Raw genomic sequence first — 230,686 nt, forward strand, 5'->3', positions numbered from 1 at the left:
GTAGCCATGCAGCCTTGAGTTAAACAGTTGGGCGCGCCACTGGTACCGCGCATATCTCGATGCTCCCGACCCGGCCGCGGCCTTCGCAGCCTTTGAGCTGCTTCTGTCATGCCTCGATGGTCGGGCATCTCTTTGGATCAAAATAAGATCTTAATTGGAGCCCGGTGAACTATGTCTGAAAGCTCACTGGGATTCCAACGTGCATGAACTAAACGACGTCATAAAAAAATCGCGAGCCAAGCTGAAGAAGACTCTATTTCACACCGCCATCATGGAGCAAACTCAGCACCCGTGGCTATAGCCGTACGGCCTGTCCGCCAGACTAGGCTGTCGATCGACGGTCTGCGTGGGCTCAAGTGTGGGAGGTTCACCAAATCTCAGAGCGCTTGCGCGCCTTCGTTAAGCCCGCGAGTTAGTCACTACCGTAGTAGGGCTCATGCTCCATCTCGCGCTCTTGCCGATCCTCGTAGATATAGTCCAAACCGCCGGCTTCAATTTCAGCGCTACCCGTAAGCGCTAGATCGCACGTCGGGCAGCGGAACTCTTCGCCGACGAATTCGCGGTCAACGATCTCCCAGATGGCTTCCTCATCGCGCTCTTCGCTGATGTCTTCACCTGTTTTCTCGCCGGTTATGAAGGCGCGGCAGTTGCAGGCCGGGCAGATCTCCGTCCAAATTGCGTGTTTCAGAAATTCGCGGACACCCATTCCGCTAATTCGCGGACAGCGATTTCAGTAATTACGGGACAGTGATTCCGCTAGTTCCCGGACAGTTTTCGGTGCGGATGTAACGGTCGGTTCTCGGGAGCGCCGTTCTGGCATTTTGCCCTCTCATCATCGGGTTGAGAGGGGCCATGCCAAGACGGAAGCAAGCGAGACGAACGACAGTGAAAGACCTACGATCAATCCTGCGCCTGACGCATGAGCAGGGCCTCTCGGTGCGTGCGGTGTCGGAACGGCTGAAGATCAGCAAGACTTCGGTTTCGACCTATCTGTTGCGGGCCCGTGAGGCTGGCATCTCGGACTGGCCGCTGCCGCCGGGCTATGACAATGACGCATTGCTTGAGCGGCTTCTGTTTCGCCGGGTTGGCCGTCCGCCGCAGGATCTGGACGAGCCCGATTGGGCGATGATCTCGCGCGAGCTGAAGCGCAAGGGCGTGACGCTGACGTTGTTGTGGCAGGAATACCGCGCGGCGCACCCCGATGGTTATGGCTACACATGGTTTTGCGACCGGTTCGGCGCTTTCCAGCGCCGGTCGAGCGCGACGTTCCGCAACCGCCACGAAGCGGGCGCGGTGATGCAGACCGACTATGCGGGCCACACCGTGCCCGTCGTTGATCCCGATACTGGCGTCATCTGCCAGGCTCAGATCTTCGTTGCGGTGCTGGGCGCGTCGTCCTTCACCTTCGCCCATGCCAGCTTCAGCCAGAAGCTGCCGGATTGGATCGAGGGCCAGTGCCGGGCACTCACCTTCTTCGGCGGGGTAACTAAGGCGATCGTCTGCGACAATCTGAAGGCCGGCGTCGCCAAGGCGCTGTGGTTCGAGCCGACGCTCAACCAGACCTTCGCCGCCATGGCCGAACATTACGACACGACGATCCTGCCGACCCGCAGCCGCAAGCCGCGCGACAAGGGCAAGGTGGAGGGCGCGGTGCTGATCGTCGAGCGCTGGGTCCTGGCCCGGCTGCGCAACCGGCGCTTCTTCAGTCTCGGCGATCTCAACGCCGCAATCGTGGTGTTGCTGGAGGATCTGAACAATCGCCCCATGCGCCATGTCGGCAAAAGCCGCCGGGAGCTGTTCGAGGAGATCGAACGAACGGCCCTGTCGCCATTGCCGCCGGCGCCGTTCGAATATGCGGAGTGGAAATCGGCGAAGGTGCATCCCGATTACCATGTCGAGATCGACAGGACCTTCTACTCGGTGCCGCACGCGCTGATCGGGCGGCGCGTGGATGTGCGTCTCACCCACCGCGTGGTCGAGCTCTTCCATGATCACAAGCGCGTCGCCAGCCATGTCCGCCGCTCGCAGCGCTGCGGCCATGTCACCGTCAACGAGCACATGCCCAAGGCGCACCAGCGCTATGCCAACACGACGCCGGCGAACCTGATCCGGCAGGCAGCCGGGATCGGCGCCAACACCGCCATCCTGGTCGAGCGGATGATGCGCGACCGGCCCCATCCCGAGCAGGGATACCGCTCCGCGTTTGGCATCCTCTCGCTGGCCCGTCGCTACGAGCGGGATCGGCTCGAGGCAGCCTGCGCGCGGGCACTGACCATCAATGCGATCACCTACTCCTCCGTCAACGCCATCCTCAAATCCGGCCTCGACCGCGTGCCGCCCGCGGCCGAGCCGGTCAAGCCCACGCCATCGCACACCAACATCCGCGGCGGCTCCTATTATCAATGAAGGAAAGGAAACCAACCATGCTGACACATCCAACCCTCGACCAGATGCAGGCTCTCGGCCTTGGCGGAATGGCCGCCGCCTATCGGGACCTGGCCGACCAGAGCAACGCCGACGATCTCGGTCGCGAAGAGTGGCTTGGCCTGATGCTCGATCGTGAAGCCGCCATGCGTGCCGACAAGCGTCTGACCAACCGTCTCGCCGTTGCCAGACTACGCTTTGTCGACGCCTGCATCGAGAACATCGACTTCGCCGCGCATCGCGGGCTCGACCGGCGCAATACGCTGTCGCTGGCCCACGGCGCCTGGCTGAAGGCGCATGAAAACCTCATCATCACCGGGCAGACCGGCACCGGAAAGACCTGGCTGGCCTGCGCCTTCGGACGTCAGGCCGCCCGGCTCGACCATTCCGTGCTCTACCTGCGCATGCCGCGCCTGTTCGAAGATCTCGCCCTGGCGCGTCTCGACGGCCGCTTTCCCCGTCTCATCGACAAACTGGCTCGGGTGCAACTGCTCATCCTCGACGACTGGGGCACCCACAGCCTGACCGACCAGCAGCGTCTCGATCTGCTGGAAATCTTCGAGGAACGCTATCGCCGGAAATCGACGCTGATCACCGCGCAACTGCCAATCGCCCAGTGGCACGCCATGATCGGCGAGCCGACAATCGCCGACGCCATTCTCGACCGGATCATCCACAACGCCCATCGCGTCACCCTCGAAGGCGACAGCATGAGAAAGCAAAAAACACCGCCGCTCTTGACCGGCGCCGAAAACGGCGAAATCAATCGCAAATGAGCTCAACCAGGCAACCGAGGACCGACCCCATCCTGCTGTCCGCGACTTAGTGAAACTGCTGTCCGCGATTTAGCGGAACGACTGTCCCGTTTTTGCGAAATGCGCATCCAAATCTCGTCATAGTCCCCCTCAAAGAGGTCCCTTTGATGCTGTGGCTGCCGCAATAGGGCCTCAGCCGCCAAGCGCTCCCGCTCCGCTTTCTTCAATGCCTTGAACTGTTCCTTGGCGGCCTCGACGCGAAGCTTGACTGCCGAATCAAGGGCTTGGGCAGCTTCATCAAGCAACTGACGCGGAGCCTTTGCATCGGCCGCCCCCAGCCATTGTTCCAGCGAGATCCCATCTGGTTAAGGATCGTGTCGCAAGCATGCCAATAGCGCGCCTCCCAGGCGTCAAGACGCATGGTACGAAATGGGAGGTCGGCTGAGTGGAGCTCCGTGTTACGACGCTCCGCGATGTCCTGGCAGAATTTTTGGATGGTCTTGTCGAACCTCGGAACGAGGTGCGCATTCGCCTGCTCACACGCAGGCTCGCAAGAGCTTGATATCAAAACATCCTTTTTGATTCAGATGGGGTGATTGGGGTCTCGGCCGAGCCAGATGATGGCGGCTGCTCCTGTCGAAATGTGAAAACGTGGTCGATGTGAGTCGCCACAAACATTTGGAAGGAGCAGCCATGAAGTACTTTGCCGGACTGGACGTGTCTTTGGAAGAGACCTCTATTTGCATTGTCGACGAGACTGGCCGGATCGTGAAGGAGGCGAGAGCGTTGAGCGATCCGCAGGCGTTGTGTGAAGCGCTGAAGGGGACCGGCTTGCCGCTTGAGCGGATCGGCCTGGAAGCGTGCTCGCTGACGGCCTGGCTTCACGATGGATTGCACGCCGAAGGCTTGCCGGCGATCTGCATCGAGACGCGGCAGGCCAATGCGGCGATGAAGACCATGCCCAACAAGACCGATCGCAATGACGCCCGCGCGCTGGCGCAGATCATGCGCACCGGCTGGTATCAGCAGGTGCACGTCAAGAGCCGGCAGTGCCGGCTTTGGCGCTCGCTGCTGGTTGCCCGCCGCACGGTGCTGAACGAGATGCGTTCGATCGAGAACGTGGTGCGGGCGATGCTGCGCGAGGCCGGCGTCAAACTGGGCTTGCCGTCGCGCAGCGCTTTTGCCGGCCGCGTGCGGGAACTGGCCGGCGCCGACGCCCAGATGATGGCGATGGTCGAGCCGCTGCTTGCGATCCTCGCCGTCATGCTGGGAGAGTTCGCCCGCCTGACCAAGCAGGTTCTCGATATCGTGCGCAAGGAGGAAGTCTGCCGGCGGCTGATGAGCGCGCCGGGCGTCGGGCCGATCACCGCGCTTGCCTTCCGCGCCACGATCGACCGGCCGGAGCGGTTCGGCTCGTCGCGGGCGGTAGGGGCGCATCTGGGGCTGACGCCGGCGCGCTACCAGTCCGGCGAGACCGACATCCAGGGAAGGGTCAGCCGCTGCGGCGATGAACTCGCCCGCACCGCCCTCTACGAGGCAGCGCATTCGCTGCTCGTGCGATCGAAGAAGTGGTCGAGCCTCAGGGCCTGGGGCATGACCATCGCCAGGCGCCGGGGCATGGCGCGGGCGCGGGTGGCGGTGGCCCGCAAGCTGGCGGTCATCCTGCATCGCATGTGGGCCGAGGCAACCGAATTCCGCTTTGGAAAGGAGCCTGCCGCGGTGGCGGCGTGAACCGAGGCCAATCAAAGGAACACGCAACACGAACAAAGCCTTCGCCCGAAAGGGCGATGCCCGGATCGTTCCGTGGGGACGATGGGCGAGGCGATCTCGTTGAGAGTCCCGAACCTGCCGGCCAAAACTCGGCAAAGTCGTGAAACAGATTGAGACGCCTCGCTCTCCTGACCCCATCATGCGGCGGCCAGAGCGCCGACCGCGAAGAGAAGCGAGTGACCCACGGAACGGTCCAGAAAAAAGTGCAGGAGCATCTTGACCTCAACGACCCCAATCAGAGAAGGCTCTCAATCGCAATCGTCAAATAGAGTCCCACAGACTTTCCCTATTCCTTGTAGGGAGGAATCTACCATGGCCGCGACTAATTTGTTCGACGAGCGCCGCCGCGCGGTAATGATTGCGGCTGCAAAACGATGGAAAGCGCAGCCGCCAACGCCTGCGACGACGCAAGTGACGCCATCGGAACAGGCGCGCTACGACGCTCGCCGTTCGAGCTTTGATCAGGCGAGCGAACTGAAGGCACAAGGCCGTCTGCCAGTGTTCGTCGAGCGGAAGATGGGCCCTACCCTTGACTGGACCTGCGGTTTTGGAGACCGAATATCCTTTTCACAACCCATTGCTTACAAAGCGAGATTTGCCACTTTTGTAATTGATGTGCAAGGATTTGTGTAACGCCTAACGACCATTTCTGGGCTTTCCAGTCATCATACGTCTCGTGATCAAGCCGCGCATGGTCCCAGCGAGACGGACGGCTTCAGCCGCCAGTCGCCCCTGTTGGGATGGGCACTAACTCGGCAGCGCCAACATGACTTCGTCGGCCTCAAACCAACCGCTAGCCAGCACGTGTTCCCGCACCGCGCCCGGGTTATCGGTGTAAGCCACCAACGCCAGGCTCCTTTTCGCGCGACTGCAAGTGACGTAAAAAAGGCGTCGTGTCCGTTCGATGGAATTGTCTCTTCCCTCTTGCTGGCTCTTCAAATCGCCCGCCGTCGGGGCCTTTGCACCCAGCAGCTTTTCATAGCCAAACATGAAGCCACGCGCTTCGCTGTCGTCCATCAGAACCATGACGCGATCGAATTCGAGCCCTTTCACGCCTTGGTGGGTGTCGTAAGACGCTTCATGTGCAACATAGGCGGCGTACGGTGCGATCATCGAAAATGGACACTCAAGAAACTCGAGCAGCGCCGCCATATCTTCGCTGGGTGGGTCGGCCTTCTCATCTTCCACCTTCACATTCTCCGTCGAGGTCATTCGCACCGCGAGCACTGCTTTGAGCCTTTCGGGTATGTCAAAGAGTTTCGTCTCGGCTATGCTCTCCAGCACTTGGCCGCAGGATGGCTCGCCGGCCTCCCATAACCCCATAAGATTTTTGATTGCCGTCTGAGCTGCAGCCAACTGGTCCGCCGGTTTTTGCGAAGCCTTTAAGCTATCCTTGCTGAGCAAAGGCGACAGTTCCCGTAAGACTCTGGTGGCTGCAAACTTGTCTCTCTTTTTTTGAGCAGTGACCAACGGCAGCACGCAGTGTGTGAAGAGGCGGGCGGGACCGAAAGTGCCATCCAGGAAACTGGTGCGAAATTCGTCGACGGATGCCAAGGCCTCAAACATCCGTTCGAAACCCATCCGGCGCGCTGCCATATGGTGTTCGAGCGTCAGGATTTTGCAATCATCAATTCTTTTCCAAAGTGGATCGCTGGTGATCTCCGCCATGTATTCCCGGATTTTCTGCTCTAGCGCGGGTTTGTTGTCGGTGCCTGTGGGGAATACGAAGAGGCGAGCCCACCCCTCGATCGCGTCGTCCCGTGGCTCTTGGGTATGTACGTCCGCTGACGAGCGGATCTGGTTGATCAAACGAACGACACGCTTTGGACTGCGATGATTGAGTTTTTTTGCCGGGACTGCCCAGCCTGTGGGGATTTCATCCTCGATCCGGTCTTTTCCGTCAGCGTAGATGCGCTGCATCGTGTCACCGATCAAACCAAGGCTGAAACGGTCTTTGTGTGCCTGCTGAACGCTGAGTAGTGCATCCACGAGGGCGCCGTGGGTGTCTTGGCTTTCGTCGATGAAAAGGAACGGGAACTTTTCGACAAGAAGCCGTTGCATCAGTGGCTTGGTCTGCAGGAACGACGAGAAAATCTTGATCACTTCGCTGTGGTTCAGCGCATTTCGTTCTCGATTGTCACCGTTGGGGTTGTAGGTGAATGTTTTGATCTGATCCAAACGATCAAGACGATGTCCCTTGGACTCGATCTGCGCGAGGCGGGATATGGACGCCTTTGTGCCAGGCCGGCCTTTAACCTCCTCTTCCTGAAGTTCAAGGATTTGGCGCCGGAGCGCGTCGCGCAGCCATGTTCGTATATCGGTGTTGAGGCCTTGGATCTGCTGCCAGGCAAAACTGTGGATGGTCCGGACAACCAAAAGAGGATCATATTCCGTTCGCCGGATGATCTCGTCACAGGCAGCGTTCGTGTATGTGATGACCGCGACCTGGCGGCCACGCAGGCGAAGCTTTTCGCGAAACTTTTCGCGAATGTGTTGGAGCGCTTTCACCAGCGTCCGGGTTTTGCCGGAACCAGCCCCGGCAAACAGAAAAAAGCTCTTAGGATCGTCCAGCCGAAGGGCATCGGCAATCGTCCCATCAACATGATCGTCCATGCTCATGTTGGAGTTAGATTGTACCAGCTCTGTCATGCCGCCAGTCCGGCTAGTTCATTCACCGCTGCTGGAAGGGGATTTTCGATCACTTTCACGATGCCGAGTTCAAGCTGCTTGTGTTCAAGCTGTTTGGCCAGCCATAGAAGCCCAACACGGATGTAAGGTGGTGGAGCGAGGGCGATTGGGTTTTCAATCTCAAGCAGGTCTAATGCGAACTCCGCCTTGTTCCCTCCCTTCAAATGCTCTTTCAGGGCTACCGCCAATGCAGCACTATCTGCACTTTCGGTGATGGCTGTGCGGAATTTTGCAATGAGACCTGTGCCATTGAGGCCTGCGAAGAGGGGCAAGTTCGCATAGACGATCGAATCTTCAAGCGTGTAGGCCAGCGCTTCTGCCGCTGTGCCTTTGAAGGTGATTTGCACCGGACTTTGGTAGGCCACGCAAATCGCGAAGCGCTCATCGGCATATGTCAGAATCTTGTCCACGTCAGGCTTGTCCAGAAGCTCATCGAGGAGAGTGGCTGCCGGACACCAGGTTCGAAGGGTCTGATTGCGGGAGGTATAGTTCTGGCCCCTGACCGGTACTGCGACCTTTCCGTCAGCATCGCAAGAGTCGAGATCGGTGATGATAAGGGTTGTTAGGCCAATTCGCTCGACCAGTGCTTTCATGCGATGGGCGTGGCTTCCACCGATTTCTAGCCAAGTGATGTAGCTCTCGGACAGCTTGGCGAATTCAGCATGCTCGTTCACAAAATGAGGAACGAGAATGCGTTCGGCTGGCCCCTCGATGAAAATGGCCGCATCGGCAAAGAGGAGATCGCAGTGCGTCACCTTAAGGTAGCGGGTGACGAAACGTTTTGTCTCAGCATTGCCGCCAAACGCATCGTTGAGGTTCAGGACGCATGAGGTCGGAATACCCGTTGCATTGGCCGGTAGACGCCGGAAATACCGGAGCGAGTCGAACTCGCATTCGTGCGCGATGTGGCTTGAATGTGTACTTACCACCATCTGGGTGCGGAAGGGTTCTTTGGCTCCGAGCTCGTCGTGATTGCGGAGAATCTTGTACGCTTGGCGGATGAAGACCTGCTGGACCTGCGTATGGAGGTGCACCTCGGGTTCTTCGATAAGGACCAAGTGCAGGGGCGCGATAACCGTTTCATCCCCCGCCTTTGCCTTCGCTTTGCCGACTTTCATCCAGCTGTCGCGAAACGCCATTAAACGAAAAACCATCGATATGAGATTTTGATATCCGAGACCGTTTGATTCTTCCGGCAGATGGAGATTAACGTGTTTCTCTCCATCATGGACCGCGATCTCGAAACGCACTGCAGCCTCATGATTGAGCCCCTCCACTGGTCGCAATCGTGTGGAGATATTCAACCTTGGATCAGTTACACCCGGATATCCTAGCGTATGCATTTCCTTGAGTGGACTTTCAAACCCGTCGGTCAGGCGACCGTCAAAAGCTTGCTGGGCCTGCTCGATCGCCCTTAGCGCGTGCAGGTCTTTCGCGTCCGGTTTTTCATATGGATCAAGGTGGTGGGCGTAATACTGGCGCAGCTGGGTGGACAGCTTCCGAGAACCGGAAGCCGTAGCAGCCTTGTCATCCTCAAAACCGTCGTCACCGTTTCCGAAGCCCCTCTGAGCACTGATCTCGTCGATGCGAATGAGCCCCTTGAAGGGATCTCCTTCGATTGGCTCATTGCCGTTAAGCTGCTGAGGCTGGGCTACCCCGTGCACCGGATCTGCGATGGCCTCCGGATCCAACACGTAATATCTATGGGTGAAATAGCTAGTAAGCCGCCGCTGGAGAAAATCGACCAGGTTTTCAGGCCACAGCTTGACCTCGAACGCAGGCGCGGCGGCCCCCGCTTCACCGGCGAGTGCCGCTGCTTCCTTTTGCAGGGCTAGCACGTCCCCACGGGCTGACAAGTAATCCATTTGCAGCTGCTTGGCGTCGATCGGCTCATAACGGACGCGGACGCCTAAACGGCCAGCGATCCATTCGAGGGTGGGCAAGAGGGGTTGAACATAGTGCAGTTCGGTCTCGGGGACGTCGAGCCAGACATCGACCGATGGCAGCACTGCACCCCAATTCGGGTCAGGCAAGGGTTCCTGTGCCGCCAGGGCCTGCTCCCAAGCCAAGCCCATCAAATTGATGGTGGGCCAGTGGCTCAGGGTGAAGTCGTTGAATGCGAAATTATTTTTTTCCCGCTGAACGAGAAAGTACCGAAGGGCCGTAATTGCAGACGTTTTTCCGCTGTTGTTGGCTCCGACGAAGACTGTTGTTTTCTTCGATAGTCCAACGCGCGTTGAAATCAACTTACGAAAATTCGAAATCTCAACAAACTCGATGTGCATGGCTGTCCCCCTCCAGCCTTAATATAGCAATTAGACGTACAGCGGTACGCCTTCTGCGATCTTCCCACTGATTTGTGCTGCAAAATTAATAGTAATCTCCCATTTGCGCCGGTGTATGCGCACCAGATCGCCACCCCACACGTCGCCCTCGAAAGCAGGAAGCAACCAGGTTATCGGAAAAAAGAAGTTCGGCATGGCTGAGGCGTTGGTGCATGGGTCCGGACTTGAGCGGATGTCGATCTTTGAAGCGGCAGACTATGCCGTGGCCGCCTTGCGGCGGGCGGATTTCGGGCGTGCGCAGGCAAGCATGGGTTGAGGACGGCGCAGCCGATGGCGACTTCGATCTGCTGAACGGGAAGCGACCGTGCCCGCAAAGGCCGCCCGATGGTGGACTTGTATCGCCCTATGGCGGTCTCGACCAGCGAGCGTTTGCCATAACCGTTGGAGACCTGCCATTTCATCCGGCCGTCTCTGCCGATTGCGGCGATATGCTGGTCCCTTTGGCCGGGAGGTCTATCGTCGAATGGTTCGACCGCGTTGACGCGAGGCGGAATGACGATTGCGGCGGTAGCGCTATGATCGATGACTGCGTCGTAAGTCGGTTTTCCGTCATAGGCGCCGTCAGCAGTAAACTGTCCGATCGGACCGCCAATCTGGTCGAGTAGGCTCAACTTGAGAGACATCGCCAGTGTCCTGATCAGTCAGGGTATGGGCAATGATCTCGCCGCTGTCGGCATCCAGTGCCAGATGCAGCTTGCGCCAACTGCGACGGGATCTGGCGCCGTGCTTCTCCTCCAGCCACTGACCCGCGCCGTAGACCTGCAGGCCGGTGCTGTCGACAAGAACATGCACTGGTCCCTCCGGCGGAACCTGGCGATCATGCCGTTTGTTGGGCGATTGCCATGTCCGCGCCCGACGGCTCAGGGTGGTATGATCGGGGACAGCGAGCGCCAGCCCCATCAGTTGCAGAACCGATTCCAGCAAGCCTTCTGCCTGGCGCAGCCGCAGGCCAAACACAAGGCCCAGCGTCAGGGTGGTCTCGATCGCCAGATCAGAATAGCGGTGCTGGCCGCCACGTGTCTTGCGTCTTGGCGCTTGCCACCTGGACAGGGCTTCCGGCGTCACCCACAGGGTCAAACTGCCGCGATGACGAAGTCCTGCCTCATATTCTGGCCAGTTCGTCACCCTGAACTTCATCTTCTCAATATGATGGCGGCGGCCGGTATTGTGTTTGAAAGGCATGGCTACGCTACAAAGGCTATTGCGGTTACCGCTTGCCTAAACCCACACCAATAAACGATCCGTGCACCAACGCCCGGCTTCGACGCAAAAAGACAGTTGACAGCTGACCTAATCCGGCTTCACCGGCACGATCCGCACTCTCGCCCTCAACGTCAAGGCACGCATCGCCCGCGTCGAAAACCCCTCCGATAAGGGTCCGCAGTTCCGCATCTACGCAGGCGCCGTCGAGCTGGGTGCCGCCTGGCAGAAGCGCTCAACCGAGAGCGACCGCGACTACCTCTCGGTCAAGCTGGATGACCCGAGCTTCCCGGCTCCGATCTATGCAACCCTCACCGAAGTCGAAGGCGAGGATGGCTACCAGCTGATCTGGTCCCGCCAGAACCGGGACTGATACATCGAGGCTCCGCCCATCAGGCGGGGCCTTCTCCCTTTCTGCTTTCAAGTCCTCCATACCCATCATCGGATGAAAATGGATGGAAAAATGGATCCCGCCGTGTCATAACCATTCGGATGAAAACGGATGGGACAATGGATGACGGCTCTCGATCTCTCGACATTGCGTATCACGCCCGAGATCCTGTCACTGATCGCGGAGATCGACGAGTTCAAGGGCGCATGGCGTGCCCTTGGCCGCATTGCACCTGATCGTCTGTCAAGCTTGCGTCGGGTCGCGACGATCGAGAGCATCGGATCTTCAACACGCATCGAGGGCGCCAAGCTGAGTGACCGCGAGGTCGAGAGGCTGCTTGCAAACCTCCGGATCGGCTCTTTCTCAAGCCGCGACGAACAGGAAGTCGCAGGTTATGCCGAGGTGATGGAGACAATCTTCTCAGCCTTCGACGCGATCCCCCTCAACGAAAATCATATACGCCAACTTCATCGGGATCTGCTCGCGCATTCGACCAAGGATGAGCGACACCGGGGGAACTGGAAGACCCTTGCCAACAATGTGGAAGCTTTCGACGAGAACGGTGTGAGCCTTGGGGTCGTCTTTGCGACAGCCTCTCCGTTCGATACGCCCGGTCGAATGGCGGAGCTGGTGGCCTGGCAGCAAGCTCAGGAGGCAGATGGGACGTTCCACCCTCTGCTGATCGTCGCTGTCTTCGTCGTGGTCTTTCTGGAAATCCATCCTTTCCAGGACGGCAACGGCCGTCTGTCGCGGGCGCTCACCACCCTGCTGCTGCTTCGGGCCGGCTATGCCTACGTGCCCTACAGCTCGCTCGAAAGCATCGTCGAGCAAAACAAGGAGGCATATTATCTCGCGCTACGCCGCACCCAAGGCACGATCCGCACGGATCGGCAGGACTGGAACCCCTGGATCGAGTTCTTCCTGCGAAGCCTGCAGCGGCAGAAGCAGCGCCTCGAGCGGAAGATGGAGCGTGAGCGCATCCTTCTGGGCGACCTTCCGGAGTTGTCGGTGTCGATCCTCGAGCTGGCGCGCGAGCGTGGGAGGGTGACCGTGATGGACGCAGCCAAGGCCACGGGCGCAAGCCGAAACACGGTCAAGGATCATCTGCGCGCGTTGACCGATGAGGGACACCTGACCCTTCACGGGGCGGGTCGCGGAACGTGGTACGGCCTGAGCTGAAACCCGTGTGAGGAGCCAGCCGGCGCACCGGTATCGAAGCCGTCATCCAAACATGCGCGACCGCCATTGCCATGTCCTATCACCCCTGTTTCCCGGTGCTCCATTGGCGGGCTCGATGGGGCATGTCTGACCGGAGAGCGGCTGCGCCTCGATCGTTTTCCCGCAACGGCACCCGCAGATTTCTTACCCCGGCCGGCTTCGCCTTCCTCCTCTCCCGCTAACAAATCTGCGGCCTGCCGCCCTCCATTGCATTGCGGCCCTATGCCACCCCATCGCGCAGGTGCGCCGGGGACCCCGGCGGGTGCGGTCCGATCGTCCCCGGTCTTTGCGACTGCCATCGAGGCCGCAATGGCGCGGCCCGAGACACAAGACAAGGAACATCACCATGGCGACCATCGGCACTTTTTCTCGCTCGGAAACCGGCTTAGGTCATGTGCTGAGAAGTGTCCTTTAGCGCAGTCGTTCGAGGACTTGGCACATAGACGTCCGGGTCAAGCGTTCCCGCAGCGCAGCGAGGACAACGCTTGATGCGGCGGCGGCACGACAAGCTATTTCATGGGGTGCAGGACTAGTCCTGCACCCCTGCCACGTGGCGAACGGGAGAGCGCGAGGGGAACCCCTCGCATTCAAGGAGAAGAGTGCGCCGAAGGCGCGCCGCGTATTCTTTCTTCAGGTGCTGTCATCTGTCGGTTTCATCGACAGAATATGCACTTAAGTGGTTTTGGATCGTGTCCCAGGGAGTGGTGTAGCTGACGGCTTGGTCGCCGCGCTCTCCGGCATGGGGCCGGGATGATCAGCGTGCCACGGCTGGCAGGCTGATGAGAGGATCATCGCTCATTTGGCTGATGGTTTCCAGCGTCATGTATCTGGCGCGCTGCACGGCCCATTCGTCGTTCTGTTCGAGCAGGAGCGCGCCGACGAGGCGGACGATGGCGTCATCGTTGGGGAAGATGCCGACGACCTCGGTGCGCCGCTTGATCTCGCCGTTGAGGCGCTCGATCGGGTTGGTGCTATGCAGCTTGGCGCGGTGCTCTCTGGGGAAGGTCATGTAGGCCAGCACGTCGGGCTCGGCGTCGTCCATGATTGTCGCCAGCTTTGGCACCTTCGGCCGGATCTGGTCGGCGACGGCACGCCATTGGGTGCTGGCGGCTTCTGGCGTCTCCTGGGCAAACGCGGTGGCGATGAAGGCGGAGACGACACGGCGCCCGCTCTTGCCGGCATGGGCCAGCACGTTCCTCATGAAGTGGACGCGGCAGCGTTGCCATGTCGCGCACAGCACCTTGGTGACGGCCGCCTTGATGCCTTCATGGGCATCGGAGATGACGAGCTTGACGCCCCTGAGGCCGCGGCGGGTCAGCTTGCGCAAAAATTCCGTCCAGATTGGCTCGGCCTCAGACGTGCCGACCTCCATGCCCAGCACCTCGCGCCGGCCGTCCGCGTTGACGCCGACGGCGATGATGACGGCGACCGAGACGATGCGACCGCCGCGGCGCACCTTCAGGTAGGTGGCGTCGATCCACAGGTATGGCAAGTCGCCCTCGATGGGTCTTTCAAGGAACGCTTTGACCTTGCCGTCGATCTCTTCGCACAGCCGGCTGACCTGGCTCTTGGAGATGCCGCTCATGCCCATGGCCTTGACCAGGTCGTCGACCGAGCGGGTCGAGATACCCTGGACGTAGGCCTCCTGGATGACGGCGGTCAGCGCCTTCTCCGCCATGCGGCGCGGTTCGAGGAAACCGGGGAAGTAGGAGCCCTTCCTGAGCTTGGGGATGCGCAGTTCGACGGTGCCGGCCCGCGTCTCCCAATCGCGATCGCGATAGCCGTTGCGCTGAGCCGTCCGCAGCGGGTTCTTCTCGCCATAGCCGGCGCCGGTGGCGGCGCCCACCTCCAGCTCCATCAGCCGCTCGGCGGCAAAGCCGATCATCTCGCGCAAGATATCGGCGTCGGGGGTCTTCTCCACGAGCGTGCGCAGGTTCATCATGTCGTCGGTCATCGGTGGTTCCTTCGAATCAGGTTGGTGTCAGCAACCCGACCTTACCGGGGAACATCGATGACCGCCGCAAAGCCGCTCGCTCGCTACGGCGCTGTTGAGGGCGCGCTCGCGAGCGGCTTCGCTACCGCCGAGCTACACCACGTCTGGGGACGCGACCTGGTTTTGTTGTCTTTTTGCGCCTCCGGGTGCCTTGCTCCCGGAGAGCGCGATGGTTTCGATTATACGGGCAGTGTCCGGTGTTGATGGGATTCCGGCAGGCTTTCCAATCCTGCTCGACACGCAGATGTCGATTATCGTGCCTGCCTTCAGCTATCTGCTCGAACTCGCCACCATTCCCGGCCGCTCGCACGCGATGGAGACGCTGAGGACGTATAGCGAGCATCTGCATGATTGGTTCGACAGCCTGGAACAGAGGGGCTGGACTGGCGCCTTACAGATGAGGGAACGATCGCTGCCTACCGGAACCGGATGCTGGCAGCGCCAAGCCCTCATACAGGTCGGCCTTATGCACGTTCCACCGTGAACGATCGTGTCCGGACGATCTGCCGCTTTTATTCATGGGCGCATCGGCGCGGTCTGAACGAGGCGTTGCCGTTCGACTATGTCGAGGTGTCGCTGCGCTCAGTGCGCCGGCAGGGCATGCTGGCGCATCTGGATCACCGGCCTGCGACCGTGATGGCGAACATTCTGACTGTTTCGGAGGCTGAACATCTGCCGCGACCGCTGCGCATCGATCAGCTCCAATCCCTGTTTCAGCATCTTTCATCGCCCTATGACCTGATCGCCGAGTGGGCCTTGGCCACCGGCATGCGCCGCAAGGAACTGTGCGGTTTGCAGCTACATCAGGTTCCGGCCGTCGCTCACCTGGATATCGACGAGGACCCGCTTGTCGGTATTCCGCTGAACGTCACCAACGGCGACCGGCCGCGCACCATATATCCGCCGTTGCGACTGATCGACCGGACTCACTGGTATGTGGGAGAGCAGCGTGCGGCGCTGGTGAAGCATCGGCGCAGAACCGACGCCGGCTACCAAGCCTCATCGGCGCTGTTCCTCAACAGCAACGGCGCGCCCGTTTCGAGAGCGAGGTTTTCCGCCGCTTTCGGCGCGGCGTTTCAAGCGGCGGGGCTGACAGGATCTGGCCATTGGTTGAGGCACACATTCGCGATGTCGATGCTGGTGCGCCTGCAAAAGCAGGCAGCGACGACGCCCGACCTCAATCCGCTGAAGATCGTGCAGGTCCTGCTCGGCCATGCGTCGATCCAGACGACAGCCATCTACCTGCGCTGCGTTGAACTCCACGCCGATACGCTTGCCGAGAGCCTCGCCTATCTCTACGGCGAGCTGGTGCCGCATGGCCGTGCGTAAGAGAAGCCCGATAGATCGCCGGTTCACGGTTCCCGCCGTGCTGCCGGAGGCCTCCATTTCCCGTCTGGCGACGAACGCGATCATGTTCGTCGATGCGTGGGGCAAACCCGAGCAACGCTTCGACTTCGACCAGCTCGCGGGCCTGCCTGTCGATCTGCGCGAGCTTCTGGCCGATGCCTTTCGCGGACACTGTGCCGCTCAGACGCCGGCAACGCGACGCACGACCTGGGTAGCCGTCCGCCGTTTCGCCCGCTTCGTCGCCGACGACGGCATGATCAGCGAAGCCGGTGACGTCGATACCGCGGCGATCGGCCGGTATGTGCTCTGGCTCAAGGAGGAAGGCGCATCACGTGCACCACGTGGTGCACATGCGGTTGCTTTCGATGTTCTTCGGCCCTTGCTCATATGGTGCCAGCGCAATCGCCCGGACACGCTCGCGCCCGATCTCGATATTCCCTGGAACGCATTTCCGGGCAGCCGGACCAGTCAGCAACCACGACGCAGGCTCCCCGCCGGCCAGATCAAGGCAATCCTTCGCGCCTGCTACGAGGAGATCGATGAAGCGTGGGCACGATTCCAGCACGGGCAGGAGGTCATCCGCCGCCCCGAGCTGCCGCCCAAGACGCTGCGCGGTCAGGGCCTCGACCGATGGATATGGCGGATTGGCCGCATCGGAGGTGGCCTCATGCCGGACAGGGCCGTTCTCGAAGCGAACGGGATTAAGTCCGCCACGCTCGTCAGGTTCTGGGGCGACTACCGTACCATTGCCCAGTATTTCCAGATCAACACCGACACGTTGGTGCCCTTTCTGGCGATCGCTATCCAGACCGCCGCCAATCCGGAAGCGCTGCGGTATATTCACCGTGATTGGGTTCTTCCGCATATTTGGTGCAGGTCCCCTTCGGCCCTCCATCGGTGGGCTATTGCACGGGTCAGGCGGCTGCCAGTAGCCTGTTTCTCAGCAGTGGATATCCCGAGCGGCCGTACATCTGGCGTTTGATGGTTTTGAGACGGTTGATCTGTCCCTCGACGGGGCTGGTGCTCCAGGGCTGGGTGATGGCCGCCCGGACAGCCTCGATGTCACGGCCGATGCCTGCTGCAAGGGAAGCCAGTTCGCTGTCCGCGGAATCGGCGATCCATTGCTCGAGGCCGGCATCATCGTCGCCGCGTATCAATGCAGCAAAACGGCGGGCAAGTTTGCCCGCGATAGCAAGCTGTGGCGCGTGTTCATAAAGATGGCACAAGAACCGCTCGGTCTGTTCATCGAGAGATGTCGGGTCTTCGCTCAGCAGCCATGCACAGTTCCGGCGCGATGGCGGCGGGCGGCCGTCGGTGCTCGGGCTCCCCGCCCGCTGCAAGCCAGCGTTCGACCGTTCTCACGTTCATGCCAATCCAAGGCGCGATCTGGCGCGGCGACAGGCCGGCCTCCCGCAAGTCAAGGATTTCAGCATAGAGTTCACTGCGCTGGTCGCGTCGTGACCGGCGCAGGCCATCAAGCTTCGTGGAAGTCTCTTCCGGTGGTTCCGGCTCGGCTTCAGCGTTTCCGGCCACTTCGGACGCCATGGCCTTTCCGGCGGCGCTGACCGCCTTGCGATGGCGACCGACGGCCCGACGCAACGCTTCGCCCAGGTTCTGGAGAAGATGCCAGCGGTCGGCGACCTGGGTTGCATCGGGCGCGCCGCGACGGGCGCCCGATGCATAAACGCCGGCACGATCGCGCGCGATGACCTCGATGCCAGGATGGCGCTCCAGCCAGGATGCGACTGTGTCGGCATTTCGATCCGGCAACAGATCGAGGACGCGGTTGCGCTCCAGATCGCAGATGATCGTTCCGTAGCGCTGCCCCTTGCGCCAAGCCCAGTCGTCGATGCCGACCACACGGGGCGCTTGCGGCGGCTCGAACCCAGCCGCGCGGATCATCCGCAACAGCGTGTCGCCGCTTACCGGCATGGCCAGTTTGCGCGACAGGCGCGAGCCCGGCTCTCCGCCGACCGCGAAGCCGATCGCCAGCTGGCTTTCGCCGAGGCGAACCGTGCGTCGAGCCTTCGGTTGAACCGTCTCAGGAAGTCTCTCGGTGAAGATCCGCCGCGGGCATTGGTGATCGGCGCATCGAAACCGTCGTGCGTGAAGCTGGATTTCGACAACCCGCCCTTGCCACGGCAGATCGGCCAACCGGCGCATGTAGTGAATGTGGACGCGGCGGGTTCGGCGACCGCAACATGGACAGCACGATTCCATCGCCTTCGCACGGGCAACAAGCACAACCCTGTCAGCCTGCGGGAGAATTTGGACAATCGAAAGCTCGGGCGAAATCAGCGAGCGGAAGGAATGGAGCACGGGCAAATCACGGCGTCGACTGCGGTTCCGACTCTATGAACTTATTCGCACCGGCCGTGAATTCCCGCAACCTGCACCAAATATGCGGAAGAACCGTTGATTGCGGCGCCGCATACGGGCTTTCGGCGCGTCCATAGAGGCCGCGCTGCATGCCGCCATTCGCCATCGGCGGCATATTGGTGAGGCCCAGGCAGGCCGCGCCCGAGGCCAGCCGCCGCTCGATCGTGAATGCGTCGCGTTGGGCAACGAGGTGCTCGAACGCCGGACTGCCGGCTGCCGCAGTGAGCCCGCGCACAAGATAACTGTCCTTGGCGGTATATGGGATGCCGTCGAGCGGGCCTAGGGTGTCGCCGCGGCTGCGCCGGGTGTCGGAGGCGGCCGCCGCCTCAAGCGCGCCGGGGTTCATGACAACCATCGCATTGAGAGCCGTATCGGTGCCCGGGAGGTCATAAGCGCGGATCCGGTCACAATACGCATTGACAAGATCGACGCTCGTGACCTCTCCGGACTCGAGCGCCGCGCGCAGCTCGGCGATCGAGGTCTCGACGACATCAAAGCGGCTCATCACGCCAACTCCGCAGCCGACAGCGCCGGCTGCTGCTGCGTGATGCAGTGGATGCCGCCGCCACGCGCGAAGATCGCCCGGGAATCGACGATTACCATCCTGCGGCCGGGGTAAGCCTGCTCGAGAACGGCGTGAGCCGCGGCATCCGCCCGCTCCTCGCCGAAGCCGCACGCGACCACGCCGTCGTTTACGACCAGATGGTTGACATAGCTGTAATCGACGAAGCCGTTCTCGTCGCGGATCTCAGCGGGAGCGTCGATGTCGAGGATCTTCCATTGGCGGCCCGCAGCATCCGTCGTGGCGGCCAGAAGTACGCGGATTTCGCGCATCACCTCGTGGTCGGGGTGCGCGGAGTTCGGCTGCCGGTGCACGAGCAGGGTGCCCGGTGACGAAATAGTGGCGACGATATCGACGTGGCCGTTTGTGCCGAACTCGTCATAGTCGCGGGTCAGGCCACGGGGCAGCCAGATTGCTTTCGTGGTGCCGAGGGTGCGGGCAAGCTCGGCTTCGACCCAGGCTTTGTCGGCATACGGATTGCGGCGTGGGTCGAGCTGAACGGTCTCGGTGATCAGCACAGTGCCCTCGCCGTCGACGTGGATGCCGCCGCCCTCGTTCACCAGCACGCTCGACACCAACTCAGCGCCGGCGCGCGCGGCGATGAAGCGGGCGATCTCGGCCGATTTCTTCCACTCCGCCCATTTGGGGGCGCCCCAGCCGTTGAAAATCCAGTCGACCGCGCCGAGCACGTCCGGGTGCTCATCGTCGACCACGAAGGTGGGGCCGAAGTCGCGCATCCAGAACTCGTCGAGTGGCGCCTCGACTTGCTCAACGTGACTGCCGAGCATGCGGCGGGCACGGTCCCGCTCCGAGGCATCGACAATCATGGTCACCGGCTCGAACTCGGCGATGGCATGGGCGACCGCGGTCCAGGCGTCGTAGCCGGCCTGCTTCCAGCCCTCACCTTCGCCGAGAACGATGCCCTCGCGCGGAAATGCCATCCAGGTACGGTCGTGTCGTGCGGTTTCAGACGGCATGCGCCAGCTCATCGTGCCACCTCCATGTGGTCGGTGGATGCCGCTAAGGCATCCGTGTTTTGGATTTCATGCGCTACGCCCGCGCAGCTACGGGTTCTCGAAAAGTCTCCTGCCGCTCGATCCTGAGCCTGACGTCGATGCCGAAATCTCGATATGCCCGGCGTGGCAGGAGACTTGAGTGAGGCCCGCTCGGCTCCGGGGCCGGTGACAGACCGGGATACATCGGTCATAGTGCGCCTCCTCAATGAGATCACCAAGTATATTGATCGGACGATCAATATACTTGGTGATAGCCAGACTGGAGCAATATTCAAGCCCTGGATTCGGTAAATTTCATCTGGCGCAGGACGGCGACCATCTCACGGGATGCTATGAATATCACAAGGGTTTCATCGAAGGTGGGCTTGAGGCGCATTTGCTGCGGCTGACCTGGTTTGAGGAGGGGCCCAAGAGCGGACCCGCATTGATGGTCGCCAAATCCGATGGAAAAGGTTTTGTCGGCTTTATGGGAGGATGCCGGGTCTACGGATGACTGGCACAATGACTGGAACCTGAAAAAGCTGTCCAACGATGTGGGCTCGTGCCCCCAGTGGAAGCCGAAGAGTGCCAAGACAAACATTATTGCAACATCCCTGTCGCAAGAGGGTCGCATCCGGCTCTATGGGATCAATTTTGATACAGACAGCGACAAGATTCGAGCAGATGCCAAGCCCGCCATCGATCAATTGGCGGCGGCTCTGAAGGCGAACAGCAAGTGGAAACTGACCATTGAGGGGCACACACAGATGCGTCAGGCACGCCGACCAAAAATCAGGATCTCAGCGCGCGCCGCGCGGCGTCGGTCAAGCAGGCACTCGTTGAGGCCGGCATTGCCGCAAATCGACTTATCACAATCGGCTACGGGCAAGACAAGCCGGTGGCCTCCAATGATACTGAGGAAGGTCGCGCTCAGAACCGGCGTGTCGAAGCGGTTAAGAATTAAGCCGTGATTTTGCTGCTTGGCGCGGTCTGGTGTCGTTACAGAATTCGAGCGGTGGAAATCGATAATACCATTTCCGGGTGATTAGTTCGGAGTGGCCTTTTGCGGCCACCAATTGAAACAAGTCTGAGATTTGATGCGATTTGGGTCAGCTTCGACACTTCGCGGCGAAGATGCGGTCGAGTCCGTCGATGGTTTGGAGGTATGTGTTGGCGATGGGTTGGTCGACATGAACCCAAAGCGTTTCGGCCGGCTGGAGTTCGGGCGTATAGGGTGGCAGGTAGGTGAGCTCGATGCCACCGGGTATGCTCAGGCCTTGCTGCGTGTGCCATCCGGCGTTGTCGATGAGGAGCCACCGTAAGCTGAACATGCCAGCAGAGCTGGCCTTCATGGCAAGCGGCAAGCCAATACAAGCTGTATCTCCCGGAGCGAACGGGATAAGCCGCAACCAGAAAGAGCGTGCGTGGCTGATCACGCAAAAAGCCGACGCCATCGCTCCTAACGACAAAAACGAGAAGGTCAGGTAGATTCCACCAGACCCTCGTTCACTTTACATCCCCGGAACGAACATCGGGTTGCCGCTTTTGGTTTGGCTGGCTGGAACCTCCTCCTGAAGCACGTCCCAGTGCTCAATGATCTTGCCTTTTTCAACGCGGAACATATCGACCGCGATCATCGGTTTGGGGCCAAAACCTGTGTACCGGCCGCGCACCATGACAATGTCGCCGTCGGCGACAACGGCACCCATTTCATATTTGAAGCCCGGCGGAGGGTTCGATACAAATCCCTTGATGACGTCCCTCCCGTTGGGAAACATGGGATTGTGTTGGATATATTTCTGGCTCCAGTATTTGTCGACAACCGCCGGATCATGATCGATGAAGAGGCCGGTAACAGCCCTAATGACCAGTGCCCTGTTTTTCGCAGGACCCGCATGTGCAGCGTCTGTAAGGCTTATGATGGCGACAGCCGCAAATACGCCAGCGCGCATGAAGTTCTTCAAAGACATAGGTTCTCCAATTCAGTTGACCATCGAAATGCAGCTATTCTCAGCTGCATCGGATCGCCGGGATGAACCCCACAAATCCTGAGACCATAGTTAGAGAATTGGCCATCTCGTTGTAAGAAGGCAGTTTTTAATGGGCCCAATGACCTCATAGCTGTTCAAAAACGACAGCCAATCGAACAAAAGAAGAACACAATTATCTCTTTGTCGAGAACTCCCGAACACGCCCCCAGAAGCCTTCCTTGCGTCGATGCTTGTCCTGTAGCGATGCCAGGAAGGCGGCATGATCCCCAAGATTGGCGTAGTCCGGAATTGCACTGTGCAGCGATTGGCACTCCGCGAGATGGCGGGCGGCATGACGGTATCGGGTCGACTTTGCGTGGTCCAACGTGTCACTGATCATAGCGCGTCGCAGCAGCACGGCGGCGAGCGGATAGGCTCCTTCGAGGGTTCGTGCGGCTGGATCCAACAGATAATAGGCATTGCCATCGATCTCAGTATGGCGTTGGAGGATGAGTTTGGCGGCTTGCTCATGCGCCGGCCATTCGATGAGAAAATCCAATGCCGACCCCATATTGGGGAAGGTCAACGCATGGGTTAGAGCTTTTTCTTCGGCGATGACATCGTCGAAGTCAGCAAGCCGCTTCAGATAGTCTCGCAGACGGTCACGGAGAAGGTGCTTTTCAAAGCTGTCCCAACGAATCTGCTGTGCCCTTTCAGGCTCGCCTGTCGCGTCGAGCACATCGATATACACGTCCTCCCATTCGGAGTGACCAAAATAACTATGGTATCCATCAATCCAGAGATCATGAGTGGCGACGGCCTCTTCGTTCGGCGCACCTTTCTGTAGTGCGATCATCGCCTCTTGTGCGCGCCCTGCCGTGAGAAGCCGTCGCGCAATGCCGGCGGCGACCCTCGGTGTCTGCCGCGCTTTCAGCGGGGTAAGAGCAATGAAAGCGTCAACGTCGTTCTCGCCATCGGCTATTTCCTGCAGGGTCCGCGCAATGGCGGGCGTCCGATGATCGTATTCGCCATTTCTTCGCGGGAGTCGATCAAGGGCGTCATGAAGCCTGGCTTTCAAATGATCGATGCCCTCTTTGCTCAGCGCCAGCATGATGGCGGGGATCAATCGGTCATATTCGCCGTAATGATTGTTGGTAACGGCGTCGAACGTCTGCTTGGCAAGCAGCAGCGGCTTTGGCTTGGCCTTGATGGCGACCCCTCCCAATTCATGACCGGCCTGCCGAAAGATCTCGCCAACGATGCCATTGCTGTCATCGACCCGATTGATGACCGGTTCCGCGAGGGCCATGCCTCCGATTTGGCCTCGATCCGCGCCAGCTCTTCAAACCCAAGGCTCCAGTGTTCCGCGAGTTCTTGTCTGCTCCAAGTCCGGCCCATCGGCGCGCCCTCGTTCGAGTATTAATCAGAGCCATCCTACCCAGACCTTCGGCCGGAGTTGCTGGGATGTTCCTTTCGTTGTCGTTTTTCAACAGCTATGAGGTCATTGGGCCATTTAAGTGCAGTGCGACAGCGGGTCCGTATCTTCGAGCGCGGCAAGCACCAGCGGCTCGCGCTCGAACATATCCTCTGCCACATGGCGGGCCTGGGCACCCATGTCGCGCGTCGGCCAGCCCACGGGCGCTCCCCGCGACGCTGTCCGTGGCGCCGGCAAAAGTCTGCTTGGCAGAGCCGGCCGCCTCGCTTGCCATTTCCATCGCGGAGCTGGCCGCGCCGGTTACTGAATATGCACTGGTCCCTCCGGCGGAACTTGGCGATCATGCCAGACGACTCAGGGTGATATGTCGGGTACAGCGAGCGCCAGCCCAAGAGGCATGGCTACGCTAGAAAGACTATTGCGGTTGCCGCTTGCGTAAACCCACACCAATAAACGATGCAAAAAGCAGCGACGGGATGCCTTCCGCACTCGTCGCTTTGATTTTCATTCGCTGTGCGACTTGAGGAAGTCGACAGTCCTCGTAATCAAGGCGTCAACTGTCTTGGCGCTCTGCTCGACGCCGAAGCCATGATCGACCGGTTCAGCCCAAATATTCGCGAGAACAGGTTGCGGAAAGACGATGGTACCCTTGGTACCAACGGCCAGCAGCAGTGGACCGTGATAGCGTGCAATCTCGCCGGCGGGTTGCACAGCGTATAGGCTCTCAGAGAAGCGACCTTTGAGCGGGATTTCCTTGCCATCGCCGAGCTTCGCCGAATAGACTTATCGCCCGCTTTCAAGCCTTCAGCCATCTGCTTCTTGCCAAAGATAGAAATAAACGCCGCTGGAAGATTGATGGCGGGGTCTAGAGCACGACGGCCTTTAAGGGCGTTTTCGTCCGGCCGGCGACCGCGGCCGAGACCGCCGTCTGGCCGATCGCGCTCGCCGGGCAGGCGCTGCCCTGCACAGGTGGGGCGGGGCTAATAGTATCGTGCCTGGCGGCGAGTAACCTTGAGGGGCTCGAGCTGCCTCAGCACCGTATTGGAGAGCCTGCCTATAACGGGCCCCGTGCCGTCGTCGCGCTTTCCGAAGAAGTCCTCTGCCCACGGCAACCAGAGCGTCCTATCGAGGACAAAGCATGTTGCCTGCGGCATTCCGAATCACATCCGAGATGAGGGTTGCCAGCTAATGCGTGGGCAGGCAGGAGTGGCGCGCCAACGGCACACGGCCGTACATATGCAATGCAAAATAGTACGAGGAAACCGATGCAACACCTCACCCGCCGTCATGCCCTCTGCGCGCTCGCTGCCCTTTTTGGTGGACAACACGCCCATGCTCAAACTTCTGTACAAGGCGGGCCTGATTCAACGCCGGAGCCCACGAGTTCTTTTGGAGGGAAACGGAAAGTCACGCTCGGCAGGCCGACCACGTTCGAAGCGCATCCTTGGCACGTCGAACTCAATATTGCCAAAAGGAAATGGGTTGGGCAGTGCGGTGGAGCGGTGATCGGAAAGCGCTGGATCCTCACAGCGGCGCACTGTTTAGCGAATGCAACAGTCGACGAGGTCGAGGCCTTTGTAATGGATGGCGTTTCGTTAGATGTAAAGGAGCTTATTGTTCACCCAGGATATAAAAAGAAAACATTAGAACATGATGTGGCGCTCGTGCGGGTGCACAGTACGCGACCCGCAACGCCCATTCGCCTTGCTCGCCACGGTACGCAAATTGCTATTGGCGAGGACCTTACCGTGACGGGTGAGGGAGCTACACAATATGGTGGAGAATCATCAGACCAGCTCCTAGAGGGCAAGGTCCCGTACGTCGACAACGAAACGTGCAGCCAAGCGAGCCGCAAATATAAAAGGATCGGATCCCTTCCTGGGATGATGTGCGCCGGAAGCGAAAGCGGCTGGACCGATGCTTGCCAGGGGGACAGTGGAGGTCCTCTGACCAAAGGCCATGGCAAGAACGCCATCTTGGTTGGAATTACATCGTGGGGGGACGAATGCGGAAAGACATACGGTGTGTATACGCGCGTGTCGTATTATCGCGAGTGGATCATGAACCGTATCGGTGACTGAGGCGGCGAGTCGGGATGCGTGCAGGATGGAAAGTTCACGTTGCCGCGTCTATCTGAACGCGCAGAATGTCCAATCAACCAGAGTTCGGCTTAACAGGTACGCAACATAGCAGACTCCGATTAATCACCTTGCCGAGACGAGTTTCTCGTTTGGCACGGCATGTGCGCGATCCCGAAAACACCTCACAGACTAAGGAGAAGCATCCGATGATCCCCCACCAGAGAAGTATGCGGCGTCTCCGCCCCATTGATTTTTTGGTTACAACGGTCAGGTCTAGGCTGTAGTGACAATTTAATCATTTGAGCCAGAGCATGATGGCTGCGAGCTTGACGAAGCCGAGGAAGTTGGCGGCGATTTTGTCGTAGCGCGTTGCGATGCGCCGCCACTGCTTGAGCTTTGCAAAGAAGGCCTCGATGCCCCAGCGGTTTTTGTAGGCGATCTTGTCATAGCTGTGTTGGTATCTGCGATGGCGCCGCGGCGGGATGACCGGTTCACCGCCTTGGTCGAGGATCACATCATGCAGTCGATCGGCATCATAAGCGCGGTCGGCGATCACTTGGCCTGCTGCAATCCCCTCGATCAGACCGCAGGCCGCTGCCATGTCGTTTTGCTGGCCGGGGCCGATCTCGAAGCGGACCGGTAGGCCGAGCGCATCTACGACGGCATGGAGCTTGGTGCCGAACCCACCACGCGAGCGGCCGAGAGCCTGGGCTTCAGATCCCCCCTTTTACGCCGGGCTCCAGCAGCCTGGGCCTGAGCGCGGATAACGGTCGCGTCGATCATCAGCCATTCCATATCTGGATGCCTGCTGATGGCTTCGAACAGCCGGTCGAACACGCCCGCTTCGATCCAGCGGTAGTAACGTCGCTTTGCCCTCTGATACGGGCCGAACCGCTCCGGCAGGTCGCGCCAGCGCGCGCCTGACCGAGCGATCCATAAAAGCGCATCGAAGAAGCGCCGACCATCGCTACGCGGACCCCGCTTGCCCTTGCGCCCACCCGGCACAAAAGGCTTGATCTGCTCCCACTGATCGTCGCGTAGAACCTCACCTTCCAAAGCCGACCTCCAAAAGTCAGCCTTGAATCTGATTTGCCTCGCGATGGGAATCCCAAGTCGTTAATTTGTCACTACAGCCTAGCGCTTGCAGATGGTCCATGAGCGCGTCGGGGAGTCCCGGACGAGCTCATTGTGAGGCGCTGATCCGTTGTGCATAGGCCCAGGGCATGAGGGCGTCGATGTCTTTGGAGAGGTGGCCCTTTGCGAGGCTGATGAAGAGACCGTGCAGGTACGATCAGCGCCGCACTGCCATGCTTCACACCAACGGAGGGCGCCAACTACTTCGCTGCCACAGGATATGAGCCGGAATGATCAGATTCTGCTCTAGCCATTTGATAGCGGATATATCCTGGGAGACTGAACCGCTCCTTGGCCCGCCCAACCCAACAGTGGAAATCAAACTGCTCATTTACCCAAGCTCGCTGCTGAGACCGCGTGGGGCATAAGGAATGCCGCTATATCTCTAGTGACGTTTCCCAGATCACCCGGATCGTGGGCGACATCTCCGACAAACGCACGCCACTGTCGCTGCTTTTGCGCATCCTCGGCAAAGGCTATGGGCGTCGTGCAGGACGGGAACTTCGAGATGGATGAGTTCGCCCTCGAGCCAGAGCGCAGCGGCCGCCGGCGAGCGGGCCAGCCGCTCGTCGAGCCGCGCTTAGCGCGCGTCGCCAGCCCGAACAGGATCTCCATTCACAATAGCCGATTTGCGATGACAACGGTGAGCACGAAGGCCGGGCCCAAACTAGGCCGGCTGAAATTTCGCCCCATGTCCGAAATATGCCTACAAATTTCGGACAACGCCTACACAACGCGGGGCCGGTGGCACTGTCTCGCGTTTATAGCCGATCGACTTTATTGATCAGGTGCGAGCACAGGCAAGGCGCTGCGGTACTCCTGGCGTCAACGCAGAGCTATTCGTCCGCCTCGACTTCGATGCCCTCTTGGAGACCGGCAAAGTCCGGCATGATGTCACCAGCCAGCAGCTTCTCCTTTGACAGCAGCCCCGCATCTTCGAGTGCCTCGAAATCCGGCAGATCGCGCAGCGTGTCGAGCCCGAACTCCAGCAGGAATTCTTTTGTGGTAACGTAGGTGTAGGGGGCGCCCGGTGTTGGGCTGCGCGGGCCCGAAGCGATCAGCTTCGCGCCGCGCAGATGGCCGATCAGGTCGCGAGAAATCTCTTTCCCAAAAAACGACGACAGTTCCCCACGTGTAATCGGCTGGAAATAGGCGATGCACATCAGCACCAGCACGTCCGACTGCACCAGGTCTACGGCACGCCCGTTGCCGCCACCGGCGGTGCCAAATGCCCTGCGGATGGCATCGGCATAGGCCGGCCGCGTCAGGTGCTTCCAGCCGCCGGCGACGGCGACCAGGTCGTAGGGCCGGCCGCGAAGTTCCTCGCGGATGTCGTCGATCAAAAGGTCGATGCTGCAGCTTCTTCCGACAATGCGGGCCAGCGTTTCGCGGCCAACCGGCTCGCTGGCGGCGAAGATGGTTGCCTCGACCCGGTGCATCCATTCGCGCCACCTCGCCTCCGGCGGCAGGTGATCCATCTCCCGGTCAAAGACGCCTTCGCTTCCCTGCTCCCCTTTTCGCCGCTTGGCCGCACTCTCCGCCATCGTCTTCACAGCCCGTAGATGCGGAAGGTTGGGCGGCCGGACAGCTCGCGCACGGCGCCGAGTTCGACCAGACGGTCGAACAGGCGGCGCAGGCCGCGATCGCTCATGCCGGCGATCTTTTCGGATCCGACGGTCGCATCGTCTGACAGGAGCTTGTCGACAACAACGTCCGCCGCCTTGGCCCGGAGTTTCGGCGCAACGGCAAGCAGCCGGTCCGCGCGGCGCTCGAGCTCGCCGGAAAGATCAATCGCGCGTAGCGCGGCGCGCGCCTGCGCGGCAAGCAGACCCTTCGCACCCTGAGAATCTGTCTCAATGCGTGTCGCCACAGAGCTGACTGTTGGTCGACGCGGGCGAGCGCTTGTGCCCAAGGCCGCTTCGGCGCCCAGCAACGGCATAGCGTATGCCCAACCCAGCCGTTGCGCCAGCAGGGCGTCGGCGAGCCAGGCGCCAAGGGCGCGCCCCAAGCCGTGGCGTTCGGCGATCGCGATGGCGCCGACCAGCGTTTCGACCGTCCGGGAATTGGCGGAGAGCTGCCGAAGATCATCCGTCAGGGCGCTCACGCCCTCGTCGTCCTGGGCGTAACCGAACTCTTCCAACACCGCAGCGAGGCTTTTCCTCGTCAGAAGCTCCTCCGCGGGCAGGGCGGCCAGCCGGCGCCAGGCGAGAAGCAAACGACCGGCGGGCCCGACATTGTCGCCGGGTCGTGTAAGCAGCACGGCGTCGCGCAGCGCGCTTTCATCCTCGACGCGGCCAGCCTGCTTCGCCGTTGCCGCGGCCGCCGCAAGCGCCAGCCGCTGCCGCCAGGCGCCGGCCCACCGCTGCTGCCGGCGGACCACCGCATCGAGCGCGCCGATGGTGGCGCCTGCGGTGAGCGCGACGTCCTCAACGTCTTTTCCCGCCAGGCTTTGCGCATCCGGGATGGCCCGGCGCAGCCAGCCCGGCACCGGTGCCATCGGCGCGATTGAAGGGACACCGGCAAGCGTGGCGTGGTGGCGTTGAGAGGATTTGGGACGCAGAATCATCGAAGACAGGATGAATCATGGCGGCGCTTTTGGCAATAGAAATGGACAAAAAGCGCTGCGCCTGTCGTGTCAACAAAACGAATGATAATCTTGTTATCGGACGTATGGCGCTAGCCTGCCAAATCATGGAAGATTCCCCATCGAAACCCGCCAAAATCGACCTCTCGCCCGCCGACCATCCAGATGGCGATCTGCCCGATATCGTCGATCTGGTGCTGGAAATGGGGGCCCCACCCCCCACCCCGTGGGCGCCGGCGAATCTCGAAGCGCTCGTCGAGACGGCAACAGGCTACGCCAGGGCCGCCAGCTCCGAAAACACCCAAACCGCCTACGCTAAGGATTGGCGGCATTTTTCAGCCTGGTGCCGGCGCAACGGTTTCGAGCCCCTGCCCCCAGAGGTACAAACAATCGGCCTCTATATCAGCGCCGGTGCCTCAGGCAGCGCCGCCGGTGAGGCCCACCGGGGCTTGCTACCCCTTTCGGTCGCCACAATTGAACGCCGCCTGTCCGGCCACGCCTGGAACTTTACCCAGCGCGGTTTTGCGCTCGATCGATCCGATCGGCATATCGCCATGGCGCTTGCCGGCATTCGCAGAAAACATGCAAAGCCACCGCGGCAGAAAGAAGCCGTGCTCGGCGACGATCTCCTGGCGATGATCGCGACGCTCGGCCATAATTTGCGCGGCCTGCGCGACCGCGCTATTTTGCTCCTGGGCTTCGCCGGCGGCCTGCGCCGCTCCGAAATCGTCGGCCTCGACGTCGTGCGAGACGACAAGAGTGACGGCGCCGGCTGGATCGAGATTTTTCCGGACAAGGGCGTGCTGGTGACGCTGCGTGGGAAGACCGGCTGGCGCGAGGTCGAGGTTGGCAGCGGCTCCAGCGATTTGTCTTGCCCCGTGGTGGCGCTGGAGACCTGATCAGGCTGGGCCGCATTGCGCGAGGCCCGCTTTTCCGCCGCATCTTCAAGGACAACAAGACCGTCGACGTCGAGCGGTTGTCCGACAAGCAATCGCCCGCCTGGTCAAACAAACGGCGCTCGCCGGCGGCGTCCGCGCCGATCTTCCGGAAGCGGAGCGCGCGCTGTTGTTCGCCGGACACTCGCTGCGAGCAGGTCTCGCCTCTTCGGCCGAGATCGAGAAGCGCTACGTGCGGAAGCAACTCGGCCACGCCTCGGCCGAGATGACCCGCAAATATCAGCGCCGGCGTGATCGGTTCCGCACCAACCTCACCAAGGCTTCCGGGCTTTGAACGGCCCCCTAGGGCGAGATTTCTACTTAGCGTTTCAATTGACATCGGGAGGTAAGGGCGACAGCGGCCTCGCTAATCTCCCCGAGACGCGGAGCCTACGCCTGGTCCGAGCAAGGTTTGCCGTTCCAGCAAGAAGGTCTCACCCAACGTTCTGTGGCGAAGCCCGAAAGTTTGGCATCCGTTCGGAGATGTCGATCCCGATCTTCGACGGGTCCGGAAGGCGTGCCCTCTTTACCTTCCCGTCCCGTGAGCGGAAACCCGACCCCGCGATGGTAGCGGACGGGTATTCCGTTCTGACACTTGGTGCCTTCATCGATGGCTACCTACAGAGCCGCAGCGACGACGGGTTGATATGCGCAGCCCCCTCCCACTGACGAGCTATCAGCTGGAATGCCTCGCATGGCTCCTGCAGGGCAAGACCAACGGCGATATCGCAGCACTTGGCAATGTCAGAAGACGGGCGGTCGAGTTCCAACTGCCGAACATCCGTCGGAAGCTCAACGTCATGACTACCTACCAGGCCCTCGACATCGCGATAAAACGCAATTGGATCTAAGCTCGATTGCAGACCGCGGTGGCTTCTCGGGAAGTTTGAGCTAGAAGACAGAGGTTCTGGTGATAGGTACCTATGCCACCGAATCATGGAAACATTCGTCATTTGGAGACAAAATGGTCAAGGCTACCAGCTGGCGCGACCAAGGATTGCCAATCTTGATTGTCGCCGAAAAGCACGGGGCCAGCTCTCTCTCTGAGGCGTCCTGGGTAGGCATAGCCTCCGTCTTATCGTCTCACCGGGAGGGCCACAACATTTCCCTCGCCTGGCAGATCAAAAGCCATTGCCATCAAGCGTGCCGTAGCCATCTCGACGATCAACTCTTCAATGGACCGATCGGGCAAACCAGTCTTGACCCTCTGGCGAACCAGCACGGTGAGTTAATAGACTGGAACCGGAACCAAAGGAGGATGATCATCGAGCAATTGACTGATCTCGATTACAAGGTCAGCATCGATATTCTTTGGCAATTCTCGCATAGGCGATCCTTGATCAAATAAGGTGAACATCGACACGCGAGCAGTCTGAAGGTGATTTATACATGCGACCGCCACGATCTGCGCCACCTGCCCCCTTTTAGTCCCAGCTATTGAACGCCAAGCCTTCGTCGCTTGCTTAAACTACCCGCCCCAACGCCCCTGCGAAGAATGCGTCAGCCAGGCAGGCGAGTCCAGAATCGAGATGGAGGAAAGTGGCTAGGCCTTTGCTTTCCGCTTTGTCGGCACTTTCTCGGCAGGTGTCTTTGCGGCTGGCGTGCGGCCGAGGCCTATGGACTTTGCAAGCGCGGAACGCCGTGCAGTGTAGTTTGGTGCGACCATTGGATAGTGGGCTGGCAATCCCCATTTGGTTCGATACTCAGCAGGGGTCGTGCCGAAGTGTGTAGCAAGATGCCTCTTTAGCGATTTGAACTTCTTTCCATCTTCCAGACAAACGATGAAATCTGAGGTCACTGATCGCTTTGGGCTACTGGCGGGTGTGAGCACTGGCGCCGTTGGCGCCGCAGGCTGCAGCAATCCTGCCAATGCAGCATTGACGCTGGCGATCAGTCCGGAAGTCCCGACACAGACGTCGCGTTGTTCTGGACATAAGCCGCAACGATACCCGCCGTCAGGCCCATCAGATCGCTGTTTGCCTGTTCACTCGCGTCGTCCGCCATGGTCAGTCTCCTCGTTGATCTCATTAGTTCCTAATCGGCATATTCTGACGTCGCAATTACTACAGCTACGGCTGCAATATTTCTTCCACTGATCGCTACGCCAACTGTCGCCGCTTGCCTGAGCGAAAGCGCTCTCGTCTTTCGAATACTGCGTAGTCGTTCTCGCCGGAAGCTCGTTTGGGTAGCCGAGGGCGCCACGTTGGCCATATCCGGCCTCTATCAACAATAGGGCCCGATCTGCATCGCCGCGCACTAAACAAACATCGCGCTAGCAGCCCTCTTCAACTCACTATGTCGGCCCAGGATCGCGCCCAGGCGGCCGGACGGCTGGTCTCGGCCGCTCCGCTTCCATCCCTGAGGCAGTCTACGGACCGCCGTGGCGGGTACAGTCGGTCCCGCGTCCCGGCCGTCAGCCGTCGCTATGCTGACATGGGGTAATTGCGGGCGATGCTAGATTCTTCGCCGTCACTGATTCTCATGGAGGCCAACATGGACCAATTTGTTGGGTTAGATGTCTCACAGGAGATGACCCACCTATGCGTTGTCGGCAGCGACGGTAAGATTGTCTGGCAAGGAAAGTGTCTATCGACGCCAGAAGACATAGCCGGAAATATCAGATCTAAGGCACCCGATGTTTTACGCATTGGGCTCGAAAGCGGTCCCTTGTCCACCTGGCACTGGCACGCGTTAAAGGCAATGGGCCTACCTGTGCTGTGCCTTGATTCTCGCCATGCGCAGGCGACCATGAGTGGCCAGGTAAACAAGACCGACAAGAATGATGCATATGGATTGGCCCAGATCGTCAAAGCGGGCTGGTATCGGGAGGTCGGGGTAAAGAGTCTCGACAGCCACGCGGTCCGCTCGATGCTTGGAGCGCGAGCTCAACTCGTCGGAATGCGGGTAGAGATCACCAACCAGATCAGAGGCGTTCTCAAAACGTTCGGCGTCGTGCTGTCAAGACGAACGGGCGAGCCGTTCGAACGGCTCGTGGATGAGGCGTGCGACAATAGCGACTCCATGCTCAATCAAACCGTGCGGTCGATGTTGTGTGTCCATTCCTGCCTGAAGGAGCAGATTCGGCGGCTTGACCGCCAACTGATGAGCCATGCTCGAGGGCGTGCTGTGTGCCGGCAGCTTATGGCCATTCCTGGCGTGGGCTTGCTCACAGCCTTGCGTTCGTGACAGCGGTCGATGATCCGGCCAAGTTTGAGAAGTCCAGAAGCGTTGGCGCGTACTTCGGCCTGACGCCGCGATGTTACCAGTCGGGTGAAATCGACCAAAACAGGGGCATCTCAAAATGCGGAGATGGACTTGTCCGCACCTATTTATTTGAGGCCGCCGGCACGCTGCTAACTCGGGTCGAGAAGTGGTCGGCGCTCAAAGCCTGGGGCCTCCGGCTCGCCAAGCGTAGTGGCTTGAAGAAGGCAAAGATCGCCGTCGCACGAAAGCTAGCAGTAGTCATGCACCGCATGTGGGTGGATGGCGTATCCTTCCGATGGTCGGCCGCTGGAGCGGACGCACCTGCATGAACATGGAGGTGAACCCAAAGAGATCCGTCGCTCGACGGTATTCTTGTCCCTTGCCGGGACGAGCAGCGGCAAACCCGCCAGGAGCTGTGCAGCCTTTCCTTCGGAGCGGACTGCGTTGCTGACATTGGGAGCCGCAGCGTCCGATGCCATGCTGTGGCGAGCACTGTTTCGACCACGAAGAGAACGCTGAAACCGGCAGGAGGCAGGTCATCGTCCAGGGGCCAGAAGGAACTTTATCTAGCGATCGACGTGTTGCTAGAACGATCCGCGAATGAAGGGCGTGAGCGGCTATTTAGGTTCTGTGGACACTTCAGCACCGTAGGCTGGCCGCCGAGGAGCTGCGTGAAGGTCACCCTGCCGACCTGGTCGCGCTGCACCTCGATCCAGACGCTGTGCACGTACCGGACATCGGCAAGGCTAGAAAACGGTTGACCTCGGGCCCGCAATTAGAGAACGCTCCTGCGGCTGTCCCGCTCACCGCCACGGGGGGCGAATTGCCTCCATCCCGCGCGCGAAGCGTGTCCAACGTTGGTGACGCGCGCTGGATTGCGGTTTATACGCCCTCTATCCTTTGAGCGCCGAGGAAGGGGATTATCAAGCATACGAATGCGAGATACTCATGCACCCGCACGACGCCACCGACATCCGCTATCGACACGGCTGCTTGATTTCTCGAACATCCCACTCCATCCACGCCGCCCAGCGACTTGCTGGGAGCCAATCGGCCCAATTGAGCTTGGACCTTCGACCATTGCCCACCTGCCTCCCCTTCGACGGGCGGCCCTTGCCTCTGTCTCACATGGCCAGATTGACCCATGCCCGAAGGGTCCCTCCCCGGTCTCGCCGGCGGGAACCAAACGCACTGCCCTGCGCAGCCGGCATCTGCAATCTTTGGCTGCTGACGACCGTGATTTACTGCCGTAAAAACGGATCTTTATGGCAGAGAAAACATACATTTAGATGGGAGAGCGGAAACCTCCGAGTTTCGGCTAATGGGTACGGACTTTGTCATCCCAGCATCAACCGGCAGCAAAAGGGCCGACCCCGCATCGTTAACATTCTCTTAACCTAAAACCTCTTGCGGGGGTTGGCCGAATCGGAGCTTAATGGCGGTTGTTGAATAGTTTCATCGCAAAAAGCGCCAATTCAGGTTCCGACGAGAATGAACATCGCCATGCGGCTACCACGCTTTGAGTTCGATGACAAAATTCTCGAGCAGGGTGCCGAGATATCGCGACGCCTCAACCAGCTTCGCATGGAGAAGTTCCCACCTAACGCGACGAAGACGCTACGCTCTTTTTCGATGGCTGAGGTGGCCCACTATCTTGGTGTGTCGCAAAACAATTTGAAGCGCCTTCATCTTGAGGGCAAAGGGCCGCTGCCCGATCAAGTCCCCTCCGGCCGCCGATCTTACACGGCCGAGCAAATGCTTGAGCTGCGCCATTTCCTTGACCGCCACGGCCGGACCGAGGTGAAAAAGTACGTCCCCCACCGCAAGCCCGGCGACAAGCTCCAGGTGGTTGCTGTCGTCAACTTCAAGGGCGGAAGCGGCAAGACAACGACCGCCGCCCACCTCGCCCAGCACCTGGCGCTGACCGGTCACCGTGTCCTTGCAATCGATCTCGACCCGCAAGCCTCGCTCTCCGCGCTCCATGGCTTTCAGCCGGAACTCGATCGCAACCTCTCTCTGTATGAGGCGATCCGCTACGATGATGAGCGCAAGCCGATCTCCGAGGTGATCGTGCCGACGAATTTCCCTGGCCTGGATATCATTCCGGCCAATCTCGAGCTGCAGGAGTATGAGTACGACACGCCGCTCGCCATGCAGGACAAATCGTCCAATGCCGGCCGCCAGTTTTTCACCAGGATCGCAAAGGCGCTGTCAGAAGTAGACAGCCGCTATGACGTCGTCGTTGTCGATTGCCCGCCGCAGCTTGGCTATCTCACCTTGACGGCGATGTCGGCGGCGACATCCGTTCTCATCACCGTTCACCCGCAGATGCTCGACTTGATGTCGATGAGCCAATTTCTGCTGATGCTCGGCGGCATCTTGAAGACCATCAAAGCGGCCGGCGCATCGATACAGCTGGATTGGTTTCGCTATCTGATCACGCGCTACGAACCGACAGACATTCCGCAGGCGCAGATGGTCGGCTTCATGCAATCGATGCTTGCTGGCCAGATCCTCGAAAATCCCATGCTCAAGTCGACGGCGATTTCGGACGCGGGCCTCACGAAACAGACGCTCTACGAGGTGGAGAAATCGTCTTTTACCCGTTCAACCTACGACCGGGCGCTCGAATCGCTGGACGCGGTGAACTCGGAGATCGCGACATTAGTCCATCGCGCATGGGGACGGTCATGACGGCTTTTACGGCAGTAAAAAGTGACAAATTTGCTCGTGAAATCAGTCGACTAACCGAGAATGGGAGCGATTGAATGGCGCGCAAGGACATATTCGGCAGTGTTATGGGCCCAGCGACTGGAGTCGCGAATAACCAGGATGTATCGGGGTATGCCGTTCGCGGCGCATCACGGTCGATTATACAGTCGTTCGAGGAGCTCTCGAAGAGTTCTGTCGTCGATCTCGATCCGGCATTGGTCGACACGTCATTCGTCTCTGACCGCATGGCCGGTGACGATGAGGCCTTTCAGGAGTTGCTGGTGGCGATTCGTGACCGAGGACAGGATTCCCCTGTACTGGTCAGACCTCATCCGGAGATTTCCGGTCGGTTTCAGACCGTCTTTGGCCACAGGCGCGTCAGGGTCGCCCGCCAACTGGGCAGGCCTGTCCGTGCTGTCGTCAAGAAGATGGGCGATGAGGACCATGTCATCGCCCAGGGTCAAGAGAATGCTGCCAGGGCTGATTTGTCCTTCATCGAGCGGACGCTTTTCGCGGAGCGCATTCTCAAGCGGGGCCATTCGCCGGATACGGTGAAGTCGGCTCTTGCACTCGATGATACGACCTTCTCGAAGATGCGCTCCGTTACCAGCAGCATTCCTGAGCAGGTCATTCTGGCAGTCGGCGCCGCCAAGGGCATTGGCCGGGATCGCTGGTGGCAACTTGCCAAACTGTTGGAGCATCCTGGGGCTGCAGCCAGGGCGACAGAGTATGTGGAAAGCGCCGATTTTGCTCAACCGGGGAGTGATGGCCGTTTCGCCCATCTCTTCGACTATCTGAGTGGCCCGGTGAAACGCCCGCCGGCGCCATCGAAGTCTCAGCAAAAGTCGTGGATCCCCCGGGACAAATCGGTCCGGGCCAACATCACCGACACTGGAAAAGTGTTTACGCTTGCCTTGAAATCCAAGGGAGCATCACCCTTCGGCGCATTCATTGCCGGCAAGCTCGACGAGCTTTTCGAGGCTTTTCGGGAATCGGAAATTGCGAAGAAAACAGGAGACTAAAACCGCAAAAGAAAAAGGCCCCCGAACGTCACCGTCGCGGAAGCCCTTCTCATGTCTCTAGCAAGCTGAGAATCGCACTTCCCCGAATCACTGTCAAGAGTCGTGGCGCCGTTTCGGCGAGCTGGTTTCTTTTGCCTGATTGAAAGGTGAGGGAAATGGAGAGTGGGTACGCGACGACGCCCTTCGGGCGGCGGCCGATGACGCTTGCCCTGGTGCAAGCGAATACGGCATCGCGGGAGATCCCGAAAGGATCTCTCGTCGAGAAGTGGCAGGTCTATCGTTGGCTCTGTGAGGGAAAGTCGGCTCTCGGCGTGGGAGACCGCGCGCTGGCGGTGCTGAGCGGCCTGTTGACGTTCTACCCAGACGACCAGATCAGCGAGGAAAACGGCCTGATGGTCTTTCCGTCGAACGCTCAGCTGTCGTTGCGCGCACACGGCATGGCCGATTCCACATTGCGCAGGAACTTGGCGGAGCTGGTCAATTGCGGTCTGATCATCCGCCGCGATAGCCCCAATGGCAAAAGGTTCGCTCGCAAGGGGCAGGGCGGGGCTGTCGTGGAAGCGTTCGGGTTCTCGTTGGCGCCCCTTTTGACACGGGCCGCGGAGTTTCAGCTGGCGGCCGACCAGGTCCGCGCCGACTCTAGGGCGCTCAAATTGATGCGTGAGCGGGTCACGCTCCATCGCCGTGACATCCATAAGCTTGTCGAGGCTGCGATCGAGGAGGCCGTTCCTGGCGACTGGGGAGCCATCTGGAGGCGTTTCCGAACCATCGTGGGGGCCATTCCCCGCCGAGCCGGCCTATCCGACCTGGACGGCATCGTTGCGGAGCTGACCGCATTGCACGATGAAGTGGACAGGATGCTGGAAAGCTTCACAAAATCCAGGAATCCTAGCGGCAATGAGTCCCAAAATGAGCGGCAGCAATCTGATTCAAACACAGACTCCACATTTGTATTTGAACCGGCTTCTGAAAAAAGCAGGGTGGCGGTCGAGCCAACATCTGTTTCGGCCGAGAAACCGAAAGGCTACCCGATAGGACTTGTGCTGAGAGCGTGCCCCGAAATTGCGGACTATGCCGTCAACGGGATCGGAAATTGGCGCGACTTGATGATGACCGCTGCCCAGGTGCGGGGGTACCTTGGCGTTTCGCCCTCAGCGTATGAGGAAGCTTGCCATGTGATGGGCCAGGAAGTTGCAGCGATCGTGATCGCCTGCATCCTGCAAAGAGCGCAACATATCAACTCGGCAGGCGGCTATCTGCGGGTGCTGACCGAAAAGGCGAGGGGAGGGCAGTTTTCTGTCGGACCGATGCTCATGGCGGCGCTGAAGGCCAATGGCTCGACAGCAAGGATGACCGGATAGTATGGGGGGTCATCCACGAATGTGCATATGTCGTGGGCATCGAGACGTCGTTTAATCAAGTCGATAGAATACCAATTTGTCGACATGTGAACTGCTTCTGTACATAGCGGGGCGGAGCGCGGGTGATCTACTATTGGTACAGTGACGATGCCCCGATTTATGCCCTTTTGGCCGACGGCAAGAACGAAAAGACGGATTTGAAGCCGGAAGAGGCTAAGGCGGTTTCACCATTTGCAAAGGCGATCAAGGCTGCAAACAGGAGCAGGACATGAGCGAGATGACGAAATTCGGTGCGGATCTGATCCAGGCGATGTCTGAAGCATTGGCTCATGCGCAGGGCAAGAATGTTCCCGGCGTTCGCGTGAGCGCTGTGGATGTCGGCACGGTTGATGCGAAGGCAATCCGCAAGCAGCTTGACCTCACTCAGGAGGAAATGGCGACTGTGCTCGGTACAAGTCCTTCCGGCTACAAAAAATGGGAGCAAGGAAAGCGGCAACCCAGTGGTGCTGCTCGAACCTTGCTTTGGATCATGGAGAAAGAGCCCGAAGCCGTCTTGCGGGCTCTTTCAATCGACAAGTCTGCCGAGGAAATTCAAACCGCCGCGGCGCCTCACTGAAAATTGGGCAGGGGAGGGGTTTTATCGCCGTTTACAGTCCTGATGCCTTGGTGAGATTAACACGAAAACGGTCGCGTCTGCGCTGATAGCGGCGGGTCATTTCAGCCGAGGCGTGTCCGAGTTGTTTTTGCACATAACGTTCGTCGACCTCGGCCGATGAGGCAAGACCGGCGCGCAACGAATGGGCCGAGAATTTTGTCGCGCGATCCCCTTCGGACAGGTCGCCGCGGACACCGGCGGCGAGAGCGGTGCGCTTGACCAGCCGCGCCACCTCCTGGTCGTTGAGCCGATCGGCGCCCACTTGTTTGCCTTGCCCTGCCACCCTGCGAAAGAGCGGGCCATGGCCGATCCTGGAAAATTTAAGCCAGGTCTGCAGCGCGACGACGGGGCAGGTGGCATCGGACGAGCCGCGGCCGATCTCGACCTCGCGCCAGCCGGTTTTTCCGCGCAGCGTCACCAGCACGCCCTTGTCGGGAAAAATCTCGATCCAGCCGCGACCGTCTTCGGTCTGATCGCGGCCGACATCGAGACCGACAATCTCAGAGCGCCTTAGCCCGCCAGCGAAGCCGAGCAGGAGCATTGCTCTGTCGCGCAAGCCGCGCAGGGCACCGCGATCGAGTGTTTCCAGCATGGCAATCAGGTCTTCCGGTAGAATGGCTTCTTTCTGCACCGGCGGTTTGGCGTGACTGTTGCGAATGCCGGCCAGCACGGTGGCGATGTGGCGGTCCTTTCTGTCCAGCGGCTGGCCACGCTGCCCGTAATTCCAGGTCAGGGACGACAGACGGCGCTCGATCGTCGCCACGGAGTTCGGTTTCTTGTCTCCTGTTACCTTTCCGGATGCGCAGGCGGTGATGTAGAGGCCGACGCTCTGCGGATCGGGCGGGAGCACCTCCAGGCCCTGGCGGCGTGCCCAGGCACAAAAATGCTGCCAGTCGGCGGCGTAGGCGCGGCGGGTGTTGGCCGAACTCGCCGCCTCGACGTATTTTCGCGCGTGATCGGCCAGTGTTTCCAGATGGGCCGACAGACCCGGTGCGGGCTGCAGGGCAGGGACCGTTTGCACTTCGTCCGGCGTCCGCCCCATCTCCATGACGACGTCGACAATGTCGGGCAGGTCGTCAGCGATCGGCTCGCCGGCGGCCGTCGGCCAGGCGGCGGAAATACCATCCTCCGCGCCCGTGCTGTGGCGCGGTCCGAAAGTCGGCCCAACGCGTTTTTCGGGTTTCTTGTCGATGAAAACGGCCATTTCTCAGGTAGTGTCACTCTTCCTAGATGAGTGGACGGTATGTCTTTGTTTTGTAACATTCATCACTCATCCTAATCGAGTGGATTCGTCCCGGTTAGGTAGATTCTTACCCTGATTTGGTGGACGAAGGCGAGAGCGACGGTCATGGGTCGTAACCCCGACAAGCTTGCGGCCGATGATGCCGACTGGCGCAGGGCGGTAGCGCGCGAGGCTGTCATCCGCCCTTTGGCATCGAAGGATCGCTTGTCTCCCGCCGATATAGGCTTGGCGTGCCGCCAACTCGGTGTGAGGCGGGCACGCCTTTATGAACTTCTCGCTCAATACCGGGTCTCTCCTGTCACGAGTTCGCTGCTTGGGCACAACCCCGGCCCAGCGAAAGGGCGACGGCGCCTGTCGGAAGAGATGGAGGCGCTCATCGAGACCGCGATGCGCGACACCTACCGCAGGCGGGAGAGGCCTTCGATCACCGCCCTGCATGACCGCGTTCGAGAGTTGTGCCGAGCTTGTGGAGAGGTGGCGCCTTCCTGGAAGGCGGTAAGGGCCCGTGTAAAGCTTGCCGATCCACGGCTACTGATGCGTGATCGGGAAGGGGCGAAGGCGGCGCGTGAACGGTTTGAGCCCGTGGTGCAGGAATATCGCGCCGATCATGCGCTTCACATCGTCCAGATCGACCACACATTGGTCGATCTGTTTATCGTTGATGCCGTGCATCGCCGGCCCCTTCAGCGGCCTTGGCTGACGCTGGCCATCGACATTGCAAGCCGCATGGTGGCGGGGTTCTATCTCACTCTGGAAAGTCCGTCGTCGGCATCTGTAGCCCTGTGCGTCCAGCACATGGTGATGCCGAAGGAACCCTGGCTTGAGGCACGCGATATCAAGGCGGCGTGGCCGGTTTTCGGGCTACCTGACGTGATCCACGTCGACAACGGCAGGGAATTCCATGGAAAGGCGCTGGCTCGTGGGACGGCGGAGCATGGCATCGCCCTTGAATATCGGCCCGTCGCAAGGCCGCATTATGGGGGCCATATCGAGCGGCTGATCGGCACGATGATGGGTGCGGTCCACCTGCTTCCGGGCACGACGTCCAGCAACATCGCCGCGCGCGGCTCCTACGATCCGCAAAAACATGCCGCAATGACGCTCGACGAACTGGAAGGGTGGCTCGCGCTGCAGATTGTCGGTCGCTATCATGCGGAGATCCACAGCAGCCTGCATCTGCCGCCCGCCAGCGCGTGGGACGACGCCGTTGCGGCACGCCGTCATCCCTTGCGGCTGCCCCATGACCGCGAGCGGTTTCTCCAGGATTTCCTGCCCTTCGAGGAGCGCAGCATCCGACGCGACGGCGTGCATCTGTTCGGACTTCGATATTGGGACGATGTATTAAGTCCCTGGGCAGGTCGGTTTCCTCGCCGGATGCGCGTCAGATATGACCCGCGCGACTTGTCGTGCGTGTTTGTGGAAGGCCCCGATGGCACGAACTGGCCGGTCCAGTTTGCCGATCTCAGGCGGCCGCGCATTACGCTCGGCGAGCATCGTCTTGCCCGCACGGAATTGAAAGAACGCGGGGTCAGGGCGGTGGACGAGCAGCTGATTTTTGAGACGGTCGAAAAGCAGCGGCAGCTCGTCGACGCAGCCGGACATAAGACCAGGAGCGCGCGCCGGTATGCAGAGCGCCGCGACCGGTCGTTGATGGCGACCGAAAACCGGGACTTTGCCGCGCCGAAAATCGATCGCGACGAAGAATGGGATGCCGATCTGCCGTCGTTGGTCGTGGAAGAATGGTCTTGAGCGACTACCAGCATCTGCTCCCCGCCTATCGCTCGCATGCCGCTCTTGGCGATGCCGAAAGGATCGCCTGGATTCGGGCGGACCGCTGGCTGGAAACCGCCCAGGCGCGGGAGGTGCTGGCGCGGCTGGAGGACCTGCTGTCCTATCCTGCGCGCGACCGCATGCCCTGCCTTCTGCTTTATGGCGACACCGGTATAGGCAAGACCAAGATCATCCGTAAATTCCTGCGCGATCATCCGGCCTGTTTCGATCGGGGCACAGGCATCACCACCATGCCCGTCGTGGCCATGCAGATGCCGCCCGAACCGTTGGAACGGGACGTTTATGGCGGACTTCTTACCGCGCTCGGCGCACCGGGACCGATGACGGACTCCACCTATCGTCTTAAGGAGGTCTGCCGGAGCCTTTTACGCAGCATGGGCGCCCGCATGCTGATCATCGACGAAATCCACTCGATGCTTGCCGGCACCTTCCGCCAGCAGCGCATTTTTCTCAACATCATCCGGTTTCTGGCAAATGACCTGAGGGTTCCACTGATCTGCGCCGGGACCGAGAAGGCCCGGCAGGCGCTGCTGACCGACCCCCAGCTTGCCGAGCGTTTCGAGGCCTTCCACCTTGAGCGTTGGACAGATGACTTTCAGGTTTCCCAGCTTTTGACGAGCCTGGGCGGGATCCTGCCGCTGCGCCGTCCCTCGGATTTGGCAACGACGGCTGTCCGCCGAAAAGTGCTCGATCTGACCGACGGCGTGACGGTGCGGATCTTTCGCCTGATGGAGACGGTGGCGGTTGAGGCGGTCCGCAGCGGCAGTGAGTGCATTACCATCGACAGTTTCAACGGCGACAATCTCGTCCTGCCGCTTGTGTCGATGACACGCCACATGGAAAAGGGACTCCAGCGCCGGGCGAGCCGGTGAGGCCTGTCCGCGTTCTCCCCCTTGCGCCGCGGCCATTCGACGACGAGTTGCTTTCCTCCTGGCAGGGGCGGGTGGCCTGTCGCTACGGATGCACGTTGCGCGACGTTGAAAGCTGGCTCGACGCGGACATCGATCCGGGGCGGCGCGGCGGGTTGATCGGGCGAGACTTCGATCCGGGCGACGCAATGATAACGTTTTGGGCCCGCGCTTGCCGCATGGATCCGGGACGACTTGCTCGGATGGCGCTGCGCCGGCAGGCACGCGCCTCCAACTGGTACATCCAGGATCGCTGGCATCAGGGCGTCTGTACTGCTTGCCTCGATGAGGATCACACTGGCGGCCGGGATCATTATCTTCGCCGTGCGTGGTCTCGGGTCGAAGCAATCGTCTGCCCCCGGCATCTGACCATGCTGCGGGACATGTGCGGCCATTGCTTCGCCCGTACCGGATTTCGCTTCGATTGCCGAGAGGGGAGGGGGCGTCTCGTTTGCGGGAGCTGTTCGGCTCCCGTGTCTTTCGGGGCTACTGACACGGTAGATTCGGAACGGCAAAGCTTCCTGCTGGCACTCGCCGACACCGTCGCATTGGCCGTCGAGGAGGGGCCTCAGGGCACGGCGGCCAAAGACATCGTGCGGGCGGCGCGATTGTTGTGGTCGTCATCGCAGGCAGGCGGAAAGCCCTTCATCGCATGGCTGGGGCATCCCCGCGTGAGCGGCAACGACATGCCAGCCGATCGCGAGGAGCCGCTCGCCACTGCCTCATTGCCAAGCCGCATGTTGACCCTGTTCGGAATTGCACAGCTGCTGGATCTGGCCGATGCCAGAAGCCGCATCGGGCCGCCGCCTTTCTTCCTGGCGGAAAAATTCGCGGCGGGCGACCTATCGCGGTCTGCCACAGGCCGGGTCATGCCGCAGACCCGGAATGTCGAGCGCCCCGCCACGACATACGCGCCCCGATCGGATGCCGAGTACCGTACATTGGCCGAAGAAATCCTCGCCAGTTCCCAATGGAGGGCCGTTCAGGGCGCCGCACGGATCGTGCGAGAGCGGGCGTTGGCACGCCTCATGACTGAGGCCCTTGATCGGGCACCACGAGACCGAGCCGCCGGGCGCGATCCAGCAGCGCCTTGACCGACGACGGCTGCCATTGGCGAGCGCCACGGGGCGTGCGTTCGTGCATGCGTTCCAGCTGGGCGCCGATCTCGAGCAGTGTGAGATCCGGATCGGCGAGCGCAATGCCGGCGACGAGAGTCATCAGCCGGTCCTCCGGAGGCCGGCGCGGGGCGCGTTTGATCAGGGCGGGTTCGGCGATGCGTTCGCGAACCAGCCGATACACCGCGCGGCGCAGCCGCTCGATCGTCCAGCTGTGTCCTTTTCGGTTCAGCACCCGCACCACGTCGTCCCAGCTGTGCTGCGGCCGCAACCGGCGCACGGTCGGCAGCCAGGTCTGCGCCGAGCTGATGAGATCGTCGAGATAGGCGCGCTGGCGCGCCGCCGCGATCGCCCGGACAGCTTCGGGACGGCGTTCGCGAAGCCCGGGATTGCCGGCCAGCCTGCCGCGTGCCTTGGCCGCCTTCATGCCCGCCTTGGTGCGTTCAGCGATCAGGGCGCGCTCGCGCTGCGCCACGGCGCCGAGCACCTGCAGCGAGAACATGCCCTGCGGCGTCGACGTGTCGATCGGATCGCGCAGCGAGCGGAAGTGCGCGCCGCGCGCCTCGAGCTGCTCGATGACCTCCAGCAGATGGCTGACGGAGCGGGCGAGGCGGTCGAGCCGCACTACGACCAGAACGTCGCCGGCGGCGATCTCGCGCATCAGCTTCGCCAGCACTGGCCGGGAGCGCGAGGCACCCGAGCCATGCTCCTGGTGAACCATATGACAGCCGGTGGCCTTGAGCTCGTCGACCTGGGCGTCGTTGAGCTGGTCTTCGGTGGAAACCCGTGCATAGCCGATCAGGCGACGGGAGCGGGGAGGGGGTGTGGGTTGGGTGCGCGGTTTGGCCATTTGCCGGGCAATTTGGGCTGGTTTTTGCAACGTTTATCGACCGATTTGCAGGCCCGTAGAGCGCGTTCGAGGCCTTCGGAGGTGTCCAAGGACTCGGAAAGGGCCAAAATCACGTCCACGGGCGCGCTAGGGCCCAAAGCGGGCAAAACTAGTCATTTGGAGCCGGGGTGGCCTGAAGGAGGACCGGTATCGAGGCGCTAGGACGATCGATTTGGCTTTAGATCCACCGGCGGGGCGAAGCGGATTTCATGAGACCACGTGAATCCGAGGCGGAAATCGTGAGACTGCGTGACAAAGCGCGTCTTTGCCGGAGGGGCACACAATATCAAGGTAGTTCAAGAGGTTAGCGGCCCGGCTGACGAACTTTATCCGGCACGCAGTCTCACGAAAACCGATTCAAAACCGGCCGAATTGGCGGTCGCGTCTCACGAATTCCACCTATCTTGGACGCGCTGTCCACCCAATTAAGGTGAGAATCCGCCGATCTAGGATGAAAACGACGCCTGAAACCGCGCAAATGCCGGCTTTTCCACCCATCCAGGGCAAGCGACACAGGGCAAGCGACAGGCATTTTTAAAACGAACGATAATGCAAGATTATCGGTCGTTGTTGTGTCACGACAGGTGCGGCGGATTTCGTGCAAATCGATTGCCAAAAGCGCCGCGCTGACTCATGCTGCTCAACGATGATTCTGCGCCCCAAACCCTCTCCGCGCCACTACGTCACGCCTGCCGGAACCCCTCCGACTGTGCCAATGGCAGCGGTGCCAGCCTGGCTGCGCCGGGCCATCCCGGATGCGCAAAGCCTTGCGCGAAAAGACGTTGAGGACGTCGCGCTCGCCACAGGCGCGGCCATCACCACACTCGATGCGGTGGTCCGCCGGCAGGAGCGGTGGGCTGGCGCCTGGCGGCAGCGGCTGGCGCTTGCGGCGGCCGCTGCAACGGCAAAGCAGGCCGGCCGCGTCGAGGATGAAAGCGCGCTGCGCGACGCCGTGCTTCTCACACGACCGGGCGACAATGTCGGGCCCGCCGGCCTTTTCCTTCTTGCTTGGCGGCGGCTGGCATCTCGGCCAGCGGACGATCTGCTGACGGAGAGAAATGTCGCGGCGGTGCTGGAAGATCTAGCCGCCTTGATGCACAGCGATGAGTTTTCGGCGGCCTGAAGCGACGATTTGGTCGCGATGTGGGTGCATTTTGACAAGCCTGGGCGGGCGGCGGCGGTGATCCGTCGTGATGGCAGGCGGGGTTTGCAGGTTGCGGTCGGCGGGTTCGTTTCGGGGCGTCTGCGCCCCTGCGGTTATGTCGCGAGCCGCGGGATGCGGTCGAGGACGATGCGCAGAATACGCTGGTCGGGGCAGGATGTCGGCAGGTGCAGGCGGATTTGCGTTTTGATCTCGACCACCCGCGCGGCGATTTTGATGAGGCGCAATCGCAGCGTGTCGAATTGGGCGACGGCAAAGCTCGAGCGTTTCGGCATCGCAGCGCGCAGGCCCCACATTAGCCAGTAGGCGCCGGCATGCAGGAAGAGCCGGAACTGGTTGGCCGTCGCTCTTGTGCAGGATGTGCGGTCGGCGGCAAGATGCGTCTTCCAGGACTTGATGTGGTTCTCGGCTGCGCCGCGCCGGCAGTAGAGGTCCTCGTAGAGCGCCTTGGCCTTGCCACTGGTCAGATTGGTGACGATGAAGCGGGTGTCGGCTCCTTTGGCGCCGACCTCGACGCGGGCGATGATGCGCTCGACGCGGCTCCAACTGGCGGCGCCGTCAAAGAACTCCTTGAAGCGGCGGACCTTGTTCGATTTCGCCGACGCTTCAAAGCGCGCCGTCGTGCGGGCTTCCAGGTCCGCGACATGCTCGCGCAGCGTCGTGGTCGGCGCTACGCCGAGGATGAAGTCTACACCGTTGGCGCGGCACCAGTCGATGACCTGCGGACCGCAGTAGTGGCTGTCGGCCCGGATCAGGATCCGTGTGTTCGGCCAATTGCTCCGGATCGCCCGCACGAGGCGGCGCAGGTGGGGGCAGATCTCAGCCCCGCGCGGCCGCCTGGCCGGTCGCAGGATCGCGCTGACGAACCGGCCCGCACCGTCGAACACTACGATCGGCTGGAAGCCGTATTCGTCGTAATGCGCGTTGAACAGGCGCAATTGCTGGCCGCCATGTACGGCGTCAAACGTGTCGTCGATGTCGAGCACAATCCGCTTCGGCACCTGCCGGAAGGAAGCGCAATAGAGGTCGACCATCGCCCGCCCCATGGCGACCAGCTCCCGCACGCCGGGCAGGTTCTCCAGCCGGCACAGCGTCGATTGCGAGGCCAGATCCCGACCCGACGGCAGCGCATCCTGGGCCATCTTGAAGACCGGATCGGAGCGCAGCCGGTTGGCGTCGTTGCCATCCTCATAGCCGGCGGCGATCATCTTCATGCGAAAGCCGATCATGTCCGCCAGGCTGTGGACCACCTGGTCCGGGCAGCGCGGATCATCGATGCAACGCGCCAGACGGTCGGCCACCCGCAGTCGTTTTTCCACCTCGGCCAGCACCAGAACGCCACAGTTGGAGGACAACATGCCGCCGTCGAAACGGGCGACGACGGACTTGCCGCCCACTGATGACAAACCGCTCAGCGGCAGGGTAAGATCATTCATGGCGGGTGTGGTCTCCGGGAAATGATTCGGATCGGCCTTAGCAACCAAATCCTACGTCATTTCAACGGCTTGCGCCACATCCGCCAACCCGCCGTGAATTTTTCGGGCTAGGTCTCACACTCAACGATGAGGCGGTCAGCGATCTGACGGACGATCTGCGACAGCTTGCCGCCAACACCGGCACGGTCGAAACGCTGGTCGGGGCCTTCGCGGCCGCGGAGCGTTACGGCTTCCGGCGCGTTCTCGGAGCCTGGCTTGCCGATGTCTTGCTCGCGCAGCGGCTAGGCTGGACACATGCAATCCCTTTGTTGGGCGCCGAAGCGACCTTAGTTGTGGGTACGGGCCGAGCGCGTCGACCAGGGACTGCCGCTCTGGCTGCCGGCGCCGAAACGGAAGCCGATTGGGCTAAAAGCCTGCTGGCCGCACAGGCGCGCGCTGCGCTGCGCGCCATTGATCTTTTCGCCGAACTTGAGCGCCGCGCGGATCGGCTGCTTGCGGTTGCGCCGAAACTCAGGGCCAAGGCGGCGGACGTCGTCGTGGAAAGGCTGCTCTCTGACGACGCGATCGTCGCTTCGGAACAAATCGCCGGCATGAGCGATCGCGGCCTGCGCCGCCTGTTCGACCGGCTGGTCGAGCTCGGTGCCGTGCGTGAATTGTCCGGCCGCGCCACCTTCCGCATCTACGGGCTGTGAAGACAATGGCGGAGAGTGCACGCAGGCGAGGAGGGAGCCAGCCAGATGACCGTCGATCAGCTGACCAGCTGTTTGACCGGGAACTGGATCATCTGCCGCCGGAAGCGCGTTGGCGTGAATGGATGCACCGTGTCGAGGCCACGATCTTCGCCGCCAGCGAACCGGTCGGCCGAGAGACGCTTGCGCGGATCGTCGGCAAAAGCTGCAGCATCGACCTGCTGATTGACGACATCCGCGAGGAGCTGCGCGGCCGACCCTATGACCTGGTCGCCGTCGCCGGCGGCTGGAAGCATCTGACGCGGCCCGCCTATTCCGACGCCATCCAGACCGCGGTCGGTGGCAGCGAGCGAGCCGTTGACCTGACACAATCCGAAGTGCTCGTGTTGATGTACATCGCCTATTTCCAGCCGATCACGCGTGGAGAACTGTCGTCTTTCTTCGGCAAGGAGATCAGCCGCGATTTTATTGGTCATCTGCGCGGTGCCGGCCTGATCGCTTCCGGTCCGCGCAGCCCAACGCCGGGCGCGCCCTACACCTATGTGACGACAAAAGAATTCTTGCTGGAGTTCGGGCTCGACACGCTGCGCGACCTGCCGGATTTCGAGGCGCTCGAGGATGCAGGCCTGCTGTCAAAAGAGAAGTTGCTGGCGGGCGATATTCCAGCCGGGCTGGCTAGCAGGGAGGGCGACGGCAAGGACGATGTCGTTGGGGACCAAGCGCCGTGACGGGGAGCGTCGTCGCGTTGTGATCCCAGAGACAGTCGACTACTCACGGCCAGGATGACTGGTCGTGCGGCAGCCGGTGATCGGGATCATGGACCGTGACCCTATCGCCTTCGACAAGATTGGCCGGAAAGACTACCAGGTTGGTGCCACCGGCGTGACGCAGCGACGGAAACAGAATGCCGCGAAGTCCGGCGGTGATGACCAGGTCCGCGAGCTTCCACGATGGCGGGATCTTCTTGTCGATGCGAGCGACCTGACGCCAGGCACAATCCCACTCCTTCCACAAGCCGTCCCAGATATCCGGGTCGAACCCCTGCGAAAGGTCGACTACCTCGGCGAGCGTGATCTTATAGGCGGCAAGGGTGGCTGGCGGGGTGATGCTGGCGCCCTGCTTGTATTCCTCCAGCGCTGTCTGCGCCGAACGGGACAGGTAAAGCGCTTCGATGCCGGGCCGGTTGAAACGACCGCCGTCCATCGCCGCGCCTGCACCGCTGGTGGGCAGGAAAGCCCATTTCGGTGTCAGATAGCGATGGAAGATCTCGTCCGGGCCGACGCGGGTGACTTTCACCCGCGCGCGCCATTCTCGAGATCCCGGATGAAGGCGAGAACCGCTTCGACCTGACCGTCGGCGACGAGTTCGGCCGCCGTGCGATGGCTATAGTCAGCGATAGGTTCGTTGCGATACCAGTAGATCGCCTTGTCGACGTCGCCGGTGAGCTCCGTCGCGGCCGAGATCACCTTCACCATTTCGCGCATCCGACCCTGCAAGCGCTCCGATGACGGGTTACGAAGCGTGTTGCGGTGGACGCCGGTCAACTGGGCCAAATTGGCAACCTTCACGCCCAGCGCTTCCGACAGGCGCTTCGGCGAGATAAAGGGTGTGCGCGGCTCCTGCAGGCTATCGACAAAGCCCGAGATCACCCTGGAATGTGCTAGCTGTGCGTGGGCCATGACAATTCTCCGACCTCTCATAAGCACAATATATGCACATTTTAACGCATAGCAAGTGAACGGAGGCCTGACCCCTTCAAGCGCACTGCCCGTCCTTCCTCATTCTCGAAGCGGTTGCTAACGGCAGCGCCGCGCCATCTCGGTCACTTTACTGGCGTTTTCCGCCTACCAGACGCGGACATGGCTGCTTCAACACCTGGAAAAAGCAGCGAGCCAAGCCCTCGCCCCCATGTGGCCGTGCGGTTTCCACACGAAATCCTTGCCGAGAAGCGCTCCATGGTATCGCTGATCACTCTGCCTGCTTTCGAGCGCTGGCTCGAGAGCTACCCAATCGATGTCCTGCCGCGTGCAGATCGTAGGACCATTCCTTGCCAGTCCTAGATTGATCAATGGAAACAACGAAGGACCAGCGAACGACTTTTCATCGTGTCGTCTCTAGATCTCAGATGTAGACACTCATTGACAACTATCGGTAGAGATGACGTATTTCCTCGATCCGAATCGGGACAAATACATGGACTTTGTCAGGGCACGTCTACTCGAAGATCAGTTAAAGGACACGATGATCGGCGAGTGGACGATCGTAAGATTGATCGATCACGGCAAGTCGGCAGCAGTATTCGAGGCCACTAATGCTGCGAAGCAAGCGGCTGTGAAGGTATTCGACAAAGAACTGATCGAGCGCTTTGGCGACAAGACACAGCTTGCCCGGATCAAGCGGGAGGTCTCCCTCAAGGGGCGGGGCCACCCAAGCATGGTTGAGATCCTTGATGGAGGATACGATGAGGGTACGAAGAACCACTTCGTCGTGATGGCGTTTCTTCCGGGCAGCAATCTCAAGAAGCGGCTCAAGGACATTTCCATTGAGGCGATTGGAGGATTCATCGCCGACATTGCGGCCTGTGCGGAATATCTTGAAAGCCTGGATCTGGTCCATCGGGACATTAAGCCGGAGAATATCCAGGTCAGCGAGGATATGAAGAAAGTAACTTTACTCGACTTCGGGGTCCTGAAGCCCGTCAAAGAGCCCGGGATCACTGACATGGAGGGTGTTCACCCCTTCATAGGCACCCTTCAATATAGTTCGCCCGAGTTTCTACTACGCGAAGAGGACGGAACAATTGAGGGCTGGCGCGCCCTTACCTGGGGAGCATGAGGAAGTGTGGGGCGGTTATGCGGCGAGAGCTGTTTCGTCTGGTTCGTGATTGTCGTTCGCCATACCGGGATACCATTGCTGGAAGGTCGAGCGCAGGGAGCCGTCGAGCGTCTGCGTCCTGGTCTGCAGCAGAAGATGCGCACCGATCCTGCTCCACTGCATCTGCTGCTTTTTCGCGAACCGCTTGCTGATGACGGCATTGACGGTTGCCTCGACGAAGGCCGAGGATATCCGCTCTCCGGACCGGTAACGTTCGCCGTAGTTGATCAGGCTTGCGCTGTTGGAAGCGATGTAGGATCGGAACTCGCCGACGGCCGTCAGGAATTTGCGCATGTTCGGGTAGTCCGTTTCGAGCGCTTCCGCATCGAATTGCAGGTCGTCGATTTCCTCACGGGCACGGTACGCATTGCCATGCCAGAGATGCCATTTGATCCTGCGGAGGGTTTCAAGGATGGCCTGCCCGGCCCGCTCATTATGGTTTTCGACACCCTGGCCGAATTGGCGCAGGACCGTAATGCGCATGGTGATGTGGAACCAGTCGAGGACATGTTCGCTTGCCGGCGCGATCATCTCGGCAAGCGAGCGGACCTCTTCTCCTCCGTCGGTGATGAAGGTGATGTCCTGATTTGCCTGAACGCCCTGCTTTTTAAGATGGTCAAGGATACGCCGCTGCGGCTTGCGATCGTAGCCATGGACAAAACCGATGTAACGGGCATCTCCGTCCTCGGGTAAGGAGCGGCCGACGATCAGTTCGAAGTTCTTCTTTCGATCGTTGCGGTCCCGGATATACCCGCCATCCAGACCGATGACGATGCGGCCGTCGGGAACAGGCAGGTTCATCCAGTCGCGCGGACAGGCATCCTGCATGAAGGAAACCCGCTCTTCGGTCAGTTCCCGCTCGATGCGCCTGGCGGCCTGCAAGGCGTGCTGCCGAACCGTCGTGGCGTTGGCGCCGCTCTCGACCGGCAGCACATCGGCCAGCAGTTCGGCCGCGGCAGCATAGGGCACGAGCGATGCCCACCGGGTTTCCAGATAGAGGCGCTCGGGCGCAATGTGGTCGGGGATCAGTTTCCGGAGTGGAGAGATCGTTGCTGGACCGTTTCCACCGACCAAGTGCGGCAGGTAGTATCGAGGGCTTTTTAGGCGGACGTCGCCAAAGAGAGTATGGAAGGTTATTGGATAACTGCCCTTGCTGCGCAGGCGACGCCCATCCAGCTCCCGGTTTTCGCTCAGCCAAAGTTCCACCTGCGTCTCCACCATCGCCTGCTGTAATTTCGTAAGAAGGCCTTTCGCCTCCGACAACGACAGACCGAGATCCTCGGCGCCCTTCGTCACCTTCACCAGATCGGCGACGGTTTCGGTTCCGATCGTCTCACCATCGTCACCCATAATCTCCAGAACCAGCCGCGCCCGCATCTCATGTCCTCGCAATGAGTTTTCCCGAATGACCGGAGTGGAAAACTGATTGCGCCCGTGACGCCCGTTTCTTCTCTGCGGTCTGCCGGAAACGCTGATAAAGACCATCAGTTAGCAATCCGAAAACCGTTGGGTAAACCGACATGACCTCGATCAGCAGGCCGCAAACGCCAGCGCAGGCCTTGCTTTCGGGCATCCGGCACACTCGCGGTGATGATGCCGCCCAGGCCCGTCACATCTGCTGGTGCATGAGGATCAGATGTTCGCTCTGCCGCAGGCGATCATTCACTTTCCGCCGCTCGAACGACTGGCCCAGCAGTGTAGCTCGGCCTTTGATCCGAAACAGCAATTCCTGCAATTCCCCAGCGCGGTCCGGATCATCGAGGACCGCAAGGGACCGGGTGTCGCCGATTTCCGTGATGAATTCCAATGCTGTGGCGAGATCCTCATCGAGGTCAGGCCCGAGCGCCTCGTCCCTCTGCCACATCCAGGCTTCCGGTCCCCCACAATCCTCAGGCGGACAGTTGCCGTCGCCGCTCGTACACGCCGGATAGTGAGCGCCGAGTTTGACAGGCCGGCGCTCCTCTAGCCGGACCTCGTGCTCCCAGGGGATGTTGAGGTCGTACTCGTAGAGGAACCGGCTGCCCTTGCGCAGTTGCAGATTGCCAAGTGTGACAGCCGGAGAGCGGGCACCCGCCTCCCACGAGCCGTACCGCACCGTGTGAACGACGAACTGGTAAAGGTGCATGCCTTCCCATCCCATCGCGACCTGAAGGACGCCATGAAACTCGCGTAGCGTCATCGTGGAGGGAACCTGAACCCTACGCCACATCATCGGGTTCACGTCCTTCAGCCAGATGCGGAATTGCAGGATGGAAATCTCATCCTCCGAAGCTGCCGCCTCTCCGGCAGCTTTCGTCGCTGCCCGTTTTGCCCTTTTCACATCCGCCGGCCCTGTCGAAATTCAATGGTGACGACATACGTCGTTCCAGCCCGCCCCACAAATCCTCATGCTCCCCAAGCTGTTTCAGGAACTTTTCTTTCGTTCCTTTGCAAGGCGATCATTACCGATGGGGCCTCGTTGCTGCTCGATTTCCAGTCCTTCCTTACGGAAACTGGCAACCTCACTTTCCGTGCAGGCGGCCAGGCGCAGCGATACAAAGCGCTGACGTGCACCTACCAAAGCTACCTTCTCGATAATGGGGCAGGCGGATATTACGACTACGGAGCAATCGTTCTGCGGCAGATCGGTTCAAAGAGCACTTCCTCGAGCTGAACTCCTCTTGCTCATCGACCCACTACGTCAACCTCGACATGGACTACACCGAGGTCACCAATCTCGTTCAGACCCGTCGGATCCGCAAAGGTGGCCCCGATTACGAAAGCTTCCAGGAGCTGGTGAATAAGAACTCCACAGACCAGTTCACAAGGGCCAACACTTCTTCAATGTCGGTTCGACGCCGCAACAAGACATCAGGCCGCTGGTTTGATCCTCTGCGAAAGCAACTCACCCCACCAACGGCGTGGATATGGGCGAACGTCGAGTTCATCGTGAACGCAAATGTCACCTGCAGGAATTCGCACATCAAGAAACAATGCGGTAAACTGTCGTAACAATTTCACATTTTTGCAAAAGTTTTCTGCGAAAGCTTTTACATTTCCGATCGCGTTAAGATGCTATATCCGTTCGCGTACACTCCCAGGTTAACCCGGATAAATTTTTTCATTTAGCATGACTTGAGCTTAGCGCGCGGACGACTTTCTCTCTTCGCGCTCCCATACTCCAGCTCCGTCAAACACCTTCGTCTCAGCGTCTACCAAAGCGGCAGCCGGCCATGTCGCACCCTTCAGCCCTACAATCACTGTTGTTTCCACAGCATGAATTCGATCTTGCCTGGGACATCAAGATGCTCCGGAAAATCGGGAAAGGAAATGGGCTTGCCGTCGCGGACGAAGATGGCGACATCATTGCTGCTATTCGTCGCAACATAGTTTTCGCGCCTCATTTTTCCACCTTTGGAGTCGAACACAAATCGTGTCGAATTGATCCATGATGGTGAAATGAAGTTAAGATGATCAGCGATCTGCCAGACGCGACCCAAACGCACGCGGAATGCTGCAGAGAAGTTGATGGGATCTGGGATGAAGATTGAGAGGTTGCGTACGCCAATCTCGTCAAGCCTCTCCAGGAGCCGACTGAGAACTAAATGATGATCATTTGTGTTGCGCAACAACGGAAATTGATTGTAGAGCCTGATTCTACGCCGTCGAAGCTCTTCGATCTTTTCAGATACATCTGTGCAGATTTCATACGGATGCACAATGTGAAAAACAACGCGGATATTGTGCGTCGCAAAGATTTCAATTTTCTCTGGCGTGAAAGCATCCGGTTGATACACAATAGCTCTCGTATGAATACGGATTGACTTTACCGATGGAACCGAGCGAATCCCCTCCATGATTACCTTAAGCCGGGATGTTGGCAGGATCAACGGATCTCCGCCTGAGAGGATCACCTCCGTGACCTCTGGGTGGGTGCGTAGATATTCAAGCAGCTGCCGCAGATCTGCATTCTGTCCATTTCGCGGGTCAACGGCATTGTTCTCTGTAAGCACGTCTGTTCGGAAACAATACTGGCAATGCCCGAAACACTTCGAGGTGGGTAGGAACAGGATGCGGTCGGCGTATTTTCTGATCATGGACGTTTTGTTCGTATCGCCGAGCGCATTTGATCGGTCATCGACGAAGTCGTTCACCTCATTGGGAGCCCTCAATGAGATTTTGTCCTGCGTTGGAAAGGACGCTCGATGAAGCGGCCCCAGATGATTGCCTAGCGCCTCAACTTCTTCCCTGATTTTCATTTCATAGAATGGCGTGACCTTCACGGGCAGCAGTCCCTGCTTGATCGAGATGGTCTTGAACGCCTCATTGATAGTGGACTGGTTCATGTTAGTTCCGCTCGATTGTTGCGGTTCAAAAAAATGGCAATGAGGGCGATAGATGCAATATAAGGGAGAGAGACTCCGGCGCCGAGTATGATCAGCACAGCGGGAATGACAATCACAGCAGCGAGTAGCCTCGAAACCAATCCTTGCCTGAGTCGGACCAGTGCAACCGCCGAAACGACGTAAATGGCAAGAAAGTTCATTCCGGCCAAGCTGAACATTAATTCGATATTGAGCAGCCCAATCTGGTCACAGGTGACGACTATGATCAGGGCTGCAGCCACGCAATAGACACTGTTGCGAGGGGCACCATGGTGCAAGCAACCGAGACTGGCGGGAAGGAAGTGTCGTCTGGAGAGGTAGAATACCAGCCGTGAGACGGCCACAACTGACCCGAAGAGATTGGCAGCGACCAGCGATGCGCCAAGCACGGGAACCAGCCAATGTGGAGCGGAAGGTGCGATTTGCGCCGCAGCCTGGAATATTGGCACATTGAAGTTCGACTTAATATCAGCGATATGCACGAGCGCCGCGCTGCCGACGTAGACGGCGCAGATCAGAATAAAGGCAAAGACCATTGCTCGGCCAAAATCCCTCTTAGGATTCCTAAAATCCGCGGCCAAATGGGACGCGATCTCCCAACCGGTGAAGGAGAAGAAGATCAGCGGAATCTGGCTCGCAATCGACGGGAAATCTGAGGGTGGACCGAAGCGGACACCGTTGGCCCGTATTGCCAGCACGATTAGCACAAAGAGAGCGCCTACCAAAAGCGATAAGGACCAACCGCCCACCAGCTTCACGCCACTGCGGAAGGTCTCACCGGCGAACAGAGCGAAAAAGCCAGCAAGCAAAATAAGTAGCGCCGCAATCAGATGAACATCAACACCGGGCCAAGTTAGCTTTTGTAGGTAGGCCGAACCCACAATCGCGATAGATGGCAAGCCCAAAATTACTGCTCCAAGAAAGAGCATTGACACGAGCAGTTCAAGGTATTGGCCAAAAGCAAGTTTAGCGTAGTACGCAACACCGCCGGCACTCGGATATGCACTGCCTAAGATAACCATCATGGCGAGGATCGGCGCAGAGAGCAGCGAGCAAGCAAACCATGCGTAGATGCCGTCCGCGCCAATTTTTGCGAACACTAGTCCTGGGAGAACAAGAATGCCGGATCCAAGGAGCACTATAGCTATAAGCAAACTCCCTGAGGCGAGTCCCAAATGTCCCGTGAGTTCGTTATCGATAACATCTTTCATAATACCCTCGGAAAAGGTAACCTAGCTCGCTGTAGTAGTCACACAGATCGTGCATCGCCGACCTACTGAGACGAGTGATCTCATTCACGAGTATGTCGTACGGGCATCGCCCCGGACTCTCACTTTCAAGCTGTTGGTTCTGCTCGCCGTCTAGGCACGACGCGGCACATCTTCAAGTATAACTCAGCACTAAAGATGACGGTCAAAATATAGGCGGGGCGAATGGCGAATCCGCTGGTGTACTGCCAATCATTTGAAGTGCAGAGGGCACTCGATTGGGGCCTCCTCATTGTTGTCGGGGATCATGTATTGCGGCCACTGCGCTTCGCCGAGAAGGTAAGACCCCAGCAACGGGCTGTGTGCAACATCGTCGTAGATGTCGATGTTGCGCCTGATCGTTGCTGTTATGGCTCTGCCTTTCCGATCAGCGGGAGCAGCTATGTCGAATATCTTGCGCGGATTTATAACGAATGCCAGCCCGGGGCCTAGGTTTCTACTTTTACGAAGAACATGCCCTGGATGACTTACATTCACGAAAAGTTCACAGCCGTCAAAGCACATCGTCCAAGTATGATGCGCAGGATCCTTGGATACGTGCGCAGGCCAAGTTCCGTGATCCTCATCCAGTAAAAACTGCATCGCTTCGATGAATACCCTCTTGAAATGATCTGTGGCTGTAAGAGTGGTTATTGGCTCAAAAAGCACAAGTAGTGGGCAATGGTGGTTGAGGTCGATGGAGCGAATATCAGTGTGTGCGATGTAGGTGCGTAGTCCAGAAGCCAACACATTAAGGTCATATTGTGAAGTCTCGAATTTGTATGGAATGAGGAGGAAGCGTAAATTGCCTCGTTTGACCGCATTCTGCCCGAAAATACAGGGAAATTTAGGGCGGGTTCCTGTCTCGGCTTCGAACTTCGACAGAACGTGCGAAATCGCTGCGTGGCCCCACCAGAATTCAGCCGTGAGGTTGGCAAGTTCTCCTTGATTGATCAGCATGTCTTTCTCCCAACTCGCTTTGGTAATCCGTTGTTGGAGTTCGTTGCGCAGGCGGATTTGTGCAATGCGGCGTGCATGTATCCGATTGCCCGCGAGCCGTGCTATCGCCGTCACCGCCTCCCGCCGAGAGCTGCGCTCACACGGTGTCTCTCCGCGCGGCTCAATCCGGCAAAACGACAAATCAAAGCCGGGGCCTGAAAACACCTGCTAGTTGAGAGATGCCGGATGTGCCGCAGTAGTGCGCAAAATCTTCCGTCGGCTCGGAAAGCTCAGTTTTCGCGAGTAGACCGCATGTTGGGCGGGCCTGGTCATGGTTGATGTCTCCTCAGTCCGTGCCTCAGCGCGATTGCGGATAGCCCTGCATGCATCGTGCCGAACGAGGATATCGTGTCAAAACAATACGATCACTCATAGAGCGCTGTGTCTCATGCCCTACATCGTCGAGGATCCGACAATGAGTATGCGGAAGAACCTGATCAGGATGACGGTCCCACCGTTTATTATCGCCGCTCATCCCGCCCCTGATCACCCCATCACGCCGATCCGCACTCGCCGGGCTGCGCAACCCAGACCAGCTCCGCCCGGCGAGCGCTGACCATTGTGCCTCAAAAAAGGGGTCCCTTTTGTGCGGGCCGATTGACATGGAACGCACCGACTGGAGGCAGAGGGACCCGCAAGAAGAAGCGGTGGCAGAAAGATGTTGCTTTGCCGCGAGATGAACGATGGAAGCGGCGCCTGCCATGGGTGCTCCGCCAGCGCCGGGCTGTGCCGTAGGTCAACTGCGCCAGGATTGAAGCTGCCCTTGAGAGCCATGCGCCGACCTTCGCCGGGCCGGGCGCGAAGAGCGCCGACGGATGGACGAAGTGCCCTCCCCTGAAGTGCTCGACGAGCGCGGCCCGCGTGTCCGTCTCAATTTCATGGGCAAATTTGCTGTCTTCGTCGAGGAGCCGCATACAGCGATCCATCCTTAGTATAGCCGTAGATGTCGTCGGAGGCGCCGGACTGGATCGAGATGTTGCAGCCGGCGAGCTTGAGCACGAGCAAGGCGATCAGCGTGACGTCTTCGATCGGCGCACGCACGAGCGCTTCGTGGAGCGCATCGGTGCACAGCTCGCCGATCATCTCTATGCCTTTGCGCGTCACATCGGGGCGAGGCTTAGAGACCGCGCCGACGTCGTTCGGACCGCTCTGCGAGCCGGAAGCCGCCTTGCCCTTCGGCTTCTCATTTGCGACAGGGCCCTGATGAATTGCCAAGCCGGGCTGCAGCGGGAAACCTGTCCGGATAACAGGATCACAGCGTTCGGTTTGCGTGCCCAGCAGTCGGACTCCTTGTCGGCCTTCTGACAACGTTGGGCATGAAACACTGCATTATCAGAGCGATCATGTGGTCTAAAAATGGTTTTCTGGATTGGCACGACATTTGCTTCGGACATCGATGAGCGCCTCGCGGAAGGCCGGACAGTTCCGCGAATTCTGCACAGTAGGATGGATGATGGCCAGCACAAAGGATACTTGACCGTGGACGTTTTCGAAAGTGCTTCAATACCTGCCAGGAGGTCACTGACCTCATCCTTCTCGGCCGACCTGGCCGTACTGGGTGTCGCATTCGTTTGGGGCGCGAGCTATCCGGTCGCGAAAAGTGCACTATTCTATGCGCCGGTTTTAATCCTCATTCTTTATCGTTTCCTGATTACCACGATCTTTATGGCAGTGGTGGCAAGACATGAGATCGCATCGATCTCTTGGGGCGATTGCATCCGTGGCCTCGTATTGGGGACAATACTTTTTTCGATTTTTATTGCTGAAACTTACGGTGTTGCATCAACAAGCGCCATGAATACGGCCATGATCATTTCGCTTTGTGTAATGTTCACGCCGATCATTGACTATGGGCTATCAGGGCGACTTCCACCTACGGGCATATTGGCAAGTGCCGCCATATCCTGCATCGGTGTCGGCCTTCTCACTGGCGGGATCGGCAAGTTCAGTCCGGGTGACGCGCTTGTGCTGGGGGCTGCGATTCTGCGAGCAATTATGGTCGTTTCTACCAAACGCCTTCTGGCCGGCCGGCAGATTTCGTCTGCGGCACTGACGGCCATCCAGGGATCGGCGGTGGCAACACTCACTTTCGTTTTGGCCGTCGCTCAATTCGGAATCTACGGCCTTACTGTGAAGGCCACCCTTCAGTTTTGGGGCGCCGTCGCCTTCCTTTCACTCTTCTGCACCATCGGTGCATTCTACATTCAAAACGCCGCGGTCAGAAAATCCACGCCGACACGGGTTGGCTTGCTGATGGGAACAGAACCTTTTTTTGGTTTCGTCCTCGCGCACCTTCTCCTGACAGAATCTTTGACCGCAACGGGCTTGATAGGTGCCGGCCTCATCCTCGCCGGAACCTTTGCCGGCATCTTTTTTGAGAGTAGGACCTGACAAATGAACGCCGTCTCAACTTCGATCAAACCATCTATCGGCGGCATTTTGAGTTTCGAAGATCTGGAGGCTTTTCCGGACCGAAACGCACCAGTTGCAACCATGTTCAGCGGCGGTCTCGACAGCACCTACCTTCTCTACAAGCTGCAAAGCCTTGGCTTTGCGAATATTGAAGCTGTCGCGGCGGATGTCGGAACTTCCATCGATAAGCCTTTGCTGGAACAGACGGCAGCCAGGTTCGGCGCGCGCTTTGTCTGTCTCGAAGGGCGGGAAGCTTTTGTCGAACAAGGCGTGAAACCCGCCATTCGGGCCCATGCCAAGTACCTTGGCAACTATCCGTTAAGCAGTTCCTTGAGTCGTCCTGTAATCGCCTCGTTGATTGTTGATCATGCAACATCAATCGGCTCACGGCTGCTTCTTCATACAGCAAGTCTTTCGCAGAATAGTCTTCCGCGTCTTAACAATAGCATCAAGCGCTCGGGATTTTCCGGTCACTTCGGTAGTCCGTATGAATGCTCGGTGATTTCCCGGCAGCAGAAGGCCGCCGCCCTCTCCAAGTTCGGACTGACTTTTGTGACGGACCGCACGTGGAGCGGAGACGAAAACCTCTGGTGCCGGGAATTCGAGTCTGGACCTTTGGAAGATCCCGAGAGCTTTTCTATCCCGGAAGAGGCATTTGATTGGACGCGCAACATTGCCGCAGAGCAGCCGGTAGAGATCAAACTCGGATTTATCGACGGAAATCTCGTGTCAATTGATGACCGTGATGTTGCACTGATCGACACAATCCCGCTCCTGAATAAAACAGTTGGTAAATTCGGACACGGCCGCTTTGTCGGGCTCGAACACATCTCAACCGGCGAAAAGGTTCTCGAAGTCCGCGAGGCCCCAGCGGCGGCCATCATCATGGACGCGCTGCGGCACCTCGAAACCGCTTCCCTTGGCGTCGGATCAATCGTGTTGAAGCAAGGGCTTGAGCAAGCCTGGTCCCAGGAGGCGGTGTCAGGTGCATGGAGCAGTACTATTCACAAGATGTGCGAACGGGCCATAGCGTCCGCACTCGAGGGCGTCAGCGGGAGCGTCAGCTACATAGTCGATAACACGCGCTTTTTACCTCGGTCCATCATAGCCAGCACGCCGAAATACATTACGGACCGCCACCTGTGGGAACACCAAGCCGCGAGCCACCAAGCGTCCTCTAAAACTTCCCCCTCGCCAAATTACCAAGACGGGAGACACCCATGAAAAAGGTCGCACCCCAGGCGCTATGCAGCCTCAGTCAAGTATGCACTGATCATCTGGTGACGAATGGATGGTGGTTTTCGAGAGGTGAGCGCACCGAAGCCGGCTTCGGCATCGAAATTGATGCTGGCTGGAAGAATTTTGCTGACCATTGGAACCGACTGCTTCTCGATGAATACATGCGTGACGGCGGGACCTATCGCTACCGGCGCTATAGTGCGTTTGAATATGACGCAGTTGACGGAATTTTTCGGCTCCTGCCGCATGCCCCTTACGAGCAATCGAAAGCCATCAACCCCTTGAATGGCGGCTTCAAGCGCTACTTCGAGCCCTTTGAACAATCCTTTATAGATCATCCTGTCTTAAACAAGATTCTGACAGGTTTCTGCAGAATTCTATGTGAAACCGCTGGACATGATCGTTGGAATATTAAGCTCCATCCCTACCGGATTGTTGCACGCGACGGTGTAAACGGCAAACCAGCACCCGAGGGCCTTCATCAGGACGGAGTGGATTTCATCGTTTCTTACATGATCGGGCGGGTTAACGTGACCGGCGGTGTGAGCACGATTACAGATGCCGCAAAGCGGTTCCTCGGCGATGTCGAAATGAACCTTCCAAACGATTTTGTGATCTGCAACGACCGCAAGACGTTTCATGATGTATCATCGATCGTGACCGAAAATCCGAAAATGCCGTTCGCATATCGTGACGTCCTTGTCATCGCCTTCGAGAAACTATGAATCAAGTCTAGAACCTAAGCACGTCGCGACAATCGGAGGAGCTCCATCCACCACAACTCGCCTAATGCAAGCCCCATATCGCGCAGGAACACCACGTGCAGCGGATAGATCGTGTCGTGCGGTACTTCGAACGGCTCGACCTCAACCCCGACATTGTCGAGCGCGACAGCGGCTACTTCTTTCTGATGTAGCCACTGCGCCGTCGAGAGGGCCAGGCCAGGTGCGCCTTCGCGCCAAATGCTGGCGGTTATTTTGATTCATTGCGGGGCGTTTGCTTTCTGCGGCCAGACTGTCCGTCTTGAGATCCGCGATCAAAGTCTCGATGAAAGTGACATCGACATCGAACTCATCGGGGGTCGGGACGGCGACTGTTGCTGATGCCGGATTGTCGTGGCTATACGCATTGGTCCGCGTCATGCCCTCGTGAAAACGAATGGCGAGGGTCTCGGACAGATGGACCATTCGCAATCTCTGGGTTTCGATCCGATCGACGCCCCTGCGAACCACGTCGCAGAAGATATGTTCTTCTACAAGACGCTCATAACCGCTTACGCTCCAGTCGGTGCGTAATAGAGCGGGACATAGGTTCTGCCGTCGCCGCCGCCGCGGTTCTTCGACCATGTCCGCGCATAGCGCCGAACGGCGTCGTAGCTGGCCATGCTATTCTGGCAGCGCGAAGCGCGTGATGCGTGTCCAAAACCTGACATCGTCAGAAAACATGTCAGGTTCAAAACACATCTTGGGCACTGTGGAGGTTTTCAACGCGTAATCATGCGCATCCCGCGCGCGGAGCGCGCTGGCACGGCCTTTGCTGAATGAGATGCAGCGACATTGAGTGAGGGCTGACTGCACGCAGATACTTCCCTTGAACCCGGCGCCTCGTCTCTAAGAGGGAAACAAGCTTGCGCATAAAGTTGCGCAACCTTTGGCAATAGCTTTGGAGCAACATGGTCTTGCAGATTGAGCCCCCGGCGTGGCGAGCCCCTCACAAACTTCCAGGCCTGGAATCGGCTCTGGAGTGAGGGAGACCCCAAAAATTGTAGGTTTCGAGTGCCGCGGAGCTAGCGGCGCAGAGCTGGATGCGCATGTTTAACGAAAATTCACGTGAGAAGCACAAGCTGGACGGACGTCGGCTCACCGATGTAATCGCGGCTATCGATGAAATCGGGGCATCGTTTCCGGACAGAATCGCGATTACGCACGGCGCGGCAGAACTCACATATGGTGAGCTGCGAGTCATGTCGGCCAGCATCGCGAGCACTCTACGAGAGCGCTGCGCGGTGGGAACGATCGTGGGCTATTGTGGTGAACGAAATCCCGATTGGGCCGCTACAGTAATCGCAATTCTGAAGGGCGGCTCAACATATTTGCCGCTCGACCCATCTTTGCCGGCCTCACGCACTTCATTCATGATCGAGCAGAGTGGATGCACTCTGATTATCGGGCAAGAGCGACCGGAAGCCCTTGGTCTGCTTCAAGAAACCAGCCACGGCAATCGAGAATTCATGACGGTGCAGACCGCGTTAATTAGGGACCGTGCCTCTTCTGCGATGCCCTCTTCGGCTGAGTGCGGTCTCGCTTACATCTTGTTTACGTCCGGTTCGACGGGGTGGCCCAAAGGCGCGATGGTCGAGCGTGCCGCACTAAACAACCATCTGATAGCCAAGATCGATGCGCTCGAGCTGACCGAAAAGGACTGCATCGCTCAAACTGCATCGCATTGCTTTGACATCTCGCTGTGGCAGCTTTTGGCAGGGCTATGCGTTGGAAGCCGCGTCACGATTATAGACGATGCCACGCTTAGATCTCCGATGGCTCTTCTTAAGGCGCTGCAGGAACAAGGCGTCACAATTGTCCAATTCGTCCCATCGGTTCTTGCCATATTTGTTGAATATCTGCAGACACTCGCGGCCGACGAGCGGCCTCTCACTGCGTTGCGCATGATCTCCGCGGTCGGCGAGCCGCTGACGCCTGCCCTGGCGCGCGCCTGGCTGGCACTGTATCCCCAAGTCCCAATTCTCAATCACTATGGCCCGACAGAATGTGCTGATGGGGTTACCCACCATGTGGTTTCTGTCCCGCCTAGTGCAACTGACGCCTATGTACCGATCGGTCGGCCGATCTCCAATCTTGAAGTCTATGTCGCCGATGGATGGCGGCTGTGCAGGACGGGTGAAGTCGGCGAGATCTGTGTCAGCGGAATCGGTGTCGCTGCTGGTTACATCAATGATTGCGCGCGTACCAAAGATGCTTTTTTTCCAAACCCGTTCTCCAGCCATCCATCCCATCGGCGCCTCTACAAGACAGGTGATCTCGGACGCTTCAGAGCTGACGGCCTGCTGGAATGTCTTGGCAGACGAGATCGTCAGGTCAAGATCCGGGGGCACCGGGTCGAGCTTGGAGAGATCGAGTCTCGGCTCTGCACCCATCCTTCGGTAAGTGGCGCCGTCGCCGTAGCACCCGTCAATGAAGGCGTGAAGCTTACAGCAAGAGACATAACCAAGGCCGACGGAGGGATCAGGCCAAGACGAATAGTGGCCTATGTATCGGCCCCTCCCGAAGTCTTGGAAAGCGGACTCCGAAGCTTTGTTGCCGAAACGCTTCCTGCCTACATGGTCCCGGAGCGAATCATTCATGTCGATGGCATTCCAATTACCAGAAACGGGAAAGTCGACTTTGCAGCTTTGCCGGATCCGGCGACCATTCGCCCTCAGCTACTGAATCCGTTGGAGGAACCAAAGACGGAGCTCGAAAGCAAGCTGCGAGATATCTGGTCCAGCGTTCTTCGCATCAAAGGTATCGGCGTGAACGACCAATTCATGGACCTTGGCGGGGATTCGCTACGGGCGATGCTTATATTAGCCCAGCTACAGAGGCAGCTCGGGGCGAAGGTGGATTTCAGGCTGGTGCTAACCCGAAAAATTCACGGCGGGTTGGCGGATGTGGCGCAAGCCGTTGAAATGACGTAGGATTTGGTTGCTAAGGCCGATCCGAATCATTTCCCGGAGACCACACCCGCCATGAATGATCTTACCCTGCCGCTGAGCGGTTTGTCATCAGTGGGCGGCAAGTCCGTCGTCGCCCGTTTCGACGGCGGCATGTTGTCCTCCAACTGTGGCGTTCTGGTGCTGGCCGAGGTGGAAAAACGACTGCGGGTGGCCGACCGTCTGGCGCGTTGCATCGATGATCCGCGCTGCCCGGACCAGGTGGTCCACAGCCTGGCGGACATGATCGGCTTTCGCATGAAGATGATCGCCGCCGGCTATGAGGATGGCAACGACGCCAACCGGCTGCGCTCCGATCCGGTCTTCAAGATGGCCCAGGATGCGCTGCCGTCGGGTCGGGATCTGGCCTCGCAATCGACGCTGTGCCGGCTGGAGAACCTGCCCGGCGTGCGGGAGCTGGTCGCCATGGGGCGGGCGATGGTCGACCTCTATTGCGCTTCCTTCCGGCAGGTGCCGAAGCGGATTGTGCTCGACATCGACGACACGTTTGACGCCGTACATGGCGGCCAGCAATTGCGCCTGTTCAACGCGCATTACGACGAATACGGCTTCCAGCCGATCGTAGTGTTCGACGGTGCGGGCCGGTTCGTCAGCGCGATCCTGCGACCGGCCAGGCGGCCGCGCGGGGCTGAGATCTGCCCCCACCTGCGCCGCCTCGTGCGGGCGATCCGGAGCAATTGGCCGAACACACGGATCCTGATCCGGGCCGACAGCCACTACTGCGGTCCGCAGGTCATCGACTGGTGCCGCGCCAACGGTGTAGACTTCATCCTCGGCGTAGCGCCGACCACGACGCTGCGCGAGCATGTCGCGGACCTGGAAGCCCGCACGACGGCGCGCTTTGAAGCGTCGGCGAAATCGAACAAGGTCCGCCGCTTCAAGGAGTTCTTTGACGGCGCCGCCAGTTGGAGCCGCGTCGAGCGCATCATCGCCCGCGTCGAGGTCGGCGCCAAAGGAGCCGACACCCGCTTCATCGTCACCAATCTGACCAGTGGCAAGGCCAAGGCGCTCTACGAGGACCTCTACTGCCGGCGCGGCGCAGCCGAGAACCACATCAAGTCCTGGAAGACGCATCTTGCCGCCGACCGCACATCCTGCACAAGAGCGACGGCCAACCAGTTCCGGCTCTTCCTGCATGCCGGCGCCTACTGGCTAATGTGGGGCCTGCGCGCTGCGATGCCGAAACGCTCGAGCTTTGCCGTCGCCCAATTCGACACGCTGCGATTGCGCCTCATCAAAATCGCCGCGCGGGTGGTCGAGATCAAAACGCAAATCCGCCTGCACCTGCCGACATCCTGCCCCGACCAGCGTATTCTGCGCATCGTCCTCGACCGCATCCCGCGGCTCGCGACATAACCGCAGGGGCGCAGACGCCCCGAAACGAACCCGCCGACCGCAACCTGCAAACCCCGCCTGCCATCACGACGGATCACCGCCGCCGCCCGCCCAGGCTTGTCAAAATGCACCCACATCGCGACCAAATCGTCGCTTCAGGCCGCCGAAAACTCATCGCTGTGCATCAAGGCGGCTAAATGGGACCGTCAGGTCGCTGGCGGCATCGCTATCAAGCCAATCCGAAACGACACATAACGTGCTTCCAGTGGGCCGAAAGCACGGACGATCAACGCTGACACGGGTGCAGGAACACCTGTGGTTCCTCTGGCAGCTCGATCCGGATGCGAAGAACTACGTCGTTCAAGGTGGCGTGCGTATACGAGGAGCAATCGATCTGACTGCTTTCAATGAAGCTTGGATCGATGTCGTCGGGGCCCACGACGCGCTTTCGGCACGTTTCAGCGACGAAGACGGGCCGGTCCAGATTTTTGATGATCCGCACTGCGCCAATTTAGAGTTGGTTGACACCACTCACCTTACGCGACAGGAGGCTGAGGAGCTTGTGGCGGAGATGCGGCGGACCGAGCTCAACCACACCTTTGATCTCAGTCAGGGCCATTTGTTTCGTGCGCGCATGATCCGCCTTGCCGCGAACGACCATCTAATACTGATAACCGCACACGAAATCATCATAGATGCTTGGTCGATCTCCGTCCTGCTCAGAGACTTGCGAACGAGATACTCCAATGCTGCCCCGTTCTCTCCAGAGCATCGTGTGTCACTATCGGCCTATGCGCTCTGGGAAAGTGTACACGTTACACCGGACTTGCTGGTTGAGCAGCGGCGCTACTGGCGTGGGCAGATCGGCGACAATCCGCCCGCGCTTTTGTTAGCGAGTGATCGACCCCGGCCGAAAGGGAGTTCCTACCGTGGAGCCTCGCATGCGGTTCCCCTTGGTGAAGAACTGTCCGATCAAGTGAGGGGTTTTGCACGTCGGCACAGGTGCACCACATCCACGATCCTGTTGGCATGCTTTAAGCTCCTGTTGCGGATGTATAGCGGCCAGGACGATATCATCGTCGGTATACCACACGTCGTGCGCGACCAGACAGGCACTGAGGAGATCGTTGGCTTTTTCCTCAATATGCTACCAATCCGAACGACGATCGATGTCAATAAGTCCTTTGTGGCTCACGTAACTCATGTGCAAGCCCTTGTCAGCGATGCCATCGCGAACTCGGCGTATCCATTCAGTTGGATGGTGAGGGACGCCCGATTGTACCGCGAAGCCGGTCGATCTCCAATCTTCCAAGTCATGTTCAACATGTACTCCGAACCCCAGGAGCCACCGGCCGAACGCGATTTGGATCTGACGTTTCGTGAATATGACACAGGCTATGTGAAGTTCGACCTTACCCTGTATGCGCAAGACCAGGGCGATGCGATTGCGCTGCAACTGGCATATGCGGAAGACATTTTTTCAAGTGACCTGATTGCTCGCATGGCCGCCAATCTTCGCCATCTTATTGCTGCCTGTGTCGACAGGCCGGCTGAGCCGATTGTCGCCCTGACCTGCCTGTGCCCCTCGGAGGTCGCCATGCTGGACGCGCTCAAGGGCCCTGAGCAGGTATATGAGAACGAACCTTCGCTCGTGGAAGCCTTCGATCAGGTCAGCGCAAAGAACGACCGGGTGGCGTATTTCGGCGAGTTCGGAGAAGTCACGTTCGGCCAACTGCGCGAACGCATGGCGGCGATCCAGTCCGCTCTGCGTACCGGCGAGGTAGGGCCGGGCGACATGGTCGCCATGCTGATCGACCGGTCACCTGAAGTGGCCACTACAACTTTGGCTATCCGGGCAATGCAGGCGACCGTCGTGCCTATATCGCCAGATTGCCCGAAGGAACGGATCAGCCACGTTGTAAGAGATAGCGGTGCAAAGCTCCTAATTCACGCCAGCGCGGACGAAGAGATCGATTTCGGTGTGCCGTCCATTAGCTTGTCTTTCCTGCAGGCGAGATACTACCCCGCTCGGGCAATGCACTGCGAGGTCGAGCAGCCTGATAACAGCGCAGCCAGCCTGATCTACACCTCATCCTCAACGGGTAAGGCGAAAGGCGTTCTCATACCTGAGCCCGCAATACTCAATCGACTGAACTGGATGTGGCGATGCTTTCCGTTTGATGGCGTCGACGTGATCGTTGTTCAGAAGTCGGCGGGACTTGTTGCCGCAGCATGGGAGTATTTTGGAGGGGCACCGTAAAGTTAACCGACGGCTGATGAAGATGTGCGAACATGGGCCATGTCAGAAGTTGCTCGTGATCCGCTTTATCGTCGCCACCGCTTTCCCGCCGAGATCATTGCGCACGCGGTATGGCTCTACTTTCGCTTTCCGCTCAGCCTGCGCATGGTTGAGGACATGTTGGCGGCCCGCGGCATCATCGTCACGCATCAGACCATTCGAAGCTGGGCGGAGAAATTCGGGCGGCATTTCGCCCGGGAGATCAAGCGACGGTCAGCCGGCTGCCTGGGCGACAAATGGCATCTCGACGAATGTGTGGTGGCCATCAATGGCAAGAAGCAGTGGCTCTGGCGTGCCGTCGATCAGGACGGCTTCGTCCTCGAAGTGCTGGTGCAAAGCCGCCGAAATGCCAAGGCGGCAAAGCGTCTGATGCGCAAGTTGCTGAAGGCTCAAGGGCGGACACCACGGGTCATGATCACCGACAAGCTCCGGTCCTATGATGCCGCCAGGCGCGACCTCATGCCCGGTGTCGAACACCGGTCGCACAAAGGCCTCAATAATCGAGCGGAAAATTCGCACCAGCCGACCCGACGACGCGAAAGGACCATGAAACGCTTCAAGTCGGCACGCCAGCTTCAGCGGTTCGTTTCCATCCATGATCCGATTGCCAACCTGTTCCACTTTCCCCGCAATACGCTGTCATCGGCTCAACATCGAGACCTGCGTAACGCCGCCATGCAAATCTGGAACAAAATCGCGTGTCTCGCCGCAGCGTGACAGCCGTCCCGGCCAGCTATCGCTGCATCAATCCGCTGATAACTTTACAGTGCCGTCCCGCCTACGGCTAGCGTATTGTAGGCTGTTTCCAGTGCATTTAGGAACAGTCGGTACCCAGTCCCGTCAGCTACAAAGTGATGCATCAAAACAAGCAGATAGTAGTTGCCGCTCTCTGATGTCCGGAAGGCTGAAAGCCTGACGAGGGGTGTCTGACCGTCAAACCGAAACCTGGTTTGACGCTCTGCGCAGGCGCCTTCGATGACCGTCAGCTGTTTTGCCGTGGCCATGCCGACCAGGTCTATTTCTTCCACGAGGGGATTGGGTACCGATCCGATTGCCTGAGATAGGCCGCTCTCGGTTTGGACTATTCGAAGTTTCAGTCCTTCGTGCCGACCAATGACATGAGCAAGGGCGCCTTCAAGGATTGATAGATTCAGGAGACCCGCGGGCAGGAAGAAAAGGTCGCCAAGGTTGTAGTGCTCGCCTAATCCGACAAGGCTGTTCCAAGATGAGACGGCGGGAGTCACTCGCAACGGTCCATCGGGAGCCTCATAGGCAGAGATCGTCGTGGCCGATGCGATTTCCTTGGCCAATTCCCGAATGGTCGATGTTCTGTACAGTTGGCCAACGGTCAAGCTCAGTCCGGCTTTACGCGCTAATGTAACGCAACGCACACTCAGAAGAGAGTTTCCGCCGATATCAAAGAAGCTGTCATCGATCCCGATGGATTTGGCGCCTAACAGTTCTTGCCAGATCTCGGCAAGAAGTCTCTCCCGCTCCGTGCGCGGCTCAGTAGATTGGGCATTCCGAAGCTCGCGGGATCGGACAGAAGAGAGGCGACGACGATCTATCTTCCCGCTCGCCGTCAGTGGCATACGGTCCACCATGCGAAAATCGGATGGAATCATGTAGATGGGGTATTCGGCTTAGCGCCCTCTCTTCAAGGCTTCGTGTGGAGAGGCGCTGCGCTTCGAGTTGATGATAGACGTGGTCTGTTCAGGAACAGCCACAAGCATCAGGAAAGGAAGCGCGGCATGGACCATTATGCGGGGTTAGACGTTTCGGTGAAAGAGACGTCAGTATGCATCATCGACGAAACAGGCAAGGTTTGCCGTGAAGTGAAGGTCCCGAGCCACCCGGATGACCTTATCCGGGCTCTGCAGGACCCAACCTGGCAACTGGCGCGCGTAGGGCTTGAGGCTGGGCCATTGTCGCAATGGCTGTTCAGCGGACTGGCGGCAGCCGGCTTGCCGGCGATCTGTATTGAGACACGGCACACGAAGGCGTTTCTAAAGGCGCAGGTCAATAAGAGCGATCGCAATGATGCCCGCGGCATTGCACAGATGATGCGGGTCAATCTGTTCCGGCCGGTGCACGTCAAGACGCTGACCAGCCAGAAACGCCGTGTCCTTTTGAGCGCCCGTAAGTTGCTGCAGGAGAAGGCAGTTGCCTTCGAGAACGACATCCGCGGTTTGTTGCGCAACTTTGGGCTCAAGGTCGGCACCGTCGGTGCAGTCAATTTTGAAGAGCGAATTCGCGAACTCGTCGAGGACGAGCCTGAGATCGGCGACATCATCGAGCCGTTGCTGGCCGCCCGGCGGAAACTGCGCGAAGAGTTCGCGAAACTCCATCGGAAGCTGCTGTCGATCGTCCGAGGTGACGAGGTTTGCAGGCGCTTGATGACGATCCCCGGCGTCGGACCTGTCGTCTCTCTGGCCTTCAGTTCCACAATCGATGTTCCGGCCCGCTTCAGCAGCTCGAAGGCCGTTGGTCCAGCGTTGGGTCTGACGCCGGTACTCAATCAGTCCGGCGAAAGTCGTCGCGTCGGCCGCGTCTCACTATGCGGCGACGGCATGATGCGCACGCTCCTCTATGAAGCCGCCCAATGCCTGCTGACGCGTGTGACGAAATGGTCTTGGTTGAAAGCCTGGGCGATGAATGTCGCCAAACGACGGGGTCGTCAGAAGGCCGTCGTCGCGTTGGCGCGGCGACTGGCAGTGATCATGCATCGCATGTGGAGCAACGGGACCGAATTCCGCTGGACGAGGGAAAGTATGTCGGCAGTTGCTTGACGGGTCTTCGGGAAGGAGAATAACATTCCGCCAGCCGGCGGAAAGACGTCCTTCGCGGGACGATGGATGAGATGAGTTCGTTGCCGCCCTGGTTCCGACCGCATATTGCGATCAGGACGCGCTGTAGATTGTTCCGTCTTGTCCTTCTAATCCCATATTGGGAGGGCCGAGACGCGCGCCGATCCCGGAGAGAAGCAAGAGCCCGCGAGAGACATCACAAGCCGGCAGAGTAGAATACTCGAAAGTGCTTGACCTCAACACGCCGAATAGAGAAGGGCGGCAATTCCTGCCGTAGGTGATTCACAAGGTCTCCTGAGGTAAGGCCGTCGTCAGTTGGGACCACTATGGCCACCAGTCGGCGATTGTCATCCACTCCCCGAACGACTGCGGTTGCCCTGGCAATGCCAGGATGCGCTTCAAGGGCGGTTTCGATTTCCTCCAGCTCAATTCGGAAACCTCGGAGCTTGATTTGATTGTCCGATCGACCGCAAATCTCCAAAACACCTTTGGCTGAGACGCGGGCGATATCGCCACTGCGATAAAGAAGGCCGTATTGGCAGTCATCGTATGGATTGGGCACGAAACTTTGCTTCGTTCGCTCTGGGTCCCGCCAGTACCCCGTGCTTACGCAGCGTCCCGCGACGCAGAGTTCGCCTGCTACCCCGACGGGAACCCGCTCCAACTGTGCATTGAGCACATAGATCTTCACATTGTCGATTGGGCGCCCGATCGGCACAGCTTTAGAGCCATCGTCCGCCTCCGATGTTGCGTAGACTGCCGCATTAGACGCGCATTCCGTGGCGCCATAAAAATTCCATAGCGGCACATCTGGAAAGCTCTGTCGCCAACGAGAAGGAAGCGATGGCGGCATCGGTTCAGCACTGCTTGTGACTAGGCGCAAGCTGGTCGTTTCCGCATGTCGTTTTTGAGAGGCGATCAGACCGGACAGAATGGGCGGGGAAGCGAACAACCGAGTCACGCGATGCCTAGTCAAGGCACTCAACAAGAGGTCGGGGTCGAGCAACTGGTCATCGGTCAGGATCAGCGTTGGGACCCCCTTCAGGAGTCCTCCAAAGGCACTGTAAAGTTATCAGCGGATTGATGCAGCGATAGCTGGCCGGGACGGCTGTCACGCTGCGGCGAGACACGCGATTTTGTTCCAGATTTGCATGGCGGCGTTACGCAGGTCTCGATGTTGAGCCGATGACAGCGTATTGCGGGGAAAGTGGAACAGGTTGGCAATCGGATCATGGATGGAAACGAACCGCTGAAGCTGGCGTGCCGACTTGAAGCGTTTCATGGTCCTTTCGCGTCGTCGGGTCGGCTGGTGCGAATTTTCCGCTCGATTATTGAGGCCTTTGTGCGACCGGTGTTCGACACCGGGCATGAGGTCGCGCCTGGCGGCATCATAGGACCGGAGCTTGTCGGTGATCATGACCCGTGGTGTCCGCCCTTGAGCCTTCAGCAACTTGCGCATCAGACGCTTTGCCGCCTTGGCATTTCGGCGGCTTTGCACCAGCACTTCGAGGACGAAGCCGTCCTGATCGACGGCACGCCAGAGCCACTGCTTCTTGCCATTGATGGCCACCACACATTCGTCGAGATGCCATTTGTCGCCCAGGCAGCCGGCTGACCGTCGCTTGATCTCCCGGGCGAAATGCCGCCCGAATTTCTCCGCCCAGCTTCGAATGGTCTGATGCGTGACGATGATGCCGCGGGCCGCCAACATGTCCTCAACCATGCGCAGGCTGAGCGGAAAGCGAAAGTAGAGCCATACCGCGTGCGCAATGATCTCGGCGGGAAAGCGGTGGCGACGATAAAGCGGATCACGAGCAACTTCTGACATGGCCCATGTTCGCACATCTTCATCAGCCGTCGGTTAACTTTACGGTGCCTCTCGAGTCCCACCGAGACATCATCGACGGCTATTCTGCCCTCGAGCGGAAGAAGGACATCATGGTCGCCAAGCTCGCGACCTGGGTGCCGATCCAGCCGAACCGGTTCCAAGGCGACTACGCGGCGACGGTCGATGGCCTTGCCGAAATCATGTCAACGAAAACGTTGCGGACATTCCACTACACCCGGATGACTGACGACGAGGTTGAATCCGTGCAGGCCGAAGGCATCGTTCCGACCGCGGGGGATTCCCTGAACAACCGCGTCGATCGTCAGGTCGCGGCTGGAGGGTTGACACCGGAACAGGGCACTAGGATCATCAAGCGACCCCGCCTGCCCACGGATTTCGGCGTCCGCAAAGGCTTCTGGTCAACAACTGTGCCGCTCCATCCGGACGAATCCGCCGTGAAGCTGCTCGTCGAGCACTGGGGCGGCGAATCCGCTTACTGGCTGCTTGTTGGAACGGAAGATGAGGATGTGATCAGCGTTCTGAAGGAAATCGGCCGCGGCAGAGTCTTCGAGATCACGGTACCGCTTGCGGAAGCCAACGGTGGCTTGGCAGGCTTTAGCGCCGCCAGGATTGCCGTCAGGGAATATGCGTGCAGCCTGGGTTCCGTATTCCTTCGCGAAGGCCTCGATCTCGGCGTCGAACACAAACTGCCCCCCTCCAACATTCTCAGGATTCATTCGGAGGGTGAGGAGGGGTACACGGTGATCGGGAGGGGCTACCCGACCACCTATAAGAAACCGGAGTAGGGTGACAGGCGCACAGTCGAGTTTTTTCACGGCATCGGTCAATTTCTCAGTTCGGGGAACATGACGTTGCGCCAGGATGGACATTCTGCTGAATTTCACCTGCCGGCGCTGTTTCGTGGACGCGCGATTGGGACCAGTTCTATTGCCCGTCTCGGCTCAAGCCGGGGCGAGCATCTTTGCGTTATGGGAGGATTTGCTCACCATGACTCAAAGTGGCGGCCATGGAGATCGCCTCAGAAGCGGCGCCCGATTGGAAACATTAGCACCTCCGCGTTTTGGCGTGGCTGCTTGAACTCTTCGACGGCAACCGCCTCAATTAACAGGTCCAAGGCTTCGCGTCCCCTCTGGCTCATCGGGTCATCGCCACGAAGGTAGTGATACGCTCGATCTAAATGCACTCGGGCGGCGGAAAAATCGCTTGTCATATGACCCTCTCAGTAGCCGCCCGCATTAGCCGTCTACGAGGTGAGGGTCGCGCAATCGTCAATATCCACAGACGGATTTGATTTAAATCGGGGATAATCCGGGGGATTAGCCAGGTCGCCGGCTGCCTTTTGCGAGATATAGCGTGCATTCGAACAGGATCGCCCGGATGTCAGGGTGCTCCGGTCTCAGGCGCGAGAGGAATGCCGGGCGTTGTCCCGTTGTTTGAAATGTGGCCGCGTGAGGCCGACACCGCGCTTTTCAGGCAGGCCGTGCACTCACGGCTTCCCACGCGGCCATTGCCTGGCGTCGATGGGCTCGAATTCGCGCTGCGGAGCGGTTGGTCTGGGATGGGACGAAGAGATTTCGGACGGCGGAGAAGATCATCAAGGCGGTTAGCTCGTCCCTCGAACTCCACTTGCGACGAGCCGCACTTTGGCCACGATCCACAAGAAAAATAAGAGTTCCCCTTTAGATAAAAGCCGTGCTTGCGCTGCGCTCTGTTTGTGGATTTTCTTATCATTTCGATGCGAGGCGGCGTCGAACAGCCGGACTAAGTCCACGTGACGGGGTGGCGCGTCTCGCGCCTGCATCGGTTTGCGCAGGGACAGCCAGCAGCGGCGCACATCCGATCTGCCACTCAGGGGTGCAGTTTTGGTGCCGCGTAGCGCACGTCAGGAAAAACCTTCACGCAGTTCCTGCCACTCCGCTTTGCATCGTAGAGAGCTGAATCGGCGCGAGCCAAGGCGTCATCGATATTCCGATCGTCAGCGAAGATTTCCGTGACACCGAAACTCGCGGTGATTCTGACCGTGGTGTTTTCCTTTTGGATAGGAGTTTTCTCCACCATTTCCCGGAGCTTTTCGGCCAGCTTAGCGGCACCGAATAGATCAGCGGCCGGCAGGATAACCGCGAACTCCTCTCCACCAATGCGAGCCAGCACGTCAATCTGCCTTACGGACCCCATGCAGAGCAGTGAAAGACAACGCAGGGTTTCATCCCCCATTGCATGGCCATAGGTGTCATTGACAGCCTTGAAGTGATCCACGTCGATCATAATCACCGATGCCGGTGACCGGAAGCGCCGGACCCGCTCGACTTCACCGTTGCCAATCTGGAGAAAGTATCTCCGATTTGGCAAGCCGGTGAGTGGGTCTGTAGAAGCCAGTCTGGCCAGATCAACCTCGAGCATCTTTCGGTCAGTAATGTTGAGGTGAGAGACCACCGCTCCTTGCTGCTTGACTTTCAGCGGCGTCACCCGACCTAAAAACCATCTGAATTCAGTCGGCGAATGGCAGGGGTATTCCATTTGAAACAGTGCGGTTTCACCGCTTAGAACAGACTGGACACCCGTGGCGAAGCCCTCCGCTTCTTCAGATCCGGGCCCTACCGCGCCTCGGCAGATCTTGAGATAGTGGGTCCCGACATCAGAGCGATAAACATCGATGGAGTTTGCTGCGCCGAAATTTTGCCAGGCTCGGTTCACGGCAATGATCTCGCCCACCCGATCGACAATGCAGATATTGGATGTGAGCGCATCGAGAACGGCGACCGCGAAGCCTGTTGTCTGAAGAATTGAGGTCATAATTCCAAACCCTGCCTCCCATGAGTGCTCACCGCTCCTCAGTCCACTCAAGTTCGACCGAGCATCGTTAAGAGACTGTATCCGATACCGGTAATATTATTCCAAGCAATTCAGCCGTGGATTCAAGGTCCCTGAACTGTCCAGAATGGCCGGGGTTCGACCGAGGCCGTGTGAAAACCCACCTACGAGCTCACCACGGTCGATTCCGACGCGCCGGACGGATTTCGGTTTTTTATCCATCGACCAACATCGAAACGCCGAGAGTATCCGACAGCATTATTTAAGGGGATGTCACATTAACGAGAAATACTACTATCTACTCGTCAAGCGGAAAAGTTTCGGGCAAAGAACTCAAAGGGTTAGGGCGTCAAGAAGGGGCGTTGTTGCGTGGATCACCCGGCGACTGATATTGAGCGGTGGTTTTCAGTCTCCTGATCCGGATTTCGACGATGCCGCACAAGTTCAATGCCGATCGGCGGGACAAGATTGCCAAGCAGAAATATCAAGTGACGAATTGGCCGGCATATAATGAAAGCCTGCGTCAACGTGGTGATTTGACCATCTGGGTGAAGGATGAGGCTCTGTCTTTATGGACGGCGCAGAGGCGGACATCGCGGGGTGGTCAGCCGAAATACTCGGATCTGGCGATTACGTTGTGCTTGACCCTGCGCGTCGTCTACGGGCTGGCGCTACGCCAGACCCAAGGCTTGATGCGCAGTGTCGCGGCGCTGATGGGGTTCGATATTGCCGTGCCTGACTTCTCCACCCTGTCTCGCCGGAGCAAAGGGCTGGCGTTGCCGTCGACAAAGTCCCGAGCCACAACATCAGGTCCGGTCCATCTGGTTGTCGACAGCACCGGCTTGAAGGTCTTCGGCGAGGGCGAGTGGCTGGAAAACAAGCACAAAACCAAGGCCAAACGCAAAAGATGGCGCAAACTGCACCTTGGTCTCAATCTTGTCAGTGGTGAGATTGTTTGTTCCGATCTGACCGTGGATGATGTCGGCGATCCGACAGCGTTACCAGGACTTCTGGACCAGATCGGTGGCCCCGTCGAGAAGTTCATTGCCGACGGCGCCTATGATGGAACGCCAACCCGAGATCTTCTGGCGACACGCTTTGGTGAGATCGTGGAGGTCATTATCCCACCTCCCAAGACTGCCGTTGCCAGCCCTCAATCGGTGCTGGTTCCATCTGTCCGCGATCGCCATATTGCAGAAATCCAGACCAAAGGGCGGATGGCATGGCAGAAATCCACCGGCTACAACAAGCGCAGTCGCGCTGAGACCCAGATGGGTCGATGGAAGGCTGTGATCGGGCCCAAACTCAAAGCGCGACATTTTGACAATCAGAAGACTGAAGCGAAGATTGGCGTCCGTGTTCTTAACCGGATGACAGAACTTGGCCGGCCCAAGTTCGAGCGCGTTGCATGAAAAATGCAGTGGATAGGGTTGCCTCGTCCAAAGTCTGATCCATGCAACAGTGCTGCGTCGTATGATCTGGAACTGGGACTTTCAGCCCCATGAGATCCAGCAGCGAGTGGAGCAATCCCTCGGTCTGGCGCAGCCGCATTGCCAAGACGCAACCCAACGTCAGCGCTGTCTCAATGGCGAGATCGGAATACCGGGCTTGGCCGCCGCGGGTCTTGCGTCGCGGAGCGCGCCATCCCGCCAGTGCCTCCGGCGTTACCCATAAGGTCAGGGCTACCACGCCGGCGCAGACCTGCTTCGTAGTCACGCCAATTCGTCACCCTGAATTTCATCTTTCCGACGTGATGACGACGATCTGCGTTGTATTTGTACGGCATGGCAACTCGCATCAAGCTGATTTCGATCCTGCCTGCCTATCGCCAAACCGTTGACAAAGAATCCATGCACCAACGCTGTGGCGCTCTGCACGCAAAAAGGCGGGACCGGCAAGACCACGATCGCGACGGCGCTTGCGGTCGCGGCGCACCTGGCCGGGAAGAAATCGGCCCTGCTCGACCTCGACCCTCAGACAAACGCCGTCAACTGGTTCGACCGGCGAGAAGGCGACGGCCCGGACGTTGCCTCGATTCAGCCCGGCGCTGTCCGGCGCTCGCTGGACGCCTATCGCGGCCTTGGCATGGATTGGGTGTTCATCGATACGCCCGGCAAGATGGACAGCGCCTCGACCGAGGCGGCCAAGCACGCCGACATGGTGTTGATCCCGACCCAGGCGCAGATTTTCGCGATCGACACATTGGAGCCGCTAAAGCGGCTTCTGGACATGGCCGACAATCCTCCCGCATTCGTGGTGCTGAATCTCGTGCATCCCAACGCCGGGGGCAGGGCGGCCGACGATGCCGCCGCGATTACGGAGCGGTTCAACGTGCCGGTCGCACCCATCCATATGTCGCGCCTGAAGGCCTACGAGGACGCCCTGGCCTTGGGGCAGACGCCGCAGGAACTGGAACCGGAAGGGCGAGCGGCCCAGGAAGTCGCCGGCCTGTTCAGCTTCCTTTCGGAGCAGGGAAGCATGATTACAGGTAAGCATGAAAGGATGAAAGCATGAGCCGCAAGCCTTCCCTTCTGGCGACCGCCATCAAGACGGCAGAGCAGCCTGCGGCTTCCGACCCGCCGGCCGAGCCGAAGCGGGCCGCTCGCAGCCCGCAGCCGGCCGGAACCTATATTCCGCCGTCGCGGGCCAATAAGGCGGCCAAAACACACCACTTGCCTCCGGCCTATTGGGAGACGCTGGAAGAACTCAGCTTCCGAACACGCGATGACAAGGGCAAGCGGATTCCGCAGGAGAGGCTTGTGGCCGAGGCGCTGAACCTGCTTTTCGCCAAATACAATTTCCCAGTCGTTCGAGGGGGTGGGGACCCGGCCGTCCCTACGGTCCTATGTGAGAGAGCGGGCGGGCGGGCGCTTGTGTCGTGCCGATGAATCTTGAAACTATAACAATATGAACTATAGTGTGTGGTGCTATAGCGAGGTTCCGTGCGAATTTTCTTGACCAGAGGCGTTATGCGGTTCGCCCGCCGGCAACGGATTGCCGACGCCAGCTTGAGCGAGGCGATCGAGCGGGCCGAGCATGGCACCATCGACGCCGATCTTGGCGGCGGCCTTATCAAGCAGCGCGTGGCGCGGCCTGGTCAGGGACGTTCTGGCGGGTTTCGGATGATCGTCGCCTATCGGGCGGCTGGGCGCGCGGTGTTTCTGTATGCGTTCGCCAAAAGCGACCGCGACAACATTGACGATGACGAACTGGCGGCCCTGCGCACGATTGGGGCGAACTGGCTTGCCGCGTCGGCCGAGCTGGTCGTGCAAGCCATTGAGGACGGAGATTTGAAGGAGATCGAGCATGACGACGACGAAGCCTAGTCGCCTCGCCCGCGAGATCGCGGAAATGGCGGGCGCGCAGCGCCGCCTCGGGATCATGGACGAGGCCACCTATGAGAAGATCACCGCGCGGCACCTTGGAGAGAAGGTCTTGCCGACCGAAACGCCGATGACAGGCGCACAGGTGCGGGCCGTGCGCGAGCGGGCGCACCTTAGCCAAGCCGCGTTCGGCCGCTATCTCAATGTGACGCCCGGCTATGTGTCGCAGCTTGAGCGCGGCGAGGCGCTGGCCAAGGGGCCGGCGCTGGCCCTGTTGAACGTCATCCGGCGGCGGGGCATTGAGGCGCTGCATTAGTAGGGCAGGGCGAACATGCTTGCAGGTAAGCATGTAATCATCCGGCCCGACCGTCCCTACGGCCCTATGTGAGAGAGCGGGCCGGCCGGGGGCTGGCGTCGTGCCTGGTGCAGCCCGACAGGTTCAGGATTCCATAGGGGCCGCCTGCACTATGGTTCCGGTTATCGCTCTATCTGGTCGAACAGCCCCCGGAACTCGGGATCGGCGTAATAGGCGAGCTTGCCGGCGAGGATAGGGCGTTGTCCTGCCAGGAACAGAAGTTCGATGTTTTGCGGCAGGCTGCGCACTTCGTCAGGGGTGAGCAGCGGCCGGCCGGAATGGTGCTCGCCGTAGGATATGCCGGACTTTTCGGAATCGAGCGCCTGGCCCATCGTCTTGAACACGGCGGTTTCCTGTCCGAGCAGATCTGAGACGAGGCGGGCGCTTTCGTGATCGTTGACGCCGAACACCTGCAGGACGCCGGCGTTCGACAGGAATGTTCCGGCGCGCGTGCCGTAGGTGGCGCGGAGCTGGTGAACGTCCTGCAGAATGGGCCAGAGCTGGACGCCGTAGCCGGCCATGAGGCCCATAGCGCGCTCTACGGGGGCGATGTGGCCAAGGGCGGCGAACTCATCCAGCAGGTACAGGACTGGCGCAGCCAGTGGGGCAGGGGACGAACTGGCGGCCCTTGCCATGTCGGTGAGGCTTTGGGTGACCAGCAGGCGCAGCCATCTTGAATAGGTCGCGAGGCGATCGGGCGGCAGGACGAGGAACACCGTTCCGGTGCGCACCTTCAGGTCGCGGAACGCGAAGTCGGACCGGCTGAGCACGGCGGTCATACGCGGGCTGTCGAGGAAATGGGTATGGCGCTGCGCGGCCGAGAGGACGCCGGCCGCCTCGCGGTCGGATTTTCCAAGGTGGCGGTTGGCGGCGCGGGCGACCAGGCCGCCAACGGAGTTCGAGCGCTGCATTTCCTTCATGAGCGCGGAGAAGATTTCCGGCGCCAGGGTCAGGTTCTCGCGCAGGGTGGCGAGGGTGCGCCTGGCGCGCGGTTCTGTGGCGACGATATGGAGGATGACGCCGGCGATCAGTGCCTTTGCTTCCTCGTTCCAATGCGCCTCGCCGGCCGTGCCGGGTTCGTCATAGACCAGGGCGTCGGCCAAGGTGCTTGCGTCTTCGGCCACGTCGAGGCCGTCAAGGTCGAGGGCATCGAGGGGATTGAAAGCGGCCGAGGGTTTTCCAGTGACGCCGAAGGGGTCGAGGACGTGGACCGGGCCGAACTTCTGGCGGGCGCGGCCGGCGATCCTGGCATTTTCACCCTTGGGGTCGATGCAGATCACGGAGCGGTCGGCAGTGAGCAGATTCGGGATGATGGTTCCCACACCTTTGCCGGTCCTGGTCGGTGCCATCGTAAGCAGATGGGCCGGCCCATCATAGCGCAGGAGCTTTCCGGTCTTGCTGTCGCGGCCGACCAGGAGGCCGGCTTGCGAGCGGGTGAGGGGAGCCACTTCCTTGTCGGTAGCGAAGCGGGCCGAGCCGTGGGTGTCGCTGTCCATGAACCCGAAGTGCTGAATCATCGGCCTGGACAGGAGGCGGAAGACGAACAGGACGAGAAAGGCGGTGAAAGCGAAGTTGCCGACATACCAGAGCACATCGCCGCGCTGGATGCCGGCCCATTGCATGAGGGCCATGAGGCCGCCGCCGACGATGAACAGGACGAGGAAGAATAGCGCCCCCATCCTGGCGACGTAGCCGGCGGCGCGGAACGGGCCGGTGATGATCGCGACGAAGGCCCACAGGGGATCGCGGCCGGCCGCGCGCAGCATGTTCTTGAAGGCGGCCCATGCCAGCCGGAAATCAGTCATGAGGTCGTCCCCCATCCGCTGGCCGCTTGATCAGATCGGCAAACAGTTCCCTGTCCATGTCGCGCGTGAGGAAGCCCGGCAGCTCGCGGCGCAGCCAGTTGGGGAGGGCGCGGGACATGTCGTCGCGGCCGTGTTCGAGGCGATGCAGGACGAGCGCGCCGAGCAGCACCTTGCGGCGCGTGTCGTTCGCGCGCTCCTGTTTGGACAACCTGGCTTTGAGAGTGGCGCGCTGCGCATCCAGTTCGGCCAGCCTTTGTTCGATCGTCTTGCGCGCCATTTGTGTGATCCTATTTCGAGCGACTGCCTGCCGGTTCACCCTTGAGGCGGACCATGACGATTTTCGGATCCTCGCCAACGCGCTCGACCTCGACAATGCCGGATGCCTCGACCAGATCGGAGAGACGGGGAAACCCGTAGTTGCGAGCGTCGAAGTCCGGAGCCTGCTTTGCCAGGTGTGCGCCAACGCGAGCGAGATTGGCGCGGCCGTCCTCGTCCGCCGAAGCGATTACAGCCTTCGTCAGCATGTCGAGCGCCGTGCGATCGAGAGCAGCTTTTGCTGGGGCCGGCTTAGCCGCTGCTACCGCTTTTGGCGCGGCGATGGTTTCGGCTTCCTTCGGTTCGACGGCCGCGTTGAGCACGTCGAAATAGACGAACTTGTCGCAAGCCGTAATGAAGGGGCGGGGCGTCTTACGTTCGCCGAACCCATAGACGGTGACGCCCTGCTCACGGATGCGCGAGGCGAGGCGGGCAAAGTCGCTATCGCTTGAGACGATGCAGAAGCCGGAGAAGCGGCCGGTATAGAGCAGGTCCATCGCGTCGATAATCATCGCGCCATCGGTCGCGTTCTTCCCGGTCGTATAGGCGAACTGCTGGACCGGCTGAATCGAGTGTTCGAGCAGGCATTCCTTCCAGCCGTTGAGGTTCGGCTTGGTCCAGTCGCCATAGATGCGCTTGACGCTGGCGCTGCCATAGTTGGCGATCTCGGCCAGCAGGCCGGTGATAATTTTCGGCGTGGCGTTGTCGCCGTCGATCAACAGCGCCAGCGTGGCAGCATTATCCATTACCATAGCCCATTGTCTCCTCTTTCCGGTTGAAGCCGAGGTTATCAGGTTTCGGTGAGGGAGGGGAGCACGAACGGTGCGAGCCTTGAAATCTTGGGGTTTCGGAGTCACATTGGGGGCTTCAGTCAGATAGCAGAGAGCTTGCCGCAGCGCCACACCGTAGGCATTCGAGAGCGGAGCGAGCAGTGTTTCAAGGGCGCACTTACGAGTTACTGCGTAACTCAGGGCGCTGATCGGAGATCAGAGAAGGCAGAACGTGCATTGGCGATCTATCATTTAAGCATGAAACCCGTGGCGCGCGGCAAAGGCCGCAGCGCTGTTGCGGCCGTCGCTTATCGCTCTGCCGAAAAGCTGACCAATGAGCGCGATGGGATCACGCATGATTTCACGCACAAGAAGGGCGTGGAGCATTCTGAAATCGTGCTGCCCGAAGGCGTGGTTGCCGAATGGGCGCGAGATCGATCGGCTTTGTGGAATGCCGCCGAGAAAGCCGAGGTTCGCAAGGACGCCCGCGTGGCCCGCGAGTTCGAGATTGCGCTACCGCATGAATTGACAGCCGAGCAGCGGCTTGAGGCAACGCGAGAGTTCGCCCAGGACTTGGCGAACCGCTATGGCGCAGCGGTGGATTTTGCCATCCATGTCCCGAATGGCGATACCGACATTCGCAACCATCATGCGCATGTGATGATGACGACGCGGCAGGTTACGGCCGATGGGCTTGGCGACAAGACCTATATCGAGCGGGAAAACAAGTGGCTGCTGTCGAACGATCTGCCGACTTCGCATATGCAGCTCCGCGACATTCGCCAGTCGTGGGAGCAGATGGCGAACGAGCGGCTTGCCATGGCGGGGCTGGATATTCGGATTGACCATCGCTCGCATTCGGAGCGTGGCCTTGCACTGGTGCCGACCGAGCATATGGGCGTTCATGCCACGCAGATGGAGCGGCGCGGTCAGGATGTCGATCGGGCGCGGCTGGACGCGGAGGCGGCGCAGCGCAATGCCGAGATCATCCGGGAGAAGCCCGAACAGGTTCTGACCCTCATCAGCGGTGAAAAGAGCGTGTTCGACCGGCACGATATCGCGCGGGCGCTGCATCGCTATATCAACGATGACATTGGAGAGTTTAGAGACGCCTTTGCCAAGGTGATGGCATCGCCGGCCCTGGTCGAGCTTCAGGCCGAGCGTGCGGACCCGGCGACGGGCGAGATCGAGCTTGCCCGCTATTCGACGCGCGAAATGGTGGGGATCGAATCCGGTCTGGCGGTTTCTGCCGAGCGGATGCACCAGGCGCGCAACCATGGTGTCGATCGCCGGCATATCGAGCGGGCCATAGAGCGCCAGGACGCCGCCATTCAGCAGAGCGCCGGCGATCCGGTCGCGCGGCTTTCGGACGAGCAGCGGGCGGCGATCGAGCATGTCACCGGCCGGGAGCGGATCGCGGTCGTTGTCGGCTTCGCCGGCGCTGGCAAGAGCACGATGCTGGCGGCCGCCCGGGAGGCGTGGGAGGCAGAGGGTTATACCGTCCATGGGGCGGCGCTGTCGGGCAAGGCGGCCGAGGGCCTGGAGGAATCTTCGGGCATCTGGAGCCGCACCTTGGCGTCATGGTCCCGCGGTTGGGAGAACGACCGGGGTCAGCTCAACCGCGGCGACGTGTTCGTCATCGACGAGGCGGGCATGGTGGGGAGCCGGCAGCTTGCCCGGTTCGTGGGCGAGGCCGAGGAGCGCGGCGCGAAGATCGTTCTCGTTGGCGATCATGAGCAGTTGCAGGCGATCGGCGCCGGCGCACCCTTCCGCGCGATTGCCGAGCAGATCGGCCATGCCGAACTTTCCGAAATCCGCCGGCAGCGCGTGGACTGGCAGCGCGAGGCGTCGGTGTCGTTTGCCACCCATAAGACGGCCGAGGGGCTGGCCGCCTATCGGCAGCATGGCGATATCCGGCTTAGCGACAGTCAGGACGGTGCGCGCAGCGAGATCGTGCGCGATTACCTTGCCGATCGCGAGCAGCGTCCGGACGGCACAAGGGTTGCCATGGCGCACCGCCGCGCCGATGTTCGGGCCATCAATGACGAGATCAGGACCGCCCTGCAGGAGCGCGGCGTACTGGCGCAGGGTGACGCTGCAGGGGAGGTTATATTCCAGACCAATGACGGCAAACGGGCGTTCGCGCCGGGCGACCGGATCGTGTTTCTGGAAAACAATCGCGACCTGGGCGTGAAGAACGGCATGCTTGGCACGGTCGATCACGTCGAGGCCGGCCGATCGGGTGCCGGCCCCATGATGGTGGCGCAGCTCGACGGCAAGAGTGACACGATCAGCATTCCGATGAGCGCCTATCAGGCCATCGACCACGGCTATGCGACCACGATCCACAAGAACCAGGGCGCGACGGTCGATCGCGCCTTTGTGCTGGCGTCGGGCACGATGGACCGGCATCTGACCTATGTTGCCATGACCCGGCATCGCGACGGGGCGCAGCTCTATGCCGGCATGGACGAGTTCACCGACCGTCGCGCCGGCCGGCTGGTCGAGCATGGGACCGCCCCCTATGAGAACAACCCGAAAAACCGCGACAGCTATTATGTGACGCTGGAAACCGAGGCCAGCAAGCAACACACGATTTGGGGCGTGGACCTCGAACGGGCGATGAAGGAGGCTGCGCCGCAGGTTGGGGACAAGATCGGGCTTGAGCATGACGGGTCGCAAACGGTGCGGCTTCCGGACGGCGGGATGGCCGAGCGCCATACATGGAAGGTGCAAAGCGCTGACGAGCTGGCGCTGAGGCAGCTCGAAAACCGTCTCAGTCGATCAGGCGTGAAGGAAACGACGCTCGATTATGCCGGCGAATTTGCCGAACGGCGCGGGCTTTCCGAGCGGTTCGGGATCAAGAGCGATATTGAAATCCGTCCGGACCGGGAGGCGACGGCGGAGCGCAGCGAGGGACGTTCCCTTGCGCGCGGATCTTCGCAAAAAGTGGGCGAAGATCCGCGCCCGGAAAATCGTGCTGAGGATCTCGCTCAGGATCGTGGCGACGATCGGCAGCAGCGCAGCCGGTTCGCGGGGTTGAAATTCGGGCGCGGCGCGACGGCCGAGCGGCCACAGCAGGACCGTGCCGCCGAGAAAGGTCCGCATATGGACCCGGAACGCCCGCAGCAGGCCGAGAAGCCACGGCGCGGTATGTTCGACGGCCTCAAGCTCGACGCCGGCCGTGGGGCTTCCCAGGAGCGCAGCGAGCGGCTGGCGCCGGCGCAAGATCGGCAGGCCGATCGTTTGCGCCGCATGTCCGGTTTCGAGCAGTCGATTGACCGCTTCGCCCGTGCTTGGAGCGCTGTCGAGCGGCAGGACCGGCAGGGGCTTCCGGTTCTGGAAGGCCAGAAAGCCGAATTGCAGCAGGCGGGCCAGCAGTTCGATCAGCTGCGGCCGGGAGCGTCCCGCCTGGTGATATCGGCCATGCAATATGATCCACAGACCGAGCGCGCCATGCACGAGCTTTCCGGCCGGGAGCGGGTTGGCCAGCTCGTTCAAGGCATGGACCGGGAGCGTGCCTTGCAGGCCGACCCGAACGTCAGGGCCGATCGGCTCATCAATACGTGGCAGGAGCTACAGAGCGAGCGCCAGGCGCTTCGCGGCTGGCAGCATGACGAGGCGCGCGGCCAGGTCGAGGGGCGAATGCGCAAAGTCGCCGGCAGCATCGAGCGCGACCCGCAGGTTGAATCCATCGTGCGCAGCCGCGCCCAGGAACTCGGCATAACTTCGCTTCAGCGGGATCAGAAAATCACCCAGCAGATGGAACAGCAGCTTACCCGGGGCCGCGACCTCGGGCTTGAACGATAAGGAGCAGGCATGACGGACGACGACGGGGAGCCATTCGAGCCGGGAAACATCGACCGCCAGGGGGACGAGGACCCGGCGCAGGCGTTCGCGGCGCTACGCCGGACGGTCGAGACGCAGGGCGCGCAGATCGGCGCGGAGATGACCGTCATCCGCAGGGGTGTGGAAGCGGCGTTCGACCAGCTGGATAGATTCCAGCAGCCGGCCGACTACAGCACGGACCTTGGTCAGATCGTCCAGCAGCTCAGCATCGTCGCCCAGAATCTTGAAGCCGTCGAGAAATCGCCCATCCTGAAAAATGGGCCGGAGCATTATGCCCGCGCGCTCGAGCGCAGCGGCGAGAGCCTGGTGAAGACGGCCGCGCAGCAGCTCCAGAACGAGAGCCGCGATTTGCAGCGGGTAGCGCACGAGCTGACCGGCCATCTCGACAGCGCCCGGGAGCGCCATATCCAGAACCGCTATCTGTGGGGGATCGGTGCGGCAGGCGTCGTCGGCGGCATCCTTGCGACCCTGTTCCTGCCGGCAGTGCTGCCGTTTTCGGCCGCGCCGCTTGTGGCCAGCTTCGTCATGGGGGATACGCCATGGCAGGCTGGCATGAGCTTGATGGATTTTGCCAGCACAGCGGATTTTAGAAGGGTCGCGGCGGCCGACCAGCTCATTGCAGCGAACAAGGCCGAGGTGGCGGCGTGCCGCGAAGCAGCGGCCAAGGCCGGCGAGGATCAGAAATGCACGATCACAGTGGTAGCGCCGGTACAGCCATAGAAGCGATTTGAATTGCTGGCGACGGTCAACCGTGACCTATGTAGTCGCCTATTGATCTAACCTGAAAAATTCAGTGCGCCCCGAAGGCGCGTATCACCAGTGGAGGAAGGTTCCACCCAGATAGTAGTCGATTGGTCTGGTAGCTGACGAGCGGCTCGGTCGGGCAACTGACCGGGTCGAAGCCTCGTGACAAAGGCCGCCTTGGGCGGTTGAGCAATCCGATGGGCCGCAACGTGAGTGAAGCCTGAGCAGGCCTCGAAAGTGATGATGTGGATGCCGACCCGCCTGAATTTCGGGGAAGGCCGCGCGAACGGGGAAGCAATCGACATGTGCACCCGTTCGATCCGCCGGGGTAATGGGCACGGCACGTCGGAAGGGTGATACGGGTAACGGGGGAGACCCGCTCGGCATGAGGGTAGCGGCCTCAACGCAGCCGTCAGGGCGGCGGTGCCGGTGGGAGTCGGACAGGGTCATAATACCGCTGAAGCCGGGTAATGCCGGTGGAGGGAAGGGCCCTGACTTCTGGTGTGCTTTTGACGTTGGTGAGGAGGGGGTGATTGGCGATGAGCCTCGAAACACCCGAAAAGATCAGGAACCTTCAGAGGAAGCTGTACCGTAAGGCGAAGGCGGAGCCCGCTTTCCGCTTCTACGTGCTCTACGACAAGATCTGCCGTGAGGACATGCTGCGCCATGCCTATGCGCTGGCCCGCGCCAATGCGGGTTCGCCGGGCGTGGACAATGTGACCTTCGCGAAGATCGAGGCTGAAGGCGCGGAGAGGTGGCTGGCGGGCCTGCGCGAGGAACTTGTCTCGAAGACCTATCGGCCGCAGCCGGTGCGACGGGTGATGATCCCGAAGCCGGGGGGCGGCGAACGTCCGCTCGGCATCCCGACCATTCGGGACCGGGTGGTTCAGACCGTCGCGAAGCTGGTGCTGGAACCGATATTCGAGGCGGACTTCGAGGATGGTGCCTATGGCTATCGGCCCAGACGCAGTGGGACCGACGCAATCAAGGAAGTGCACCGGCTTGTCTGCCGGGGCCACACGGACGTGGTAGACGCCGATTTGTCGAAATACTTCGACACGATCCGCATTCGGACCTCCTCAAATCGGTGGCCCGACGCATTGTCGACCGGCACGTGCTGCGGCTGATCAAGCTGTGGCTGAAAGCGCCGATCGAAGAGCGGGACGGTGACGGGAAACGGCACGTGAGCGGTGGTAAGAGCAGCACGCGCGGCACGCCGCAAGGTGGAGTCGCAAGCCCGCTGCTCTCGGTCATCTACATGAACCGGTTCCTGAAACATTGGCGGCTCACCGGACGCGGCGAGGCGTTCCGTGCGCATGTCATCTCCTATGCCGATGACTTCGTCATCCTCAGCCGCGGGCACGCGGTCGAGGCGCTGGCGTGGACGCGGACGGTGATGACGAAACTCGGGCTGACACTCAACGAGGCCAAGACCTCGGTGAAGGATGCCCGCACGGAGCCTTTCGACTTCCTTGGCTATACGTTCGGACCTCACCGCTACCGGAAAGACGGCCATTGGTACCTGGGTGCGAGCCCATCCAAGAAGAGCGTGCAACGGATCAAAACGAAGATTGGCGATCACTTGGTAAACGGTAACAAAGAGCCGTGGCCCGTGGTCTGCACCCGGCTGAACAGGCTTCTGCGCGGCTGGTCAGGCTACTTTGGCTATGGAACACGCTTGCCGGCCTATCGAGCGGTCGACAACCACGTCTATGACCGTGTTCGCACCTTCCTGCGCAAACGGCACAAGGTGCAGGGACGCGGCACACAGCGTTTCTCCGACGACATTGTCTTCGGAAAACTTGGTGTCCTGCGTCTTCGACGCGTGCACATTGGACCGCCGCCGTGTGCCTCACGATGAAACCAGTCGGAAAGCCGGATGCGGGAAATCCGCACGTCCGGTTTGATGAGCGGGGAAGGGAAACGGAGCGATGCCAACACGGCCCAAGCCACCGCGCCCTTCCTCGACTCTACTGGCGGGTGTGGTCTCCGGGAAATGGCGCGGATCGGCGTAAGCAACCAAATCCTACGTCATTTCAATGGCTTGCACTACATCCGCCAACCCACCATGAATTTTCCGGGCTAGCAAGTCGGGGGGCTTTTTGTTTGCTCAGCGCCACAAGCCATGACCTATGTGGTCGCTAACCAAGCCAACGAGGGCGCTGCTGCTATCATCAGCGCCCTGCCGCTCATAGTATTACGACGCGTCGTCAGCAAACTCCCGGACGACCTCGAACAGGTCCGTGACTCTCCACTGCTGCGCCCTGCCGCCATTGAAGGTAAAGCCCAACCCGGGATTTCCCGGTTTGGTCACTCGCCCTTCGTTGTCCACAACTAGGGTCCGGTCGGCGACGGAGGTGATGTAGCCTGGACGGGTGATGAGGTCCCATTTCTGGGACTTCGTCGGCGTGCCCGTATATTCGGAAAGCACCAGCGGAACATTGGAGGCAATCCTTTCATTCTTGAAATCAAGGGCCAAGGCTTTGCCGCCCGCATGGAGCAGAATGGCATTCTTGCTCACATCAATATCCCAAACGAGGTTAGCGCCGTGTCCTCCACTGAGGGGCCAGAGCCCCACGGCTGCGCCGACGAACTGATCACTAACGCCCAAACCGTAGCTGGGGTTATCTAGCCACCGAATAATCTTTTCTGACATGACGCTATCCTTTCCGAAAATTGAAGCCCTTGAGTTTTAGCATGGAGGGGGTCGATTGCAGGTAACGTTTCAGATAAGGTTTGTGAAATGTGCGTTATAAAAGTGTAGTACTTGTCTTATCTTCTATCCTTGGACTTTATGTTGGAATTCGTCGCCACAGGTAACATGTCAGGACACTCTGTTGATTGCCACTGAGAAGTGACCCGGCATTGGAGTGAACCCCTCGGACTGGACCACGAGGACCTGAAAAACTGATACGCTCGATGGGCGGTGCTGTCACATTGATTTTGGCTTAACGGTTTGACGGTAAGTCAGGTTGGCATGGTCGAAGCATGCGCCACCTACAAGAACCATCGCTTCCCGATCGAAATCGTTGCTCATGCCGTCTGGCTTTATTACCGGTTCGGGCTGAGCCTGCGCGATGTTGAAGAAATGCTGCTGGAGCGGGGGATCGTCGTCTCCTAAGAGACCATCTGCCGCTGGGGAAAGAAGCACAGTCCCGATTATGCACGTCGCCTGCGCCGCAAGGCGCCATCGAAAGACGATGTCTGGCATCTTGATGAGGTAGCCGTGCGCATCAACGGCAGGCGGTGCTGGCTGTGGCGCGCCGTCGACCAGGACGGCTATGTGCTGGATGAGATCGTGCAGACCCGCCGCAATACCAAGGCGGCCAGGCGTCTGCTCATTCGTCTGCTGAAGAAGCAAGGCCTGTCGCCGAAGCGTATCGTCACCGATAAGCTGCGCTCCTATTCAGCGGCAAGACGTCAGGTCATGCCCGATATCGAGCACCGGTCGCACAAGGGCCTCAACAACCGGGCGGAGAACTCTCACCTGCCGTTTCGAAAGCGGGAGCGAATTCGGCAAGGCTTCCGCAGCATTGGCTCCCTTCAGCATTTCGTCTCCGTCTTCTCCGCCATACGCAATCTCTTTGTCCCCTCCCGCTCAAACAGGTCCGCCACGCAGATCCGAACTCACCGCCTCAATGCCATGGCAGAATGGAAGGCCGCGGCGTTGCAGATTGCCTGAAAACAGCTGTGGGCTCCGCGCGTCCACGCTTCAAACAATGTGACAGCGCCGGACCAGCATATCGCCGCAATCGGCAGAGACGGCCGGATGAAATGGCAGGTCTCCAACGGTTATGGCAAACGCTCGCTGGTCGAGACCGCCATAGGGCGATACAAGTCCACCATCGGGCGGCGTTTGCGGGCACGGTCGCTTCCCGTTCAGCAGACCGAAGTCGCCATCGGCTGCGCCGTCCTCAACCGCATGCTTGCCTGCGCACGCCCGAAATTCGCCCGCCGCAAGGCGGCCACGGCATAGTCTGCCGCTTCAAAGATCGACATCCGCTCAAGTCCGGACCCATGCACCAACGCGCGAGGGGTGGGTAATTACGGATTCTCCGCATGACTCATGCAGAAAATGAGCGTTCAGAAACTCGTACGCTACGTGGGGTGGCCTACGCGCTTACAATGTTTTAAATTAGCGCACAGGTTGCGTTCCTGCAAACGCGCTCGTAACGCAACGCAAAGGGTTTCGGACCATGGGTACTCGAATTTTCATCGCAGCAGCCTCCCTCGCCATGATGGGGACCGTCTCGTCACCTTCCGAGGCCCGCACCCTCTTCGCCAACGACGCCGCCTCCCGCACCCAGGTCCTAGCCCTGCTGGAAACGCTCAACGCCGACCTCCTCAGCCACCCAAGCGCCACCCTCACGCTGGAACGGTGGTGTGGTGAGCACGGGCTGGCGCCGGAGGCGAAGATTGTGGCCCATCGCGTGAAGGGCGACGACAAACTGCTTCCGGATAATGCCCGCCAGGCATTAGGCATCAGCGCTGACGAACCCGTGCACTACCGCCGCGTGCAGCTCGCCTGTGGCGAGCTCGTGCTCTCCGAGGCCGATAACTGGTACGTACCGTCGCGCCTCACACCCCAGATGAATCAGGTGCTCGACACCACCGACCAGCCCTTCGGGAAAGTGGTCCAGCCGCTGCACTTCCGTCGCCAGACCATTAGCGCCGACCTGCTGTGGTCGCCGCTGCCCAAGGGGTGGGAGATGGGCGCGCCGCTGCCGGCGGCGGGGAAGGGGGAGCTGGCCATTCCCCGCGAGGTGCTGCGGCACCGTGCCATCCTCTATACCGGGGTGAACCAGCCCTTCAGCCTGGTCGTGGAGACTTACACAGCCGAGGTCCTTGCCTTCGGCCGCCGCTGAAAGGCGCGAAATTTCGCGCTTCGGAGCTGCACTGGGGCCGTCGTAGTGGATCTGATGAGCCCGGAACGGGGATGTCACATTAACTCAGTAAAGAGCTTTTTCCATCGCGCCGCGCAGATTCTTGACGTAACCGGGGCAGATTACCGGGCAGTCAGGCTTGAGCGGCTTGCCTAACGAGATCCGGGAGCGGCGGAATCGACTCTTGTGTTGGTATGCCGAGGCGGTCGCCGAGATAGCGGAAGAATGAGACGTCGAGCTTGATGCAGGTCTTCATCAGGCCGAGCAGGACGTCGCGGGCGTTCTTGCCTGCCTCGCTGACGGTTCCGCCGGAGATCTTGCGCTTGGTGACGAAGGTGCGGATGTCGTTTTCCGAACCATTGGTGTGGAGTGGGATCTCGGGACGATCGAGAACGCGCAGGAGTTCATGCTTGCGGCGATGCAGCCTGGCAAGAAGCCGGTCGAGCATGACGTAGCCGGTTCGTCGTTTGAACAGGCGGTCGAAGCGCGCGCGCAGGGCCGCCGCGCGGCGCGGACAAGGAGCACGCTGGTAGCTCTTGAGGTCGCGATAGAACCACCAGATCAACTGGCGCATGATGTCGACGGGTGCTGTCACATTGATTTTGGCTTAACGGTTTGACGATAAGTCAGGTTGGCATGGTCGAAGCATGCGCCACCTACAAGAACCATCGCTTCCCGATCGAAATCGTTGCTCATGCCGTCTGGCCCGACTTGAACAGTTGGAGGTGAACGGATGGCGAACGCTGTCAGTTAAGCTATTGAATTCACTTGCCTTGAATTTCCGGCGCGAAAATGTGTGGTAACAACATTTGTGCTGTTATCGTGGTTCTGTATGGATTTGACGGCATTTATTCGCTAACAACGCTGGCATGTTTGTCGTTGAGAGAGTCGCGCGCGGCCACCGCTATCTCTACCTCGTGGAAAGTGTCCGCGACGGCAAAACCGTTCGCCAGCGCACGATAAAGGCGCTGGGCCGCAAGGATGCGCTGGTTGCCAGCGGCGAACTTGACAGATTGGCGGCCTCGATTGCGCGCCATGGCGAACGCAGCCTCATCCTGTCCGACATTGACGCGGGGCGGATTGCCTCTCGCCGCATTGGCGGTCCGCTGTTGTTCGGGCGGCTGTGGCAGCGGCTCGGGATCGGCGATGTGCTGGAAGAGGTGCTGGAGGGGCGCCAGTTCGGCTTTGCGGTGGAACGGGCGGTGTTCATTGGCACGTTGCATCGGCTGTTCGTGTCCGGCTCGGACCGCGACTGCGCGAACTGGATGGCCGATTATGGTATCGAGGGCGCCGAGGGTCTGGCGCTCCATCACTTTTACCGGGCCATGGCGTGGCTGGGCGAGGAACTCGGCGAAAAGGCGCAAGGCGCGCTGGTGGCGCGCTGCGTGAAAGACGTGATCGAGGAAAAGCTCTTCGCGCGCCGGCAGGACCTGTTCACCGACCTCAGCCTTGTGTTCATGGACACAACCTCGTTGTCCTTCCATGGCGCGGGCGGCGAGACGCTGGGCAAGCGCGGGCATTCCAAGGACTTCCGCCCCGATCTGGCGCAAATGATCCTGGCGCTGGTCGTTGATGCCGAGGGCCGGCCGATCTGCACCGAGATGGTGCCCGGCAACACCGCTGACGTGACCGTCCTGTTGCCGGTGGTCGATCGGCTGCGAACGCGCTTCGGCGTCACACGCGCCTGCGTTGTCGCCGATCGCGGCATGATCAGCGCCGATACCATCGCCGCGCTCGAAAAGCTGGGCATGGAATACATTCTGGGGGCCCGCGAACGCTCGAGCAGCGTGATCCACAACGTCGTGCTCAATGACGCGGCACCGATGGTTCCGCTCGTTCTCGAGCGCCAGCGCGGTGAAACTCAGTTGTGGGTCAAAGAGGTCAAGGTCGGTAAAGACCGCTACATTGTCAGCCGCAATGACGCCGAGGCCGAGAAGGACAAGGCCGACCGCCAGGCGATCATCGCCGGCCTCGAGGCACAGCTCAAGAAGGGCGACAAGGCACTGGTCGGCAACTCGGCCTACCGGCGTTACCTCAAGGCCAGCGGCAAGAACTTCAAGATCGATGTCGGCAAGCTTGCCGAGGAAGCCCGGTACGACGGCCTCACCGTGGTGCGGACCAACGCGAAGGTGACCCCGCTCCAGGCCGTGCTGCGGTATCGCGATTTGCTCGAGGTCGAGAGCCTGTTCCGCGCCGCCAAGGCAACCTTCAATACCCGGCCGATCTTCCACCAATCCGATGCCGCCATCCGCGGGCATGTGTTTTGCTCGTTCCTGGCGCTCGTGCTCAGCAAGGAACTGCGCCGCCTCTGCCGGGCCAAAGGCCTGACGCCCGAATGGCAGCCGCTCCTACGCGATCTCGACCGCCTCCAGGAAGCCACCATAGAAAAGGATGGTCGCATCATCACCACCAGAACCCACGTTACGGGCCAAGTGGGCAACGTCTTCAAGGCATCTGGCATCGCTCTGCCACACAACCTCGACGAACAACTCGCCTGAGATCATCCCCAAAATGTAGTGGTAACACGCGCCGGCGCGCGCCTAACGTGCTGATATAATAACATATTCTTACAGGCGGTGTTTAAGTGGGGTCTGGCTTTATTACCGGTTCGGGCTGAGCCTGCGCGATGTTGAAGAAATGCTGCTGGAGCGGGGGATCGTCGTCTCCTACGAGACCATCCGCCGCTGGGGAAAGAAGCACAGTCCCGATTATGCACGTCGCCTGCGCCGCAAGGCGCCATCGAAAGACGATGTCTGGCATCTTGATGAGGTAGCCGTGCGCATCAACGGCAGGCGGTGCTGGCTGTGGCGCGCCGTCGACCAGGACGGCTATGTGCTGGATGAGATCGTGCAGACCCGCCGCAATACCAAGGCGGCCAGGCGTCTGCTCATTCGTCTGCTGAAGAAGCAAGGCCTGTCGCCGAAGCGTATCGTCACCGATAAGCTGCGCTCCTATTCAGCGGCAAGACGTCAGGTCATGCCCGATATCGAGCACCGGTCGCACAAGGGCCTCAACAACCGGGCGGAGAACTCTCACCTGCCGTTTCGAAAGCGGGAGCGAATTCGGCAAGGCTTCCGCAGCATTGGCTCCCTTCAGCATTTCGTCTCCGTCTTCTCCGCCATACGCAATCTCTTTGTCCCCTCCCGCTCAAACAGGTCCGCCACGCAGATCCGAACTCACCGCCTCAATGCCATGGCAGAATGGAAGGCCGCGGCGTTGAAGATTGCCTGACAACAGCTGTGGGCTTCCGCGCGTCCACCCTTCAAACAATGTGACAGCGCCTCAGCCATAGCAGAGCCAAGACTGCATCATCGATTTTGCCTTCGTCGATCTCCATTCCGCAATGGTACCACGCGCGACCGCAAAAATCCTGCGGCCCACCTCGGATGGATACTGACTATGAGATGGCCGCGTTGGTTATTCGGTGTCTCGGAAAGCCTCATGCGAAGTGTTGCAGAAATGCTGATAAGGCGGGAGATGTGTTTTCGTGATGCCATGCCAGTGCCAGTTCGATAGTCGGTGCGTCGCCGTCAAGTTCAACCGCGACGACTCCTTTCGGAAACAGCAATGTGGACCGTTGCGGCAACAGACATATGCCGCCCGCTGTACTGATGAGCGATAAGGCCATTACCAAGTTCTCGGACTCATAAGCTGAAGTGAACTCGACGCCGTGCCGAGCTGCATATGTTTGAATAATATCGAAAAGTACCGGCGCATCGCTGGCGGACACACCGATCATTGGTGCCCCCACCAGCTGTCGAATGTTCAAGGAAGCTTCAGCGGCGAGTGGGTGGTTGACAGGCAGTGCGACGATGAGCCGCTCCCGACGAATGATTTTCGCCATCAAACCCTGAGATTGCTTGGATGGCCGAATGAAGCCGGCATCAACGCGCCTTTCACGAAGGGCTGAGATGAGCAATGGGGATGGTAGGCTCCGCAGTACAATCTCGCCACTGCCGAGGCTGCCGCCGACAGCACCCATGACGCGTGGGAGTTCCTCGATTTCGACGCCAGGGACAAAGCCTAGCGACAGTGAGTGCGCATTTGCCTTGGCCGCCTGCCGGACGCGCTCTAAGGCCATTTCGGAATGCTCTAGCAACAATCGAGCCTCAGCAAGAAGAATGACCCCGGCCGCCGTCAACGATATCCGACGACTGGTTCGCTCGAGGAGGCGCGCGCCGACATGCTCCTCCAGGTCGCGAATTTGACGGCTGAGTGACGGTTGAACCGTGTTGAGGCGACTTGCTGCGCGAGTGAAGCTGCCTTCATCGGCAACGGCAACGAAGTAACGGAGATGACGAAGTTCCATGGTGGTGATCTATAGCGAATTGGTATCGATCCAGCAAATCAAAGTATTGGCCCTTCCCCATTCGCGCCCCTATGTGAAGCTATGGCAGTCACGAATTGCTACCGCAATCAAGGAGCGCATAATGAATGATCCATTTGGATCAACCAAACCGGAGCAGTTGAAGGGCTTCATCGGCAAGCACTTCATCTATACCTACGAGAATGGCTGGCAGTACGAAATGTATCTCAAGGACTCTCGTACCATCGACTACCGTATCCACAGTGGCATGGTCGGTGGGCGGTGGGTCCGGGATCAAGAAGCGCATATCATCCGGTTGAGTGATGATGTCTGCAAAATTTCGTGGGACGAGCCCACCGGCACCACTGTGAGCGTGGCAATCAATTTCGCTGAGAGACAGCTACACGGAATTATTTTTTTTCCGCGATGGGTAGCTCAAGCCCCGGAAAAAACCATTTGTTTCCAGAATGATCACTTGGACGCCATGCTAACCTATCGAGATACCGGGCCCCACTATCCCAAGCTTGTGATCGACGAGTTTGCTCCTGTTACATTCATCGAGGATCGGGGCGAGCGCGACGAGACCGTAATCGACTGCGCGCCGGCGGATCTTCCCGACGGCTATGCTGCGCGCCGCGGCTGATCTGGCGACTTCGCACCCTGCCGATCACGAGACTGTCGCTGCTTCCGCATGCGCCAGGTTCGATCTCGCCCACGTGCAGTCATATTTCATGGCCACGGACGACCGCATCAACAATGTCGCCGTTGCAATGCTTAAAGCCTGTAATCATACCACTGCTCAAGAAATGGGCGAGAAACAGACGAGGTCTATTTTCGATGTATATCGATCCTGAAGTGAAAAATCTCTTCGCGAAAATAAACGAACAACCCGCCCCGTCGATGGATCAGCTTAGCGTGGCTGACGCGCGGCAGCGATATTGCGATCAGAGCGCAGTATTGGGCGGACCGGTGGTCGCGATAAACCAGGTCGCGGACTTCGCCGCGGAAGGACCTGCGGGAGCAATTCCGCTTCGTCTATACCGTCCTGATGGTGTACCCGAGGATGCCGCACCGGCATTGATCTACATCCACGGCGGTGGATGGGTTATAGGCAGCATCGAGTCGCATGACCGCGTATGCCGTCAGATTGCGCATCGTGCCAGCTGCGCGGTGATATCAGTCGAGTATCGCTTGGCTCCCGAGCATCCAGCTCCCGCCGCTGCGGAAGACGTTATCTCGGCCTTGATCTGGATTGTCGATCATGCCACGGAGATCGGCGTCGATGCCGGTCGTCTGGCTGTGGGCGGTGACAGCGCAGGCGGTAGCCTGACGGCAGTCGCGGCCCTCGCGGCAAGAGATGCCGGTATCCCTCTACGCTGCCAGATTTTGATTTATCCGGCCACCGACAACAGAGACAGCGCATGGTCGTATCCATCGCGGATCGCCTATGCTGAAGTTCCGCCTCTGACACGTCCCATAATGGAATATTTCCGGGAAAGCTTCTTACCCGACAAGACGGCTGCGCAGGATTGGCGAGTGTCGCCGCTGGTGGTCGAGTCTGTAGAAAATGTGGCGACAGCTCTGGTTATAACGGGGAGCTGTGACGTACTGCACGACGAGGGAGTGCTTTACGCAGATCGATTAGAAAAAGCCGGCGTGGCGGTCATACGCCGGAATTTCCCCGGCATGGTCCACGGCTTCATCGAAATGGCAGGCGTGCTGACGGCCACCCACCTCGCTCTCGACACCATCGCATTCGTACTGCGCGAGCAGCTGGTTCAATCAAAGTAACACTGTCAGTGCCTTTGCCTATCCAACTCAGCGACACCTTTTGCCGAAAGCACCGGCTCCGGCATCGTAAACTTAACGCTGCGAAGGCACGATTTGGAGTTCTGCCTTTGGTTCAGGCGGCATGAAGGCGTGCGATCTGGCGCCATGTTTCCATGGCTATTGCTCGCAGAGATGTCGTGGCGGGGAATGTGAAAGAGGTTGGCGATCGGGTCGTGGATGGAAACAAAGCGTTGAAGCTGCCTGGCTGACTTGAAGCGCTTCATGATCCTCTCACGCCTTCGGATCGGCTGATGGGAGTTTTCCGCCCGATTGTTCAGGCCTTTGTGCGAGCGATGTTCGACGCTGGGCATGATGTCGCGTTTTGCGGCGCCATAGGACCGGAGCTTGTCGGCGATCATCACACGGGGCGAACGGCCTTGTCCTCTCAGGAGTTTTCTCATCAACCGCTTTGCAGCCCTGGCACTCCGGCGGTTCTGGACCAGGACGTCAAGGACGAAACCATCCTGATCGACGGCACGCCATAGCCAGTGTTTCTTGCCGGCGATCGTGATCACAACCTCATCGAAGTGCCATTTGTCACCGAGCTTGCCGGCCGTTCGCCTCCGGATATCATTGGCAAAGTGTCTGCCAAACTTCTCCGCCCAGAGCCTCACGGTCTGGTGAGAGACGATGATGCCGCGCGCTGCCAGCATATCCTCGACCATGCGCAGACTGAGCGGAAAACGGAAATAGAGCCACACCGCATGGGCAATCACTTCTGCAGGAAATCGATGGCGACGATAGAGAGGATCACGGGCAGGTTTGGTCATGCCGCTAAATCCCACATCTTTCTGGAAAACCAGTTAAGTTTACGATGCCACCCACACCAATAAAAGATCCGTGCACCAACGCCATTAGAAAGTGCTAAACTAATGGTCGGCCACGCGGTCGATGACCGGTAGCCTGAGGCACGCCAGGAATGCCGACCCTCTATGGATAGCCGCAGGCATGCGTTTCAAAGGGCTTGATCTGAACCTTCTCGTCGTGCTCGACGCCCTGCTGGCCGAGCGCAATCTCTCGGCGGCGGCACGCCGCATCAACCTCAGTCAGCCGGCCATGAGTGCGGCCGTCGCCCGGCTGCGCGATTTTTTCGGCGATGAACTGTTCAGCATGAGCGGCCGAGAACGTATTCTGACACCACGTGCGGCAGCGCTTGGCCCCGCAGTCCGCGAGACTCTCCAAAACATCCAGTCCTCGTTTATTTCGTCGGATCCGTTTGACCCTGCTCGATCCGATCGCCGCTTCAGGATCATTATTTCCGATTTCGTCACGCTCGTGTTTTTTGAAAAGGTCGTGGAGCGTGTTGCCCGGGAAGCCCCCGCCGTCACATTCGAATTGATGCCTCTCGACGGCAGCCCCGATGAGGTCCTCCGGCGTGGTGAGGTCGATTTTTTGATCACTCCGGATGTGTTCATGTCGAACGCGCATCCAAGAGTGGCGCTTTTCCACGAGAGGCTCGTATGCGTAGGCTGTCCCACGAACAAGCAGTTGCCACGGCACCTTACATTCGAGAGATACATGTCGATGAGGCACGTCTGCGTCAGGTTCGGACGTTTGCTGAAGCCCTCCATCGAGGAAGGGTTCTTGCTTGAGCATGGTCTTAAAAGACGTGTCGAAGTCGTCGTGCAGGGCTTCAGCATGATCCCGCCAATGGTGTCCGGCACAGCTCGTATAGCGACCGTGCCCCTCCGGCTGGTCAGGCATTTCGAAAACACGTTTCCCCTTCAGGTTGTCGAACTTCCGCTGCCGCTTCCCGGTTTCACCGAAGCCGCCCAGTGGCCGGCTCTCCACAATAGCGATCCGGCAAGCATCTGGATGCGAGAGATAATGATGCAGGAGGCAGAGCTGGATCGGGAAATTTGGACAGGGGTTATAAGTGGAATTTCTGCCTGAACACGGCGTTGGTACACGGATCTTTTATTGGTGTGGCTCAACTTGAGAGACATCGCCAGTGTCCTGATCAGTCAGGGTATGGGCAATGATCTCGCCGCTTTCGGCATCCAGTGCCAGATGCAGCTTGCGCCAACTGCGACGGGATCTGGCGCCGTGCTTCTCCTCCAGCCACTGACCCGCGCCGTAGACCTGCAGGCCGGTGCTGACGACAAGAACATGCCCTGGTCCCTCCGGCGCAACCTGGCGATCATGCCGTTTGTTGGGCGATTGCCATGTCCGCGCCCGACGGCTCAGGGTGGTATGATCGGGGACAGCGAGCGCCAGCCCCATCAGTTGCAGCACCGATTCCAGCAAGCCTTCTGCCTGGCGCAGCCGCAGGCCAAACACAAGGCCCAGCGTCAAGGTGGTCTCGATCGCCAGATCAGAATAGCGGTGCTTGTCAAACGGCTTCCAAAACTGACCCCGGATCGGCGTCCAATTTTGGGTCTGACGCACTCTCGCTGCGATCTCATCCTAAGTTGCACCGACAAGGCGCGCCTGGAGCAGATCGATCTTGGCGCGGCCGTACATCTGCCGCTTGATGAGTTTGAGCTTGGTGATCTGACCCTCGGTCTGGCCGTTCGACCATGGGGATGTGATGGCATTGCGGACCGCGTCGATATCCTTTTCGACCCCGTTTGCAAAGGATCCGACAAGACTTGCCTTGGCGTCCTTAAGCCAACCATCCAGTTCTGCGCCCGCCTTCGATCGGATCATCGTCTGAAAGTCGTCGATCAACGTTCGCGCGATGGTCACGTCAGGCACATTGCTCTCGATTGCCGCGACCAGCAGGGCATCGGATTTGGACAGGTCGTCGCGCGCTAGCGTCATGAGCCTGGCGATGGTTCGCGCCGAGGGCGTGCGGGCAAGCGCGCTTTGATCGGTCTTTTCGGCCAGCCGTCGGCGCCGCGCCCATTCAGAGACGACGCCGATCTGGCCGCGGAAGCCCTTCTCGCGCATTTCGCGCCAGAGCGCCGATGCATTTCGCGCGCCTTGCCCCCAACGGCTGTCCAGCCAGGGGAGCCATTCCTCGAGCGAGCTTTGTCGGACGCGGAACACATCGGAGCGCTGGCCGCGCAGGACGCTACGGACGAGCTTGCGGCTATGCCCGGTACGCTTGACGATGTGCTTGATCGGAATGCCCTGCTTAGACAATTCCAGAATGGCCTCGTTGGTTTCCTGCCGGCGCTGATATCCCTCATACTGTAGTCGTTCGGCATAGGTAAGAAGCCTCGGATCTATGATGGTGCTGCCAACGGCCTTTCGGATCTGCCGCATGGATTTGCTAACCGCGTCGAGAAAGGCTCGGCTGGCGTTTTCCATCAGGTGCCAGCGGTCGGCCACCTGATCGGCATACGGCAACGCCTTGGCGATCGCCTCGCCATATCCACCACCTCGGTCACGCGCGACGGTCGTGATGGACGGATGACCCATGAGCCATGCCTGCGATGTCGCCTGCTCGCGATCAGGCAGCAATGTCACCGGCCTGCGGCGTTCGAGATCGCAGACAATCGTCCCGTATCGCTGACCGCGCCGGAATGCAAAGTCGTCAATGCCGATGATGGCGAGCTCGCTGTTCAGTCCTGCGGCGCACGACACGCAACAGGGTATCATTGCTCACCGGCATCATGAGGCGATCGGCAAAGGCCGCAGCCGGCCTGCCACCAAGCGCGAGCCCCAAGTGATGAACGATCGTCTCAAGACGTCCGGTCCTTCGCGATAACGGAGCCAGAATATCGGCGCCAAACCGCTCGGCAAAAATGCGGCGGCGGCAAAGAACGGGTCGCACCAGAAACGGCGAACCGTCACCCGCAGGAAAACCCGCCGACCGGCGATCGGCAATCCGTAGTGCGCTTGCCAATGCAGAGCTAGGCGGCTTTCCTGTTCGAACAACGTGATTGCTCAGCGACGATCAAGCCATCGGCTTTCGGAAAGACCGGCGACGCTTCGTCTCAACGACTATTCCGGTCGGGCTGTCGGCCGTATTCTTCGCCTTGAACACGGCCGTTTGCCTCGGTTTCGGTTTGGGTAGCGCTTCAGGCTCTGCCCTTGGCTCCGGCGTTTGCTTGGTCTCTTGCTTGTCCTTACGGGCGCACAGCAAAGCCTTGGCGGTCGCCGCGTCTGCATCCGATACCTCGCCGGCCGGCTCGCCATCGAGATCGACCCGCGCGGCGCCGGCATCCAGTCTCGCCAAGTATTTGGCCATGCTGGTATAGGCGCGCAGGGCTCTCCTCAATTCATCATCAGACAGTTCGCCATCAAGCACGCGAATGTCATGATGGATGCCGATCTTGAGCGGCTTGGGGGCTTTCGGATTGAACGCCGCAGGCCACTTTGCCGATAGATGGCGGAAAAGCTGTGCGGGCGATTTCCCTCGGCTAGCGGTCGACATGATCAAGCCTCGCCCGATTTGTTTTCGTTCCCAATTCTGACCTTCATAGCGTGCATATATGCAACGATTATGGTGCGTCTGAGAAAAATGGGCATTCGTCCCGAAGGGCAAAGCAGCGGGCTCTGGCTCCTCCAGATCGAGTACTGTTGCCCGGATTCCGAGATACATGAGATGTCGCTTCCGGCACGCGGGCGACAGCAGGAAGTGCTGCCCATTGGGTTGTTGTTCGGACATTGCCAAAGCTCAGTCCTCCCTCTCAGTCTGGAACGGCGACTGAGCCGCGTATTTCCAAACCTCCGGACGGGATCGGGACGTGCGAAACCGCTGTGGCAGGGCTGTTCAACGCTAACATCTTTGTGATCGGCTTTGATGCGTCGCGGGCAAAAAGGGCGATTCCCTCCGGGAGATTTGTCTGAATCTATGCAGGGCAACCAATCATGAGGGTTGCACCGTTGCCCGGCACATTGCTGTCATTGTTTTCGCAGATCCCCGATCCACGCCGTGGCCAGGGGCAGATGTATCCCCAGGCGCCGATCCTGCTGTTCACGGTGCTGGCGATGCTGGCCGGGGCGGTTTCGTATCGTCAGGTCCACGCCTTCATCCGCATCCATCTTGTCCGCCTGAACGGCGTGTTCGGGGTCTCGGTGCGAAAGGCCCCAGCCTACTCGACGGTGCGGTTCATCCTTCGCGGTCTCGACGGGGCGGAGGTCGAAAGGGTGTTCCGCCAGCATGCGGCCGGCCTGCCGACGCCCCCGGCCCAAGAGCCGGACGACGCCATGCCGGACGACGTCATGCCGGCGTGCGTGGCCATTGACGGCAAGACGCTGCGCGGCAGCTTCGACGCCTTCAACGATCGCAAAGCGGCGCATCTGCTGAGTGCTTTCGCCAGCGATGGTCAGATCATCCTCGGCCATCTGGCGATCGATGAGAAGAGCAACGAAATCCCCGCCGCCCAGGACTTGATCGCCACGCTGGGCCTGACCGGGCGCATGTTCACTCTCGACGCCATGCATGCCCAAAAAAACCTTCGCCGTAGCCCTGGCCACGGGTAACCATCTGCTGGTTCAACTCAAGGAGAACCAGCCCAATCTGGATGACGAGATTCGCGCCATCGTCGACAGCCGCACTCCCAGCGACACGGCCTCCTCACGCGACACAGTGCGATCCCGGCAGGAGGATCGAACCGTGGACGTCTTTCCCGTCGGCAAGGCCCTCGTCGACAGCGAATGGCAGCCCTTCGTCAAGACCATCATCCGCGTCACCCGCCAAACTTGGCTCCGCAGTGCCGCCACGGGCATGTGGCAGCCGCGCGGCGAGGTCTCATACTATATCTCCTCCGAACAGGGTCTCCCCGCCAAGACTTGGGCCGCCCTCATCCGAGGCCACTGGGGCATCGAGAACCGCAACCACTATGTCCGCGACGTGTCCTGCGACGAGGACCGCAGCCGTATCCGCGACAACCCCGGCATCATGGCCAGAGCCCGCAGCTTCGCCCTCAACATCCTGCGTCACAACGGCACGAAAAACGTCGCTCAAGCCCTCTGGAACGGCGCTCTCTCCCTCGATCTCATCCTCGCTTACAAGGCTCTGTAATCAGCGTTGAACAGCCCTGACCGCTGTGGCAGCAGGTATGAACGGCGGCCTGCAGGCGCGGGTGGAAAACATCCTTGCCGCGGAGTTCCGTTGCGCGAAGACGCTTGTTGAAGAGATGAGAGCCGAGCTGGAAAATATTGCAGGGGCGCGGCTTCGTGATCGCCGTCTGTCGGCAGAAACAGTCGAGGAACTAACTTCATGGTAAAAATAATAAAACGCGCGACTTGTCGAAGTTCTTTATCGTTATTTCCTTCATGGTCTCCTCGGCGCGAAAATTATCGACAGCCTCTATGGGTCGGCGGGTAGAGTCCGGTGGCGATCCGTATACTAACGATCGGGCTGCTTTAGCTAGGGCGTAAGACCGCCGATCGCCTTCTGGAAGGTCAAACCACTGATCGCTGAAGACGATCCTCCTCGCGTCGGCGGCGGCAATTCGATGGCATTTGTGAGCACATGCCGTTAGCCGTCAATCGACGCGATGACCGCCTGTCGGCAATTGAGGCGATGGCAGGTACTTGGGGAAGAAATCGCGCCGGAGCGCACTACAGACCTCAACCAATCAATGCGGGTTGCCATCGGTGCTCGCCTGCGCCTTTTCCCCAAATTGATGGCGTTGGTGCATGGGTCCGGACTTGAGCGGATGTCGATCCATTAGCGAAATCGACTAGAAGTGGTAACTACTATTGCCTATAATTAAATCAACTTGATGTGTTTTCTTTGGAAAGTTCGTTGGTAAGGTGCTCATGACCCTCAGGAAAGCCATCGCTGGCACCAATCTCGAACAGGCCAAGTCCCACAATCGCCGCGTGGTGATCGAAGCGATCAGGACCAACGGCGCATTGTCGCGGGCGGCGATCGCGCGCCTGACGGCGCTGAGCACGCAGACCATCTCCAACATTGTCGAGGAACTCGAGCGCGAACAGCTGCTTCGCGCGCAGGCCACGCTGAAGGGCGCCCGCGGCCAGCCGGCGGTGCCCTATTCGATCAATCCCGACGGCGGCTATTCGATCGGCCTGCAGCTCGACCACCAGCTGGCGGTCGGCGTCATCACCGATCTCTCCGGCACGGTTCGCGCCCGTATCGAGCGCCCGGTCGACCGGCCGACGCCGGCGCAGGCGATGCCCTTGCTGGCCGCGATAGCCGGCGACCTGATGCGCAAGTTTCGTTTCGACCGCGGCCGCCTGCTTGGCATCGGCATGGCGATGCCGGGCCCGTTCGACGTCGAGGGCATGACCTCGGTCGGGCCGACCGCACTGCCCGGCTGGCAGGATTTCCCCGTCGCCGAAGAATTGCAGCGGCTGACCGGCATTCCGGTGACAGTCGAGAACGACGCCACCGCCGCCGCCATCGGCGAGCGGCTCTACGGCGTTGCTCGCAACCTCAGCAGCTTCGTCTATCTGTTCATCGGCACCGGCCTTGGCGCCGGCTTGTTCCTTGACGGCCATCCCTACAAGGGCAGCCGCCACAATGCCGGCGAGATCGGCCACATGATCGTCAGGCCCGGTGGCCTCGAATGCGGCTGCGGCAAGCGCGGCTGTCTTGAGCGCTACGTCTCGTTGCGCGCCGCCTATGAGTGCCTGGATATCCCCGATCCCGATCATGCCTCGCCGGAATTGCTGGAAGCGTTGCTGGCCAATGGCGACAGTCTGGAAGCATGGGTCGCCCAGGCAATCGATCCGCTGCGCCAGGCCATCAACATGCTCGAACTCGCGCTCGATCCCGAAACCGTGGTCCTCGGCGGCTTCATGCCGGTCGGCGTCATCGAGCTTCTGGCGAGCCGGCTTGACCCCTTGTACCTCTCGGTCAGTTCAACCAGCGCCCGCACCGTGCCGCGGGTCCTTGTCGGCGCCGCCGGCAAGGACACTTCGGTTCTGGGCGCCGCGGCACTGCCGATCTTCTCCGAAACCAACCCGCAATTCGACGTTCTGCAAAAACCGCATTCCGGCTGAGTCTCTACGTCGCCCCGTAGAGCACCGGCATCAGCCCGGCCAGCGCCTTGAACCGCTCCCAGGATTTTCGCTCCGGCTGCGTCCAGCCGTTTTCCGCGAGCGCCGAGATGCGGGGAAACACCAGCCGGTCGAAGACGGCGCGGTCGGTCATCGGCTCCGACCAGATACAGCACTGCACGCCGAGCAGTTTCGTCTTCTGCGTATCCGTCCAGCCCTCGACAGGATCGAAGCCGTCCAGCTTTTCCGGATCGGACCATCCGGCCCAGGCCGCACCCGGTTCCGACCAGGCCGGGCTGTTGGCCATGTCGAGATAATAGACCTGGCCGGGGCACACCACCATCGCGTAGCCCTCGCCCGCAAGTGCCGCTGAAGCTTCCACCGTTCGCCAGCCGCAGAGGTAGCTTTTGTGCTTGTCGATGACGGGCTTTTCGGCACGCCGTTCAATTCGATCATCACCGTGGTCACGGTGGCGTTGCTGGGCTGGATCGTACCGCCGTTGCTGCGCTGGAGCATCCTCGACGCGACATGGACGGGAACGTAGGCCGACTGTGCGCTCGCCACCGGCGCATGCTGGGCGTTCGTCGGGGCAAAGTCCGCTTCACCCTGTTCGCCTTCTACCCGCCGCCGCTGCAGTGGCGCCGCTGATCGGGGTCGGAACAAGAGCAGTGCGAAATCGTACGCGGCCTTTATCAACCAAAGACAGCTACGGCTGATTTGATGATGATGCCGCCATGCGGGCTTCGGCGCATCTGACGACCCGTGGCGGTGCGAAAAACATTCGTCAATTGCAGCGCAGGCGGCACGCGCGACCACAGGGTTCGCACGCTCTCCCGGCCATGCCGGGTTTTGCGGATGACGTTTCCTGAGACGACGCGCTGCGACCATCGGAAGCCGATCTCGTGGAAATACAGGTCGGCATGCTGCGGGCTGATATGATGAAAGACGCCGGCGATGGTACGGCGGACGCGGGAGTTGAAGCCCTCCACCGAATTGACGTGGACGGCGTCGCGCGCATACTCACCGCTGGAATGCTTCACGGTCTCATGCTTGGCAAAGCTCTTACCAATGGCCATGAATGCCTTCCACTCGTCGCTCATCAAATGAGCTCCCAATTCGATCTGCGCTTCAATGACGCGTTCGCTTGCTCGCGCCGAGAGACTGGTCACGACCGCGGCACGCGCGTCACCGGACGGAGCGCCGGGCGTGACGTCGGTCGGCCGCTGCACCATGGCCATGACTGGCGTTTTGTCCGTATTCGCCTGGCCTTTCCGGCCCCGTCCCGGAGGTGGGTCATCCGGCCGCTTTCGGGGACTTCCCCCGAGATGGAAATGGTCGATCTCAACCGTGCCGACGAGCATGTTCTCCCGCGCCACCATGAGACGCAGTGCATGTCCCATCCGCCAGGCCGTTGGCTGGCTCACCCCGAGCGCCTCGGCCAGGCGCACCGACGACAAGCCCTTGTCGGATTGCAGTAACAGCCACATTGCCTTCAGCCAAACACGCAAGGGAAGCTTCGTGGAGTGCAGAGGCGTGTGTGTCGTCACCGTGAACTGGAACCGGCAATCGCCGCTGGAACATTGATAAAGACCCGGTCGGGCGCGACGCTTGCCGGTATCGCGACCGGCAAGCGCAATCGAGCGTTTGTATCCGCAGGCGGGGCAGATCCGGCCATCCGGCCACACCATGCTTTCCAGCAACCGACGGCAATGCTGCTCATCCCGGAAGGCCGCGATCATTTCTTCAACAGTCCGAATGTTGGAAAGCGCTGCAAGTATTTCAGGCATTCTCACCTCCTTCAGACCAGCCCGAAGAATCGCATGAAAGGCTATAGGTCACAAGGATATTGCGGTCTTTGGTTGATAAGGGCCGCGTACGATTTCGCACTGCTCTTGTTCCGACCCCTGCTCGATGCAACAATTCCCGATTGAGAATGCCCTTTGCCAAGGCTGTTGCTGCCGAAGGCTTTGGCGAAAGTTGAAATTCCGGATGGGTCACTTCTTGAGCAAGGATGCGATCGCGAGGGATTGCTCGATGAACTCGCCGATCGACTGGCGCTGCCCAACATCAGGTGCCGCGATCTCGAAGATGCAGACAGCGACGATCTGATCAATTGCCTGCTTCTCTGGTGGATGGCCAGCCAGTCGAATCTCGGCAAAGGAATCTGACCGAGCTGCTGAACACTTTTCTGGGTGTCGACCGACGGCATCGCTTCGCCCGGCTGGTTCGGCGATCTGCCGAACTTTGCAGCCGGCACGAAGTGCTCGACGTCAGGAGCGGGGCTTCGAGAGCTGCCTGCGACCGCGGATCAGATGCCTCAGGCGAGACGTTGAAAGGCCAAAGTGCTATGGCACCGGCCGCCACAGTGCGGCACGATCAATTGACTATGAAACCGGACCGAGAATCGCGGAGAGCTGCCGATATGTCGCAAGCGTCGGTCTTTGACCTTCTTGCAACCCTGATCGTATCCGATAGCCTTCACATGGCTGGGGAGGGCGAGTTTGCGCGACGTCCAGCGCCTAATCGGGGGCAAAGTGGAACCCAAAGACATCGGCAGTTCGTGCTTGTTAAAAGTCCGCTTCCGTTCGAAGAGGAAATATAGCTTCGCGAGTTCTCAAAAGAACTCATCCCAGCTATGCTCAAAACGGGACGGCGGGGCAAACGGGATGAGGTTGCCATTTCATTGGATGGTAGCTGTCGCCCTGGCGACAGTGCTGAGCATTGCAGGCGACGCGGCTGCTCAGGAATCCCGATATTCTGCGCGGCAGCTTCAACAAGCGCTTGCTGACCACGGGTACGATCTCGGGACTGCCGACGGCATTTGGGGACGCCGGTCGATCAGTGCCCTCAAGGCTTTCCAAAAAGCGAGCAACCTGCCTCAGACCGGCACTTTGGACGAAGCGACTTCAGCTGTGCTTTTTCCGCAGCCCAAGGCGACGCGGGCCCCTTTGACGCCCATAGCCACGGATGCGCGCCCTTCGACGTTGGAGCAGCCTGGTGTTCCAACGAAGACAACTCCAGAGACAAGTAAGGTAGAAGCCGAGAAAGCTAGTGGCGGTCTCCACCAAGCACCGCCTTTGCCGACGCACACGGAGAGAGCGTCAGGCAAATCCGACCGCTTGGCGCTGAAGCCCAACAAGGTCGGCGAGGCGCCAACTTCCACACCGCGTTTGATCTATCTGGGCCTGCTAGGGGTCGCAGTCGCGTTCTTTTTCCAACGCAGACGCCGAAGAAAGCGAGCCGCGGATCCGGTTCCAGCGCGATCCGAAAGCAAGGGCAGCGAACTTGCTCGCAGGCTCAACCGGTCGGCTAGGAGCAATAGGCACCGCCTCCACGTTCCGAACGTTCGCATAGTTCCAGCCAACATTGCTGCTGGAAGGCAGCCATTCGAACAAAAGCCGGTCCTGCCGCCGGATATTGCGGCTTCTCTCGCGGCACACAACGCCGCCGTCCACGATTTCATCAGACAAAGAGGAGCAATCCAGCCATCCAAATCACGGCGCAATCCTTCAGGCAGGCATCCGGCCGCTCCCGAAAAAGCGGGGTGGCAAAGGGTGGCGGACACCAAGGCCACCTCGACAGCGACAACAACGGAAGGATCGCTCCCATGGCATAATGCTCAGGTAGCGGAATCCGTTCGACAACACGGTCCTGTTCTCATTCCCCCTACGGCCGGAACGGATCAGACGCAGCCGTCGCGCTTTGAAAGCAAGGGCAGCCAACTTGATAGCGGTCTCGACCAATCGGCCAGAAGCAACAGACACCTCTTGGTTCGGAACGATCCGATCGTTCCAGCCAACATTGCTGCTGGAAGACAACCGGTCGAACGAAAGCCGGTCCTGTCGCCAGATATTGCAACTTCTCTCGCGGCACATAACGCCGCCGTCCACGATTTCATTAGACAACGCGGCGCCATCGCTTCATCCAAACCGGCGGGCTTTCATCCAGGTGGGGATCCCACCGCCCCCGCAAGGCGCCTTGCGCCGGAAGCAAATGTCGCTCCGACAGCAACAACAACTGCAGGATCACTGGCATCCCACAATGCCAAGGTTACGGAATTTATTCGGCAGCGCGGTCCTATTCCCAATACAGCTGGGCCGGACCGGACGCCGCCCTTTGACTGGCAACCGGCACCCCGAGTGACACCTACCGCGTCGAAGTCTTCACAGGCGCATTGGATTCCGGCGAATACATCGACGACCGTGGCAAGGAATATCATTCCCGGCGGCATGATCTATGTGGGGGAGCACCTGCCGAAGCAGGGAAGTACAATTGACTCGGAGAACTGCCTGATCGATCCAAGGTTGACCGTGGGCGCTCACGGCGATCCGCTGGGTCAGACGATGGGCTACTGGCCGTCCTACTCGAGCATTTCGCCCGCGGCGCGAAAATCCTATCTGGACTGGCTTGCCGGATCGCGATCCGATCCCGACGCCTATATCGGATACGTCTTCCTCTACTTCTACGGTCTCGAACGCCGCCTCATGTTGGAGGAAAGCCCACCCGACGCCGAGGATGTGTTGCAAAGTTTTTGGTAACGAGGCGCATGGCATTGGGCTCCGGTGTTCCCCCGGGGAGTTGAGATGTTCAAAGGCCGCCATTTCGACCAATCTGTAATCTTGCTTTGCATTCGCTGGTATCTGGCCTACGGACTGAGCCTACGCGATCTTCGAGAAATGATGGCGGAGCGTGGCATTAGTGTCGATCATTCAACAATCCATCGCTGGGTCGTTCATTTCGCGCCGCTGCTGATGGAACGCTTCAACCGGCGCAAGCGCGCTGTGACCGGCAGATGGCATGCGGACGAGACCTACATCAAGGTGCGCGGGCGATGGATGTACCTCTATCGCGCCATCGACAGCGTCGGCGACACCGTCGAGTTCTGGTTCAGTGAATACCGGGATTTGCCGGCCGCCAAGCGTTTCTTCACAAAAGCGTTGGCACGCCATGGCCGTCCCGATCGCATCGTCATCGACGGCAGTCAGACCAACCGGGAAGCCATCGTTTCCTGCGATGCCACAAGTCGATTGCAGGATTGCTCCCGGCGCCGGTCGAAGCCGATCCGCATCCGCCAAAGCCAATACCTCAATAACCGCATCGAGCAGGATCATCGGCGCATCAAGCGCCGGGTGCGGCCGATGCTCGGTTTCAAATCGACGCACGCCGCCGCGGTCACCCTGTCCGGCATCGAGATGGTCCACATGATGCGCAAACGACAGGCGCGGTACGCCTTCAATCCGAACCCGTCTCTCGCCGAGCAGTTCGAAATCCTCGCTGCCGCATGAGGTTGCCACCACTCTGGCAAATTCTCTGACCAGACAAAACTTTGCAACGGAACCTTTACCCGTTGATAAGCCTCCCAAACAGCCCGTTTAGGAATATCGAACGGCTTTGCTTTACCCAAAGGCTCCTCCCGCATGACGGTTGACCTTTCGATAAAGCTGGACAGTGTTGCGCCTTCGCTCCAACGCCATTACAGCACCTTCTTCACTACTACACGCAACTCCGTCCCTGTGCCCCGCATCGGTACTCGGATCCTCATGGTGCTTCCACTTGGATGTCTCCCTTCGCATCGGGGCGACAGGTTCCCACGTTCCACACAAGAGCCTGAAGCAAGGTCACGCCGCCTTCATGCCGGACGCCATCTGGGCAGTAGACAGGTATCTCCCAGACTTCTCCCGGGTTAACGAAGCCCACCCGGTTTTGACGCCATCTATGCACTTTTCGACACGTCGTCAGCGGTTCGCTCACGCTCGTCTCCTTGCATCTTACCTGACCGGATCAAGTCCGGCCTTTTCCTCAACGCTCACCACCATCGCTCTTTACGACAGCAGCTTGAGGTGGTTTGAAACCCGCTCCTGCAAGCCGGCTTCGAGGGGCCAGCCCTCATCTCCTGTGCAGCATGGCTGCTTGGGAAGTGCCTAAATCATAGCTCCTCCTTCGCGCCTTCGTGGCGCACCCTCATCAAGATGCCAGACATCGTCTTTCGATGGCGCCTTGCGGCGCAGGCGACGTGCATAATCGGGACTGTGCTTCTTTCCCCAGCGGCGGATGGTCTCGTAGGAGACGACGATCCCCCGCTCCAGCAGCATTTCTTCAACATCGCGCAGGCTCAGCCCGAACCGGTAATAAAGCCAGACGGCATGAGCAACGATTTCGATCGGGAAGCGATGGTTCTTGTAGGTGGCGCATGCTTCGACCATGCCAACCTGACTTATCGTCAAACCGTTAAGCCAAAATCAATGTGACAGCACCATTTTTTCTCCCCGGTCGACCGCCGCTCGCGACGAGCCAAACCTCGTCGCCAGGCATGCATTGCATACGGTTACCGAGCATCCGGTGCTTATGGCCATCCGCAACACGGACACGGCGGGCCGCGAAGAGACAGGTCAGCCGACCTTTGGTGCCCCGCCGCCAGCTGACCTTTTGCCATTTCCCTTCGGCCAACAACGTTTCAGCACAGACCGGGGGCTGATCAGGGATGTGGTATTTGCGGGGCTTTCCGGCCTTCGCGACGGGGAAGATCAGGGCAACGTCGGCGGGATAGACGTTCTGGCGTCGCGACAGACCCACTGCCCACAGCAGACCGCGCTCGCTCAAAGCCTGACGGAAGGGTCCGCTGGAGCCGTACCCTGAATCGGCAAGCACACAGCCAAAACGCGCACCGGAAGCGATGACGCGGTCGACCTCCTCGATCGCAATGTCCGGCTTTGTCAGAGCAGTCTGTTTATCCTTCGGCACACGAGCCCGCGCCATACGTTCAGGATCATCTGTCCAGCTCTCGGGCAGGAATAGCCGCAGGCCCACCATCACCGGCACCTCGCGCGACGCCAAGGTTACCGAGACCAGCGACTGACAATTGGCAGTCTTTCCGAGCGACGAGGCATATTGTGGCGCGACGCCAACCGAGTGACGTCCCTTCTTGGGCAACGCCGTGTCATCGATGACAAGAAAACCCGCCTCATCGCCAACCAGGTCATCTGCCTCCTTCAGCAGGGCAGCCTCGAGTGGAGCACTGTCCCAAACTCCGGCAGCGACGAAATGATGAAGCTGATCGTAACCGACCTCGCCAGCGCGCGCCGCCATCGGCTGAACGCTCTTGCGGTCTCCTGGACCAATCAAACCCGCAACATAGAGAGGACACATCCGCGCCCGCGTCTTGTGCCCTAGCGCTGCGACAAACGGCGCAAGCCATCGATCGAGATCGGTTTGCCAGTCCACGTCCATTGATCGGCCCTCCATAAGCCGACCTCTCATGAATCACGCAAACCCTCTCCTGGGAATCTCAAAAATCGCGCCCGCTAAAATCTGCCAAAGTAGTGTTAATGGATGGAATCATGGCCCGGCGATCCTGTCATCGGAGTCAACGCCGACGACGCTTTTGCGAAGCTCCAAGTATATGTTCCACCGGTTTATGATCGAGACCACGCGTTAGGCCTTGGGACACGTGCCGGTCGTGCTTTAGGGTTTCATTGGGGTAATCTCGCGTTGCGGTTCTGTCGCAAACGGAATGGCAACCCTATCTGGCACGAAGGCCTCTCTTGTTCGGGGAGCGCGCTTGCTATGTTCAAAGGCCGTCATTTCGAAGCCGGCGCAGCCGAAGATCGTTCCGGGTGTGGCCGTCCCGTCCCGGCCGGGACGTGCGCGCTCTCGCTGTTGGTGCGGGCGGGGGAAGGACACACAACCGGCAGCATGCGACATGTCGAAGAGGGGACATGGCAATGTTAGCATCATTCTATTGCTTCGAAATGATTTTTTCCGTTGGCATGTTACATGCGTGTCATCGACAAACGCGCTCACACTGAGCAGAAATTGTCCATGACCACGCAAAAACGGACCATTCCGGTCCGCGAGGCTACTCATGTGTAATCAGGCTGTTAACAGCTTATGGCTCGATCGTTAAATTGGCTGCGTCCACCTAAACAGAAGGACTCAAAAAATGACTTATCCCGTGGGTTCGCCGTCGGATGGCTCTCTGAAAGCATCTATCGAAGCAAATGGCCATCATAATCCTCGATTTCACGGCATTGATCACATAGCTTTGGCGGTTCATAAACTAGACGACGCTATCCACCTGTTTCAAGATGTCCTTGGTTTTAAGCTTAGGCGGCGATTGCATATAAAAGGTAAGAAGACTGGGATGGTGTGTGCGGACATGGTTCGGAACGACATGTGCTTTGTGCTTTGCCAAGGCACAGAGCCAGAGTCGCAGGTGTCTCAACTTGTCCAAAACTACGGGGTTGGTCTAGCTCATGTTGCATTAGCTGTCGACGATGTGTCGGCGGCGGTCAATACGCTTACAGCGCGGGGATTGTCGTTCGACACGACCATTATTGAAGGACCTGGCCTAACACAAGCATTCTCTTCTCGATGCGCTAATACGGGGATAAGTTTTGAACTCATCCATCGGAACGGAGAGGAAGCATTTCTTGAAGACAACGTACAAGAGCTTTTCGAGCAGCTTGAGCAGTCGGGAAAATACTGATCAAAGAGGTGTGGCCCCCGGGTTTCGCGATCCGACTTCAGGCGCGCCCGCCTGCCTACCAGGGTCCCGCAAGACTGATCGAAGGTGCCATTCCAACTGGACGAAAGGAAAGCGTCACCTGATCTGCGCCAGGCACGGTGACCTGCCACTGAACTTTCATCCAGCGGCGATTATCCTCGGCCGTTTCTGTTGCGCCGTGGCGCGCGTTGAGCAATCGGCGAAGACGCGGAGCCTTCGATCAGCGTACCTCCACCGCCCGGATCGCCACGGTATCGCCTTTAGAGCTTCTGGCCTGATCCTGGTATCGTCCTGTCCGACAACCCGCGCGCGCGCGACAAACTCGAACCTTCTTCAGATGCTTACGTCCAATGTCCGACAATGTCGGACACTAGTCATCTTAGTAGCGCCACGTAATTGTTTTGGCATGATTTTTCCTTTGGCACGGCACATGCACGGTCACGTGTATCTGGGTCGCGGTTGAGGAGAAATCGTCTCATGACTACCCAAAATCCAGTCAGCTCTAGGTGTGCGTGGACGCAGGTTGCCAACTTCATAGGATCCGAGTCCTCTCGCTTTGAGAGGCGGCTCAGGATTCATCAAACAAGCAATGGGGTGCTTTTTGATCAGCTTGATCATTCTGGCGAATAAACCGCGAAAATGCGTTCCCTTAGGCCTCAATGATGCCGTCGCTCTGAGACTGGTGTGGTCCTCAGCTCGCCGATAGTCCTACGCAGGTTCGATGTTGGATCACAGATCGCAATGTTCAGTCATGAATTTTTTGAACGAAGTCTCGAGTGCGTTTCCCTCGGCAGTCTCGCTGGCGTCTGGCAGACCGAGTGAGCGGTTCTTCGACAAGCTCGACCCCCAGGTGCTGTTGAATGCGCTAGTGGTATATGAACGCTATTCAGCTGGCGGTCACGGGGGCGGGCAATTATTGTCGCACTTGCTGCAGTATGGACGAACCGCCGGCATTATCGGCGAGCTCGTTGCGCAACAGGTCCGGTCTGATGAGGGGGTTCCCGCGAGGGCGGATCGCGTACTGATCACCTCAGGATGCCAGGAAGCGCTCGCACTCTGCCTCCCGGCGCTGTGCCCTGAAGCTGCGGATGTGCTCCTAGTCTGCAATCCCACGTATATTGGTGCGACCGGTGCAGCTAAGGCCGCAAGGGTCGCCGTTACAGCATTGTCCAACTCAGTGCCTTGCGTTGCAGAGGCAGTCGAACTCGCCGTCCTACAATTGCGCCGGAATGGTCGGAGGGCCCGCGCTCTATACCTCATTCCCGATTTTGACAATCCGACCGGGCGCGTCCTCGATAAGGCCTCACGATGCGATATCCTTCAAGTGTGCGCAAGAAATCGGATTATCGTTCTGGAGGACAATCCATATCGGCTATTTCGGTATGAAGGTGATGAGATCCCTCCGATGGCCGCTTTGGATGAGGCAGGAAGTGTTATTTACCTGTCCACATTCTCCAAGACCTTGAGCCCAGCTCTCCGCGTGGGAGCTGCGATACTGCCCGATACAATATTTGGAGACGCGCGCGCTTGCCGGGCACTTTGGGAAAACCTGGTCCAACGCAAGAGTTTCGTCTCGCTCAATACAAGCCACATTACCCAAGCGATTGTGGCGGGACTCTTGATCGAGCAGGCAGCAAGCTTGCGTGGCTGGATTCGCCCCGCGCTGGATTGGTATCGTTCAAATCGCGACGTCATGTTGCGTCAGCTGGACAGTGTGTTTTCGCCTTTCCCGGAACAGATTCGATGGAATCGGCCCTCTGGCGGCTTTTTCCTGTCTCTTGATCTTCCTTTCAGGTTTGGCGCGGACAGCGTGGACGAGTGTGCAAGGTGTTACAATGTCATTGTTATGCCGATGAGCTTCTTTGCGTTGGATAACTCTCAAGACTGCCGGATTCGATTAGCATTCAGCGCGGTTACTCCCGAGCAAATCCGAACCAGTGTGACAGGTTTAGGCCGCTATGTGGCGCGGCGGTTGGGGAGGGAACTGCCCAGCTTAGTGGATGGACTGGCGGAGGGATGAAGATGGCACCTCACTCTTCACCGGAGCGCGCAAGCGCTTGCGAACCAGGCGATCAGGATAGGCCACAACCTGCAGTGCGATCAATCTCCTCCAGCGTCTTTGTTGGCAATGGTACGCTTGCTATCAGCTGCGCGCAGCTGGCAATGGAGGTGGGCCACGACATTCGCGCAGTGCTATGTGGCGACGCTATATTCGCGGATTGGGCGGCTCGCGCCAATATCCCGTGTATTGCGAGTGTTGACGAGCTCTGCTCTCTTCTGAACGCGGAGCCGGTGGATTGGATTTTCTCGGTTGCCAATCCGTTCATATTGCCGGTGGATGTGTTCGGGCGGGTGCGTCAACGTGCTTTCAATTTCCACGACGGTCCACTGCCACGATATGCAGGAACTCACGCGACGTCCTGGGCGCTGCTGGCCCAGGAGAGCGAGTATGCCATCACGTGGCATCGTATCGATGATGGTGTTAATGCGGGTGACGTCGTGGTTCAGCGCCAAGTGCTGATTGCGCCCACCGACACGGCGTTGAGCTTGAACCTCAAATGTTTTGAGGCTGCAGTCGAGGGTTTCCGCGAGCTTTTGACTGACCTCAAGAGCGGGAAGCTTACTGCCTATCCGCAGGCGCTGATGAACAGAAGCTATTTTCCGAAACGTCGACGCCCAGATGCGGCAGGCTGTCTGCGATGGGATCGATCCGCGCAAGATTTGTCAGCGATGACGCGTGCCCTAGACTTTGGCCCGTATCATCCCAATCCATTGTGTCTGCCCAAGGCGCTCGTAGGCGATGAGGTTGTCACTGTCAGACGCCTGGAGGTGTTGCCTCGACGCTCGGGCTTTCCCGCGGGTTCCCTGCTTGAAATCCACTCCAGCCACTGGCGTGTGGCGACGGGTACGCAGGATGTCGATGTTTGCTTTGGCGGCCCCGATGGTCAGCTGCTGGACGCGCGAGCCTTCGCCAGGCACTCCAATCTGGATGAAGGTGATCGCCTTCCAATTTTGGGCGATGAACAGGCGCGGAGCATAACTGCCGCCCATGAATTGCTGGCGCCTTCAGAGGATTTTTGGCGACAGCGGCTAGAGCAGTTTAAAACATCGCAGCTTCCCTTCGTGTCGTCGTCCGTAGCTGAGACGCCGCCCAGATGGCAGTCGAGTTGGGGGGGCATTCCAAGTGCTTTGGCTAAGCTGTCGCCACTCGATCGCACGGAATACTTAGTAACGGCTTGGCTGATCTATCTCGCCCGCATCACGGGAGAAACAGAGCTTCAACTGGGATGCACGCCTGCATCGGATAGATCGCAAGCCGGTTCGAAAGCGGTGGAGATGCTTATCGCCTCTGTCGTGCCGATCAAAGTTACCATTGATCTTGCACATGATTTTGAGGAAATGCGCAAAGCGGTGGCGGCCGAATTCGCTCAGCTGAGGGCGCACGCTAGCTTTGCCCGGGATCTTATCGCGCGCTGCCCGACATTGCGAGGTGTGGAGGCGCTACGGTCGCACCGGCCCTGGCAGATTGGCATCACGATTACAGCAGATAGCTGTTCTGCCGCTAGCGATCTAGCTTCGAACGCGAGTTCTGAGACAACCCTATGCGGCGATTTGCTGACCTTTGAGGTTTGCGCTCTGGATGGGAGCTTTCGCTGGCACTTTGATGCAAGTCGATTGGCACCGGAGCAGATCGACCGCATGACGCAGCATTTGCAGAATCTGTTGTGCGCTGTGGTTGCCGATGCCGGGCAGCCGGTCGGCCGGATTGAACTGCTGTCGCCCGAGGAGCGGACCTACCTTTTGGAGGATCTGAACCGGACGGCGGCGGCCTATCCGTCGCAGCGGTGCGTCCACGAGCTGTTCGAGCAACAGGTGCGCCGCACACCCGAGGCGGTGGCGGTGGTTCATGAGGACGAGGCGCTCTCTTATGGCGAGCTCAACGCGCGGGCCAACCGGCTGGCGCATCACCTGATCGCGCTCGGGGTGAGGCCCGGGGATCGCGTTGCGACAGTGCTGGACCGCTCCGTCGCCCTTGTGGTGGCGCAGCTGGCGATCCTGAAGGCGGGCGGAGTGTATGTGCCGATCGATCGCGCTCTTCCATCTGCGCGACAAGAATGGCTGATGGCCGATTGTGCTGCGCGCCTGGTGCTTAGCCAGAGTGACGATGATGATCTGCTTGAGGTGACGATCCCTGTTCTGGCGATTGAGCCGCTCATGACCGGAGCAGGGTCTAGTGCCGATCCTGGCCTGGCATTGAGCGCCGAGGCTGCCGCTTACGTGATGTACACGTCCGGCTCGACCGGCCTTCCCAAGGGGGTTGTTGTTGCTCACCGTGCGGTCAACCGGCTCGTCATCAACAATGGCTATGCGCAGTTCAGCTCGAGTGATCGTGTGGCGTGGGTGGGCAATCCCGCGTTTGATATCAGTACCCTGGAAGTGTGGGCACCGCTGCTACACGGTTCAAGCCTGGTTGTGATTCCACAAATTGATGTGCTGCAGCCAGAGGTGCTGCGCCGTCTGGTTCAGCAGCATGGCATTACCGTCCTGCATCTGACAGCCGGGTTGTTTAGGCAGAGCGCTGATGATTTAGGCCCGGCGCTGGCAAGCTTGCGGTTGCTATTGGTCGGCGGTGATGCGGTTGATGTGGCGACAGTAGCACGGGTCTTGAGGGGGAGCCGACCGCAGCATCTCTTGCACTGCTACGGTCCGACCGAGACGACAACCTTTGCGACAGTCTGCGAGATTACCGCGATTGATGAGACGTTTGGCCGGCTCCCCATCGGGCGTCCGATTGCGAACACGCGGGTGTATCTGCTGGACGGCCATGGCGCGCCGGTGCCGTTCGGGGCGGTGGGCGAGCTTTACATTGGCGGGGCAGGCGTTGCGCGCGGCTACCTGAACCGGCCCGAGCTGACGGCGGAGCGGTTCATCGCCAGTCCCTTTGTGGAAGGCGATCGGCTGTATAAGACCGGCGATCTGGCGCGTTATCTGCCGGACGGCAATCTGGAGTTTCTGGGCCGCAACGACGACCAGGTGAAGATCCGCTGCTTCCGCATCGAGCCGGGCGAGATCGCGGCGCGGCTTTGCGAGCACGAGCTTGTCGGCGATGCGGTGGTGGTGGCGCGCCAGGACCGCGCCGGCGACAAGCACCTTGTCGCCTATGTCGTGTGCGGACCCGAGGCCGGCTCGGAGGGCGCCGATGGCGCGCAGCTTGCTGCCTCCTTGCGCGCCCATCTGGGCGGGCGGCTGCCGGACTACATGGTGCCGTCGGCCTTCGTGCGGCTGGATGGGCTGCCGCTGACGCCGAACGGCAAGCTCGACCGCAAGGCACTGCCGGCACCGGCCGACGATGCCTATGCGCGCACCGCCTATGAAGCGCCGCAGGGCGCGGTCGAGACGCTGCTGGCCGAGATCTGGGCGGAGCTTCTCGGGGTCGAGCGGGTCGGGCGCCACGACAACTTCTTCGAACTCGGCGGCCACTCGCTGTTGGCGGTGCAGCTGATGGAGCGGCTGCGGCGGCTGTCGCTGGGGGTGGAGGTGCGCGCCCTGTTCGCCAGCCCGGTGCTGGCCGATCTTGCCGCAAGCCTGGGCAGCCATCACGAGGTGGCGGTGCCGGCCAACCTGATCGGCGAGCAGAGCACGGCGATCACGCCGCAGATGCTGCCGCTGATCGAGCTGGCCCAGCCGGAGATCGACCGGATCGTCGCCACGGTGCCCGGCGGCGTCGGCAACATCCAGGACATTTATGGGTTGTCGCCGCTGCAGGACGGCATCCTGTTCCATCATCTGCTGGCCAGCCGGGGCGATCCATATTTGCTGGTCTCGCAGATGGCGTTTGCCGAGCGCGGCCTGTTGGAGCGCTATCTTGGCGCGGTTCAGCAGGTGGTGGATCGGCACGACATTCTGCGTACGGCCTTTGTCTGGGAGGGGCTGTCGAGCCCGGCCCAGGTGGTGTGGCGGCGTGCGCCGCTGGAGGTGACCGAGGTCGAGCTGGATGCGTGTGACGGTTCCGGCGCCGAGGAGCTCCGGCGCCGGTTTGATCCGCGCCGGCACCGCATCGACCTTGGCCGGGCGCCGTTGTTGCGGTTTGTGATCGCGCGCGAGCCCGGCAGCACACGCTGGCTGCTGCTGGAGTTGCAGCATCATCTGATCGGCGATCACACCACGCTGGAAGTGATGCATGCCGAGGTGCGGGCCGTGCTGGAGGGGCGCGGGCATGAGTTGTCAGCACCGCAGCCGTTCCGCAATCTGGTGGCGCAGGCGCGGCTGGGGGTCGATGCCAAGGCGCATGAGGAGTTCTTCCAGGAACAGCTGGCCGACATCGACGAGCCGACCATGCCGTTCGGGCTGAGCGAGGTGCGCGGCGACGGCAGCGGGGTCGGCGAGGCGCGGCGGATGCTGCCGCAGGCGCTCAACGATCGGCTGCGGCAACAGGCGCGGCGGCTGGGGGTAAGCCTGGCCAGCCTGTGCCATCTGGCGTGGGCTCAGGTGGTGGCGCGCAGCAGCGGCCGAGAGCAGGTGGTGTTCGGTACGGTGCTGTTCGGCCGCATGCATGCAGGCGCGGGCGCCGACCGCGCGCTGGGCCTGTTCATGAACACCCTGCCTGTGCGGCTTGACCTGGACGGAACCGGGGTCGAGGCGAGCGTGCGGACCACGCACGCGCGGCTTTCCGAGCTGCTGGCGCACGAGCATGCCTCGCTGGCGCTGGCGCAACGCTGCAGCGGCGTTGCGGCGCCGGCGCCGCTGTTCGGCGCGCTGCTGAACTACCGTCACAACACGCCGGCGGCCATGACCGGCTGCGGACCGGATGATGTCCTGGCGGGCATGGAATGGCTGGGCAGCGAGGAGCGCACCAACTATCCGCTGACGCTGTCGGTGGAGGATTTTGGCGAGGCGCTCGGCCTCACCGCACAGGTGGCGGAGCCGATCTCTGCGGATCGGGTCTGCGGCTACATGCAGCAGGTGCTCGAGCAATTGGCGGAGGCGCTGGAGCAGGCTCCCGACAGGCCGGTGCGCGCGCTCGACATTCTTCCGCCCGAGGAGCGGACGTATCTTTTGGAGGAGCTGAACCGGACGGCGGCGGCCTATCCGTCGGATCTTTGCATCCACGAGCTGTTCGAGGCGCAGGTGCGCCAGGCGCCCGAGGCGGTGGCATTGGTGCATGAGGACGAGGCGCTCTCCTATGGCGAGCTCAACGCCCGGGCCAACCGGCTGGCCCACAATCTGATCGGACTGGGCGTGCGTCCGGACGACCGGGTGGCGATCTGCATGGAGCGCAGCCCGGCGATGGTGGTCGGTGTCTTGGCGATCCTCAAGGCGGGCGGCGCCTATCTGCCGCTGGACCCGGCTTATCCGTCGGCACGGCTGCGGCAGGTTGTCGAGGATGCGGCACCGCGGCTGCTGCTGGCCGATGCGGCCGGCCGCGCAGCTCTCGGCGCGGAGGCGCTTGCCGATGTGAGCGTGGTCGATCTGGAGACGGCGACACCAGCCTGGGCCGAACTGCCCGCTTGCGATCCCGAGCCGCGCGCCCTTGGCCTCACCGCGCGCCATCTCGCTTATGTGATCTACACCTCCGGCTCAACCGGAACGCCAAAGGGCGTCATGGTCGAGCACCACAGCCTGGTCAATCTTACCGCATGGCATGTGCAAACGTTCTGTCGGCAACGAGAAACCTGCTGCGCACTCACGGCCGGAGTGGCATTCGATGCCAGCATTTGGGAGCTGTGGTCTGCATTATCCAATCGTAGCGCATTGCTGCTCCCGCCCAGAGCAGCAGGAGGAGATCCCCTGCTTCTACTGCAATGGTGGCGTGATCAATCGCTGGAGACCGCCTTTTTAGTCACGCCGCTGGCTACAACAGCGTTAGAAGACAAGCAAATAAATCCCACATTGGAGTATTTGCTTATTGGCGGTGATCGTCTCCAGCGTGTGCCTTCCCGGCTACCGTCGCCTCTCAAGTTAATAAACAACTATGGCCCGACGGAAGTTACCGTCGTGGCAACCTCGGGACGGCTCTTCAGTGACAACGTTGTGCCGCATATCGGGCGTCCGATTGCGAACACGCGGTTGTACCTGCTGGACGGTCATGGTGCGCCGGTGCCGTTCGGGGCGGTGGGGGAGCTTTACATTGGCGGGGCGGGGGTTGCGCGTGGCTACCTGAACCGGCCCGATCTGACGGCGGAGCGGTTCATCGCCAGTCCCTTTGTGGAAGGCGATCGGCTGTATAAGACCGGCGATCTGGCGCGTTATCTGCCGGACGGCAATCTGGAGTTTCTGGGCCGCAACGACGACCAGGTGAAGATCCGCGGCTTCCGCATCGAGCCGGGCGAGATCGCGGCGCGGCTTTGCGAGCACGCCTGGCTGCGCGAGGCGGTGGTGGTGGCGCGCCAGGACCGCGCCGGCGACAAGCACCTTGTCGCCTATGTCGTGTGTGGACCCGAGGCAGGATCGGACGAGGATGATGGCGGCGCGCTTGCCGGCGCCTTGCGCGCGCATCTGGGCGGGCGGCTGCCGGACTACATGGTGCCGGCTGCGTTCGTGCGGCTCGAGGCCTTGCCGCTGACGCCGAACGGCAAGCTCGACCGCAAGGCACTGCCGGCGCCGGCCGACGGCGCCTATGCGCGGACGGCCTATGAGGCGCCGCAGGGCGCGGTCGAGACGGCGCTGGCGCAGATCTGGGCCGAGCTTCTCGGTGTCGAGCGGGTCGGACGCCACGACAACTTCTTCGAACTCGGCGGCCACTCGCTGTTGGCCGTGCAACTGATGAGCCGGTTGCCGCAGGCCGTCGGTGTCGAGCTGCCGCTGGCCACGCTGTTCGCCAGACCGATGCTTTCCGATCTGGCGGAAAGCATCGTCGACCAGTTGAACCGCTGCGGTCCGCAAGACCTGCCGGCGATTGTTGCCGCGTCGCGCGACGAGCCGCTTGCGCTGTCGTTCGCGCAGCAGCGGCTGTGGTTCCTGGCGCAGCTCGACGAGGGCAGCACCAACTATCATATTCCATTGGCCTTGCGGCTGCGGGGGGTGCTCGACCGCGTCGCCTGGCAGCGCAGCCTTGACCGTCTGTTTGCCCGTCACGAGGCGCTGCGCAGTGTCTTTGTCGCACCGGAGGGCCAGCCCCGGGTCGAGGTGCTGCCGGCCGATGCCGGGCTGCCACTGGTCGAGCACGATCTATCCGGTCGGGCCGATGCTAAGGTGGCGCTTTCGGATCTGTGCCGTGAAGAGGCGCACACGCCGTTCGATCTTGCGCGCGGGCCGCTGATGCGCGCGCGTCAGATCCGGCTGGCGGATGAGGAGCACGTCTTCCTGCTGACCCAGCATCACATCGTCTCCGACGGCTGGTCGATGGGCGTCTTGATGCGTGAACTGAACAGCCTTTACCGGGCGTTTGTGGCCGGGCAGGACGACCCGCTGCCACCGCTGGCGATCCAGTATCCGGATTATGCCGCCTGGCAACGGCAGTGGCTGTCGGGGGAACGGCTGCAGACCCAGGCGCAGTATTGGCGCAACGCCATGTCAGGCGCCCCGGCCCGTCTTGCGCTGCCGACGGACCGGCCGCGGCCGGCCCAGCAGTCGTTTGTCGGGGCCAGTGTGCCTGTTGTCATCGATGCGGATCTGACGCGGCGGCTGAAGAGGTTGAGCCGGCAGCATGGCACGACGTTGTTCATGACGGTGCTGGCGGCCTGGGCGGCGGTGCTGTCGCGTCTGTCGGGGCAGGCCGACCTTGTGATCGGCGTGCCGAGCGCCAATCGAGGCCGGCGCGAGATCGAAGAGTTGATCGGCTTCTTCGTCAACACCCTGGCGCTTCGGCTGGACCTGTCGGGCGAGCCGAGCGTGTCGGAGCTTCTGGAACGGACGCGGCGCACGGCCCTGGCTGCGCAGGAGCATCAGGACCTGCCGTTCGAGCAGGTGGTGGAGATCGTCAAGCCGCCCCGGCATCTTGATCACACGCCGTTGTTCCAGGTGATGTTGGCCTGGCAGAACAATGCGGTCGGGTCATTGGACCTGCCGGGGCTGAGTGTGGAGGCAGCCGGCAATGGCTTCGATCAGGTCAAGTTCGACCTGGAGCTGAGCCTTGGCGAGTGTGGCGAGGAGATTGCCGGATCGCTGAACTATGCCACGGCGCTGTTCGATCAGGCGACGATCGAGCGGCAGCGTGGTTATCTGCTGGCGCTGCTGCAAGCGATGGTTGCCGATGCCGGCCAGCCGGTCGGCCGCATCGAGCTGCTGTCATCCGATGAACGCACCTATCTGCTGGAGGATCTGAACCGGACGGCGGCGGCCTATCCGTCGCAGCGGTGCGTCCACGAGCTGTTCGAGGCGCAGGTGCGAAATGCGCCGGAGGCGGTGGCGGTGGTCCATGAGGACGAGCGCCTGAGCTATGGCGAGCTCAACGCGCGGGCCAACCGGCTGGCGCATCACCTGATCGGGCTCGGGGTCAGGCCGGATCAGCCGGTGGCGATCTGCGTCGAGCGCAGCCTGGCGATGGTGGTGGGTGTCTTGGCGATCCTCAAGGCCGGCGGCGCCTATCTGCCGCTGGACCCGGCCTATCCCTGCGCGCGGCTGCGGCAGGTTCTCGAGGATGCCGCACCGCGGCTGCTAGTTTGCGATGCGGCCGGACGCGCAGCACTCGGCCCTGAGGCGCTTGTCGATGTGACGGTGGTCGATCTGGAAACGGCCACCCCGGTCTGGGCCGAGCTGCCTGCTTCGGATCCCGAGCCGCGCGCGCTGGGCCTCACCGCGCGCCATCTCGCCTACATCATCTATACCTCAGGCTCCACCGGCACCCCAAAGGGCATCGAAATGCCCCACGGGTCGCTTATGAATTTGCTTTGGTCCTCGCCGGAGTTTGGTGCGCCAAAACGACGTACACTTCAGTTCACGACTTTGAACTTCGACGTCTCGTTCCAGGAGTTATTCAGTTGCTGGAGGGACGGCGGGCTACTGGTGCTCGTGCAGGAAGAGACCCGTGCCGACTTTTCCGAGTTGCTGGACTTTGTGTGCAGAGAAGGGATCGAGCGGCTTTTCCTCCCATTCGTAGCCTTGAAACATTTTGCGGAAGCCTGGTGCGCTCGGGGAGCGCTGCTGCCCTCTTTGAGAGAAATTTATACAGGGGGTGAGCAATTGCGAGCCACCCCCGAGCTCAGGTCGTTCTTCGAGACTCACCCGAGGGCGAGGTTGATAAATCAGTATGGGCCTACAGAAACCCACGTAGTCACGGAGCACCGCCTCGTGGCTGATCCATCATGCTGGCCGGAATTGCCTCCCATCGGCCGTCCGATCGCCAACGCGCGGATCTACCTGCTGGATGCTCACGGCGCGCCGGTGCCGGTGGGAGCAGTTGGTGAGCTCTATGTTGGCGGGGCCGGCGTTGCGCGCGGCTACCTGAACCGTCCCGAGCTGACGGCCGATCGGTTCACCGCAAGCCCCTTTGTGGAGGGCGACCGGCTGTACCGGAGCGGCGATCTGGCGCGTTATCTGCCGGACGGCAATCTGGAGTTTTTGGGCCGCAACGACGACCAGGTGAAGATCCGCGGCTTCCGCATCGAGCCGGGCGAGATCGCGGCGCGGCTTTGCGAGCACGAACTTGTCGGCGATGCGGTGGTGGTAGCGCGCGCCGATCGGACCGGCGACCAGCGGCTCGTCGCCTATGTGGTGGCGAAGCCGGCGGACGGCTCGGAGGGCGCCGATGGCGCGCAGCTTGCTGCCTCCTTGCGCGCCCATCTGGGCGGGCGGCTGCCGGACTACATGGTGCCGTCGGCCTTCGTGCGGCTGGATGGGCTGCCGCTGACGCCGAACGGCAAGCTCGACCGCCAGGCGCTGCCGGCCCCCGACGACGACGCCTATGCGCGCACCGCCTATGAAGCGCCGCAGGGCGAGGTCGAGACGCTGCTGGCCGGGATCTGGGCGGAGCTTCTCGGGGTCGAGCGGGTCGGACGCCACGACAACTTCTTCGAACTCGGCGGCCACTCGCTGTTGGCCGTGCAGTTACTCAGTCGAGCATTAGATGTTGGGCTGAACTTTAGCGCCGCCGACCTCTTCCGAGCCCCTGTTCTGAAGGACCTTGCATCGAAGATTCATTTGGAGCCACAGCCCAGGACTCCGGGAGTGATTTCCGTACAAGCAACCGGATCGCAGCCACCGCTCTTCTTTGTCCCCACAGGTTTTGGCGATTGTTCCTACGTCCTCAGGTTGGTGGAGGAAATGGACGTAGACTGTCCCGTCTACGCTCTGCCATGGCCCCCCTTCAATAACCTTTGTCCACCAACTCTTGAGGCGATAGCCGCGGAGACCATCGTGGCGATTAGAAAGATCCAGCCGCAGGGTCCGTATCGCTTCGCTGGATACTCATCAGGCGGAATCTTGGCTTACGCCATAGCCCAGCTCTTACTGGGTCGCGATGAAGCTATATCTTTCATGGCGTTGATCGATGTTACGCTACCTGCAAACTTGAAAAAGATATCACCCATCCAAATGGTACGAGACGTGGTGCTGGATTCTTTTGAATCCTTAGATGATGAGAGCTTCGAAGTGTTGGAGCAATTTGCTGGACAAAGTTCAATCGCTCAGCTGCTTGAAAAGGGGAAGCAAATCGGGGCGATATCTCTGGATCGTGATCTCCACAATGAAGTGGTGATGTATAAAAGGATCGCCCGGTTTCACGAGGCGCTGCAGGCGTACCAAATCCCAACCCTGCCAATTGAGATACATCAGTTTTATGCCACCGAGGCTCTCTTCAGTTCTCGGGCACGACAAGCTGAAAGTTCATTATGCCCAGAGGCACGTTCGCCCATGCGCGGCTGGGACCGGCTCTTGAGTCGAGGGGCCATTACTGCCGTACCGATTGGAGGCGACCACGTGACGATGATGAGTGTTCTGGAAAACCGCAAGGCTCTGGCCCGAGCTATTTCTACGCCCTTAGCCGGGGTTCTTGAAAAAGATCCCTAGCGAACTGCACCGAAGGTTCTGGGGCGATGTCACGTTGTCTGGCTATGAACGCGCTGAGCAACCGGTGAGCCGAGCCATTCCGCTGATGGGGTTGCACCGCTGTCTCAGCAAAGTGCGTCGTCCACATTGAAGGCTCGTCCGCGGAGCTCCATCATGCGGCGACTGATGTCGACCGCGAAGACAACCATGCACCCGGCAGCGTCGTCTCGACGCAATTACATGCTTGACGTCCCGGCGGCGATTAGTTTCCGTTGTGATCAAGCATGTTTTTCGACCCACATGCGATCGGCTTTGACGAGCGCATTGGCGGTGACGAGAAGCTTGCGCATAACCGCGACGATGGCGACTTTGGCGGGCTTTCCCGATGCAATGAGGTGCTGATATTTTTCCCTGAGGTCGGGGTTAAAGCGGGCAGCGACGAGAGCGGGCATGTAGAGTGCGCGTCTAACGTTGGCCCTTCCACCCTGGATGAAGCTTCTGCCTTTCCACTGTCCTGATTGGCGGGCGACGGGAGCGAGTCCTGCCAAGGATGCGGCCTGTTTGTTATCAAGTGATCCGAGCTCTGGCATAGTGGCGACCAACTGGTTGGCAGTGCGTGGGCCGAGGCCAGCTATGCTGGAGATAATTTCATGCCGACGGGCAAGCTGGGGATCGGCCGCAATGCTTGTTGCGAGCTCGGCATCGAGAGCGGTTATATGCTGATCGATCTGATTGAGGCGTTGCTTGTGCTGACGCTTTAGAAGCGGAATCGTCAGGTTTTTCTCCTGGTTTTTAAGCGCGGTTCTGTCGCGCATCAGACCATCGCGGGCGCTGATCAGTTCGGCCAACCTTGCCTGTTCGGGGTTTATAGCCGGGCGCACGGGTGGCTGCATTGTGCTAGCCATGCGGGCCAGCATCACTGCATCGATCCGGTCGGTCTTGGCCAGGGTTGCGTGTTTCAGAAATTCGCGGACACCCATTCCGCTAATTCGCGGACAGCGATTTCAGTAATTACGGGACAGTGATTCCGCTAGTTCCCGGACAGTTTTCGGTGCGGATGTAACGGTCGGTTCTCGGGAGCGCCGTTCTGGCATTTTGCCCTCTCATCATCGGGTTGAGAGGGGCCATGCCAAGACGGAAGCAAGCGAGACGAACGACAGTGAAAGACCTACGATCAATCCTGCGCCTGACGCATGAGCAGGGCCTCTCGGTGCGTGCGGTGTCGGAACGGCTGAAGATCAGCAAGACTTCGGTTTCGACCTATCTGTTGCGGGCCCGTGAGGCTGGCATCTCGGACTGGCCGCTGCCGCCGGGCTATGACAATGACGCATTGCTTGAGCGGCTTCTGTTTCGCCGGGTTGGCCGTCCGCCGCAGGATCTGGACGAGCCCGATTGGGCGATGATCTCGCGCGAGCTGAAGCGCAAGGGCGTGACGCTGACGTTGTTGTGGCAGGAATACCGCGCGGCGCACCCCGATGGTTATGGCTACACATGGTTTTGCGACCGGTTCGGCGCTTTCCAGCGCCGGTCGAGCGCGACGTTCCGCAACCGCCACGAAGCGGGCGCGGTGATGCAGACCGACTATGCGGGCCACACCGTGCCCGTCGTTGATCCCGATACTGGCGTCATCTGCCAGGCTCAGATCTTCGTTGCGGTGCTGGGCGCGTCGTCCTTCACCTTCGCCCATGCCAGCTTCAGCCAGAAGCTGCCGGATTGGATCGAGGGCCAGTGCCGGGCACTCACCTTCTTCGGCGGGGTAACTAAGGCGATCGTCTGCGACAATCTGAAGGCCGGCGTCGCCAAGGCGCTGTGGTTCGAGCCGACGCTCAACCAGACCTTCGCCGCCATGGCCGAACATTACGACACGACGATCCTGCCGACCCGCAGCCGCAAGCCGCGCGACAAGGGCAAGGTGGAGGGCGCGGTGCTGATCGTCGAGCGCTGGGTCCTGGCCCGGCTGCGCAACCGGCGCTTCTTCAGTCTCGGCGATCTCAACGCCGCAATCGTGGTGTTGCTGGAGGATCTGAACAATCGCCCCATGCGCCATGTCGGCAAAAGCCGCCGGGAGCTGTTCGAGGAGATCGAACGAACGGCCCTGTCGCCATTGCCGCCGGCGCCGTTCGAATATGCGGAGTGGAAATCGGCGAAGGTGCATCCCGATTACCATGTCGAGATCGACAGGACCTTCTACTCGGTGCCGCACGCGCTGATCGGGCGGCGCGTGGATGTGCGTCTCACCCACCGCGTGGTCGAGCTCTTCCATGATCACAAGCGCGTCGCCAGCCATGTCCGCCGCTCGCAGCGCTGCGGCCATGTCACCGTCAACGAGCACATGCCCAAGGCGCACCAGCGCTATGCCAACACGACGCCGGCGAACCTGATCCGGCAGGCAGCCGGGATCGGCGCCAACACCGCCATCCTGGTCGAGCGGATGATGCGCGACCGGCCCCATCCCGAGCAGGGATACCGCTCCGCGTTTGGCATCCTCTCGCTGGCCCGTCGCTACGAGCGGGATCGGCTCGAGGCAGCCTGCGCGCGGGCACTGACCATCAATGCGATCACCTACTCCTCCGTCAACGCCATCCTCAAATCCGGCCTCGACCGCGTGCCGCCCGCGGCCGAGCCGGTCAAGCCCACGCCATCGCACACCAACATCCGCGGCGGCTCCTATTATCAATGAAGGAAAGGAAACCAACCATGCTGACACATCCAACCCTCGACCAGATGCAGGCTCTCGGCCTTGGCGGAATGGCCGCCGCCTATCGGGACCTGGCCGACCAGAGCAACGCCGACGATCTCGGTCGCGAAGAGTGGCTTGGCCTGATGCTCGATCGTGAAGCCGCCATGCGTGCCGACAAGCGTCTGACCAACCGTCTCGCCGTTGCCAGACTACGCTTTGTCGACGCCTGCATCGAGAACATCGACTTCGCCGCGCATCGCGGGCTCGACCGGCGCAATACGCTGTCGCTGGCCCACGGCGCCTGGCTGAAGGCGCATGAAAACCTCATCATCACCGGGCAGACCGGCACCGGAAAGACCTGGCTGGCCTGCGCCTTCGGACGTCAGGCCGCCCGGCTCGACCATTCCGTGCTCTACCTGCGCATGCCGCGCCTGTTCGAAGATCTCGCCCTGGCGCGTCTCGACGGCCGCTTTCCCCGTCTCATCGACAAACTGGCTCGGGTGCAACTGCTCATCCTCGACGACTGGGGCACCCACAGCCTGACCGACCAGCAGCGTCTCGATCTGCTGGAAATCTTCGAGGAACGCTATCGCCGGAAATCGACGCTGATCACCGCGCAACTGCCAATCGCCCAGTGGCACGCCATGATCGGCGAGCCGACAATCGCCGACGCCATTCTCGACCGGATCATCCACAACGCCCATCGCGTCACCCTCGAAGGCGACAGCATGAGAAAGCAAAAAACACCGCCGCTCTTGACCGGCGCCGAAAACGGCGAAATCAATCGCAAATGAGCTCAACCAGGCAACCGAGGACCGACCCCATCCTGCTGTCCGCGACTTAGTGAAACTGCTGTCCGCGATTTAGCGGAACGACTGTCCCGTTTTTGCGAAATGCGCACAGGGTTCCATCTGCTTGGGCAAAGCGCCGCGCACGAGCTGGATTGAGCTTGACGCAAGGCAGATCAGCCAGAGCTTGCTCGAGTTCCCGGTGGTAAGCACCAGTCGCCTCATATGCCACGCGTTCGGCTGACCATTGTCCCAGCCATGCAATTAAGGCTTTATGGCCACGGGCAGTATTGGCAAACTGCTGGTTGCTGCCTGCAGGAACAGGCATGAGCATCGAGTGTTGCTTTTGAGATATCGATGCCGATGGTTTGTGGTAGGGTGTAACTCATCTTTTGCGCTATCCTATTCTTGTCATCCGGGCCCAAAGCCCCGGTTTCCGTTCAGGCCTGATGGAAAAGAAAGGGGTGATCACACTAATCGACGGTCCTCAACGACCTAGACAACTTCGATCCATCCCCTCCCGCCCGATCCTGTCGGGCGAAATGAGAAATTGACCCCCGAACGAAACGAAGAACTGACCCCTCTCTTTTGAGAGGAAGAATCGATGACGAGAGAGTTTTCATCGCAACTTGCATTGTCTGGAACGATGCGGGTTGAGGAAATGCGATCGGGGGAAGAAGTTTTGGCTATGGTAGGCCTTCACGAACGAGGCTGGGGAGCGAAACGAATTGCGCAGGAGTTTGGATGCGCGCGCAACACGGTTCGCCGATATCTTCGTGAAGGTGGCGTTGTTGCGTATCGCCAGCCCGTGCGTCGGACAGCATTTGATGGTCTGGACGATTGGCTTCGGGAGCGTTTCTTTCGCCACGACGGGAACGCGGACGTCATTCGCCAGGAGTTGGAGAGCGAGCATGGCATCGTCATCGGGTTGCGCTCGGTAGACGGCGCCTGGTCATCAGATGCAGATCGACTTCGGCGACACACGGGTATGGATCGGCGGCGAGCGGGTGCGGATCCATGTGTTTGTCGGGACGCTTGGCTATTCGCGCCGGATGCACATCCGGGCCTCGCCGAGGCAGCTCCAGACCGACTGGTTCGAAGGGATGGAAGGCGCTTTCCTGCGGTTTGGGGGCGTGCCGGCGGAAGTTCTGATCGATAATGCAAAGGCGCTGGTTGAGCATCACGACGCAGTGACGCGCGAGGTGAGGTTCAACGCCCGGCTGCACGCTTTTGCCCGATATTGGGGCTTCACACCGCGGGCCTGTGCCCCTTATCGGGCCAGGACGAAAGACGAACGCGGAGTCGGCTACGTCAAGAAGAACGCGATCGCCGGCCGCCGGTTCGAGAGCTGGGCGGCGTTCGAGGCGCATCTGGATCGGTGGACGCGCGAGGTTGCCGACCGGCGTGAACACGGCACCACCGGCGTTGCGCCCGTGGAACGTTTTGCCGCTGAAGCTCGAGAGCTCCGCCCGCTTTCCGGCAGGGCGCCGTTCGGGCAACTGCGGGACCTGATCCGCAAGGTCCAGGCCGACTGTGCGATCGATCTGGATACGAACAGCTACTCGGTGCCTTGGCGCCTGATCGGCGAGAGTGTCCAGGTCGTGGTGTTGGCTGGCCGTGTGATCATCCGTCATGCAGGCCAGGTGGTAGGCGATCATGCCCTGTGCCGGGGGCGACGACAACGGATAGTGGACCGGGCGCATTTTGTCGGCGTCGCCGGCTTTGAAGGGCCGGTGCGCGCGTATCCCATCGAGATCGCTTCAGCCGCCTTGCTGCGGCCGCTTGCGGAATACGAGGCGGCTGTCGGAGGAGGCTGGTGATGACGAACGTGGATCATGACATGCTCATCGCAACGCTCGATCGGCTGAAGCTGACGGCGATCCGCGACCAGCTCGACACGTTGCTGGACGAAGCTGCCCGCTCGAAGATGACGTTACGCGAGGCCCTGGGCTTCCTGGTGTCGCGCGAGATCGCCCGGCGCGACGAGCGGCGCATCGCCATGTCGAGCAAGATCGCCCAGTTCCCCTTCGTGCGCGAGCTGGACGGCTTCGACTTCGACGCCCAGCCATCGCTCGATCAGGGGCAGATCAGGGAACTCGCCACCTGCCGCTGGATTGCGCACGGGGACACACTTTTGTTCCTCGGCCCACCCGGCACGGGCAAGACCCATCTGGCCGTGGCCCTCGGCCGCGAGGCGATCCGCCAGAATTACAACGTGCAGTTCATCACGGCTGCTACGTTGGTGGCGACGCTGGCCAAGGCCCACAGCGACGGCTCGCTCGACAAGCAGTTGGCGATCCTGTCGCGGCCGAAACTGCTCATCATCGACGAACTGGGCTATCTGCCCTTCGAGGCCAATGCCGCCCACCTGTTCTTCCAACTCGTGTCACGGCGCTACGAGAAGGGTTCGATCCTGATCACCTCCAACCGCTCCGTGGGCGAATGGGGAAGTGTTTTTGGCGACCCCGTTGTGGCCACGGCGATCCTGGACCGCCTGCTTCACCACTCCACGGTGATCACCATCCGCGGGGACAGCTACCGTCTCCGCGAAAAGCGTCGGTCCGGCCTTCTGCAGAAGACCGGACCGACGCTTGAACCCAACGAAACAGCAAACCAGTGAAGGGGGTCAGTTTCTCACTTCGCCAAAGGGGTCAAATCCTCACTTCAGATCCGGAGTGGCCACCCCGGATCGGGCATCTCTTACTGGACCAAACGGCTTGGAAAGTCATAAGACAAGACAACCCCATCAGTCCCCTGATCGACGGCGCGCCACAGCCAGTGCTCCTTGCCGGCAATCGACTCCACGACCTCATCGAGATGCCAAATATCTGCGCGACGGCGTCTTACGACGCAGCCGGCGAGCATTGTCTGGCCCGAACTTACGGCCCCAACGCCGTATCGTCTCGTAGCACACGGCAATGCCGCGCTCCAGCAGCATCTCCTCAACCAGGCACAGGCCTGAGGGGAAAGCGATGGCGCTTGTAGCTGACGGGCGAACTGTTCATACCATCGCCCTATCCAGCCAAGACTGAGCGGCTGTTAACGTGACATCGCCTGTGTCTCACTCACAGCTTGCTACGTTGGCTGAGATACCCATTCGGAAAGCTCAAAGGGGCCAAATAGGTGGACATTATAACGCTTGATGAACAGAACATCCTCGTCGGCATTCGTCCGATAGAACGCACCGACGAGGCCGCCTTGTTCGCATCCGAAGTTGCTGCGCTGGGACGCGCTGTTGCGAAAGTCCGTCGCCAAAGCGGTGCTGCAAGAATCATCGCCCGAACACTCCTCGGCGAACTAGCCCGAAAAATTCACGGCGGGTTGGCGGATGTGGCGCAAGCCGTTGAAATGACGTAGGATTTGGTTGCTAAGGCCGATCCGAATCATTTCCCGGAGACCACACCCGCCATGAATGATCTTACCCTGCCGCTGAGCGGTTTGTCATCAGTGGGCGGCAAGTCCGTCGTCGCCCGTTTCGACGGCGGCATGTTGTCCTCCAACTGTGGCGTTCTGGTGCTGGCCGAGGTGGAAAAACGACTGCGGGTGGCCGACCGTCTGGCGCGTTGCATCGATGATCCGCGCTGCCCGGACCAGGTGGTCCACAGCCTGGCGGACATGATCGGCTTTCGCATGAAGATGATCGCCGCCGGCTATGAGGATGGCAACGACGCCAACCGGCTGCGCTCCGATCCGGTCTTCAAGATGGCCCAGGATGCGCTGCCGTCGGGTCGGGATCTGGCCTCGCAATCGACGCTGTGCCGGCTGGAGAACCTGCCCGGCGTGCGGGAGCTGGTCGCCATGGGGCGGGCGATGGTCGACCTCTATTGCGCTTCCTTCCGGCAGGTGCCGAAGCGGATTGTGCTCGACATCGACGACACGTTTGACGCCGTACATGGCGGCCAGCAATTGCGCCTGTTCAACGCGCATTACGACGAATACGGCTTCCAGCCGATCGTAGTGTTCGACGGTGCGGGCCGGTTCGTCAGCGCGATCCTGCGACCGGCCAGGCGGCCGCGCGGGGCTGAGATCTGCCCCCACCTGCGCCGCCTCGTGCGGGCGATCCGGAGCAATTGGCCGAACACACGGATCCTGATCCGGGCCGACAGCCACTACTGCGGTCCGCAGGTCATCGACTGGTGCCGCGCCAACGGTGTAGACTTCATCCTCGGCGTAGCGCCGACCACGACGCTGCGCGAGCATGTCGCGGACCTGGAAGCCCGCACGACGGCGCGCTTTGAAGCGTCGGCGAAATCGAACAAGGTCCGCCGCTTCAAGGAGTTCTTTGACGGCGCCGCCAGTTGGAGCCGCGTCGAGCGCATCATCGCCCGCGTCGAGGTCGGCGCCAAAGGAGCCGACACCCGCTTCATCGTCACCAATCTGACCAGTGGCAAGGCCAAGGCGCTCTACGAGGACCTCTACTGCCGGCGCGGCGCAGCCGAGAACCACATCAAGTCCTGGAAGACGCATCTTGCCGCCGACCGCACATCCTGCACAAGAGCGACGGCCAACCAGTTCCGGCTCTTCCTGCATGCCGGCGCCTACTGGCTAATGTGGGGCCTGCGCGCTGCGATGCCGAAACGCTCGAGCTTTGCCGTCGCCCAATTCGACACGCTGCGATTGCGCCTCATCAAAATCGCCGCGCGGGTGGTCGAGATCAAAACGCAAATCCGCCTGCACCTGCCGACATCCTGCCCCGACCAGCGTATTCTGCGCATCGTCCTCGACCGCATCCCGCGGCTCGCGACATAACCGCAGGGGCGCAGACGCCCCGAAACGAACCCGCCGACCGCAACCTGCAAACCCCGCCTGCCATCACGACGGATCACCGCCGCCGCCCGCCCAGGCTTGTCAAAATGCACCCACATCGCGACCAAATCGTCGCTTCAGGCCGCCGAAAACTCATCGCTGTGCATCAAGGCGGCTAGGATTTCCACCGATGCCTATCCTAAAGACGCGGTCGGGTATTCCGACCTGGCCTGCCGGCATTGTTGGCTCTTTGGCTCATCACGATACAGTAGCAGCAGCCACTATTGCAGGGAAGAAAAGGATTGCAACGGTTGGTATCGACATCGAACCAAATGAACTTCTTCCGGGGAACTTGATTGAATTGATTGCAACTCCTAGGGAGCAGCGCATGTACGACTTACGTCTGCTCCAGCGGCGGGACCTCTTTGTTTTGAAGGAGGCGGTATATAAGGCGTATTTTCCACTATATAATGACTTTCTTGAATTCCAAGACGTTGAAATTGATATTCGCGCCCGTTCAGGATACGTGCAGAAGGCAAATTGTACCTTTTTCCTTGAGCTACTTATTTCCAAAAATGTAATCGGTTTGGCGTATTTGAAATCCTGATCGAAATAGATGGAATCAGAACCGCTTGGTGAAGGAGCTGCGGCTGTGGTTCCGTTGCAAATTTTCATACCGGCACAGAAACTGAGGGGGCGGCAAGAGCTTCACGCTGCGGCGATGATTTCAAACTGTTCAGCAATCGACGGATTTGGATTGTAGGCGTACCTCGCCTGCCGTTTGCGCATCATGTGGATCATCTCGACTCCAGCCAGTGTTGCAGTCGCGCTTGCGAATGACTTGAAACCGAGCATCGGCCGCACCCGGCGCTTGATACGCCGATGGTCCTGCTCGATGCGGTTGTTGATATATCGGCTCTGGCGGATGCCAATCCGTTTGGGAGCGCGCCGGGAGGGACGGCGCAGTCGGTTTTCGGCATCGCACGAGACGAGCGCCTCGCGGTTGGTCTGGCTGCCGTCGATGACCACCCGCGCGGGCCGCCCATGGCGTTCAAGCGCTTTTCGGAAAAACCGTTTGGCCGCCAGCAGGTCCCGGTGTTCGCTGAACCAGAACTCGACGGTGTCGCCGGCGCTGTCGATCGCGCGAGATACATCCACTTTCCGCGAACCTTGATATAGGTCTCGTCGACATGCCATTTTCTGGTCACCGCGCGCTTGCGTCGATTGAAACGCTCCAGCAGCCGAGGCGAGAAGTGAACGACCCAGCGGTGGATGGTCGTGTGATCGACCGTAATGCCGCGCTCGGCCATCATCTCCTCAAGATCACGCAGGCTCAGATTGTAGGCAAGGTACCAGCGCACGCAAAGCAGGATCACAGATTGGTCGAACTGGCGGCCTTTGAACATCGCAATCCTCCGAAATGATCGAAGGCTCCTTGCCACAGCGCTGGTAATCAAAAGGTTGCAACAGATCCCGTTAGATTCCATCCACTATCAGCTTGATGAACATCGACACTGCATCGTCGGTGAGCTTCTGGCCGAGCTTGATAAGCTGCGCCACGATCAGCGCGTGTCGACGGCTGGCATTGAAGTCGTTGGCCAGCCATGCCGGTGTGGCGTTGCCCTCACGGATCATCTGATCCCATCGTCCAGATGGTATGCGCACCTGCAATTTCGCGTCGATTTCCAGGTTGCGCAGGAAGGCAATGCGTTCTGTCAGCCCGACTAGGTTTGACGCACCTGGCGCTTCTGGCGCCGAGCGCAGCCAATGAAAGCGCGTCTGGCCGAGGGCCGGGTCAACCTCCAACAGCCTGTCCAGTGACGCAAGCCGATCAGGCGAGATACCCTCGATAAGTTCTTTCTCAGCCCGTCGGCGAGCTATCGCGCGACCGCCGAGGCCGATCTTCTCGATGGAATGCAGCGAAGGCAGGAGTGCGTTTCGTTTCCGGAACTCGGCAATGACTGCTGTCGCGATCGGCAACCCGTGATCGCCGTTGGCCGCCGCATCGATTGCAGCCACAAGTGCGGCGCGGCGATCGTCTCTAGATGCAGTCCGGAGACCGAGGTAAGCCATCAACGATCGGCTGTGATCGAAACGCGTCTGTACTCGATGCGCATAGAAGGCGTAGAGGCGCGCGTCGATACCGAGCTGCTCCGCAAGATAGTTGATCACAGCCGCAGGTGGCTGCTCGTTGTCCCACAAAAGCCGCCCTGTTTGTCGCATCGTGCAGAGTTGAACGGCGAAGCCCAGCTTGTTCTGCGGTCGCCGGCGGAGTTCGCATTCCAATCTATCTGCCGGGTCCAGAGTAAAGTGACGGATCAGACTATCCTCGTCCGTCGCTATGCCCAGCAGTATCGCCGCTTCCTTTGAACTGACAAGCCGTCTTCTACCCACTCGCCTTCTCCCTCGGCACACTAAATTCCAAGGGGAAGTGGTTGGCCATCGGCCGGAAGCTTTCAACCAGCCCGGTGGCTTCATCTACAGATCTATGCGCGTGTTCGCGCTTCGTTCGACCTTAGCGTGTCTGGCCTTTATCAACCAAAGACCGCAATATCCTTGTGACCTATAGCCTTTCATGCGATTCTTCGGGCTGGTCTGAAGGAGGTGAGATGCCTGAAATACTTGCAGCGCTTTCCAACATTCGGACTGTTGAAGAAATGATCGCGGCCTTCCGGGATGAGCAGCATTGCCGTCGGTTGCTGGAAAGCATGGTGTGGCCGGATGGCCGGATCTGCCCCGCCTGCGGATACAAACGCTCGATTGCGCTTGCCGGTCGCGATACCGGCAAGCGTCGCGCCCGACCGGGTCTTTATCAATGTTCCAGCGGCGATTGCCGGTTCCAGTTCACGGTGACGACACACACGCCTCTGCACTCCACGAAGCTTCCCTTGCGTGTTTGGCTGAAGGCAATGTGGCTGTTACTGCAATCCGACAAGGGCTTGTCGTCGGTGCGCCTGGCCGAGGCGCTCGGGGTGAGCCAGCCAACGGCTTGGCGGATGGGACATGCACTGCGTCTCATGGTGGCGCGGGAGAACATGCTCGTCGGCACGGTTGAGATCGACCATTTCCATCTCGGGGGAAGTCCCCGAAAGCGGCCGGATGACCCACCTCCGGGACGGGGCCGGAAAGGCCAGGCGAATACGGACAAAACGCCAGTCATGGCCATGGTGCAGCGGCCGACCGACGTCACGCCCGGCGCTCCGTCCGGTGACGCGCGTGCCGCGGTCGTGACCAGTCTCTCGGCGCGAGCAAGCGAACGCGTCATTGAAGCGCAGATCGAATTGGGAGCTCATTTGATGAGCGACGAGTGGAAGGCATTCATGGCCATTGGTAAGAGCTTTGCCAAGCATGAGACCGTGAAGCATTCCAGCGGTGAGTATGCGCGCGACGCCGTCCACGTCAATTCGGTGGAGGGCTTCAACTCCCGCGTCCGCCGTACCATCGCCGGCGTCTTTCATCATATCAGCCCGCAGCATGCCGACCTGTATTTCCACGAGATCGGCTTCCGATGGTCGCAGCGCGTCGTCTCAGGAAACGTCATCCGCAAAACCCGGCATGGCCGGGAGAGCGTGCGAACCCTGTGGTCGCGCGTGCCGCCTGCGCTGCAATTGACGAATGTTTTTCGCACCGCCACGGGTCGTCAGATGCGCCGAAGCCCGCATGGCGGCATCATCATCAAATCAGCCGTAGCTGTCTTTGGTTGATAAGGGCCGCGTGTCTGCGGGAACGGTTCTTGTTCCAACCCCATAGAGGACGCGTCGGCGATTGGAACAGGTCTGCTGTGCGTCAACTGGCGACGCTCGGCGCCAGACAATCAACGTCTTGTTCCGGGCCGAAAGCTGGATTTCAGCTATCGGAGCCGAATGTCACCCCGTCAATCGGCTTTTTTGCGGCAGTTGGAAAGCACAAGAACACGCGTAGGAACCTCGTTGACGTGAATAGTCAGCGGCGGCTGCATGCCCGCCTTTTGTTTCCAGAACCGTCTTTTATCTTTCGGCGACTGGCGGCGACTTGTGCTATAAGTTTATGAGAACACGCCTTGATTGATTCTTTCATCCGACTAGATTGTGCCGGCGCTTTCATCTAGGCGCAGATTCGTGCTCTTGCCGACGATAGGCATGGCTTCTCCGGATCAGAAACCCCGTCACCTGGAGTGCTTCGGATGAGTGTGTCCTCGACGCCGCGTGCTGCCAAACGAGAGGCTCATCGAGGGTCGCAGTGGCTTAAGTGGGATCTGCATTTACACGCGCCCGGTACGAAGCTTTCTTGCGGATATGGCAAACCGGACGACGCGACGTGGAAACGCTTCGTGGATATTCTCGAACAATCCGAGGTCCACGCCTTTGGCATAACCGACTATTTTTCATTCGATGGCTACCTGAACACCGTCAAATGGTCTCGCCAATTGCATCCGGACTCGACCAAGCTAGTGATCCCGAACCTGGAGCTGCGTTTGACCGAGACGGTCAGCATCGACGGCAGAAACGTCAACACACATGTTCTGGTTGACCCGGCTGTCGCGACGGCCGAAGCTTTGAGCAAGTTCCTCAACGACCTCGAAACGCACATATCCGTTGCTGGAAGACGGTTACGCTGCAGCGAACTGACGTCTGCAGATTACGCTGCGGCCACCGTCAGCATACATGATGTTAAGGACTCGCTTAAAGGATGCTTCGCGCCGGAGCAATACATTATCGTCACCGCCGCTGGAAACGATGGCCTGCGCGGTACCGCCAAAAATTCCCAGCGTAGCAAATCCATTTCCGATGAACTCGACAGGATCAGTAGCGCCTTCTTTGGGGAGTCGAACAGCACGGCGTTCTTCCTGAGCGACTCTCGGTACGAGGACGGGTCGAAGTCGGAGCCTAAGCCCATCTATGACGCCAGCGACGCTCATTCCTTCGAGGACCTTGGACGTTTGACAGGTGACGAACCGAGCTATCAATCGACCTGGATCAAGGCCAATCTGACTTTCCGAGGTCTCCGTCAGACGATCTTCGAACCGGAACATCGCGTCTTTGTCGGAGACCGTCCAACCGTTCTCGTCCGGCTCGAGCGTGAGGCCACGCAGTTCATCGACAGGCTGGAGATCAATCCACTCGCCAAGTATACCGGTCATAACGGCACTTGGTTTCGGAACGTCGAAATTCCGTTCAACCCTGAGCTGACTGCCATAATCGGGAACAAGGGAAGCGGCAAAAGCGCTGTCGCGGATATCGTGGCGCTGCTCGGAAATACTCGCCAAGCGAAATATTTCTCGTTTCTAACCGACAGCCAGACGAACAGGAAATTCAAGCGGCCCGGGTTCGCCGAGAATTTTTCGGGTCGTCTCGTATGGAAGAGTGGGAGCGTTGTAGAGCGGACTCTAAACGATGATGTCGATGAACTTTCGCCGGAGGCGGTCAAATACCTGCCACAGAACTACTTCGAGAGCCTGACGAACGAAATCGAAGTGCAGGCGCTGCGTCGGGAAATCGAAGACGTCGTATTTTCGCACGTCGACATCAGCGACAAGATGGACGCCAAGAGCTTCCACGATCTCGAAGAACGCAAGACGTTGAACAGTCGACAGGAAGCTAGCCAGATCAAAACGAATCTGCGCGAACTCAACATCAGGATTCTCGAACTCGAGGACCAGAGCGAACCTGTATTCAAGACCAAACTGCAGGCGGAACTAGGGGTCCTTCAGAAGCAGGTGTCTGCACTCGAAGCGTCGAAGCCTCCAGAGGAAGCTGCCCCGGCTGCTCAGAGTGCGGAACAGGAGGCGGCGACAGAAGAAATCGCGTCACAAACCCGGTTGCTGGACGACCTTGCCGCGCGTGAAAAGAGCGCAGTCACGCGGCTCGGTCGGCACAAGATTACCTTGCAAGATGCCAGCGAATTCAAGGACGCCGTAAATGCCCTGAAAAGCCGTGTGCAAGGCGACAAGGAGGTTTTCAAAACCAAGTATAGCGGTCTCGGCTTCGATGTTGATCAGGTCATCAGTCTTTCCGTTAACCTCGAAGAGGTCACGAAGAAGATTGAGGCTGTGAACGAAGAAATCGCGGCGATTGAACGCGAGAGCGCCATGGTTTTCGATTCAAAGACCGATCTTTCCAAAGTCGCCAGCGTACCCGACTTGCGTGCTGCGCAGAAATATATTGCCGATCGCATCGCCGAGACACGCGCCGCTCTCTCGGCACCTCAACAGCGCTATCAAAGGTATGTGCAGGCCGTCCGCGAGATATCCGAGAAGATCAGCGATATCGTCGGTCAAAAGGCCTCGCCGAAATTAGGGACGATCGCGGAACTGCAGGCCCGCATTGCCAGGATCGACAACGATCTGCCGGGTGAGTTGTCCATGGCGTTGGAAGACCGTAAGGCGCTGTGCTTGGCCCTCTTCGAAAGCAAGCACAAGATAAGAACGTTCTACGAGGGTTTGAAAACCAAGGTTGAGTCGCGGCTCACCGCGGTGAGTACCGGGGACTTCAAGGTGTCGATCGACGCGTCTTTTGTACCTTCTCCCAAGTTCGGTGATGAATTTTTCAACCATCTATACCAAAACGTGAGCGGCCCCTTCCGTGGAGTCGCGGAAGGGGCGCGCGCCCTTCAACAGAAGCTGTCGATAGTCGACTGGAACTCCTTCGAAAGCATCTTCGCCTTTGTGGACGATGTGGTCGGATCGATGAAATCGGGTGGCATCAGACGGCAAACCAAAGACGTCAAGAAATTCTACGACTTCCTTTATTCCCTCGAATACTTCGAACCCCGGTACGAGTTGAGACTGGGAGGCAAAGACCTGAACCAGCTTTCCCCCGGAGAGAAGGGGCTTCTCCTGCTGGTCTTCTACCTGCACCTGGATACAGACAGCTCGCCCCTCATCATCGACCAACCCGAAGACAATCTCGACAACGACAGCATATTCGCGGTACTCGCAAGGTGTATTCGCGACGCGAAGAAAACCCGGCAGGTCATATTGGTGACGCATAACCCAAATCTCGCGATCGGAGCCGACGCCGAACAAATCGTCTATGTCCGGTTGGACAAGGTGAACGGTTACAGATTCAGCTATGATTGCGGCGCGATCGAAAACCCAAATACCAATGGTCACATCGTAAGGGTGCTCGAAGGTTCGCGGCCAGCCTTCGTACAACGCCGGCTCAAGTATCAGATCACCTGATGGCGGGATATTGCGGCGTTGCTTGTTTTGTAACGTCCGCTCCTGGTTGATTTCGTCGCCGGTTTGGGTTGGCGCGCGAGCAGGTGAGCAACTCTACTTGACGCCATAGCCTGACGGGCACATTGAGGAAGGTCCAGGAACGACGGTATGTCCGTCGCTTCCTGTATCGCTCGCAATGTCGTCGTGGGCAATTTCTAACCGTTGAGGATCGGCGGCAAAATCAGCCAAAACCATCTATGGCGAAATTCATCTATCGAGCAGCGGTCGAACACCCGTATGTTTGTGATCGGAGACTGCTCAATGGCATTTCGATTCGTACACACCGCTGATATCCATCTCGACTCGCCACTGGGTTCGCTGGCGCTGCGAAACCCCGACCTTGCCGAACTCGTCGGCGACGCCAGCCGCCAGGCATTGATTTCCATAGTTGAACTCTGCCTGGCGGGGCGTGTCGATGCGCTGGTCATTGCCGGCGATCTCTATGATGGCGACCAGACGTCGATGAAAACCGCCCGCTTCCTGGCGTCGCAGATGACACGGCTGCACCAGGCCGGCATCAGGGTCTTCAAGATCCGTGGCAATCATGACGCGCTATCGCGCATATCGAAGCAGCTGGTTTTCCCGGACACGGTCACGATCTTCGGCGGCCGTGCCCACTCCGTGCTGCAGACAGCCGGCGGGCTTGACGTTGCGTTCCATGGCTTGAGCTTCGCGAGTCCCAAGGCGCCGGACAGTCTGCTTCGCAAATATTCAGCTCCGCGCGAAGGCGCGCTCAATATCGGCATCATGCATACGAGCCTGGGCGGATCGCCCGGCCACGACGCCTACGCTCCTTGCAATGTCGCTGACCTGCACAGCCATGGCTTCGACTACTGGGCGCTTGGGCACATCCATGTCCGCCAGGTCCATCCCGGGGCGAGCACCGTGGTGATGCCAGGAATTCCACAGGGCAGGGACATCAACGAGGCCGGGGAGAAATCCGTCACGCTGGTGACGATACGCGACGACCGCACCGTCGAGATCGAGGATAGGCTAACCAGTATCGCGCAATTCGAAAGGGTCAACGTCGACGTGACCGAAGCGGTGGAATGGTCCGAAGTCGTCGGGCGAGTCCGCTCCGGGCTCGAAGATGTGCGCGCCTCTGTCAGGTCACGCCATGCCGTGGTTCGCCTCGGCCTGACCGGGGCGTCACCTCTATCCTGGGCGCTGATCCGCGACCGCGACTTGCTGCTCGCAGAAGCCGAGCAGGTCGCGGAGCAGACGGGAGACACTTGGGTGGAGAAGCTCGAGCTGAACGTCTCTCCGCCCGCATCCCAGACATCCGAGGATGCCGCTGACCCGATTTTCGAACTCGCTCAATCCATGCGCACCGATGCCGGCTCGGAAGCCTTTCGCGCCGAGGCGAGGGCGTTGGTCCAGAAGATGGTCGCGGATCTTCCGCCCGACGGGCGCGATTTCGCCGGTAAGGACGAGGCTGAGCTGGAGCTGTTCCTCGACAGGGTGCTTGCCAACGGCGCCGACCTTGTCACCGCCCGCCTCAAGGCCGGTGGATCACAATGAGGCTGCGGCGACTTGATCTCATCCGTTATGGCAAGTTCACCGACAGAACGATCGACTTCGGGCCGAAACCGGAATCGGGTCCCGACCTGCATATCGTCTTCGGCTTGAACGAAGCCGGCAAGTCGACCGCGCTTGCCGGCTATCTCGACCTGCTGTTCGGCATCGAGGAACGCAGCCGCTACAATTTCCTGCACGAATATAGCGCGATGCGCATTGGCGGGGTGCTCGAACTCGACGGCGCGGAGCACACGTTTACACGCACGAAACAGCGCACCAACTCATTGTTGAACGCGAATGGCCAACCGGTCAGCGAGATGGCGATATCGGCACATCTGGCCGGCCTGTCCCGCGACGCATACGAGACCATGTTCTCGTTGGACGACGAAACGCTGGAAGCAGGTGGAAAATCAATCCTGGAATCGCGCGGCGACCTGGGCAAGCTGCTGTTCACGGCCAGCGCCGGCCTCGGGCACGCAAGCGATACTTTGAGCGTGCTTGAGGCCGAAGCAGACAGGCTCTATCGCAAGCAGGCACACGGAACCGAACTTGCGCTGCTCAAGAAGCGGCTTGCGGAACTTAAAGCCGGTAAGGACGCGGTCGACACCTTGGCGTCGACTTATGAGAGCCTTGAAGCCGAGCGTCTCGACGCGACGGAGAAATACGACCGCAGCATCGCCGAACGGTCGGTGCTGTCGGCCAGGCTCGACACCATCGCGAAGTATCTTCGCGCGATCCCGATCCTTGCCGATATCCGGCGCAAGCAAGCCCAACTGGCCGAGTTGCCCGAGATCGCTTCACCGTCACGGACCTGGACCGGCAGTGTCACTGAGATGATCGATGACGACGCCAGCCTGAGAACGCGGCTGACCGCGAGTGTGGAAGAGCTCGAACGGGTGACAACGAAAATCGCCTCGGTTGACGTGGACGCGGTGATCCTTGCGATTTCCGAACGGGTTCGCGGCCTGGCCGACCGCAAGGTGCGTCACGTCTCGGCCGGCCTGGACCTGCCAAGTCGCAGGACGGAGCTTCAAATCCTCGACAATTCCGTGGCGACCTGTCTTGCCGCCCTTGGAAGGTCCTCCGAGCCAGTTCCTGCCAAACTGCTCTTGCCTGCTGCAACCATTGGCGCTGTGCGCACCATGGTCGAGCAGCGATCCGGGATTGCTACCAGCGTGCGCGTTGCGCGCGAGGAGGCCGCGGCAGCCGCTGACGCGCTCCAGGCGGCACGCGAGCGGGTCGGCGAAGAACGGGCCGTGCCGGAGCCTGCCAGGGCAAGGCTCGTTTCGGCTTTGTCTACGGCAAAGGCCAGCGGCTACATGAGGGAGACAAAGGGGTCGCGCGAGGCCGCCGATGCAGGTGCAATTCGATGGCAGGCCGCGATCGCGCGTTTGCACCCCTGGTCGGGCGACGCTCAGGCACTGGCCAGGGTCGCCATTCCGAATGCTGCGCAGCTTGGCGCATGGAAGGCGCTGGCAGCAGAGCTCGGGAAGGGCAGGGGCGTCCTTTCCGATCGTCTTGCCGAGCACCAGGGCAATCACGACTTGCTTTCGGCGCGGCTGGAAGCCCTTCGTGCCTCTGTCGATGTCACCGACGATGATGCGGCCGACGTCATTCGGCGTGCCCGCGACGACGCCTGGGCAAGGCATCGCCATGACCTGACTGGGGAAACGGCGGATGATTTCGCGGCAACACTGGCCCGAGACGACAGTGTCGGCGCAGGCCGTTTGGCCAATGCCCGGGAACTGGTCGAAATTCGCAGCACAAACCGCAACCTCGCAGAAACCGCGGCCACCATCGCGCATGCGCGTGATAAACTTGCCCGCAACGGCTCAGATCGGGAGGCCGTGCTCTTGGAAATACGCACAGTCGCCAGAGAGCTGCTCGGACCGTGCCAGGAAACATCCTCCGAACAGCTGATCGAACTGATCGAGGATCGCATCGCTGCCCGCATCGATGCGCTCGCGGCCTGGGAGGAGATCGAGCTTTCGCGCAAGAAGGCCGAGCGGGCCGTTGATGAGGAAGGCCGAATACGCCTGGAGTTGAGCGGCGCGCTGGCGAGCGTCGGCGTCGGTTCGGATGCTGGTGACAGCCTAGAGACGGTCATGGCCGTGGCAGAGCTGTTTCTTAAGAGACAGTTCAAGGTGGACGCAGAGCGCACCGAGGCGCTCAAGACGGTTGGAACAAGGCAAGAGGATCTGGCCGCCAGGCGCCGCGCTGTCGAAGTCGCGGAGCGACGTGAGGATGAATGGCAGGCCGGCATTGCCGAAGCGCTCAAGGGGACCTGGCTGGAGAGTGGCATCTCGATGCCCGGCATGGGCGGCGTCCTTGATCAACTGGCTGAACTGTCCAAGAGCCTTCAGGACCGGGACGCCATGCAACTGCGCATCGAAAAGATGGTGGCCGATAGGGACAATTTTCTGGTCGAGGTTACCGCCGTTGCAGCCGATGCGGGCGAGGCGGACGACGACGAACCGGAACAGCTGGCGATCCGCCTTGCCCAGCGCCTGGAGCGCGCCGAGCGCATGCGCGAGGCCAAAGCAAGCCTCGTCAATGACCTGCAGCGCCTGCAGGATGGGCGTGAGATCCTCGATGCAGAGGTTTCGGCACATGAGCGCCGCAAGAACGAGGTCCTAAGCGTCTTTGGCGTGGCCACGCTAGCGGACGTCGTGCAACGCGATGAGCTGCTGCGCGACAGGGATCGCCTGCGCAAAACCGTGGCCGAGCTTGAGGAGCAGGTGTTTTCCGAGCTCGCGGTGGAAGGGTTCGAGCAGGCGCGTTCGATATTGGATGGTGTCGATCTCGACAGTCTCGCAATCGAGAAGGCGGAAGCCGAGCAACGGCTTCGCGCTTCTGACGAGGCAATACAGCACCAGCTCATTCGGCAGACGCGTGCGACCGACAAGCTGGACGCTATTGGCGGCGACAGTGCTGTTGCCCGCATAGATGCCGAACGGCGCACCGTCCTTCTGGAAATCGAGGAAAAAGCCGTCCGCTATATCGAGCTGAAATTGGGAATAATGTCGGCTGGCAATGCTTTGCGCGTCTACCGTGAACGTCATCGCTCCGGGATGATGGAGCGCGCATCGGACGCATTCGCCCTGATGACGCGCGGCCAGTACTCTGGCCTGACGACTCAGCCCGTGAAGGGTGGGGAAGTGCTCATCGCGTTGCAGCGCGACGGGCAATCCAAGGTCGCCGATGGGCTGTCAAAAGGGGCACGTTTTCAGCTCTACCTGGCGCTCAGGCTTGCAGGATACTACGAGTTCGCACAGTTCCGGCCCTCTGTGCCCTTCATCGCCGATGACATCATGGAAACCTTCGACCATGTCCGATCCGAAGAGGTTTTCAGGTTGTTTGGCGAAATGGCAAGTGCCGGTCAGGTGATCTACCTGACGCATCACCAGCACCTGTGCGAGATCGCCAAGACGGTTGTGCCGGGCGTAACAATCCACGAGCTTGGATAGTGGATTTTCCGCGGCCATTCGGACACAGGCTGTCGTGTGCGTCCCCCAGCGTGCCAGACCTAGCCTTGTGTTGAGTATCGAACCGGCCCTGAGAGACAAAAGCCCCTATTGTTCGTGAAAGGACTTCCTCGGAATGACCGAGAGCGACGACCCAGACATGGAAGGAAGCGGAGCAGGCGGTGCTTCGCTCGCCGGCTACGAGTATCAGATTGACGTTTCGGTCTGGCTGGCACTCGACCTCGTCCTCATTTCAAGATTGGCCGAAGATCTTGTGCTGGAGCCGGCAAGTCAGGAAGATCTGGAGATGGTGCTTGCTGACTCCGAGCCGGGGCGGCTCGTCAGTCACGTGCCGATGACGGGTTATACGCTCATTGTGCAGGCGAAACGTCGCGGAGGCGATGCATGGACGCCGACCACGCTCAAAACCCTGCTCGAGCATGGTAGCGATACGCGCAAATCTGCCGCCGAACGGTTGAAGGATCCGAACTCTCGCTATCTGCTTGTGACCAGTGCGGGCGTCAATGGCGAAGCGCGGAAACTCAAGCGGCGCAAAGTCGGGATCTGGCCCAAGCCGGCCGAGATGCCGGGCGTTATAGTCAACGGCATCGGCCACGACATATCCGGCCGCGTCGCGGTCGTTGCCAACCAGGATGATGAACGTCTGAAGGGAGACATAGATCGCCTCCTCATCGAAGGCTGTCGGGTTCCAAATGCCCAACTGGACGCTTGCCGCACCAGGCTTCGCGAAGATGCGCGAGCGAGGATTGCAGGAGCTGGAGCAGGGCGCTGGAGGCGCGAGGCGCTTGAAGCGGCTATCAGACGACACGAGGGTTATCTGGCGAGCGCTCCCGAGCTTGAAGATTATGTCCACCCCAACAATTGGGCAGATTTGCGGGCAGCAATGGCCAACAGGTCGGCGGCAATCATCATCGGCCAATCCGGTACCGGCAAAACGCTTGCGACCAAAATGCTTTATGATGAGTTGCGCCAAGACATACCCGGCCTGGCGCGCGTTCCGATCCGACTGGGGCCTTCGCAGCTGCGCGACGACACCACGCCGTCACCGGTTCTCTATGACATCGAGGATCCTTGGGGACGGTTCGACTTCGACCCGAACAGTCGTCCATGGAATGACCAGCTCGGTGATTTCTTCGCGGCCGCACGGCCGGACCGCATGATCATTGCCACGTCAAGGCTCGACGTCGCGTTGGCATCGGGCGCGCTGGGGATGTCCAAGTCCTGGGTCGTTGCTCTGGAGGCAGAGAACTACGGAAAAAAGGAAAGGCAACGGCTCTACCGTGCCAGAATCGATAGTCTGCCGCGTGACCTGCAGCCGCTTGCCCGCAGCGCCGAGGGCCAGGTGCTCGACAATTTGGCGACACCACTCGAAATCCAGAAATTCTTCGACGCAATGCGGACGGAAGATCGTGACGGACTTAAGAATCCACCTGGTTTTGTCGCCGGGGCCATTGATCGCGCCCACCAAAATTCAATCGAACAGACGGTCATCGAGCAGATCGAGAAACGCGACGACGTACGCGCCGCGACGGTGGTCTGGGCATTGCTCGTAGCGAACGACAAACTAACACGCACCGTGCTCAGAGAAATCGAAGACGGTCTCGCCGATCTCAATGCAACGATGGCGAAAGGGGTGTCGCCCCTGGTGGACTTTTTCGTTGCCGCCCGCAACCTGCGGCAGAGCGACGGAGGGATCGTTACCTACTACCATCCACGTGTTGAAGCCGGCATCGTACGAACCCTTGAAAGGCATCGGCAAGCGGTCCGCCTCACATTGCGTTCGCTGATCGACTTCCTTGTTTCGGATTCCGGTCCCGACGCGAAGTGGGGCGCTGGCGCTGCCGCGCGCGTGCTCTCGCAAGCCGATAGCCAGTTCGGAGTGAAGCCGAGCGATGCCGCCGCTGCCAGGGTCGATGCCTGGCTGGAGGCTCGGCTTGGCGAAGGCGGGAAGGAGTTCCAAACGCATCTCGACCTTGCCGCGCGTGCTGGCTCCGCCAAGAGCAACGGCGCCGAAACCGCGCGCTTCCTGCTTAATCGTCCCGACAAATCATTTGGTGGCATGATGAGCTGGGGGCGGCCGGAACATACCCCCGATTGGTACGAAGCACGTGTGAACACCCCGGCGACGAAACCCTTGGTCGAGACCTTTATCCGGACGCTTGTGCCGGAAGATCGGACTCATTACCAAGCGTCGTTCGCCGACGAACTCACGCGGCTTTCTCCAGGGTTGGAAGCCGCATTTCTCGATGCGGCCGCTACCGCAGTCTACTACGGCTACACGCCATCCGCGGATGCGATCGCACAGGGGGCATTGAACGATATCGAGGGCTTTGAAGCGATTGTCGACATCGCGGTTGACGTCTTGACACCGACGGACAAAGCCTTGTCCGACGCTTCGGAAATCCACCTCGATATCATCAACGGGGTGTACAGCGACGAGCATGCACAGCACCTGTCTGACAATGATGATGGCATTACTGCGAGCGAGTTTTTAGATGCCTACGTTGAACGCGTTCGCCAGAAAAAAGGCTGGCGACACGTCGTCCAACACCGACATGCCGAGTGGCTGCGCGTTTATTGGATGCGCACTCTTGTGGCTCAGGCACGCCACGGTCGCGTTAATGCGGATGAGTTCGCGGGGGCTTTCCAGGCGTGCTATGGCACCAAGGAGGAGGACGACCTGTGGTCGGCACTCCTAAACGCCTGGAACCCCCAGTATCGAGCGGCGCTTCAAACTCGGATCCGGGAAGGTTCGCCGAAGCTTGGCACCGAGCACGCGGCGCTGGCTTGCCTGCTCGAGCACGAACCGGCGACGTTCGGTGCGATCGTGGCCGACCTTGCCAGCCGTGGTGCGCACAACCGGTTGATTGAGATCGGCCGCGAGGTTGCCTACCTGCATCGCGACCGCTTCGGCGAAGGCCACAAATATATGAGCGCTGCCCAGGCCGCTGTCATACAGCTGCCGCATCCGTTTGACGATATTTGCCGTGCTGACCTCGCGCTGGACGATGGCAACGTCCCGATCCTCAAAGAGGCAGCCCATAAATTGTTGTCCGAGGTTGACAAGCCGAGTGATCGACTGCGCGAATTCCGGCTGGAGCTCGACGCTAGCATAAGTTTGCCGATCGAAGAGGACATCCAGTGGGCACTCGCAACAAGCGATGATTCCGATAATATCGCCGTTCTCGCAATCGAGGCGGCGATCCGGCGTGGCATGAGCGAATTGTTGGAAGAGTCGCTCAATCACCGTTTCGCCCATGTTGCGGCGCGTGCGCTGACAGCCATTGCCACCCCGCTCTCTGCGCCGCTCCCAGAACGCCTTCTGGCGCTTGTCGGCCACCGCGCCAGCCCCGTCCGGCGTGCGCTTGCTGACATGCTCAAAGCCAAGCCTCATCACGACCACCGAACAACGCTGATCAAGCTTGCCGGGGACGATTGGTCAAAATCATCGATGCAATACGGAAACGACACCGACGACTATCCAATCGCGCAGGTGGCGGTCGAGGCGCTGCTCGAGCTTGGCACCCTTGGCGTCCAAGAAGAAGCCACCCTGTTTGCTATCGCCATCGACACGTCGGATCCGGATGTTCGCGACGGCATTTTCTTGTTGTTGGCAAAATCCACGGTTGCGATGCAAAAGAAGCTCCTCGACCTGGCGATTCAGCCGGGCAGCGCGCGGGTTCGTTCATCGGCAGCCTGGGCGCTGCTTCAGGCCATGGAGGTGATCGATCAGAGCGTGATCGACGCAATAACGCCACAGCTGCTTGCCACGCGGTACGAGCCGGTAGCATCGGTGCTTACTCTGCTCATGGCGTACCGCGGCGCAATGCCGAGGGTGCGCTCGGCAGCGGAAGAGCTGGCGGCCAATTCCAAGCGCCGGGCACTTGTGCTCCTGATGATCTGGATGCTCAAAGATCGCGACCGGCATGTTGCCGAGGAAATAGGGGCGATGCTGCCCGCAGGTCACCAAGGCGTAGCATGGGCATTGGGCGCCACGCTTGCCAAAGTCGACGATAAGACGATTGCCGATCTTGGGGATCATGCGGTCTGCGCGGAAGTCCTGGGCTATATGAAGATCAAGCCCGATCAGCCCAAGCACAACGCGAGAGGCGTCCGAAAGCGCAAACGCACCAGATAACCGGTGTGCAAATCTGATCATATTCGCTGCGCGGCGGTGTAGTCTAGATCTGCCGCCAAGCGCCGGCGACAGGGTCCCATCGACCCCTGGCACCCTCCGGCATGCCGAGGCTGGTGATGACGGGTCCAAAGAAGCGCCGCAGTTCTTCCTGCAGCTGTGAAAACGGTGGCGGCACGAGTCTCGGCGGCGTTCGGCGCAGAAAGCCCGTCCACAGTCCGCGCCGTTCGGCGATGGCGGCGAAGGCCTCGTTCAGGCCCACAGGCATGCTGGCAGGGAAAGCCGTCTCTCGACGCCGAAGCGTGCCACCGACCGCTTCGACCATGCCGGGCAGGTCGAAGGGGAAAGTGCGCGTCGTGACCCAGATGTCGTGGAAATCCTTGATCCGGCCGTTCGCCTCGCCGAAACGGACCATCGCTTCGAACTTTTCGGCGACAACGGTTTCAGGTGGGTACATCAGGATACTGGCCTGTGGCAGACCCGGTAGCAGGTTGGGGAAATTCTCACGCTTCGGCGACGGATAAACGTGGTCGCCGAAGCCGACGTCAACCAGCACCGGGATGACCGCCCCGGCCAGGTGTCCTTTCAGGCTCAACCGAGCCCCCTGATCCTTGTCGGCTTCACGGACCGGCTCGACCTTCAGTGTGGTGGGGTCAAAAACGATGCCATCGTCGGGGACCTCCATCTGACAGATGCGTGTGAAGAGTTGGGCAAGGGCGGCGGGGTTCGGGTCGCCATAGCCGAGCAGGTCGAGGTCGCCGGTGGGTCGAAAGACATGCTGGGGCCAGGTGACGAACAGCATCGCTCCCTTCAAAACATAGCGCTCCGCGGCCTCTGTCCGACTGAGGCGGAATAGCAGACGCTCAATGGCGTAGCGCGTCAGAACGCGTGCGAAATCGTCACCGTGCTGTTTGGCGTGTGCGTACAGCCTGGCCCTGATCGACGCAGCCTGATCCTTGACGATGCCGCCCGTCATTGCATGGCCTTGATAAACGGCTCCATCCGGCTTGCGACCCGGTCAATAGCCGCGAACTTCATGAGCTCGCTCGGTGTCGTCTTCCTCTGCCGCAGGGCATCGCGGAGTGCTTCAATCGCGACATCCTCGCCAACGTGGCGGCAATGCTTGAAACAATCGGCGACGGTTTTTGCCACGCCGTAGATTGGCACCTGCACACCTTCCACCTGGACGTGCTCGACACCCGCTGCAAGAACCTCGCCGGTCGCGCGGACAATTTCGAGCCGCGGGCCTGTCACATTCGGCGTGCGGGCCTTATGAGGTATTGTCATCCACACGGCATGCGGCAACTGGGTGGTCAGCTCGTGCTGACGAAGGGCGCTAATCAGGCTGACGACGCCGTTCGGAATCAGACGCACTGCTTCGGCCAGATCATGCGCGACGTCTTCTCCGACGCGCTCGGGATCTTGGTAGAGGCCGCGGCCGAGGCGGACTATGTCGCCAGCGTCGGCAAGACGCTTCAGGTAGACCAAGGGAATGCCGACCGCCTTGAAGTCGCGCGCGCGCGCAATCCCTCGAGCCCTGGTGATGCTGAGAGCGCGCTCACGATAAGTCATACGATGTTCAGCCATTTGTTACCTATTGTCGGCAACAATCCTCAATTGTCAACAAAAGAGAACAGTTGGCAAATCTTCACTGATGTCATATATATTCTATGACCATGGTTTCGTCCAGCTCCCCAGCCGATCTCACACCCAAGCACGTGCGGGCGGCACGCGCCCTCCTCGCATGGTCGCAGCAAGATCTGGCGAAGGCGGCAGGGGTGGCGACATCGACCGTCGCCGACTTCGAGCGCGGCCAGCGGACCCCTGTGGCAAATAATGCCCAAGCCATCCGCGGCGCTCTTGAAGTGGCTGGCATCCGGTTCCTGCCCACTGGCGCCGTCATTGGGCCGGCCGTACCTATCATCACCAGGTCAGAACGTCCCGGTTCACCGATCAGATGGGTGAGCGCTGAAGATCTTTCGGACTGGGCCAACCGTACTGACGGTGCGGTCAGCCTGCCGACACTCCTGGCACATCTCATCCATGCCACCCATGGTCCGGCGGCCCGACTTCGCTTCCCCGCCGACGAAGGCGTCCGGCATCCAGGCTGGGACGGACGCACTTCGACCGAAACCGGAAGCGTCTATGTTCCTGAGGGCGACGCCGGCTGGGAGATCGGCACTCAGCGCAGCAACATTGCCCAGAAAGCTCATGAGGATTACCTGAAGCGAACGGCCAATCCAGCACCGCTCGACCCTGCCAACGCGACTTATGTGTTCGTCACCCCGCGCCATTGGCCGCAAAAGGACGCGTGGGCGAGGGCACGCCAGGCTGAAGGTCCTTGGCGAAAGGTCCTCGCCCATGACGCCGACGACATGGTTCACTGGATCGAACAGACGCCCGCCGTCGGGCTTTGGCTTGCGACACGACTTGGCAAGCGACCGCCTGGGACGCTGGAGCTAGAAGAGGTTTGGCAAGAATGGTCACTGGCGACCCAATGGCCGCTGACCGAGGATCTGGTTCTCAGCGACCGCGATCAGGATGCCGCAGAGGTCCTGCGCTGGCTTCGCGGCGAGCCGTCCGTCCTTTCGCTCCAGTCGACCACAATCGAAGAGGTGGTGGCGTTCTTTCACGCCACCCTCAATGAGTTGCCGGTCGACCTGGCGGATGCGTACCGCGCGCGCTGTCTCGTCGCGACTACCGCCGCTGCCGCACGGGCCCTTGCCAATGCGCCCGCACCTCTGATCCTGCTGCTGACAGAGCCCGAGCCCGGCTTGGCTAGAAGTCTTGCGGCGCGCGGCCACTATGTCCTGCAGGTCTACGACGAACGGCCGGTCTCGCGCGGGGAGGTCCGCACGCTTGCCCGCCCATCACGCGAAGGGATCGCCAGCGCCTTGACGGCGGCGGGCATTGCCGAGCCGCGCGCCGAGGCGCTCGCCCGCGACAGCGCCCGCAACCTCGCCGTCCTGCGCCGCCTGATGCCTGGAGCTCCTGGGCGACAACCAAAATGGGCGCAGGAGTCGCCGCCCCACGCTCTGCTGGCAGCGCTTCTGGCTGGGGGCTGGGATGAAAACGCCGAGGCTGATCGGGCTCTGCTCTCGGAGCTCGCCGATCAGCCTTACGACGCGGCAATCGCTTCGCTGGCGCCCTACATCGGGCAGTTCGACAGCCCGTTGCAGAAGATCAACTCGACCTGGCGCGTCACCTCTGCGTCCGACGCTTGGTTTCTGCTCGCGCAGAATCTGACGAGCGCTGACATCAAGCGGTTCGAGGCTGCGGCGCACGATGTCCTCGGATCGTCGGACCCGCGCTTCGATATGGATTCCGACGAGCGCTGGATGGCGGCCGTTCGCGGCATCCACCGGGACCGCTCGGGCATGCTGCGACACGGCATCGGCGAGGTACTCATCCTGCTCGCGCTCCGGGGTGATTGGGTTCGCATGGTGCCCGACGCCGGACGACGGGCCGACGCCATTGTTGCCAAGCTGCTTCAGAGCGCCGATCAGCGGCGCTGGTGGTCGCTCTCCCGCGACTTTCGCCTGCTGGCCGAGGCCTCGCCAGGCGCCTTCCTGACGGCGATCGAAGACAGTCTCGACCAGAACGATCCGCCCATTGGCGCCCTGTTCGGCCACGACGAGGGTGGACTATTCGGCGCCGAGCATTTGTCCGACCTGATGTGGGCGCTGGAATCTCTCGCTTGGTCGCCCGACTGGATGCCGCGGGTAACACACGTCCTGGCGCGCCTGGACGCCATCGACACCAAGCCTCGCCACTATGCAAATGGCCCAGCCAACAGTCTGCGCGAAATCCACCTGCTATGGAGCCCGCAAACCTATGCCACGCTTGATGAGCGGCTTCGCGCCTTGGATTTGATCCGCAGGCGGGAACCGGACGCCGCCTGGAAGCTGATGGCCGGCATCCTGCCTCAAGGGCACGACACCTCGACCCCATCACCCATGCCGCGCTGGCGCGACTTCACTGTCGATGATGTCGAGACGGTAACCTGGGGACTGATCAGGCGGGGAACTGCCGCGATCAGCGAGCGCCTGCTCGCCGACGTCGGCCTGAGTCCAGAGCGGTGGTCCATTCTGCTTGATCGTCTTGGCGATCTGGCGCCAGACCCGGCCGCGGCGATAGAGGCGCTTGAGGCGGCGGAGCCGCGGATCACGGACAAGGGCGATCGGGCGGCGTTCTGGAACAAGCTGCGACTGGTGCTCCACCACCATCGACAATTTCCGAACGCCGAGTGGTCCTTGCCGATCGCAGTATTGGATCGACTGGAGGCAGTCTACGATCGGTTCGCGCCCGCCGATCATCTGGAGCGGACTGCCTGGCTTTTCCAGCAATCTGTCCAGCTCCCGAAGCCTTCGGAGGCGGGCTGGGAAGCCGAACAGCGGGATGTCGACACCGCACGGCAGAAAGCCGCAGAGGCGGTCTATGCCGAAGGCGGGATTGCGGCTGTGCTATCACTCGCCCGACTGACCGGCGCCGCCGGCTATCTCGGCAAGGCCCTCTACGACAGCGGGCTATCAGCGCCCGACGTCGATGCCCTGCTCGCAGCGACCATTCGCAGCGACGACGACCACGAGCGAAGCGTCGCACACGGTCTGATCATCTCTGTTTTCCGAGATCGGAAGGAGGCTTGGGCGGCAGCGTTGATCGCCAAGGCGAGAGCTGAGAACTGGGGCAATACCGCCCTGCTGACGATTCTCCTAGCCCTCCCGATTGCTCGCTGGACCTGGGACCAGGTCGCCGCGATCGGAGGCGAGATCGAAGCGACGTATTGGCGCCGCACTCCGGTATTCTGGATGAGCGAAGACAGCGAAGACGTCGCCTATGCCATCCGCAAACTGATCAGCGTTGGTCGCGCCCGGCATGCGCTGCCGCTGGCGGGGCGCGGCAATAAGGTTCATCTCCCGACCGACCTGTTGGTCGAGGTGCTGCAAGAAGCCGCCAGCCAACCCTCCCAAAGCGATGGTGGCGGCAACGAGGCGACCATGTTCCAGCATCACGTCGCCGAGATTTTGCAACTGCTCGACGAGCGCAGCGATGTTGACCAAATCGCTCTGGTAGCCCTGGAATGGAAGTACCTCCGGCTGCTTGAGCACTCCCGCCGACCGGCGAAGGTGCTGCTAAGGGCGCTCTCAAAACAACCGTCGCTGTTCATCGAAATGCTGCGTGCCGTCTTCAAGGCCAGCGAGGAAAGCGGCGTCGTCGATCCCGAACCAGAAGACCCTCAGCATGCGCGAGCCGTCGCCACCCAGGCTTACCGCCTGCTGGACCTCTGGGATCAAATTCCCGGGACACGTGACGATGGCGCGATCGACGTAGGGGCGCTGGAGGCATGGATCAAGGAGGCCCGAGCTCTGTCCAAGGCAGCCGGGCGGGAGGATATCGCCGACAGCCGTATCGGCAACATGCTGTCGGCGTCGCCGATGGGTTCGGATGGCATCTGGCCGGCCGAGCCCATTCGGGAGGTACTTGACCTGTTTCGTAGCAAGCCGATGATCGAAGGCTTCCAGGTCGGCAAGAGCAACCGGCGCGGCGTCACCACCCGCATGCCTCGCGACGGCGGTGAACTCGAACGCCAGGAAGCGGCGATGTACCGGGCGTGGGCAAAGGCGATCGCCTACGAATATCCCCATACCGCCAAGGCGCTCGATACCTTGGCCGATAGATACGACTGGCAGGCGAGGCAACACGACGAAGACGCCGAGCGCCTGGATTGGCAGTCCTAGGCGTCCAACAACCGAAAAGACGTCTGCGCCGTCGCTTGGGTGGCCGGCGATGATCCACTTTCGAGACATAGCATCTCAGTTTGCTCAGCTTTTTTACCACCGAACGGTTATTTTCCATGAGCGTACCTTGAAATTTCACCAGTCGGTGATATTTGTCGACTATGTTCTGCAATATTACTGATCGGTGATAGGTGCCATGATCCGCATTCGCAGTGTCGACGATGTTCGCCGCTTTCTTCGGCAGGAGCGCAAGCGTCGTGGCCTCACCCAAAGCCAGCTAGCTGATATCACGGCGACCTCTCAGAAGTGGATTAGCGATTTCGAGCGCGGCCGCGTGGACGCTCCCATGTCGATCGTCCTCAAGGTTCTGACGCTTGTGGGTGTAACGATCGAGTTCTCCCCAGCAGCACTCTCGACGGACACCCCATCGGAACCCGGAGCGGAGTTCTGATGCCTGCCTCCATACGCCTCTACGGGCTTCCGGTCGGCGTCCTCGACGTTGCCAAGGATGGAGATCTATCCTTTCGCTATGAGCAGAGCTGGTTCGAGCGCACGCAGTTGCCACATCACCCGCTATCCCTCGCGCTTCCACTTTCACCCGATCCCTACAACAACGATCGCGCAGGTCCATTTTTCGATGGACTGCTCCCAGACTCCCAGCAGACGCGGGACGCTCTGGCGCGCTATCTGCAGGTCGATGCCACCGACGACTACGCACTGCTCTATCAGCTCGGCCGCGATTGCCCCGGCGCCGTTACCGTCATGCCCGTCGATGATGAGGTTATCGCCGATGAGAACGTGGAGACAAAGTGGGACGTCCTGGACGACGATCGACTCGCCGAATACATCGAGGCCCTGCCGCGGCGCCCCCTGTTCATCGACGCCGATGGTGAGCTGCGATTGTCCCTCGCAGGCGTACATCACAAGGCCGGGGTTGGTGTCGTCGAACGGAGAATAGCTCTCCCAAGAGGACGCACCCCCAGCACGCACATTCTCAAGGTCGACATAGACGGGCTACCTGACTCGATCCGCGTTGAGCATTTCTGCTTACGCGTTGCCGCGGCCGTCGGCATCTCGGTGCCTTTCTCGGCCATCCGTGCGGTCAAGGACACCCCGTACATGGTGATACGGCGATATGACCGTGTTGGTGTTAACGGGCAAGACGTCTTCCGCAGGCTCCATCAGGAGGACTTTTGCCAGGCGCTCGGGCGCTTTCCGCGGCAAAAATACGAAAAGGATGGCGGGCCGGGTTGGAAAGAGTGCTTCGAGCTGATGAAGAACGTCACCGACGTCGTGATCGCCCGAACGCAGCTTCTCGACCGTGCGATCTTCCAGTTCTTGATCGGCAACCCGGACGCCCACGCCAAGAACTATTCACTCCTCTACAGGCACGACCGTATCGAACTCAGTCCGCTCTACGACGTGAACAACGCCGCCGCATTCCGTTCCTTCTACAAGGAGCAGCGCCCCAGGCTGGCGATGTTCGTCGGTGGCAATCGTGATCCGCTTACCCTGATTCCGGAGAATTGGGAGGCCTTTGCCAAAGAAACCGACTTCCGCCCCGGCTATGTGGTTCGGCAATTGCTTGATATGGCCGAACGCATGATCCCGGCCACGGAGAAACTGCTCGCCGAGGTGAGGGGAACGGAGGCCGACAGCGACCTACTGAAGCTGGCGGTCGAGGATATCGTCCAGCGCTGCGCCGCCGTGGGTGAGTGGAGAGTCTAGGCTGCTGACAGTCTAAACGCGCGTCGACAGCGAATGTCGTCTAGCCAATAGTGGCTCGCATTCCTCTAAGACGAGGCTTCGTGGCCTAACGCTGTCGATCGCGTCCCGCATCATTAGCACCTATGCGAGATCGCCAAGGCTGTTGTTCCCGGCGTTACGATCCACGATCTGGCATAGACTTACCATCTTCGCGCTCGTCAAGACCGGTTGTTTTCAGAACAGCGCTCTGCAATAAATTGCCAATGCGCAACCTCCGCGGGGTGTCTACCACCGCCTTGCGAAGATGCCGAAGGCCAGGGACGACACGACGAATATCCTGGGCGTAAACGCCTTTTGGATCGTGGCTCACTCCACGTGGGTTCCCAACGTCCGGCCTGGCAGCGCACCGCTGCTCTCGCCGGATCAACCCGTGGGAGCTTTTGGTATGCCCAAAATTCAATCCGATCATTCCCCTGCCAGCGGTGCGGGCATTGGCAATTTGACGCTCTGGGACCTGGCCCATCCGGATGCTGCAGCGCAGGCAGCTATCGAGCTTTATGGATCGAACGCGGCGACGGCTGCCGCACATTGCGCGCTGACAGCGCATTTTGACGGCCGCAAGGTCGACTACCGATTTGGTGTGCAGTTTTCTCGGAACTGGGTACCAACACACAGGCCTGAGCCATTCAGCGCTCAAGGCTTCCTTAGTTGGGAACGCACCGGTTCACCTCGATTCCTGAGCTGCAAGGACGGGGCCATTGTCGACATTGCTTGCTCTGCGCAAACCCGCACGGCAAACCGCAGACGAGCTGAATATCCTGGTCAACCGCGCGACGCCCCTTGGCGGGTCTATGCTTGTAGATTTGGCTTCAGCTGCCATCTTTCGGCGAGTGCTCTGCCACCGTCCTTGTCCAGTGTGGTAAAGACAGAGCGGGTGAGATGGGCGCGGAAGCGATCCAGACCGCCAACGAGCGACCGTTCCGCATCTTCGGGCGCGGAAAGAAAATCCCAGCCCTGACGAAGCCAAGGGCAACGACCTGCGAGGCGGACCCCTGTGGCCTCCGTCCTCGCCATCAGCCAAACAGGCCCGTCACCCTTCCGGCGACTACTGTCCTCAGGCACCTCCAGCACATGTGCCATTGCTCCGTCATTCTCGATCATGCCCAGGAACACGATATCGTACGGAGCCGCCTGACCTTTTTGCCCGTAGTAGGCAGCCATGCGGCGGACGGAATTCAAATCTCCGGTCACGTCGTAGCAATACGCCGCGATCGCGCCGAATGTGGGATTGACGTGCTTCTCTTCTCGCAGTTCAGTCGCGAGGTTGTCGACCTCCTTCACCGACAGATTGCCGGTTACCAACCGGCTGATCGCTGTCGCCGCGACACTGGTGCCAGCATTGTCACCGAAGATGTGACGATAGCTGAGGGCGGCGACGCCATCGTCGTCGCGCAACAGCGTGCAGATCAGATCGCTGTAGAACCAGACCGGGGCGAACAGGCCGTCCGCGAATTCAATCATAAGCAAGCCTTCCGCGCGGCTGGAAGGCGCGAACTCTGTCTGTTTGGGCTCGCTATGAAGCAGAGAGATCGGCATTTCAGACCAAATCTGTTTTATTGCGCCATTGACGACGATCCGAGCATCTACCCCGGGCGTGGGCTTGGCTACTCGCTCCAAGGACGCGCGCAGGGCCTGGGCCTTCTTCTTGCGAGCCTCGCCGGCAGCGAGTGCTTCCAGCGCCTGCAGCTGGTCGGTCACCTGATCCAAAAGCACTTTCCTGCGTGGCTTCGATATTTTGGGAGAGGCGAGCCGCCGGCGCGCCAGAGTCACGCTTTCGACGAGCGGCTTGGCAATGTTGGGCAGGCCGGGGAAGGCCTTGCTGGTGTCGATGTCGGGATGGCCTACGCCGAAGGAAGCTCCAAGTATGGCGATCCGGGTCGCCGCGTCTTTTAGCACGGTCTTGAAAACATTTGGGACCGCCGGCTCCACGGTTTCGAGTACGGGGGGGCCGGCTGTGGCGGCCTGCGCGTCGTCGGCGGGTGGCCATGGCGTGAGATCAGGATCGGGCGGTGATGGCGGTGCCGCTTGATCGAAATAGACAACCTTGTCGAAGAAGGCACTGCCCCCTGGGACCAGCGTCAGGTTGTATTGCATCGCCCGTTCCTTGGCGGCAGCGCGAAGCCCGCGACCGAGCGAGGAGCTGTCGATTATCGAGCCCTCGAACGCTGCCGGTACGCGACCCCACAAGACCTCGGCCAACACGCCCGAGAAGATACATTTTCCCGGCGCGGCGGCACCAGGCACCCGCACCATGAAAGCGCTTGTCGCGTCCTGGCAGGCATTGAAGCGCGCGACCTCGGTGTCGGCGAGCTGCGCCTGGTGGCGTTTGCGCACCCCGGGCCTGGGCGACAAGCCACGAAGATCGCGGCTATTGGCGATGGCACGGCACGCATCACTGAAGATCGTGAGATGCTGGATGCCGTAGGCATAAAGCTGCCGTCGCAAATCCTCGACAAAGATATTGTAGCCTTGGTCCAGCGAATCGCTGAGCAGCCAGTAGGTTGTGTCATCATTGATACCGGTCAGGCCATGGCCGGTGAACGCCAGTACGAAATGGTCGACCTGCGTGCCCAAGGGCACCAGTTTGTCGAAGGCATCCTGAAGCGATGTATCCGTGACCCGGTTGGCACCCTTGTCGGTGAGGATTATGACGTCCGACTCCGCAAAGCCCGAATGGAGAGCCCATTGGCCGATCGTCTCGGCGGCAACGACCGCCCCATCGAGATAGGGAAATTCGTCAGCGGCGCCGTCCACGGGTTCGACACTGCTGACGCCGATGGCAAGACACTTTTTAGACATAGCTGATCCCCCCTTGGAGCCGGCTGCGGATCACAGCCCGTCGCATCCACGCGGCCGGCAGCGACAGGACGACCGGGACGCGCCACCGCAAGGCCCCGGGTCCCCGGAGCCGCTCGCCCATTACGATGGCAGCGACTGCGAGCATCGCAAGGGGGTGTCCATACGAGACAAACAGAGGAACCAACATCCAGACCCAGCAGCTGGCCAGACACCACCCGCCCAAGGCCGTTCCAAACGCGATGCAATCACGATCCGCTGCAAGCCCAAAAAGTCCGATGCGCCGCAGCCGGTGCGCCCGGTTCTGCGCAGCCATTTGCAGCGGGCTGGCGCTCCAGATTAGCGCCAGCAGGCATGCCACCAGGAAGGCGGGCAACGCGTTGCCCGCCAGAAGGCGGAGCGCGAGCGCAAGCGCAAGAAGCGGAATGCCCGCCAAAGACCACACGCCGAAATAGCCCAGCAGAAAGCCTGCCGCGGCGCGCGATCGTCGCGTGACGATGCTCGAGGCGCGGACGTGCGACAACGGCAGGGCTATGAGCGGCGTCATCATCGCGACCAGCATGACAAGCCAGCTCAGCGCCAGCATCGCGGGCGGATTGGTTACAATCAAGAACTGCATGCTGGCGACGATGGCGTTGAACGGCAGGGGACCGGCGGTGGCTCCGCACAGGAGCGGTAGATCGGCATGGATATCTATCGCCGATGACGCAACCAACGCAGCGCCCGCCACGCTCATCGGGCCCCTGAAGGGCGGCGCGAGCAGGCCACTCAGCAACAGAGATCGCACGGATCCCCCTCTCACACCAAGAGCGGACAGCAGCCGCATCAGCCTCTAAGGACGCTGACGCGTTCGATCGTAATTGGGTCCGCGTCGCCGCCCTCGTGCGCCGAGACGATTTTCACCCGCAGACGCGCGGGATCGAAATCGCCCTGATTGACAAGGCGTCGTGCAAGATCGGAAATGTCGAAGATAAGCGTGATGCCGTTGCCGCCATGCTGGCCGTCCACCTTGGAAGCGCTGGCAAGACCGAACAAGGCGGCACTCCCCGCGACATGATCTTGCGGAAGAGCATCATCTTCGGCGCCCACCGGAACATTGACATAAGCCTTGAGACCTCCCGCGATGCTGACGCCGCGGATATTCTCGAACTTGAGGAACGTCCGCTTGCCCGCCGCTGCTTCGGGCGCATTCGGTCCCATGGCCGTGACCATGGCCTTGCCCTCCTGCGAGGCGATCTTCACGGCAGTTTCGACTGGACCGACGCCGAGTGTAACCTTTTCGCTGTTTGCTCCGATGACTTTCGGTTCGGCCATTGCCGCTGATCCTTGCGCGACGGTGACGGCTCCGCCGGCGGTCGGCGGGACCGGAACACCGGTACCCGCATGGAGGTCGTCATATTTAGGATAGAACTTGCCGCCGGACAGAGTATCGCGCGCCGTGTAATTTTCCAATCCCGAGCCATCGGTTCTCGGAACGGCAAAGGCTCGGTTGGACGGACCGTCGAGCCATTGCTTGCCTGCCTCCGTCTTGACCCCAGGCTTGGTCATCCACGCAGCCCAGAGCCTGTCGATGTTGCAGTGATGGAGCCAGAACAAGGGATCCAGCCCGGCCGTCTCGAAGGCGGAAAGGAAGCCTTCGCCTGCGTTTGCCGGGCGGGCTCCGCCAACAAGGACGTGGACCGAACCATGCGGGACGTTTTCTAGTTGCCCCCGCACGCCGATATCGGGATTAGAGAAAAGCGTCTTGCTGCCCCCAAAACTAACTGAGCCGGTGAAGTCAGATTCGCCCATCGCCGACAGGTCGATGTCATCGATTTGAAGCAGCGGCTCTGGACCGAGGACTTTCTGGCCATAGCGCGGAACATCCTCGAGGGGGTTTCGCGTCGTGCCGTCCGGGAGGTATTTTAGGAGAAATGCTTCGGGTATCTTGCGTGCGTTCGGGTTGGCCGCATCGAGATAGTTCCAATAGGGCAGTTTCCAGCCGGGTTTTCCACCAAGCGAGACGATGGTTGCCGCGATGATATCCTCAAAGCGCGCGAGATAGCCGCGATGCCACGGAAGGAAATAGAAGGATGAATGCTGGCACTGGTTCCAGGTGATATTGGTGTCACTGGCAGGCGGCAGTGGCGTCTTTTTATCGATGATTTTGAGGTCAATCCAAAGGTCGCGGTCGAACTGATGCATCGCGGCGAGGTAGCGCCAGCTCGTCCTATCGGTGACAGGACGCGTCTTCAACTCGATCACTGCCTTTGCGTACCAAAGTAAAGTTTCGTTCCAACCTGCGCCCAGCTTCCAGGCGTCCTTGCGCTTGTCGACCATCTTACCCCCCTGTTTGAGCGTCGCCGAGCCGGCCCACCTCGCCGGAGGCGCGTAACACTAGTCTATGTAACCTTGCTTGAGCAGCCTATCATATTACTTCCCGACAGTATGGTAGATTTTACACCATTCTCGCTTAACCCTGATGATGTAAACAACCTGTCCACATCATCATCGAGCGCAAGCCTGCAGGGCACATAATTGAAGAGAGGCGCAGCGCCCGACGTCCAAACCCACGGCAGCATGCGACCGCCTGATTTGCTTAGACGATTGCACAAAAAAACACGCTTCGATCGGCAGCCGGTTTGACCGTTTGATCTGGGCACGCGCAAAGCTGGATTCGATCGAAGCGACGCCGCCAGCCGCGTCAGTTTTTCCTTCAGGAAGCGTTCATAGGCGTGCAGGTCGCGCACCACCACGCGTAGCAAATAGTCGCGCTGGCCTGTCATCAGATAGCAATCCACGACCTCCGGCCAGCGAGCGATCGCGGTGTTGAACTGTTCCAGCTCGTTCTCTCGCTGGCGCTCCAGCTTGATCGACGCGAATACCGAGATCGGCAGGTCGACGAGATCCTGGTCGATCACCCGCGGCATAGCCGGTAATCACCCCTCGATCCTCCATCAGGCGGACCCGGCGCGCGCAGGGCGAGGCCGAAAGGCCGACTTGATCAGCAAGCTGTTGCGCCGTCATCCTGCCATCGACCTGGAGCGACGCGATGATCTTGCGATCAATCTGGTCAATGAGTTTTTGGCATGGAATCTCACTCCAATCATCGATCTTGATGAAAGGAACTAAAACACCTGCCGAAATCAGGCAAATTTAGCGACAATCGGCTTTTCCTCAGGCCTATCATTTCCATCGATTTCACCAGGAGGCTTGGCACTTGGACGACAGGCAATTGGCGGCGCTCTCGGCGCTGGAGAAAAAGGTGCAGTGGCTGTCGGCGTGGATGATCCACAACGCCAATCATTTGCGCGAACCTCCGACGGGTTGAAGGTCGGCGGCCATCAGGCATCGTCGGCGTCGCTGGCGACGATTATGACCGCGCTATACTTTTCGGTGTTGCGACCTGAGGACCGTGTCGCGGTGAAGCCGCATGCCTCACCGGTGTTTCATGCCATCCAGTATGTGCTCGGCAATCAGACGAAGGAGAAGCTTGAAGGGTTCCGTGCGTTTGGCGGCGCGCAGAGCTACCCGTCGCGAACCAAGGACGTCGATGACGTCGATTTTTCCACCGGCTCGGTCGGACTAGGGATCGCACAAACGCTGTTTGCCTCGCTGGTGCAGGACTATCTCGGCGCCCGCGACGAAGCCATGCCCGAGGGCCGCATGGTGGCGCTGATCGGCGACGCCGAGATGGATGAGGGCAACATCTTTGAGGCACTGCTGGAGGGGTGGAAGCACGGCCTGCGCAATTGCTGGTGGATCGTCGACTACAACCGCCAGCGCCTCGATGCAGTCGTGCGCGAAGGCCTTTGGGAACGCTTCGAAAGCATATTTCGGAATTTCGGCTGGGACGTCGTCATCCTAAAATACGGCTCGCTCCAGCAAGCCGCATTCGCTGAGCCGGGCGGCGAGGTGTTGAAAGCATGGATCGACGCTTGTCCGAACCAGCTCTATTCGGCATTGACCTTCCAGGGCGGCGCTGCCTGGCGCAAGCGCCTTCTGGCCGACATCGGCGAGAAGCCGGGACTGGCATCTCTTCTCGACCAGCGGTCCGATGCGGAACTCGCAACCCTGATGACCAATCTGGGTGGGCACGATCTGCCAGCGCTGCTCCAAGCGTTCGAAACGGCGCGCGGCAACGACCGGCCGACCTGCTTCATCGCCTACACGATCAAGGGTTTCGGGTTGCCGCTCGCCGGTCACAAGGACAATCATGCCGGCCTGATGACCAAGGACCAGATGGCGATGTTTTGCGCGTCGATGTCCGTCGCCGAGGGGCGCGAGTGGGATCATTTCGAAGGGTTGGACATCGAGGAGTTGCAGTTGCGGCGTTTCCTCGACGCGGTTCCGTTCGTGGCAAAAGGTCAGCGGCGCCGTCACGCGCAGCGCATCCTGGTTCCCGATCACCTTGTCTCGGAAGCCAAGGGCAGCGTTTCCACCCAGATCGGCTTTGGCCGGATTCTCGACGAGATCGCGCGTGCCGGCGGACCGCTTGCCGATGCGATTGTCACCATCTCGCCGGACGTGACTGTTTCGACCAATCTTGGCCCATGGGTGAACCGGCGCGGCCTCTTCGCCAGGGAATCGCTGGCGGACACGTTCCGCAACGAACGAATTGCCTCGACGCAGAAATGGGAGTTCGGCACGTCGGGCCAGCATCTGGAACTGGGCATTGCCGAGAACAATCTTTTCATCCTGCTCTCGGCGCTCGGGCTGTCGCATTCGATCTTCGGCAAGCGGCTGCTGCCGATCGGCACTCTCTACGACCCGTTCATCCAGCGTGGGGCGTTGGTGCACGGATCGTTTATTGGTGTCGGTTTAGGCAAGCGGTAACCGCAATAGCCTTTGTAGCGTAGCCATGCCTTTCAAACACAATACCAGCCGCCGCCATCATATTGAGAAGATGAAGTTCAGGGTGACGAACTGGCCAGAATATGAGGCAGGACTTCGTCATCGCGGCAGTTTGACCCTGTGGGTGACGCCGGAAGCCCTGTCCGGGTGGCAAGCGCCAAGACGCAAGACACGTGGCGGCCAGCACCGCTATTCTGATCTGGCGATCGAGACCACCTTGACGCTGGGCCTTGTGTTTGGCCTGCGGCTGCGCCAGGCAGAAGGCTTGCTGGAATCGGTTCTGCAACTGATGGAGCTGGCGCTCGCTGTCCCCGATCATACCACCCTGAGCCGTCGGGCGCGGACATGGCAATCGCCCAACAAACGGCATGATCGCCAGGTTGCGCCGGAGGGACCAGTGCATGTTCTTGTCGACAGCACCGGCCTGCAGGTCTACGGCGCGGGTCAGTGGCTGGAGGAGAAGCACGGCGCCAGATCCCGTCGCAGTTGGCGCAAGCTGCATCTGGCACTGGATGCCGAAAGCGGCGAGATCATTGCCCATACCCTGACTGATCAGGACACTGGCGATGTCTCTCAAGTTGAGCCACTACTCGACCAGATTGGCGGTCCGATCGGACAGTTTACTGCTGACGGCGCCTATGACGGAAAACCGACTTACGACGCAGTCATCGATCACAGCGCTGCCGCCGCAATCGTCATTCCGCCTCGCGTCAACGCGTCGAACCATTCGACGATAGACCTGCCGGCCAAAGGGACCAGCATATCGCCGCAATCGGCAGAGACGGCCGGATGAAATGGCAGGTCTCCAACGGTTATGGCAAACGCTCGCTGGTCGAGACCGCCATAGGGCGATACAAGTCCACCATCGGGCGGCGTTTGCGGGCACGGTCGCTTCCCGTTCAGCAGACCGAAGTCGCCATCGGCTGCGCCGTCCTCAACCCATGCTTGCCTGCGCACGCCCGAAATCCGCCCGGCGCAAGGCGGCCACGGCATAGTCTGCCGCTTCAAAGATCGACATCCGCTCAAGTCCGGACCCATGCACCACCGCCCATCTATGATAGATTTTATCACAGAGACGCCTAGATATTCTCCGGCAGGTAGATGTCGAAGGGCAGGAAGGTCTGTCCCGGCGCGTTGGCGGCGCCGTCCTTGATGGTATGCGCCATGAGATCGACGAGATCGCTGCCCAGCCGCGCCAGCGGCGTTGCGAGCACCATGGTGAGGATGTTGTTGGCGAGTGCAGCGCGCGACTCAGGCGTTATCTCGTTGCAGATCATGACCGGAGGCTGGGCAGGCATGGCCATTCTCACCGCCGTGATAGCTCCCTCCATGCCGCCCCCGGCTATGTAGCACCCGACGAGATCGGGATGCCTCTCGAGCAGGTCGAGCATTGCATCGTGGGTCAAATCGGCCGTCTCGAGATTGACCAGCGTCTCAAGTACTATGAAGTCCGGTGCGTGTTCCCGGAAGTAGGCGCGCACGCCGATCTCGCGCAACTCTTGGCCGTGAAAGCGGTGGCTGCCGACAAACACCGCGACCTTGCCGGGCCGCCTAGCGCACTTCGCGATCATCCACGCGGCGGTGCGTCCTACCTTGCGGTTGTCGAGGCCCACATAGCCCTCCCGTACGCCGGAGGCGCAATCGGACAGGAGCGAAAACACCGGAATGCCGCGGGCCTTCAAGCTCTCCACGGCGACCGTGACCGTTGGATGATCGGGGCTGACCAACGCGACGGCGTTCGTTTTCGCTGCCAGTTTCTCCAGATGGACGACGATGTCCTCGGGAGCCTGGCTCGACCAGAAATCAATGACCGCAACGCCGCGGAACCGCGACGCATGGGTCGTCGCGGCCTCCAACTCGCGCGCGAACTCCTGATAGAAATGCTGCTCGGGCTTCTGCAGAAGAAAGCCCAGCCGGTATTCCGGGAGATCCTGGCGGATCCGCTGCTTGATGAGGGGCGCGGCATGGTAGCCGATGACGGTCGCCGCCTCGTAGACCCGCTGCGCCGTCTCCTCGCGCACCGGAAGGCGGCTGTTCAAAACCCTGTCGACCGTCGCCACGCTGACCCCGGATGCCCGAGCCAAATCCGAAACCGTTGGTCGCTTGGCCAAGGCTAGCCTCCTTTGAGGGTTTCGAAGGAATGATAGTAGATGATAGAAAAATTGCAAGCGCTGTTGAGGTAAATGATTGAATATGGTAGTTCTGTTGCATTACGGTTTGTCAGCCTGGGTCCTAGCCTGAAAAAGGAAGATCGTGATGAGGGCAACTGCCGCAGCCGACGACTATAGGCAGACGAAACGCGACTACAGTCTGATAGGGCGCTACGCGCAGCGCGCCGTCGAGCATATCAAGCACCACAGGTTCCCGATGGTGCCGCACCACGCGCTGCTGAAGCTGAACGGTTTGGTCAAGCACGACCAGCCGTCGCCGTCGATCACCGGCAACCGGCGAAATGATCCCGACCTTCCTGCGCCAGTTGCGCAACGAGGACTACTTCGTCAAGCGCGAGCTGCCGCCAACGGCGCGGCCGTATCGCGAAGAGTTCCACGCCGAAACCAAGTTGCCGCGGAACAACAGCCTCCCAAGGCTACGGAGGCGGCGGCCCGCCGCCGCCTCCGACTTCGATCAGACAAGATCCACGGAGATGAAAGTGACGGATTGGATCGAGGCCTGCGGCGCCGGCCGCGGACAGACATGTGCTTTTGGCGAGCGGCATCGGTCCCGGCAACGCCGTGGCCCGCGACATTCGCCTGGCCGACATGCTGATCGCGAGGCGGGCGCGGCCGGACCCTCGGAACTGATGTCGCCCGACGTGAAACTCAAGACGTTGCTGGCGTCATGATCGCGCAAAATGGGAGGTGCAGCCGATGAGCAGGAAGAGACCCACGGTAGCGCATATCCGCGCCTTGAAAGGCAAGTATCAGTTCACGATGATCCGCGTGGAGATGCTGGACGAGTTGGAGGCTTCCGAGAAGGCCGGCGTCGACATGGTTTCGGTGCCGCCTGAGATCATGGTTCTTCCGCATTTCCGCGAGGTTGCGCCGAGCCTGTTTGCGGTGCCGGGCGTCAATTTCTTCGAGGTCGGCACGGCGGACGATTTTGTGCGCTGGGCTTTCGCGCTCTACAAGGCGAGCGCCGACGCCGTCTATTGCAGCGCCAGTCTAGCGACCGTGAAGCGGCTCTCCGACGAGGCCATTCCGGTGATCGGCCATGTCGGGTTGATCCCATCGCGGGCCACCTGGACGGATGGATAGCCGCAGACATGCGTTTCAAAGGGCTTGATCTGAACCTTCTCGTCGTGCTCGACGCCCTGCTGGCCGAGCGCAATCTCTCGGCGGCGGCACGCCGCATCAACCTCAGTCAGCCGGCCATGAGTGCGGCCGTCGCCCGGCTGCGCGATTTTTTCGGCGATGAACTGTTCAGCATGAGCGGCCGAGAACGTATTCTGACATCACGTGCAGCAGCACTTGGCCCCGCAGTCCGCGAGACTCTCCTAAACATCCAGTCCTCGATTATGTCGTCGGATCCGTTTGACCCTGCTAGATCCGATCGCCGCTTCAGGATCATTATTTCCGATTTCGCCGCGCTCGTGTTTTTTGAAACGGTCGTGGAGCGTGTTGCCCGGGAAGCCCCCGCCGTCAGCTTCGAATTGATGCCTCTCCACGGCAGCCCCGATGAGGTCCTCCGGCGTGGTGAGGTCGATTTTTTGATCACTCCGGATGTGTTCATGTCGAACGCGCATCCAAGAGTGGCGCTTTTCCACGAGAGGCTCGTATGCGTAGGCTGTCCCACGAACAAGCAGCTGCCACGGCACCTTACATTCGAGAGATACATGTCGATGAGGCACGTCTGCGTCAGGTTCGGACGTTTCCTGAAGCCCTCCATCGAGGAAGGGTTCTTGCTTGAGCATGGTCTTAAAAGACGTGTCGAAGTCGTCGTGCAGAGCTTCAGCATGATCCCGCCCATGGTGTCCGGCACAGCTCGTATAGCGACCGTGCCCCTCCGGCTGGTCAGGCATTTCGAAAACACGTTTCCCCTTCAGGTTGTCGAACTTCCGCTGCCGCTTCCCGGTTTCACCGAAGCCGCCCAGTGGCCGGCTCTCCACAATAGCGATCCGGCAAGCATCTGGATGCGAGAGATAATGATGCAGGAGGCATCTCGGCCAGAGCTATGACGGAATTTGGGTGACTGGGTTGATCAAGCGGCGCTTTGCGGCGTTGGTGCATGGGTGCGGACGGTGGTGTCACATTGATTCAGCCGTAAGGAAATTGAGGTAGCAGCGCGGGGCAGAAATGCTGCGGGATCAGCTCCGTCTGATCGAAGGCGGCAATCCCGCCGCGGCAGGCGGGACATCGATCCCGAAGGCCGCAACCGTGCACGAAGCAGAAAAGACGCGATGCCAGTCGCCACTGCCGACGAGGGGAATACTGAATCCAGGTCGAACGCTTGCGCTTGGCCCTTTCGCGCAGCGGCAGCAAGAGCGGTGGCAGAGCCCGACCAGCCATTGCCACCGCCAAGATTGTTTCCCGCGAAACGCCTGTCTGGCGGCCGAGCAGAGTTTTCGTCGAGGGCTTCGAGAGGCCTTTTGGTGAGGTGATCATTGTACGTTTTCCCTTTGGTTCCTCACGTCCTATTACTGCCCATGTGGATCGTGTCCCAGGGAGTGGTGTAGCTGACGGCTTGGTCGCCGCGCTCTCCGGCATAGGGCCGGGATGATCAGCGTGCCACGGCTGGCAGGCTGGTGAGAGGATCATCGCTCATTTGGCTGATGGTTTCCAGCGTCATGTAGCGCGCACGCTGCACGGCCCATTCGTCATTCTGTTCGAGCAGGAGCGCGCCGACGAGGCGGACGATGGCGTCATCGTTGGGGAAGATGCCGACGACCTCGGTCCTGCGCTTTGATCTCGCCGTTGAGGCGCTCGATGGGGTTGGTGCTATGCAGCTTGGCGCGGTGCTCTCTGGGGAAGGTCATGTAGGCCAGCACGTCGGGCTCGGCGTCGTCCATGATTGTCGCCAGCTTTGGCACCTTCGGCCGGATCTGGTCGGCGACGGCACGCCATTGGGTGCTGGCGGCTTCTGGCGTCTCCTGGGCAAACGCGGTGGCGATGAAGGCGGAGACGACACGGCGCCCGCTCTTGCCGGCATGGGCCAGCACGTTCCTCATGAAGTGGACGCGGCAGCGTTGCCATGTCGCGCACAGCACCTTGGTGACGGCCGCCTTGAGGCCCTCGTGCGCGTCGGAGACGACGAGCTTGACGCCCCTGAGGCCGCGGCGGGTCAGCTTGCGCAAAAACTCCGTCCAGATCGGCTCGGCCTCAGACGTGCCGACCTCCATGCCCAGCACCTCGCGCCGGCCGTCCGCGTTTTGCCCATGGCGAAGAGGTCGAGCGCGGCATTCCCTTCCTCAAGGCCTATACGGTGTTCTGCGCCGACCAGATCGAGGGGCTTCCGGCACAATATTACGGCAATCCCGCTCCGGTAGCCGATCCGGTGGAGCGGATCGAAAACGCGGACACCTTCTTCGCGAACACCGGTGCTGTCATCCGGCACGGTGGGGATAAGGCCTATTTCAATCCGGCTCTCGATGTCGTGCAAATGCCGCCGTTCGAGAGTTTTCGCGACGCGCCCAGCTACTATGCGATGCGACTCTTGGGCACGAACTGACCCATTGGGTCGGGTCTGACAGGCGGCTCGATCGCAATCTCGCCCAGTATCACAAGAATCGCTCCTTCAGAGCGCACGAGGAACTCGTGGCCGATCTGGGCGGTTGCTTTTTGGCGGCCGATCTCGGCATCGTTCCCGAGCTCGAGCCGAGGTCCGATCACGCAAGCTATCTTGCGAGCTGGCTCGACATTCTCAGGAACGAGAAGCGTTTCATCTTCGCCGCGGCGGCCCATGCCCAGCGGGCGGTCAACTATCTGCATGATCTCCAGCCGCAGGGGACACTGGTCGAGCACGCTGCGTGATACTGCATCTCCGATCGCATGGGATGGCGCTGGGCCATCCCAGAGCGCTGAAGGGCCGCGCTGCGTTCGCAGCGAGGGTATTGAAGGCCGCCTGCGCCTTGCCACCGCAGGGGAGCCGCCTGCATTCTTCGCCAGCGATGCCACGATTAGTGTGTGGTCGTCGTAGCTAGCAGCAGTCATTCAAGTGCATTACATTGTGGATTCGAGACAGGAGACAACCATGGCGACAAACGCACTCGTGCAGACACGTATCGATTCCAACATCAGGGACCGCGCGGCGTCCGTGCTTGAAGGCATGGGGCTGACGGTTTCCGACGTAGTACGCATCCTGCTGACGCGAACCGCCAATGAAGGTGCACTGCCGCTGGAACTGATCAGCAACAGCGAGGCTCATGATGCATGGTTTCGCGCCAAGGTGATGCAGGCACTCGAAGATACCCGGACCGATGTCACCGCTGAAGATGTAGAGACGCATTTTGCATCCCGACGCGCTGCCGCGCTACGCAAGGCAGGAACTACCCAGTCATGAGGCTGAAATGGTCAGCGTTTGCGCTTGCTGATCGCGACGACATCTTCACCCATATCGAAGCCGAAAGCCCGCGCGCGGCGGCTGCCGTTGACGAGCATATCGCGCAGGCGGTGCTCCGCCTGGTCGAGTTTCCCGAGAGTGGACGCCCTGGACGAGTGCCCGGCACGCGGGAGCTGGTCATCTCCCGAACGCCATATATTGCAGCCTACGTTCTAACCCATGATGCTATCCGTATCCTGCGTGTTCTCCATGGTGCGCAGATGTGGCCCGAGGACTTTTCGTCCGACTAGCTTCCGTGATGCAATCGCCTGCACGGTGACGCTGATCCCGACTGAAGCCGGGCACCCGATACGCCGTTGCCAGCAGCGTTCTGCTGAACCGGCGCCATAGTCTCGGCTTCGGTTGAATGCCCCGGTCGGCCTGACGAGTGACGTCGAGCGCTCACATTGCTATCCTGCCACGACGTCTCGGTTCTGATGTCGGCGTTGGTGCTTGTGAGCACGACCCTGCCTACTGGGTCTGGGCAGATTCGCAGGCTGCCGTCGTCCGGACGGACAGTTGATCACACAAGTCGCCGTCTCATGGCGATGAGGCGGTGGTGGAACGCCTGTCTTCATTCCTGTTTCCGAAAGCACGTCCATCTGCGTCCTCGATGTGACTGGTCTGACCGAAGGCCGATCCCGCAGCGCGGGCTCTCGATCTTGTCCCGGCAACGGCCTGCGCGACTTTCTTCCCCTGCCGGCTGCGCCGCCATTCCTCGCGATCCAAGAAAGTCGCTCCCGGCCGCCTTCCACTTCGTTCCAGCCCTAAGGACCACCCCATTGCGCACGCGCAACGGGGACCCCGGTGGGTGCGGGTCGATCGCCTCCGTTCCACCGACCGTCATCGAGGTCGCGATGGGCGCGGCCCGACCAACAAAGGAATGAGACAAATGGCTACCATAGGCACCTTCACCTCCACCGGCAACGGCTTCACCGGCACGATCAAAACCCTCAACCTCAACGTCAAGGCCAAGCTGGTCCGCGTCGAGAACCCCTCGGACAAGGGCCCGCACTTCCGCATCTTCGCGGCGGCGAACGTCGAATTGGGCGCCGCCTGGCAGAAGGTCTCCGCCGAAGGCCGTGACTACCTCTCGGTCAAGCTGGACGACCCGAGCTTCCCCGCTCCGATCTACGCCACCCTGATCGAAGTTGACGGCGAGGAAGGCCTGCAGCTGATCTGGTCCCGATCAAACCGGGACTGAGGATCTCGCGCGAGGGCTCCGCCGCAAGGCGGGGCCTTCAGCCTTCTTCGGCAGTTGCACTTGAACGTCAGGCACGCATAGACTAAGTTGCATGGACTAAGTCATGGAGCCAGCAATGCGCACCGTCAATATCCACGAGGCCAAGACGCATCTGTCACGCCTTATCGACAAGGCGGCCAAGGGCGAATCTTTCATCATCGCCAAATCCGGCAAGCCGATGGTGAAGGTCGTCGCGATAGACGCTCCTGCGGCCGGCGAAACGCGTCGCGTCGGGTTTATGGCCGGGCAGTTTTCCGTTCCGGACGATTTTGATCGCATGGCCGGTGAGGAAATCGAGAAGCTGTTTGGCGGCGACGCATGAAACTTCTGCTCGATACCCATCTTCTGCTCTGGGCGGCGGGCGAGCCCGACAAGCTCCCGCCTGCCGCCCTCGCTGAGATCGAGAATGCCGACAACGACCTGACGTTCAGCGCTGCAAGTCTCTGGGAGATTGCGATCAAACGGGGTCTGGGCCGCGCTGATTTCACGGTCGATGCGCGTCTTTTGCGCAGGGCCCTGATCGACAACGGCTATTATGAGCTGCCAATCATAAGCGAGCATGCCATAGCCGTGGAGGGGCTTCCCCCCATCCACAAGGACCCCTTCGATCGGATCCTGATTGCTCAGTCGATCGTCGAGGGCATTACATTGCTGACCGTCGACGATCTGGTTGCACAATATCCCGCGCCTGTCCGTCGCCTTTGATAACCTCCGCCCGGAGCCAGCCACAGATCGGCTGCTTCAGCGAGGCCTTCTTCCTGCCGCTCCCGCGCCGTTCATCGCCCGCCCAAGTCCTTTATTGTGAAAACGCGCCGAACAGAGACCCCAAGCACGACGCCCAAATATCTGATCCACTGCTCTTTCCAGGATTTTCGACGGACCACTTCCGGACCCCATGCCATTACCCGGTCGGCCTGACGAGTGACGTCGAGTACGACGTCTCGGTTCTGATGTCGGCGTTGGTGCTTGTGAGCACGACCCTGCCCACTGGGTCTGGGCAGATCTCGCAGGCGGCCGTCGTCCGGACGGACAGTTGATCACACAAGTCGCCGTCTCATGGCGATGAGGCGGTGGTGGAACGCCTGTCTTCATTCCTGTTTCCGAAAGCACGTCCATCTGCGTCCTCGATGTGACTGGTCTGACCGAAGGCCGATCCCGCAGCGCGGGCTCTCGATCTTGTCCCGGCAACGGCCTGCGCGACTTTCTTCCCCTGCCGGCTGCGCCGCCATTCCTCGCGATCCAAGAAAGTCGCTCCCGGCCGCCTTCCACTTCGTTCCAGCCCTAAGGACCACCCCATTGCGCACGCGCAACGGGGACCCCGGTGGGTGCGGGTCGATCGCCTCCGTTCCACCGACCGTCATCGAGGTCGCGATGGGCGCGGCCCGACCAACAAAGGAATGAGACAAATGGCTACCATAGGCACCTTCACCTCCACCGGCAACGGCTTCACCGGCACGATCAAAACCCTCAACCTCAACGTCAAGGCCAAGCTGGTCCGCGTCGAGAACCCCTCGGACAAGGGCCCGCACTTCCGCATCTTCGCGGCGGCGAACGTCGAATTGGGCGCCGCCTGGCAGAAGGTCTCCGCCGAAGGCCGTGACTACCTCTCGGTCAAGCTGGACGACCCGAGCTTCCCCGCTCCGATCTACGCCACCCTGATCGAAGTTGACGGCGAGGAAGGCCTGCAGCTGATCTGGTCCCGATCAAACCGGGACTGAGGATCTCGCGCGAGGGCTCCGCCGCAAGGCGGGGCCTTCAGCCTTCCACTGGCGAACTGGTCAACCGAAAGGACACATACATGACGAGCACCATCGCGCATCAGCAAAAGCTCTTGGTTCCGTCGACATCCCCGTCTGCCCGGGCGGTGCGTGGACCGAACTGGTCGACGTCTGGAACGGCGATGCGGCTTTCGTGTCCGATAACTCGAGCCGCTTGAGTATCTGTCGTCGCTGCTCTATATGATGCGTGATGATTGATGCGCACCAAGGAGGGCGATATGAGAACGACACTGGCGATCGATGACGACGTCCTGGTCGCGGCCAAGGCCATGGCCCGGCAGCAGGATCGCAGCGTGGGGGAGATCATCACCGATCTCGCCCGGCGCTCGCTGCGCCGCCCGCAGGCCGGCAGCGAGCGCAACGGGATTCCTCTGCTGTCGCCTCGGCCGGATGCACCTCCTGTCACGCTTGAGACGGTCAACGCCTTACGTGACGAGCTGCCGTGACCTTCCTGCTCGATGTCAATGTGCTGATCGCGCTGATCGATCCTGGCCATGTCGCCCATGACGATGCGCATGGCTGGTTCGAAGTGACCGGCCACGCCGCATGGGCTACCTGTCCCATCACCGAAAACGGCGTCCTGCGCATCGTCGGCAACCAAAAATATCCTAATTCTCCCGGCTCGCCTGCCGTCGTTGCGCAAATCGTTACCAAGTTGCGAGCCCTGCAGGGGCACAGCTTCTGGCCCGACGATGTGAGCCTGGTTGGCTCCGGCGACATCGATGCTGCAAAAATCCTGACCTCGGCACAGGTCACCGACACCTATCTTCTTGCGCTCGCCAAGGCCCATGGTGGCCAACTTGCGAGCTTTGACCGCAAGCTGTCGGCGGCGGCCGTGAAGAGCGGGAAGTCTTCACTACACCTGATCACCACAAGCTAGACCGCCGGGCTCTTTCTGTCAGGTATCCCGGCAAGATCAGCCGTTGAGCGCGTCCTTGATGGCTTTTGCCGGCGTGAAGGACAGCTTCTTCGAGGCGGAGATCTTGATGGTCGCGCCCGTCGACGGGTTGCGGCCCTCGCGTTCAGGTGTGTCCTTCACCTTGAATTTGCCGAAACCGGGCAGGCTCGTCTCGGCACCGCTCGCGGCCACATCGGCGATTGCCTTGAACACGCTGTCGACGATGCTCCTGGCCTGCATCTTCGTCAGACCGTTGTCGGCTGCAATCTTGTCAGCGATCTCATTTGCGGTCGTCATGGAACGTGCTCCTCGCGTTGTTGCTGGTCACTGTTTGGCTCACAACAACACGGGGTTGGTAGTCCGCGCGTGCGCAACGCTTGAAAAATGCCGGAAGACTGCGCGATCGGCCTGATTTCCTACGGAGCCATATATCCGCGCTTACGTTTGCGGCGCTCGAGCCGGGAGAACGCTTCGTCGGAATCCGCGCGCTCATCGAAGGTTTCCATCATCACCTGGCCGTTTGTGCCGATCCGGCCCCAGTTGCGGACCAGCGACGCGCCGCCGAACAATGTCGGCTGAATGGACAGCACATAGAACCGAGACATGTTGCGAGCGGGATCGATGCGGCGAAGATGAAGCGGTTCTGTCACAGGTTTCGGCATAGCTGGAATCTTCGCTTCCTTTGGAAGCAACGTCCAACGACTTCGATGAATCGATCACGCGTGACCGATTCATGCGGCTGATGCGTTCGGCTCAATACACCAGCTGCGCCGTGATTGTTCGCCTGAAATGTCGTGCTACGCCGATTATAGCGCGACATATGTGGAACGGCCCGCGTTGCAAGGGCTTTTTTAGTCGATTTCATCACGCGGGAACGGTGCAGTCATATGTCCGGCCTTTCAGCGCGGCCCATGACCGCTGGCCTCGATGAAGTCCGCGAAGCGGGTGGCTGATCAATCTGACGTGCTCGAAGCACATTGTCGCGCAAGCCTCTCCCGCGTCGGGATTTCGTCCCGTGGAATCATCGTCTGCTCAATGCACCTCGCCTCTTCCTGGCTCTTCTCCGGTAGCTCGTGTCGGTACTCTGCCCTCAGGCGTTTGCCGCACGAACCGCCATCACACCAGGTTTCCGATAGGTCCCGCCCTTCGTTAGCAGGGCCCAGATGATCCTCGCGATCTTGTTGGCAAGCGCGATGGCGACGACCTTGAAGGGCCGACGCGCTAGCAACGCGGTCAACCAGGGCAGTGCCCTGTCGTTGTTTCTGGCATGGCGCAGGACAGAGGTAGCGCCATTTACAAGGAGAGATCGAAGCTCCGTGTTGCCCATCTTCGAGATGCCGCCCAACAGCTCCTTGCCGCCGCTCGAATGCGACCTCGGCGTAAGCCCAAGCCAAGCGGCAAGGTGACGGCCCGACCTAAACCCGTCCGGATCGGGAACCAGCGCCTTGACGGTCGCCGCTGTGATCGCGCCGACGCCCGGGATCGTGGTCAGACGGCGCATGTCTTCGTCATGCTTTGCCTCGGTGACGATCTCGCGCTCAAGTCGTTCGACCTGTTCGCTCAGAGTGTCTAACTGGTCGACAAGGGCCGTCAGGGCGAAGCGCGCCGCCGCAGGCAGGCGAGCATCTGTCGGGTCACGCACGATCGCGGCTAATGCCGCCACCTTCGCCGGGCCGGCAGCCGCGATGATGCCCAATTCGGACATATGAGCGCGCAAGGCGTTGATCACTTGTGTTCTTTGGCGCAGCAGCAGAGCTCGCGTCCTCAGCACCATCGCCGCCGCCTGTTGCTCGGCCGACTTGATCGGCACAAAGCGCATGGTCTTGCGGGTTACCGCCTCGCTGATCGCCTCGGCGTCGGCAGCATCGGTCTTGCCGCGCTTGACAAAGGGCTTGACGTAGGCCGGCGGGATCAACCGGACGTCATGGCCGAGTGCTGCGATCTCACGCGCCCAGTAATGTGCCCCGCCGCAGGCCTCGAGGCCGACGAGACAGGTTGGCTGCTTCTCGAAGAAGCGCAGCACTTCGGCCCGGCGCAACCGCCTGTTGAACAGCGGCGCGCCTTCGGCGTCTGCGCCGTGAACTTGGAAAACCTGCTTGGCCAAATCTAGCCCGATGGTGTTAATCTGCGTCACGGAACGGTCCCTCCTTGGTGGCGTTGAAACAACGGCCACGTTAGCACTTGATGCTGTCGGAGCGGGCCGTTCCACCTCATCAATCTGGGAGAGAAGCCGTATTGCCTCACCCTGGAATGCTGCCGAACGATCTTTCCGTTGCCTCACCATAATGTTCCCCTGGGCTAGGATTCGATCAATGCGCGATCGGCTCGATTGCCGGCTCCACGTGCATTGGGCCGAACACCATCGCGTGAGCCTTTTCCTTCCGCCAGATCTTCAAGCGGCGCTGCAGCGTGCGCAGAAGTGGATCAGGATATTGCCCCGGCTGCTCCGCCTGCAGACGCACCAGTAATTCGCGGCTCGTCCGCCAGGGCTCTTCGTCGAACCACGCGCGCAACTGGCCTGTGACCTTCACGAGCGGATCCGGTCGGCGACGCCCTCGCTTTTGCCTCGACCTGGCTCTTGCTGTTGGGCGGACTTCCCCCTCCTTCCAGGCCGTCCGCAGACCCGACAGGAACTGGTCCAGCGCCGGATCGCTCACCACCAGCGCCGGCGTGCAGGATTCATCGGCAATGTCGACGAGGCGCTGCTGCGCCGATCGCATCTCCTGCAGCAGCTTTACCGGGTCCAGCCTCGCCTGTGTTTGCGCAAGCCTGGTACGAACCGGTTCAGGCGTGCGTGGATCTGCCAGCAGTCGCTGGCACGGTGTTGCCGCAGGGTGATAGCGCTTGCGCACGCGGGCGCCGTCCCGTTCCTTTCCGGCCAGCTTGAAGGAGGGTTGGAAGAAGTTCACGAACAGCCGAACCGTCGAATAGAGCTGTGCAAGGGCAGCAGCGGCTTCAAGTCCCTCCAGCCGACGATACCCGACAATGCGTCGCACCACGGCGCCGTTCTTCTGTTCGACGAAGGCCTGGTCATTTTTGCGGTAAGGACGGCAACGGGTGAACTCGATGCCGGCATTCAGACAGTAGTCGCGTATCGTCTCGTTCAGGAACACGCTGTCATTGTCCGTGTCGAATCCGAGAAGCCGAAATGGCAGGAGCCGCCGTAATACCGTCAGCACCTCGCTCAACAGCTTCTGTTCACGCACCAGCAAGGGCGCGCATTCCGTCCACCCGCTCGCGATGTCGGTAAGACAAAGCGTTTGTATGAAGCTTCCCCGCGTCGTCGGTCCACTGTGCGCCACCAGGTCGGCCTCGACGAATCCAGGCGGAGGATCCTGCCAATCGGAGAAGGTCCGGATCGGAATGCTGCGCCGCAGCGCGGTGGACGCTGTACTGCGACGGCGTCTCGGCCCACCAGCGATGTCTCGAACCTCGCGAAGGGCGCGGTCGATCGTGGCCGCGCTCATCGCCAATAGCCGTGTGCGGATCTCGGCGGTTAGGTGCAGATGCCCGTGACGCTCCATCGCCTCCACCAGAATTGGAATCAGCATCTTCAGACGCTTGCCGCAGATGCGATCCGAAGCTTCCCAGAGCACGATCAGCGCTTCGCGCACGGCGTCGTCATAAAGCCGGCGCTCCGGTCGCGGGCCCGAACGCTGCGCCTGTGGTCCATTCCGCAGCAACCGCATGGCATGCTTGCGGTGAACGCCGCTTACCGCCGCGAATTCATCGAGAATGCGCGACTTCTCTGCCCGATCGCCTCGGGCGTAGCGCTCCGCTACCACCTTCACCAGCTCATCCCGCGTCGCCATGCTTATCCGCCTCATCTGATTTGCTCCCGCCCCAAAACTGCGGGGAGCAAATCAGATGACGCAACGGCCCAACATCCGGGAGCAGTTCAGGCGATGCAATGCGCGCTCTCACGTTAATTGCCGCGCCGCAGCCGATCGTGTCCAATGAGTGTTCCCAATCGGTTGCCGGTGCTTCGCAGTATTGATGGAACGCATTCGCTTGCGGCACGGTCAGCGATCGACGGCTCGCGTGTTCCCCAGCCCGAAGGGCCGCCGCCCAACTTGGTGGGCGGCGAAGCGGAGGGGCTGAACGCGCTATCCAAAACGCGCCGTAGAGAAGCCCCGGAGCTTTCACAGGGAGAGAAGTCCTTGCCCGATCCGGCAGGTCATTTCTTGTTCGGCCCGAACCTGTTCGTGCCAACTCGTTCAAGCATTCGTTGCGCCGAAAGTAGATCGCGCGGCCGCAGCGCAGCGGCGGGTTGCCGGCGGTGAAGACGATCTGCTCATCGGTGCGTATTTGTATAACTTCATGAGGGGATGATCAGCGGTCCTGGAGCGATCTTCTTCGTAACGCACTGATTGACCAACACAATCTGGTGTTCCATAATGTATGTTATGCGACTTTGTACTGTAGGCGCAAAGTTAAAATGTCCCACTTCTGCAAAGTAGGAATGTCGCTTCCGCTTTGCTGGATGCCATTCTCCCCGGCACCGATAGCGAGGGAGACTCTAGGTGGGATTGGTGTTGATGAGCGAACGCGAGCTGCAACGCATAGAGGTTCTATCGAAGATCATCGAGCGAAGGATGACAACGGTCACGGCGGCACATGTGCTCGGCTTGACCAGGCGTCAGGTCCAGAGGCTTTTGAAGGCATTCCAATTCGACGGTGCTTCCGCGCTACGACACAAGGCGCGAGGTCGACGCTCAAACCGTGAGATTGGCGATGGCATTCGAGATTTCGCCGTCTGTCTGGTCCGCGAACATTATCTCGATTTCGGTCCGACGCTGGCGGCTGAGAAGCTGGCCGAGGAACATGGCCTGGTCGTGTCGCGCGAGACGCTGCGCAAGTGGATGGCAGAGGCCGGAATCTGGCTGTCGCGCAAGCAGCGCCGGACATTTCATCAACCGCGCTTGCGGCGCGAAGCCTATGGCGAACTCGTGCAGATCGACGGCAGCGAGCATCGGTGGTTCGAGGAGCGGGGTGATGCATGCACCCTGCTCGTCTTTATCGATGATGCCACCGGCAAGCTTCAGCAGCTACGTTTTGTGAAGTCGGAGAGCACGTTCAGCTACTTCGAGGCGTTGGAACTCTATCTGGAGGCGCACGGCTGCCCGGTGGCGTTTTATTCCGACAAGCACACGGTGTTCCGGGTTGCCAAGGCCGAGGCGCGTGCCGGCCGCGGCATGACACAGTTCGGCCGAGCCTTGTCCGAGCTCAACATCGAGATCCTGTGCGCCAATTCGAGTCAGGCCAAGGGCCGGGTCGAACGTGTCAATCGCACGCTGCAGGACCGGCTGGTGAAGGAACTGCGTCTTGCTGGCATCTCAGATATCGAAGAAGCCAACGCTTTTCTGCCGGCATTCACGACCAGCTTCAACGACAAGTTTGCGAAGATCCCTAACCGGCCGGACAATCTGCATCGTGTCTTGAACATGCCGGCCGATCGACTCCGCGACCTGCTCTGCAAACGCGAGCAGCGCTATGTCGGCCAGCAATTGTCTTTCTCCTACCAACGCAAGCAGATCATGCTGGAGAAGAACGATATCTCATGCGGCCTGGTCGGTAGATATGTCGATATTTACGAGTTCGCGGACGGTCGCCTGGATGTTCGATGGAAGGCATCCTCCCTGCCCTACACTATCTTCGACAAAGAGCAGCGCGTCACCCACGCCGCGGTCACCGAGAACAAGCGGCTTGGCGAGGTTCTGTCATGGATCAAGAGCCAGCAAGATGAGGCTCGGCCCGCGCCGAAGATTAAGACGAACAGCGAACAGACTGGCTATCAGAAGCGCGACAGGAAGCCTGGCCGAAGGACGGATTTCATGAACGATCCAGCGGTCATCGTCCGGCGTGAACAGGCACTGGCGGGCCACTCAAAGCTAAAGCCGGGGAGCTTGGCTGGAGCCGCACCCGATCGGGCTGCGCAACCCTGACCAGCTGTCGCCCGATCGGGCGCTCTCGTCGGCGCCAAGAAGCGCGTCACTGTCGCATTTCTAAATTGCTGCGCCCCGCCCCGCCAATTGCCCCGTGGCGACATTTCTACTTTGCTGGCCAAGCGACATTCAAACTTGGTTGCAACATGTACTGTAGCAGCTAAGTTAAAATGTCCGGATCTGGCAAAGTAGGAATGTCGCTCCTGCCTTGCCAATCTGCCCGTGTTCGAGAGCGCGGGAGATTGCAGTTTGGGACTGGTTCTGATGAGCGAACGCGAGTTGCGGCGTATCGAGGTTTTGTCGAAGATTGTTGAGCGGCGAATGACGAGCGTTGCAGCGGCAAGCCTGCTCGGCGTTTCAGTTCGTCAGATCCAGCGGCTTTTGAAGACGTTCCAGGCGGATGGCGCTGCGGCTCTCCGGCACAAGGCGCGTGGCCGGCGTTCCAACAATCACACTGTCGATGGAGTTCGCGACTTCGCGCTGGAGCTGATCCGGGAACACTACGTCGACTTCGGACCGACGCTTGCTCGCGAGAAGCTGATCGAACGCCATCAGCTCGCGGTCAGCAAGGAGACGCTGCGCAAATGGATGACGGAGGCTGGAATCTGGACGTCGCGCCGTGAGCGAAAGCGGCGGCTGCATCAGCCGCGCGGGCGGCGCGACTGCTTGGGCGAGATGGTGCAGATCGACGGCTCGCACCACTGGTGGTTCGAGAACCGTGGCCCCAAATGCGCCCTGCTCGTCTTCATCGACGATGCGACCGGCAAGCTGCTTCATCTGCGCTTTGCCTGCTCCGAGAACACGTTCGACTACTTCCACGCGGCCAAGGCGTATCTGCGGGAATGGGGCAAGCCGTTGGCTTTCTATAGCGACAAGCACGGTATCTTCCGAACGACCCATGGCTCGGAGAAGGACCGCACCAGCGGCCTGACGCAGTTTGGCCGCGCGCTCTATGAACTCAACATCGACATCATCTGCGCCAACACTCCGCAAGGCCAAGGGTCGCGTCGAGCGCGCCAATCAGACGCTGCAGGACCGGCTTGTGAAGGAACTGCGCCTGCGCGGCATCAACACGATCGAGGCGGCCAATTCCTTTGCGCCCGAGTTCATGGCGGACTTCAACGCACGCTTCGGCAAGGAGCCCCGCAATCCGAAGAACATGCACCGGCCCCTCGCCGAGCATGAGAACCTGGATGGCGCCATGTGCCGCAAGGAGGTCCGCACGCTGTCACAGGCTTTGACGCTGCGCTACGACAAGGTGCTATTCATTCTCGACCCGATCGATACTGCAAAGCGGCTTGCCGGCAAGAAGGTTGTCGTATGCGACTATCCCGATGGTCGTCTCGAGGTCACCCACGAAGGCATTGCCCTGCCCTACAGGACCTTCGACAAGCTGCGCTCGGTTCACCGATCTGAAGTGGTTGAGAACAAGCGGCTTGATGCCGCCCTGGACCTGGTCGCCCAGATGCAGGCTGGCCGGGAGCTTCATCGCAGCCAGCGCGGGCCGCGGCGCACCGGGCAGACAAACCACATGTTTGGCATCCCCGACGGCAGCCAGAGCAATGGCTATGTGAAGCGTGGCCGTAAGCCCGGCAAGAAGGCGGACTTCACAAAGGACCCCGCGATCATCGCGCGGCGTGAACAGGCGCTTGCCAGAAGTCTCGCAGCCAAGGTCGAGAACCAGGCCGTCAAAGTCGATCTGACACTCACAGACAGCGATAGGCATCGTATTGCGGATGTCCTCGCACTGTGGGTCGGGCGGCCGGCTTGGAATCCGCGCCAGAGAAAAGGGCGGCATTGCTGCCGCCCTCCGAGATTGTTGAGGTGCGTGGACCTTAGAAATCCATACCGCCCATGCCGCCCATGCCACCGCCGGGCATACCACCCGGCATGCCGCCGCCAGCCGACTCCTTCTTGGGAGCCTCCGCGATCATGGCTTCGGTGGTGACCAGCAGGCCGGCGACCGAGGCCGCGTCCTGGAGAGCGGTGCGCACAACCTTCATTGGGTCGACGATGCCCATGGCGATCATGTCGCCATATTCGCCGGTCTGGGCGTTGTAGCCGAAGGTTGCATCCTTGTTGTCGAGGATCTTGCCGGCAACGATCGAAGCTTCCGCACCGGCGTTGGCAGCGATCTGGCGGGCCGGAGCCTGCAGAGCACGACGCACGATGTTGATGCCGGCGGTCTGGTCGGAGTTAGCGCCGGTTGCCTTGATGCTCAGCGAAGCGCGCAGCAGGGCGACGCCGCCGCCGGGAACGATGCCTTCTTCGACGGCCGCACGGGTCGCGTTGAGGGCGTCATCGACGCGGTCCTTCTTTTCCTTGACTTCGATCTCGGTCGCACCGCCGACGCGGATCACGGCAACGCCGCCGGCCAGCTTCGCCAGACGTTCCTGCAGCTTCTCCTTGTCGTAGTCCGAGGTGGTCTCCTCGATCTGCTGCTTGATCTGGGCAACGCGGCCCTGGATCTCGGCCTTCTTGCCGGCGCCGTCGACGATGGTGGTGTTCTCCTTGGAGATCGACACCTTCTTGGCGCGGCCGAGCATGTTGAGGCCGACGTTCTCGAGCTTGATGCCGAGGTCTTCCGAGATGACCTGGCCACCGGTGAGGATGGCGATGTCTTCCAGCATGGCCTTGCGGCGATCACCGAAGCCCGGCGCCTTGACGGCGGCGATCTTCAGGCCGCCACGCAGCTTGTTGACGACGAGCGTGGCCAGAGCCTCGCCTTCGACGTCTTCCGAGATGATGACCAGCGGCTTCGAGGTCTGCACGACAGCCTCGAGGATCGGCAGCATGGCCTGCAGGTTGGAGAGCTTCTTCTCGTGGAGGAGAATGTAAGCGTCTTCCAGATCCGCAACCATCTTGTCGGCGTTGGTGACGAAGTAGGGCGAGAGATAGCCGCGGTCGAACTGCATGCCTTCGACGACTTCGAGTTCGGTCTCGGCGGTCTTGGCTTCCTCGACGGTGATGACGCCTTCATTGCCGACCTTCTGCATCGCTTCCGCGATCATCGAGCCGACCGAAGCGTCGCCATTGCCGGCGATCGTGCCGACCTGGGCAACTTCTTCCGAGGTCTTGATCTTCTTGGCGTTCTTGACGAGGTGAGCGACGACTTCGGTCACGGCCAGATCGATGCCGCGCTTCAGGTCCATCGGGTTCATGCCGGCGGCAACCGCCTTGTGGCCTTCCTGGACGATCGACTGCGCCAGAACGGTCGCGGTCGTGGTGCCGTCGCCGGCGATGTCGTTGGTCTTCGAAGCAACTTCGCGGACCATCTGCGCGCCCATGTTTTCGAACTTGTCTTCAAGCTCGATTTCCTTGGCGACGGTGACGCCGTCCTTGGTGATGCGCGGGGCGCCGAACGACTTGTCGATAACGACGTTACGGCCCTTGGGACCGAGCGTGACCTTCACCGCGTCGGCGAGGATGTTGATGCCGTGAAGCATGCGCTCGCGGGCATCACGGGAGAATTTTACGTCTTTGGCCATTTTTACTCCTGGGCATTTCGCCCGAATTCAGATTGGATGGTGCGGATGAAAGGCGGCGGCGTGTCAGCCGATGATGCCCATGATGTCGGATTCCTTCATGATCAGAAGGTCTTCGCCATTGAGCTTGACTTCGGTGCCCGACCACTTGCCGAACAGGATACGGTCGCCCGCCTTGACGTCCAGCGGGACCAGCTTGCCGGCTTCGTCGCGGGCGCCGGAACCAACGGCGATGATCTCGCCTTCCTGCGGCTTTTCCTTGGCGGTATCCGGGATGATGATCCCGCCGGCGGTCTTCGCTTCGGATTCGACCCGGCGAACGACCACGCGGTCATGAAGCGGGCGGAAATTCGACTTTGCCATTTTTGGAGTCCCTGGTTCGGATGTTGAACGGTGCTCCGTTGCCGGAGCGTGCGAGTGCTATCGTGGCGCTGAGACAGGCGGTCGGCTGCGTCCCCCGTCTTCCCCGCCTGTGGGAGCAGGTGGATCGGTGGGCAGCGCCTGAGCTGGCTGAGTAACCTTCTTCATGTTGCCAGCCTTACTCCAGTGCCATCTTTGACGGGGTCCGGGAGACCCGCAGCGGCAATATGTTTTGGTGAGGTGATCAGGGGACGTCTTCTCCTTGGTCGTTCACGTGTTTGCGGATGGCGGCGAGGCTGGGCTGGACGCATGGGTCGGCCTATTTGCACAACCACGCCAGGGAAATGGACGAATTGGCCAGTAAGCCTTTCCGACTATCGCCCCTCTTTAGGTTCCTCCTTGGTCGCCGCTTGGACCTTTTGGGAGGAATCCTTTCGCGGAGCCGCACACAGATCGCCGTAACAAACCTTCTCACCCTTGCAGTTGGCCAGAGCCTGCAGCAACTCCGGTAGAAGGTACTGTTTCAGGTCGTGGGCGATCGGCTCCGGACCGTCCAGCGACTTCAGTGCCAGCTCGATCAAGTCGATCGCACGATCTTTGTTGCCGCTCTCATGATAGTACCGAGCGACCGCCGGATAAGACCGGAACTTAGGGTCGTCGCCTTGCGGGGGGAACAGTGCCAGGATGTGTTCGGAGAGCTGTTTTCCCATCGCGAAGCGCTCAGCAGACGGAAAGCGCGAATGGTCAAGGTTTGGATGGAAGAGTTGGTCTAGCGCCACAATCATCCAATCTTCGGAGTTTCTGTCGATCGCGTCGCGAGCGAATTGGCGCATGATGGGCAAGCCGGTCCACATGTCGTGCATTCTGTGAAGCACCAGATGCGCATGAGACGAGCGGAAACTGAGGTTGTCCGGCATCAAGGCGATGCCTTCTTCGATCGCCGAGAGCGCCGTCTTCCACTCCTGTTTCTCCACCGCCGCCCAAAATCTATCATTGATCGGCTTCTTCAGCGCTTGTTCGCGCGCTATGGTTTCGCCTTCCGCGATCCGGTCCGTATCGGCCGATTTTGCTTGATCGCTGGCGCGCCAGCTGCCGTTAAGCACCTTCGGCAAGACCTCATCGAGTTCCATCGGATGACCGATAAAGGCGATGTGGCCGTCTCGGTCGACCACGAACATGGTCGGAATCGCGACAGAAAAGCTGGGCTCCATCCAAAGCTTGTCCATTTCGCCCGTGGAGTCGAACGCGATCCGATAGTTCAGATTCGAGAATTTTTCAGTCAACCAAGCGTCCAACTTGCTTCGGGCCTCATCGGCCGTTGTAGCGTCTTCAGAAGCCGCCACTCCGACGATCTCAACTCCGCTCTCCCTGTATTTCTCCTGCAGCTGCATCAGATGGGGCATCCCGTCCACACATGGTCCGCACCACGTTGCCCAAAATTCGACGAGTGTACACTTTGCCGGGCTGAAAGCTCGTGAGGGGCTCGCCACGCAGCCAGTTCTCGACTTTAATCGAAGGAGCCGGGGACTCGATCTGCAAGACCCGGTGCTGTCCAAAGCTGTTTCCAAAGGGTGAGGTCATCGGCACTCGGGTTTCCTTCTTAGAGAGGCACACGGGTTGGGGAGAGAGCCTCTCTTGCTCCATTATTCAGGCAAGGGTCATGCCAGCTGGCTCAGCACGCATAAGTGCATAAATATGCTTTGAAAAACCTCCGCATGGCCCAGGATGGCCGGTTGTAATGAACCTGACATTTTGCCAATGTTGTTCTGAACCTGTCATATTGTCTGCCGCTGCCAGGTTTGGACACGCCTCGCACCGAGCGAAAAAATGGCCCGTCCGCACGGTCCCGAAGCGCCAAGGCCATAAGGACGCGCGGCACGCAGCCTCTGCCCGTCCCGAGGCAATTCGCCTCAGTGACATTGGTGGGGTTGGCTCGCCGCTAACAGTTTTGAAGAGGAGGATGAACAAAGCCCCCGGCGAAGTGTGAGCCAGCCTGATCGACCGACACTGCGGGTATGCTCCAAGCTACACAGTAGCTCGACTTGGCGATGCTCGCCTTCGCAATGCCGGCGCGATACGACATCACGCTGATCCGCCACCTCCCAAAAAAACGGCGCTCGACGGCAAAAAATCCGTTCGTCGATCCAGGAAATCCGCCCGGATTTCAGACTTGTGAACACCTGCCTCTTATTTAGCAAACGTTCGATCTTGACCTATCCGCGCTGTCGCTTTTGTGCTGAAAACAGCGGGAGAATAGCACGCCATCTTCGCCCAGACATTCAAGCGCTGAGGCGTGCTTCCGCATAGTTATCGTGCGCCTTTTTCGTCTCGGCTGTTGCCTTGGACCGCACCGGCTTGCCGTTATTCAAGGGAATTTCCGCGTATGTGCCATCAGGAAACTCAGCCACGATTTTCATCTCGCCACCCAAGCCTTTTACATACCGCTCCATGGTCTTGAGCTGCACAGTTTCCGGGGATTTTTCGATCCGCGAAACTTCCGCCTGCTTCAAGCCCGTCTTGGCCGCTACAGTGGTTTGAGTGACCGACAGCGCCTTGCGGATTTCGGACAGATGAACGGCTTTAAGAATCTCGGCCGCTCCCTTTTCGATCTTAGCTAGGCGCGCGGCCGGTAAAGCGTCAATGCGCTCACGAGCTGGTCGAAAATCTGATCTCTTCGCCATGATCTATTCCTCTTCCTCTGCTTCAAGCCACTCATCAAACCGAACGTCGGCGGTTGCAATGAGGGCTTTGTAAAACTTGTCCTGTGACTGGCCTTCTTTGTTGCCACCGAATAGGATTATGGCTTGCCGTTCCTGATCGAATGCAAAGGCGAAACGCCAAGCGCCTTTTACGGCTATCCGGATTTCCTTCATGTTCTTGTGTTTGGATCCCTTGAGGGTATCCCCGATGGGGCGACCGAGCTGGGGGCCTGTCTGCTCCAGAACGAAGATTAACTCGTCCAGTTTGTCAGACACAGCATCATCCAAGCCTTCGCGCTCCTTGATGAATCCGGATGCTCAAGGACCGTCCACTTCATGAAGCCGATATAGGCTGGAACCGATATAGGGTCAAGCTGATATTTTGACCTAGGAAAACTGTTGTCTTGCCCGCTTCTCTCGCCAAGCACCGCGCGACCGACCAACGGAACCTGCGGAGGCTGATCAAAGCCGAGCATGCGAACCAGGACGCGCATGGTTGCGGTCAATGAAGGCGGCCAGGCCATCGTTCACATGCGAGGGGCGTTGGTGCATGGGTCCGGACTTGAGCGGATGTCGATCTTTGAAGCGGCAGACCATGCCGTGGCTACCTTGATGCCTCGCGGTAGCGTGAAGACCACATGAAAGTACGGGACCGGCAACAGGTCGGCGACGCGCGCATCGACCCACTCCTTGCGAGCGCGCCCTGGCACTTCGGGCAATCGCGATTGCGGCAGGAATTATAGGAGATGCGGGTCCTGCCGCAATCATCGCAGGCATCGACGTGGCCCCGAGCCTGGGTGTCCGGCAGGCTTCGATCGCACCCATGACGCGTCGTTCGCCGCGGCCAAGATGGCCGGCGTTGTTACGCCTGTAGGAGCTCCCATGTCGGCGAAAGATGTCGGCGACTTCGAAGGTGGAGCGCATCCGCCGCTCCGACGACCAGAAAGGCTTCAAGGTTCTACCGCGTCGCCGGGTCGTCGAACGGACGTTCGGATGGATGATCCGGTGGCGACGCCTCGTGCGCGATTACGAGCAGCGCATCGGTGTCTCGCAGGCCATGATCCTCGTCGCCATGGGCGGCATCATGCTACGCAGAAACGCCCATCCGATTTTCCAAACCGACTCTAAGACCTTGAACGTGACCGCATTCCGCCCGGAAGTCATCGAGTGTCAACTCGTTTCCTGAGGGATCAATCATGACTTGGTCACGTCCACCCACATCGCGAAAGCCTTCCTGCTCGAGAAACTCCTCGGTGTGACGGTCAATCGCGAACGTCCTTAACCGCTTGTGGCGATGTTTGAGCCCAATCAACAAGCCGAGCCCGACGAAGGCTGCTTCGCCTAGTAGAGCTAAATCCGATCATGTTGCATCGTAACTTGCTGCGGCGAAACAGTTCCGGCATTCGTTTGGTGCCGGAGAGGTTCTGCCGCAGATGTGTGCGATGCGGAAAACCGGCTCTGGGATCGGTCACGGCGGTCGCTGAAGCCGATCCGCATTCGGCAGAGTATTTGACAAGTACTGGCTTTGGCGGATTCGGATCGGCTTCAGTCGGCACCGGCAGCGATCCTGCAATTGATTTGTCGTGTCACAGGAAACGATCGCCTCCTGGTTGGTCCGGCTGCCGTCGATGACGACACGGGCCGGCCATGGCTCCAGCGCTTTCCTGAAGAAGCGCTTGGCCGCAGGCAAATCCCGATGTTCGCTGAAATAGAATTCGACCGTGTCGCCCATGCTGTCGATGGCGCGGTAGAGATACATCCATTCTCCACGCACCCTGATGTAGGTCTCGTCGACTTGCCACGTGCCGGTGACCGCGCGCTTGCGCCGGTTGAAGCGCTCCAGGAGTAAGGGCGAGAAACGGACGACCCAACGGTGGATTGTCGAATGATCGACGCCGATGCACGCTCGACCATCTTCTCCTTCAGATCGCGCAGGCTCAGCCCATAGGCCAGGTACCAGCGAACGCAAAGCGGATGACGGATCGATCGAAGTGGCGCCCCTTGAACATCTGAAACCTCCGTACCGAAGGGCTTTGACAGACAGCGGCTAACCAAAGAATTTGCAACAAAACCCGCGCAGTCAGGTAGACGTCGTTACACTTGCTGCCAATAACAGGCTGACCTCGTCCCTGACGCCTGCGCGCGCACAACGATGAGATTTCCGTTATGCCCAGATCAAAAATGTAGGCGTCAAATACCTTGTGCCATTTGCCGAAGATTATGGTGTTTGCTGTGGGCGTTGCGGGCAATCTCTTCGACTATAAGATCGTTAGTGTGCAGGTTGCAATGATCATTGGTAGCTCCTTTTAGCTGAATGTGGAGTCTGGCATACGGGATCAGGGCAAGACGCGCAGGTAGTACGGTGAGTCACTCGGCGACCCGAAGCGGCCGAAAACCTGCGCGATAGTGGACTGCGTATGCTTGTTTGACAGGATCAGGGACGCCCTCAGCAAAGTTGAGGTGAGAGCGAAACTGCCAAGGCTTCCGTGGTCGAAAGCAGCAAGGCAGGTTAAAGATAAATGGATTTCCGCGGAGTCGGATTGATCAAGGATGAGGCAATTGAATGCAGTCGGTTCGCCGTATTTTCTCAGATAAATACTGATTGGCTTCGCTAGATCGACGCCCGCTTTGGCGCCGTCGGCAGCATTCGCGCAAATTGAAGCAAAGGCATCGGGTAATTCCGCAACGGCCATCGTGCGGTTCAGCGTCATCGAAGCTGTGGCGGTTTCCACCTGGTTCGGTACCATTTGCATGGCATTCTGCCACGTACTAGCCGCCTTGATGCACAGCGATGAGTTTTCGGCGGCCTGAAGCGACGATTTGGTCGCGATGTGGGTGCATTTTGACAAGCCTGGGCGGGCGGCGGCGGTGATCCGTCGTGATGGCAGGCGGGGTTTGCAGGTTGCGGTCGGCGGGTTCGTTTCGGGGCGTCTGCGCCCCTGCGGTTATGTCGCGAGCCGCGGGATGCGGTCGAGGACGATGCGCAGAATACGCTGGTCGGGGCAGGATGTCGGCAGGTGCAGGCGGATTTGCGTTTTGATCTCGACCACCCGCGCGGCGATTTTGATGAGGCGCAATCGCAGCGTGTCGAATTGGGCGACGGCAAAGCTCGAGCGTTTCGGCATCGCAGCGCGCAGGCCCCACATTAGCCAGTAGGCGCCGGCATGCAGGAAGAGCCGGAACTGGTTGGCCGTCGCTCTTGTGCAGGATGTGCGGTCGGCGGCAAGATGCGTCTTCCAGGACTTGATGTGGTTCTCGGCTGCGCCGCGCCGGCAGTAGAGGTCCTCGTAGAGCGCCTTGGCCTTGCCACTGGTCAGATTGGTGACGATGAAGCGGGTGTCGGCTCCTTTGGCGCCGACCTCGACGCGGGCGATGATGCGCTCGACGCGGCTCCAACTGGCGGCGCCGTCAAAGAACTCCTTGAAGCGGCGGACCTTGTTCGATTTCGCCGACGCTTCAAAGCGCGCCGTCGTGCGGGCTTCCAGGTCCGCGACATGCTCGCGCAGCGTCGTGGTCGGCGCTACGCCGAGGATGAAGTCTACACCGTTGGCGCGGCACCAGTCGATGACCTGCGGACCGCAGTAGTGGCTGTCGGCCCGGATCAGGATCCGTGTGTTCGGCCAATTGCTCCGGATCGCCCGCACGAGGCGGCGCAGGTGGGGGCAGATCTCAGCCCCGCGCGGCCGCCTGGCCGGTCGCAGGATCGCGCTGACGAACCGGCCCGCACCGTCGAACACTACGATCGGCTGGAAGCCGTATTCGTCGTAATGCGCGTTGAACAGGCGCAATTGCTGGCCGCCATGTACGGCGTCAAACGTGTCGTCGATGTCGAGCACAATCCGCTTCGGCACCTGCCGGAAGGAAGCGCAATAGAGGTCGACCATCGCCCGCCCCATGGCGACCAGCTCCCGCACGCCGGGCAGGTTCTCCAGCCGGCACAGCGTCGATTGCGAGGCCAGATCCCGACCCGACGGCAGCGCATCCTGGGCCATCTTGAAGACCGGATCGGAGCGCAGCCGGTTGGCGTCGTTGCCATCCTCATAGCCGGCGGCGATCATCTTCATGCGAAAGCCGATCATGTCCGCCAGGCTGTGGACCACCTGGTCCGGGCAGCGCGGATCATCGATGCAACGCGCCAGACGGTCGGCCACCCGCAGTCGTTTTTCCACCTCGGCCAGCACCAGAACGCCACAGTTGGAGGACAACATGCCGCCGTCGAAACGGGCGACGACGGACTTGCCGCCCACTGATGACAAACCGCTCAGCGGCAGGGTAAGATCATTCATGGCGGGTGTGGTCTCCGGGAAATGATTCGGATCGGCCTTAGCAACCAAATCCTACGTCATTTCAACGGCTTGCGCCACATCCGCCAACCCGCCGTGAATTTTTCGGGCTAGCATCCAAGTTCAGAGTGGGGCCTTCGGATAGCTTCTGAATCAAGGCAGAGCAAATCCTCTCCGCTTCGAGCGGTCCGCTGCTCGGCGGGCCGACCACCAGGAAAAGGCCCGCAGTTGTTTTTGCGAATGGGTTCATGGTTGCTTTCTTATGGAGCGGGGCCGGAGTTCACCGGCAGCGCAGACAGAGCATCGCCAGTTCACAAAGTATTTCCGGACTGCTCCTATTTGCATCTATGAGACCGGCGAGGATTCGTCGAATCCAGGCCGTGGGTTGGGTGCGCTGCTTTCGCGACCAAAAGCCTGAGGATCAGACCTGGGGCGTGATATCTTGTTGCGGCGTCGAGCCGCCGTTAAAGAAGTTCGTGGCGTTCGTAAACTGCTTGGTGGAGTTCTTATTCACGATCTCCTGGAAGTGTTTGTAATCGGGGCCGCCGTTGTTTCAACATGCGTATCTTCCTGTTCTGAGCGTTGCTGTGAAAGCGGTAAAGTGCCGGGAGTGCGTAAACGCTTGAGTATCAGATGATCTTTGCGTGTACTCACTGGCTGTATACCAGCTCGTTCCGGTCCCCACCTTTGCGTCAGACAGACTTTTCTCTGCGCGCTACCATTTTGCGATAGCGGAGCGGTGAGAGCCCATGAATCGCCTTGAATGCCGTGGAGAAGTTGTTGCTGTTCTCGTAGCCAAAGGATTCCGCGACCTCGGCGACGCTTTCATGCCCGCTTCGCAAGCGGGCGGCAGCCTCCGTCATCCGGTAGTGCCGTAACCAGGTCATAGGCCCGCAGCCAAAAGAAGCCTCGAAGCGGTTGACGAGCGTTGTCTTATTGGTCCCGGCTATGCGCGCCAGTTTGCTGAGGGCGATCTGCTGATCGACCCGCTGCGCCAGCAGATCGCACGCCTTCTGAACGAGGGGATCGGCTGAGAAGAATAGCGGGGCAGAATGCCGCGCGATCTGAGCGACGCAGGCGGTAAGTCTGCTCAGAACTTCCTGCTTGATCAGCGGCCACAACAGGTAATCGGAATACCCGTTAGAGAAAACCGCCTTTCGGTCCAGTGTGTCTTCGGAAACCAGGGCCAGTTGCACCAGTTCGGAAGAGAGCTTCGCATGACCGTACTTATGTTGCTCCGATTCGCGGCAATCGACGATGACGATTTGCGCGGAGCGCCCTAGCCGCAACAGACGGTGCTCAAGGATATCGACCTGCCGCAGAGAACTCGCGATTTGTACCAATGATTTACATGCCACAGGGTCCGAACCAATATACGCGGCCAGAATGGATGCATGCACCTCGGAGACACCCTGAGAATCTGGCCTGCGAGTGGCTTGACGCGGCTGATCGGCGATCGAAGAGGATGGTCTTGGTTTGTGTAGATGGCTAAAAGTGCGAATACCTTCTCGTTAAGCCGGATCGCCGCAATTCCTCATAGCAGATGCTCGCTCGAAGTCGGGGCGCGTCGGTTCACTGCGTTGGCACAGCGTCGCCTCCCGACGGACGAGACGAAGCATCAGTCGTTTGCCCTCTCACTTTCGATGCATGCGTCAGCTCTGTTCCCGCCAACGCTGCGACGGCAATCTTGTGGCGCAGCCATTCATGCTCTGGGTCGCGATGGCAACGCTCGTGCCAAACCAACCCAACCTCGTAAGGCGTCAGTTCCACCGGCGGATCGACAATCGCTAGGGGGAGCAAGGCGGCGATCCGTCTCGCGACGCGGTGTGGTACAATCAGCACCAGATCGGTCGCCGCGATGGCCACAGCAGCCGTCAGGAGGTTGGAAACCAGCACCGGATCGCGATCTTGGAGGTGTAACGTGACCAGTTCATCATGCACCCGGCCGAAGCCGTCCTTGGAATCCGAGGCAATGGCGGCCTGGCGCAGGGCAGCGAAGGTCTCGATCGTCCATTCCTGCGCGAGGGCTGGGTGGTCCCTGCGTAGCAGGCAGGCGAAGCGGTCAGTATAGAGCCTGCGCCGAAAGAAGCCCGTTGGAGTGCCACCGGTCTGCCCAACGGCCATATCGATCTCGCCTTGCTCAAGCCGCCGGAGCGCGCCGGCTAAAAACGAGCCGGTGACGATGTCGAGATTAGGCGCGTGCTCGCGCAGCAGGGGTAGGAGAGGCGGCAGCAAGATCAGCGCTTGATGGTCGGGCATCGCCATTATTGTCTTTGATCGCCATTTCCCCTGGCGGTTCACCATCCCGCGGAGCGCATCCAACACCGGCGGCAGCATTTGGGCCAACCGTTCGGCCTGCGGCGTCGGGACCAGGCCGCTCGAGCCGCGAACCAAAAGATCGTCATTGAAAATCCCACGCAGCCTTGTCAACGCTCGGCTCATCGACGGTTGGCTCAAGCGCATGTGCCGAGCCGCATGCGTGACGTTACGGTGCTCCAGCAGCGCCTCAAGAGACAACAGTAGGTTCAGGTCAATGGATGCCAGCATTTGCCGTGCGGCGCGAGGCCCCTCGACGATCAGTCGTGGCCGCTCACGCGTTTTTGAAGAAATCTGCCGACTGCAAGAAAGCTCATCCATATGTTTTTCCTATGTTTTAATACGGAGCGTGCTAAGGCTAACGTCTTGAGATCTGGCGTTGCGGTGTAGGTCGGGCCTGCCTAGCACATTAGCGATGTCGCCAACCGGGTCGACATGTTCAATACACCGGGGCTCGATCAGCGAAGCGATGACAGTCGAATGCACGACGACGGACCAGACCCGGCGACGAGAGCCCTTATTGCGGATCGGCTCAACTGGCTTGATGATGTGGCCGCAGCCGCGAGTTCTTCGCCTTGCGTGCCAGCACAATCGGCTACAACCCAACTGGGTAGTTGGTCTGCAATCATCGCCATCGGGGTTACCACAGCACATTAACCACGCCTCGGCGAGGCCGGAATGCTGCCTGATTCACTTGGTCGCGGTCAGCCTCATGCTGGTAAGTCCGCCGCCGCGAGCTTGGCTAGAAAGCCGTCGCACCATCGATAGACATCGTGGCCGATAAGACCGTCCTTCATTGCGTTCCAACGCTCTTTCCTTTCCTGTAACGACATGCGAAAGGCCTTTTCCGTGGAGGCCGCCACAGCCTCCGGGTCATAGGGATTGACGAGCACCGCTCCCACCAACTTGTCAGCGGCGCCGGCAAATTGCGAGAGCACGAGGACGCCCGGATTCCTTGGGTCTTGCGCAGCCACGTATTCCTTCGCCACCAGATTCATGCCGTCGCGGAGCGGCGTCACTAGACCAACGCGTGCCATTCGGTAGAGGCCGGCCAGTTCCAGCGGGCCATGGGAACGATTGGTGTAGTGTACTGGTGCCCAATCGATGGTTCCAAGTTCCCCATTGACACTTCCCACCAGTTCGGCGATCTGCTTTTGCAGCGCCAGATAGGCCGGTATTTCCTCGCGGGATTTCGGGGTAATCTGCATCAGTAGCGTCTTGCGGATGCGATGGCTGTTACGATCAAGGAAATGGCGAAACGCTACGATGCGCTGATCGATGCCCTTGGAATAATCCAATCGGTCGACGCCAATGGCGACGTCATAGCCTGCAGTCCTCTTGTAGACTTCCTGCAGGTCCCCGTCGCGCGTCGCTTGCTCTGCGAGGCTCTCGAACTCGGCCGTGTCGATACCGATTGGAAAAACCCCGCAGCGAAACTCCCGCCCTTGGATTAGGCAGCTACCGTCTTTTGTGAGACGCCCTACGTTTCGGCGGTGTAGACATTCGGCGAAGTTGTTAAGATCGTCATCGGTTTGAAAGCCGACAAGGTCATAGAACGAAAGCGCTTCCAGCAAGCTTTCGCAGACCGGCACGGTGGCGAGGATGTCCGCCGGTGGCCATGGTATGTGCAGGAAAAAGCCGATCCGGTTGCGGCAGCCGCGCTCGCGCAGTTCTTTCCCTAGAGGGATCAGGTGATAATCCTGCACCCATATGACGTCGTCCTCGCGGCGGAGCGGCATCAAAGACTCTGCGAAGAGTCGGTTGACGCGGTAATATCCTGATTTTCTCGCGTCGTTATATTCGGCGAGGTCGACACGGCAGTGGAAGACCGGCCAAAGAACACTGTTGGCGAAGCCGTAGTAATATTCGTCCAGATCCTTCTGCGAGAGATCGGCAAGGGCATAGGTGATGCCGTTGGCAGCCTCCTGCATCGTCAGTGACACCTGGTTCTTCTCGGCGTTCACTTTCCCCGACCAGCCCATCCAGAGGCCGCCTTGTCGCTTGAGCGCGGCGTTCAGCGCAATGGCCATTCCGCCCGGGGGCAGTGAGCCGTGCTCGTCGGGCAGTGCAACCCTGTTGGAGACGATGACCAGTCTACGGTCTCCACCGTCCCCACCGACACTGATAATGTTCTTCATGGTCACTCCTGTTGACTGCCAGCTTTGGCTACGATCACAGCCAAGTTAGGGACGGTCAGCAGGTGGGACAATCTCATCAGGCGTATGGCAGAATAGCGCAGACAAATAGGCACTAAGCGGGGCAGGAACTGAGCTCCCAAAGCTTCGGTTTTTGGATCATGTTTCTCCGTAACCGGCCGATTGGGTTCTGTTGCAAATTTTCGTTGAGCCGAAGCAGGATGAGATGGCGGGCATCAACGGTCAGAAATGCTGGTTGTGGAGAGCGGTTGATCAGGAGGGATATGTGCTCGAAGAGATTGTCCAGACGCGTCGCAACACCAAGGCCGCCAGGCGCCTGCTGACGCGACTTCTGAAGAAGCAGGGTCTGCCGCCAAAGCGTATGATCACCGACAAACTGCGCTCCTACGGGGCGGCCCAACGCCAGGTCATGCCGAACGTGGAACACCGCTCGCATAAAGGCTTGAACAACCGGGTGGAGAATTCTCACCTGCCGTTCCGAAAACGGGAACGAACGCGACAGGGTTTCCGGTCGGTCGGCTCATTGCAGCATTTCGTGTCGATCTTCTCCGCCGTCCGAAATCTCTTCGTCCCATCCCAGACCAACCGCTCCGCCGCAGAAATTCGAGCCCATCGACGCCAAGCCATGGCCGCGTGGGAAGCCGTGAGTGCACGGCCTGCCTGAAAAGCGCGGTATCGGCCTCACGCGGCCACATTTCAAACAACGTGACAACGCCTGCTATCCTGCCGATCTTTCGCCTGCTGTTGTCAAAGACTGCCTGCCGTCATCCAGATCCTAACCCCTTCCCCAGCCGCAAGCCCCAGGCGCGAGTGGCATGCGGATTTCTGGTCATGGCCTGTTGTTCGGTCTTTGCAGGCATTCCCGTTGATGGATCTGTCCGGAATTAGCGACGGTTGTTCTGGCCAACGCTGCTGTCTTGTCCCGTTCCTGCCCGCTCCTTCGCTGCGCTCCCGAGTTGGGGACAAGCCATCTTAGGCGCCGGCCCCTTTGGAACCGTCCTCCGGGACACAAACCATCAACCAAAGGAAAAGACCATGAAAGACACTAACACCAAGACCGGAAAGACCGAGTCGAAATCCCCGATGTACCTCGCCTATACGGTGCGGGATGCCAAGGAAGAAGGCCAGAAGGGCTTCTGGACACGCATCGGTGCATTCTTCGCCCACGAAGATGGCGAAGGCGGCACGCTCCTCCTCGAGGCCCTGCCCCTGGACGGACGCGTCGTGCTGCGCGCCCCCAAAGTCGAAGAAGACAAGTAGGAGGCGGACATGCAGCTCTTGACTCAAGATCTGCGGGACAAGCTGCTGGCGAATGGTCGCCAGCAGCAGCCTCTCCGCGGTACCAGCGACGAGATCGATTTCGTGCCCGTCGTCAAACTGTTCACGCCACCTGACTGCCACCGAACCCCGGTTCCAGCCGGGGTTCGGCTTACTCTGTGACAGGCGTCAGTTGAGCCCAGCTTTCGGCTTGGAAAATCGCCACGAACATACGCCACGGCGGTGTTACCGATTGAAGCATAACTGAATTGTTCCTTGAGCCCTTCGATGCCGCTCAACGGCTGGCATTCCTGGTCAGATATGAGGTTTGTCTGACCATCATCGACCATCTTGAACAAGATAATTCCTTTGGTGCTTTGAGGGCTGCTTTTCGCCTCATACGGCTGTGGGCGACATGTCCCCTCTGCATCGCGGTCCTCGCCCGGGTTGCAAGCAGGACGTGGTGCCGGCGCCGCGGCGGGAGGCGCTTTGGCCGGCGGTATGGGCGCGGTTTCACTTGTGGTCGCAAATTTCTGTTGGGGATGAATTAGCCGAGCAGCTGAAGCGCCTGCTTGGCTTTGCCTGTCGTTCCTGCCATCAGATATCCAGGACGGATGGACCAGTGGGCGTGAGGGCTTGTAGGTCCGCAGTTTTTCCAGGCGTTCCCCCGCTGCCTGCAAAACGAGCGGTCAGAACTCAGCATCGCGTTAGCTGCAGCAAATTCGGCATTCTCTTCTTTGGCGTTGTCGGCGCCGAACTTTGCGAACTGGTCCAGGCACTCGCCGGCGTGGATGACGGTGTCCTGGGGTCGCGCACCCTGCTGTTTCTCTCAGCCCGACAGCTTCTGCGACCGGGTCTGCCGCGCTACACGCCGGGTAGCTTCATCTTTTTTCCGGATGGCTGAGGTCAACTCGTCATAGTCGACGCCGCGCTTCTTCAGCGCCCTGCGCGCATCGTCGATCTCGAAGCCCAACAACTCGAATACGGTCATATTGAGCTTGGAAGCGATACGCTCCATTGTCTTAAGGGTGGGATTTCCGATACCGCGCAGCATCGTGTAGTAGGTCCCTCGCGCCAAACCCGTCTTGGGGAGGAAGGCTTCCATTCCGCCATTCTCGATCTCAAGCTGCTGGAGGCGCAGCGCCAGCATTTCATTGAGGATGGAATGATCGACCGGCTGGGGCTTGCGGACGGGCGACATGAAATCGATGAACTCCAGATGAGGCACCTGCGCCTGCGGAGACCATCAATACCGCAATGAGGTTATCTTGTATATGAATGTTCTTATATATTGAATATTCTCTGAATGAGGCACGGCGTGTCGGATCAAACCTCCTAAAGCTTCGTCGCTGCGAGGGACTTTGGCTTCCCACTTGGTGAACGACCGTGGACTCGGGCCTTACGTTGCCGGTGGCCACATACGAGATAATGTACGGACTGAGTTTCGGCCCAAGCGCTCCCATTTCTGATGCTGATGCCGTTAGGCCCCGCGCGACTCCGCCCGCCGCAAAATGGAAGGCCCGCCCGATACTAAGTAGGAGCAACCGCAAGCCTATGCATGAGCCAACGTTGCCGTTCGCCACTAAAACCGATAAGCCTGCTGGCGATAGAATGGACCTTCCTGCTCCTCTCCGGTTCTGGCTACGCACGGCGAGCGCTTTCTGGGCGTGTTGAGTTGGAGCGGCACATCGTCCCCTGGGCGATGGCTCCAAGGCTATTTCCTCGTGCAAAGAGTATCTCTGCATGGCGGGCGGCATCTGGACGTCAAGCCGGTCCGGACGCCCTTTTCTCGGATGCCTTTTAGCGGCTTGCCGTTCGAATTCGTACTCGCGTGATGCCTGTTGCCCTGTCTCACCGCTGTTTAACCGGCTGTCCAGCCGCGCGAGCGGCCGAAGCGTAGCGGAGCCAGCCCGCAGCCGGACCGCGCTCCCAAATAGCGCTGCAGGTACGGCGGAGGGCTGGTGGTCAGGCGTCGTGCGAGGGCGGGAGACGTCCAATGCGTTTCAGGTAGTCGTGGAGAACACGATCGATGATGCGTAGAGGATGCGTGCGCTCCTCCGCGGCGATCTGCCTGAGGACCAGATCGATGGCGTCGGGCAAGCGAAGTGCATAAGGGCGCGACGAACTGCGTTCGCCATAGGCATCGAACGGTTTGCGCGGATTTTCCCTCTTCGGTTTGGCCGGCGGTGCCGACTTAGGCGCCTCGATCTTGTTGGGCAGGGCTGCGTGAGGAGTTTGCGGGGCAGCGGAGGTTGACGTCTGCGTTGTCGGTTGATCGTCGTAATGCGGTGTGATGACGACGGGCTTGGCCCCGGGCGGCGGATCAGACGAGATCCGCTTGGCGCGAAAGGCGTCGCGTGGCAGGGCAGGACGGGGCGGTTTGGCGGTTTCGTTCATGCGGCATTGTCGCCGTTATTGACGCCCTGGCTCGCCGCGAGCAATTCGCGGACGACCTGGTCGGCATTGTAGCGGGCCTTGCGGATCGACTCATCCGTGTCGCTCATCTGGTAGAGTGTACCGTGGCCGCTGGTCATCGTTCGATAGGTGACGCGCCGATAGAGCGCGTTGGCGCAGATGGGCACCTGCTCGGCGTTGAGATAGGCGAGGACTTCGCGCAGCGGCCTGGTGTTGCGGTCGAGACTGTCATATTCGTTGAAGAGAACGCGGTGCTGGCTCATGGGGAGATTGGCTGCGTGGGCATGCTGCTCGAGGTTGCGGATGGAGCGCACGACCTGCGATGCATCGAAGGTGTGAACCCTACAGGGCAGGACGACGAGGTCGGCGCGCAGCGCCGAATGGGTCAGCACCGGTCCGTAATAGCCCGGCGTGTCGATGACGACGACGTCATGGCTGTCAAGGCGCTCGAGCGCTTGTGCGAGGCTCTGTTCATCCGGCGCGCGCACGAGATCGATCCCTTTCGGACTGAGATCCCGCGCGACCGAAGATGCATGCCATTGGTAGGCGGAGCCCTGAGGATCCGCGTCGACGATGGCGACGGAATAGTCGTGATTGGCGAACTCGCCGGCAAGGATAATGGCGACGGTGGTTTTCCCGGAGCCTCCTTTTGGGTTTGCGATGGCGAAGATGCTCGGCATGAAAGGCTCCTCGTGGCGCCGCGATCGCGACAGCGAAATGACCAAAACAATATATTAGATATTACGAGGTCGGAAATCGTGCAAGTCGTTGTTCGTGCGGTCCTCCAATGAAAGAATGCGGCAGTGCTGTGTTTCGGCAAAGCGGCAATACCGCAAGACACGTTTGTTCCAAGGCGGCAATGACACTTCCGGGTAATGCTGTAACTCGCGTTTCGCGACATACGGCAATCTTGGAGGAGATCAATCCCGACCCCTGAGGCATAGCGGGGGTCCTGTCAGGTGTATTCACATCAAAAGGCGTCAAATCAGTATTGCGGTAACAACGGGTGGGGATAGCGCTATGGGGCGGATCGCGGCACAGCGCAGGCGGGCACGGCAGGGGGCGGCTGCTCTCCCTGGGCCATTGGAGTTCAGTATAATAGATATTTGTTGACAAGATACCGGTTTGTGGGCCAAACCGGGGAGGCTGCTGGACGCAGCCAGGGCGCTGACGCGCGTTGCCTGCCGGCGAAGCTTGAGCCCGTCGGCCGAAAAGAGAATGGAGGACGGCTGTGGCCAGTTCCGCTGCAATGCCGAGACGCAAACCAAGGCTCCGCACGGAGCTGTCGGAGCTGGATGAGCGGCGCCTTCAGGAGGCAGTGGCACTGTTCGGCTTGCCGAAGGCCGAGGTCGTACGACGGTTGATCCGGGCGTCGGTGCAGGCCGGCCCCGCACTTTCTGCCGGGAACACTGTGGTCATCGTGGATCTCGCCTACCAAGTCCGGATGGTTGGGCGCAATCTCTCCCAGGTCTTGAAAGCGATCCACCGTGGCCAGTGCCGTGCGCATCGAGGACACGGAGGCCGTGTGGCGCGGCTTGTACGAGGTGATCGCGACGATCAATGAAGAGCTCACCGAGATGACCGTCGCCTATGGCTCCAAGCTTCGACGTGTTGCGAAGCTTACACTGTCGGAGGAAGTCCGCTCTTGAGCCGGGCCGCTCAAATCGGATGGTGGCTTGAGCAGGTCAATGCTGCGCGGCGGGCCGTCGAAACGGCACGCGAGGAACGCGGGCGGCCACGGGTATCGAGGCCGATTGACGAGGAGCGCCAACCGAAAGCCAAGCGGGTTTCGTCGCTACCAAGTACGTCGTCTCAGGCAGACATTCGTGGCGCGACGATCTCGGGCGGACAGGACGAGGAGCGGCGTCGGTTGCTGCCGGCGGCGGCCAGGGGAGGCGCTGGCGGGCTGGCGGGGAACACCGGATCTGGGTCGCCGACGGCGCCAATCGCTGGAAATCTTTCGAGCAGTGGTGGAGCGCAGGGTGGTGGGGCTATCGGCCGTGCCCGGCAACTGGCGGCGGGCTATCAGCCGGCGGTCATCAAAGTGGTGTCCTACGCCCGGGGCGTCGCGCGCGTCACGGCAACGGGCCAGTATGTGCAGCGCGAGGAGGTCGCGCTTGAGACCCACGATGGGCGCATGCTTGGCGATCGTGAAGCTGTGGCCGACGAAATCAAGGTCTGGTCCACGAGTTTCGCGAAGCGTGCAGAGAGCCAGGACGTCGCTGCCATGCGCTTGAAGCTTTACGGGGTGCGCGACACACCGGCAGGGCGACAGACTTATGAGAAGGCGATGGTTGCCGGATTCGAGGGCCATCGCTATGCCTATCGTCTCGATGCGACACCGTCGGGCGAGCTGGAGGCGCGGCTCGTTGTGGCGATGGCTGGATCCCCCAAGGAGCGGTTGCGAGTCCGGGAGGAACGGGTTGGCAATGCGGAGGTTGGGTTTACTCAGCGCCGGCTCAATATCCGATCGGAGGCGACGGTGAAGGCGCGGATAGAGGCGGCGACCGGCCATCTGAGGCATGCCGTGAGCGTTGATCCAGGCCCCACCACCCACGGTCGAGACGGTGTGACCTATCGACTAAACAAGCTGATCGAGAAGGGCGCCGTGGTCGACGATCGTGGCAAGGTTTTGTCGAATGTCGCCGATGCGCGCGTCGCCGCGCGAGAATGGGGACCGTCGCTGCGGTCGCAGTCCGCGCGCGACACAATGCACCTGATCATCTCGGCGAAGACTGGGGCGGATGTCGCGGCTCTAACCGACGCCGTCCGCGCGTTCTTGCATGACCGGTTCGCCGACCACAAGTTCATGTTTGGCGTTCACACCGACAAGCAAGCCGACGGGCATATCCATGCCCACGCCATCATCACGGTGAGAAATGAATCCGGACAGAAGATCCATCCGGGCCGTGAGACGTTCCGAGAATGGCGCGAGGTGTATGCTCAGCACGCCCAGGCGCATGGGCTGAAAATCGTCGCCACTTCAGCGAAGGAACGGGCATCGTCGCAGAGTTACGGCCCGAAGGACAAGGCGATCGTCAACGTGGCCGAGCGGCCACGGCCGACGCGGGAAGCACGCGATCGCGCTTATGCGGCGGATCCTGCCAACCAGCGACTCATCCACAATGCCAGGAACCGAATCCGTGTCGCTCGGGCGAACCCCATCAAGCTTCCCGCCTCGAAGCCCGATCGTCGCGCGGTCAACGAAAGCGTCGCCGCCTGGCGAACTGTAGCGCGGGAACATCCGGACAATGCGCTGGCGAAGCAAATGTTTGAACGACTGGCGACGGCCCAGACGTTGGGCAATGTCCTCGACATGATCGGGAAACGAGTTGACCATCTTACAAAGGAGACTAACGGCATGGCGATCACATCGGCGCAGATGACGAAGGATCTTCGCCTCATGAACGAGGCGGTTTCGCGCACAAGCGATCTCCTCGATGGGGAGACCAAGCAACAGTTTCGAGAGGCATCGTCACGGTACCTTGACACACTCGCAAGCCGAATCGATCTCCAGCGCGCACAGGAGCGCGGCGCGCAGGAGCTCTCCCGTTCCGAAGTCGAGGCCATTGCAGGGGTCAATGCCGATCGCCTGATCGCGCGCGCTCAACAGGTTAGCCTGAAGGAACAGCGGGAGGCCGTCTCTGCGGAACGGATTGTCGATCGCGCCGTCGAGGCGGAGCGCCGACAAGAGGCCCGTGGCGGGATCGACCCGTCATCGCATCGCGAACTTGGTGCAGATCGGGCCATCGTCGCAAGCTCGCAGCAGTCCGCCGCCCGTGAGGCACACGAGGCTGCGGCCGCCATTGAGGCCTCGCGTGTGCTCGCCGATCATCCCGCACAGCCGTTGCCGCAGTCGCTGCTTCAGACCGATGCGATTGTGACGCTCCGATTGGAACAGGAAAAGGTGCTTCGAGAAATCGATGCTGAAAAAGCTGAAGTGCAGGCTACCAAGGGCCAGAAGATAATTTGACGATCGTGCCGCATATCGAAAGGTCACGCCGTAAGCGGGGATGGCTGTGCCTTGGCGACCAGCCGTCGCGCTCAACCTATATTTATGCGCCAAGATCGGACTGGGCGCGCACTGCGGGTGATGTATTCCGCGGACAATTCAGTGACACGGCCTTGGTCAGACCGCCCAGTTGGCTTCAGCAGATTGCCAGAGTTGATTTCAGCGGCCGGCCTATAGGCCACCACCGGCAACCTTGCGCGGCCGGCCTCCCTTGCGGCCGTTCTCCCGAGCCGCCGCCGCCTTGGCGCGCGAACGGGCTTGGCCGCCAGCCGTACCGAGCTGCGCGGCCATCCAGCGCTTTGAGCCAAACACACCTTGCAGCAGCGCCGGCACATACACATCAGCATCGAGCTTCGGCCAGTGCAGGCCAAGGCCGGCCGGGCTGATCTCGACCTCGGCAAGGTCGGCCGGCGAGGCATCAGCCAAACCTTCTGCTAGGCGCGGCGGGAAAGCGATCTGCACGCCGGTATTCAGGTTGACGACGATGCGGGCCGAGCGGCGATCGTAGCGCGCGGACACGGCAAAGCCGTTTTCCCGCAGCGCGGCCATCCGCTTTTCGGCTTGGTGAAACTCTTGCTCAGTAACGGCCATGAATTGTTCTCCATTCCGCACATAAGGTTGCCAGTGCGCCGGCCAGGTCATCCGCGATCCGGCTTAGCGCGGCCTGGTTGAATCCGAAGCTCTCCCGCAGCGCCGGCGGTCCATCGGGCAATCCAGGATGAACACCGCTTCGCCGGCCGCTCCCTTGACGTGGACGTGCGCGGGTCGATGATCGTTCGGGTAGATGACCACGCGCAAGCCATCGAGGCGTAAAACGGTCGGCATGGGTGATCTATACCAAAACCCAAGCGCTTAGGAAAGTCGAAATTGTCGCAAAAATCAGTCGCGGAAGTTTGAATTTGCGACCGACTTTTGTGACAGAAATTCCCCTGAAAAATCAGGGCCGGTGATTTTGTCGCGACAGCTTTTGGCTTTTGGCCCAAAAAGCTAACCCGCCGACGCAGACCACAATAGCCACACCACATGCCATGTAGAGGCTTGCCTCTGAGGCTCCCGGCGCGATTGTCGGCAGGAGATATATCGCAAGCCCGAATCCGCTTGTGAGCAGGGTCGTAAATGCCTGCACACGGCCAATCATACTCTAATCCACAGCGGTCAAAAGGTGGGGCGTTGGCCGCCGCTCGCGATACGCGCCGCTATCCCTGGTCCTGCCTTTTGCCGCGATCGCCAAGGCGATAGCCGCGATATGAACGCAGCAGTAAATCGTCTGCCATGCATGTCACAGCGCTCGCTTCGGTCAAGAAGCCCATGGCAGTGTTGGCACCAATGTGGGTGAGCTGCGCAGTGGCGACGGCCGTTGACACCGGCGGGCCTCGCGTGGACGATAAGGAAATTTAGTCATCCCCAAACTGCTCCTGCAAGGTGGCGAGCGCTGATAAAGCTTCTTCGAGCTTCGGCGATATGGACGCGGTGCGAGCTGATGCCGCCATTACATCGAAGTCGTCTCGTTGGGTACGCTCGGTAGCGGCCAGCAGGTCACGAATATTGCAGGTCTCGTCTTGCGGGGCGTTGGGCTCATCGCCGAGCGCCAAAACCTTTCGGGATTTCTTAACAGGGATCTTTTTCGCGGCGATCGGTGGCGCCGGACGGAAAGCAGCCTCGGCCGGAGACTTAACGCTGCCGCGAGCGTATTCCTTCTCCGGTGCAGGTTCAGGCCGTGGTGCCGTCTTTCTGCCGTTGCGTTGGAGCTGCGGAGGCTGAGCCTCGTCTTCGGCCGCCTCCAGGCTCGGCGCGGTGCTGATGGCGCCGCCGAGAATTTCGTCGTGCCATTTGCGCAGCGCGGGTAAGGTGGGCGGTCTTCCCTTACCTACCTCGAACAGCCGCCGATATGGCTGATCCTGATAGTGCCGGATCTTGGTAAGCTGAAAAGAACGCGAGTTCTTGACCATCAGGATCGAGGTCCGCGCGGACATCTCGCGCAGCTCGAGTGGACTGCGCAGCGGCCGCGGGGTGTAGTGTGGGGCCCATAGGCGCGGCGCGAAGATCCCCTGCCCCGGTCGCATCACCGGCGTCTTGTAGACCTGCGTCGTCTCGCCCAGCATCTCAGATACGAATTCCGAGGTCTCCAGATCGTTGATCTGGATGAAGAGCTTGATCTGCGAACCGGAGACGGTGGTGATGCGCTTGTTCTTGCCATAGAGCTCGTCGAGCTGGGCAATGTCCTGCATGACGATCGCCATGCGAAAACCATAGCCAGCGCTGATCGTGATCTTCGAGATGAGAGAATCCATGCGGCCGACGTGGTAGAATTCGTCAAGCATAAGCAGAACCTGATGTGGCTCGTCCTCGCCCGGGATTTTCACCATCATCAGGTCGTGGATCTGCTGGAACAGGATGCGGATCAGCGGTCGGAAGATCGACAACTCGGCGATGGTGCATCCGATGAAGATCGTCATCGGATGGCGCCTGAGCTCGCGGATGTCGAAATCAGATGTCTCAGTAGCGGCCGAGATCAGACCGTTGTTCCAAAGCGACATTGCCATGTTGACGTTGAAGACGGCCGAATTCCTGGTTTCCGGCTCCAGGGCGATATATTGGTTGAAGCTATCGACGACCCATGTCGGCAGGTAAAGGCGCTCGGTCTTCACGATGGCGCGCAGCACGGAGGAGATATCCTTACCCGTCGTCGTCATGCGCGCAACGCTGCGCATATGTTGCGCGCCAGCGACAAGCGGCGAGGAGAGCACGTAGCCGATCAGCGCTGAGAGCAGCAGCCGTCCGGCACCCGCCCAGGTATCGTCCGCCTTCTCCGGGATGACGAAGGAGGCCACGACCAGACAGTCGGTCGCCATCCGCTCGTCGCGCCGCACGAAGTCGAGTGGATTGTAGCGATGCGTGTCGTTCGAGCCAGGCGAAAACATAAAGACCTTGTTGCCCATTGTGCGACGGTGGTTCGCGAGCGCCTCGAAGTTCTCTCTCTTCGGGTCGAAGAAAACGGCCGAACCTTGCCAGAGATAGCCATTCGGCAGAACGAAACCCGTGCCCTTGCCCGAGCGCGACGGACCGACGACGAGAATGTGAGCGGGCTCGTCGGAGCGGATCGTGGCCCCGGCGAGCTTGCCGAGGATGATCCCTTGCTTTGTTGTCAGGCCCTGCTTCGCCGCTTCCAGCACGGTGCCGAAACGCGCTTCGCCAAAGGGCATCTGCCGGCGATTGACAGTCGCGAAAAGCCAGCCGGCGAGCCCCAGCACCACGACGCTGCCGGCGGCGCTGCCGGCGCGGATCAACGCCTCGACCTGCGTCTGCGGAAAGAAGACGCGCGCGTAAAAATGCTTCCAGGCGATCAGGAAAACGCCTGCGGTGCGATCATTGTTCTGCATGCGTAAGAGTGCCCAGCGGGTTGCGCCCTCGCTCGGGAAGCGGGCTGGCGCCCAGCGCGACGCTACAACGATTTCATAAGCCAGGCTCCACAGGAGCCAGAACCCGATGAGCGCCAGAAGGGCAACGCCGATCCTAAAGGCGACGACGCGTGCCATGGACGGCCTTCCTCTCACCCCTGCCTTCGCGCCACTCCGCCATGCGCGCGAAGTAGATGGCCGAGGTGCCGCGCCATCCGCCTATCTTTTGCTGCTGAATGACGATCGGGAGCACCGATTTGATATAGCCGACTATTTCCTCGCGCCTGAGGCCGAGGCCGGCCTGCATGACCATCAGGGCAAGCTGTTCAAACGCGCCGGCCGGGTTGTCGGCATGGACGGTGGTGATGCTGCCGGGATGGCCGGTGTTAATGGCACGCAGGAACGAATAAGCCTCGGCGCCGCGGATCTCGCCGAGGAAGATGCGGTCCGGTCTCAAGCGCATTGAGGCCTGCAACAGTGTCTCCACGGTGACGCGGGCCTCGCCCTGGTCGCCCTTCGAGGCAACGAGCGGCAGAAAGTTCTTCTGGATCGGTTTAACCTCGCGCGTGTCCTCGATTGTGATGATGCGCTCGTCGACAGGCACCTCCTTCAGAATCGCGTTGAGAAACGTGGTCTTGCCCGAGCTCGTGCCGCCAGAAAGCAGGATCGAATAGCGGTTGACGACAGCGAGGCGGATGAAATCCTCGATGCGGCCTGCGTCGAGATGCGCGCATAGGGCCTGGTCGACCTCGGACAACGCTCCGTCAGTCGTGGTCACAACCTTTTCGAAAGAGCCGAGCTTGCGGTAGTCGACGAGGCGCATTTCTTTGATGACCTGCTTGCGAATGGCGAAGGCCCCTCCCCCGGCCGTCGCCGGCGGCATCACACCTTGGAACCGCTCGCCTGTGGGAAGTGCTGCCGACAGAAGCGGGTGTTCTTCGTTGATGCTCTGGCCGGAGAACCCCGCGACCCGCTCGGCCAGATGCCGGATTGCCGTTTCGGTCATGTCCGGAACGTCATGATGCTCCATGGCGGATTGGCCGAAGCGCTCCACCCAGACCGCGCCCGGTCCATTGACACAAATCTCGACCACCTGATCGTCGTCGAGCCAGGGCCGGATGGGGCCGAGCGCCCTATCGAGAAAGATCGTCTGGTTTCGAGCCGGAACGTTCACGTTTGAGCTCCTGAAGCGCTTCCTTCACCGGATCGGGATAGAGTGCGGAGAAATCGAGGTCGCGCCTGACGAAGACGATGATCCGCGTGCCCTGGTCGAGGTAGATTGTCGGGGGGATGTTGATCGAGTTTTTCAGCGCCTCCTGCGCGATGTTGGTGAGGGTCTGCGAGACGTTCTGCGCGGCGATTTGGCGGGCCTGGAGCGCTTGTTGGTTCTGATTGGCGCCGGTCTGCGTCGTGGTGACCACACCGGTCACCGGATCGGTGGTGGTGATCGTCGTGCCGCCGGTGTTGGCGGTGTTTTGGCCAAGACCGCTCAGGAACTGGGAAAAACCCCCGACGACCGACAGCATGATCGCCGAACCAAACCGCTCGACATAGTGATTGTCGAGAAATCCGGCATTGCCGGCGCGGCCGAGATCGTCGGTGCCGGTCGATCCGAGTTGCACAAACACCCCATCCGACCGCAGCATCCGCGTCCAGACGATGAAGACGCGGGTCTGGCCCTGGGTGATGCCGGATTTGTATTCGCCGACGAGATGACTGCCGGCTGGAATAAGGATGCGCCGGCCGTCGAAGGACCAGACATTCTCGGTGGTCACCGCGCGCACCATGCCGGGAAGATCGCTTTGCACGGCGGTCTCGAGGACGCCGCGGATGAGGGTCCCCTGCGCCACGAGTGCATCGATGCGGTTGTTCTTGATCGCCTTCGCCACTTCGACACCCGCGTTCGCTACGGAGGCCAGGAACCGCCGGTTCGGGTCGTCCTCCTGCTGCCCCGCGCCGTCGCGCGCGCTGTCGCCCGGATTTGCTGTCCCATCGCTCGCAGCCGCATTGTCGGCGATCACCTGCGGCGCCCGCAGCCGTTCCCATTTGCGCCGCTCCGCCTCCTGGCGCTGACGCTCGAGTTCGGCCAGGCGACGGGCTTCGTCATCGTTTGGTGGCGCCACGACCAGCGGCGGCTCGGGAGGTGGCGGTGCCGGTAGGGCGATTGGTGGCGCGACCGGCGGCGGAGGCACAGTCGGTTCCGGGGCGGCCGGGGCCGCCGGAACAACAATTGTGCCCTGGTTGGTCCGTGTCTGCGGCGCTGCGAGCGACGGCGCGGGAAACTGTGTCGTGGTGAACTCCTCCTTGTCCGGCGACGTCATGTTCTTCGGCGTTCGCTGGAGCGACCCGTAGATCAGCCAGCCGGCGATCACGAGCGCGCCGACCGGCACGGCGAATTTCAAGATCCGGCCAAAGCCGGTCGAACCGCGCGCGACCGTCGTGGCGGCTGCGGCATCGAGCTCAAGCGAGCGATAGTCCTGCGGGCTCGGCATGGCGCCTCAGCCTCCCGTCGCGGGCGACGGCATTCCGACGCGCTGGGGAGCATAGGGCTCCAATCCGTTCGGCTCATCCACATTGGTGAGCCGCCGGTTGAAGATGCAGGTCGCAACGCTCCCGTTGCGTAGGGTCCATTGCCGGCTGACCTTATCGACGACGACATAGGGACCCTCGGTCCGGAAATTTGCCAGGCTCTCGTTGCGACCGCTGTCGACGATGTAGATCGCCGGCGTCTCGCCCTCGAAGCGGAACCACGTCTTGGTGCCGTCGTCGAAGACGGCGATCGGCTTGTTTGCCGACGAGCCCTTGTAGCCGTAGTCGCTGTTGGCATTGGCGATGTTGAGGGCCTTGAGGTTCGGGTTCGCCGCTCGTTCCTTAGCAGTCGCCAGCAGCTGCGCAGTCGCCTCGTCCTCGGGGTAGCGAAAGCGCACGACAAAGATCTGTGTCGCCGGCGGGCGGGTATTTGATCGCAGCAGGAAGGAGTAGATGCGCTTGTCGGTCACGACATTGAGGTTCGACAGCGCTTCCTTCTCGATCGGTTTGACGAAAATGATGTCGCCCTTGTGGTTGGGTTCGACCTTCCAGGCGGTCGAGTCGCCCAGCGCCAGAGTCTCGATCTTCTCATCGCCCTGCAACTCGATCATGGTCGAAGTGCCGAAAGTGGCGTCGATCGCGGTGACATTGTCCTTGTTGTAGACGACATCGCGGACGCGACTGTCGACGCGCCCGGGCTTCGGGATAGCCTCCGAGACAGCCGGTCCGACCCCGAGCCAAAGGATCAAGCCGACGACGATGCTGTCAGGGACAAAACGGTTCATTGCTGTGCCCCCATGGTTCCCGGGGACGGCGCTGTTTCCTGGTCGCGTCGGTACTCCAACACTTGAAAGCCGAGAGGATTGTCGAAGCGCCATTCATTGCGCATCGGCGCCGAGGTGTAGCGGAATCGCACAAGCGAGACCCAGTTCGCCGTGACGATGTTGGTGGCGGACTTGGTGTCGGTCGAGAAGCGTACCAATGCCGTCCGGTTGTTCGGGAAGGTTACCGATTTGATTGATACGGACACCACCGTGTTCGTGCCATTGATCTTGATCGGGTTCTGCGGGTTGGCGGGGGAATAGATCTCTGTCAGCTCGCGGGCGGCGTCGCCCGCGGCCAGCAGTTGCGCAAGGTCGAAATTGTCCTTGAGCGCCTTGGGGTCGTACGTCTCGCGCGCCTTGACGTAGCGTACCACATTGAAGGTAGTGACAGCCTCGTCCTGCGTCAGCGGCCCTTCTGCCATCGGCCGCTTGACCTCGACGAAGCCCGTCGCCTTGTCGACGACGACCATATACGGCTCATAGGTCTTGAGCGGCACGAGCAGCGCCAGCGTTGCGAGCGAACCGACCGCGACCACGGTCATCACCGCCGCGACGATCCAGGCGAGCGCTCGTGAATTGCGATTGCGCCGCGCGATGTCCTGCTCCCAGGTCATCCCTTCCGAATAATAGCGCGGGTCGACGCGTCGCTCCGCTATGGCTGCACTTGCCTGCGTCATGATGATGAAGATGTCCTGTTGTCACGGGCCGTTGGCGTCACGGCGGGATTGCTGATCTGGGCTGCAAGGCGCCGGAACTCCGGTGTCTCGGCCCAAGCGGCGGCCCTGAGGCCAACGCGTGCCCGCTGTCTCGCGGCGAGCTCCTCGCGCCGTGAGACCGAGGCCGGGTTGAAAGGATTGCGGAATGCCAGCCGGCCGCGGTTCGCAGCAAGCGCGGCCCGGGCGCCGGTGACGCTGGCGTAGAACCGACCTATCCGCGGTGCGCCGATCGGCACGCCGCCTGCGATCGCTGCCGCCACATTGTTAATCTGCGCGAGCAGGAGAATGCCGATGATGGCAAGCAGCACGACCGGGCCAATCGTTGCCCAGGTCGGGCTCTTGGTGTTGGCGACGCCGTTTAGCGTGTCAATCGTCTGCTGGATAAGGCTGACGTAAAAGGCGAGGAAGGCATAGACGAGGACCTGCACCAGAAAATACTGAACCAATGCGCTGAGCCAGCCCGAGAAGAACCGTGTGGTGACGCCGAACAGCAGGAGGATGATGAAGATCGGCGCTAAGGCGAGCAGCAGCCACATGAACATCTTCGACAGCATGATGAGGAACAGCGCAAAGCCGATCAGCACAGCCATCACGACGTAAAAGACGGCGGCAAAGATATAAGGTCCCCAATTGGTGATGCCGGCGTTCTGGAGGAAGGCCTCTGTCGCATTGTTCGTCGTGTCCCACATGTTCTGAAGCGCGTTCTGAACACCGTTTACGGAGGTAAGGTTCACCGCGGTGCCGGTGTTGTTGGCTGTGGTGACAGCGCTCAAGAGCGCATTGCCAATTGCGGAAGGCCCGTCGTTCATCAGGTTATAGACGAGCGTCTGGAAATCGTTCCAACTCGTCGCAAGGGCATAGATGGTGAAGGCCCGCAACAACCGAAAGGCATGATCGGCCGGCCCGCCGCTCGCCGTTCCCTGCCAGATGCCGACACCCCAGAAGATGACGTAGAGGGTGAGAAGCAGCCCGGCGACGCCCGTGCCACCGCCCGATGTCGCCGCGTTCGCGAGCGCCCGGTACGCGGTCGAAACGTAGTTTTGCCCGAGCTGGTCGACCGAATGGAGCAATGTGGTGATGCTGAACGACCCCATCCGCGCGCTCAGATCGGTTTCATCGGGCCGCAGCTGTCGGGCAACCGCAGCGGTGGCGGGAGCGCCGGCGCGGCGACCGGGGCGCCATATGCGAGCGGCGCGCCACTTTCATCCGAGGAGCACGGCGCCTTCAGAGGCTTATAAGCGCAGCCTAAGAGAGCTGCCGCCAGCGTGAGTGTGAGGGCCAAACCGATCGCAGCCTTCACTTTTTTGGCTCTTTCGGCTGGCTGAACGTCATGGCGTGCGAGGCGGCTTTCGCCGCATCATCCTGCGAGACCGGCCCGGCCGCCGTCGACGATGGGTTCGGCTGCTCGCGCGGCCTCCACACCGCCAGATATATAGTTTCGGCGATAAGGATTCCGGCAACGAGGAAGCCAATGGCTTGTTTTGACACATGTCCTCCGGTCGTTCTCTTGGAATTCAGGGTCGGGGAATTCAGGGTCGGGCTTTACTGCGTGAACTTCATCGCCCGCGCCGCGGCGGATTCGGCGGCGATACGGTCGAGGTTGGCCTGGTTGGCTGCCGCGGCGGCGGTGTTCACGACGCCATTCAGTTCATTGATCGTCTGGCCCGTCTGAACCTGGACCTGGGTGTTCTGGTCAACGCTGCCCTTGAGATCGGGGGCCTGGCCGATTTGCTGGCCACCTTGTGTGAAGGCCGCCGACCTCGTTTGCACTGCGGTCTGCGTCGACGTGATCAGCCCGGAGAGCGTCGCGGCAACATTGACGGAATTCTGGTAAGCCGTGTCGACCGGATGGGTCTGGCCTGCGGTGAGACCAGTGATGGTCTTGACCAGCTGCAGCCCATTGATCAGCGTCGAGACGATGTTCTGGGACCCCGGGCTCATCCCTGCAAACGATAGAGCACCGCCGGAGATGACGGAGCCGAGCGAGGGCGCCTGCGCCATCGAGAAACCGCCACCGAGCGCCATTTGGGCAAGGCTGCCCTGGGCGACGGAAGCGCGATCGCCGGTGACGGCCTGCAGTGTCTTTTGGGTGAATTGGAGGATCTGCTGATCTGCGGTGAGGATCTGCCGCGTGCTGGTCGCGATCTCCTGCGCCTTAGCAAGATTGGTATTGTCGATGACGGGCACTTGCGCACGGGCCTCGGCACAAATGAGACCGAAGAGTGCAGTGAGGACAAAGGCGAACGAGCGGGATATCGACATGGCGGGGTCCTAGCGTGCGGTTGCTTGCATGGCCGCGAGAGCGGCATTGACGTCGGTGGCGGAGAGAGCGCTCGGGGCGGGAGTGGCCGATTGGGCCGCGTTCTGGTTGCGTGCCAGGAAGAAGGCAACGTTGCCGGTGCTATCGGTGGCGCGTGCAGAGACGCAGGCCGGATCGGGCGGGGTCCCGGGCGGTGTGGTCGAGCAGAATGCCGGCTGACGGCAGGGGTCGGCTGCGGTACCCGATCCGGCCATTCCGGCTGGGCACAGGAGCCCGCTGACCGGCATCGATGTCCCTGGGCTCGAGCGCATGCCCATAGCTGCCCGGCTCATGTCGCTGGTTTGCGCGAGATTGGGCGCATTCAGCGCCGTCACCCAGAGATTGGCCGAGCCGATGGCGCTGTTCCAGGCGAGGTTGTTTTGCAGGCGCGCGGCGCTGTTCATGTCAAACGCGCCCATCACTGTTGGCGCCGTGCCGACCTGTTGACCTGCCGCCTGGAACATGGTTCGCGCGGCGCTGAGCGACTGACCGCTGGCATCAAGACCGGCGACCACATCGCCGCTCGATTTGAACAGCGACTGGCTGTTCAAGGCCGCCCCTCGCGCCGTCGCGTCGGGCGTTGCTGGCATATCCGGCGCATAGCCCTGGATCGCCTTGGCACCGGCGCCCGTCTGCGGCTGCAGGGTCGGGTCGCTGACATTGGCCTTCTTGCCGGTGGTCATGGCGCATTTGACGCCGCTGTTGGCGTCCTGGCGCTGCGTCGTGATCGGCACGAGATTTACCGTCGCGCTCGCGGTCTGCGAGTGTTCGGTAAGCTGCGCGGCATCGATGGTCGGAATATCCGCGCAAGCCGGCGCGGTGAAACTGCAGGTGGTTATAAGAGCGAAGGCGGCGAAAACTGCTTTCATCGCGTGGTCCTTCCCAGGAAGATCGGCAGCCAGACGGCCGGGTCATCGCCGACGCGCGCCCGCAGCGCCTCGAGCTCGGCCACGGTCTCCGTGCGTCCCGATAGAACCTTGATCAGGTCCGGCATGCCGGCGAGATTGAGCTTGGCGATGACGCTGTCGCGTCCGTGCTTGATCAGGAAGGATCGGCTTTCCGGAACCGTGCCGCGAATCCAGGCGACCTCGCGCTCCGATAGACGGAATGCGCGCGCGTAGCTCTCATCATCGGCCTTTGGATTGGGAAAGAACACGTTGGTGGCGGTCTGCTCGATCAAGGTGCTCGCCGAGCTCGAGCGCACGATGTCGGCGGCCGACTGCGTACCGAAGCCAATGATACCGTTCTGCTTGCGGATCGTCTTGAGCTTGTCTTTGATGAAGAAGGCGAAGACGGGGTCGTCGAGCAGGCGCCATCCCTCGTCGAGAAAGATCATCACCGGGTCTCCGGTAAGAAGCTCTTGCGTGCGATGGAAGATGTACATGAGCGCGGCGGTGCGTATGACCGGGTCGTCGAGCACCCGCGTCATGTCGAAACCGAAAATGCTCGAGAGGGAGAACTGATCCGTCTCGTTGTTGAAGAGCCAGCCGCGCTGGTCCGGTCGCATCCAGCTTTCCAGGCGCGCCAGCAGATCTCCCTCGCCCGCCCGGATGCGGCCGCGGAGCAATGTTGAGAATGCTTGCAATGTCCGACCGTCCGGACCGGCACTGAGTGCTGCCGCAATCGCGTTGCGGATGACTTGCTCCTCGGAGGCCGTGAGGTCGCCGCCATTCGCCGGCCGCAGCATGAAACCGAAGAGCTGGAACAGGAACTCCCGGTTCGGCGCTGTGTCGGGCATGGAGAGCGGATTGAACCCGGTCGGTTCTCCAGGCACCAGGACCTCGTATTGCCCACCCATGGCACGGATGAAGATCTCCGCTCCGCGATCCTTGTGACAAAGAGAAGTTTGGGACGCGGCGTGACGCGCTGTGACTGCGCCGAGATGAAAGACAGGAATACGGTCTTGCCGCTGCCCGAAGGGCCGACAACCGTGAAGTTGCCGAGGTCGCGGACGTGATGATTGTAGTAGTAGGCGGTCTGCGACGTCGTCTCGAACACGGAGATCGCCGGGCCCCAGTGATTGTTGTCCGGACGGCCGCTCGGATAGTTATGCAGAGAAACAAAACCGGCAAAATTCTTTGAGGAAATCACCGCCTTGCGGGCGATGTAGACAGAGTTACCGGGCAGCTGCGACCAGAACGCGGGTTCGCAGTTGAGATCCTCTCGCGTCCAGATCACGGAGCGGTCGGTGAGCGCTGCGCCAACGGCCGTGACAGTCGCGTCGACCTCGGACATGCTGCGTCCAAGGCACATCACCGTCATATGATGTTCGCCATAGATCGCCTCGGAGGCCAGGAGCTCGTCGCGGGCGTCGTCCAGGTGCTCGGCGACGATTGAACCCGCCTCGTCCGACATGTCGACCTGGCGGGCGACGCGGTCCACCTGTTTGGCCGCCTCGGGGCGATCGATGATAGCAAAACTTTGGCTGGCGATGAATTCGTGCGGGACGCGCAAGAGATTGTCGAAGGATCCGGGCCCGGTCTGCGCGGGATATTCACGAATTGAGATCATGGCGCCAAACCGCGTGTCGTGCGCGCCGGCGCCGCGGATCTCGATGGCGTTCTTGCCGAAGAAGACCCGTTTCATCGACAGCGCGTCGCTCAGCGCCATGCGCGGCAACAGCATCGGGCGAGGCAGGCCGCCGTTGACGATTTGCACGAGGAATTCCAATGGTTCCGAATGCCAGACGCCATCGCGCGAGACCACGCCAAGCTGACGGGCGCCGTAGGCGGCGAGGTTCTCCCGCACGGCGGTCGCGGCGTCGCGCAGTTCGGTCAAAGCCGTCTGCGCGGCGACAGTTTGGCCGGTCGCATCCGTTCGGCCGAGGAGTTTCGTCAACAAGGCGTCGAAGGTTCCGGCCTGGCCCTGAAGCGGCCTGCGGACGATCGTCAGATAAATGTCGTTGACGAACATCCGCCGCTGCGACAACGCCGCGTCGTAGCGTTCGTCGATCTCGCGGCAGAGCGCATTGTCGAAGGTGGACGCGATCCGCGGTTTGACCTCGCGCCGGATGATGTGGCCGACCAGGGCGAAGCGGGAATTCGCGAGCGTGCGGACAATGTCGTTACGGGCGAGAAGGCGAGCGTTGATCTCCGACATGTCAGCGGTCTCGAAGGAATAACCTTCGAGCTTGAGCACCGTCAGGACCAGGCCATCGCGTGTCTTGAGAACGTGATCGTCAACATGGCGGGTAAACGGGATGTGCGACGCGACCGGGCGCTCGCGCCGCGATACCGCGCCAAAGGTCAATTCATCGAGTAGCGCCCGCGCGACCATGCTGCCTCCTCATGCCGAATAGCTATCGGCGCCCCAGAAGGCGTGCGAACGTGGGGGACATCTGGTTGACTTGACGAAGAGGATTTCGAAGATCCGATCATCCCTCAGCGTCATCACATAGCCAAAGAGATGCAGCGGGATCGCAACCAGCAGCATCATGAGATCGTGCGAGAGGAGAAAGCAGACCGACGAGGCGACGCCGTTGAACATGAAATACATGTAAGGCACGCCCATAAGCGTCGGCGCGCGCGTCAAGGCCTTGACGAGCGGCGTGATCAGCGGTTCCTCGAGCTGGCGTTCGTCCATTGGATTTTCCTCACTGCCCGACGGCGGACTGGAAGAAGTCGACGATCTGGGCCGAGCCGAAGACGAGCACGATACCGAAGATCACGCTGCCGGCGATGCCCCAGGTGAGGCGGCCCGACCAGGCGAAGAAGCCGCAAGCAATCACGGCCAGGGTCGCCAGCGCAGTGGCAATCGGTCCGGTCAGCGCGGAGACGAGCTGCGTCAGCGTCGATTGAACCGGCTGCAATGTGCCGCCCGATTGGGCGACCGCCTGATTGGCCAGGACCAGGAGAAATGCGCCGGCTGGAATGGCTCGCTGGCGCAGCGTGTGTCGTAGTCGCATTTGTTGCTCCTTCATTGGACGTGCATCACGAAACCGTCGCTCCATTCGGAGGCGGGTGGTTGCTCGGCCTCCGCCGCAACCGGAGGCGCGAAATTTCTGGCTGGTTCGATCATGTCGGGTGTGCTTGCGGGGCTTTTGCGCGCGGGCGGGCGGGTGCTGCCTGCCGGATCGGGCCAGGCATAGAAATCGTTCATGACGTCGGCGACGAAGCGCACCGTCTCCGGATAGGGCGGTACGCCACGGCTTTTCTCAACTGCGTCCTCGCCTGCGTTGTAGGCGGCCAAAATGAACAATGGATTCCGGTAGCGCTCATGCAGCGCACGCAGAAAGCGGACGCCGCCGCGCACATTGGCTTCAGGATCGCAAAGGTCGACCTTGAACCGGCGGGCCGTGTCCGACGTCAACTGCATCAGGCCGTAGGCGCCCTTTTGCGAGAGCGCCGTCGAAACGTCACGGCTTTCGACCTTGGCGACCGATTGGACAAATTCTGGAGAGAAGGCTTCCTCGTTGGCGACCCGCAGCACAAGCGCCTTCGCCGCATCGATCGGCATTGCCACCGTGTTTTGACATGGGGACTGCGGCGCACCCGTGGCAGACTGCCCAACGACCTCGACCGGACGATCCAGGGGTGCGATGGGTTTGACGCGACCGTCGGCGTCCACGATCACGGTCATCGGCACCGTGGGTGAAGTGACCGTAACGGTCTGCGCCAGGGCAGAAACAGCGCTGGCCACTAGCGCACCCCCAACACACATGCTTCTGCACCGCATTTCGCCTCCCGCATCGATTAACTGTGGACAATATAATAGATATTGTTATGTTGGCAACAGCGAAACGAAGATTGAGCAAACTTGTTATGGGAGCCTTCATGCAGGGAGTCGGGGTTCACTTTGCGACCATCGCGGCGGGGCTCGTTTGCCTCGTCCCACCTCAGGCACGAGCCCAAGACGCCTCTTTCGGCTGGAAGGTCCTGCTGTGTGCCGCCGCCAGTGCGCCGAGTTGGTCGGGAATTCCCTACTGCGTCCCTGTCATGCATGAACTCTTCCGCAGTCTTGCCCATGGCGGCTCCTGGCCAACCTGCCCGGAAGGCAACGCCGGTGGCCTTGGCCACGAGCCCTACTATCCCTGCCCGGCCGGCATGACGGCGATGCGATCGGGATTAGATGGCAATGCCGGCTTGATTGCCTCGCCGAACGGCAACCTCTGCGCCGACACGAAGAAACCGAGCAACGTCTGCACATGGGGACGTGACAGCTCCTGCCAAGCGACTTATCCGACAATTCCCCGCCAGCCGCGCAGCGATCCCGACTACGTCGACATATCTACCGGCAACGGCGTGCAGCGATTCTATTTTTCGTTGAGGGGGTATTGATGCGCGGCGCGGCGGCGGCGCTTCTGACGGGTATAGCCATGGCTACGCCGGCGATGGCTCAGCCGGCGGCAAAGGGTTGGTTTCCGGTGCCGCCGACCGCCGTCTACCAGACTGGCGACAGCTGGACCGATGGCGAGACCACCTTTCGCCTGTACGGCGTGCAATCCTGCCTACGTGGCACGAGCCTCACCAATGCCCACGGTCTGAAACGCGATTGCGGTGAAGCCTCGCTCGCCATGCTCATCGCGCTCACCCGGGATCTGCGGCCGCAGTGCTACGACGCGGCGGAGGCGCCGCAGATGAAGACGATGTTCGTCTTCTGTGTCGCGACGCGCGCAACCGGCGCGGGCGCTGGATCACGCATCGATCTCGGCACCGCGCTGATCTCGACCGGCTATGCCTTCGCGGCATTCAATCCGCAGGGACAGCCGGTGCACGCGCCCTACTTCGTGGCGCAACTCGTTGCCGAGCGAGCCAAGGTAGGCCTCTGGGCCTTTGCCGATCTGCCGGATCCAAACGTGATTATTCTGCGCGCCCTCAGATCCCCGACCTCGACTTCAACATCAAAATCCCCTGCCGCAACAACCAGCCCGCCCCCGCGCTAACATCGACCTCGATCCCACCAAGGAGACCTGCTTTGAGAACGACGAACCTGTTCATCCTGCGCGGCCGCGTCGGCCAGGCGCCGAAGGCCTTCGGCAAAGCCGCGAAAATCAATGTTGCAACCGATCGGGCGTGGACCGACAGCAAGGGCAAGCGCCAGGAAGAGACCGATTGGGTCACGGTGACGCTGCTCAACGAAAAGGTCGCGGAGTGGGCGCTGGCCAATGTCGGCAAAGGCGACGCGATCTACGCCGAATGCCGTATTGCCGACGGCTCCTACAAAAAGGATGGCGAGACCGTCTACACGAAGGACATCATCGCCAACGCCTTCCACAAGCTCGATCTGGGCCATCCCGATGACGCAGAGATTTGATGTTGGCGCACGCATGACGTTGCTCGCGATGGCGATCGCGGTGTCCCCACAGGCGAGCGCCCAGTCGCCCTCGATCGGTTCGCCGGGCCTATATCGTCCCAACCAGGCTCTCCAATCGCCACCGTTACGGGTCGAGGTGCTCGACGGCACGCGGTTCCGCGATATCGAGACGACGGCGATCTATCGCCTCATTGGCATCGATACCTGTGCTCCCGATCAGACCGCACTGCTCGGCCGCCAGCCGTGGCCCTGCGGAACCATGGCAGCGGCGTGGCTGGTAAGGGCTACTTTGAACAAATGGGTTGCCTGCAACATCCTGCGCGAGGAGAACGGGGAGCATCTGGCCCGCTGCGCTGCTGCCGATCACGCCGATCTCGGCGCCGACATGGTGCGCGACGGGATCGCTGTCACGTCGCCGCCGACGAACCGCGATCCCGCAATCCGCGCCTACGCTTCAGCAGAGCAGGAAGCGCGAAAAGCCTACCGCGGCTTGTGGTCGAGCACCTTCCAGATGCCATGGGAGTTTCGCGCCAGTCCCGAGCGCCACGCCATAGCGGCAGTCAGCCGACGGGGCGCGCCGTGATGCCCCCGTCGGCTTTCCTCCCTTTCTGGATCGCGCTCGTCCTGGCGGGGTGCGCCCAACCCGTCGCGACGCCCGTCGTCGACGCGACGCTGCTGCCGGCGACGGATCCTTTGTATCGACCTGAACGGGTTCAGCCCGGGCGGCTCGAATACGCCCCGGATGGTTCGACCTTCGCGCCGGTTCTGACGGAGCGCTTTGCCTACCCTACCCAGCCGCAAGCCAACGACGCCTATCGTCGGCTCGTCGTCCTGGCTCCAGGCGCCTCGCGCCCCTACCCCGCCTCAATATGGCTTTTCGGCTGCAAGCCTGGCGCTCTCGACGCACAGACAGCGCGCGTAACACGCTATCGCGGTCCAGTCGTCCACTGTGCCACGGATTTTCTCGACCCATCGGGGCGACGTGTCAGTCGCGAGACAGTGAACTTCTACTATTACCGCTCGGCCTGGAACATGCAGCCGGTCCATCCGCCGGTCACCGCCGTTCCCTGGCAAACTGGAGAGCGCTCGCCCAAGGACAGGTGGTGGTGGGTGCCCGGCCGAAGCCGCTACGAATAGCAACGATGCGATCAAGCCGGATGCTGCATGATGGGACAACCGAGAAAATATTATATTAGATGTCAAAATGAAAACATATGAAACTCGTCCGAGGACCTTCGACCGCTTTGCCGTGACGATCGTCGCCGCTGCGCTGGTCTCGCTTGCGTCAACATCATCAAGTAGCGCCCAGGAGCGAACGCCCGACCCCTCCGCCTGGCGCAACGTTTCCTATGCAGACATGCAACGGCCATCCGCCGATACCGCAACCTATGCTGGCATCTGGAAGGATGCGATCGAAGCCAACAACCGCGCCTATGTCGCTCGCGGCGATACGCGATTTGCGGGCGCCAATGCGCCGGCGGTCGAGGCGCATTTTGTCATCTGGAGCACCAAACGGTCCGTGGTCTTTAGTGTCCTCGATACCGCGACGGGTTGCACAGCCAAGGGCGTGCCTGCCGCCGGCGTGGCCGTAAAGCTCTGCCCGCTGCGCATCGCGATCTACGATGGTCTGCTGGTCCGCACGCTGGAGGGCGGGCGCGCCTGCTTCCTTGAGATCGAGCCGAAGGTGGTGGGCGGCGATCCCGTCGGTTCGGGCTCTTACGTCTCCTATGACATCAAGACCAAGACGCTGAAGACCGGCACGATCGTCGCCCATCAAGCTGTCGAGGGCTGCTCGCTCACGCTCACGCTCCCGCCTCTGTGACCTTGGCCATGGTTCATCTCTCTCTCACCCTACCTTCAGGAGTGTCGTATGACCCGCCCCCCCATCATCGAACTTGCCCTGGCATGCGCGGTCGCACTCATGCCCACCGCGCCGGCCAAGGCCGCCGGTGCCACGTTCGCCTACAAGATCTCCTACCGAAACATCGCCAAGGATCCTGACGGCGTTTGGGCCGGGCCCGCTTTGACGCCGCCATCGATCGGGACCGTCACCATCCATGAATACACGTTGAAGTCAGCACAAGGCGACTGGCTGATATCCCAAATCTGGAACGCTGATTGTGGTTCGGCGACCTGTCCGACACGGCTGGTTCGGACATCAGCCGACGGGAAGAAGACCGTCGTGGTCGACGACATGATGCATCAGGTGGTCCCGCCGGATGATCCACGTTTTGCGGCTTTGCCGAAATCGGAGGCGCAGGCGGCCTTCGCAAGGGCTCCCTTTCTTCTGAGCGCCGACGGCAAGGAGCTTTTGAACGGCGATTTGAGGTTCGAGATAGGCGGAGAAAAGCCATGAGCACGCGAACCGCTCTCCGGCAAATCCTGTTCGACGCCGGCCTCATTCTCTCGCTGTCGGCCGCGGCCGCCTTCGCCGGGCAATCGGCCGCGAGCCTCGTCGACGCGGGGATGCCGGCGAATTGCGCGAAGTTCGCCGCCAGGGTCTCCGGCAGCGAGGGCAATTTCGGAACGACAAACCAATACGGCTGCCTCGGCGCCTTCCAGTTCTGCCCCGGTACGTTCGAACGCTACTACAGCGGTAGCGCACAGAGTTTTCTGGACAATCCATCTGCGCAGACAGCGGCGTGGACGAAATACGAACAGGATTCCTGGGCTCAGGCGCAGAAGAATGGCCTCGTCTCCCTCGTCGGCCAGCAGGTTTGTGCGGGCGGCCAATGCGCAACGATCGACCAATCGGCGATCCTGATGGCCTGCCAATTCGGCTGCGGCGCCAAGGGCAAGCTTGCCAACTATGCGGCGGGCGGCGACTGTAGTGCCCGCAATGTCAAAGACGGTAATGGCGTCAGCGTCTGTTCCTATCTGGTCCGAGGCTCGGGTTACGATGTATCCTGTTTTACCGGTCAACAATTGTGCGCTCAACCGCAGATAGGTCCTGGCGACTTCCCGACCCCGACGGGTATCGCGGCCAATGCGCCGACCCCCGCCAGCGCGTCGATCGTCGTCGCGCCGAGCGATGTCTGACCAACGAGTTGAGGTAATTTTCGTCAGTTCGACTCGGATTCATCGCGCAGGATGAATTCCGAGAACGCTGCAAGCTGCTCTTCCACCGGTGCGCAGAGGTCGCCGCCGCGATAGTGGGCATGGACCAGAGCCCAGAAGACGACTTCGTCAGAAAGTCCGGCAAACAGGGCCTTTAAAAGAAGGCGGCTGATGATCGCCACCGCCCGCGGGGGGTCGTAACGGGATCTCAGTTCGCCGGCGAGGGTTTTCGTATCGGCAATTCGGATCAAAGCCGGTTCTCCTCTTGCACTATTCTTGGGTTACGCTGCCGCCGGCAGCGGTGCACCTGGCCGAGGTCGTTCTCTCGAAGTAGTTCTCATGGATCGCACGGATGCCGCCTCTCCTACATTCTACGGGTGTCAAAATCAGGCTCGCCCAAGCTAATAGCGACGACATCCCGTCCGGCTTTCCGTAGCGAAACGGCGCGGGCTGTCAGGGTATCAGTTTCGGAAGGCCGAACCTGGGAAAGGCGCCTTGAAACAAACATCTCGGCAATTTCTGTATATTGTGGTGCGACGGTCAGCGCAGGAAGCGCTTTTCGTCCGCCTTGACCTTGTCCATTTTCTGTAGCCGGAAGATTTCCTCGACCGAAACGATGTCTTTATGGACGTTCTGCACCCCGCCATCGGCAATGATCCGTCGGAAGGCATCCTGCATTGCGGTGGTTGCGGCGCGGATCCCGTAGTTGCCATAGATCGTCATTTGGATGTTGGCGAGCGCGCGGATCCGAGTCCCGTCGAGTTCCGGATAGGCGTTGGGCACGATCACAAGCGGGACGATGCCCTTCCAGGCGCGGGAAAAGCTTTCGATCTCTGCCGGGTCCTTTTTCTTAGAATGGATCAGGATCATATCGGCACCTGCCTCGACATAGGCCATGCCGCGCTTCAGGGCCTCCGCTTCGCCCAACCCGGCAATCAGGGCTTCCGTGCGGGCAATGACGAGGAAATCCGGGTCGCTGCGGGTGGAGACCGCAGCTTCGATCTTGCCCTGGAATTCCTCAATACGTAGAAGTTCTTGGCGCCCATCGGCGGCAAGGCTGGTGACTTTGGGGAAGGTCTTGTCCTCGATCACTACGGCGGCCGTGCCCGCCATTTCGTATTCCCGGATGGCATGGATGACGTTCACGGCGTTGCCGTAGCCCGTATCGATATCGGCGACGATCGGCAGCGAGGACTGACCGGCGATCGCCCGCAGCATATCGAGATGCTGGGTCATCGTGATCAGGCTCATATCGGCAAGACCGTAAAGCGCCGAAAGCTCGAAGCCGGAAGCCCAGAGGCCATCGAAGCCGGCCTCTTCGGCCAAGATGGCCGACAGAGGACTGTGAGCGGCCATAATGTGAACAAGGCCGCGTTCGGCCATGCGGTCACGCAGTTGCTTTGCTTTGCTCATAGATACTCTCACTTTCTGACAGGGCTTCGCAGGCTACAAGAATGCGGTCGCAGGCATGCTGGAGATCCTCGATCGACGCGGCGTAGGAAATGCGGATATAGGGTGAGGCCATGAAGCCGCTGCCCGGCACAACAGCGACGCCGAAATGCTCCAGAAGATACATGGCGAAAGCCATGTCGGACTCGATCACCTTGCCCTGAGGACTTGTCTTGCCGATCACACCGGCGCAATTGACGAAGACATAGAAGGCGCCATCCGGGGTCCGGCATTTGAGGCCTTGGGCCTCGTTAATCTTCTCGACGACGAGATCGCGGCGCTTGCGGAAGCTGGAGACGAAATCGTCGATGTAGTCCTGGTTGCCACCGATCGCTTCGATCGCTGCATATTGCGAGATCGAGCTGGTGTGGGACGAGGTCTGCCCCTGAATCGTGTTCATCGCCTTGATCAGATCCTTCGGCCCGGCGCCGTAGCCGAGGCGCCATCCGGTCATGGCGCTAGACTTGGAAACGCCGTTGACGGTCAGCGTCCGGCCGATGAGGTCTGGCGCGGCTTCGGCCATCGTGGCGAAACGCACGCCATAAACGAGTTTTTCGTAGATATCGTCTGCGAGCACATGAACTTGAGGATGGCGGCGCAGAACGACGGCGAGCGCTGCAAACTCGGCCTTGGAATAGACCGCACCGGTCGGATTGTTGGGCGAGTTCAGCATCACCCACTTGGTGCGCGGCGTGATCGCCGCCTCCAGATCTTCCGCCTTCAGTTTGAAGCCGAAACGTTCGTGGCAGGCGACGCGAACCGGCTCGCCGCCAGCAAGCCGCACCATGTCGGGATAGGACACCCAGCAGGGCGTCGGGATGATGACCTCGTCGCCCGGATCGAGACTGGCGAAGAGCGCATTGAAGACTACCTGCTTGGCGCCGCAGCCGACGGTGATCGCGTCGATGTCGTAGTCGAGGCTGTTGTCGCGCAGCAGCTTCTGACGGATCGCCTCACGCAGCGGCTTGACGCCGGCGACAGGCGTGTAACGCGTCTTGCCCTCACGAATGGCAGCTATTCCAGCTCTTTGCACCACGTCGGGCGTGTCGAAATCCGGTTCGCCCTGGCTGAGCGTAATGACATCAATGCCCTTCTCGCGCAGGGCGGCGGCAGCGGCCGTCATAGCCTTGGTCTGGGAGGGACGGACGGCTTGTAGTCTTTTGGCGATGAGTGACAATACAACTCTCCTCGAAGCACCGGGTTTGTCCCAGAACTAACCAAGGTAACCGCAACTGGCCAATTGCGGCATCGCGTAAAACGAGGCTAACGATCGCATTTCTCGATGGAATCAGACGCGCGCGACCTATTTGGCTGGGACTTCTTCCTCCGTCATTTTGCGGCAAAGTCGGGTCAGCCAACGGCAAAAGGCGCGGGCGACATCCGGGTTGTCGCTGCGATCGATCGCAGAGGCACGATACTGCATGCCGCTTGGCGCGCGTGACCCGGGAAGCACTTCCAGGAGGCCCTGCCTGATCAGCTCCGCGACGACGATGTGCGGCGTCACCAGCAAGGTCTGTCCGGTGGTTACCGCAGGCAGGGCGAGATAGTGATGATCGTAGCGGGCGCCTGAGGTGATATCGGATGTCTTCAGGTCCATTCCGCGCAGCCATGTGGGCAGGATGTCGGGCCGGGACGTCACCGCAATAACCGGGGTGCTCCGCAAGGCCTTGAGGCCTCGGCCGGCGACGCAGTCCGGGGCACCGACGCAAACGAGCTGCTCGTCGTAGAGATCCCAGCGATCCGCCGGTTCGCTCACGGTCAGGTCCCGGGTCAGGAGCACATCGAAACTGTCGTCCGAAGCGGGGGCCGACAGGGTGCTGATCACGTCAACCGTGACGCCGCCCATTTCTTTCGAGAATTCGTGTAGATTTGGGATGAGGACCGTATAGGCGAAGGTGGACAGCGACGTCCGTACGACGAGACGATTGGCGTCCTTCCTGTCGTTGCGGCGCATCCGCTTTGCGGTGAAGAGGATCGTATCGAGCGGCTCGGCGACGGCATCGGCGAACAGTCGTCCGAAGTCGGTTAGCTGGCTTTGGCGACCGCGGCGCTCGATCAGCTTTGCCCCAAAGTATTCCTCCAGCACCGCAAGATGGCGGCTCACCGAGCTCTGGGTGATGCCCAGCGTTTTCGAGGCCCGGGTGACGCTGTTGTCGCGTGCGACCTGCACGAAAGCCCGAACAGCATTGAGCGAAAGATCTTTGCTATCTGCCATGGCCGGTCTTAGCCGCCTTCCTGAGATTCATCCAAAAGAGCGCGTTTGTTATCGCATTATTCGATGATTGTCATGCTTTTGTAGCATATGAGGATGAGTAATCCCGCTCGTTCTCGCCGGGCACCGAGAAGTGCCCACGGACGTAGAAAAGAGATTCCACAGCCCGAAGCGACATCGTTGCTTCGCGAAGCTACACAGGAGCCAAGTACGCACATGTTTTCGATAACGCGACGTAATCTATTGGTAGCCGGGGCGGCAAGCAGTCTTCTGGCAATGACTGGGGTACCTTCCGCGAAGGTCCGGGGCGCCGCTCGCCGCACCCTTAGAATCGGCATGTCCGGCTTCCCGCCCGCCGTCGAGCCTGTTTTGTATGCTCACACCGCGACACGGCGCATCGCACCGCAAATGTTCGACACTCTGATCGCTTTCGACCAGACACCCGACATGGCGTTGCGCCCAGCCCTGGCAGAACGTTGGGAACGGGTGAACGCCAGGTCAGTTCGAGTTTTCCTGCGCAAGGGTGTAACGTTCCATGACGGTGGCCCATTTGCCGCGGACGATGTCGCTTTCAGCTTTAGCCCGGAGCACCTGCTTGGCCCGGACATGGCAGGGAAGGCCACCGCCATGGAGACTCTGGACACGATCGAAAAGGTCGACATCGTCGACAGCCACACCGTTATCGTTCATGCCAAGGGCGACGATGCATTGCTTGAGAAGCGGCTGGCGTCGTGGGGCGCCGAAATCGTCAGCAAACGCGCTTTCGAAACTGCGGGTTCCTGGGACGCCTGGACGGCAGCGCCGGTCGGAACAGGCCCGTATCGGATCGTCAGCCAATCTCTTGATGTCGAAGTCGTTCTGGCTGCGCACGATGGTTACTGGGGTGGGCTGCCGCCCTTAGAAGGGATTCATTTCAGGATCATCCCGGAGCTGGCTTCACGGGTGAACGCGCTCATCGCAGGCGAAGTGGACTTCATCACGGATCTCTCTCCCGACATGTTCTCGGAAATCGAGAAGCACCCCAAACTCGAAGTCTCCGGCGGCCCCGTTCAGAAT

Annotated in this window: 184 protein-coding genes and 39 pseudogenes (1 of these 223 running past the window's edge); 119 read left to right on the forward strand and 104 right to left on the reverse strand. The window is 60.4% G+C overall.

The window, feature by feature from the left end; all coding sequences use genetic code 11:
* Positions 1–412: 412 nt before the first annotated feature.
* Positions 413–706 carry a hypothetical protein gene (locus AC56QX_RS36515; protein ID WP_497118695.1) on the reverse strand — a complete coding sequence of 98 codons (294 nt, stop codon included), beginning with the start codon at positions 704–706 and terminating at the stop codon, positions 413–415.
* A 146-nt stretch (positions 707–852) separates the two neighbouring features.
* On the opposite strand from AC56QX_RS36515, the gene istA (AC56QX_RS36520) reads away from it, so the two are divergent.
* The 4 genes from istA (AC56QX_RS36520) to AC56QX_RS36535 all read left to right on the forward strand — a co-directional run bounded on the left by istA (AC56QX_RS36520) (position 853) and on the right by AC56QX_RS36535 (position 5,582).
* Positions 853–2,406 (forward strand): IS21 family transposase, encoded by a 1,554-nt coding sequence (gene istA, locus AC56QX_RS36520; protein ID WP_497118203.1) that lies wholly within the window; start codon positions 853–855, stop codon positions 2,404–2,406.
* A 17-nt stretch (positions 2,407–2,423) separates the two neighbouring features.
* Positions 2,424–3,200, forward strand: a complete 777-nt coding sequence (gene istB / locus AC56QX_RS36525) for an IS21-like element helper ATPase IstB (RefSeq protein WP_497118202.1) — start codon at positions 2,424–2,426, stop codon at positions 3,198–3,200.
* A gap of 672 nt (positions 3,201–3,872) precedes the next feature.
* Complete coding sequence (locus tag AC56QX_RS36530; protein ID WP_497111068.1) at positions 3,873–4,910, forward strand: IS110 family RNA-guided transposase; 1,038 nt, start codon at positions 3,873–3,875, stop codon at positions 4,908–4,910.
* A gap of 351 nt (positions 4,911–5,261) precedes the next feature.
* Positions 5,262–5,582 carry a hypothetical protein gene (locus AC56QX_RS36535; RefSeq protein ID WP_497118696.1) on the forward strand — a complete coding sequence of 107 codons (321 nt, stop codon included), beginning with the start codon at positions 5,262–5,264 and terminating at the stop codon, positions 5,580–5,582.
* A gap of 114 nt (positions 5,583–5,696) precedes the next feature.
* Here AC56QX_RS36535 and AC56QX_RS36540 read toward each other — a convergent pair whose 3' ends face one another.
* The 3 genes and pseudogenes from AC56QX_RS36540 to AC56QX_RS36550 all read right to left on the reverse strand — a co-directional run bounded on the left by AC56QX_RS36540 (position 5,697) and on the right by AC56QX_RS36550 (position 11,164).
* Positions 5,697–7,598, reverse strand: a complete 1,902-nt coding sequence (locus AC56QX_RS36540; RefSeq protein WP_497118697.1) for a UvrD-helicase domain-containing protein — start codon at positions 7,596–7,598, stop codon at positions 5,697–5,699.
* Positions 7,595–9,922, reverse strand: a complete 2,328-nt coding sequence (locus AC56QX_RS36545; RefSeq protein ID WP_497118698.1) for an AAA family ATPase — start codon at positions 9,920–9,922, stop codon at positions 7,595–7,597. The genes AC56QX_RS36540 and AC56QX_RS36545 overlap by 4 nt, the downstream gene beginning before the upstream one ends.
* A 255-nt stretch (positions 9,923–10,177) precedes the next feature.
* Positions 10,178–11,164: pseudogene (locus AC56QX_RS36550) on the reverse strand (IS5 family transposase).
* A 130-nt stretch (positions 11,165–11,294) separates the two neighbouring features.
* Between AC56QX_RS36550 and AC56QX_RS36555 the strand changes: the two are divergent.
* Entirely contained in the window at positions 11,295–11,555 is a 261-nt protein-coding gene (locus AC56QX_RS36555) for a DUF736 domain-containing protein (protein WP_258581250.1), read from the forward strand.
* A gap of 141 nt (positions 11,556–11,696) precedes the next feature.
* Positions 11,697–12,752, forward strand: a complete 1,056-nt coding sequence (locus AC56QX_RS36560; RefSeq protein ID WP_258580671.1) for a Fic family protein — start codon at positions 11,697–11,699, stop codon at positions 12,750–12,752.
* Positions 12,753–13,545: 793 nt separating this feature from the next.
* Here the strand turns inward: AC56QX_RS36560 and AC56QX_RS36565 are convergent.
* Positions 13,546–14,745, reverse strand: coding sequence for an IS256 family transposase (locus tag AC56QX_RS36565; protein ID WP_497118699.1), 1,200 nt, complete (start codon positions 14,743–14,745; stop codon positions 13,546–13,548).
* Positions 14,746–14,953: 208 nt separating this feature from the next.
* Between AC56QX_RS36565 and AC56QX_RS36570 the strand changes: the two genes are divergently transcribed.
* The 3 genes from AC56QX_RS36570 to AC56QX_RS36580 all read left to right on the forward strand — a co-directional run bounded on the left by AC56QX_RS36570 (position 14,954) and on the right by AC56QX_RS36580 (position 17,113).
* Complete coding sequence (locus AC56QX_RS36570) at positions 14,954–15,268, forward strand: hypothetical protein (RefSeq protein ID WP_497118700.1); 315 nt, start codon at positions 14,954–14,956, stop codon at positions 15,266–15,268.
* Between the two features lie 116 nt (positions 15,269–15,384).
* Entirely contained in the window at positions 15,385–16,113 is a 729-nt protein-coding gene (locus tag AC56QX_RS36575) for a tyrosine-type recombinase/integrase (RefSeq protein ID WP_497118701.1), read from the forward strand.
* Positions 16,100–17,113 (forward strand): site-specific integrase, encoded by a 1,014-nt coding sequence (locus tag AC56QX_RS36580; RefSeq protein ID WP_497118702.1) that lies wholly within the window; start codon positions 16,100–16,102, stop codon positions 17,111–17,113. Before AC56QX_RS36575 ends, AC56QX_RS36580 begins: the two co-directional genes overlap by 14 nt.
* Here the strand turns inward: AC56QX_RS36580 and AC56QX_RS36585 are convergent.
* The 4 genes and pseudogenes from AC56QX_RS36585 to AC56QX_RS36600 form a co-directional block, all read right to left on the reverse strand.
* Positions 17,046–17,357: a transposase gene (locus AC56QX_RS36585; RefSeq protein ID WP_497118703.1), complete on the reverse strand. Its 312-nt coding sequence runs from the start codon at positions 17,355–17,357 to the stop codon at positions 17,046–17,048. The two genes, AC56QX_RS36580 and AC56QX_RS36585, sit on opposite strands and share 68 nt — an antisense overlap.
* A gap of 16 nt (positions 17,358–17,373) precedes the next feature.
* Complete coding sequence (locus AC56QX_RS36590; RefSeq protein ID WP_497118704.1) at positions 17,374–18,450, reverse strand: ISL3 family transposase; 1,077 nt, start codon at positions 18,448–18,450, stop codon at positions 17,374–17,376.
* Between the two features lie 94 nt (positions 18,451–18,544).
* Positions 18,545–19,015: pseudogene (locus tag AC56QX_RS36595) on the reverse strand (amidase family protein); the annotation flags it as partial.
* Positions 19,015–20,061 (reverse strand): agmatine deiminase family protein, encoded by a 1,047-nt coding sequence (locus AC56QX_RS36600; protein ID WP_497118705.1) that lies wholly within the window; start codon positions 20,059–20,061, stop codon positions 19,015–19,017. The pseudogene AC56QX_RS36595 and the gene AC56QX_RS36600, both read right to left, overlap by 1 nt.
* Positions 20,062–20,332: 271 nt before the next feature.
* On the opposite strand from AC56QX_RS36600, the gene AC56QX_RS36605 reads away from it, so the two are divergent.
* Positions 20,333–20,581 carry a hypothetical protein gene (locus tag AC56QX_RS36605; protein WP_497118707.1) on the forward strand — a complete coding sequence of 83 codons (249 nt, stop codon included), beginning with the start codon at positions 20,333–20,335 and terminating at the stop codon, positions 20,579–20,581.
* Positions 20,532–21,038, forward strand: a complete 507-nt coding sequence (locus AC56QX_RS36610; RefSeq protein ID WP_497118708.1) for an OmpA family protein — start codon at positions 20,532–20,534, stop codon at positions 21,036–21,038. The genes AC56QX_RS36605 and AC56QX_RS36610 overlap by 50 nt, the downstream gene beginning before the upstream one ends.
* Positions 21,039–21,176: 138 nt before the next feature.
* On the opposite strand, the gene AC56QX_RS36615 is transcribed toward AC56QX_RS36610, so the two are convergent.
* The 5 genes from AC56QX_RS36615 to AC56QX_RS36635 all read right to left on the reverse strand — a co-directional run bounded on the left by AC56QX_RS36615 (position 21,177) and on the right by AC56QX_RS36635 (position 24,183).
* Entirely contained in the window at positions 21,177–21,521 is a 345-nt protein-coding gene (locus AC56QX_RS36615; RefSeq protein ID WP_497118709.1) for a transposase, read from the reverse strand.
* 57 nt (positions 21,522–21,578) lie between these two features.
* The gene (locus tag AC56QX_RS36620; RefSeq protein WP_497118710.1) at positions 21,579–22,037 is read right to left on the reverse strand and encodes a nuclear transport factor 2 family protein; all 459 of its coding nucleotides are present in this window, start codon (positions 22,035–22,037) and stop codon (positions 21,579–21,581) included.
* Positions 22,038–22,230: 193 nt separating this feature from the next.
* Entirely contained in the window at positions 22,231–23,346 is a 1,116-nt protein-coding gene (locus tag AC56QX_RS36625) for a DUF6880 family protein (RefSeq protein WP_497118711.1), read from the reverse strand.
* 204 nt (positions 23,347–23,550) lie between these two features.
* On the reverse strand, positions 23,551–23,673 hold the full coding sequence (locus tag AC56QX_RS36630; protein WP_497118712.1) for a hypothetical protein: 123 nt from the start codon (positions 23,671–23,673) through the stop codon (positions 23,551–23,553).
* A gap of 303 nt (positions 23,674–23,976) precedes the next feature.
* A complete protein-coding gene (locus tag AC56QX_RS36635) occupies positions 23,977–24,183 on the reverse strand; it encodes a hypothetical protein (protein WP_497118713.1) in 207 nt (68 codons plus the stop codon).
* Positions 24,184–24,737: 554 nt separating this feature from the next.
* Here AC56QX_RS36635 and AC56QX_RS36640 point away from each other — a divergent pair.
* Positions 24,738–25,553, forward strand: a complete 816-nt coding sequence (locus tag AC56QX_RS36640; RefSeq protein ID WP_497118714.1) for a serine protease — start codon at positions 24,738–24,740, stop codon at positions 25,551–25,553.
* Positions 25,554–25,848: 295 nt separating this feature from the next.
* Here the strand turns inward: AC56QX_RS36640 and AC56QX_RS36645 are convergent.
* The 4 genes and pseudogenes from AC56QX_RS36645 to AC56QX_RS36660 form a co-directional block, all read right to left on the reverse strand.
* A protein-coding gene (locus AC56QX_RS36645) for an IS5 family transposase (RefSeq protein ID WP_497109867.1) occupies positions 25,849–26,609 on the reverse strand; the annotation gives its coding sequence in 2 pieces (ribosomal slippage) (positions 25,849–26,282 and positions 26,282–26,609; 762 coding nt in all).
* Between the two features lie 517 nt (positions 26,610–27,126).
* A pseudogene (locus AC56QX_RS36650) lies at positions 27,127–27,267 on the reverse strand (RHE_PE00001 family protein); the annotation flags it as partial.
* 256 nt (positions 27,268–27,523) lie between these two features.
* On the reverse strand, positions 27,524–28,231 hold the full coding sequence (gene scpB / locus AC56QX_RS36655; protein ID WP_497118715.1) for an SMC-Scp complex subunit ScpB: 708 nt from the start codon (positions 28,229–28,231) through the stop codon (positions 27,524–27,526).
* A 5-nt stretch (positions 28,232–28,236) separates the two neighbouring features.
* Positions 28,237–29,184, reverse strand: coding sequence for a DUF1403 family protein (locus AC56QX_RS36660; RefSeq protein WP_497118716.1), 948 nt, complete (start codon positions 29,182–29,184; stop codon positions 28,237–28,239).
* Positions 29,185–29,378: 194 nt separating this feature from the next.
* Here AC56QX_RS36660 and AC56QX_RS36665 point away from each other — a divergent pair.
* From AC56QX_RS36665 to AC56QX_RS36680, 4 genes and pseudogenes are all read left to right on the forward strand, one after another.
* Positions 29,379–30,501: pseudogene (locus AC56QX_RS36665) on the forward strand (tyrosine-type recombinase/integrase).
* Between the two features lie 188 nt (positions 30,502–30,689).
* Complete coding sequence (locus AC56QX_RS36670; RefSeq protein WP_497118717.1) at positions 30,690–30,875, forward strand: hypothetical protein; 186 nt, start codon at positions 30,690–30,692, stop codon at positions 30,873–30,875.
* The gene (locus AC56QX_RS36675) at positions 30,854–31,057 is read left to right on the forward strand and encodes a helix-turn-helix domain-containing protein (RefSeq protein WP_497118718.1); all 204 of its coding nucleotides are present in this window, start codon (positions 30,854–30,856) and stop codon (positions 31,055–31,057) included. The genes AC56QX_RS36670 and AC56QX_RS36675 overlap by 22 nt, the downstream gene beginning before the upstream one ends.
* 113 nt (positions 31,058–31,170) lie before the next feature.
* The gene (locus AC56QX_RS36680; protein WP_497118719.1) at positions 31,171–31,554 is read left to right on the forward strand and encodes a hypothetical protein; all 384 of its coding nucleotides are present in this window, start codon (positions 31,171–31,173) and stop codon (positions 31,552–31,554) included.
* A 195-nt stretch (positions 31,555–31,749) separates the two neighbouring features.
* Here AC56QX_RS36680 and AC56QX_RS36685 read toward each other — a convergent pair whose 3' ends face one another.
* Positions 31,750–32,076, reverse strand: coding sequence for a Ros/MucR family transcriptional regulator (locus tag AC56QX_RS36685; protein WP_497118720.1), 327 nt, complete (start codon positions 32,074–32,076; stop codon positions 31,750–31,752).
* Positions 32,077–32,699: 623 nt separating this feature from the next.
* Here AC56QX_RS36685 and AC56QX_RS36690 point away from each other — a divergent pair.
* The 7 genes from AC56QX_RS36690 to AC56QX_RS36720 all read left to right on the forward strand — a co-directional run bounded on the left by AC56QX_RS36690 (position 32,700) and on the right by AC56QX_RS36720 (position 39,121).
* Entirely contained in the window at positions 32,700–33,392 is a 693-nt protein-coding gene (locus AC56QX_RS36690) for an IS110 family RNA-guided transposase (protein WP_497118721.1), read from the forward strand.
* Positions 33,389–33,739 carry a transposase gene (locus AC56QX_RS36695; RefSeq protein ID WP_497118722.1) on the forward strand — a complete coding sequence of 117 codons (351 nt, stop codon included), beginning with the start codon at positions 33,389–33,391 and terminating at the stop codon, positions 33,737–33,739. Before AC56QX_RS36690 ends, AC56QX_RS36695 begins: the two co-directional genes overlap by 4 nt.
* Before the next feature lie 1,162 nt (positions 33,740–34,901).
* Positions 34,902–36,104, forward strand: coding sequence for a plasmid partitioning protein RepA (gene repA, locus AC56QX_RS36700; protein ID WP_258581083.1), 1,203 nt, complete (start codon positions 34,902–34,904; stop codon positions 36,102–36,104).
* Between the two features lie 74 nt (positions 36,105–36,178).
* On the forward strand, positions 36,179–37,144 hold the full coding sequence (repB, locus tag AC56QX_RS36705) for a plasmid partitioning protein RepB (protein ID WP_497118723.1): 966 nt from the start codon (positions 36,179–36,181) through the stop codon (positions 37,142–37,144).
* 155 nt (positions 37,145–37,299) lie between these two features.
* Positions 37,300–38,505 (forward strand): plasmid replication protein RepC, encoded by a 1,206-nt coding sequence (gene repC / locus AC56QX_RS36710; protein WP_497118724.1) that lies wholly within the window; start codon positions 37,300–37,302, stop codon positions 38,503–38,505.
* Between the two features lie 122 nt (positions 38,506–38,627).
* On the forward strand, positions 38,628–38,777 hold the full coding sequence (locus tag AC56QX_RS36715) for a hypothetical protein (protein ID WP_497118725.1): 150 nt from the start codon (positions 38,628–38,630) through the stop codon (positions 38,775–38,777).
* Entirely contained in the window at positions 38,774–39,121 is a 348-nt protein-coding gene (locus AC56QX_RS36720; RefSeq protein ID WP_497118727.1) for a helix-turn-helix domain-containing protein, read from the forward strand. The genes AC56QX_RS36715 and AC56QX_RS36720 overlap by 4 nt, the downstream gene beginning before the upstream one ends.
* 31 nt (positions 39,122–39,152) lie before the next feature.
* On the opposite strand, the gene AC56QX_RS36725 is transcribed toward AC56QX_RS36720, so the two are convergent.
* Complete coding sequence (locus tag AC56QX_RS36725) at positions 39,153–40,202, reverse strand: site-specific integrase (protein ID WP_497118866.1); 1,050 nt, start codon at positions 40,200–40,202, stop codon at positions 39,153–39,155.
* 306 nt (positions 40,203–40,508) lie between these two features.
* Here AC56QX_RS36725 and AC56QX_RS36730 point away from each other — a divergent pair, with 306 nt between their 5' ends.
* The 3 genes from AC56QX_RS36730 to AC56QX_RS36740 all read left to right on the forward strand — a co-directional run bounded on the left by AC56QX_RS36730 (position 40,509) and on the right by AC56QX_RS36740 (position 44,196).
* Complete coding sequence (locus AC56QX_RS36730) at positions 40,509–42,152, forward strand: TnsB C-terminal domain-containing protein (protein ID WP_497118271.1); 1,644 nt, start codon at positions 40,509–40,511, stop codon at positions 42,150–42,152.
* Entirely contained in the window at positions 42,143–43,066 is a 924-nt protein-coding gene (locus tag AC56QX_RS36735) for a TniB family NTP-binding protein (protein WP_497118273.1), read from the forward strand. Before AC56QX_RS36730 ends, AC56QX_RS36735 begins: the two co-directional genes overlap by 10 nt.
* 71 nt (positions 43,067–43,137) lie before the next feature.
* A complete protein-coding gene (locus AC56QX_RS36740; protein WP_497118728.1) occupies positions 43,138–44,196 on the forward strand; it encodes a hypothetical protein in 1,059 nt (352 codons plus the stop codon).
* Here AC56QX_RS36740 and AC56QX_RS36745 read toward each other — a convergent pair.
* Positions 44,129–45,067, reverse strand: coding sequence for a recombinase family protein (locus tag AC56QX_RS36745; RefSeq protein ID WP_497118277.1), 939 nt, complete (start codon positions 45,065–45,067; stop codon positions 44,129–44,131). The genes AC56QX_RS36740 and AC56QX_RS36745 overlap by 68 nt on opposite strands.
* A gap of 754 nt (positions 45,068–45,821) precedes the next feature.
* Between AC56QX_RS36745 and AC56QX_RS36750 the strand changes: the two are divergent.
* Positions 45,822–46,187, forward strand: a pseudogene (locus AC56QX_RS36750) (DUF1403 family protein); the annotation flags it as partial.
* A gap of 176 nt (positions 46,188–46,363) precedes the next feature.
* On the opposite strand, the gene AC56QX_RS36755 reads toward AC56QX_RS36750, so the two are convergent.
* Complete coding sequence (locus tag AC56QX_RS36755) at positions 46,364–47,704, reverse strand: IS1380 family transposase (RefSeq protein WP_497112851.1); 1,341 nt, start codon at positions 47,702–47,704, stop codon at positions 46,364–46,366.
* A gap of 110 nt (positions 47,705–47,814) precedes the next feature.
* Here AC56QX_RS36755 and AC56QX_RS36760 point away from each other — a divergent pair.
* Together AC56QX_RS36760 and scpB (AC56QX_RS36765) are read left to right on the forward strand one after the other, a co-directional pair.
* Positions 47,815–48,396 (forward strand): annotated as a pseudogene (locus AC56QX_RS36760) (DUF1403 family protein); the annotation flags it as partial.
* A 5-nt stretch (positions 48,397–48,401) separates the two neighbouring features.
* Positions 48,402–49,121 carry an SMC-Scp complex subunit ScpB gene (gene scpB / locus AC56QX_RS36765; RefSeq protein WP_497118729.1) on the forward strand — a complete coding sequence of 240 codons (720 nt, stop codon included), beginning with the start codon at positions 48,402–48,404 and terminating at the stop codon, positions 49,119–49,121.
* 43 nt (positions 49,122–49,164) lie between these two features.
* On the opposite strand, the gene AC56QX_RS36770 is transcribed toward scpB (AC56QX_RS36765), so the two are convergent.
* Both AC56QX_RS36770 and AC56QX_RS36775 read right to left on the reverse strand, forming a co-directional pair.
* On the reverse strand, positions 49,165–49,689 hold the full coding sequence (locus tag AC56QX_RS36770) for an RES family NAD+ phosphorylase (protein WP_497118730.1): 525 nt from the start codon (positions 49,687–49,689) through the stop codon (positions 49,165–49,167).
* Complete coding sequence (locus AC56QX_RS36775) at positions 49,686–50,072, reverse strand: hypothetical protein (RefSeq protein WP_497118731.1); 387 nt, start codon at positions 50,070–50,072, stop codon at positions 49,686–49,688. Before AC56QX_RS36775 ends, AC56QX_RS36770 begins: the two co-directional genes overlap by 4 nt.
* A 514-nt stretch (positions 50,073–50,586) precedes the next feature.
* Between AC56QX_RS36775 and AC56QX_RS36780 the strand changes: the two genes are divergently transcribed.
* Positions 50,587–51,228, forward strand: a complete 642-nt coding sequence (locus AC56QX_RS36780) for a serine/threonine protein kinase (protein WP_497118733.1) — start codon at positions 50,587–50,589, stop codon at positions 51,226–51,228.
* Positions 51,229–51,243: 15 nt separating this feature from the next.
* On the opposite strand, the gene AC56QX_RS36785 is transcribed toward AC56QX_RS36780, so the two are convergent.
* Both AC56QX_RS36785 and AC56QX_RS36790 read right to left on the reverse strand, forming a co-directional pair.
* The gene (locus AC56QX_RS36785) at positions 51,244–52,644 is read right to left on the reverse strand and encodes an ISKra4 family transposase (protein ID WP_497118867.1); all 1,401 of its coding nucleotides are present in this window, start codon (positions 52,642–52,644) and stop codon (positions 51,244–51,246) included.
* 232 nt (positions 52,645–52,876) lie between these two features.
* Positions 52,877–53,587, reverse strand: a complete 711-nt coding sequence (locus AC56QX_RS36790; RefSeq protein WP_497118734.1) for a plasmid pRiA4b ORF-3 family protein — start codon at positions 53,585–53,587, stop codon at positions 52,877–52,879.
* A 24-nt stretch (positions 53,588–53,611) separates the two neighbouring features.
* Between AC56QX_RS36790 and AC56QX_RS36795 the strand changes: the two genes are divergently transcribed.
* Positions 53,612–53,920: a hypothetical protein gene (locus AC56QX_RS36795; RefSeq protein ID WP_497118735.1), complete on the forward strand. Its 309-nt coding sequence runs from the start codon at positions 53,612–53,614 to the stop codon at positions 53,918–53,920.
* A 38-nt stretch (positions 53,921–53,958) separates the two neighbouring features.
* A complete protein-coding gene (locus AC56QX_RS36800; RefSeq protein ID WP_497118736.1) occupies positions 53,959–54,258 on the forward strand; it encodes a hypothetical protein in 300 nt (99 codons plus the stop codon).
* Between the two features lie 245 nt (positions 54,259–54,503).
* Here the strand turns inward: AC56QX_RS36800 and AC56QX_RS36805 are convergent, their stop codons facing one another.
* From AC56QX_RS36805 to AC56QX_RS36820, 4 genes are all read right to left on the reverse strand, one after another.
* Positions 54,504–55,592: a radical SAM protein gene (locus AC56QX_RS36805; RefSeq protein WP_497118737.1), complete on the reverse strand. Its 1,089-nt coding sequence runs from the start codon at positions 55,590–55,592 to the stop codon at positions 54,504–54,506.
* Positions 55,589–56,842, reverse strand: coding sequence for an APC family permease (locus AC56QX_RS36810; RefSeq protein WP_497118738.1), 1,254 nt, complete (start codon positions 56,840–56,842; stop codon positions 55,589–55,591). The genes AC56QX_RS36805 and AC56QX_RS36810 overlap by 4 nt, the downstream gene beginning before the upstream one ends.
* A gap of 249 nt (positions 56,843–57,091) precedes the next feature.
* On the reverse strand, positions 57,092–57,838 hold the full coding sequence (locus tag AC56QX_RS36815) for a YqcI/YcgG family protein (RefSeq protein WP_183465455.1): 747 nt from the start codon (positions 57,836–57,838) through the stop codon (positions 57,092–57,094).
* Between the two features lie 915 nt (positions 57,839–58,753).
* The gene (locus AC56QX_RS36820) at positions 58,754–59,092 is read right to left on the reverse strand and encodes a hypothetical protein (protein ID WP_497118739.1); all 339 of its coding nucleotides are present in this window, start codon (positions 59,090–59,092) and stop codon (positions 58,754–58,756) included.
* A 264-nt stretch (positions 59,093–59,356) separates the two neighbouring features.
* On the opposite strand from AC56QX_RS36820, the gene AC56QX_RS36825 reads away from it, so the two are divergent.
* From AC56QX_RS36825 to AC56QX_RS36855, 7 genes are all read left to right on the forward strand, one after another.
* The gene (locus AC56QX_RS36825; RefSeq protein WP_497118740.1) at positions 59,357–60,268 is read left to right on the forward strand and encodes a DMT family transporter; all 912 of its coding nucleotides are present in this window, start codon (positions 59,357–59,359) and stop codon (positions 60,266–60,268) included.
* Positions 60,269–60,271: 3 nt separating this feature from the next.
* Positions 60,272–61,513, forward strand: a complete 1,242-nt coding sequence (locus tag AC56QX_RS36830) for an argininosuccinate synthase-related protein (protein ID WP_497118741.1) — start codon at positions 60,272–60,274, stop codon at positions 61,511–61,513.
* Positions 61,510–62,253: a 2OG-Fe dioxygenase family protein gene (locus tag AC56QX_RS36835; RefSeq protein WP_244662064.1), complete on the forward strand. Its 744-nt coding sequence runs from the start codon at positions 61,510–61,512 to the stop codon at positions 62,251–62,253. Before AC56QX_RS36830 ends, AC56QX_RS36835 begins: the two co-directional genes overlap by 4 nt.
* Before the next feature lie 1,079 nt (positions 62,254–63,332).
* Positions 63,333–65,222 (forward strand): non-ribosomal peptide synthetase, encoded by a 1,890-nt coding sequence (locus AC56QX_RS36840; RefSeq protein ID WP_497118742.1) that lies wholly within the window; start codon positions 63,333–63,335, stop codon positions 65,220–65,222.
* A gap of 51 nt (positions 65,223–65,273) precedes the next feature.
* A complete protein-coding gene (locus tag AC56QX_RS36845; protein ID WP_497112851.1) occupies positions 65,274–66,614 on the forward strand; it encodes an IS1380 family transposase in 1,341 nt (446 codons plus the stop codon).
* Positions 66,615–66,894: 280 nt separating this feature from the next.
* Complete coding sequence (locus AC56QX_RS36850; RefSeq protein WP_497118743.1) at positions 66,895–68,853, forward strand: condensation domain-containing protein; 1,959 nt, start codon at positions 66,895–66,897, stop codon at positions 68,851–68,853.
* Between the two features lie 39 nt (positions 68,854–68,892).
* Positions 68,893–69,609 carry an IS6 family transposase gene (locus AC56QX_RS36855; protein WP_183465491.1) on the forward strand — a complete coding sequence of 239 codons (717 nt, stop codon included), beginning with the start codon at positions 68,893–68,895 and terminating at the stop codon, positions 69,607–69,609.
* Positions 69,610–69,653: 44 nt separating this feature from the next.
* Here AC56QX_RS36855 and AC56QX_RS36860 read toward each other — a convergent pair whose 3' ends face one another.
* Entirely contained in the window at positions 69,654–70,484 is an 831-nt protein-coding gene (locus AC56QX_RS36860) for a condensation domain-containing protein (protein WP_497118744.1), read from the reverse strand.
* A gap of 159 nt (positions 70,485–70,643) precedes the next feature.
* Here AC56QX_RS36860 and AC56QX_RS36865 point away from each other — a divergent pair, with 159 nt between their 5' ends.
* The gene (locus tag AC56QX_RS36865; RefSeq protein WP_497118543.1) at positions 70,644–71,681 is read left to right on the forward strand and encodes an IS110 family RNA-guided transposase; all 1,038 of its coding nucleotides are present in this window, start codon (positions 70,644–70,646) and stop codon (positions 71,679–71,681) included.
* 214 nt (positions 71,682–71,895) lie between these two features.
* Here the strand turns inward: AC56QX_RS36865 and AC56QX_RS36870 are convergent, their stop codons facing one another.
* Together AC56QX_RS36870 and AC56QX_RS36875 are read right to left on the reverse strand one after the other, a co-directional pair.
* The gene (locus AC56QX_RS36870) at positions 71,896–72,705 is read right to left on the reverse strand and encodes an AMP-binding protein (protein WP_497118745.1); all 810 of its coding nucleotides are present in this window, start codon (positions 72,703–72,705) and stop codon (positions 71,896–71,898) included.
* A 105-nt stretch (positions 72,706–72,810) separates the two neighbouring features.
* Positions 72,811–73,527 (reverse strand): IS6 family transposase, encoded by a 717-nt coding sequence (locus tag AC56QX_RS36875; protein WP_183465491.1) that lies wholly within the window; start codon positions 73,525–73,527, stop codon positions 72,811–72,813.
* Positions 73,528–73,532: 5 nt separating this feature from the next.
* On the opposite strand from AC56QX_RS36875, the gene AC56QX_RS36880 reads away from it, so the two are divergent.
* Positions 73,533–74,333 (forward strand): hypothetical protein, encoded by an 801-nt coding sequence (locus AC56QX_RS36880; protein ID WP_497118746.1) that lies wholly within the window; start codon positions 73,533–73,535, stop codon positions 74,331–74,333.
* A gap of 233 nt (positions 74,334–74,566) precedes the next feature.
* Here AC56QX_RS36880 and AC56QX_RS36885 read toward each other — a convergent pair whose 3' ends face one another.
* On the reverse strand, positions 74,567–74,758 hold the full coding sequence (locus AC56QX_RS36885; RefSeq protein ID WP_497118747.1) for a hypothetical protein: 192 nt from the start codon (positions 74,756–74,758) through the stop codon (positions 74,567–74,569).
* Between the two features lie 638 nt (positions 74,759–75,396).
* Entirely contained in the window at positions 75,397–76,341 is a 945-nt protein-coding gene (locus AC56QX_RS36890; protein ID WP_497118748.1) for a sensor domain-containing diguanylate cyclase, read from the reverse strand.
* 449 nt (positions 76,342–76,790) lie between these two features.
* Between AC56QX_RS36890 and AC56QX_RS36895 the strand changes: the two genes are divergently transcribed.
* The gene (locus AC56QX_RS36895; protein WP_497118750.1) at positions 76,791–77,771 is read left to right on the forward strand and encodes an IS5 family transposase; all 981 of its coding nucleotides are present in this window, start codon (positions 76,791–76,793) and stop codon (positions 77,769–77,771) included.
* Here the strand turns inward: AC56QX_RS36895 and AC56QX_RS36900 are convergent.
* Positions 77,749–78,145 (reverse strand): annotated as a pseudogene (locus AC56QX_RS36900) (transposase); the annotation flags it as partial. The gene AC56QX_RS36895 and the pseudogene AC56QX_RS36900 sit on opposite strands and share 23 nt — an antisense overlap.
* A gap of 50 nt (positions 78,146–78,195) precedes the next feature.
* Here AC56QX_RS36900 and AC56QX_RS36905 point away from each other — a divergent pair.
* Genes AC56QX_RS36905 through AC56QX_RS36920 form a run of 4 tightly spaced genes read left to right on the forward strand, consistent with a single transcriptional unit; the run spans position 78,196 to position 79,998 of the window.
* Complete coding sequence (locus AC56QX_RS36905; protein WP_497118751.1) at positions 78,196–78,873, forward strand: AAA family ATPase; 678 nt, start codon at positions 78,196–78,198, stop codon at positions 78,871–78,873.
* On the forward strand, positions 78,870–79,247 hold the full coding sequence (locus AC56QX_RS36910) for a chromosome partitioning protein ParB (protein WP_497118752.1): 378 nt from the start codon (positions 78,870–78,872) through the stop codon (positions 79,245–79,247). Before AC56QX_RS36905 ends, AC56QX_RS36910 begins: the two co-directional genes overlap by 4 nt.
* A 54-nt stretch (positions 79,248–79,301) precedes the next feature.
* On the forward strand, positions 79,302–79,685 hold the full coding sequence (locus tag AC56QX_RS36915; RefSeq protein WP_497118753.1) for a type II toxin-antitoxin system RelE/ParE family toxin: 384 nt from the start codon (positions 79,302–79,304) through the stop codon (positions 79,683–79,685).
* Positions 79,666–79,998, forward strand: a complete 333-nt coding sequence (locus AC56QX_RS36920) for a helix-turn-helix domain-containing protein (RefSeq protein WP_497118754.1) — start codon at positions 79,666–79,668, stop codon at positions 79,996–79,998. Before AC56QX_RS36915 ends, AC56QX_RS36920 begins: the two co-directional genes overlap by 20 nt.
* 161 nt (positions 79,999–80,159) lie before the next feature.
* On the opposite strand, the gene AC56QX_RS36925 is transcribed toward AC56QX_RS36920, so the two are convergent.
* Genes AC56QX_RS36925 through AC56QX_RS36935 form a run of 3 tightly spaced genes read right to left on the reverse strand, consistent with a single transcriptional unit; the run spans position 80,160 to position 82,909 of the window.
* The gene (locus AC56QX_RS36925) at positions 80,160–81,842 is read right to left on the reverse strand and encodes a type IV secretory system conjugative DNA transfer family protein (RefSeq protein ID WP_497118755.1); all 1,683 of its coding nucleotides are present in this window, start codon (positions 81,840–81,842) and stop codon (positions 80,160–80,162) included.
* The gene (locus tag AC56QX_RS36930) at positions 81,835–82,119 is read right to left on the reverse strand and encodes a mobilization protein (protein ID WP_497118756.1); all 285 of its coding nucleotides are present in this window, start codon (positions 82,117–82,119) and stop codon (positions 81,835–81,837) included. Before AC56QX_RS36930 ends, AC56QX_RS36925 begins: the two co-directional genes overlap by 8 nt.
* 10 nt (positions 82,120–82,129) lie before the next feature.
* Positions 82,130–82,909, reverse strand: a complete 780-nt coding sequence (locus AC56QX_RS36935; protein ID WP_497118757.1) for an NYN domain-containing protein — start codon at positions 82,907–82,909, stop codon at positions 82,130–82,132.
* A gap of 255 nt (positions 82,910–83,164) precedes the next feature.
* Here AC56QX_RS36935 and traA point away from each other — a divergent pair, with 255 nt between their 5' ends.
* From traA to AC56QX_RS36955, 4 genes and pseudogenes are all read left to right on the forward strand, one after another.
* Entirely contained in the window at positions 83,165–86,737 is a 3,573-nt protein-coding gene (traA, locus tag AC56QX_RS36940; protein WP_497118758.1) for a Ti-type conjugative transfer relaxase TraA, read from the forward strand.
* 9 nt (positions 86,738–86,746) lie between these two features.
* Complete coding sequence (locus tag AC56QX_RS36945) at positions 86,747–87,496, forward strand: DUF6118 family protein (RefSeq protein WP_497118759.1); 750 nt, start codon at positions 86,747–86,749, stop codon at positions 87,494–87,496.
* Positions 87,497–88,341: 845 nt separating this feature from the next.
* Positions 88,342–88,946: pseudogene (locus AC56QX_RS36950) on the forward strand (reverse transcriptase domain-containing protein); the annotation flags it as partial.
* A 123-nt stretch (positions 88,947–89,069) separates the two neighbouring features.
* Positions 89,070–89,381, forward strand: a complete 312-nt coding sequence (locus AC56QX_RS36955; RefSeq protein WP_497118431.1) for a group II intron maturase-specific domain-containing protein — start codon at positions 89,070–89,072, stop codon at positions 89,379–89,381.
* A 336-nt stretch (positions 89,382–89,717) separates the two neighbouring features.
* On the opposite strand, the gene AC56QX_RS36960 is transcribed toward AC56QX_RS36955, so the two are convergent.
* Entirely contained in the window at positions 89,718–90,176 is a 459-nt protein-coding gene (locus AC56QX_RS36960) for an RICIN domain-containing protein (protein WP_497118291.1), read from the reverse strand.
* 332 nt (positions 90,177–90,508) lie between these two features.
* On the opposite strand from AC56QX_RS36960, the pseudogene AC56QX_RS36965 reads away from it, so the two are divergent.
* The 3 genes and pseudogenes from AC56QX_RS36965 to AC56QX_RS36975 all read left to right on the forward strand — a co-directional run bounded on the left by AC56QX_RS36965 (position 90,509) and on the right by AC56QX_RS36975 (position 92,385).
* A pseudogene (locus tag AC56QX_RS36965) lies at positions 90,509–91,202 on the forward strand (IS6 family transposase).
* 51 nt (positions 91,203–91,253) lie between these two features.
* Positions 91,254–91,496 (forward strand): annotated as a pseudogene (locus tag AC56QX_RS36970) (IS5/IS1182 family transposase); the annotation flags it as partial.
* A gap of 220 nt (positions 91,497–91,716) precedes the next feature.
* Positions 91,717–92,385 (forward strand): hypothetical protein, encoded by a 669-nt coding sequence (locus AC56QX_RS36975; RefSeq protein ID WP_497118329.1) that lies wholly within the window; start codon positions 91,717–91,719, stop codon positions 92,383–92,385.
* Positions 92,386–92,536: 151 nt separating this feature from the next.
* On the opposite strand, the pseudogene AC56QX_RS36980 reads toward AC56QX_RS36975, so the two are convergent.
* Positions 92,537–92,980: pseudogene (locus AC56QX_RS36980) on the reverse strand (IS66 family transposase); the annotation flags it as partial.
* Positions 92,981–93,272: 292 nt separating this feature from the next.
* Here AC56QX_RS36980 and AC56QX_RS36985 point away from each other — a divergent pair.
* Complete coding sequence (locus AC56QX_RS36985) at positions 93,273–94,901, forward strand: IS1634 family transposase (protein ID WP_497112866.1); 1,629 nt, start codon at positions 93,273–93,275, stop codon at positions 94,899–94,901.
* Between the two features lie 55 nt (positions 94,902–94,956).
* Positions 94,957–95,634, forward strand: coding sequence for an IS6 family transposase (locus tag AC56QX_RS36990; RefSeq protein ID WP_497118868.1), 678 nt, complete (start codon positions 94,957–94,959; stop codon positions 95,632–95,634).
* 208 nt (positions 95,635–95,842) lie between these two features.
* Here AC56QX_RS36990 and AC56QX_RS36995 read toward each other — a convergent pair whose 3' ends face one another.
* Positions 95,843–96,712, reverse strand: coding sequence for a LysR substrate-binding domain-containing protein (locus AC56QX_RS36995; RefSeq protein ID WP_258580683.1), 870 nt, complete (start codon positions 96,710–96,712; stop codon positions 95,843–95,845).
* Positions 96,713–96,833: 121 nt separating this feature from the next.
* Between AC56QX_RS36995 and AC56QX_RS37000 the strand changes: the two genes are divergently transcribed.
* Complete coding sequence (locus AC56QX_RS37000) at positions 96,834–97,352, forward strand: phenolic acid decarboxylase (RefSeq protein WP_497118869.1); 519 nt, start codon at positions 96,834–96,836, stop codon at positions 97,350–97,352.
* Positions 97,353–97,546: 194 nt separating this feature from the next.
* The gene (locus AC56QX_RS37005; protein ID WP_258580682.1) at positions 97,547–98,500 is read left to right on the forward strand and encodes an alpha/beta hydrolase; all 954 of its coding nucleotides are present in this window, start codon (positions 97,547–97,549) and stop codon (positions 98,498–98,500) included.
* Positions 98,501–98,612: 112 nt separating this feature from the next.
* Here the strand turns inward: AC56QX_RS37005 and AC56QX_RS37010 are convergent.
* Positions 98,613–99,309, reverse strand: a pseudogene (locus AC56QX_RS37010) (IS6 family transposase).
* A 178-nt stretch (positions 99,310–99,487) separates the two neighbouring features.
* Here AC56QX_RS37010 and AC56QX_RS37015 point away from each other — a divergent pair.
* Positions 99,488–100,432: a LysR family transcriptional regulator gene (locus AC56QX_RS37015; RefSeq protein WP_497118761.1), complete on the forward strand. Its 945-nt coding sequence runs from the start codon at positions 99,488–99,490 to the stop codon at positions 100,430–100,432.
* A 33-nt stretch (positions 100,433–100,465) separates the two neighbouring features.
* Here the strand turns inward: AC56QX_RS37015 and AC56QX_RS37020 are convergent.
* The 3 genes and pseudogenes from AC56QX_RS37020 to AC56QX_RS37030 form a co-directional block, all read right to left on the reverse strand.
* Positions 100,466–100,864: pseudogene (locus tag AC56QX_RS37020) on the reverse strand (transposase); the annotation flags it as partial.
* 81 nt (positions 100,865–100,945) lie between these two features.
* Positions 100,946–102,313, reverse strand: a pseudogene (locus AC56QX_RS37025) (ISL3 family transposase); the annotation flags it as partial.
* 70 nt (positions 102,314–102,383) lie between these two features.
* Complete coding sequence (locus AC56QX_RS37030; protein ID WP_497118762.1) at positions 102,384–103,097, reverse strand: ProQ/FINO family protein; 714 nt, start codon at positions 103,095–103,097, stop codon at positions 102,384–102,386.
* Positions 103,098–103,300: 203 nt separating this feature from the next.
* Here AC56QX_RS37030 and AC56QX_RS37035 point away from each other — a divergent pair, with 203 nt between their 5' ends.
* From AC56QX_RS37035 to AC56QX_RS37050, 4 genes are all read left to right on the forward strand, one after another.
* Positions 103,301–103,915 (forward strand): ISAs1 family transposase, encoded by a 615-nt coding sequence (locus tag AC56QX_RS37035; protein WP_183456831.1) that lies wholly within the window; start codon positions 103,301–103,303, stop codon positions 103,913–103,915.
* Entirely contained in the window at positions 103,875–104,456 is a 582-nt protein-coding gene (locus AC56QX_RS37040; protein WP_497118763.1) for an ISAs1 family transposase, read from the forward strand. The genes AC56QX_RS37035 and AC56QX_RS37040 overlap by 41 nt, the downstream gene beginning before the upstream one ends.
* A gap of 37 nt (positions 104,457–104,493) precedes the next feature.
* Complete coding sequence (locus AC56QX_RS37045; protein ID WP_497118764.1) at positions 104,494–104,661, forward strand: hypothetical protein; 168 nt, start codon at positions 104,494–104,496, stop codon at positions 104,659–104,661.
* 538 nt (positions 104,662–105,199) lie between these two features.
* Positions 105,200–106,405: an ROK family transcriptional regulator gene (locus tag AC56QX_RS37050; protein WP_497118765.1), complete on the forward strand. Its 1,206-nt coding sequence runs from the start codon at positions 105,200–105,202 to the stop codon at positions 106,403–106,405.
* 4 nt (positions 106,406–106,409) lie between these two features.
* Here AC56QX_RS37050 and AC56QX_RS37055 read toward each other — a convergent pair.
* Positions 106,410–106,832, reverse strand: a pseudogene (locus tag AC56QX_RS37055) (family 20 glycosylhydrolase); the annotation flags it as partial.
* Between AC56QX_RS37055 and AC56QX_RS37060 the strand changes: the two are divergent.
* Positions 106,812–106,946 (forward strand): hypothetical protein, encoded by a 135-nt coding sequence (locus tag AC56QX_RS37060; protein ID WP_496628262.1) that lies wholly within the window; start codon positions 106,812–106,814, stop codon positions 106,944–106,946. The pseudogene AC56QX_RS37055 and the gene AC56QX_RS37060 overlap by 21 nt on opposite strands.
* 148 nt (positions 106,947–107,094) lie before the next feature.
* Here AC56QX_RS37060 and AC56QX_RS37065 read toward each other — a convergent pair whose 3' ends face one another.
* Positions 107,095–108,189 (reverse strand): IS1595 family transposase, encoded by a 1,095-nt coding sequence (locus AC56QX_RS37065; protein ID WP_497110820.1) that lies wholly within the window; start codon positions 108,187–108,189, stop codon positions 107,095–107,097.
* 153 nt (positions 108,190–108,342) lie between these two features.
* Between AC56QX_RS37065 and AC56QX_RS37070 the strand changes: the two genes are divergently transcribed.
* Together AC56QX_RS37070 and AC56QX_RS37075 are read left to right on the forward strand one after the other, a co-directional pair.
* On the forward strand, positions 108,343–108,570 hold the full coding sequence (locus AC56QX_RS37070) for a hypothetical protein (RefSeq protein WP_497118766.1): 228 nt from the start codon (positions 108,343–108,345) through the stop codon (positions 108,568–108,570).
* Positions 108,571–109,089: 519 nt separating this feature from the next.
* Positions 109,090–109,260: pseudogene (locus AC56QX_RS37075) on the forward strand (peptidoglycan-binding domain-containing protein); the annotation flags it as partial.
* A gap of 330 nt (positions 109,261–109,590) precedes the next feature.
* Here the strand turns inward: AC56QX_RS37075 and AC56QX_RS37080 are convergent.
* Positions 109,591–109,872 (reverse strand): hypothetical protein, encoded by a 282-nt coding sequence (locus AC56QX_RS37080; protein WP_497118895.1) that lies wholly within the window; start codon positions 109,870–109,872, stop codon positions 109,591–109,593.
* Positions 109,873–109,956: 84 nt separating this feature from the next.
* Between AC56QX_RS37080 and AC56QX_RS37085 the strand changes: the two genes are divergently transcribed.
* Together AC56QX_RS37085 and AC56QX_RS37090 are read left to right on the forward strand one after the other, a co-directional pair.
* Entirely contained in the window at positions 109,957–110,940 is a 984-nt protein-coding gene (locus tag AC56QX_RS37085) for a TerB N-terminal domain-containing protein (protein ID WP_497118870.1), read from the forward strand.
* Positions 110,941–110,985: 45 nt separating this feature from the next.
* Positions 110,986–111,687, forward strand: a complete 702-nt coding sequence (locus AC56QX_RS37090; RefSeq protein WP_497118767.1) for an IS6 family transposase — start codon at positions 110,986–110,988, stop codon at positions 111,685–111,687.
* Positions 111,688–112,454: 767 nt separating this feature from the next.
* On the opposite strand, the pseudogene AC56QX_RS37095 reads toward AC56QX_RS37090, so the two are convergent.
* Both AC56QX_RS37095 and AC56QX_RS37100 read right to left on the reverse strand, forming a co-directional pair.
* Positions 112,455–112,605, reverse strand: a pseudogene (locus tag AC56QX_RS37095) (IS6 family transposase); the annotation flags it as partial.
* 50 nt (positions 112,606–112,655) lie between these two features.
* Positions 112,656–113,666: pseudogene (locus tag AC56QX_RS37100) on the reverse strand (IS701 family transposase); the annotation flags it as partial.
* A 675-nt stretch (positions 113,667–114,341) separates the two neighbouring features.
* Between AC56QX_RS37100 and AC56QX_RS37105 the strand changes: the two are divergent.
* The 3 genes from AC56QX_RS37105 (at position 114,342) to AC56QX_RS37115 (ending at position 127,850) form a co-directional block, all read left to right on the forward strand.
* Complete coding sequence (locus AC56QX_RS37105; RefSeq protein ID WP_497118769.1) at positions 114,342–114,887, forward strand: VOC family protein; 546 nt, start codon at positions 114,342–114,344, stop codon at positions 114,885–114,887.
* Between the two features lie 769 nt (positions 114,888–115,656).
* A complete protein-coding gene (locus tag AC56QX_RS37110; RefSeq protein WP_497118770.1) occupies positions 115,657–116,925 on the forward strand; it encodes an aminotransferase-like domain-containing protein in 1,269 nt (422 codons plus the stop codon).
* Between the two features lie 272 nt (positions 116,926–117,197).
* Positions 117,198–127,850, forward strand: coding sequence for an amino acid adenylation domain-containing protein (locus AC56QX_RS37115; RefSeq protein ID WP_497118771.1), 10,653 nt, complete (start codon positions 117,198–117,200; stop codon positions 127,848–127,850).
* 257 nt (positions 127,851–128,107) lie between these two features.
* On the opposite strand, the gene AC56QX_RS37120 is transcribed toward AC56QX_RS37115, so the two are convergent.
* Positions 128,108–128,809, reverse strand: a complete 702-nt coding sequence (locus tag AC56QX_RS37120; RefSeq protein ID WP_497118772.1) for an IS110 family RNA-guided transposase — start codon at positions 128,807–128,809, stop codon at positions 128,108–128,110.
* 146 nt (positions 128,810–128,955) lie between these two features.
* Here AC56QX_RS37120 and istA (AC56QX_RS37125) point away from each other — a divergent pair, with 146 nt between their 5' ends.
* Together istA (AC56QX_RS37125) and istB (AC56QX_RS37130) are read left to right on the forward strand one after the other, a co-directional pair.
* Positions 128,956–130,509 carry an IS21 family transposase gene (istA, locus tag AC56QX_RS37125; protein ID WP_497118203.1) on the forward strand — a complete coding sequence of 518 codons (1,554 nt, stop codon included), beginning with the start codon at positions 128,956–128,958 and terminating at the stop codon, positions 130,507–130,509.
* 17 nt (positions 130,510–130,526) lie between these two features.
* Positions 130,527–131,303 carry an IS21-like element helper ATPase IstB gene (istB, locus tag AC56QX_RS37130; RefSeq protein ID WP_497118202.1) on the forward strand — a complete coding sequence of 259 codons (777 nt, stop codon included), beginning with the start codon at positions 130,527–130,529 and terminating at the stop codon, positions 131,301–131,303.
* 46 nt (positions 131,304–131,349) lie between these two features.
* Here the strand turns inward: istB (AC56QX_RS37130) and AC56QX_RS37135 are convergent, their stop codons facing one another.
* Positions 131,350–131,631, reverse strand: coding sequence for a hypothetical protein (locus tag AC56QX_RS37135; RefSeq protein WP_497118773.1), 282 nt, complete (start codon positions 131,629–131,631; stop codon positions 131,350–131,352).
* 270 nt (positions 131,632–131,901) lie between these two features.
* Here AC56QX_RS37135 and istA (AC56QX_RS37140) point away from each other — a divergent pair.
* Positions 131,902–133,117, forward strand: a pseudogene (istA, locus tag AC56QX_RS37140) (IS21 family transposase).
* Positions 133,117–133,917: an IS21-like element ISSme2 family helper ATPase IstB gene (istB, locus tag AC56QX_RS37145; protein ID WP_258598293.1), complete on the forward strand. Its 801-nt coding sequence runs from the start codon at positions 133,117–133,119 to the stop codon at positions 133,915–133,917. The pseudogene istA (AC56QX_RS37140) and the gene istB (AC56QX_RS37145) overlap by 1 nt, the downstream one beginning before the upstream one ends.
* Positions 133,918–134,030: 113 nt before the next feature.
* Here istB (AC56QX_RS37145) and AC56QX_RS37150 read toward each other — a convergent pair.
* Positions 134,031–134,265 (reverse strand): annotated as a pseudogene (locus AC56QX_RS37150) (IS6 family transposase); the annotation flags it as partial.
* A gap of 155 nt (positions 134,266–134,420) precedes the next feature.
* On the opposite strand from AC56QX_RS37150, the gene AC56QX_RS37155 reads away from it, so the two are divergent.
* The 3 genes from AC56QX_RS37155 to AC56QX_RS37165 all read left to right on the forward strand — a co-directional run bounded on the left by AC56QX_RS37155 (position 134,421) and on the right by AC56QX_RS37165 (position 136,650).
* The gene (locus AC56QX_RS37155; RefSeq protein WP_497118774.1) at positions 134,421–134,654 is read left to right on the forward strand and encodes a hypothetical protein; all 234 of its coding nucleotides are present in this window, start codon (positions 134,421–134,423) and stop codon (positions 134,652–134,654) included.
* A 51-nt stretch (positions 134,655–134,705) separates the two neighbouring features.
* Entirely contained in the window at positions 134,706–136,046 is a 1,341-nt protein-coding gene (locus AC56QX_RS37160; protein WP_497112851.1) for an IS1380 family transposase, read from the forward strand.
* A 187-nt stretch (positions 136,047–136,233) separates the two neighbouring features.
* A complete protein-coding gene (locus tag AC56QX_RS37165) occupies positions 136,234–136,650 on the forward strand; it encodes a 4'-phosphopantetheinyl transferase family protein (protein ID WP_497118775.1) in 417 nt (138 codons plus the stop codon).
* A gap of 101 nt (positions 136,651–136,751) precedes the next feature.
* On the opposite strand, the pseudogene AC56QX_RS37170 reads toward AC56QX_RS37165, so the two are convergent.
* Together AC56QX_RS37170 and AC56QX_RS37175 are read right to left on the reverse strand one after the other, a co-directional pair.
* Positions 136,752–137,449 (reverse strand): annotated as a pseudogene (locus tag AC56QX_RS37170) (IS6 family transposase).
* Positions 137,450–137,534: 85 nt separating this feature from the next.
* A pseudogene (locus tag AC56QX_RS37175) lies at positions 137,535–138,437 on the reverse strand (DUF4158 domain-containing protein); the annotation flags it as partial.
* A gap of 215 nt (positions 138,438–138,652) precedes the next feature.
* Here AC56QX_RS37175 and AC56QX_RS37180 point away from each other — a divergent pair.
* The 5 genes from AC56QX_RS37180 to AC56QX_RS37200 all read left to right on the forward strand — a co-directional run bounded on the left by AC56QX_RS37180 (position 138,653) and on the right by AC56QX_RS37200 (position 152,382).
* A complete protein-coding gene (locus tag AC56QX_RS37180; protein WP_497110820.1) occupies positions 138,653–139,747 on the forward strand; it encodes an IS1595 family transposase in 1,095 nt (364 codons plus the stop codon).
* 458 nt (positions 139,748–140,205) lie between these two features.
* A complete protein-coding gene (locus AC56QX_RS37185; protein ID WP_497118776.1) occupies positions 140,206–143,202 on the forward strand; it encodes a TrlF family AAA-like ATPase in 2,997 nt (998 codons plus the stop codon).
* 300 nt (positions 143,203–143,502) lie between these two features.
* Positions 143,503–144,762: a metallophosphoesterase family protein gene (locus AC56QX_RS37190; protein WP_497118777.1), complete on the forward strand. Its 1,260-nt coding sequence runs from the start codon at positions 143,503–143,505 to the stop codon at positions 144,760–144,762.
* Entirely contained in the window at positions 144,759–148,226 is a 3,468-nt protein-coding gene (locus tag AC56QX_RS37195; protein ID WP_497118778.1) for an ATP-binding protein, read from the forward strand. Before AC56QX_RS37190 ends, AC56QX_RS37195 begins: the two co-directional genes overlap by 4 nt.
* Before the next feature lie 133 nt (positions 148,227–148,359).
* On the forward strand, positions 148,360–152,382 hold the full coding sequence (locus AC56QX_RS37200; RefSeq protein ID WP_497118779.1) for a hypothetical protein: 4,023 nt from the start codon (positions 148,360–148,362) through the stop codon (positions 152,380–152,382).
* 43 nt (positions 152,383–152,425) lie between these two features.
* On the opposite strand, the gene AC56QX_RS37205 is transcribed toward AC56QX_RS37200, so the two are convergent.
* Together AC56QX_RS37205 and AC56QX_RS37210 are read right to left on the reverse strand one after the other, a co-directional pair.
* Positions 152,426–153,355 carry a nucleotidyl transferase AbiEii/AbiGii toxin family protein gene (locus AC56QX_RS37205; protein WP_497118780.1) on the reverse strand — a complete coding sequence of 310 codons (930 nt, stop codon included), beginning with the start codon at positions 153,353–153,355 and terminating at the stop codon, positions 152,426–152,428.
* Positions 153,352–153,966, reverse strand: coding sequence for a type IV toxin-antitoxin system AbiEi family antitoxin domain-containing protein (locus AC56QX_RS37210; protein ID WP_497118781.1), 615 nt, complete (start codon positions 153,964–153,966; stop codon positions 153,352–153,354). Before AC56QX_RS37210 ends, AC56QX_RS37205 begins: the two co-directional genes overlap by 4 nt.
* 191 nt (positions 153,967–154,157) lie before the next feature.
* Here AC56QX_RS37210 and AC56QX_RS37215 point away from each other — a divergent pair, with 191 nt between their 5' ends.
* From AC56QX_RS37215 to AC56QX_RS37230, 4 genes and pseudogenes are all read left to right on the forward strand, one after another.
* Positions 154,158–158,117: an XRE family transcriptional regulator gene (locus AC56QX_RS37215; protein WP_497118782.1), complete on the forward strand. Its 3,960-nt coding sequence runs from the start codon at positions 154,158–154,160 to the stop codon at positions 158,115–158,117.
* 196 nt (positions 158,118–158,313) lie between these two features.
* Positions 158,314–158,568 (forward strand): helix-turn-helix transcriptional regulator, encoded by a 255-nt coding sequence (locus AC56QX_RS37220; RefSeq protein WP_475461576.1) that lies wholly within the window; start codon positions 158,314–158,316, stop codon positions 158,566–158,568.
* Positions 158,568–159,845, forward strand: coding sequence for a type II toxin-antitoxin system HipA family toxin (locus AC56QX_RS37225; protein WP_497118784.1), 1,278 nt, complete (start codon positions 158,568–158,570; stop codon positions 159,843–159,845). Before AC56QX_RS37220 ends, AC56QX_RS37225 begins: the two co-directional genes overlap by 1 nt.
* A gap of 424 nt (positions 159,846–160,269) precedes the next feature.
* Positions 160,270–160,401: pseudogene (locus AC56QX_RS37230) on the forward strand (hypothetical protein); the annotation flags it as partial.
* 272 nt (positions 160,402–160,673) lie between these two features.
* Here AC56QX_RS37230 and AC56QX_RS37235 read toward each other — a convergent pair.
* The 4 genes and pseudogenes from AC56QX_RS37235 to AC56QX_RS37250 all read right to left on the reverse strand — a co-directional run.
* Positions 160,674–162,683 carry a hypothetical protein gene (locus AC56QX_RS37235; RefSeq protein ID WP_497118785.1) on the reverse strand — a complete coding sequence of 670 codons (2,010 nt, stop codon included), beginning with the start codon at positions 162,681–162,683 and terminating at the stop codon, positions 160,674–160,676.
* Positions 162,676–163,467, reverse strand: coding sequence for a copper chaperone (locus AC56QX_RS37240; RefSeq protein ID WP_497118786.1), 792 nt, complete (start codon positions 163,465–163,467; stop codon positions 162,676–162,678). Before AC56QX_RS37240 ends, AC56QX_RS37235 begins: the two co-directional genes overlap by 8 nt.
* A 38-nt stretch (positions 163,468–163,505) precedes the next feature.
* A complete protein-coding gene (locus tag AC56QX_RS37245) occupies positions 163,506–164,999 on the reverse strand; it encodes a tyrosinase family protein (RefSeq protein WP_497118787.1) in 1,494 nt (497 codons plus the stop codon).
* Positions 165,000–165,287: 288 nt separating this feature from the next.
* Positions 165,288–165,686: pseudogene (locus AC56QX_RS37250) on the reverse strand (Lrp/AsnC family transcriptional regulator); the annotation flags it as partial.
* On the opposite strand from AC56QX_RS37250, the gene AC56QX_RS37255 reads away from it, so the two are divergent.
* The 3 genes and pseudogenes from AC56QX_RS37255 (at position 165,660) to AC56QX_RS37265 (ending at position 168,508) form a co-directional block, all read left to right on the forward strand.
* A complete protein-coding gene (locus AC56QX_RS37255) occupies positions 165,660–165,791 on the forward strand; it encodes a hypothetical protein (protein ID WP_497118896.1) in 132 nt (43 codons plus the stop codon). The pseudogene AC56QX_RS37250 and the gene AC56QX_RS37255 sit on opposite strands and share 27 nt — an antisense overlap.
* 88 nt (positions 165,792–165,879) lie before the next feature.
* Positions 165,880–167,450, forward strand: a pseudogene (locus tag AC56QX_RS37260) (thiamine pyrophosphate-binding protein); the annotation flags it as partial.
* 70 nt (positions 167,451–167,520) lie between these two features.
* Positions 167,521–168,508 (forward strand): annotated as a pseudogene (locus AC56QX_RS37265) (IS5 family transposase).
* Between the two features lie 84 nt (positions 168,509–168,592).
* On the opposite strand, the gene AC56QX_RS37270 reads toward AC56QX_RS37265, so the two are convergent.
* The gene (locus AC56QX_RS37270; RefSeq protein ID WP_258580834.1) at positions 168,593–169,624 is read right to left on the reverse strand and encodes a LacI family DNA-binding transcriptional regulator; all 1,032 of its coding nucleotides are present in this window, start codon (positions 169,622–169,624) and stop codon (positions 168,593–168,595) included.
* 232 nt (positions 169,625–169,856) lie between these two features.
* Here AC56QX_RS37270 and AC56QX_RS37275 point away from each other — a divergent pair.
* From AC56QX_RS37275 to AC56QX_RS37290, 4 genes and pseudogenes are all read left to right on the forward strand, one after another.
* Positions 169,857–170,067: pseudogene (locus AC56QX_RS37275) on the forward strand (fatty acid desaturase); the annotation flags it as partial.
* 148 nt (positions 170,068–170,215) lie between these two features.
* A pseudogene (locus AC56QX_RS37280) lies at positions 170,216–170,355 on the forward strand (ferredoxin reductase); the annotation flags it as partial.
* 25 nt (positions 170,356–170,380) lie between these two features.
* On the forward strand, positions 170,381–170,767 hold the full coding sequence (locus tag AC56QX_RS37285; RefSeq protein ID WP_497118788.1) for a beta/alpha barrel domain-containing protein: 387 nt from the start codon (positions 170,381–170,383) through the stop codon (positions 170,765–170,767).
* Positions 170,768–170,775: 8 nt separating this feature from the next.
* Positions 170,776–171,687, forward strand: a complete 912-nt coding sequence (locus tag AC56QX_RS37290; protein ID WP_497118789.1) for a LysR family transcriptional regulator — start codon at positions 170,776–170,778, stop codon at positions 171,685–171,687.
* Positions 171,688–171,766: 79 nt separating this feature from the next.
* Here the strand turns inward: AC56QX_RS37290 and AC56QX_RS37295 are convergent, their stop codons facing one another.
* Both AC56QX_RS37295 and AC56QX_RS37300 read right to left on the reverse strand, forming a co-directional pair.
* The gene (locus tag AC56QX_RS37295) at positions 171,767–172,114 is read right to left on the reverse strand and encodes a hypothetical protein (protein WP_497118790.1); all 348 of its coding nucleotides are present in this window, start codon (positions 172,112–172,114) and stop codon (positions 171,767–171,769) included.
* Positions 172,115–172,229: 115 nt separating this feature from the next.
* A pseudogene (locus AC56QX_RS37300) lies at positions 172,230–172,884 on the reverse strand (IS256 family transposase); the annotation flags it as partial.
* On the opposite strand from AC56QX_RS37300, the pseudogene AC56QX_RS37305 reads away from it, so the two are divergent.
* From AC56QX_RS37305 to AC56QX_RS37345, 9 genes and pseudogenes are all read left to right on the forward strand, one after another.
* Positions 172,881–173,479: pseudogene (locus AC56QX_RS37305) on the forward strand (ArdC family protein); the annotation flags it as partial. The pseudogenes AC56QX_RS37300 and AC56QX_RS37305 sit on opposite strands and share 4 nt — an antisense overlap.
* A gap of 220 nt (positions 173,480–173,699) precedes the next feature.
* Positions 173,700–174,008 carry a type II toxin-antitoxin system RelB/DinJ family antitoxin gene (locus AC56QX_RS37310; RefSeq protein ID WP_183455093.1) on the forward strand — a complete coding sequence of 103 codons (309 nt, stop codon included), beginning with the start codon at positions 173,700–173,702 and terminating at the stop codon, positions 174,006–174,008.
* Positions 174,005–174,298: a type II toxin-antitoxin system RelE/ParE family toxin gene (locus AC56QX_RS37315; protein WP_183455094.1), complete on the forward strand. Its 294-nt coding sequence runs from the start codon at positions 174,005–174,007 to the stop codon at positions 174,296–174,298. Before AC56QX_RS37310 ends, AC56QX_RS37315 begins: the two co-directional genes overlap by 4 nt.
* 641 nt (positions 174,299–174,939) lie before the next feature.
* Positions 174,940–175,251 (forward strand): DUF736 domain-containing protein, encoded by a 312-nt coding sequence (locus AC56QX_RS37320; RefSeq protein WP_475461650.1) that lies wholly within the window; start codon positions 174,940–174,942, stop codon positions 175,249–175,251.
* Between the two features lie 115 nt (positions 175,252–175,366).
* Positions 175,367–175,612 (forward strand): type II toxin-antitoxin system Phd/YefM family antitoxin, encoded by a 246-nt coding sequence (locus tag AC56QX_RS37325; RefSeq protein ID WP_183455096.1) that lies wholly within the window; start codon positions 175,367–175,369, stop codon positions 175,610–175,612.
* The gene (locus AC56QX_RS37330; protein ID WP_475461653.1) at positions 175,609–175,995 is read left to right on the forward strand and encodes a type II toxin-antitoxin system VapC family toxin; all 387 of its coding nucleotides are present in this window, start codon (positions 175,609–175,611) and stop codon (positions 175,993–175,995) included. The genes AC56QX_RS37325 and AC56QX_RS37330 overlap by 4 nt, the downstream gene beginning before the upstream one ends.
* 701 nt (positions 175,996–176,696) lie before the next feature.
* Positions 176,697–177,008: a DUF736 domain-containing protein gene (locus AC56QX_RS37335; RefSeq protein ID WP_475461650.1), complete on the forward strand. Its 312-nt coding sequence runs from the start codon at positions 176,697–176,699 to the stop codon at positions 177,006–177,008.
* A 278-nt stretch (positions 177,009–177,286) separates the two neighbouring features.
* Complete coding sequence (locus AC56QX_RS37340) at positions 177,287–177,514, forward strand: ribbon-helix-helix domain-containing protein (protein WP_258580822.1); 228 nt, start codon at positions 177,287–177,289, stop codon at positions 177,512–177,514.
* Positions 177,511–177,948, forward strand: coding sequence for a TA system VapC family ribonuclease toxin (locus AC56QX_RS37345; RefSeq protein ID WP_475461667.1), 438 nt, complete (start codon positions 177,511–177,513; stop codon positions 177,946–177,948). The genes AC56QX_RS37340 and AC56QX_RS37345 overlap by 4 nt, the downstream gene beginning before the upstream one ends.
* Before the next feature lie 36 nt (positions 177,949–177,984).
* Here AC56QX_RS37345 and AC56QX_RS37350 read toward each other — a convergent pair whose 3' ends face one another.
* From AC56QX_RS37350 to AC56QX_RS37370, 5 genes and pseudogenes are all read right to left on the reverse strand, one after another.
* Positions 177,985–178,263 carry an HU family DNA-binding protein gene (locus AC56QX_RS37350; protein ID WP_464615072.1) on the reverse strand — a complete coding sequence of 93 codons (279 nt, stop codon included), beginning with the start codon at positions 178,261–178,263 and terminating at the stop codon, positions 177,985–177,987.
* A gap of 119 nt (positions 178,264–178,382) precedes the next feature.
* Complete coding sequence (locus AC56QX_RS37355; protein ID WP_183465712.1) at positions 178,383–178,628, reverse strand: WGR domain-containing protein; 246 nt, start codon at positions 178,626–178,628, stop codon at positions 178,383–178,385.
* Positions 178,629–179,056: 428 nt separating this feature from the next.
* Entirely contained in the window at positions 179,057–180,100 is a 1,044-nt protein-coding gene (locus AC56QX_RS37360; RefSeq protein ID WP_183465509.1) for an IS110 family RNA-guided transposase, read from the reverse strand.
* A 175-nt stretch (positions 180,101–180,275) separates the two neighbouring features.
* On the reverse strand, positions 180,276–181,793 hold the full coding sequence (locus AC56QX_RS37365) for a transposase (protein WP_497118174.1): 1,518 nt from the start codon (positions 181,791–181,793) through the stop codon (positions 180,276–180,278).
* Between the two features lie 379 nt (positions 181,794–182,172).
* Positions 182,173–182,292: pseudogene (locus AC56QX_RS37370) on the reverse strand (type IV secretory system conjugative DNA transfer family protein); the annotation flags it as partial.
* Between the two features lie 197 nt (positions 182,293–182,489).
* Between AC56QX_RS37370 and AC56QX_RS37375 the strand changes: the two are divergent.
* Together AC56QX_RS37375 and AC56QX_RS37380 are read left to right on the forward strand one after the other, a co-directional pair.
* A complete protein-coding gene (locus AC56QX_RS37375; RefSeq protein ID WP_497111020.1) occupies positions 182,490–183,911 on the forward strand; it encodes an ISNCY family transposase in 1,422 nt (473 codons plus the stop codon).
* Positions 183,912–184,175: 264 nt separating this feature from the next.
* Positions 184,176–185,583, forward strand: a pseudogene (locus AC56QX_RS37380) (ISNCY family transposase); the annotation flags it as partial.
* Between the two features lie 163 nt (positions 185,584–185,746).
* Here AC56QX_RS37380 and groL read toward each other — a convergent pair.
* From groL to AC56QX_RS37410, 6 genes and pseudogenes are all read right to left on the reverse strand, one after another.
* Positions 185,747–187,399 carry a chaperonin GroEL gene (gene groL / locus AC56QX_RS37385; protein ID WP_497118791.1) on the reverse strand — a complete coding sequence of 551 codons (1,653 nt, stop codon included), beginning with the start codon at positions 187,397–187,399 and terminating at the stop codon, positions 185,747–185,749.
* Between the two features lie 63 nt (positions 187,400–187,462).
* Complete coding sequence (gene groES, locus AC56QX_RS37390) at positions 187,463–187,759, reverse strand: co-chaperone GroES (RefSeq protein ID WP_023802596.1); 297 nt, start codon at positions 187,757–187,759, stop codon at positions 187,463–187,465.
* 371 nt (positions 187,760–188,130) lie between these two features.
* Positions 188,131–189,337: pseudogene (locus AC56QX_RS37395) on the reverse strand (TlpA disulfide reductase family protein).
* Between the two features lie 698 nt (positions 189,338–190,035).
* Entirely contained in the window at positions 190,036–190,437 is a 402-nt protein-coding gene (locus AC56QX_RS37400; protein WP_475461672.1) for a helix-turn-helix domain-containing protein, read from the reverse strand.
* 3 nt (positions 190,438–190,440) lie between these two features.
* Positions 190,441–190,731, reverse strand: a complete 291-nt coding sequence (locus AC56QX_RS37405) for a type II toxin-antitoxin system RelE/ParE family toxin (RefSeq protein ID WP_497118793.1) — start codon at positions 190,729–190,731, stop codon at positions 190,441–190,443.
* 335 nt (positions 190,732–191,066) lie between these two features.
* Positions 191,067–191,379: pseudogene (locus AC56QX_RS37410) on the reverse strand (IS91 family transposase); the annotation flags it as partial.
* Here AC56QX_RS37410 and AC56QX_RS37415 point away from each other — a divergent pair.
* Positions 191,369–191,563: pseudogene (locus AC56QX_RS37415) on the forward strand (transposase); the annotation flags it as partial. The pseudogenes AC56QX_RS37410 and AC56QX_RS37415 sit on opposite strands and share 11 nt — an antisense overlap.
* 378 nt (positions 191,564–191,941) lie before the next feature.
* On the opposite strand, the pseudogene AC56QX_RS37420 reads toward AC56QX_RS37415, so the two are convergent.
* From AC56QX_RS37420 to AC56QX_RS37445, 6 genes and pseudogenes are all read right to left on the reverse strand, one after another.
* A pseudogene (locus tag AC56QX_RS37420) lies at positions 191,942–192,464 on the reverse strand (IS6 family transposase); the annotation flags it as partial.
* 327 nt (positions 192,465–192,791) lie between these two features.
* Entirely contained in the window at positions 192,792–193,208 is a 417-nt protein-coding gene (locus AC56QX_RS37425) for a glutamate acetyltransferase (protein ID WP_497118794.1), read from the reverse strand.
* Positions 193,209–193,400: 192 nt separating this feature from the next.
* The gene (locus AC56QX_RS37430; RefSeq protein WP_497112851.1) at positions 193,401–194,741 is read right to left on the reverse strand and encodes an IS1380 family transposase; all 1,341 of its coding nucleotides are present in this window, start codon (positions 194,739–194,741) and stop codon (positions 193,401–193,403) included.
* A gap of 689 nt (positions 194,742–195,430) precedes the next feature.
* Complete coding sequence (locus AC56QX_RS37435) at positions 195,431–196,138, reverse strand: helix-turn-helix domain-containing protein (protein WP_497118795.1); 708 nt, start codon at positions 196,136–196,138, stop codon at positions 195,431–195,433.
* Positions 196,139–196,310: 172 nt separating this feature from the next.
* A complete protein-coding gene (locus tag AC56QX_RS37440) occupies positions 196,311–197,285 on the reverse strand; it encodes a LysR family transcriptional regulator (protein ID WP_497118871.1) in 975 nt (324 codons plus the stop codon).
* A gap of 479 nt (positions 197,286–197,764) precedes the next feature.
* Positions 197,765–199,192 carry an alpha,alpha-trehalose-phosphate synthase (UDP-forming) gene (locus tag AC56QX_RS37445; protein WP_497118796.1) on the reverse strand — a complete coding sequence of 476 codons (1,428 nt, stop codon included), beginning with the start codon at positions 199,190–199,192 and terminating at the stop codon, positions 197,765–197,767.
* A gap of 232 nt (positions 199,193–199,424) precedes the next feature.
* Between AC56QX_RS37445 and AC56QX_RS37450 the strand changes: the two are divergent.
* The 3 genes and pseudogenes from AC56QX_RS37450 to AC56QX_RS37460 form a co-directional block, all read left to right on the forward strand.
* Positions 199,425–199,874 (forward strand): annotated as a pseudogene (locus tag AC56QX_RS37450) (IS6 family transposase); the annotation flags it as partial.
* 371 nt (positions 199,875–200,245) lie between these two features.
* Positions 200,246–200,470 carry a hypothetical protein gene (locus AC56QX_RS37455; RefSeq protein WP_496628310.1) on the forward strand — a complete coding sequence of 75 codons (225 nt, stop codon included), beginning with the start codon at positions 200,246–200,248 and terminating at the stop codon, positions 200,468–200,470.
* A 9-nt stretch (positions 200,471–200,479) separates the two neighbouring features.
* Positions 200,480–200,650: a DUF2958 domain-containing protein gene (locus AC56QX_RS37460; protein WP_496628311.1), complete on the forward strand. Its 171-nt coding sequence runs from the start codon at positions 200,480–200,482 to the stop codon at positions 200,648–200,650.
* 646 nt (positions 200,651–201,296) lie between these two features.
* Here the strand turns inward: AC56QX_RS37460 and AC56QX_RS37465 are convergent.
* The 3 genes from AC56QX_RS37465 to AC56QX_RS37475 form a co-directional block, all read right to left on the reverse strand.
* Complete coding sequence (locus AC56QX_RS37465) at positions 201,297–201,695, reverse strand: helix-turn-helix domain-containing protein (protein WP_244662164.1); 399 nt, start codon at positions 201,693–201,695, stop codon at positions 201,297–201,299.
* A gap of 737 nt (positions 201,696–202,432) precedes the next feature.
* On the reverse strand, positions 202,433–202,864 hold the full coding sequence (locus tag AC56QX_RS37470) for a hypothetical protein (RefSeq protein ID WP_497118797.1): 432 nt from the start codon (positions 202,862–202,864) through the stop codon (positions 202,433–202,435).
* Positions 202,861–203,562, reverse strand: coding sequence for a nucleotide-binding protein (locus AC56QX_RS37475; protein ID WP_183465709.1), 702 nt, complete (start codon positions 203,560–203,562; stop codon positions 202,861–202,863). The genes AC56QX_RS37470 and AC56QX_RS37475 overlap by 4 nt, the downstream gene beginning before the upstream one ends.
* A gap of 807 nt (positions 203,563–204,369) precedes the next feature.
* Here AC56QX_RS37475 and AC56QX_RS37480 point away from each other — a divergent pair.
* Both AC56QX_RS37480 and AC56QX_RS37485 read left to right on the forward strand, forming a co-directional pair.
* Positions 204,370–204,531 carry a hypothetical protein gene (locus tag AC56QX_RS37480; RefSeq protein ID WP_497118798.1) on the forward strand — a complete coding sequence of 54 codons (162 nt, stop codon included), beginning with the start codon at positions 204,370–204,372 and terminating at the stop codon, positions 204,529–204,531.
* Positions 204,528–206,855 carry a relaxase/mobilization nuclease domain-containing protein gene (locus AC56QX_RS37485; RefSeq protein ID WP_497118799.1) on the forward strand — a complete coding sequence of 776 codons (2,328 nt, stop codon included), beginning with the start codon at positions 204,528–204,530 and terminating at the stop codon, positions 206,853–206,855. Before AC56QX_RS37480 ends, AC56QX_RS37485 begins: the two co-directional genes overlap by 4 nt.
* Positions 206,856–207,065: 210 nt before the next feature.
* Here the strand turns inward: AC56QX_RS37485 and AC56QX_RS37490 are convergent, their stop codons facing one another.
* The 15 genes and pseudogenes from AC56QX_RS37490 to AC56QX_RS37560 form a co-directional block, all read right to left on the reverse strand.
* Complete coding sequence (locus tag AC56QX_RS37490; protein ID WP_258580803.1) at positions 207,066–207,485, reverse strand: DUF2442 domain-containing protein; 420 nt, start codon at positions 207,483–207,485, stop codon at positions 207,066–207,068.
* Positions 207,472–207,719, reverse strand: a pseudogene (locus AC56QX_RS37495) (DUF4160 domain-containing protein). The gene AC56QX_RS37490 and the pseudogene AC56QX_RS37495 overlap by 14 nt, the downstream one beginning before the upstream one ends.
* A gap of 569 nt (positions 207,720–208,288) precedes the next feature.
* The gene (locus tag AC56QX_RS37500) at positions 208,289–210,181 is read right to left on the reverse strand and encodes a type IV secretory system conjugative DNA transfer family protein (protein ID WP_497118800.1); all 1,893 of its coding nucleotides are present in this window, start codon (positions 210,179–210,181) and stop codon (positions 208,289–208,291) included.
* A gap of 226 nt (positions 210,182–210,407) precedes the next feature.
* Positions 210,408–211,466 carry a P-type DNA transfer ATPase VirB11 gene (gene virB11 / locus AC56QX_RS37505; protein WP_497118801.1) on the reverse strand — a complete coding sequence of 353 codons (1,059 nt, stop codon included), beginning with the start codon at positions 211,464–211,466 and terminating at the stop codon, positions 210,408–210,410.
* The gene (gene virB10, locus AC56QX_RS37510; protein WP_497118802.1) at positions 211,426–212,784 is read right to left on the reverse strand and encodes a type IV secretion system protein VirB10; all 1,359 of its coding nucleotides are present in this window, start codon (positions 212,782–212,784) and stop codon (positions 211,426–211,428) included. Before virB10 ends, virB11 begins: the two co-directional genes overlap by 41 nt.
* Positions 212,785–212,790: 6 nt before the next feature.
* Complete coding sequence (virB9, locus tag AC56QX_RS37515) at positions 212,791–213,606, reverse strand: P-type conjugative transfer protein VirB9 (RefSeq protein ID WP_497118803.1); 816 nt, start codon at positions 213,604–213,606, stop codon at positions 212,791–212,793.
* Positions 213,603–214,322: a VirB8 family type IV secretion system protein gene (locus AC56QX_RS37520; RefSeq protein WP_497118804.1), complete on the reverse strand. Its 720-nt coding sequence runs from the start codon at positions 214,320–214,322 to the stop codon at positions 213,603–213,605. The genes virB9 and AC56QX_RS37520 overlap by 4 nt, the downstream gene beginning before the upstream one ends.
* Entirely contained in the window at positions 214,319–215,455 is a 1,137-nt protein-coding gene (locus AC56QX_RS37525) for a TrbL/VirB6 family protein (protein WP_497118805.1), read from the reverse strand. The genes AC56QX_RS37520 and AC56QX_RS37525 overlap by 4 nt, the downstream gene beginning before the upstream one ends.
* A 202-nt stretch (positions 215,456–215,657) precedes the next feature.
* Positions 215,658–215,849, reverse strand: a complete 192-nt coding sequence (locus AC56QX_RS37530; RefSeq protein WP_475461709.1) for a hypothetical protein — start codon at positions 215,847–215,849, stop codon at positions 215,658–215,660.
* Positions 215,850–215,903: 54 nt separating this feature from the next.
* Positions 215,904–216,623, reverse strand: a complete 720-nt coding sequence (locus AC56QX_RS37535) for a type IV secretion system protein (RefSeq protein ID WP_497118806.1) — start codon at positions 216,621–216,623, stop codon at positions 215,904–215,906.
* Between the two features lie 9 nt (positions 216,624–216,632).
* On the reverse strand, positions 216,633–217,529 hold the full coding sequence (locus AC56QX_RS37540) for a hypothetical protein (protein WP_497118807.1): 897 nt from the start codon (positions 217,527–217,529) through the stop codon (positions 216,633–216,635).
* Positions 217,526–219,936 (reverse strand): annotated as a pseudogene (locus AC56QX_RS37545) (VirB4 family type IV secretion/conjugal transfer ATPase). The gene AC56QX_RS37540 and the pseudogene AC56QX_RS37545 overlap by 4 nt, the downstream one beginning before the upstream one ends.
* A gap of 9 nt (positions 219,937–219,945) precedes the next feature.
* Positions 219,946–220,242 (reverse strand): VirB3 family type IV secretion system protein, encoded by a 297-nt coding sequence (locus AC56QX_RS37550; RefSeq protein ID WP_497118808.1) that lies wholly within the window; start codon positions 220,240–220,242, stop codon positions 219,946–219,948.
* Between the two features lie 10 nt (positions 220,243–220,252).
* Positions 220,253–220,564 (reverse strand): TrbC/VirB2 family type IV secretion system protein, encoded by a 312-nt coding sequence (locus AC56QX_RS37555; RefSeq protein WP_497118809.1) that lies wholly within the window; start codon positions 220,562–220,564, stop codon positions 220,253–220,255.
* An 11-nt stretch (positions 220,565–220,575) separates the two neighbouring features.
* Complete coding sequence (locus AC56QX_RS37560) at positions 220,576–221,298, reverse strand: lytic transglycosylase domain-containing protein (protein ID WP_497118810.1); 723 nt, start codon at positions 221,296–221,298, stop codon at positions 220,576–220,578.
* A 107-nt stretch (positions 221,299–221,405) separates the two neighbouring features.
* Between AC56QX_RS37560 and AC56QX_RS37565 the strand changes: the two genes are divergently transcribed.
* The 8 genes from AC56QX_RS37565 to AC56QX_RS37600 all read left to right on the forward strand — a co-directional run bounded on the left by AC56QX_RS37565 (position 221,406) and on the right by AC56QX_RS37600 (position 225,951).
* The gene (locus AC56QX_RS37565) at positions 221,406–221,936 is read left to right on the forward strand and encodes a hypothetical protein (RefSeq protein WP_497118811.1); all 531 of its coding nucleotides are present in this window, start codon (positions 221,406–221,408) and stop codon (positions 221,934–221,936) included.
* Positions 221,936–222,541, forward strand: a complete 606-nt coding sequence (locus AC56QX_RS37570) for a thermonuclease family protein (RefSeq protein WP_497118812.1) — start codon at positions 221,936–221,938, stop codon at positions 222,539–222,541. The genes AC56QX_RS37565 and AC56QX_RS37570 overlap by 1 nt, the downstream gene beginning before the upstream one ends.
* 32 nt (positions 222,542–222,573) lie before the next feature.
* Positions 222,574–222,912, forward strand: a complete 339-nt coding sequence (locus AC56QX_RS37575) for a single-stranded DNA-binding protein (protein WP_497118813.1) — start codon at positions 222,574–222,576, stop codon at positions 222,910–222,912.
* Between the two features lie 13 nt (positions 222,913–222,925).
* Positions 222,926–223,495, forward strand: coding sequence for a thermonuclease family protein (locus AC56QX_RS37580; protein WP_497118814.1), 570 nt, complete (start codon positions 222,926–222,928; stop codon positions 223,493–223,495).
* Positions 223,495–224,049: a hypothetical protein gene (locus AC56QX_RS37585; RefSeq protein WP_497118815.1), complete on the forward strand. Its 555-nt coding sequence runs from the start codon at positions 223,495–223,497 to the stop codon at positions 224,047–224,049. The genes AC56QX_RS37580 and AC56QX_RS37585 overlap by 1 nt, the downstream gene beginning before the upstream one ends.
* Before the next feature lie 67 nt (positions 224,050–224,116).
* Complete coding sequence (locus AC56QX_RS37590) at positions 224,117–224,734, forward strand: hypothetical protein (protein WP_497118816.1); 618 nt, start codon at positions 224,117–224,119, stop codon at positions 224,732–224,734.
* Positions 224,735–224,782: 48 nt separating this feature from the next.
* Entirely contained in the window at positions 224,783–225,268 is a 486-nt protein-coding gene (locus AC56QX_RS37595) for a hypothetical protein (RefSeq protein WP_497118817.1), read from the forward strand.
* Positions 225,265–225,951 carry an acyltransferase gene (locus tag AC56QX_RS37600; protein ID WP_497118818.1) on the forward strand — a complete coding sequence of 229 codons (687 nt, stop codon included), beginning with the start codon at positions 225,265–225,267 and terminating at the stop codon, positions 225,949–225,951. The genes AC56QX_RS37595 and AC56QX_RS37600 overlap by 4 nt, the downstream gene beginning before the upstream one ends.
* 23 nt (positions 225,952–225,974) lie before the next feature.
* Here the strand turns inward: AC56QX_RS37600 and AC56QX_RS37605 are convergent, their stop codons facing one another.
* The 4 genes from AC56QX_RS37605 to AC56QX_RS37620 all read right to left on the reverse strand — a co-directional run bounded on the left by AC56QX_RS37605 (position 225,975) and on the right by AC56QX_RS37620 (position 229,633).
* The gene (locus tag AC56QX_RS37605; protein WP_497118819.1) at positions 225,975–226,220 is read right to left on the reverse strand and encodes a hypothetical protein; all 246 of its coding nucleotides are present in this window, start codon (positions 226,218–226,220) and stop codon (positions 225,975–225,977) included.
* Positions 226,221–226,509: 289 nt separating this feature from the next.
* Positions 226,510–227,382: an isocitrate lyase/phosphoenolpyruvate mutase family protein gene (locus AC56QX_RS37610; protein ID WP_497118820.1), complete on the reverse strand. Its 873-nt coding sequence runs from the start codon at positions 227,380–227,382 to the stop codon at positions 226,510–226,512.
* Complete coding sequence (locus AC56QX_RS37615; RefSeq protein ID WP_497118872.1) at positions 227,357–228,541, reverse strand: pyridoxal phosphate-dependent aminotransferase; 1,185 nt, start codon at positions 228,539–228,541, stop codon at positions 227,357–227,359. The genes AC56QX_RS37610 and AC56QX_RS37615 overlap by 26 nt, the downstream gene beginning before the upstream one ends.
* A 180-nt stretch (positions 228,542–228,721) precedes the next feature.
* The gene (locus AC56QX_RS37620) at positions 228,722–229,633 is read right to left on the reverse strand and encodes a LysR family transcriptional regulator (protein ID WP_497118821.1); all 912 of its coding nucleotides are present in this window, start codon (positions 229,631–229,633) and stop codon (positions 228,722–228,724) included.
* Positions 229,634–229,966: 333 nt separating this feature from the next.
* On the opposite strand from AC56QX_RS37620, the gene AC56QX_RS37625 reads away from it, so the two are divergent.
* Positions 229,967–230,686: the beginning of an ABC transporter substrate-binding protein gene (locus AC56QX_RS37625; RefSeq protein ID WP_497118822.1), read on the forward strand. Its footprint extends 726 nt past the window's final position; 720 of the gene's 1,446 nt are visible here — the first part of the coding sequence; the start codon lies at positions 229,967–229,969; its stop codon lies beyond the right edge, outside the window.

Source organism: Mesorhizobium sp. RCAM 06353 (assembly GCF_059683585.1).

Bases quoted from the DNA above. Each gene is read 5' to 3' on its own strand.
- AC56QX_RS36890 (WP_497118748.1), bottom strand. From the start codon at position 76,341: ATGACCTCAATTCTTCAGACAACAGGCTTCGCGGTCGCCGTTCTCGAT.
- AC56QX_RS37185 (WP_497118776.1), top strand. From the start codon at position 140,206: ATGAGTGTGTCCTCGACGCCGCGTGCTGCCAAACGAGAGGCTCATCGA.
- AC56QX_RS37030 (WP_497118762.1), bottom strand. From the start codon at position 103,097: ATGTCCGAACAACAACCCAATGGGCAGCACTTCCTGCTGTCGCCCGCG.
- AC56QX_RS37310 (WP_183455093.1), top strand. From the start codon at position 173,700: ATGGCGACAAACGCACTCGTGCAGACACGTATCGATTCCAACATCAGG.
- AC56QX_RS37555 (WP_497118809.1), bottom strand. From the start codon at position 220,564: ATGCGACTACGACACACGCTGCGCCAGCGAGCCATTCCAGCCGGCGCA.
- AC56QX_RS36570 (WP_497118700.1), top strand. From the start codon at position 14,954: ATGGTTTCGATTATACGGGCAGTGTCCGGTGTTGATGGGATTCCGGCA.
- repB (WP_497118723.1), top strand. From the start codon at position 36,179: ATGGCGCGCAAGGACATATTCGGCAGTGTTATGGGCCCAGCGACTGGA.
- AC56QX_RS37295 (WP_497118790.1), bottom strand. From the start codon at position 172,114: ATGATCACCTCACCAAAAGGCCTCTCGAAGCCCTCGACGAAAACTCTG.
- AC56QX_RS36575 (WP_497118701.1), top strand. From the start codon at position 15,385: ATGCTGGCGCATCTGGATCACCGGCCTGCGACCGTGATGGCGAACATT.
- virB10 (WP_497118802.1), bottom strand. From the start codon at position 212,784: ATGCCGAGCCCGCAGGACTATCGCTCGCTTGAGCTCGATGCCGCAGCC.
- AC56QX_RS37445 (WP_497118796.1), bottom strand. From the start codon at position 199,192: ATGAAGAACATTATCAGTGTCGGTGGGGACGGTGGAGACCGTAGACTG.
- AC56QX_RS37015 (WP_497118761.1), top strand. From the start codon at position 99,488: ATGCGTTTCAAAGGGCTTGATCTGAACCTTCTCGTCGTGCTCGACGCC.
- AC56QX_RS37585 (WP_497118815.1), top strand. From the start codon at position 223,495: ATGCCCCCGTCGGCTTTCCTCCCTTTCTGGATCGCGCTCGTCCTGGCG.
- AC56QX_RS37285 (WP_497118788.1), top strand. From the start codon at position 170,381: ATGAGCAGGAAGAGACCCACGGTAGCGCATATCCGCGCCTTGAAAGGC.
- AC56QX_RS36815 (WP_183465455.1), bottom strand. From the start codon at position 57,838: ATGCTGATCAATCAAGGAGAACTTGCCAACCTCACGGCTGAATTCTGG.
- AC56QX_RS37035 (WP_183456831.1), top strand. From the start codon at position 103,301: ATGAGGGTTGCACCGTTGCCCGGCACATTGCTGTCATTGTTTTCGCAG.
- AC56QX_RS36580 (WP_497118702.1), top strand. From the start codon at position 16,100: ATGGCCGTGCGTAAGAGAAGCCCGATAGATCGCCGGTTCACGGTTCCC.
- AC56QX_RS36530 (WP_497111068.1), top strand. From the start codon at position 3,873: ATGAAGTACTTTGCCGGACTGGACGTGTCTTTGGAAGAGACCTCTATT.
- istB (WP_497118202.1), top strand. From the start codon at position 2,424: ATGCTGACACATCCAACCCTCGACCAGATGCAGGCTCTCGGCCTTGGC.
- AC56QX_RS37320 (WP_475461650.1), top strand. From the start codon at position 174,940: ATGGCTACCATAGGCACCTTCACCTCCACCGGCAACGGCTTCACCGGC.
- AC56QX_RS37105 (WP_497118769.1), top strand. From the start codon at position 114,342: ATGACTTATCCCGTGGGTTCGCCGTCGGATGGCTCTCTGAAAGCATCT.
- AC56QX_RS36620 (WP_497118710.1), bottom strand. From the start codon at position 22,037: ATGTCTTTGAAGAACTTCATGCGCGCTGGCGTATTTGCGGCTGTCGCC.
- AC56QX_RS37195 (WP_497118778.1), top strand. From the start codon at position 144,759: ATGAGGCTGCGGCGACTTGATCTCATCCGTTATGGCAAGTTCACCGAC.
- AC56QX_RS37430 (WP_497112851.1), bottom strand. From the start codon at position 194,741: ATGAATGATCTTACCCTGCCGCTGAGCGGTTTGTCATCAGTGGGCGGC.
- AC56QX_RS36640 (WP_497118714.1), top strand. From the start codon at position 24,738: ATGCAACACCTCACCCGCCGTCATGCCCTCTGCGCGCTCGCTGCCCTT.
- AC56QX_RS36720 (WP_497118727.1), top strand. From the start codon at position 38,774: ATGAGCGAGATGACGAAATTCGGTGCGGATCTGATCCAGGCGATGTCT.
- AC56QX_RS36930 (WP_497118756.1), bottom strand. From the start codon at position 82,119: ATGGCGCGCAAGACGATCGAACAAAGGCTGGCCGAACTGGATGCGCAG.
- AC56QX_RS37040 (WP_497118763.1), top strand. From the start codon at position 103,875: ATGCCCAAAAAAACCTTCGCCGTAGCCCTGGCCACGGGTAACCATCTG.
- groES (WP_023802596.1), bottom strand. From the start codon at position 187,759: ATGGCAAAGTCGAATTTCCGCCCGCTTCATGACCGCGTGGTCGTTCGC.
- AC56QX_RS37315 (WP_183455094.1), top strand. From the start codon at position 174,005: ATGAGGCTGAAATGGTCAGCGTTTGCGCTTGCTGATCGCGACGACATC.
- AC56QX_RS36910 (WP_497118752.1), top strand. From the start codon at position 78,870: ATGAGCCGCAAGCCTTCCCTTCTGGCGACCGCCATCAAGACGGCAGAG.
- groL (WP_497118791.1), bottom strand. From the start codon at position 187,399: ATGGCCAAAGACGTAAAATTCTCCCGTGATGCCCGCGAGCGCATGCTT.
- AC56QX_RS37120 (WP_497118772.1), bottom strand. From the start codon at position 128,809: ATGGGTGTCCGCGAATTTCTGAAACACGCAACCCTGGCCAAGACCGAC.
- AC56QX_RS36745 (WP_497118277.1), bottom strand. From the start codon at position 45,067: ATGGCCAAACCGCGCACCCAACCCACACCCCCTCCCCGCTCCCGTCGC.
- AC56QX_RS36785 (WP_497118867.1), bottom strand. From the start codon at position 52,644: ATGCGGGCGCGGCTGGTTCTGGAGATTATGGGTGACGATGGTGAGACG.
- AC56QX_RS37205 (WP_497118780.1), bottom strand. From the start codon at position 153,355: ATGACGGGCGGCATCGTCAAGGATCAGGCTGCGTCGATCAGGGCCAGG.
- AC56QX_RS36755 (WP_497112851.1), bottom strand. From the start codon at position 47,704: ATGAATGATCTTACCCTGCCGCTGAGCGGTTTGTCATCAGTGGGCGGC.
- AC56QX_RS36610 (WP_497118708.1), top strand. From the start codon at position 20,532: ATGGAAAAGGTTTTGTCGGCTTTATGGGAGGATGCCGGGTCTACGGAT.
- AC56QX_RS37550 (WP_497118808.1), bottom strand. From the start codon at position 220,242: ATGGACGAACGCCAGCTCGAGGAACCGCTGATCACGCCGCTCGTCAAG.
- AC56QX_RS36540 (WP_497118697.1), bottom strand. From the start codon at position 7,598: ATGACAGAGCTGGTACAATCTAACTCCAACATGAGCATGGACGATCAT.
- AC56QX_RS37350 (WP_464615072.1), bottom strand. From the start codon at position 178,263: ATGACGACCGCAAATGAGATCGCTGACAAGATTGCAGCCGACAACGGT.
- scpB (WP_497118729.1), top strand. From the start codon at position 48,402: ATGGCGGAGAGTGCACGCAGGCGAGGAGGGAGCCAGCCAGATGACCGT.
- virB9 (WP_497118803.1), bottom strand. From the start codon at position 213,606: ATGAACCGTTTTGTCCCTGACAGCATCGTCGTCGGCTTGATCCTTTGG.
- AC56QX_RS37540 (WP_497118807.1), bottom strand. From the start codon at position 217,529: ATGAAAGCAGTTTTCGCCGCCTTCGCTCTTATAACCACCTGCAGTTTC.
- AC56QX_RS36730 (WP_497118271.1), top strand. From the start codon at position 40,509: ATGGGTCGTAACCCCGACAAGCTTGCGGCCGATGATGCCGACTGGCGC.
- AC56QX_RS36660 (WP_497118716.1), bottom strand. From the start codon at position 29,184: ATGGCACCGGTGCCGGGCTGGCTGCGCCGGGCCATCCCGGATGCGCAA.
- AC56QX_RS37610 (WP_497118820.1), bottom strand. From the start codon at position 227,382: ATGAGCAAAGCAAAGCAACTGCGTGACCGCATGGCCGAACGCGGCCTT.
- AC56QX_RS36600 (WP_497118705.1), bottom strand. From the start codon at position 20,061: ATGAGCTGGCGCATGCCGTCTGAAACCGCACGACACGACCGTACCTGG.
- AC56QX_RS36805 (WP_497118737.1), bottom strand. From the start codon at position 55,592: ATGAACCAGTCCACTATCAATGAGGCGTTCAAGACCATCTCGATCAAG.
- AC56QX_RS36515 (WP_497118695.1), bottom strand. From the start codon at position 706: ATGGGTGTCCGCGAATTTCTGAAACACGCAATTTGGACGGAGATCTGC.
- AC56QX_RS36960 (WP_497118291.1), bottom strand. From the start codon at position 90,176: ATGTCAGAAAAGATTATTCGGTGGCTAGATAACCCCAGCTACGGTTTG.
- AC56QX_RS36845 (WP_497112851.1), top strand. From the start codon at position 65,274: ATGAATGATCTTACCCTGCCGCTGAGCGGTTTGTCATCAGTGGGCGGC.
- repC (WP_497118724.1), top strand. From the start codon at position 37,300: ATGGAGAGTGGGTACGCGACGACGCCCTTCGGGCGGCGGCCGATGACG.
- AC56QX_RS37045 (WP_497118764.1), top strand. From the start codon at position 104,494: ATGAACGGCGGCCTGCAGGCGCGGGTGGAAAACATCCTTGCCGCGGAG.
- AC56QX_RS37165 (WP_497118775.1), top strand. From the start codon at position 136,234: ATGCCTATCCTAAAGACGCGGTCGGGTATTCCGACCTGGCCTGCCGGC.
- AC56QX_RS37225 (WP_497118784.1), top strand. From the start codon at position 158,568: ATGCCTGCCTCCATACGCCTCTACGGGCTTCCGGTCGGCGTCCTCGAC.
- AC56QX_RS37235 (WP_497118785.1), bottom strand. From the start codon at position 162,683: ATGTCTAAAAAGTGTCTTGCCATCGGCGTCAGCAGTGTCGAACCCGTG.
- AC56QX_RS37220 (WP_475461576.1), top strand. From the start codon at position 158,314: ATGATCCGCATTCGCAGTGTCGACGATGTTCGCCGCTTTCTTCGGCAG.
- AC56QX_RS36775 (WP_497118731.1), bottom strand. From the start codon at position 50,072: ATGGCCCACGCACAGCTAGCACATTCCAGGGTGATCTCGGGCTTTGTC.
- AC56QX_RS37400 (WP_475461672.1), bottom strand. From the start codon at position 190,437: ATGGCGAAGAGATCAGATTTTCGACCAGCTCGTGAGCGCATTGACGCT.
- AC56QX_RS36735 (WP_497118273.1), top strand. From the start codon at position 42,143: ATGGTCTTGAGCGACTACCAGCATCTGCTCCCCGCCTATCGCTCGCAT.
- AC56QX_RS36565 (WP_497118699.1), bottom strand. From the start codon at position 14,745: ATGACCGACGACATGATGAACCTGCGCACGCTCGTGGAGAAGACCCCC.
- AC56QX_RS37365 (WP_497118174.1), bottom strand. From the start codon at position 181,793: ATGAGGCGGATAAGCATGGCGACGCGGGATGAGCTGGTGAAGGTGGTA.
- AC56QX_RS36670 (WP_497118717.1), top strand. From the start codon at position 30,690: ATGTCGATCCCGATCTTCGACGGGTCCGGAAGGCGTGCCCTCTTTACC.
- AC56QX_RS37570 (WP_497118812.1), top strand. From the start codon at position 221,936: ATGCGCGGCGCGGCGGCGGCGCTTCTGACGGGTATAGCCATGGCTACG.
- AC56QX_RS37190 (WP_497118777.1), top strand. From the start codon at position 143,503: ATGGCATTTCGATTCGTACACACCGCTGATATCCATCTCGACTCGCCA.
- AC56QX_RS37590 (WP_497118816.1), top strand. From the start codon at position 224,117: ATGAAAACATATGAAACTCGTCCGAGGACCTTCGACCGCTTTGCCGTG.
- AC56QX_RS36985 (WP_497112866.1), top strand. From the start codon at position 93,273: ATGTTTGTCGTTGAGAGAGTCGCGCGCGGCCACCGCTATCTCTACCTC.
- AC56QX_RS37200 (WP_497118779.1), top strand. From the start codon at position 148,360: ATGACCGAGAGCGACGACCCAGACATGGAAGGAAGCGGAGCAGGCGGT.
- AC56QX_RS37440 (WP_497118871.1), bottom strand. From the start codon at position 197,285: ATGCTGGCATCCATTGACCTGAACCTACTGTTGTCTCTTGAGGCGCTG.
- AC56QX_RS36835 (WP_244662064.1), top strand. From the start codon at position 61,510: ATGAAAAAGGTCGCACCCCAGGCGCTATGCAGCCTCAGTCAAGTATGC.
- AC56QX_RS36855 (WP_183465491.1), top strand. From the start codon at position 68,893: ATGTCAGAAGTTGCTCGTGATCCGCTTTATCGTCGCCACCGCTTTCCC.
- istB (WP_497118202.1), top strand. From the start codon at position 130,527: ATGCTGACACATCCAACCCTCGACCAGATGCAGGCTCTCGGCCTTGGC.
- AC56QX_RS37050 (WP_497118765.1), top strand. From the start codon at position 105,200: ATGACCCTCAGGAAAGCCATCGCTGGCACCAATCTCGAACAGGCCAAG.
- istB (WP_258598293.1), top strand. From the start codon at position 133,117: ATGACGAACGTGGATCATGACATGCTCATCGCAACGCTCGATCGGCTG.
- AC56QX_RS36795 (WP_497118735.1), top strand. From the start codon at position 53,612: ATGGTGACGACATACGTCGTTCCAGCCCGCCCCACAAATCCTCATGCT.
- AC56QX_RS37160 (WP_497112851.1), top strand. From the start codon at position 134,706: ATGAATGATCTTACCCTGCCGCTGAGCGGTTTGTCATCAGTGGGCGGC.
- AC56QX_RS36945 (WP_497118759.1), top strand. From the start codon at position 86,747: ATGACGGACGACGACGGGGAGCCATTCGAGCCGGGAAACATCGACCGC.
- AC56QX_RS36725 (WP_497118866.1), bottom strand. From the start codon at position 40,202: ATGGGGCGGACGCCGGACGAAGTGCAAACGGTCCCTGCCCTGCAGCCC.
- AC56QX_RS37290 (WP_497118789.1), top strand. From the start codon at position 170,776: ATGCGTTTCAAAGGGCTTGATCTGAACCTTCTCGTCGTGCTCGACGCC.
- AC56QX_RS36860 (WP_497118744.1), bottom strand. From the start codon at position 70,484: ATGCCACTGACGGCGAGCGGGAAGATAGATCGTCGTCGCCTCTCTTCT.
- istA (WP_497118203.1), top strand. From the start codon at position 128,956: ATGCCAAGACGGAAGCAAGCGAGACGAACGACAGTGAAAGACCTACGA.
- AC56QX_RS36800 (WP_497118736.1), top strand. From the start codon at position 53,959: ATGGACTACACCGAGGTCACCAATCTCGTTCAGACCCGTCGGATCCGC.
- AC56QX_RS36780 (WP_497118733.1), top strand. From the start codon at position 50,587: ATGGACTTTGTCAGGGCACGTCTACTCGAAGATCAGTTAAAGGACACG.
- AC56QX_RS37245 (WP_497118787.1), bottom strand. From the start codon at position 164,999: ATGGTCGACAAGCGCAAGGACGCCTGGAAGCTGGGCGCAGGTTGGAAC.
- AC56QX_RS37425 (WP_497118794.1), bottom strand. From the start codon at position 193,208: ATGCAAATGGTACCGAACCAGGTGGAAACCGCCACAGCTTCGATGACG.
- AC56QX_RS36895 (WP_497118750.1), top strand. From the start codon at position 76,791: ATGCCGCACAAGTTCAATGCCGATCGGCGGGACAAGATTGCCAAGCAG.
- AC56QX_RS36925 (WP_497118755.1), bottom strand. From the start codon at position 81,842: ATGACTGATTTCCGGCTGGCATGGGCCGCCTTCAAGAACATGCTGCGC.
- AC56QX_RS36885 (WP_497118747.1), bottom strand. From the start codon at position 74,758: ATGACAAGCGATTTTTCCGCCGCCCGAGTGCATTTAGATCGAGCGTAT.
- AC56QX_RS37475 (WP_183465709.1), bottom strand. From the start codon at position 203,562: ATGCCGAGCATCTTCGCCATCGCAAACCCAAAAGGAGGCTCCGGGAAA.
- AC56QX_RS37455 (WP_496628310.1), top strand. From the start codon at position 200,246: ATGAAAGACACTAACACCAAGACCGGAAAGACCGAGTCGAAATCCCCG.
- AC56QX_RS36560 (WP_258580671.1), top strand. From the start codon at position 11,697: ATGACGGCTCTCGATCTCTCGACATTGCGTATCACGCCCGAGATCCTG.
- AC56QX_RS37210 (WP_497118781.1), bottom strand. From the start codon at position 153,966: ATGGCTGAACATCGTATGACTTATCGTGAGCGCGCTCTCAGCATCACC.
- AC56QX_RS36535 (WP_497118696.1), top strand. From the start codon at position 5,262: ATGGCCGCGACTAATTTGTTCGACGAGCGCCGCCGCGCGGTAATGATT.
- AC56QX_RS36880 (WP_497118746.1), top strand. From the start codon at position 73,533: ATGTTCGCACATCTTCATCAGCCGTCGGTTAACTTTACGGTGCCTCTC.
- AC56QX_RS36920 (WP_497118754.1), top strand. From the start codon at position 79,666: ATGACGACGACGAAGCCTAGTCGCCTCGCCCGCGAGATCGCGGAAATG.
- AC56QX_RS37005 (WP_258580682.1), top strand. From the start codon at position 97,547: ATGTATATCGATCCTGAAGTGAAAAATCTCTTCGCGAAAATAAACGAA.
- AC56QX_RS37535 (WP_497118806.1), bottom strand. From the start codon at position 216,623: ATGTCGATATCCCGCTCGTTCGCCTTTGTCCTCACTGCACTCTTCGGT.
- istA (WP_497118203.1), top strand. From the start codon at position 853: ATGCCAAGACGGAAGCAAGCGAGACGAACGACAGTGAAAGACCTACGA.
- AC56QX_RS37000 (WP_497118869.1), top strand. From the start codon at position 96,834: ATGAATGATCCATTTGGATCAACCAAACCGGAGCAGTTGAAGGGCTTC.
- AC56QX_RS37520 (WP_497118804.1), bottom strand. From the start codon at position 214,322: ATGACGCAGGCAAGTGCAGCCATAGCGGAGCGACGCGTCGACCCGCGC.
- repA (WP_258581083.1), top strand. From the start codon at position 34,902: ATGAACATCGCCATGCGGCTACCACGCTTTGAGTTCGATGACAAAATT.
- scpB (WP_497118715.1), bottom strand. From the start codon at position 28,231: ATGGCGGAGAGTGCGGCCAAGCGGCGAAAAGGGGAGCAGGGAAGCGAA.
- AC56QX_RS36545 (WP_497118698.1), bottom strand. From the start codon at position 9,922: ATGCACATCGAGTTTGTTGAGATTTCGAATTTTCGTAAGTTGATTTCA.
- AC56QX_RS37090 (WP_497118767.1), top strand. From the start codon at position 110,986: ATGTTCAAAGGCCGCCATTTCGACCAATCTGTAATCTTGCTTTGCATT.
- AC56QX_RS36625 (WP_497118711.1), bottom strand. From the start codon at position 23,346: ATGGCCCTCGCGGAACCGGTCATCAATCGGGTCGATGACAGCAATGGC.
- AC56QX_RS37600 (WP_497118818.1), top strand. From the start codon at position 225,265: ATGAGCACGCGAACCGCTCTCCGGCAAATCCTGTTCGACGCCGGCCTC.
- AC56QX_RS36935 (WP_497118757.1), bottom strand. From the start codon at position 82,909: ATGGTAATGGATAATGCTGCCACGCTGGCGCTGTTGATCGACGGCGAC.
- AC56QX_RS36675 (WP_497118718.1), top strand. From the start codon at position 30,854: ATGCGCAGCCCCCTCCCACTGACGAGCTATCAGCTGGAATGCCTCGCA.
- AC56QX_RS37180 (WP_497110820.1), top strand. From the start codon at position 138,653: ATGCCTGAAATACTTGCAGCGCTTTCCAACATTCGGACTGTTGAAGAA.
- AC56QX_RS37580 (WP_497118814.1), top strand. From the start codon at position 222,926: ATGACGTTGCTCGCGATGGCGATCGCGGTGTCCCCACAGGCGAGCGCC.
- AC56QX_RS36875 (WP_183465491.1), bottom strand. From the start codon at position 73,527: ATGTCAGAAGTTGCTCGTGATCCGCTTTATCGTCGCCACCGCTTTCCC.
- AC56QX_RS37470 (WP_497118797.1), bottom strand. From the start codon at position 202,864: ATGAACGAAACCGCCAAACCGCCCCGTCCTGCCCTGCCACGCGACGCC.
- AC56QX_RS37335 (WP_475461650.1), top strand. From the start codon at position 176,697: ATGGCTACCATAGGCACCTTCACCTCCACCGGCAACGGCTTCACCGGC.
- AC56QX_RS37615 (WP_497118872.1), bottom strand. From the start codon at position 228,541: ATGACGGCCGCTGCCGCCGCCCTGCGCGAGAAGGGCATTGATGTCATT.
- AC56QX_RS37330 (WP_475461653.1), top strand. From the start codon at position 175,609: ATGAAACTTCTGCTCGATACCCATCTTCTGCTCTGGGCGGCGGGCGAG.
- AC56QX_RS37620 (WP_497118821.1), bottom strand. From the start codon at position 229,633: ATGGCAGATAGCAAAGATCTTTCGCTCAATGCTGTTCGGGCTTTCGTG.
- AC56QX_RS36690 (WP_497118721.1), top strand. From the start codon at position 32,700: ATGGACCAATTTGTTGGGTTAGATGTCTCACAGGAGATGACCCACCTA.
- AC56QX_RS36830 (WP_497118741.1), top strand. From the start codon at position 60,272: ATGAACGCCGTCTCAACTTCGATCAAACCATCTATCGGCGGCATTTTG.
- AC56QX_RS36995 (WP_258580683.1), bottom strand. From the start codon at position 96,712: ATGGAACTTCGTCATCTCCGTTACTTCGTTGCCGTTGCCGATGAAGGC.
- AC56QX_RS37325 (WP_183455096.1), top strand. From the start codon at position 175,367: ATGCGCACCGTCAATATCCACGAGGCCAAGACGCATCTGTCACGCCTT.
- AC56QX_RS37065 (WP_497110820.1), bottom strand. From the start codon at position 108,189: ATGCCTGAAATACTTGCAGCGCTTTCCAACATTCGGACTGTTGAAGAA.
- AC56QX_RS37525 (WP_497118805.1), bottom strand. From the start codon at position 215,455: ATGGGGTCGTTCAGCATCACCACATTGCTCCATTCGGTCGACCAGCTC.
- AC56QX_RS37355 (WP_183465712.1), bottom strand. From the start codon at position 178,628: ATGCCGAAACCTGTGACAGAACCGCTTCATCTTCGCCGCATCGATCCC.
- AC56QX_RS36680 (WP_497118719.1), top strand. From the start codon at position 31,171: ATGGTCAAGGCTACCAGCTGGCGCGACCAAGGATTGCCAATCTTGATT.
- AC56QX_RS36975 (WP_497118329.1), top strand. From the start codon at position 91,717: ATGGGTACTCGAATTTTCATCGCAGCAGCCTCCCTCGCCATGATGGGG.
- AC56QX_RS37490 (WP_258580803.1), bottom strand. From the start codon at position 207,485: ATGGCCGTTACTGAGCAAGAGTTTCACCAAGCCGAAAAGCGGATGGCC.
- AC56QX_RS37135 (WP_497118773.1), bottom strand. From the start codon at position 131,631: ATGCTCATGCCTGTTCCTGCAGGCAGCAACCAGCAGTTTGCCAATACT.
- AC56QX_RS36840 (WP_497118742.1), top strand. From the start codon at position 63,333: ATGCGCATGTTTAACGAAAATTCACGTGAGAAGCACAAGCTGGACGGA.
- AC56QX_RS36615 (WP_497118709.1), bottom strand. From the start codon at position 21,521: ATGGCGTCGGCTTTTTGCGTGATCAGCCACGCACGCTCTTTCTGGTTG.
- AC56QX_RS37110 (WP_497118770.1), top strand. From the start codon at position 115,657: ATGAATTTTTTGAACGAAGTCTCGAGTGCGTTTCCCTCGGCAGTCTCG.
- AC56QX_RS36865 (WP_497118543.1), top strand. From the start codon at position 70,644: ATGGACCATTATGCGGGGTTAGACGTTTCGGTGAAAGAGACGTCAGTA.
- AC56QX_RS37595 (WP_497118817.1), top strand. From the start codon at position 224,783: ATGACCCGCCCCCCCATCATCGAACTTGCCCTGGCATGCGCGGTCGCA.
- AC56QX_RS37460 (WP_496628311.1), top strand. From the start codon at position 200,480: ATGCAGCTCTTGACTCAAGATCTGCGGGACAAGCTGCTGGCGAATGGT.
- AC56QX_RS37340 (WP_258580822.1), top strand. From the start codon at position 177,287: ATGAGAACGACACTGGCGATCGATGACGACGTCCTGGTCGCGGCCAAG.
- AC56QX_RS36810 (WP_497118738.1), bottom strand. From the start codon at position 56,842: ATGAAAGATGTTATCGATAACGAACTCACGGGACATTTGGGACTCGCC.